This window comes from Gimesia algae, assembly GCF_007746795.1.
GTDB classification, from domain to species: Bacteria; Planctomycetota; Planctomycetia; order Planctomycetales; family Planctomycetaceae; genus Gimesia; species Gimesia algae.
Genome location: NZ_CP036343.1, coordinates 4,821,415 through 5,052,100 on the forward strand (window position 1 = coordinate 4,821,415; position 230,686 = coordinate 5,052,100).

A 230,686-nucleotide genomic window follows, 5' to 3' on the forward strand; every position below is an offset into this window, starting at 1 on the left:
TCGATCTGGGACATAAAGTCGCGATTAAACAGATCAACAAAGGGGAAGCGGTCCGCAAATTTGGTCAGGTGATCGGCTTTGCCACCTGTGATATTCAACCCGGCTACTGGATCCACAGCCATAACCTGGCAGCAGGTGAGTTGAGCCTGGACTATGCATACTCAACTGATGTCCCCGCGCCACCCGAGCCGATCACAGGCCGCACCTTTATGGGTTACCGGCGTCCGAATGGGAAAGCGGGGACCAGAAATTATCTGGCAATCGTCAGTACCGTGAACTGCTCTGCTACCGCTTCCAAGTACATCGCCCGGGAACTGGCACAAACTTCTCTCAAAGACTTCCCTAATATTGATGGCATTATTCCCCTGGTTCACAAAGGGGGATGTGCGATGCAGTATGACGGAGAAGATCATCATCAGCTGATGCGTACCCTGGGTGGTTTTGCGAAGCACCCCAATATAGGAGCTTACGTAATTCTGGGACTGGGCTGTGAAACAGGGCAAGGCGCGTTTCTCTCTGATTCTGAAGGACTGGTTCAGCTTCCTAACCTGAAAGAGCCACCTGCAAACGCGCCACTGGTACTTAACATTCAGGATATGGGGGGCATTGCTAAAACAGTCAAGCAGGTTTCGGCTCTGCTGAAGGAATATCTGCCTCAGGTCAATGATGTCACCCGCGTCCCCATTCCTGTCTCCGAATTGATTCTGGGCACCGAGTGCGGAGGCAGTGATGGTAATAGTGGTGTGACGGCCAACCCGGCACTCGGCATCGCCAGTGATCTGCTGGTCGCTCATGGTGCGACTTCCATTCTGGGGGAAACTTCCGAAATCTATGGCGGTGAACACCTTCTGACACGACGGGCCATCACACCGGAAATCGGAAAAAAACTCATCGAACGCATTCGCTGGTGGGAAGAATACACGGGAAAATTTGGAGTCGTCATTGATAACAACCCTTCTCCAGGTAACAAAAGAGGCGGCCTGACCACGATTTACGAGAAATCGCTGGGAGCCATCGCCAAAGGGGGCAGCACCGCGCTGCGTGAAGTCTACCGCTTCGCAGAACCGGTTACCGAAAAAGGCTTTGTCATCATGGATACCCCAGGCTATGACCCGGCTTCCGTCACCGGCATGGTCGCCGGCGGTGCGAATGTGGTCGCCTTCACTACAGGGCGAGGCAGCTGTTTTGGATGTAAACCGGTTCCCAGTATCAAAATCTCGACCAATACCCCCATGTTCGAACGCATGGAAGAGGATATGGATCTGGATGCCGGCCGCATCCTGCATGGCACTTCTGTCGAGCAGGTGGGGCAGGAAATCTTTGAGCTGATTATCGAAGTAGCCAGTGGTAAAAAAACAAAAAGCGAGGCTCAAGGCATCGGAGATGAAGAATTTTGCCCCTGGAGTATCGGCCCGGTCCTCTAATTTTGTCGTATTTACACAGATCCGGGTGACCTGAATTTTGATTGATGACCGGCCTGAATCTGATTCAGGGCTTCGTATAGCACGTCTCTTAATATCTCCTTATTTAACAATACATTACGTCTGCACCACCCTGTTTCATACCACCTCAGATGAATCCCGTCTTGAGGGATCGCAAGCCTATCGTATATACATGTGTTCGCACAGATGTCGTACCATTAAAACCGTCAAGACTATTGAAACAGGAAAATTCGGCATCTTCCGAATAATCGCTACAGTTTACCAGAAGCACTGTCCGATATAACCAGCAACAGACTCCGCGCTTTTCCGTATTAGACCGCGCGGATTGTTATCAAAGTTTCCGCTGTTTGTAAGGACGTATAGATGCGGCTTCTTCATTGGCTAGCACCGGTATTGAGCATCGTTCTCATCTCGCATGCACACTCTCAAGTACATGCGCAGGGATATCCGCCCTCATACCAGGGAGCCGGGATGGTACAACCTGTATCATACGATCCCGGGGCACACCCTTATGCACGAACCATGGTCCCACCGCCACCGCCCGGCTACTTTCAGCAGCCAGCGGGACCATATGGACCACCGACAGCACCGGGAGTTCCTATGAATATAGGTCCCGAGGCACCGGTTAGTGCATTCCCCCGGATGTCCCCCTTCGAACATCAGTTTCAACAACATCGTGTTGAAAAAGATGGTCTTTGGATGTTTCGATCAAGCAACCAGGGGAAAAGACATTTCTTCAGCATGGAGGCCCTGTTCGGTCGATATCGCCGACCGGGGAGTGCCGTACTCGGAAATAATGATTCCATTTCCTATCTGCATATGATGGAAGACGAACTGATCCTGGAAACAGATGAAGAATACTTCGATCAGTTCAACGATAATACGGGACTGAATTTCTTTGACCGTACCACTTACGATGTCGTCCCGAACATGAATGCCCCTGGTACAAGAATTCGCTGGGGTTGGATGAATGACGATGACAGCGGGTTTGAATTGACTGGCTGGTGGCTCGCACGAGCTGATTCCGGCTGGTCAGCTGATGAACGATCAACACACAAATCAAATCCGGCCAATCAGGCAGTCTTTGATATTCTGATGTCACCTCCAGACTACATTTTCAATGCGATTCCAGGCTACTCTGTCACAGATATTGCATCAATCCTGGAAGAGGAACTGAAAAACCTCGCTTCACTCCCTCTGGATGACGGTACCGTTGACGGGGTTTCTGTCCCTTATGACATAGACTTTCGGATTAAAACCGTCAGTCAGTCCTGGGGAACCAATGTAACCTGGATGTCAACACCCATTGTGGATAAGAAAAATCTGAAAATCCGTGGTCTGGCGGGTGCTCGCTACTTGAAGGTCCGGGAAGGATTCAGTTTCTACGGTCGTGACAGTGGTCTGATTTACGCCGAAGGAACAACGGCTGCCAGCACCCAACCTGACTTGAAACTGGTTTCACTCCCCACTGGTACCGACGAAAACCAGGATGGTATTATTGACAACACTGGTTTCTCTGAAGACGATTCTACCGGTACTACCAGCACCACCACTGCCGTCATTTTCCTCTTCCAGAATGACCCTGTGACTTCCTATGTCAACAACACAGTCGATACGAATCTGGCTGGTCCAGAAATCGGTTTTCAGTTTGATCTGGGAGGCGATAAGTTCAAGATCTGGGGTCAGACTAAACTCGGTATCATGGCTAATAGAGAAAAGATCAAACTCAATGGTGATAATATTGGTATGATTACCCGGGACGATCCGACCGACTTTGATCGTCCTCAGGCCCTGATCACACCAACCGCCGATGACCCCAATCCAAACCAGTTCAGCTCTTACCAGACACATACGCATGTTTCACCACTGTTTGAACAATCGATCTTTGCTGAAATGAACCTCTTCGACAAAGTACCAGTGCTGAAACGCATGAAACTGCTGGAAGAAGCCAAACTTAAAGTCGGCTATACCTACATTGTCGCCGGTGAAGTCACACGCCCTTACGAAAGTATTCTCTGGACAGGGATGCCAACACGAGGCCTGTTCCCTTCCATTGATGTGAAACGGGAAAAATGGAGTGTCGGAACCTGGAGTGTCGGTCTGGACTGGAACTATTAAAACATTCCGCTGACATTATCAAACAGCGTAACCGGCGGGGAACCAGATTTTCCCGCCGGTTTTTTATTTGATCTGAGTGAGAACAACATCACCCTGCGGACTGTTATCACCGGGGTAAATCCGATCCTCTCCTTCCACCTGAAACCAGATATCAAGCAGCCCGGTCCCGGCTGTCAGCTCGAACTCAGCAGCGGACTCCCCGACCTTCAGGAAATCATGCACTGTCCTGCCCTGCCAGTTCACACATAGTTTGCCAGGCCTTGTCGTTTCTTGATTGATTTTCACTCGATACAGACCCGGCCGGACGATTTCCACCATCCAGCCTTCTGAAATACCCCCTTGGAAGGATCCATCCTGATAACGGCACAGGATGCTGGACTTCTCCTGTTCCCGATCAATGACAATCAGACCAGGTTCAAAATTCCGTGTTGTTCTCATCTCTGAAAACCAGTCTTCATATTGTTTAAGCAAAATTTTTGCAGTCTCCGGATGTGAATCCAGCACATTCTTCTGCTCCACCGGGTCGACCGAAAGATCATACAATTCCAGAACGGGCTCTGCCTGCAGTATCAGATTTTCTTTTCCGAAAGTGCCCGGGTAACCTGCCAGTTTGAACCGATCTGTCACGACCGCGAAATTCTGATAACGTTGAGGTGTCAAGCCTCGATGCACCTGAAAAAACAGACTTCGTTCCGGCAATTTTTTTTTACTTCCCGTCAACAGCGGTGATAGATCCACTCCATCCAGCTTGAGAGCTTCCGGACGTAGTGTATCCGTCAGAGCCAACAACGTGGGCATCAGATCGATGTGTGCGGCGATCTGATCTATTTTTGTTCCCTCATGAAAATGACCAGGCCAATGCGCCAGGCAGGGAACTCGGATTCCCCCTTCATAGATCCAGGATTTCCGTCCCCGCAGGCCTCCAGTATTCCGCTTCTGTTGCGGGCCATTATCTCCCAGAAACAGAACCAGAGTCGTCTCAGTCAGTCCGGTTTGATCCAGATGTGATAACAGCTTTCCAATGTTTTCATCCAGGTTCGTAATCATTCCATATACGCGGGCCGTTGTTTCATCGAGTCCCTGCTGTTGATAAGGTTTCCAGTAGGACTCTGCAATTTCCAGAGGCGTATGAGGCGCGTTAGTCGAGAGATAAACAAAGAACGGATTATCTGCCTGTTTCTGTTGATCAATAAATTCCAGCGCCGCATCAAAAAAAACGTCCGTACAATATCCGGTGGACTGAAACGCTTCACCATTCTTCCACAGTTTCGGATTAAAATAACTGTTGGGTTGATCGGGACTCTGACCAATCCCCCCGCTCTTATGAATCAGCGATTCTGTAAATCCCTGATCCTGGGGCCGCATCGGATAATTATCCCCCAGATGCCATTTCCCGAAGATCCCGGTCTGATAACCGGACTGCTGTAATAACTCGGCAATGGTGACCTCTTCTCCATGCATCTTTGCGCCGCCACGCGAGGTATGAATGACTCCGGTACGATAATAGTTACGCCCCGTCAACAGACTGGCGCGCGTCGGTGCACAGACGGGACTGCAATAGAACCGGGTCAACTCGATACTCTTTTCCGCCATACGGTCCAGGTACGGCGTGTTAATTTTCGAATTCCCATGAAACCCGACATCACCATACCCCTGATCATCGGTCAAAATGACAATCACATTGGGATGGCTCGCAGCGCACGCTGTTTCTTCTCCACAGAGTACGCCTGTCACCAGAAACAGAATTCCCGTAAACCATTTTACGGTAGAGATATAAAACTCATTCATCATCGCTCCAGGTATTGAAAGAGGATATTCCCACAAAAAAAAGAGGCCTGCATCACAACCTTTGCTGAACCTCATCTGGAAAAACAGTTGTCGCTCCCTGTCTCATGCCTTACCATAGAGAGATCAACCAGAGGTATTCTCTAAGCGGAGACACCCATCATGAAATCCATTGCTGCCGGCTGCAGTATATTGATCTGCCTGATGGCAGTTTATGTCGAAACTGCGGAAGCACAGGCTGTCAGAATCCAGCAACCCATCGTACAACAATTTTCAGCCGGAACAACACTCACTATTCCCGATCGGGGTTCTGCGATGCTGGGAGGGATTCAATCAGGGGCCATTCATACCAGACAGAATGGCCCGTTTCGCAGCGGTTCCACATACGGTCACTCTTTCCAGAGTTCTACCAGCAGTGTCGGCGTCTATATCCATGATTTTGAAGCCATGGATCAGATGCTGCTCAATTCCGCGCCTCGGGTATTGCGCGACTCTCGGAATTTCCCCACAGCGCATCAACATTGGCGAAACCAGTTAATGAATCAGACCGTCGCGACCCAGCCTGCAGACAGTACGCCTGCCGGAACAATTTCCAATGCCCGTGAAATCAGGTTGTCGAAGGCAGCTCGATTTTATGAATTGGGACAGCAGGCGGAGAAAAAACACTCCACTCCCACTATCGCCATCCTGCATTATCGGAACGCGGAAAAATATGGCAGCAGCAAAGCGGCGGCTCGGCTGCAGGAACTTACGACGATCCGTACACAGAACACCCCAGACCGAAACAGAAGTGACGCAGAGTAATGCTGCGATCAGGCAGCTTCTTCTTCCGCGACAAAGATCCGATTGGGAAGATGCACCTTAGCATAGCGTTCTCCCCGTGCGTCGTAAAAGTAGACCATATTCGAATCAGAGGCCCAGATGGCTCCCAGGCGCACGCTACGCGGACCATTGATCGAGAACTGCAGTCCACAGCTGCGGCCCCGACGAATCAGGGACATTTCTGACATCGAGAACTGCTCTTCCAGCAGGTTCTCTTTCTCACACAGCGTTTTATGAATAAATAGTCGCAGTTCGTTAAGTGACTGGATGTTCTCTACACTGAAACTCATTCACTGTCCCTCTTTCAAATAATCCCGTTCACCTGTTTTTTCAGTGAAGTCAGCTGTTCGCTCACTTTCGTCCAATCCCGAACCAGCAGGTTGACCTGACGTGTATCGTCCAGCCAGACAGGCATCTGTCAGAAGAGTTGGATCGCCCGTCTCTTTGTTAAAATTTGAGAAGATGATGAATTTTCTGTATTCGTTACCTGGGTGAACTATTTCCCGGATTTCCACGAAATCCAAAAACAGGACTGAAGATCAATACAAAAACAGCACCAGAATCTCTGGTCGTCACTCCCTGTCCGGGTTGGATTGTTTTATCTAATCAGAACAGCTGGTTCACTTTACTGCCTCGAGGATTCAAATTCGCCTGCGCGAGGTATCGTTTTTTCTGATCAACAGGGAAAATCCTGATCTCCCCTAAATTTACCGAATATAAAATAGTTTGTATGATGGAAATCGATGCAAGCTGCAATTCCACCTTTTGTCCAGAATTGGCTCAACCATATTACTTATCTGAAGGATTTCCTGAAGTGCCCGTTATCTCTGCTCAGTCTCTGCAAAACTTTACTGAATCACTCCTGCTCCAGGGAGGCGCGAACGAAGAAGAAGCACGGATCGTTTCCCACAGCCTGGTCGATGCCAATTTACTGGGGCACGACTCACACGGCGTCATGCGGCTTCCCTTTTATCTGGGACGCGTGAAAGAAGGCATTCTGAAGGCAGGAGAGAAACTTCAGATTCTCAATGAAACTCCTGCTGCGATCACCGGTGACGGCTGCTGGGGATTTGGTCAGACTGTCATGCACGATCTGATGAATCGTTTAATTGAAAAAGCGGGCACCCTGGGCGTCTCCTGCGGGACACTGAAACGTGCTTCACATATCGGTCGCCTGGGAGAGTATGCAGAAATGGCTGCTGCCAAAGGGATGGCCTCTATCATCTGTGCCAATACACATGGCTCTGCCCCCCGCGTCGCTCCGGTAGGTGGAAAACGGCCTCGACTGGGAACTAACCCGATTTGTATCGGCATGCCCGGCGGTGCGGAAGGCCCCTTCGTGCTTGACTTCGGTACCTCCGCCACCGCAGAAGGTAAAGTTCGCATCAAAAAGATCGCAGGCGAACAGGTTCCTCCCGGACTGATTCTGGACCCCGACGGAAATCCCACCACTGACCCTAATATGCTCTACGGTGATCCCCCAGGCACGATTCTTCCGATGGGTGGAGACCAGGCTTACAAAGGCTTCGGACTCTCTTTTATGGTTGAGATGCTGTGTGGTGCGCTCTCTGGTGGACAATGTGCCTTCCCTGACCCACCACCACCACAGGGAAACTGTGTGTTCGTCGTGGTCATCGATCCCGGTCACCTGGGAGGTCAGAATCATCTGCTGAACGAAATCACCAATCTGGAGAAGTATGTCAGAAGCGTCCCCCTCAAAGAGGGAGCCAGTGAAATCTTTTTACCCGGAGATCCCGAAAAGAAAATCGCGGCCACCCGTAAATCAACAGGAATCTCTCTGGATAAAGGAAACTGGGAAGCCTTAACCAATCTCGCACAGGAACTGGGAGTTCCTGTACCTGAAGTAGAAGCTTAGTGTATATTCAATGATGGAAAACGAAACGGATCAGGATCAGGATTCCAGCGCACGGTTATATGTACCTGTCAACGAGACAGATAACATCAACCTCATCGTGAAACGCTCGTCTTCCAAAGAATATTGCTTTTCCAAATTTCCCGGGCAGGATCACTTCCACCTGTTAATGCATGGTGAAATCGTGGTGACGAACGGCCATGACCTGTACTGTGTCGACTGTGCCATCAGACACGGTTTCCTGACCCGGGACCGTTTGAACTGGCAGCATCGGAAAAGATAGGGCCGCTTCCACCAGCACTCTCAGCTTGAGCGCATTGCATTTAAACAGAGCGTCTCTCAATCGATTATACTCGGTCCAAATGGCCTTGGAGACGCTACAGTAAAACTGGATACAGTCGAATCAAAAACTCAGGCATTCACAGGCAGGATGGTTGTGGCCTTCATATAGTCTGATACGAACTCGGAGTCTGGTTCGTGCTGCACAAGCTGTTCTGCTTCAGACCACCAGGCAACCGCCTGCTCCTGTGTCCATTCTTCAATCTGCAGCGAGTTTAATGCGGCACTCAGTTCTTCTGCCCGCTGATATCGATCTTCTGGTTTCTTCTCCAGACACTTCATGACGATCGCTTCCAGCTCTTCCGGAATACGGGGGTTGATCGAAGTCGGTGTCATGACCGTCTGACTGGCATGCGCAAACATGACTTTCAACGCATTTTCACCTTCGAAGACAGGTTTGCCTGTCAGTAAATAGTAGATACTGGCTCCCAGGGAATAGATATCTGAACGGGGATCAGGGGTTCCATCTCCGGTCACGGCCTCAGGACTTGTATAAAGTGGTGATCCTACAACAGCCCCCTCCATGGTCAGATTCAGTGAATCTTCATTCGAACGATTATCCTTGACCAGTCCAAAATCCAGCAACTTGGCAACATCGTACAGTCCGCCACGCTCGGCTGAAAAGATATTTCCGGGCTTGATATCACGATGGATCAGACCTTTATGATGTGCTTCCGCCAAAGCAGAACAAACCTGCTTCAGCAGATAGACAACCCGTTCCGGAGGCAGAACGCCAAATCGTTCGACAATTTCCTGCAGATTCAAACCCGGCAGAAACTCCATCACATAATAGAACGTCCCCTCTTCGGTATGACCGTAATCATAGATTTCGATCGTATTGGGATGCGTTAACCCCGCCGTTGCCTGCACTTCGCTTTCAAACCGCAGCAGAACGTTCTCATCATCCACTTTATCCCGTCGAATCAGTTTAATCGCACACGGGCGCTTGAGCAGACGATGTTCTGCAAGATAGACTTCTCCCATCCCTCCACTGCCGACCTGCTTTCGTAATGTGTACATGCCGATGCTCTTCGCATCGAAGGCTTCGCGTCTCAAGCTGCCCACACGATGCGAACCATAGACGGCTGTACTGGCCGCGATCAACAGCAGGATGATCATTTCAGATAATCCACCTGAATAGAGCACTTCCGAAACCTGGGGGACCTGCGTCCCTGTCACCATCGCCCCGGCGATCGGACTGATTACCATCAGACTCACTACAGAAATCACCCCTCGCAGAGAGTTGGGAATGAAAAAACCGTATGTATAGATCAGAATCATCCAGGGGAACACCGTCCGCAACGGAAACGCAAACGCCACCTTGCCCAGCAGAATCGGATCGCAGGCGCATATCTCACAGAAATGCCACCAGATAAAGAAGGCGGCTGGCGCACCAAAAGTGATTGCTTCACAAATCCGCAGACGCCACAGGCACAGGCAGGGCTTCAACCACAGGACTCCCGATACGGCAAACAGTATTCCTGTCACAATGGAATCCAGAAACAGCATTTCCTGACCATGGGCGTCGTCAAACTCGCCCAGCCACAAGCCACGTATTAAAAACGCCAGAGAAGCCAGAGCCAGCAGCAGGGAGGCCATTCTCAGCCGATTGAGCAGCAGAACACGTCCCTGCTCCTGAAACATACCGGAGCCACGCGATACCACACCGGCATGCGGGCAAAACTTGCCTGCCTCTTTTTTGAATTCCTCAGGAATCAATGTAGCGATAGCCTGAGTGTTTGCCCCGGCATGTTGTTCTGAACCCATCCTCAAAGTCCCAGACATGATCAATTATTGTAAATGCAAACTGCGGATCAGAATTGGCGAGTCAATCTCACGCACTGCACTGACACAACCGACCCCGATGTGATTGTCTTACATGACACTTAAAACACAATCAGGATCTGCGTTTCAGGGGGAAAGAAAGTAAATAACTGACCACATCGCACAGATCATTTTGCTCTATTATACGTTGTTAAAGAAATGATTTATAGTACTTTTTGACAGCGTTCCACAAATAAGAAGGAGACACCTTAAGCTATTTATTAATATACACTTAATAAAACATGCCCCCCTGTAAAATCACTCATTTCTCGATCGGTTAAATTCGATTTAATGATTCAGAACAGACGGATGCAATGCTGAACAAGAGCTAATCGCCCTGTTTTTTCTGATAACATTCTCCCAGATGTACCATCATCTCCAGCGCCAGCAGATCGGCTCGACTCATCACATGTCGGGAACTGCGATTCCCCAGGCCTTTGATAATCAACTCGACGCATTGCAGATGGAATTCAAGAACCTGTGGTGGAGTTAAGTCGGCGGCCGCCAGTAATTCCGCGATCTGCACAATTTCATCCTTCAGGCTTCCCGCTCCCATGATCACATAAGTACGTAATAGTTCGTGATAATAATCCCGAACTTCAAACGGAATCTGTGGGAGTTCGGCCGGACGATCGGATTCGCGGAGATCGGATGTGACTGCTTGTGCTGAATCAGACTGCGGTTCACAGAATGCATCTGGATACACCAGGGACTGTAGTTCTTCCACCATCGAGCGCTGCTGATTCAGTAGACGTTCCGCTTCATCCCGTTCTCGAATCAGACGCCGATGTTTTTCTACCTGCAGTTGATGGTTTTCTTCGCTGAGTTGTTGAATCAGTAAAGCACGACGCATGACACTTAACAGTGCGGGAGACTCCCACAATGTTGAAGAAACGAGTATTTCCGCCTGGTTTTCACAGGCAGCCAGCGTGACCTGATCATCGGGAACGGACAGCAACAGCACGACAGGTTCATGGCAACCGCTGATTCGAATAGCGTTCAAAAGTTCCAATCGCGACTGTTTCAGTACGGCATCAACCTCGATCAACAAACAGTCATAGCTGTCATTTCGCAGTTGTGTTAACGCTTCCTCAGCTGTAGAAACCCATTCAAAGCGGGGTTCACTGCAGCCAATCGCATCCAGTCGTAATGCCAGCCCTACCCACACCGGTCGTTTTTCACTGATAAACAGGACTTTAAACCCGGAAGGGATCAGCTGTTGAAGAGCACTCTCTGCCTGTTGATCCACGCTGTCGCTCGATGCGGACCCTGCCTGTCTTTGCGTCAATTCGGCAAAAGGTTCGGTGTCAATCAGATTGTGTTGATCATGCTTCACACTCATTATCGGGCCTGTCTGCTGGCAGGACTATAGAGGTTTTGAATGGGAATTGTCAATATGAGCTCGCTGCAACCGCTGCCTTTAAAGGAAGTTATGCCTCTCTGGTACATCCTGGCTCACAGAATACCCCAGCCCCACATCAGCCACAGGTTCTAAGCCGGAAATCTTATGGAACGGGATTAAAAGATCAGCGTTTCCGCGTTGAAAACAGGACCTTCGACACAGGTGCGCCGATAATCCCACTCATCATCACTGATACGGACTTTCGCCACGCAACTGAAACAGGCACCAAAGCCACAAGCCATGGGAGTCTCCAGAGACAGCCAGCAGGAAATTCCCGCCTGCAAAGCAATCTTGCTGACCGCTTCCATCATTGGTTCCGGACCACAACAGAAAATGGTTGTCGGCGGCGTCTCACTTTCAATTCGCTGCTGTAACAACTCGGTCACAAAGCCCTGATGTCCGTACGACCCATCATCGGTTGCCACTGCGACATCCAGTCCCTCCAGTTGAAAATCGTCCAGACCAGCCAGATAGTCTTTTGATCGCGCGCCATATAACAGGCTCACATGATCCGGCAGCACAGGTAGTATTTGCTGGGGTTGACCGTATTTCCGCAGCCCCAATGCTTGCCGCGCCGTAGCCAGAAATGGTGTCTGCCCGATTCCGCCCGCGACCATGACCAGTGAACCGCTGCCCGGATGTGGAAACCCATTTCCCAGAGGCCCCCAGATCTCGACGCGATCCCCAGGTTGCCAGTGTGTCATCCGGGACGTCAGTTTTCCCACCACGACATAGCCAAAATCAAGGCCACTCGGCGTTCCATTTTCATCCAGACAGGTATCATACAACGCGAAAGGACGTCCCAGTAGAGGGTCATTCACTTCCGGTTCCCGTACCATGAAAAACTGGCCGGGTAAAATGACTTGAGCCACCTCGGGACATGCGAGACGCAATCGATAAGTGTCCTGCGCCATGCGTTCCTGCTCGACCACACGGGCAGAAAGATACTGGGGAGTTGCACAATTACTGAATTGTGAAGACTCTGTCATTTTCGCTTTCCTTGACGTGTCCCTTTGGCGGAAACATCGCCGATGATTCTACGTCCTGATGTTTTTGATTTCGAAGAGTCTGCTCCTGACTTCCGCCCCGTGGTGACAGACCGCTTTCCACCAGCCTTTTTACCGCCTGTGACTCTCTCTGAAACATTTTTGCCTGCGGCTGCCCCTCGCTCACCCGACCTCTTACCCACAGCTTTGCGAGGTGGCCGGGCCTTCGCAGGTGCAGCGTTTTTCTTCCCCTTCCGGTGACGGATGTCCGGGGAATGTTTTTCATTCATCAATTGTCGCACTTTTTTCAGCTCTGTGTCACTTAAACGTCGGAATTCCCCTGATTTGAGTTTTCCCAGATTCAGTGGACCAAAGCGGATCCGGACCAGTTGAATCACCTTGTGACCGATACGCGCCATCATGCGACGAATCTCTCGATTCTGCCCTTCATGCAGCGTTAATTCAAGAAATGCGCTCTTGCCCTGTTTTTTGAGATACTTGAGCCCTGTGACGCGAAATATGCCTTCCTTAAAACGAACCCCTTTCCGCAGCTCGTCCAGTTTTTCGCGTGGCGGATTCCCTACCACCTGCACATGGTACGTGCGGGTAACACGATACCTGGGATGCGCCAGCCGCTGGGCCAGTTCACCATCATTGGTTACCAGAATCAGCCCTTCGCTGTTTTCATCCAGTCGACCGACAGTAAAGAGCCGCTGACCATCATTCGGAAACAGATCGACCACTCGTCTCCTGCCGGCAGGATCATTGTTCGTACAGAGGAATCCGGAGGGTTTATTCAGCAGATAATACCGACGCGGCTGCAACCGAACCCGCTCGCCATCCACTTCGATGACCTGTGTCTCCGGATCAACCTTTGCACCTAACTCCGTGATGACATCGCCATCTATGCTCACGCGTCCGGTTTCGATATATTCTTCGCAATGACGGCGGGATCCCAGACCGGTGGCGGCCAGAAACTTCTGCAAACGGATCAGGTGACTGTCGTCATTGGCTGATGGTTCTTCAGGCTGGGTTTGCGGGTCGGAATCGGAACTCATGATATTTCAACTATGGTGAAAAGGAAAACGTAAGGAAAAGGCATTTACGCCTGTGTTTCTTATAACACAGCGTGCGCGCGATACCAATTATGCTGCAGGGTTTCTTTACAGGGAACTCAAATGATTTCCGGAATATCCGGTATTTCCAGCTTTTGTTCCTCAATCGCTTCCCGCATTCTCTGCAGTGATCGAATTGTCAACTGTCGAACCCGTTCGGTGCTCACCCCCAGGTCTTCCGCGATCTCACGAAATTTTTCCGGCGTATCTGATTTTGCAAGGCCGAAGCGACGCTTCAGAATGAGTTGCTCCCGCGCATCCAGGGTTTGCAGTACCTTTTGCAGAACATCATCAATGGTCTGGTGATAGGCTTCATGAGAACGCTGTGTCGAGCGGCTGTCACTCATCCCCAGCGCCAGAGTTTCCGCACCATTCAAAAATGTTTTGCGGTACTTTCGCCCTTTTTTTGTAGTTCGAAACAGGAAGTTACGTACTGCCCAGGTTCCATAGGTACTGAACCGATTGCCCCGCTCCACATCAAAAATCTCAACAGCGCGAATCAGCGGTAGATGACCATCACTGACAAGATCCTCGAACAGGTTGGCACGGTCAGTCAGATTTTTCGCGATCGAAACCACCAGACGCAGATTGGCTTGAATAATGTAATTTCGAAGACGCCGCGCATCTTTCAGTTTCTGTTCAATCCGGTCCAACAGACCGATGCAGGGAGACTTCAAATCAATCTGTGACTTCAGCGTCTCGGCACGAAATTTGAGATAATTCATCCCCCGAAACAGGATGACTTCCTGCTCCTTTTCCAGCAGTGGCACTGTATAAAGTTGCGCCTGCTGGAAATCAAATTCAGACAGTTCATAGTCTGAATCCGGATTTAAATCCGCACACAGCTTCTGAAGTGGGTGCAAAATGTCATCACTGGCTACAGCGTGTTCAAACCGCTCACTATAGACATACTCGATGTCAGTCGCATAGATCTGTTCCGCACGTTTCTGCAACTCACGCGAAACGCAAACCTTCTTCATACGAACTGCTTTTTTGACAGCCAGCAACTCACACTGACAGGATTTCGACTGATCCATAAGAATCGCCCGCTCACCCAGTTGGGAGAATGAATCTGCCTGCAGGTAATCAGCCGTCGATACACTATACATGAAATAGAAACTCGCTGAAGTTATACTTGCTCATATCGCGTCCTCTTTTCAGAGACACTGCGAACATACTAGGAAATCTATATCAATAAAACAATTTTAACAGGCAGAATTGTTAATATTGCCCGATAATTAATGATCTTAAGACGAGGTAAGAACTTGTAGACACTTCGAGCTATGATTTTCAGCGTGTAAATTTTGATCATTCAAAACACAACTGACTATTATTACACCGACAGGAATTTCCAGACGGACTCACGCCATATTCCACAACAGCCGATCAATAAAATAAGGGGTGAACTCGATCGTTTTCACCGGAAACAATTTCAGAATTCCTGTCCCATTTTCCTCAAAATTTCCCTCCCGAACCCTGTCTCAGTTCTGTTTGCCGTTTGCTATGTCTATTAAAGAGTTTAGACCTGCTGCTTTGACTCGCAAAACAGACTGAAATTAGTTAGCATTTCCCTAACTGAGATCCGTTGCAGCATTCTCAACGCTGAACCGGAAGCTGAACGATCTCAAAAAAGGACCGTGCCAGTTCCCTTACTCACGGTGCATCCCTAGAATTGTTGAGAACTCATCTGCGTGATTTCTTCCTGGATGACTACTGTCAGTGATCAAAGAGAAGTTACGCTCATCGAAAATACTTAAGCAGGTTGAAAGAACCATATCTCATGGTAGAACAGACAGTTACAGGTGCAGTGCCTGGAGTCGATCCAGCGGAACTCGAAGAATGGTTTGAATCGCTGGATGACCTTATCATCCGGTACGGTAAAGAAAGAGTCAAAAATGTGCTGGCGATCCTGCAGGAACGCGCCTATCGTCAAGGAGTGACGATGCCTTTCACAGCCAACACACCTTACATCAATACCATTTCCGTCGATGAGCAGACTCCCTTTCCCGGGAACCGTGAGATTGAACGCCGCATCAAAAGTATCATCCGCTGGAATGCGATGGCCATGGTCGTTCGTGCCAACAAATATCATGACGGCATCGGCGGACACATTTCAACTTATGCTTCCGCAGCCACACTCTGGGAAGTGGGATTCAATCACTTTTTCCATTCCCGCACGGAAGACCACTCAGGCGATGTCGTCTACTTTCAGGGACATGCTTCTCCTGGTGTTTACGCGCGTGCCTTTGTTGAAGGACGACTGACAGAAGAGAACCTGGAACGTTTCCGGCAGGAACTGCCCCGCGGTGGTGGACTCTCATCCTACCCGCACCCCTGGCTAATGCCTGAATTCTGGCAGTTCCCGACTGTCTCTATGGGTCTGGGCCCGATTATGTCCATTTACCATGCCCGCTTCCTGCGCTACCTGCATAACCGCGGTATCATGGATACCTCCAAATCCAAAGTCTGGTGTTTTGTCGGCGATGGTGAAACCGACGAACCCGAAACTCTGGGCGCCATTACGCTCGCTTCTCGCGAACACCTGGACAACCTGATCTTTGTCATCAACTGTAACCTGCAGCGTCTGGATGGACCCGTTCGAGGGAACGGCAAAATCATTCAGGAACTGGAAGCCGCCTTCCGTGGTGCCGGCTGGAACTGTATCAAAGTCGTCTGGGGAAGTGACTGGGATCCCCTGCTGGCGGAAGACGAAGATGGTCTCCTCGTAAAACGCATGGGTGAAGTCATTGACGGACAGTACCAGAAATATGTCGTTGAACCAGGCTCCTACATCCGCGAGCACTTCTTCGGTGACAATCCCGAACTGGCTAAAATGGCAGAGCACCTGTCTGATGACCAGCTCAAACGTATGAAACGTGGGGGTCATGATCCAGAAAAAGTCTATGCCGCTTTCAACTCTGCTGTGAACCACACTGGTTCCCCCACCGTAATCCTGGCGAAAACCATCAAAGGCTACGGCCTGGGTGAAGCTGGCGAAGGCCGAAATATCGCACATAATGTGAAAAAAGCCAATGAAGAAGAACTACGTGACTTTCGATCTCGCTTCGGGATTCCCATCCGCGATGAAGACGTCAAGGATACCCCCTTCTATCGGCCGGATGAAAACAGTCCCGAAATGCAGTACCTGCAGAAAAAACGGGAGGAACTAGGCGGCTATCTTCCCAAACGAACACCCACCGAAGAACGGCTGGAAACCCCAACTCTGGAATCGCTCGATAAATTTCTGACGAGCATGGCAGGGAAAAAAGGTTCCACCACCGGTGCCTTCGGGATCCTGCTGGGCAACCTGTTAAGAGACAAAGTCATCGGCAAACGTATTGTCCCCATCATTCCTGACGAAGCCCGTACCTTCGGTATGGAAGGCCTCTTCAAACAATGTGGTATCTACGCCAGCCAGGGACAGTTATATGAGCCGGTCGACCGTGATCAGTTGATGTACTATAAAGAAGCAAAAGATGGTCAGATCCTGGAAGAAGGCATCAATGAAGCAGGAGCGATTTCCTCGTTCATCGCGGCAGGTACAGCCTACTCCAATCAGGGCGTCAACATGATTCCGTTCTACGTCTATTATTCCATGTTCGGCTTCCAGCGTGTGGGCGACCTGGTCTGGGCCGCTGCCGACTCGCGGACCAAAGGCTTCATGCTGGGCGGAACCTCTGGTAGAACCACTCTCAATGGAGAAGGTCTGCAGCATCAGGATGGACACAGTCACATTATGGCTTCCACTGTCCCAACCCTGCTCGCCTATGATCCGGCCTACGCTTATGAGTTGGCTGTCATCATCCAGGATGGCCTGCGACGCATGTATCAGGAAGGCGAAGAGATCTTCTATTACCTCTCCGTCTACAATGAAAACTACGAAATGGCCCCCATGCCTGAAGGCGATCACGTCGTCGAAGGCATCATTAACGGGATTTATAAATTCCGGGCCCAGGAAGTTGAAAAACCGGCTGTCTCGATGCGGCCACAACTGTTTGGCAGTGGTCCGATTCTGCGTGAAGTCCTGCGAGCCCAGGAAATTCTGGCGGAACAGTTTAACATTGCGACCGACGTCTGGAGTGTCACCAGCTATAACCAGTTGGCCCGTAATGTCAAAGACGTCGAACGGGAGAACCGGCTGCACCCTGATGCAGAGCCTCAGAAGTCCTATCTGGATACGATCTTTGAAGGTGTCACCGGGCCGTTCATCGCATCCAGTGATAACATCAAACTCGTTGCAGACCAGATCCGTGAAGACATCCCCGGAAATTACTGTGTACTGGGAACCGATGGTTTCGGTCGCAGTGAAACCCGTGAATCACTCAGACGTCATTTTGAAATTGATGCTGAAAATGTAGTCGTCGCCACGCTGGTCTCTTTAGCCGAAGAAGGTCAGTTCGATAAATCAAAGCTGCCTGCCATCATCAAGGAACTGGGAATCGATCCGGAAAAAGTGAATCCACGGCTCGCTTAAATCCCATTACAACAGGTTTCATTGAAGCATTACCAAAAGAAGATAGAACACAACTATGGCTACTGAATTTAAACTTCCTGAAGTGAGTGAGGGTGTCGAGACAGCGGATGTCGGACAAATCTCTGTCGCGGTAGGCGATACAGTGGAACAGGGACAGGTTCTGATGGACATCGAAACCGATAAGGCGGTGGTCCAACTGGAATCGCCTTACTCAGGGACCATTGAAGAGCTCAAAGTTTCTGAAGGCGATTCGGTTTCGATTGGTGCCGTTTTACTGTTGATCAATGAATCCAACGGTGACGCATCCGCTCCTGCCAAAGAAGAAAAATCAGCAGAAACCAAGGCTGAAGAACCGGAAGCAGAAGAGCCAGAGACGGCGCAGAAAGAACAGTCCGTCGAGGAAGAATCGAAGAAAAAGCCCAAGCAGGAAAGCAAGTCGGCCTCCCAGCCGGCAACGGCTCCTGTGCGACCAGCGGATACAGACTCATCGAGTAATAAAGCACCTGTTCCCGCCGGACCTGCGACCCGCAAACTGGCACGTAAACTGGGCGTCGATCTGTATCAGGTCACAGGCTCCGAACCCGGCGGTCGCGTTACTCAGGAAGACGTGGAAAATTACGTCAAAAACCTGATTGCCAATGGTGGACCTTCCAGCGGCGGCGGTGGTATCGCCGTACCTCCTCTGCCGGACTTCACCCAGTTTGGAGAAATCGAACGTAAGAAACTCAACAAACTGTCGCGTGTCTCCGCCAAAAACCTCAGCCTGTCCTGGCAGGTCATTCCGCATGTCACTCAACACGACCTGGCGGACATCACTGACCTGGAAACAGCGCGCAAGCTGTTCATCTCCAAGCCCAATTATTCGGGGCCCAAGGTGACCATGACCGCTCTGGCCATGAAAGCGATTGCCATCGCGTTGCACGAATACCCGAGCTTTAACTCCAGCTTCGATTCGCAGACCGATGAAATTGTCTTCAAAAACTACATCAACATCGGTGTCGCCGTTGATACTGAAAATGGACTGGTTGTTCCTGTCGTGAAAGATGTTGACAAGAAAAATATCATCACCATTGCCAACGAAATGAATGCACTGGCTATCAAAGCGCGCGATCGCAGACTGGAAATGAATGACATGCAGGGCGGGACTTTCACCATCACCAACCTGGGTGGACTCGGTGGGACGTCCTTTACGCCAATCGTCAATCATCCTGAAGTCGCCATCCTTGGTATGTCACGCTCGCGACATGAATTCCAACTGTTGAATGACAGTCCTGTTCCCCGCCTGATGCTGCCTTTGTCGTTGTCCTACGATCACCGGGTCATCAACGGTGCGGACGCTGCTCGATTCATTGTACGTCTTTCCAGTTTGCTCTCTGATCCGTTCAATCTGCTGGTTGACTGCTGAGATCGTTATCTACATTGAAGTAATACAATTAAAGGTTTATCGATATTATGTCTGGATCAGCTACCAGAGAAACGGATATTGTTGTCATCGGCGGTGGCCCCGGCGGTTATCCGGCAGCATTTGAAGCTGCCGACAAAGGCTACAAAGTCATTATGGTCAATGATGACGTTGCCCCCGGTGGTGTCTGTCTGAATCGGGGTTGTATTCCTTCCAAAGCACTGCTGCACGTTGCAAAACTGATCAATGAAACCAAAGAATCCGCCGAATGGGGCATCTCCTTCCAGAAACCAGAGATCAATCTCGATCAGCTGCGGGATTTCAAAAACAGGGTTGTCACACAGTTGACCGGCGGTATCGGACAACTGGCCGGCGCCCGCAATGTGGAAATCCTCAAAGGCTTCGGAAGGTTCAAGGATGCCAACTCGGTCGAAGTCTCAAAACAGGATGGCACCAAAGAAACCATTCAATTCAAATACGCGATTGTGGCCACCGGTTCCTCACCGGCAGTCCCTCCGGTCTTCGATCTGGATGATGATCGGATCATGGATTCCACCGGGGCACTGGAACTGGCCGACATTCCTAAAAAACTGCTCGTTGTTGGCGGCGGTTACATTGGTCTGGAAATGGGTAGTGTCTATGCCGCTCTGGGTTCGGAAGTGACTGTGGTAGAAATGACAGGCGGACTGCTTCCCGGTGCCGACCGCGATCTGGTTCGACCGCTGCAGAAACGACTTACCGAAAGCTTTGCCGCAATTCACCTGAATACCAAAGTTGAAAAGCTGACTCCCGCCGACAAGGGAATCACTGCCGACTTGAGCGGTGAAGGAGTCGAACCACAACAGGTCTTTGATCGTGTGCTGATTTCGATTGGTCGTCGTCCAAACAACAAAGGCATCGGCCTCGAAAACACAAAACTGGAACTCGACGAACGCGGTTTTATCAAACACGACGCGCAACAGAGAACTGCCGAGACTCACATCTATGCGATTGGTGATATCGCCGGCGAACCAATGCTGGCACATAAGGCAACCCGGGAAGCCAAAGTCGCCATCGAAAGTATTGCTGGTGAATTCGGCGAGTTTGATAATATCGCCATTCCAGCGGTCGTTTTTACCGATCCGGAAATCGCCTGGTGTGGAGTTACCGAACTGGAAGCCAAAGACCAGGGACTGGATGTAGAAATCACCCGCTTCCCCTGGGCCGCTTCAGGGCGAGCTCAGACTCTGGGCCGTACGGAAGGCATGACTAAAATGATCTTCGATAAAAAAACCGGACGTGTACTTGGTGTCGGGATCGTCGGACCGGGTGCCGGTGAGCTGATTGCCGAAGGCGTCCTGGCAGTCGAGATGGGAGCCGTCGCAGAAGACGTCGCCGAAAGTATTCACGCACATCCCACGCTGTCTGAGACCTTAATGGAAGCAGCAGAAAGCTTCAGCGGTCAGGCGACACACATGTATAAACCCAAGCGAAAATAACCGGGGTTCCGACCTGCAGTTGATTCAGACTGGAGCCGGGCTCGTTAAACACAGGGATCAGTATCAAAGGCGTTGTTGAATGCGATTTCATAAACGATCAACGACCCCTTCTTACTTTAGTCGTCGTGATCAGATCCGGCTGTTTCGACTGGTTGCCGCTCTGGGTGTCATTTTTCTCGCGATGCTTTACGCTTCACGCGAAGAAAACTGGTACTGGCTCACGGGACGCCCTGCAGGTGATCCTGCCCGACAACAGGCCAAAGAAGCTCCTCGCGAAATAGACTTCAATGTCAGGGAAGAACCAAAACTCAATCCGGATGAATTTCGTTCAGAGCCAGCGCCTGAAATCAAAGTACCTGAGCAGGTCATCTCCCAGCTGGAAAGTGGTGAATTTGATGTGCGTATTGATCCGCGACTTCTGAATCCGGTCTCTGACAGTACCCTGGGTATCAAATCTCATGAAGCGAACGCTCTGTATTATCTGCTCGCCAAAGCGGCTGCCATCCCGCAGAATGTCCTGGAACAGTCGGCAGAACCGGCGCCGCCTTTTGTCGTCGTTATGACAGAATCTCCCAAATACCGGGGGACACTCATGAAAGTCAAAGGGCAGCTGAAACGGCTCAAAGCTCTACCAGTTGAAGAAAACAAGTATGGAGTGCAATCCATTTACGAAGGCTGGTTTTTCTCCAAAGATTCCGGCACGCATCCCTGGCGAGTGATTTGTACGCAACTCCCGCCGGGGATTCCCATGGGTGATAACCTTAGCGACATGCCTGAGGTCCAGATCACTGGATATTACTTTAAAAAATACGGCTATGCATCAGCGGCCGGAAAGCTCCAGACAGCACCGCTGCTGATTGCCCGCCAGATCCGCTGGTTCCCACAGACGAAGCAGACTGCCCCCTCTTCCTCAGGAGCGGTCAAATATATTGTCAGTCTGTTTCTGGTCATCAGTATTGCGCTGGCCTTCCTGATCTGGAAATTCATGGTCAGCGATCAGAATTTTTCCCGCAGTCGAACCGCAAAACTGATGCAACGCCCTGACATGTCCATGGAAAGTCTGAATGACATTGAAACCGTGGACATCAATGATGTGCTCAAGCAAATGGGTCAGCAGAAACAAAATCCACCCGGCTCAGATCAGTCTGACCAGCAGAAATAGACCAGATATCCGGTCAGGCAACCTGCATCTGAATCGCTTCATCAATTGCGGCAAACACCGTATCACACAGCTGCTCAATCAGCTCAGTAGGCATTCCCGGAGCCGGCATGAGAATCATCACATCACCCAGCGGACGCACAATCACGCCGTTCTTTCTGGCAGCCAGGGTCACCTGATGCCCCATGCGTTGTTCTGCAGGAAACGCCGATCTGGTTTCGCGATTCGCGACCAGTTCAATCCCCACCATCAATCCTTTGTGACGAATTTCTCCCACATGCGGATGATCCTCAAGCTCAGATAGACGCTTCGCCAGAACTTCAGAAGTCTCACGGATATGATCCAGCGTTCTGTTTTCATCGAATAACTTCAATGTGGCCAGAGCCGCAGCACACGCGAGGGAGTTCCCGGTATAAGTGTGCCCATGATAGAATGCATTATAGTCTGTATGTGCTCCTTCGAAGGCAGCAGCAATTTCTTCGGTCGCCATCGTCACTGCTAACGGTAAATAACCACCGGTAATTCCTTTCGCCAGACACAGAAAATCGGGAGTGACCCCTTCCTGTTCACAGGCAAACATCGTCCCGGTCCGCCCCAGTCCCACGGCCACTTCATCGGCAATCAATGGAATTCCATACTGGCTCGTCAGCTCCCGCACCCGTTTCAGATATCCAGGCGGATGCATCAACATCCCCGCGGCTCCCTGTACCAGCGGTTCAATTACAAACGCTGCCAGCCGCTGATGATGCTCTGCAAGTAATCGCTCCAGTTCAGCAAAGCAGAATTCAAGGTAACTCTCTTCAGTGTATCCCTCTGGGCGATGATAGGTAGTAGGACATGGAATCTGGACCGATTCAAACAGCAGCTTGCCGAAGATCTGATGAAAAATCGAAATCCCGCCGACACTGACCGAACCGATCGTATCGCCGTGATACGCGTGCTGCATACACGCAAACAGATCGCGGGGCTGCGATTCAACAGGTGTCTTCTGTGAGTGATATTGAAACGCCATTTTCAACGCGATTTCCACTGCTGTCGAACCGCTGTCCGAATAAAAGACTTTGGTCAAGTCAGCGGGCGTCCGTTTCACCAGTTCATCCGCCAGTTCAATCGAGGGTACACTCGCCAGCCCGAGTAGCGTCGAATGCGCGATTCGGTCCAGTTGATCGCGGATCGCCTGATCCAGTTCAGGTACACGGTGACCATGGACATTGCACCATAGCGAGGAAACGCCATCCAGATACGAACGCCCCTCGGTATCGATCAGAAAGAAGCCATCGCCCGATTCGATGATCGGAACATTCTCAGCACGATGCCCCTGCATCTGGGTAAAGGGATGCCAGACATGATCATTATCGATGTTACGTAACTCGTCAGGCTGCATTGTTCTACTCGGTTCTGATTCGTGCGCAGTAATTAAAAACAGAAAGAGCCACGTCGATGGAGCGTGACTCTTTCACTGATACTTCAAAACTTGAAATGGGACTAACCAGGCAGCAGGTCGCGAACGACATCGCGTTCATCCCGCAGTTCCTGTAAAGTCGCTTCAAACTTGGCCTGAGCAAAATCGTCATGCTCCTGACCTTCGACGATTTTCCAGGTAGTGCCATCACTGGTCAGTGGGTAACCACAGATCAAGCCTTCATCAACTCCGTAACTGCCATCGCTGCAGACAGCAGCTGAGAAGCTTTCACCCAGCGGAGTCGGTGTGATAATACTCTTAATCGTACCCAAGGCGGCATTCGCTGCCGAGGCGGCGCTGGAAGCACCACGTGCCTGAATGACGGCGGCACCACGTTTCTGCACGGTTTCGATGAATTCGCCACGTAACCAGTCATGATCTTCAATGATTTCAGGAACTGGATTGCCGTGGATTGTTGCATGATAAAAATCAGGGAACTGGGTGGCTGAGTGATTTCCCCAGATGTTCATGTTCTTGACTGCAGAAACAGGCTGCCCTGCCTTCTTGGCGATCTGTGTCATGGCACGATTCTGATCGAGACGGGTCATGGCGTACCAGCGATCGCGGGGAACTTTGGGAGCATTGCTCATTGCGATCAGGCAGTTGGTGTTACAGGGATTACCGACGACCAGAACCCGCACATCGTCAGCGGCAGCCGCTTCAATTGCTTTTCCGGTGCTGGTGAAAATCGGGCCGTTAATCCGGATCAGGTCACCACGTTCCATGCCGGCTTTACGGGGAATACTTCCGACACATACGACAAAGTTACAATCCGCAAATGCGTCTTCCAGATGGTCGCTGTCTGCTTTGACGACACCTGCCAGAGTTGGGAAGGCGCAGTCTTCAAGTTCCATCTCAACCCCATCCAACGCTGACAGCATCGGAGGGATTTCCACAAGATGCAGAATGACGGGCTGATCAGGGCCAAATATTTCCCCGGAAGCCAGACGGAACAGCATAGCATAGCCAATCTGGCCAGCTGCCCCGGTTACCGCAACTCGAATCGGATGAGTCATCTCTAAAGCACTCCTTAACATTGAATATTACCAGTGTACCTGTCCCTGAACACAGGTCAGGATTAATGCGGAATCTTACGTTTTTTTACCTCCCTGCAGACAGATCGGCAACCGCTGTGAGGCATCTGTTTCTAATTTCTGGAGACTACTGCGCATTGCCCGTGATTACAGGTCAGAAACTTGAATAAATCCAGAGATTCCGGCAAATCTCACTCAAGCAGACAACATGGTCATCACTGATTGAACAGTACGGTTCCACCAATAGCTACTACAGCCGCGGCCAGTGATGCAAACATGATTTTCACCCAGCTGTAAGGACGCTCCCCATTCACTTCGCCGGTCGCTGCGTTCACGGCGACTTGATACAGCGTATCCTTATATTTGTAGCTCATCAGCCATAAAGGCAACAGCAGGTGCTTGTAGGTAATTGCATCGTAATGACTCTCGACCGAATCAACCCGCTGGGTATCGCCGCCGATCCGGCTGCAGACTTCGGAATAGAGGGCTGCATCGATCCGCTCTTTTCCCAGCACGAACCCGTCATCCAGTTCGATCTCATAAGTTCGCGCAGTAAAGCCCGCTAGATAAGCATGCTTAAACGGAACCATCAGATGCAATGGAAACGGTTCCAGTTCCCGTATCAACTGGCGAGGCAAGCCGTGTGAAGCCAGAATGATCACATCATCGAAGAAACGTTGAAAGGCACCCGAAGCAGGATACCACCGTGTGCGTCTTTCCTGGCGACGATTCTTCCCGCTCCCCACGGTGACATAATAATACTCACCCCGCTGCCCGGAATAGCGGGTACTGGTCATCGAATCGTAAGTGAAATAAGGCATATAAACGCCGTGAAATTTTCCTTCGACTCCCTTCTCCACAAACTCATTCGGCGCAAACCACAGCGACTTAACCCAGGCTTTTAACTGCTGCCGCGCGACAGGCTCCTCAATCAGAAATGGCAACACCGCATCTACGGGGACCCGCTTCTCAGACGTATGCGCATGCTCCAGTTGAATGGGAGACGCACAGTACGGGCACTCGGAACTGGTGACTGAATCCACAAACAGCAGCGTGGCACCACAACTCTCGCAGCGCACTTCCTGTTCCCGCTCATCACCTTCCTGATCCGGGTGCTCTCGTAGTTCTCGCAGGTGTGACAGCATGGCGTGGATGTCCTGCTCTTCTATTTCCCGGTTCGGGTCGATACCGATCTCTTTTTGATATCCACAATGTCCACAGCGGAGCTTCTGTGTTTTAATGTTGAAGACCAGATCGGCGCCACAGCTTTCACAGGGAAAAATGCGACCATTTTCATCGTCAATCCGTTCGCCCCCTCGATCAAATGAGTCTTCCAGAAAGATCGGCTCATCGGCATCATGCGGAGGTAAAGGCGGTGGTTGTTGACTCATCTTTCACTTTCCGGATTGAAGGTCACGAGCCCTTCAATCTCTCTGAATCCGAATGGAATTACTCCCGGTCCCTTAAGTACACTCGACTTACAGTAAACGTAATTTTTGCCGCATTGGATCAAACTTAATTTGCAGAATTCATTCCGGATAGTCAACCTGAACCAGATACAAACCACACGCCGGCGCAGTCGGCCCCGCCTGTGAACGGTCCATTCCTGCCAGAACTTTCTGTACATCGCTTAGGGTCCAGCGACCGACGCCTACTTCCAGCAGCGTCCCCACAATCGCGCGCACCATATTGTATAAAAATCCGTCTGCTACGATATCAACGGTAATAAAATCCATAGAAGTAGAACTCTCCGAGGCTGGAGCGGACTGCTCCAGTGCTCCCCAGATTGGCCAAACCCCGGTCCGCTGCACCGTCAGTTCTTTAATCGTCCGAATACTGGTTGCCTTGTTGGGAAAATGTGATTCAAAACAGCGAAAATCATGTTTTCCCAGTAACTCTTGCCCAGCGACATGCATGCGGTCAGAGTCCAGCGGACGGCCGAATTCGCTCACATATTTTTTCAGAAACGGATAGGAAACCGCGGAATTATGAATCACATACCGATACCGTTTCTGGATGGCCGAATAGGTAGCATGGAAGTCTGCAGATACTTCCCGGGCTTCTCGTACACAAATACTGTCTGGCAGAAATCGCTGCAGCCCTGTTTGCAGATTTTTACAGGGGATTTTAGAGTCCGTCTGAAAACTGGCGACCTGCCCTAAAGCGTGCACACCGGCATCCGTGCGACCTGCGACCAGCACGGGACTGCACTGCTGCGTCAGCTGTTCAATTGCCTTTTGCACACAAGCCTGGACTGACGGCCCATTGGGTTGCACCTGCCACCCCGCGTAGTCCGATCCGTCATAAGCTAATGTCAGTTTGATATTTCTCATGAACGATCAATCAGCAGAGTTCAACACAGACAGAAATTGAGATTGCCGGAAAATTCTCCTTACAAACCCAGCTTCTCTTTCCAGTACTGTGTCTGTTCTTGCACTGGTGCTTCTCCCCCCGAACCAAAACTACAGAGCGCTGCCATCGCATTTCGTGCCCCCAGGACCTGATAGATATCCTGCTCAATCTGCAGACAGGCCTGCTGCAGTTCTTCCAGAGACAAATCCACTAGACGAATGGACCGCGATTCACACAGCGAAACCAGTTTCCCCACGATGCCATGTCCGGTCCGCATCGGCGTTCCCTTTTTGATCAGGTACTCCATCAGCGCAGTCGCGTCGAGAAATCCGTCTTCCAGCTTATTTGCGATCGTTTCCTGTTGCAGCTCTGCCCCTTCCACCATTGCCGCCGCCAGTTCCAGACAGGCGGCTACCGTATCGTAGGCATCAAACAGCGCCAGCTTGTCTTCCTGCATGTCACGATTGTAAGCCATCGGCAGACCTTTGAGCAGCACCAGAATCTGCTGCACATCGGAGATCGGTCGGGCCGACTTGCCGCGTATCAACTCCAGCACATCCGGGTTCCGCTTTTGAGGCATAATCGACGAACCCGTAGTAAACGCATCAGGCAGTTTAATGAACCCGAATTCCGTCGAGAACCAGGCAATCCATTCTTCCGCCCAGTTACTGAGATGCGTCGCAATCATCGCCATACAGAAACAGAACTCCGCCAGGTAATCCCGGTCGCTGGAAATATCCAGGCTGTTACGGGCCACGTCGGTGAACTCCAACAGTTCCGCCGTATAATGCCGATCAATGGGTAACGACGTTCCCGCCAACGCGGCTCCTCCCAGGGGGGAGACATTCACCCGCTTCAGGCAGTCTGCCAGACGCTGTCGGTCGCGGTCGAATTTCTCACAGTAAGCCAGCCAGTAATGGGCGGCCTTCACTGGTTGCGCCCGCTGCAGATGTGTGAAGCCAGGCAGTACAAGATCCTGGTCTCGCTCGCAGCGCTCGACAAACGCAGTCTGCAGATCCTTGAGCAGTCCGTCCACTCGCTGAATCGCCTCGCGTGTGTAGAGCTTCAGATCAGTCGAAACCTGATCATTGCGGCTCCGCGCAGTATGCAGCTTGCGGCCCACATCGCCGACCCGTTCGATCAGCGCGCTTTCAATATGCATATGGATGTCTTCCAGTTCGAACCGAAACTCGAAGTTTCCTGCTTCAATTTCCTTGCCGATCTGGGTCAGCGTCTCGACAATCTGCGTGCATTCGTCATCGCTGATCAGTCCGACTTTGGCCAGCATGCGGGCATGCGCCTGTGAACCCTGAATATCCACCGCCGCCAGTCGGCTGTCAAAACTGATCGATTCCGTAAACGCTTCCACGCGGGCATCGGTCTGCTGTTGAAATCGTCCTCCCCAGGCTTTTGCGGCCACGGTGTTTCTCCACTGCATGTTGATTTTGAAAGTTGAACTCAGATCACTGTTATCGAAGACAACAGTCCCTGAACAGGAGATTAATCAGCAGGCCGCCATCCATCAAGCCGCCTGCCAGCCCGGAGTGAAAATGCAGCGATAATTTATGCTTTTTGGCCGGGTAATCTGGATTTTTGTTGGTAAATGGTCTCTTTCCCCCTCTACGATGGAATTCAGAGCGTTCCTTTTTTGCCACGCATCAAAACATTTATTAAGACCAAGATTTGAAGCTTGAAGTCACTGCCATGAAAAATCTGCTACCACTCCTGACCACCGTTGCCTGTCTGCTGGGAAGTTCTCATGCTCAGGCCGCCATTGAAGCACAGAAACCGGATTCCCACTCGGAAACCACAACCACTGAAACAACTCCTCAGTGGATTGTTCAGATTTCGCCAGCACCAGGAGTAAATTCATATGCCACACGGGAAACCCGCTTCCCGCTGATGCAAAGCCTGCAACCAGCCGATAAAAAGCCCGATTCAAAAGACCTGATTATCATCGCGCCGCGCGAGATCCCGGATGTCCAATCCACAGCGGTCTGTGAAAACTGCACCGCACGTCAGACCCCCATCAATCGCAGCTATTATCTGCGATCAATGCCCTGGTATCAGAACTCTACATTCGCACGCCTGCAAGGTTCCCCTGCCAATTACATGTACGGTGATCTCATCCGCTCCAACTGGTTCGGATCGCCTTATCAGGGAAACACATTCTACTACAACGGTTACCGACCCTCCTTCCGTTTCGGCTCTCTGCAGTTCCGTGGGTTTGGAAATTATGATCGCATGTATAATCCACGGATCATTCCCTTTGGATATCAGTTCGCCGGTCTGCAGGACTTTTACACCGCTCTGGCATGGACATCGATGTTTCCTTCTCTACCTTGATCTTCAGTTGCCATCCATCGATTGCAATCTGCCACACACTTCCTGCTCAAAACCGATCTAAGCCCCTCTCTTTGGGGGATTTGCCTAGCCTGTGCTAACCAGATCCGGTAAAATCATCTGCTCAATCTCTCCGATCATCTTCCACTTATTGAAGACGGGCCGAACGGATGACTGAAGTATTTAATCACGGGATGTGCGCACCTCATCTGCTGAATCGACGTCAGGCATTACAGGTCGGTGTCGGACTCTTCGGCTTAAACCTGCCACAGGTTCTGCAAGCGTCAGCCGGTCCAGACAAACCTGACCTCTCCTGCATCTTCATTTTCCTGGCAGGAGGCCCGAGCCATTTTGAAACGTTCGATCCCAAACCCAATGCACCAGTGGAAATCCGAGGCCCCTGGAGGCCGACGAGCACAAATGTGCCTGGCACACAGATATGTGAAAAACTCCCTCTGCTGGCAACCCGCATGGATAAAGTGGCACTCATTCGCTCCTGGCAAGGCAAGAGTGGTTCACACAGTACCGGTTCCCAACATGTCGCCAGTGGTTTCGCTCCGGTAGGCAAACAGTATTTCCCTAACTTTGGTTGCCTCGTCTCAGCATTATACGGTAGTCGTGTGCCCGGAGTTCCTCCTCACCTCGGCATACCAGTTGCCGCGCGCTACACTGACCCTCCCGGCTATCTGGGTACTGCTTTCTCCGCTTTCGACCTGAAAGGTGATCCGCAAAAACCAGAGATGGAACTGGGGGGATTGAATCTTTCACGAACACGATTCGAAAATCGGCTTTCGATGTTGGATCAGCTGGAAAACTTGAGTCGTCTGCAGGATGTAAAAAATTCGCAACTGGAATCGGTCGATAAGTTCACTGATGAAGCGATTGCCATGCTGACCAGTGGTGCAATGCAGAAAGCAGTGAATCTGAATGAAGAGCCGGTCAACACGCGCGAAAGGTACGGCGACAACCTGTATGGTCGCCGTGTTTTGCTGGCCCGCAGGCTGATCGAAGCCGGCGCGCGATTTGTAACAATCAACCAGGCTGTACAGGGGGGACTGTTTGGCAGTGCAAAGACAAACGGCACCTGGGATAATCATGGCTGGCTGTTCGACTCCATGATGTCTTTCGCCAGTCGCCCGGCCGGAATGCCTGAGAACAAAAGGTGGCACAGCTATACCGGCCCCGGCAATCTGCCTCAATTGGACATGTCTCTGTCTGCATTACTTGATGACCTTGATGATCGTGGCCTGTTGGACACCACCCTCGTCATCGCGATGGGAGAATTCGGTCGCACTCCCAAAATCAATGCGACTGCGGGACGTGATCACTACCCGAATGCAGGCAGTGTACTGATGGCCGGGGGCCCTGTTCAACGGGGGGTTGTCATTGGTGCCACCGACCGCAAAGGCAGCCTTCCCAGCACCCGCCCCTGGCGGCCCGAAGACTTTGCTACTTCAATTTACCATGCCCTGGGCATCAATTCACATCAAACCTACTTCCCCCGCCTGCCCCGTCCCACTCCTATTGCAAACGGAGAAATTATCGAGGGATTGTTTTAAGATCATGTAAGCTACACCATCGTATTTCCATTGAGTTCCAGAAAACTCAACTCGATCATTTCCAAGGGATTGCATCCGCAGTTCGCTCCTGCTAGTTTTCAGTTTTCAACCTGCACACAGGTTTTCTAATCGCGACTGATCCTCGAAGGAGTCTGTATATCAATGACGACTGAAGCTCCCAAAGCCGTCGTGCTCGTCAGTGGAGGCCTCGATTCGGCAACGACATTAGCCATTGCTGCCGACGCCGGTTTTGAATTGTATGCCCTGTCATTCGATTATGGTCAACGACATCGGCACGAACTGAAAGCTGCGGAAAAAGTCTGCCAGGCATTTGATGTCAAAAAATTCGTGACTTTTCCGTTGGATTTACGCGTCTTTGGTGGTTCCGCGTTGACAGCTGATATTGATGTCCCCAAAGATCGCTCCGAGCATGATCTGGAAACGGGAATTCCCATTACCTATGTTCCCGCGCGGAATACTGTATTTCTTTCACTCGCATTGGCCTGGGCAGAAACGCTGAATGCCTACGATCTGTTTATTGGTGTAAACGCCGTCGATTACAGCGGCTATCCCGACTGTCGCCCCGAGTTTATCAGTGCCTTTCAGACCGTCGCTTCACTGGCTACCAAAACTGGCGTCGAGCATTCTGGCCACTGGAAAATCCATACTCCGCTTATCTCGCTGAAGAAAGCTGACATTATCAAAACAGGCATGGAACTTGGCGTCGACTACGGACTGACACACAGTTGCTACGATCCACTGTCTGATGGTACACCTTGCGGACACTGTGACTCCTGCCAGCTTCGCGCCAAAGGTTTTCAGGAAGCCGGCTTTGCCGATCCTGCACTGAAAACAGACTGAAATACTCAACTGGACGGTTTCAATTCCCAACCAGGGACTGTCACCGGCGGCTCGGTCGGTGGTTCGACCAGTTTTCCATACAGGTCAGGTCGACGGGCACGTATATAGCGCCGTCCTCCGGCCTGATGCAGTTTTTCATCCGTGCACAATGCTATGGCAATATCATCACCCAGCTTTGTACATTCGGCAATGATTTCGCCAAACGGATCCACAATCATCGAGAGCCCCGGTTTGACTTCCTGATCATCCATGCCAACCGGATTCGTGAAAATCGCATACACGCCGTTGTCATAAGCTCGCGCGGGCAGCCACTTCATCAGCCAGCCTTTGCCTTTAGGCCCTTGAAACTCCTGTCGTAACCTGACCGGATCACGCTGGCGATTCTGCCAGAGCGCAGGATCGACCAGCCCACGTCCCGGCATCACGGACGGCAGACAGCAGGTCACATGAGGCATGAAAATAATGTCTGCCCCCAGCAGCGCTGTCATCCGCACGTTCTCAACCAGGTTATTATCGTAACAGATCAATATACCGCAGCGGCAGCCCCGCAGATCGAAAACCACATATTCACCGCCCGATGCCAGATGCGAATTCACAAATGCATGCAGTTTGCGGAATCTCGCTACCAGTTCACCACCATCAACACAGACATAAGTATTATAGACTTCGCCTTGATCGACTTCGAACAGTCCCGCCAGAATCGGCACACCGACTTCCTGTGAAATCTGCATCAGTTCCTGAGTACTCGGGCCATCGGGCACCTGTTCCGCCAGATCCAGCAGTTCCTCTTTCGAGAATGATTGCACAAACGTGTAAGCGGGGATACAACATTCATGGAAGCTGACAATTTCCGCTCCCTGTTCGACCGCCTGTTGTGAGAGTTCGCGAATCCGCTGCAGGTTAAAAGCTTTGTCCCCATTACGGTGTTCAAACTGGACGGCAGCGATCCTGATGTCTCTCATTTGGCTTTTATTCCTGATCTGCTAAACTGTGGGACAACCAATCTGTGCAACAAACCTATCTTAATCTGATGATTTTCAACAATAAAGGGACTGATCGAACCGATGGCTATGCAATTCACAAATGAATCACTCTCCTCTCTCACTGCTGACTGGCTGGTTTTAGGGCTGGCCGAGTCGGCTCCACTGAGCGCCTCAATTACGGAACTGGACCAGACACTAGGCGGTCTCCTATCCCGTCTCATCGAAAGCGAAGATTTCACAGGCAAGGCGGGCACCACGACCACATTGCTGGGGATTACTGAAATCAAGACGCCACGCATTCTGCTAGTTGGGCTGGGGACGGCTGAAAGTATCAGTCTCGCATCGCTGGAAAAAGCAATGACAACCGCCGCTCGCTCAATTTCCAGTAAGCCGGACACCAGCATTGTCGTTGCCCTGCCTGAATTGGAAAAAAGTTCTCTCTCGACAGAGCAATTCGCTACAGTGATCAGCGCATCAATGATCGTGGGAGCCGTCGGCCAGGACCTGTACCGCAAAGAGGCAGCACGCTTCCCCTTTCAGCAGATCACGATCGCAGGCAGCGGTGAGGCAGCCGAATGCCAGCAGGCAGTGGATCGAGGCACGATTCTGGGAGAATCGATTAACCTCGCAAGAGAGATGGTCAACCGCCATGCCGGCGATATTTTCCCAATCAGCTTTGCTGACCGTGTGGTCGAAGTGGCGAAATCCACAGGGCTGGAAGCCGAAATCCTCGATGAAAATCAACTCAAACAGGAAAAGATGGGCTCCATGCTGGGCGTAGCACAAGGCAGTGATCAGCCGGCACGTCTTGCCATTTTGAAATATCAGGGTGCAGATCCCTCTGCTCCCACACTGGCCCTGGTGGGCAAAGGGGTCACCTTCGACAGCGGTGGACTTTCCCTGAAACCGAGCGATGGTATGAAAACGATGAAATGCGATATGGGGGGCGCTGCTGCAGTTCTCGGCGCCATGAATGCGATCGCTCAACTCAAACTGCCCGTGAATGTCATCGGCTATATGGGTCTGGTTGAAAACATGGTCAATGGATCGTCTTACAAACTGGGCGATGTCCTGACGGCTCGTAACGGGAAGACCATCGAAGTCCTCAATACCGATGCGGAAGGGCGACTGGTTCTGGCTGATGTTCTCTCTTTTGCCGTTGATCGTGGCGCATCAAATATAATTGACCTGGCAACATTAACGGGAGCCTGCGTAGTCGCGTTGGGTGAAGAAGTCACCGGGGTTTTTGCAAATCAAGCCGACTGGTCTAAAGCGGTTCAGGATGCAGCCAAGGCCAGCGGAGAAGATGTGTGGGAAATGCCCATGTTCCCGCAGTTTGCCGATCAACTGAAAAGCGATGTCGCCGACCTTAAGAACGTGGGAACCCGCTGGGGTGGCGCCATCACCGCGGCCAAATTCCTGGAAAACTTTGTCAGTGAAACGCCGTGGGTGCACCTGGATATCGCCGGACCGGCGTTCGCCTCAGCGAATGCCCCCCATCGTGAAGGGGGCGGAACCGGCTGTATGGTCAAAACACTGGTCCAAGTTGCCGCTCAGTATGGTTCAACCAAATAAAAAGAATCGATTACTCTTCTGATTCTCTGTCGAGCGCCCCCAGGTCTTTCAGCGAGGCTGCGGGGCGTTTTTTGATTCCTCGCGGACCTTTGAACTGCTGCGTTACCGGAAAGTTGTTCTGAATCGCAACCGGCAGCAGACCGGCTTTGTTTAGGCACGCTGATTTCGCAGTCAGAAAGAAGAGATTCTTCTCCAAGTCCTGAAAACCAGGATTATCACCAGAATGGATTTCTGCTTCTGATTTCACATTCCCATAACTACTCGAATGAGCGGCTTTCCAGCCCGCCTTGATCCAGTTATAGCTGAGCCCCGCAGTTCCCTTCTCATCCAGAATCGCTAAACTGCTGCCTGCGTGCGTGGTAAATAGGATGTTGTTGCGGCACTCGAGATGCTCGCTGTTCGTGGAGAGTCTGACCAGCGTTGTCGAGGCGCGTCTGGAAATCATCGTATTGTTATATAAAAACAACGTCCCCTTACGGTAAGCACTTTCATCACCACTATCGCCGCCATAATGAATCATCTGGCTGTTGGAATCCTTTTCCAGTTTGATCAGGACATTCCCATACACGTAGCTGCTGCGATAGCGAGGATCAAAGCGAATCGTATCGCCCCCTTCGGAATCCACGAGATCCAACTGGCGGTTTCCGCTCTCAATCCAGTTGTATCGCACAACCAGCCCCGCCGAACGGTCTTTGAGATTATTCCCCAGACAGTTTTTTCTTAAAGGCCCCAGGTAGTTTCCCTGAAATGTGATTCCCGCCGCTTCTGTGTAGACATTATGTTCATAATAACTGTTGGCAATCCCGTTATGGTAGATCGAACAGTTTTCCACCAGCAGATCTTTGGTGTCATACGCTACAAACAGCCCATTGCCACAGTCATGCAGGTAGCAGTTTCGAATTGTAATATGCTCCCCTTTTTCAACAAAAATGGCCGCCGCATTCTGAAAGTATTTCTGCAGTCCTTCCGAACTGAAATAGAAAAAGGAAGGTCGCGCACTGCGAATATCGAGGTTTTCAATTACAATGTAGGCGGGCATGGTATCAGCGGGGTCGCGGGCACCACCAATCTTGATGATGCTTCGCTGTTCTCCCCAGAAGCGTAGCTGAGGACGCGTCATCGCCCGGCGTCCATCAATCACAGGCAGCTCCCCTTTTTCCGAGGGAATACCTTTGACCACAATCGGCTTGTCTTTGGTGCCCCGCCGACAGAGAACCCACTTGGTATGGTAAGGTTGAGGTCGCCAATGGATCTGAACTTCATCCCCGGCAACCAGACTTTCCCAGGGAACTTTCTCGACCAGGGTGTATTTTTTGCCGGGGCCGACTTCGTAGATGGTCGCTTCGACTTTGGTTGTGAACAGACAAAACAGGCTACAGGTCAGGAGGATCAGCATTGAGGATGAACACAGGCATCGCAACCTGAGATTCCGTTGTGTCACACCATCACGTTGATTCACAGCACTTGGTCCTTTCTGAACAATCCCGTCTTTGTCGATCAAGAATGGGGATGCTCACCTCTCAGTACCCGCTGACATGAAACTTTAAGTTACAGCAGACTAATGAACCTGAGCTGGTACCCACTGCACTGGTCGTGCTCCCTGTCGCGGTTGAGCGGAACTGGGTATCATAGCTGGGGCATGTAATAATGCGGGAGGAACCGATGACATTGGTTCTTCCGCAGCTGGAGCCGGCGCTGGTTTGCCCATCACACCTTTTGATCCCTGAGCGGGGACCGGGGATACTTTTTGGGGAACCACGGTGGCAGGTCCTGTATGCGGAGCGCTCTCTGGGTGAACTGACTCCTGCATATAATTGCCTTCATAGGTTGGAGGGGCTTCGTAAGTTTGTGGGGATTCATAAGTTTGTGGCCCCTGATAGCCCTGCGGCCCACAGGTGGGACAGCTAGACTGCGGAGCATAGGTCGGCGTAGGGTAAGATTCCATAGAACCATCGTCACCACCATAACTGAATGTTCCTGAAGTGATCATGCCTGGAATCGTACCACCAAAACCGCCTCCACAGGGATCACAAGTATTGCACGGATCGCAGGTCGAACAGGGATTACAGCAATGCTTCATCATTCGCTGTGCACGGTGCTTTGAAAGCTTACATTTGATATCATCCATGAAATCTGTGGGGCCATACATGGGACCGCTACACACCATACCAGTTGCAGGGTCATAATATCCCGGGCCCGCACAACCAGTCATTGGCAGACAAAGTAAAATTCCTGCAATCAGTTTGAGCAACGATTTCATTTTGAAAATCCGGTTAATCTCTGTTCTTCTTAAGTAGTTTCAGTTCATTTCCAAGAGAGAGAACTTTGGATGCAAGTTTCCCTTATCACTGTCATCGACATTTCAAAATGTTAACCTTTAATGATTATAGGAATTATAACGAATTCACTTTCATTTAAGTTGAACCACTCCAGTCGCCGTAAAGTATTAAATAGCAACACATAAGAATGGACTGATATGACAGAACGGGAACAGATACAGCTGGGAAAAATTGGGTTCCGTGCCATGTGGAAATTTGGAGGACTGACTCCCTGGGACTTAATTATTCGAACGCTGAAAGGTTACGAAAAGCACCACCTCAGCGCCCATAGCGCGCAGTTTGCCTACTACTCCATCTTCACTTTCTTTCCTCTGCTGATCGTTATCATTGGCTGCCTGGCACAACTGCCGATTCGGGGCGTCATCCTAAGTGTGGAAAACGCCATCAATCAGGGATTACCCAGCAATGTCTCCAGTATGCTGTTTGCTCAGATAGAAGATATTCAGAATAAAACCACGCTCAGCCTGATTGGGGGGGGCGTGTTTCTGCTTGCCTGGGGAGGGGTTCGTTTGTTTATTACAATGGAAACGGGCCTGGACTCTGTATTTGAAGTTGAACATCGTAGATCATTTCTGCGCTCAGGTGGATTGGCACTGCTGCTGACATTTGGCGTATTGATTCTGCTGCTCACCGCATCCATTCTTCTGGTGGTGGGGCCTGAAATTGCCAGTCTGTTGATAGCAAATTTTCAATCTACCTGGCTGCATCTGTTATTTTCTGCGGGTGTTCGCTGGTCGGTGGCCTGCGGTTTCATGCTGATTTCCACTTCTGTGATCTATTGGGCCGTTCCCAGTATTACATTGCCTTGGAAGATCTTTACTCCCGGCAGCATGTTTGTCGTCATCAGTTGGGTCCTGATGCTGCTGGGTTTTCGCCTCTATGTCGAAAATTTTGCCCACTACAACGAAACCTATGGAACAATCGGGGGATTCATTGTGCTGCTGGCATGGCTCTATCTGACAGGAGCGATTCTGATGATCGGAGGCGAAATCAACGGTGTCATCTACCAGGCAGCGAAACTGAAATCGGAAGAAACTCCTTAAGTCCCCGGCCTCCCGGGTCAGCCAATCAGCATAAATCAATGCGGTTCCTTATTGACGAAACCAGATCGCGCTCAATAAAATACACGCATAAGAGAACTCTTATTTTTATTTCGCGCTAAGGATCGCAAAAATGTTCCGCGTTGAATTTGGTAAATCAGGGAAGTACTGTGATGGCATCAGTAGACGCCATTTTCTGCAAGCGGGAATCGCCGGGATGGGGTCGGCCAGCCTCTCACAAATTCTGCATGCAAAATCGCTGTCTGAACAGTCAGGAATCGAAAAGAAAGACACTTCGGTCATACTGCTCTGGCTGGACGGCGGGCCCAGTCACATGGATCTCTATGACCTGAAGCCCGAGGCCCCCAGTGAATATAAGGGGATCTGGAATCCCATCCACACAAATGTACCGGGCATGGATATTACCGAAATGTTCCCGCTGCAGGCAAAATGTGCTGACAAATTTTCGCTGATCCGCTCATTGCATCATAATACCGGCGATCACTTTACTGGAGGCCACTGGATGCTCACCGGTCGCGGTGGTGTGAGTGGCGGCAGCACACCTGGACGAAATCCTTCGATCTCTTCCATGGCGACCAAAGTTCTGGGACCGCGTAATCCCAGTATGCCTGCTTATGTTTCCGTCCCTTATGCATCCAGCATCGGCTTACGGCCTGGTTATTTTGGCGGAAACTTTCTGGGCGTTCAACATGATCCGTTTGAAACCGAATCGGATCCCAACAGCCCGAATTTTCAAGTCAAGAACCTGAATCCAACAACGGGGCTGTCGATTGATCGTCTGAAGGATCGCAAGAGTCTTTTGAAAAGCTTCGACCAGTTACGTCGCGAAGTGGATCAGTCCGGCATGCTCAATTCCATGGATCGACTGGATCAGAAGGCCTACGAAATGGTCACCGGCGAAAAGGCCCGGCAGGCATTCGATCTGAACACAGAAGATAATGAGCTACGTGAAAAATATGGCCGACACACCTGGGGACAAAGTGTACTCCTCGCTCGCCGTCTAGTCGAAGCGGGAACCACATTCGTCACTGTGCACTTTGGTGGCTGGGATCACCACTGGAATCTGCAGAGTGGCATGGACAGTTATCTCCCGCGCGTCGATCAGGCAGTGAGTGCCCTGTTTGAAGACCTGGCCCAGCGCGGATTGAGTGAGAAAGTGCTCGTCGTGCTCTGTGGCGAGTTCAGCCGAACTCCGCGCATGAATAATGGCGGTAACGGCGGTCCTCCCCTTAGCATGGGAACCCCGGGCCGCGATCACTGGGGGAACTCGATGACCTGCCTGATGGGCGGCGGAGGCGTCAAAGGCGGACGCATCATTGGTGCCACAAACCGACTGGGCGAAGCTCCTGCCGACCGACCGGTACGCCCCGGGCATATTCACCACACAATTTATCGCGTCCTGGGTATGGATCCAGAAACCTGGTTTACCGATCATTCCGGTAGACCAATTGCCGCCATTGACCATGGTGAAGTCATTCACGAACTTTTTTAAACCCTCCAACAGTCTGTAGATCAGCGTGCTTCCCACATCCCTTGACTCATGTTCTGGAGATTCACCGGCAAGGATGGCTCATTCCCGACAGCAATGGGTTCAATTCCTGTCACTGTTAACGGGGGTCTGCCTGCTCTGGCTGGTCATCTTGCCTCAGATCGCCTCCATCCCGAGCGTAAAGGCAGATATCGATTTTCTCGAAGAAAAAAAAATCGATCCCACAGCCATGTTTTACTCTGATCTGGAAACAATTGAAGACACGGTACAGAATATTTCGGACTTCCATAAAGCACATCCGGACGCGTTGTGGTAAGGTGGAGTGCATCACATTTTCCATAGCGTCAGTCATGGCTATTATACCTGGTTCAATTGCCCTTGGAGACGCTACAGTAAACCCGGACACAGGCTAAATAGAGACTAAAATTTCCAAACCGAAATGCTGAGTCAGTCTGAATAGAACAATTAATCTCAAACCGAAAGTTTCCCATGAACTCCGACCCGTTCCGGGAGGCCCTTTCCCGCTATCCTTCCAGTCAGGGACAAACGCTGACAGAACTGTCTGATGTAACTCCGGTACTGGTTGTGTTTCTGAGACACGGCGGCTGCCCGTTTTGTCGTCAGGTACTCGATCAACTGAAATCACTCTCTGCTCAACTGGCGGAACGCCATCTGCAACTGGCCATCGTGCATATGATGGATGACAAAGAGGCAATCAAATTATTGTCCCACTATTCGTTACAGAACGTTTCCAGTTTCAGCGACCCGGAACGCAAACTCTATGAACTCTTTCAGGTCAAACGAGGCAGCCTGGCCGAGACCGTGGGCCCTGCTGTCTGGTGGTCCGGCTTCAAAACGACAGTTCTCTCTGGTTATCTCCCCGGGATTCCAGGCAAGGACGTTCAACAACTGGGTGCCGCCGTGATTCTTGATCAAGGCAATGTCGTCGCCAGTTACTTCTCACAAAATTCAGCGGACCTGCCCGACTGGGATCAACTCCTGTCCTGCGAGCTTCCCCGGGAATAACTGAACCTTGATTTCCAATTCAATCACGAACCTGTCATAATGCGGTGACTCGGATCAAACCTCGCTTTTTTCAATTTCAACACTGACAGTTTCAGCCTTATCATGACTACCGATTTTCCAGAGACGATCAATCAGGTCGAACAACTCGACGAACTGTTAAGCCGCCCCACTCCCCAGGTGATTCAGGCGCTCCAGCAGACAACCGGCGATATCATTCTGCTGGGTATTGCCGGCAAAATGGGACCGACATTAGCCCGCATGATTCTACGCGGCGATGAAGCTGCCGGTATCAGCCGGCGCGTGATTGGTGTCAGCCGCTTTTCCGATGAAGCCAGCAGGCAACCTCTCGAAGACCTGGGAATTGAGACCATCAAAGGTGATCTGCTCGATTCCGACTTCATCAGCAGTTTGCCTGATGTCCCCAATGTGATCTACATGGCAGGGATGAAATTTGGCGCTACAGGAAACGAGTCGCTCACCTGGGCAATGAATACTTATCTACCTGCACTTGTCTGCAACAAATATTTAAACAGCCGCATCACCGCATTCTCGACCGGTAATATTTACGGTCTCGTCCCGGCAACCGGTCAGGGCTCGGTGGAAACTGATAAACCCAATCCTGTGGGCGAATATGCAATGAGCTGCCTGGGGCGCGAACGGATGTTCGAACACTTCAGCCGCACCCTGAACATACCGATGACCATCATCCGTCTCAACTATGCGACGGAATGCCGATATGGCGTACTCGTCGATCTGGCCTTGCAGGTCTATCACGAGCAGACCATTGACCTCTCTATGGGTTACGTGAATGTCATCTGGCAGGGGGACGCGAATGCGATGACACTTTGCTCGATGCCCGACACTGCTTCCCCGCCAGCCTATCTGAATGTCTCAGGACCTCAGCTACTCGAAGTCCGTGACATCTGCGAACAGTTTGGCAAACGGTTCAATAAACAGCTGCAATTCACGGGAACAGCGGCCGCTGATGCTTTACTCAATAACGGACAATTCGGTCACAAACGATACGGTGCCCCCCTGGTAAATGTGGACAAGATCTTCGACTGGACTGCTGACTGGATTCAAAACGAACGTCCTCTGCTGGGTAAACCCACACACTTTGAATCGCGCAGTGGCAAGTTTTAATTACAGTCTGTCAGGCACGAACGCTCGATAAATACAGGAAGCTTTTCTCGTGAACTCTTCACAAATCACAAAAATCCTGCAGCAGGGAACAGCTATCCCCGCCCACCCGCTGGCATTGACCGCATCACGAAAACTGGATGAACGACGACAGCGAGCACTCTCGCGGTATTATATCGCCAGTGGTGTCGGCGGCCTGGCAGTCGGCGTACATACGACGCAATTTGAAATTCGCGATCCCGGTATTGACCTGTTTCAACCGGTACTGGAACTGGCGGCTGAAGAAATGAACCGCGCCGACAACCAGAATGAAAAACCACTGCTGCGAGTCGCCGGGATTTGTGGTGACACGAAACAGGCCACCAGCGAAGCGGCCATCGCACGCGAAGCTGGTTATCATTTCGGGCTGCTCAGTCTGTCTGCTTTAAAAGACGCCGACGAATACAAGTTAATTCAACATTGTCAGGCCGTTTCAGAAGTGATCCCCGTATTCGGCTTCTACCTGCAACCCGATGTAGGCGGACGCCTGTTGCCTTATTCCTTCTGGCGTCGCTTATGTGAAATCGAAAATGTCGCTGCGATCAAGATGGCCCCCTTTAATCGCTATCACACACTGGATGTCATCCGGGCGGTCGCTGAATCGGGGCGTGGTGATATCGCCTTATATACAGGCAATGATGACAACATCGTGCTCGACCTGGTCACTCCTTTTCGCTTCAACTCTGATAAAAAGCAGCTCGAACGTCGAATCGCAGGAGGGCTGCTCGGCCACTGGGCTGTCTGGACCAGCAAAGCCGTAGAACTTCTCAAAGAATGCCAGCAGGTCGCATCAGCGCACTCGGATATCCCTCTTTCCATCCTGCATCGGAATACTGAAGTCACTGACTGCAATGCCGTGCTGTTTGATGTCGCCAATCACTTCCAGGGTTGTATCCCCGGCATCCACGAAATATTGCGTCGTCAGGGCCTGCTGGAAGGAACCTGGTGCCTGAATCCCAATGAAACTCTCGGTCTTGGTCAGTTGGAAGAGATTGACCGTATTTATGCTGCTTACCCACATCTGAATGATGATGAGTTTGTCGCAGCAAATCGGGACGACTGGCTCAGCGGCTGATTATTTCTCTCTATTCTGAAAGAGAAATGTCCCCAGCTTGGAGGCGGTGAGAATATCGATTCTCCCATCCTGGTTAACATCGGAGGCTTCGATCTGCACCCCGATTCCTGACCAGTCATCGACCAGATGGGGAATATATTGGACTTTATCATTCTCGTTGCGTTGCAGTTGAAACCAGTAAACCACAGGTGCTTCTGCGGGCTCAATATCTCTGTTCGGACCATGTGCCCAACGTCGTTTACCGGTCACGACATCCTGCAGACCATCGCCGTCAATGTCAGCCAGAGCGAGAGCATGTGGTTGAGTGAATGCAGCACCATACTGCTTCAATTCGCTGCGATCACCCATTATTGTATGCTGTTTAAAAGTGATCTTCGCATCCTTCTGCTGTTGTTCAAACCAGGCGAGTCCCCAGCCGTGCGCATCGATGCTGGAGATCACATCGTTGTCACCATCGCCGTCTACATCGTAAACCAGCATCTGTGCTCCGCCCTTCTCTTTTGCAAACAGAAAAGGATGAAACTTCCAGTCTACTGCTCGCTGCGCCGGATTTTCAAACCAGCCATCATTGATCACAATGTCTGTCGCTTCATCTCCATTCAGGTCACCCGCTCCCGTTCCATGATAGAAGCGATTCCATTCTCCATGTGGTCCGATAGCATGAAAATGCCAGGGCTTGTCCGGCGCACTCCAATCCGGTGCTAACCAGCCCCATTGGTTCTCCCAGTGACAGATCAGTTCCGGCTTTTCATCACTGGTCACATCGACCAGGAGCGGTGACTCGCCCTGAACGCGTTCGAAGACGAAATGCTTTTTCCATTCCCCGTTTACCGTTTGAGGATTTTCATACCAGAACGCTTTGTGAAGATGTACGCGTCCCAGCACCAGAATGTCATCCCAGCCGTCCGAATTGAAATCGTACACAAACACCAGCATGCAGTTACTGGGACTATCAGCGGGTGGCCAGGATACTGGCTCGTAAAAACTTTGCTTTTTCTCGAAAGCGGGCCCTGCATACCAGTAAGGGCCGGCAACAATATCGCGCTGTCCATCATGATTGAAATCACCGCTGGCGATACCATCCGCGAAGTATTTATCAGTCAGAATTTTTTTCTGAAACTCAGCGGCTTGCGCCACCAAAGTAAAGACAGTCAGAACAGTAAAAGCACTCAATACAAGAAACTGATTGACTCGTTTCATTGATTCATTTATCCGGACGCGAGGGATGTAGTCTGTCAGATACTTCAGATCGATCAAGTAAGTCGAAATCCGTATTCCAACTCTACAAAACTTTAGTCAAAAATCAATTCGTTGCTTCATAACCCAAGTTTCGAGCCGGGGTTGACGATAATGATCATAGCGAGTAATAAATGGCTCCTTCCCAGTATGCAAGCCGGCCTTAGCTCCACACTGTAAACCATTTCCCGATAAGCATTTATCGACGAAGGACCGTCATAATGTTTGATGAAAACACCAGCCAAATCCTCCAGGAAGCCGTTAACGAGATGTTAGTCTGGGTAGGTTTCGGAACCTTGGTCGGCCTGGCCGCCAAAGCCATCATGCCTGGAAAAGATCCGGGGGGCGCAGTGAGCACCCTGTTGATGGGCATCGGAGGCAGCGTGGTCGGGTGTGGTACTTTGATGTTTTTCTGGGATGGTGCCCGGGTGACTCCGATCAGCACGTTTGGTTTTATTGCGGCGACAGGTGGCGCATTTGTGCTCTTGTTTTTCTATCGACTGCTCTCCGGTTCCTTTTTCTCTGAAGCCGAAGATGGCGAACGCTGGCTGCACCGTCGTCGCCGACGTCGTCGTGCTCGCGGACTGGCTGACGAAACTTATTAAGCAGCATCTTTCTTATGCTTTTGATCCCCCACCAGAATAGAAACAGAAACCCTCTGCTGTCAGATCGAATTAAGGCCGATAATCAAATTCTTGAAAAACAATTTTCTCCTGACTTGTGAGCTATAAAATAACCAATCAGAAGGGGAATTGGCTGGGTTTTTCCTGGTAAACTGGGTTGAACTGCATAACTTAATACGCTATATAATCTTAAACAGCATGGCCGAGTGGCGGAATGGCAGACGCACGGGACTTAAAATCCCGGGTCCGTAAAGGGCGTGTGGGTTCGAGTCCCACCTCGGCTATCTTTTTCAAAGCCCCTCTCTCGCTAAATAATGCTTCCTGGAACAGATCGTTTGATTTTGTCTCTGTTTCTGCATTGCATTTTCTTATGCTCCCCAGACGTTCTATCAGGAAGATATTTCCCACTTATAAATTGCCAATCTGAACGATCCAGCTGGAAATGTAATTAGACTGTGTCCAGTTTTACTGTAGCGTCTCCAGGACTATTTGGACCGAGTATACTAGATTGAGAGACGCTATGGTTAAATGTGAAGCGATCTAATCTGGAATTCAGAATCTGACATAAACCGGGGTTTCTCTATTTTCAGATAAAACACATAATAGCATATCTCTGTCCTCTTTTCGGATCCTGAATAATTATCCGAATTTGAGACTCATGTTAATCAGATTTCTCAGACACCCATACAATGGTGGGGTGCGATACGCCTGACGCAATAGCATCAGGTCGTAGCAGCGCTTGCTCATTGAGCGGGAATTGTCTTGATGTGTCTGAAAACGGACGTCAAATTCGACTCAAGATCTGTTTCGACTCCAGCCTGCGTTATTTTTGTTTGAATTCCATAGTTGTTTGCTCTGAAGTTCAAAGACGAACACACTAGACTGGGTCCAGTTTTACGATAGCGTTTCCAGCGGCATTTGGATCGAGAATATTATTTCGAAAGACGCTTTCGTTAATTGTGATGCGCTCTAGTTACTCAAGCTAAGGCGTGCGAAAACCGGTATGGACACCCCAACTGACCAGCAGATATCACAAACATCAACTCACTTCGATTCCAGTCCTGCAGCCCACAGCGAGACTCATAAAGGCCGCAAGCAGGAACCTTTCAAACACGGGCAGTCCGAAAAACAACTGCGACGATCATCACAACATACTCAGAATATACTGGACAGCCTGTTTGTCTTTGTAGGTATCTTTTCAAATGAGGGCATCCTGCTTGAAATAAAACATCCCCCTCTGGAAAGAGATCATCTCAATACATCAGAAATGATTGGAAAACCATTCTGGGACACAGACTGGTGGTCACATTCTTCCGAAGCACTTCAGACTCTCAAGCAGGCTCTGCTGAGATCTGCACAGGGTGAAGTCATCCGCTTCGATACAAAAGTCCGATTGTCCAAAACTCGAATGATGGACCTGGACTTTACATTTGAACCACTCTATGACGATGAAGGACAGCTCTGCCAGATTATCGGCTCTGCAGTGGATATTACTGACCGAATGCTAGCAGAAAAAACAGTTATCAGAAAGAGAGCGCAAGTTGAAGCCTTGTTACAGGTCAACCCTGATCTGCTCTTTCATATGAGTATCGACGGAACCATTGTCGGCGTTGAAAGTGGAAAACTGAAAAACTTTCTACTCCCGACAGACACACTGCATCAAATGCAGATGCGTGAACTGTTTCCGGAAGCGGTTGTCTCCCAGTTTGAGCTGGCGATTGACCAGGTAATCCAAACACAGAATGCTGCTGCGTTTGAGTATACATTGCAATCCGAGTTACGTACGCACTGGTTTCAGGTGAGATTACTGCCTTATCTACCGGAAGAAGTTCTGGTCGTCATCCAGGATATTTCCAGACTCAAGGAGTCAAAAATTGAAGTGAACCGCGTTCATACAAGATTGTACGAAGCACAGAGGCTAGCACACTTCGGCAGTTGGGAATGGGATCCGCAGAATAACAACCTCTGGTGGTCGGAAGAAGTCTTTCGTATTCTGGATTTGACGGAAACAGAACTGCAGCCAGATTACCATTCCTTTCTCCAGATCATCCACGAGGAAGATCGGGAGTTAGTCTCACGGGTTATCATCAACACGTTAAAGAACAATTTACCATTCAGTATCGAACACCGGATTATCAGGCCGAACGGTGAAATCCGCTACGTCCATCAACAGGCGGCCCTCAAGATGCTGCCAGAGCACACAACTCCGTTAATGTATGGCACGATTCAGGATATCACAAAAAAATATGCAACGCACCGTATGGCTCATGAATATCGGGACGAACTTGCTCATGTGTCCCGCCTCTCTGTGATGGGAGAACTTGCGGCGGGTCTTTCACATGAGTTAAATCAGCCTTTGACTGCGATCGCCAATTACAGCGCTGCTATAAAAAATCTACTGGAACGGGGAGAAGATGCTTCTGAAGTGATTGATAAAGTGATCGAGCAGTCCCTGCGTTCCGGTGAGATCGTCCAGCGATTGCGTTCATTGGTCAAAAAACGAAAGCAACAACGGGCTCTGTTTAACATTCACTTTAGTATCCGTAGCGCCATACAATTAATTAGCTACCAGATCCGATTAAAACAAATTCAGGTTCAAACCTGGAACGAAAATAATTTCACTATGGTTTATGCAGATCAGATCCAGATTGAACAGGTACTGATCAATCTGTTCAAGAATGCGGTAGAGGCCATGGCAGACAGTGATTCTCCCAGAATTTTGACGATTTCAACAGCTGCTGGCCAAAACAATATGATTCATATCTCCGTTAAAGATACTGGCCTCGGGATCTCTGCTGACCTTGCTCGCCGCTTGTTCACACCGTTTACCACAACCAAAAAAGAGGGCATTGGTATCGGGCTTTCGCTCAGTCACTCACTCGTCGCTGCTTCTGGAGGAAAAATGTGGCATACCCCCAATCCGGAAGGAGGTGCGATTTTCCATTTGTTACTACCCGCATTTCAGCCCCAGCAGGATCACGCCGACTCCAATTCTTGTGGCGGTATTTCTTTCTGAAATAATCTTGAAGAAACAAGTTCAGGAATACTTCTGTAAATTCAGCGTGGCATTCAGGTAACGGGAGACCATTTCTGATAGCACATTATATTTGACGGGTTTTCCCAGATAGTCACTGCAACCTGCAGCTAAACATTTTTCCCGATCAGAAATCAGAGTATGAGCGGTAATCGCAATGACAGGAAGCTGATGATTCTGACTTCTGAGAAAGCGGGTCGCTTCATAACCATCCATGACCGGCATCTGCATGTCCATCAGGATCAGATCATAAGGCTCTTCCTGGCTTTCTGCCTCCTGAAACAGCTCAATCGCTTGTTTGCCATTAGAAGCAGTCACGACTTCCAACCCCATCTTTGACAACATAAAACTGAACAGTCTGCGAATTTCCAGTGTATCTTCTACCAGCAACACCCTGCCTCTCATACCGGTTGAAGGTCTCCCCCCGCTGACATCAGGTGGTGTATGAGAAGAAGTTTTTTTACTACTGTAATCCAGCCGTCTCCCTGATTGCCGAATCTGAGAAGTTTGAATCCCGACATTCAATGTAACAGAAAATACACTTCCCTGGTTCACCGTTGATTGCACAGACAGTTTTCCGCCCAGTAACTGCACCAGCTTATGGGTCAGTGTCAACCCCAGCCCCGTTCCACTGTAAGGTCGCGTCGCAGAACTGTCTGCCTGAGTAAAAGGATCATAAATCCGTTTCAGAATTTCCTGTGAAATTCCAATTCCTGTATCTGCAACATTAAACTGCAGCAGACGCTCGAAATTCGACTGAGTAATCTCTCTTATCTCAACATGAATAACGCCATTATCCGTAAATTTGATCGCATTACTCACCAGGTTATCCAGGACCTGCTTCAGCCGTGCTGCATCAGACTGAATTGTGACAGGAATCGTCTCCTGTATATTGGCAACCAGCTGCAATCCCTTTTCAGCTGCTTTGGGTTGATAAGCAGTCATCACTTCCTGCAGCACTTTTAGAGGAGAACAATCTTCTTTTCTCACTTCATACCGACCCAGCTCAATTTTTGAAATATCCAGAATATCGTTAATCACCTGAAGAAGATGGTCACCATTTCTTTGAATGATTTCAATCAGATCATGTTGCTCCGTTCGATTTGACGACTCTTTTAATGCTTCGGAATAACCAACAATCGCTGTCATCGGTGTACGAATCTCATGACTCATATTCGTCAAGAATTCACTCTTTGCCTGATTAGCCTGTTCAACCATGCTGAGTGCTGACTTGAGCTCAAATTCTTTTCGTTTCAGTTCCCGTCGAGTCTGTTTCAGACGTTCCAGGTATTCAGTCTGCTGGTCCTGAAACTTAAATCGTTCAGATATGTCGCGGAAGATGCCGATGAATTGAACGTCTTCGTATGATTTTTCAAGCGGATGAAGAGCCAATTCATACGGATTGCAGGAGTGGTCTTCGCGTTTGACAACAAGCTCACAGACGACAGAGTTCCCTGAGACCACACACTCTGAAAAACAATGCAGGCACGGTTCACAGGACGCTTCACTCAGCAGATCGCAAATGTTCTTTCCGAAACTCTCCTCTGTGCTCCATCCCCAGGCAGATTCAATGGAAGGGCTCGCCATCAGAATACGGCCAGCTTCGGTCATTGCAAGAACCACATCATTACTGAATTTCAGCATCTGTTCACAGAAGTGATTTTTACAATAACCGGTTTGTCTGGATTTCATACCTGGCCCTTATCTTACGGTCATACGACTGTTCTCTACCTTTGGATTTACCCCTTCGTTTTGAAAGATTCATTCCTGGATAAGTTTGTGCGTTCACCTCAGCGACCACTACTTGTGCATATCATCAGTTCATTATGTATCGACCTGTAAGACCTCCTCAATTGATGGGGGAATCCCCCCAATTCTGCCTCAACAAATTCGTATCACGTTTATTAATTACTCGAAGAGGAGGCGAAATAATGAGGGAGCAGTGACTAAAGAGTGAAGGAAGTTTAGCCGCAGGACGTTACAACCTATTGAGATGCATCAGGCGCACTATTTTTTCGATAGCCAGGCAGATCTTTAATCTTATAAAGAATATGTACGATATCTGTGGTGCTGGAAACACCTAATTTATTGAGTACATTTGCTTTATGTTTTTCCATGGTTCGATAACTGATCGACATGGAATTCGCAATCTGTTTCCCTGACTGGCCTTCTGCTATCAGATGAAACACCTGTTTTTCCCGACGGGTGAGACCATCATACAACTGCAGATATTGCATATCGTTATCAGTTGTCTCATGAGCTTTCTGATTCCAGATTACACGAGCTGTTTCTACTGCCTGAATGCACTTATCTTTGGCAAATGGCTTTTCCAGATATTCACACGCCCCCTGCTTTACAGCCGCAACTGCTTTTTCAATATCACCATAAGCACTCATCATGATCACCGGAAAACGAATCTGATGTTTTTCTAATAACTGCATTGCATCGATGCCAGAAATTTCCGGCATGATCAAATCGATAAGTACACAGCCCGGCTTTTCAAGATCGTTTGATTCCAGTAAAGAAAAAACACTGTTAAACGGTTTGACTGTATAGCCGGAAGTTCGTAGCAGATAGGCGATTGAATCTAAAACATCAGGGTCATCATCGATGATGTAAACAATAAATTCCGTCATTTGGCCCTCAAAAGCATTGCGATCTGATACAAAATGATCTAGCTCCTATGATTAGCAGAATCCATTGATACGATTCAAAGAGAATATCATTAGTTGAGAAACGTTTTATTACTTTCGCATCTCGATATCTTCTATTGATTCAACCTAATTTTTCTAAAATCACAACAACGCTAACCACTTTTACTAAAGGGAGTTAATCACTAAACCTTTTAGTTAGATCAAGAAGTACTGACTGTCAGCAGGCGTTGATTTGCACGAAATGATGGACACATACCAGCTAGTGCAAACAGGTTGTATCCACTAAGAGGGTATTCAGTGGAACGGTATTAACACTCAGTTCGAAAACAGGGAACCAACGATAAAACACGGCCTAAATCACTGTTTTCATTGATTCTTATTATTCTCAGACATACGGTTATTAAGCTTCCATTCATAAAGTCGTCCAAGTTTACAGACTATATTTATCGAGCAATTCCTTGCAATCGACTCTTTTATCTCTATTTACCCTTTTTATATTTCTGCGATACAGCAACAGGGTACAGTCTTTACCCATCACCCCTTTTCTACCTAAACCTAACACTTCATTCAACAGTGAGGCGAAAGCAGTACAAAGATTTGGGTAATTTCCCCCATTTTTATTTTTTTTCGAGAAGGCGATACAAGATTATGTGAACTTCTTTTAAATCAGATGGCTCTCGCAATCGATTCTTAAATTCACATCAGGACAAAACTATGAAAATACTGATAGTCGACGAAATCGGATTTATCCGTCAGAGTCTGAACCAGAAGCTGGGACTTCATCATTTCGAGACCGTCTCTGCAGAAAACGGTGAAGAAGCGCTTCTGACCTTAAAGACAGATTTCTCCATCGATGCAGTCCTGACGAGTCTATTTCTGCCGACAATGAATGCCATTGATTTATATAAATCGGCAGCCAAAATCGAACGGTTCAATGACGAAGGAATGATTCCCCCGCTGAATTTTTATCTGATGGTGACCAAAGAGCACGGCACCTCTTCACCAAAGATGAAGCAATTGACCCGTGAGGCGTTGGCACTGGGCTTCAAAGACCTCCTGGTCAAACCCATTGATACTGAGTTGCTCGTCAAAAAATTAAAAAGTTCAACAACGATGGAGAGTAAAGAACTTTGTTCAGACCATCCTGTAGAAGCTGCCTCACAGGCTGATAACACGAGTGAAAACGAACAGCGTTCTCGTCCCGTCAATTCAAATAATCGATTCGATCAACTCAAAGAAGTACAAAACAGTCTGTATGCGCTCAAAAAAGAAATGTGTGATTCAATTGATACATTACTGGAAGAAGTCAGTCGAAACTCGAGTCAGTAACCAACTCACTCTCTCAATTTGTTACTTAATTTTTCGGATGACTGGTGGCTGACTGACCAGACTCCGTAGCACTTCTTTTACCTGCACCGCCTGCAGGGGATTCATTTTCAGATAGCGATCGCGCCCCTGTTTTGCTGAATGAAAACTCATGAATCCGTCATCGTCCACGGTTACTTTTCCGGGTTCGGAAAGATCAAAATAGCCATCGTGTGGACGAACAGCATACAACACACTCGTCAAATCCCAGCTGGGACGATCGTGTTCCGGTCCACTGTGCAGCAGATAAGCCTCTCGAACGATGTGATGTTCCAGATAGTTAAAATCTCGGGCAATACTCTCGCGCGGATAGCGAACAGCAATACCGATTTCAAATCCGCTCCAGACGACAGGCGTACTAACAGGCCACTGGCGTACAAATCGCTGCATGGATTGAATTCCATTCCGCACGTTTGCTTCAAGAAAATGTGTATTTCCATCGATGGGTTCAAATGCGCCTGCCATCACAGAGACCAGCTTGACTTTTCGTCTGATTAATTCAGGACCAGAAAGCGGGCTGATTTCATCCGCTTTCGACTCAACCAGGTCTGCCAGATTTGCGGCTAAACCGACCTGGATAATCACAATGGAACCGTCGGCTGATGCGGCCAGCGTTTTCCGCAACAGCTTGACCGCATCCGGCAGTTGTTGATTCGAACTGATATCATGCGGGTAACGGCTCTGATTTCCCTGCGATTCTTTGATGAGCTTCAGATAGCGGCTCTCGCGTTTCTGTGCATCGCGAGTCACTCCGATGGGAATATCACCCCGTCCGTAAAATGTGTTTGTGGCGTCGGTGAAGGGGCCTGTGAGAGGATTGATTTTAGAAATGGTTACCGCCAGCAAATCACATTCTCGTCGATCCGCCAGTGTGTGTAACATCGCCAGAGCCAGTACATCATCGACATCTCCAGAGATATCCGTATCAAAAATCACCTGAGCCGGCTCCGCCGCTAATACGAGCCGGGTAGTCATTAACAATAGTAAGCAGATTCCACTCAAGCGCTTCCAGAACATAGAATGTGTCATCCTTTAATGTATTACTGATAGTCAAGTCGTGTGATTGCACCAGCTGATTCAATCGGAGTCAGCAAATAGCTCATTATTTTTTCTGCTGCTGCCGTGCCCGGCCTTCCATAATTCGCTGCAGTTTACGTTGTTCCGCAGCCATCGCTGTATCGCTAATTTCCGCGGGTTCTACTTTACTGCGTTTCAGTTTCTCTGTATCAGGGATACTCCGCATTTTTAATCCACGGTACCAGACCGGATCACCATGGTCCTGCAGAGACAGGTTTGCGCCGCGATCAGTCAGGTTTCCTCCCCGATTTGCTAATAGTTCTACATGCCAGGCATAGCGCGGGTCGGTATAATCCAGATCAATGACCTTTTCCCCATTCAACCAGTGCTGAATGACAGTCCCCTGACAGACGATGCGCCCTGTATTCCATTGCCCCACAGGGCGTGTTGCGTCGTGTGAGGGAGGCAGGCAAAAATAAATTGAAGCCGCGCTGGTGCGGGGATTCTTGCCATCCACGTGTTTCTGATTATCCAGAATCTGATACTCATATTGCCCTGGACGGTAATAGATGCCACTGTTACTTCCTTCCGCAACCTTCCATTCAAACTTCAGTTCAAAGTTGTCGGGCACAAGCTCTGGTTCATAAACCAGGCTTCCCCCCTTACCGGAACGGGTAAGCACCCCTTCTTCCACTTTCCAGTTGCCACTGTGCTGCCAGCCTGTCAGGTCCTTGCCATTAAACAACAGCGTGAATCCCTGCGTCTTTTCCTGTTCCGTCAATTGATTCGGTTCAGAAGTACAACCAGTCTGATTAGACTGTAATAAAACCAGACATCCCAGACAGAGAATCGCAAACTGCTTTTTCATACTTTGACCCCAGTTTTGCTTATGGATGATTTAATAAAATGTGTCAGTCTGAAATCTGATTCAGCATCTGAAATATCTGTTGATTGATTTTGACAGAGGCATCCGCTTCCAGATAACTCCAGCTCGATCTCCAGGTCTCGTACCCCTGCAGACCATGCTGTTCTGGAGTAGGAAGATAACCGTTATAACCGTTTGCCAGCGCGATCACAAAGGTTGGTTTAAGCGGGCTTTTCTGTTTTATCTCCAGACCGATTTCTGCAAAGACCTCACAGGGTATTGCTACCACTCCCAGTTCACCGATTCGCAATGCCTGCAACTTGATATTGACGGTAGCAGGCCCCTGATCGATGTTCACCGTTTCCCGGGCATAGACTTCGTTGGTGGTTAAACGGTCGGGATCTTTCGCCGCGGCTAACAGTTTTTTCGCATACACCAGTTCTTCCTCATTCGGTTTGCGAATCCCCAAATCCAGAGTCCGTTCCTGTATGACGATTTCTGTATCACGGCGATACTTCAGGTTTTTCACAGCCGCATAAGTTTTGTCTGCTATCACGGATGCCACCGCAATGACGCGTTCAAAAGCCGCCGCACGCGGACGAGGCTCTTTGAAATTATAGTTGTTGATATCTCCGCTCGTACCATTGGACATGATACCCACAAAGGTTTCATCTCCCCCCAGCCGCTTTTTGATCTGTCGGGCATATTCTCCAAAATAATCTGCGGAGAGTTGGTTCGGGGGAATTCCACCTACGTAATGCAGAGAATAATTTGCCAGTAACGCCAAAGGTCGTCCCTCGGCTGACTGAACCGAGAGAAATGAAATCGCCGGATCAATGGGACCAGCAGGCTTGATGAGAATTTCGCTACCGCGGGGTGGATTCGTACGAACTTTGTCGGACTTCCTCCCGAATGGATTAGTCGGTATTTCTCCTTCTCTGACATACCACCGCCGGTTATTCACTTCCGCTGGTTCCTGCGTCACTCCCCAGGCAATTTGTGCCGGTTCTAACCGGGCGTGAGCATTAATAATTGACTGCGCAATTCCTTCTGTCAGAAACTGCACATATTCCTGACTGGGATGACACTGCGCCAGGGGAACGGAAGTCGGAGCCGTATGCGTATGGGTGGCTGATGTCAGCATGTGACTTACAGGAATGCCGGTCTTGAGAGATGCCTGTTGTTTGGCGGCATCAAATATCTCGCGTGAAATCAGGCAGATGTCACAAACGACAAAGGCGATACTGGTATCACCACTCTTAAGAACCAGAGCGCGAGCATGAAGGGGATCGTGAGCAGACACCGCCTGTCGATCCTGAAAGCTGCCCGTCATCGAGACAGGAAATTTTCGCGGGGTAATATTGTATTTCGCTGCCCCCGCCTGCAGAGAAGCAGGCGCTGCATCTGCCGTCGGCAATGACATGGGAAACAGTAGAACTACCAAGATCGTGAGACGAAGCATCTTTGATTCTCCTGCCAACAGTTTACAGTTTATTTTTCAGGCTGAGGCGTTGCGGTCTGCTGCACCTCAGTTTTCCAGGCAGCGAACGCAGACTGCATTTGCTGAACACGTTGTGGCTGAGCCTCAACCAGATTTTTGGATTCTGACAAATCTTGACTGAGATTATATAACTCGACCGGGTCCTTGCGCGTCTGATTCAACAGCAACTTCCAGGGCCCCTGCCTTACAGCAGATTTACCGTTGTAAGCCCAGTAGATCTGTCGGGGCGCTAATGATTGCTGGTCTGTTAACAGAGTGACCAGACTGACTCCATCCAGCTTGCGTCCCGCAGGAACTTTCGCTTTCGTCAATTCCAGAATGGTAGGCATCAGATCGATACTAATGACGGTTTCATCACAAACGGTTCCAGAGGGAATCTGACCAGGCCAGCAGGCAATCGCCGGCACACGATGTCCCCCTTCCCAGAGGCTCCCTTTGAAACCACGCAGTTTTCCGTTCGAACCATTCTTGTTAGCACCATTATCAGACAGAAAGAAAATGAATGTCTTATCCGTCAGTTTCAGTTCATTTAAAACAGCAACTACTTTACCAATGCCCTTATCCATTTCATTATTCATCTCGCGGTAGGCATTCGCAATATCCTTTCGTTTGGCAGTTTTGATTTCACCGCCCCCCTCTTTCCGCATTGGCTGATCATGAGGTCCCTGATACGGATAATGCACGGCCTCATGTGCAATATAGACAAAAAATGGTTTCTCTCGCTGGTGGCGAATAAATTCCACGGCATGATCATTTATCAGATGCGTCACATATCCCTGTTCCTCACGGTTCAACTCCGCATTATGCCACCAGTCGAATACGCCGGTCCCGTCCAGATGAGCAAAATAATCGACATTTCCACTGACATATCCTGTAAACTGCTGAAACCCACGAAACGTCGGGTTGTACTGCCGTTGGTACCCCAGATGCCATTTGCCAAACATCCCTGTCTGGTAGCCCGCATCCTGCAGACATTGTGCCAGTGTGATTTCATTTTTCTGAAGACCATGATGTCGGTTCTTCTTCGGGTCCGCATAGACCACCCCATCGATGCCCGCTCTCTGCTGATAGCGACCAGTCAGCAAACCTGCCCGCGTGGGACTGCAGACAGCCCCACTGGAATGAAAATCGGTAAAGCGCATTCCATTTTCAGCGAGTCGATCCAGATGCGGAGTAGTGCATTCCTTACTCCCATAACAGCTCAGGTCCCCATAACCTAAATCGTCAGCCATAATCAATACGATATTAGGGTGCGGAATCGTGTCTGCGGCTGATAGCAGAGCAGGCAGTAATGTGTACACCGCTAGAACGATGATCTGAGTTCTTCTCACTGAGCAGCCTCGTTCCCGGAAGCAACTGATGCAAAATAGCAAGTTGTTCACATCAGTTTAAATTATCGAATTCGTATCACTTCACCATCATTCAATTAGACCGCAGGCTGTGACACAAATCAATCATAACCACTAACAGATAAGGAATTACCCCCGGCTCAGTGCGAACTCAGGCAAACAGTTCGTGCATAATTCGACCGTGGGGAACCAGCATCGTGGGGCGACCAGTATTAGTAAAGTATTCCATCACGGGATTGATCCCCAGACTGTGATATATCGTAGCGGCGATATCATCTGGTTTGATCTCGGTACTCTCATCTGGCGCATCTCCCGCTTTGGTCGTACCACCGATGAACTGACCGGGTTTGATTCCAGCCCCCGTCATCAGGCACCAGTTCACGCGCGGATAATGATCGCGTCCTGCATTGACGTTGATTTTGGGTGTGCGGCCGAACTCTCCCATAATCACAATTAGAGTACGATCCAGTAATCCTTTCTGCTTCAACATTTCCAACCCCGCCGTGATACCGCCATCCAATGCAGGCAGCAGTCGACGATGACCGGCAAAGTTTTCTGTATGCGTATCCCACCCATCATAGGTCACCGTGACAAAGGGAACACCATATTCAATCAGTCGACATCCCAGTAAGACAGACTGGTTGAATTCATCAGGCGTAAACAGATCACGAATCGGCTTTGATTCCTGTTCCACATCAAACGCCGCCCGCGCCCGCTTCGAAGTGATCATGTTATATGCCTGTAAGCCAAACTGATCCAGCGCTTCCAGCAGCTGGCTCTCAGTCGCTTCGTCTTTAAAACGCCGGTTCAATTTATCGAGCAGCTGCTGTCTCTGATTGACCTTTTCCAGTGTGAGGCCTTCAGGCAGCGAAATCCCGCGCACCTGAAAAGGCTGCCCTGGTCGCGGCACAGTATTCGTTTTGAAAGGCGCATAAGCATCCCCCATATAGCCGGCATTCCACTCGGTTTTGGGAATCGCGACATAGCCCGGCAGATCGGGCTTACTCGAAATTTCTTTACTGACTACCGAACCCAGTGAGGGATAAATCAGCGCGGGCACCGGTCGATTCCCTGTAGAAATCCAGGACTGTCCCTGAGGATGAGCACCCGCCGAATGCGAGATGCCGCGAATTAATGTAAACTGATCCGCTTTTGCTGCATACTTTGGCATGTGTTCACAGACATTAAATCCGGAAAGACACGTCTGAATCGATTTAAACTCTCCCTGAGTCTCAGTCGGCGCTTCAGGTTTCCTGTCCAGCGTGTCCAGATGCGAGACGCCTCCCGCCAGATTCAGAAACAAAACCGCATCTGCTTTCGTTTTCTTCGGAGCCTCTGAATCTGAATTGGCAGCAGACAGCTTCAGGAATCCAGGTAGAGATAATCCGAGCCCACTCAGAAAACCGATCTGTAAGGCACTGCGTCTGCTGATTAAATCGGGTTGATTCATCTTCTTTACTCTTTCCAGAAACGGTCATTTCCCGTCAGTCTGACTGGATCAATGGTTGGTAATGAATTCCTGAGTATTCAGTAAAACCCACATCAGATCATGCAGACCTTCCTGAATCTGTTCCGTTTTCTGTAGATGCTGCAGACTCTCTTTCAATTCCTGCTTTTCCGGAAATCTTGAAAGTGTCCGCAGGTACGCCTCGGTCACCAGTTTTTCCTGTTCCGCCTGTGTGAATGATTTCCCCTTCAATTCCATCAGCCAGCTGTCCGAACGTGTCAGGTGGCCCAGCATTTCTGAATCATTCCGCACATAAAGCGACTGCAGTAACGTGGGTTCATCCTGTCGTTCGCAATCACAGTTCGTCGTCCGCAGTGGTTTTCCGAATACCAGCAGAGAAAAATCAATCGCCCGGGTCTGATAGGAAAGCGGATGCTGTGTAATTTTACGGCGGTCGGTCTGAGTCGCCAGTTTTGCCAACTGTTTCTCACTGGCAGTGGCCTGCAGAATCGCATCAATGGCGACTTCCGCTGGTAAACGTCTCAAAACCGTGTGACTGAAATTACGGACATCCTTACGATTTGTCGGATGCGGTCGCCAGCTGAGCTGATAGGTACGGCTGTTGGCAATCGTCCGATGCAGCCACTTCATGTCATATCCACTCTTAATGAACCCATTCACCAGGTAATCGAGCAGAGCCTTGTTGCTGGGTGGATTGGCTTGATTCAGATCATCCGGTGGATTGATGATGCCCACATTAAAATAGTGAGCCCAGATCCGGTTTACGAACGCTTTGGCAAAATAATGATTCGGTTCGTTCAGCATCCACTGCATCAACAACTCTCGTGGATCACTGCTCTCACTGATATCAATTTCCTCTCCCCCCAGTAGTTTGGCAACCTGCTTTTCTGTTTTGGCAGGTTCGATATAAACTTCACGCCAGGGGATCGATCGTCCTTCCGCTGCGATTCGTAAATAACTCTGCCTCCGTAACGCAGCCGTATTCAACTTCACGGGAACCCCCAGCATATTCCGGGTCTGTTCATGCAGAACCGCAGCATCAGGAGGCACTCCAAATTTGACCCGGGTAAAGAATTCCGTAAAGAGTTCAAAATCCTGCTTGGACCATTCATCAAAAGGATGTTTATGGCATTGCGCACAATCCAGACGCATTCCCAGAAAGGTATAGCCAAAGGCCAGAGCTTTATCAGAAGGGACAGACATGTTACCCCGCGCCCAGTAGTGCGGCATGGTGTTATCCATCGCAGTAAAGTCGGCCCGGTCTTTAATACTGGTAAACTCACTCTGCTGGGCCATGAATTCTTCAAACGTCTGTCCTGGAAGACGGCTGGTTCCCAGAATAATACCAGATACGATTTTGTCCCAGCCAACATTGTCTGCCACACGTCTCTGAATCCAGGCATTCCACTGACCAGCAACCGGTTGCGCCATTTCTGTCGCTCCTAAATAGCCGGCATTGCTCCCCGTGAGATCGGACAGCTTCATACTCCACCAGGCCACATACGCAGGTCGCTCGAGCAGTTCCTCAATTTTCTGTGCCCGTTTTTCCGTAGTAGTATCTTTGAGAAACTCCCGAATTTCGTCAGGAGCAGGCAGCGTACCCGTCATATCCAGGCTGACGCGTCTTAAAAATTCCTCATCCGTGCACAATACTGATGGCTGGATTCCCAGTTGACGCAACTTGTTGACCACATGCTCATCGACTTTGGTCGGCGTCGGTACATCGGGATATCGATTGTCCTCATACTTCTTAACAGGCAGAATGACCTGAGTGGAAAAGATGCCGTTGTCATAATAGGAAATAACATAAGTATCTCCGGGACCTTTGACATGGATCGTTCCCTCCGGTGTGACTTCCGCGACACTGTCATCTTTTGATTCAAATCGGGTCAAGCAGGTCACGTCTTCACGTGTGCCGTCCGACCAGACAGCGATTGCGTTGAGGGAGAATGTATCTCCCTTCTCAGAAAAGACTACCTGCTGCGGCGTTACATCCAGGCGAACAAATCGGGGCGCTGTTTTAGTTGTTGATTTTGCGCCTGCTTTAATCCACTCACGTAACAGACTCTGCTCCCAGCCGCCGGGAGGCAGTCTCAATCCTCCTTCATGTTCGTCTTCCGAAGTTGGTTTATTCAGCACCAGACTTTTTTCAGGTTGTTCTTTGTCAATCCGTTTCAGCAGGTTGTCATGATCCTGCTTGAAATCATAGCCAAACATCGATAGCTGAAACCCGCCACGTCCCTGAAATGAGCCATGGCAGTTCCGGCTGTTACACCCTAGCCTGCCTAACAGAGGGATGACATGCTGTTGAAAATCAGGTATGAGTTTTTCACCGGCTGCAATCCGTTCCTGAATGGGTGGCAGGATTGCCTTCATTTTGGTTGAATCTGATTCAGCAAATAAAGCGGGTGCTGTTGAAGTAACTGACTTCTCACCAACAAAAACGTTCGTCTTTCCCAGTCTCTTTTTGAGTTGTTGTAACGAGGAAGAAGGTAACCCCGTATATTGGACCTCCAGACCTTTCAGTTGAATCAGACTGGATAATGCTTCCACAGCAACTGGTTCTAACTTCGTTCTGTTCAGCGAGAGATACTCAAGGCTCTTTAATGAATTGAGCGATGATAACTCAGTTCCGGTCACTTCTGTCCGTGCAAGATACAGAACTTTCAGTTGTTTCAGTTGCGCCAGCAGTTTCAAACCGGTATCACTGACTTTCGTTCCAGACAGAAACAACACTTCCAGATTATTCAGATCAGCCAGCGCCTGCATTCCCTGATCGGTTACATTCAAATTTCGTAAGGAAAGCACCTTGAGTTGCTTCAGGGAAGACAACTCCTGCAGACCAGCATCGGTGACTTTTGTGTTGTCCAGATACAGACGCTCCAGTTTGTTGAGTTTCTGTAAACAACTCAATCCGGAATCACCGACCGCGGATTCGGAGAGCATCAGAGTATCCAGGTTGGTCGACTCTCGAATATGCAGGAGTGCCTCATCACCAATGTGAGGGCAGACCAGCGCAAGATAATCGAGTTGGTGGAACTGTTCCAGTTGAGCCAACGCTTCAAGTGTAACATGCGGTTTGCTTAACCGGACGAGACGAACGCTGCCATCTTTATTTGTCTGCAGGTTCGTACAGAATCGCCGTAGTCCTTCCACTGCAAGCTGTTCGGGAGTTTTGGCTTCAACGGGAGCCTTAACCTCCGCTGCAAAAACCGGCTGCGCGAAAACCACCACAAGCAAGATCAGAATAGATCGCCATCGGACCTGCATCTCTCACCTCTTCGAATATCAATTCCAACAGGTATCTGATTGAGCCACTTAGATAAGCATACTTTAATACGTACACCCTATCTAAGCAATGTTAAATAAATAACTGCCCGCTGATTTTCGAGAATTCGGTAGTCCGCCTGGTGGTCACAAGACCGATTTATTGCGCTGTCCAGCCCCCATCTATAGTCCAACAGGCGCCGGTGATTGACTTCGCCTGGTCAGAACACAAATAAAGAACCATCGCAGCGACCTCCGCAGGCTCAATCATCTTTCCGGTTGCAGATGCTTTCAAAAAGACCTGGCTTTCGACCTCTTCTGTGCTGATCCCCAGCGTCCTTGCCTGCGCAGCGATCTGCTGTTCGACCAGCGGCGTCCTCACATAGGCAGGGCAAATCACATTCGCGGTAATCTGAAATGGTCCCCCTTCCAGAGCCGTCGATTTTGTCAGTCCCACCAGACCATGTTTCGCCGCGATATAACCAGCTTTGTTGAGCGACGCTACCTGGGAATGAATTGACCCCATATTAATAATGCGCCCCCAGCCCTGCTGCTTCATGCCCGGAAAGACATACCTGGTTAACAGAAACGGCGCTGTCAGCATCACCTGCAACATGTTTTCCCATGTTGATTCCGGAAATTCTTCCAACGGTGCCACATGCTGAAAACCTGCATTATTGACCAGAATGTCAATTGATCCAAACTCACTTAACGTCTGTTCGACCAGAGACTGACAGGCGGCCTGTTGGGAGAGATCAGTGGGAATAAACTGTGTACGCTGATGCTCGGCTAAAAGGTCCACAAGATAGCCCGGTTCGTTCCGGTCAGCGATCACGACATGACAACCTTCATGAAACAGTGCCTGGGCGATTTCAGCTCCAATGCCACTCGCGGCTCCTGTAATCAAAGCAGTTCGAGGTTTAGACATCAGGGTTCCTCATGTAAAATCTGTTGGATGCGGGCCAGTTTCTCATCTCTCCAGGCGGCCCATTCCCCGGGGCTTTTCTGATTCAGATAATCTTGTGTTCCGGAGACCGCCTTCTGTTTTGCCGATTCAGGAATACTCGACCAGCATTCCATATCTTCCCAGTATGCTTCAAAGGAAGCCCCGATCGTATCGATAAATTTCTGATAGCCGCCTGCGCCGCCGCCGAGTTCATAGATCAGATGCTGGCCCATCAGCGCCCACCGCAGACCTGGCCCCTGGCAGAGTGCGGCATCAATATCTTCCACACTGGCCACACCCGCATCCAGCAATGCCAGTGATTCCCTCCAGACCGCCGCTGCCAGACGATTGGCAATGTGCCCGGGTACTTCCTTGTTTAAGACCACCGGATGTTTTCCCAGTCCAAGAAAAAATGCTTTGACTGTTTCCATTGTCTCAACTGCGGTCTGCTCACCGGGAACCAGTTCCACGAGGGGGATCAGATGTGGCGGATTGAAGGGATGCGCAATCAGTGCCCGCTCGGGATGCTGCATCACCGCCTGCATCCGCGTCATCAACAGTCCTGATGAACTGCTGGCCAAAATTGCTCTTTCCGGTGCATGCTGCTCGAACTGCCGATAAACGTCTGCTTTGATTGCATAATCTTCGATCACCGACTCCTGCACATATTCGATGTCAGTCAGCAGTTCCGCCAGTGAAGCAGCGACCTTCAGCTTCCCCTCTGCTGTTGCGGCATCCTCGCGAGTCAGCAGTTCCAGATCTGCCAGACGTTGAAGATTTCGGACCGACTGCTCCCACGCCTGCTGTTTGACCGTATCGTCCACATCAAAGATACGGACCTTCAGCCCCTGCGCGGCAAAAAAAGTAGCCCAACTGGCACCGATGAGCCCTGCTCCCAGAATTCCAATTTCCTGCATCAGTCGTTCGCTTTCTTTTTATGACTCAACAAATCAAGCCGCTTCGAACAACATGGCAATTCCCATGCCGCCCCCGATGCATAGCGAAGCAATCCCCCGTTGCGCACTGCGTTTCTGCATCTCATGTATTAAACTCACCGCGATCCGCGCACCACTGGCTCCCAGGGGGTGTCCCAGAGCAATCGCCCCGCCATTCACATTGACTCGTTCCTCTTTCCAGCTCAGTGATTTCCCCACCGCCAGCGTCTGGGCGGCAAAAGCTTCGTTGACCTCCAGCAGATCAATGCCTGCCAGTGAAAGCTTTTCTTCCTTCAATAAAGCTTCGATCGCATAGGCGGGCCCCATCCCCATGAATTGGGGATCAAGGCCTACATTGGAAAACGCACGAATCCAGGCCAGCGGTTGCAAATCATGTTCTGTGACAAAACTTTCCTCAGCAATCAGCAGGGTAGCAGCACCGTCATTAATTCCTGAGGAATTAGCAGCAGTAACAGTCCCCTCCGGTTTAAAGGCTGGCCGTAAACAAGAGATCGTTTCATAACTGGTTCCCTTACGCGGATATTCATCCTGAGAAATCAGCGTTGTTTCTTTTTTCTTGTTCGTAACGGGGACACTCACGATCTCCTCAACGAATTTTCCAGCTTCGATGGCTGCCTGACAGCGTTCCTGACTCTGTACGGCATAGCAATCTTGCGTCTCACGTGAGATGTCATACTTTTCGGAAAGATTTTCAGCCGTAATCCCCATGTGACAGTCGTAAAAGGCATCCCACAAGGCATCGTGAATCATCGAATCCACCAACTGCTGATTTCCCATCCGGTAACCACTGCGGGCTCCCTGCAGCAGATAGGGAGCATTACTCATGCTTTCCATGCCCCCTGCCAGTACAACGCGTGCATTGCCACACAGAATCGACTGCACACCCAGTGCAACTGATTTTAACCCCGAACCACACACCATATTCACCGTGGTGGCTGGTACACCGAACGGCATCCCTGCGTTGAGCGCCACCTGCCGAGCCGGGTTCATGCCACACCCGGCAGTAAATACCTGTCCCAGGAAAACTTCATCGACCTGAGCGGCACTCAGTTGCCCACGTTTCAATGTTTCCTTTGCGGCAATCGTGCCGAGGTTGACTGCTGAAAGATCTTTAAAAACGCCATTAAATGAGCCGACCGGCGTGCGGGCGGCACTTAAAACGGCAACTCTTGTCTGTTTCTGCTGAGTCATGATTCCTCACTCTGATATAAATCGCGTAATTTCCGTCGCATCACCTTATTGGATGCTGTACGGGGCAGCAGTTCAATTTCTCGGACGGCATGTATTTTGAAAAGAGGGTTGAGCTGACTGCGAATGATCTGCTGCATCCTCTGCAGTAGCTCTTCTGAAACAAATGTGACTCCATCTTGCATAACCACAAAGATCACCAGTTGGCCTGGGCCTCCTCCGGGAGGCGAAACTGCGATGGCAGCGACTTCTCTCACTCCTGAAGTTTGAGTCAACAACTCTTCAATTTGAACAGAGCTAACCTTGATCCCTCCCAGATTCATGGCATCATCGACACGCCCGTGCGCCCGAAAGTAGCCGCCGGGCAATGCTTCAATCTGGTCCCCATGACGACGGAGTGTCTGTCCTTGTGGACCAGCAGAGAGATCAGCAAAATAGACTTCATGATGGTCCCGGTTGATCAATCGCGTCGAAAGGCCAATCACTGGAGGCACAAAGAAGACTTCGCCGTTGGTTGTTGCTTCACCAGATTCATTCAATAACAGCCATTCAAAACCGAGCGCCGGACAGGAGAACAGACCGGGAACTCCTGGCTTCATCACTGTTCCAGTAATGTAACCTCCGCCGGTCTCTGTTCCACCACAATATTCAATCACCGGTCGATAGCCAGCACGTGACATTAACCACAGCATATCCTCAGAATTAGAACACTCTCCGGTCGAGCTGAAGACCTTGATCTGCGACCAGTCCAGTCCCGCTGTCGCATCCTGACTTCGCCAGACGGAAACGATGCTCGGCACAAGCCCCAGCATATTGACACCTGCATTCTGTACGAATTCACAAAACCGACGGCTGGTGGGCACGGCGTCTGACAAAGCAATTGAGGCATCATTGATCAGCGAGGCATACACAAGCCAGGGGCCCATCATCCAACCCAGATTCGTCGGCCAGCAGACTACATCACCACAATGGATATCATGATGCAGATACCCGTCCCCCGCTGATTTAATCGGCGTGGTCTGATCCCAGGGGATTCCTTTCGGGTTACCCGTTGTTCCTGAAGAAAACAGAATCGTCGCCTCATCATGAGGTAGACGAGGCACACAAGTCAGCTCCGAATTTGTTGAGAGAAACTCCGACCACAGTTGGTCGCTTTCGCGTAGTGAGACTTCCAGTGATTCCGATTCCGATTCCGATAGCACGACCGCCGGTAACTCAGGTAAGGATTCCAACTTCGCATACAAAGGTAATTGACGTCCATTACGCGTGATCACATCTTGAATGAAGATCATCTGAGGCGTGGTGATTTTCAGTCGTACCTGCATTTCTTCGGCAGAGAAACTGTCGGCGATGGTGACGACCACACAACCGGCGGCAATGATACCCAGAAAAATGGCCACCGATTCCGGTGTCATCGGCAGCATCACCGCAACACGTTCGCCCGGTTCGATGCCTGCCTCTGTTAAACCGTTGGCTACCTGGGCCGTTAAATCTCTAAGCTCCCGATAGCTGAGTCGCTGTACTTCATCTGTAGTACGCTGAAACAGAATAGCCGTTTCTTCGGACTTATCCCGCAGACAGGATTCGACAATATTCAGAGTCGCGTCCCTGAGCCAATCTACCTGCTCGACACCAGCATTCAAATCCATGATTTTTTGAGGCCGTTTTTGAAATTGAATTCTCAGAGAATCAATCAACTTAGTAGTAAATTCTTCCCGGTTAGAAATCGACCAGTCGTAAACCGCATCAAAGCCGTCCAGCTTCAAATCAGCCGCCCATGCAGCAAGGTGTGAACCATCGCGTTCCCGTTCACCAGGAATCCAGGCCGGCGCTGGCTCTCCATGAGAGATGCGTTGCTCAAAGACTTGCTGATACAAATACTGATGGATGCTGAATGGGATCTCGGGTGTCAGTACTTCTTCAGCAAGAAAACGCCAGAGCTCCACATCCGACTGGACGGGGATCTGTCCTAGTAAATCAACCAGCTGGTTTGCTTCCTCTTCTGGTAGACCACAGTCGATGAGCGCTGCTGTGGGAATTTCCATTGATCGTTCCATTATCAATCGGGGTCTCAGATCTGCATGAAAATTTAAACTCTAACCATTCCGGTATCAAATCGCCAGTTCAGGCTTCTACTGCATAAATTCAACACCCCAAAAGGGTTGATAACCATTTTTGAATTTCCATTTAATCCTGTGTACTGACTTCCATTCCGACTGGCAAATGCGAAAATAGATTGTACGTCAACTCAATGACAGTCGAAACTGACGTGTCATTCCAACATCCGCCGCACAGTTGACGTAATATGTAATGACCTGTTTTACAGACAAATCGAAAGAGAAAGAGGTTTTATGTCTGTCTGGAATATCAAATCCGCTGTAATCCCCGTTTTATTCAGAGCCTGCTTATTCAGTCTGATCGGTTTGAGCCTGCTCTGTCCCCCAGGCTTCTCCCTCGTTTTCGGCGAGACACCTGCCAAATCAGCAAAGCCGGGAGTCGAAACGGAACCAGAATCGGATGCCGCCAGTGGCAAACGCATGCTGGATGCGATCAAATATCTGGCTTCCGATGAACTGGAAGGCCGTGGCGTGGACACTCAGGGTATCAACCTCGCTGCAGATTATATTGCCAAGGAGTTTCAGCAGGCCGGTTTGAATGTAAAGGTCATCGAAGAGGGTGCCTTCCAGAAATTTACGATCAATACGGGGAGTAAACTGGGGCCGGTCAATCAATTGGAACTGACAGGCCCGGATGGAAAAACGATTCCCCTGCAGTATGATCAGAACTTTCGCTCCTGCTCATTTGGAGGTTCGGGGAAATTCGATGCAGAACTGGTTTTCTGCGGATATGGAATTGATGCCAATGATCTGAAATACAATGACTACGCCAGTGTGGACGTCAAAGATAAGGTCGTGATCATCATGCGTCGGACTCCTCAACAGGGTGATAAAAAAAGCCCGTTTGCCGGCGCTCATGGAATCTCCCGTTATGCTGCCTTGCGGTACAAAGTCAGTACGGCATTTGGCAAAGGAGCCAAAGCGATCCTGTTCGTCAATGATGTCAATTCTACACAAGAAAATAAAAAAGAAGCGCAAGAACTCGAGCAGGATGCCATTGAAGAGCTGATCACGGCGTCGGAAAAGTGGGAGAAAGCGAACGATAAAAAACAGGAAGAAGCGGAACGTGAGCTCAAGAAAGCGTTACACGACGTACAGCAGGCGAGGCAGGTTTTAAAAGACGCGAAGTTCGATAAATTGATGGAGTTCGGTTACGCTGGCGGTGGAGACGGACGCTCGATACCAATCGCACATATTACCATCGATGCCTGCAACCAGTTGTTCAAAGCAGCCGGGAAACCCATGCTGCAGGAACTGGAACAGAATATTGATAAAGATCTCAAACCGGAAAGCTTTGTCCTGACGGACTGGAAAGCCAAGGGTGAGATATCCGTTGAGCAGATCCGTACTGAAATCAAAAATGTGATTGGTGTTCTCGAAGGGAAAGGCCCGCATGCTGATGAAACCATTGTAATTGGTGCCCACTACGATCACGTGGGATACGGTGGGGAAGGTTCACTGGCCCCCGGTTCGACCGATGTTCATAACGGAGCAGATGATAATGCGTCCGGCACTGTCGCTCTTATTGAACTGGCACGTAGGCTGTCAGCCCGTAAAACACCACTGCCACGCCGAATAGTCTTTATTGCATTTACCGGTGAAGAACGGGGACTGATTGGCTCTGCACATTATGTCAAAAATCCTGTTTTCGATATCAAAAACACAGTCGCCATGTTAAACATGGATATGGTGGGACGACTGACCGATGATAAATTGACGGTCTTCGGAACGGGGACGGCGCCCCGCTGGGAAAAACTCGTCCAGGAATCAGCGAAAGCATACGACTTGAAGCTGTCACTTAAACCAGAGGGTTTTGGTCCCAGTGATCACAGTTCCTTCTACGGGAAACTGATTCCCGTGCTCCATCTATTTACCGGGACACACAGCGACTACCATCGGCCTTCTGATGACTGGGACAAAATCAACATTCCAGGCATGCAGCGAGTCGTCGGTTTTCTGGAAGAGATTGCCATAGCGACTGCCGAAAATCCGAAGCGTCCTGAGTATGTGAAAATCGAACGCCCCGCCACCACCATGCGATCTGGTAATCGTCCTTATTTTGGCAGCATTCCGGATTTCGGTGGAGAAGGTCCCGGCTATCATATTTCCGGCGCTTCTCCCGGAAGCCCAGCTGATAAAGCGGGCCTGAAAGCCGGCGACACCATCATCAAAATGGGAAAAACAAAAATCGACGGACTCGACGATTTTGATCTGGCACTTCGCATGTTCTCTCCCGGGGAAGAAGTGGAAGTGACAGTTATGCGGGAGGGGAAACGGGAAAAGCTGACCGTCAAACTGGGAAAACCCAAATAAAGTCAGCCGTGATACTGGTAACTACTTGCGTGTATAGACCAGTGAAACACTTCCCGTGTAATCACTTTTCTTGCGACCAGCGTTCGGAAATGAGTTATAAACCTGCAGAAGTCCCATCCGCAGATTCCATCGATCTTGATTATCCAGCTTGAACAACAGTCCGGTTTCGGTCGTGACACGTAGAATCTGTGCTACATCCACACTGGGAGTCCAGGTCTGCTTATGTTCCAGCTTGATATGGTCGGAAAGCGGCCACTTAAACTCGAGTTCCGCAAACACATCGAACGTGGTTCGCTTCAATGTGGGGCTGTTATAAATTTCACGCGTTCCACCAGGACCGATACGAATAATCAGTCGTTTGTCACCTTCATTAATAAACCGATACCCCAAACCGGAGGAAATCGTTCCACGCCAGTCCAGGTTTTCGAATTCATCATACGTATTCTTATTCGTGACGAAGACGATCCAATTGGTCGTACGTGCAATATCTAACGTAGCATTTCCATACCAGCGATTTGCATCCCGAACTCCATTTGCCTGCCCCCAGCGACCACCAATTTCGAACTCGAACAAATTATCATTGTCCGATTTTTCGAGATTCAACCCTGTTGTAACGTAATCCCGATCGGTATTTCCTGACAGAAATGTCCCTCCCAGTTCGAACCGTTTCGTCCAGATTTCGACATACTCCCAGCATTGATCTGAATATTCGGAAATTTGTCCAAAAGCCGATTCGTCATCTACGCCCGCATCCAGATCGGGAGCGACTCCCAGTGGTTGCGGTACCGGAACCTGATTGATCATCGAAGGTAATGGTGGTAATTCCGCATTGTCATTACTGACCAGAAGTTGATCTCCTTCACCGGCTGCGTTACCAGTCCCCTTATATTCCAGACGATCCACATTCTCCAGTAGAATGGACTGCACTTGTCCGTCTGACAGCCGAAACAGAATGTTTCCATTCTCAAATCCAATACTTTCACCTGAGAAAAACTCGCCGCTCTTCAGATAAAGTGTTTCCATTTCGTAATCTTCGGCTGAATTCGCAATGCCCGTAAGCCCGCAGAGACACACAAATTGTATCAAGAGGATCTGCAGAAGATTATTTGATTGAATAAAGAGGCTGGAACAACCCATTTAACCATCCGTGGCTGGACAACTCAGTTGTGAGATTCAGGATATCGATGTGGAGTTCATAATTTCAGAACAGGAGAGGGGGTGCGAATAATAATAAGGATCCTGAGTTACTGCAATGTGAGTTTCTGCTCAATCTGGTAACCAGTTGCGACAGCTATCTATTATCAGGAATCAGATAGATATTTCCCCTAACCCATTGTTAAACAGACACTTATATATCATCCAATTGCAAAGGGCTCATTATTTTTTTTCTGACCCAGTACTATCGTAACGGTCACACGGAATACAGCAGTTCTGACCGTTTCTATCCCCCAAATCAGATCCGGTAACTTACCCGATCAGCATAACCGGACATTTTAACTGTCTGGAACTCTTTCTGTATCTCATCCTTCCGGCTTCCCCGTCTCATACTCAGCAAAAAAGCAGACAACATGCTGAGTACTTCAGACCTCGCCTTATTTTACGTGCTAAAGTTTTTTTGATTGCAGTTCGTTCCGGGCCAGCAGCAGTGAACTTACTGACGAGTCAACCAACAAATCAAAACACTAAGCAATACATGGGCTGTTCTAGCCCGGTTGGCGACATGATTGTTGCCTGTCGTGAGGGGGAAAGATTTAATTATGGGATTCTTGAAACGATTCTTGAAGACGACTTATCGAGATAATGCCGCGGGCAAAGCGCGCAGCAGCTTCGAGAGTCTCTCAGAAGACCAGTTAGAAACACATTTGAGAATTGCAAAGTACGGCAACTTTATGCTGACTGATGCAATTCGACCTTCTTACGATCTGGAAGTCGTCCCTCAGGCTGGCTATCGTCATGATATCTACACCGACAAAGAAACCGGGATTAAAATTCCCGTCCTGATGGCTTCTGCTTCTCGGGAAATTCTATTTGATCTCTTTATCGATCTGTTGGATCCGCTGGGGTATGAAGTGGATGTTGTGCTGGAAACCAGCCACGACGGTGCCAATAACCAGCATCAGGACCTGTATCGCGAGCACATGGATCTGCCTGTTCTGAAAAGTACACTTTACGATTACGAAGATCTGCTCCTGAATGACGGCTGTGCAGGAATTGCTGTTTTGAACCCGCAGATCCCTCTGGAAGTTCAGTTCGATGAACACAAACTACTGATTATGTATGGCCAGGGAATTGAACAGTTCGAACAGACGCTGGAGGAATATGGGATCCCCCATATTAACGATCTGAAATTCATAACAGAAGCAGAGCATGTGCACTCATCCAGTGATGAATCCATTGAAGAACTGGAGCAGTTGAAGTACCGCCTGGGGATCGAATTCGAACATTCAGATTCGATCTGAATCCCAGTTCACTTCTACAGTCAACTCATTCGAAGATCCGTTTGACAACCGGTGTCGTCTGCCCTTCAATCAGTTGTATTTCCTGATCAATGGCAATCCCCTCGAACACCTGCTTCAGTCCTGAAGGCCAGCTGACTTCAAGCCGCACATCAGCCGTGCGTTCTCCTGTCCCCAAAAAAAGATTACGTTGATTACGAGCCTGATAACCATCGCCGGCAGTCAACTGCCGAAACAGTGTCTGATCTTTTGCCTTCAAACGCACTGTCGTACCAATGGCGTCGCGACTGGATTTTGTTCCTGTCAGAGTTACGACGAGCCGATGCCCGTGTGGTTCTGTCGTATTTTTGAGTAACGCCACAGGTTGATCCAGACTGGTCACCACCGCCTCTTCCCGGCCATCTCGATTCCAGTCGACACGAGCCAGCCCCCTTCCCAGCCGTTTCTGCTTAAAAAAGGAACCCATTCCAGGTGTCTGTAATTGAAGAAAAACTCCCTTACCCCGATTCAGCATCAACTGCGGCTGCATCTGCCAGGGTACATCTTCTGCCGACAGATCTTCGACATGCCCGTTAACGATCAGCAGATCCAGCAGGCCATCCAGGTCAGCATCCAGAAATTGTGTTCCGAATCCAAGTTGATAGCGCGTCGTATCGGACAATTTCGCAGACTGTGTTTCATCAATGAAAGCGTCAGGCGCCATCTGGCGGTACAGGGTGTTTGTTTCCCGGTAATAGTTGGTTACATAGAAATCCAGCAGCCCATCCGCATCGGCGTCTCCTGCCGCAATCCCCATACAGGCTTCTGTTCGCCCCTGCGCATTCAAAGCCAGGCCCGACAGCAGCGCCTCTTCCTGAAACGTTGTCTTTCGTGTCCCCTGATTCACCATAAAAAAATTGGCAACCGCATCGTTGGCGATGAACAGATCAGGAAACCCGTTTCCTTTCAGATCAGCAACAATGATCCCCAGCCCTTTTCCTTGTGCGACCTGAATGCCAGAGGATGAGGTAATATTTTCGAACTGACCGTTATTCAAATTCTCAAATAGCTGATCCTGTGCTCCCGGAAAATTTAATGGCATACAGGACCGCTCTGAGCCATCTGCATTTTGACAGACACGGTCAAAGACATCGTCTGCCGTAAGATAGTTGACGGCGTAGATCTCCGGCCCACCATCGCCGTTCAAATCGGCGATCAGACAACTGGTTGTCCAGTCTCTGTCTGATCCCTGTGCCTGATCTGATTTAGAATACGTCCCGTCTCCATTATTCAGATACAACTGATTTAACCCGATATTGCCAACGTAGATATCATCAAAGCCATCATTATTCAGATCACCGATTGTGACTCCCTGACTGAATTGGTTTTCGAAGATACCCGTTGAACTGGTCACATCACGAAATGTACCATTTCCCTGATTCGTAAACAGGCGATCATAATATTGTTTCTGCTCTCCGTTCACAGGCCAGGAGGTCCCCTGTGTCAGATAGATATCCGGCCAGCCATCCGCGTTAAAATCCAGAATGCCAACTCCTCCTCCGGTGAATTCATACATTTTATAAGCGGTATCAGGCCAGGCATGACCATTAAAATATTGAAATGAAATCCCCGCAGCTTCAGCAACTTCCTCAAACGAGATGGAAGAGACCACTTGGACATCTATACGCTGATTCAACTTCCCTGGCGTGTTCCCGCCTGAGACTGTTTTCTGCTGGGGAAGCTGAAAATATGAGACGGGATTCCTGTCTGCAATCATTCTGGTGAGCGACAAGTTTGCCAACACAGGTTTAATTTCACTTTCTGTTGCCTGTGCCCATGCCAGTTGCGGATCAAGCAGTCGTGACGCCCGACTCCAGCCATACGCTTCCCAGAGTAACCCCAATTCTTTCGCCAGCACAACCAGTTGCTTCGCGGCCTGAAGATCTTTATCGCCATAGACCACTTTGACGAGGCCTTCATACTCCTGCAGTTTCTTCGCGTATTCCAGCAGGAATTTTGCGTTTTCGTTTTCTGTCTGAAACAGCAGTTGCCCCAGTTGATAACAGGAAGTTGAATTTGTCGAATCCCTTTTGAGTGCTTCTGCAAAACAAAGGATGGCTGAATCACGTTGTCCCTGCTGCTGGTACCACTGTCCTTCGATACTCCAGATATCAGGATGCTTACGAACGTGATCTGATAACGATTCCTGCCATTTCTTGAAGCGACGTTCATCACCTTTCTGTAACAGGATCTGCCCCAGTAATACCTGCGCCTGGCTGAGTTCAGGTTGAGTCGAAACCAGTTGCAACAACCGTTTTTCCGCCGCCGTATATTCCTGTCTGTCGATTTCCAGCCGTCCCTGTACAAGTTGGACCAGTGGATCATCTGGTGCCGCTGCTGCATACTCGGAAATCAACTGTGGATTCTCCAGAGACCGATCACTCATCGCCAGCAGATAGAGAACCAGAGGATCAATCCGGTCCTGCTGCAGCAGTTTGAGTCTGACGGGAATCGCTTCCCAGGAACGCGCGGTCAGTCCATAGAGATAGGACAGTCTCTCGAGTACCAGGGGATCATCGGGAAACGACTTTTGCGCACGTAGAAATTCATCTTGTGATTTTGACAGTTGATTCAACTGAAACAGATACAGTTCGCCGGAACGGATTCTGGCCTTCAATGCTTCCCGACTGCCATTATCGGGAACATGCTCATAATACTGAATGGCTTCCACCGGATTGCGTTCTTTAATTGCAATCTCTGCGCCCAGCATTGCCGCCGGAACCTGATGAGATGGAGAATCGAGCAGTTGATCAACAAACTGTTTCGCTTCCTCGAATTTCTCCATTCGAAATGCATAAGAAGCCCGTTGAAAGACTGCGTCCGGGTCCTGCTCCAGCAGTCCTGAAAAATAAACGGCGACCCCCACTGCCAGGAATATCACACCGATCCAGATCACACGTACTAACGTCCTGATACTTTCACTCCGAAAAAGAATGATTCCATCCTGCGAGAGCCGAAACGGGATGCCTCAATTAAACTGCCTCTGACAGAATGCCACTTCCTTCAGTATAAAGTTGAGTACTCGACGCTCTCTTACACGCCGCCTGCCACAAATTGTATTACACGGCACGACCAGATAAGCGAGTCTTTACACAGTCACATTTTCCTTGGATTCAATCTCAACCTCACTGGGAGCAGCAGACTGCTTTGCCTGTTTCAATGTGCTGGGTCGTAACAAATTCAGCCCCCATGCTTTGGCGTCCATCGTCAGACTGAACAGCGTGGGAACCAGAATCAGTGTAAACAAAGTAGACACGATTAATCCTCCCAGCACCACACTTCCCAGCCCACGATAGAGTTCACTTCCGGAACCGGGAAACAATACCAGTGGCAACAGCCCCAACACAGTTGTGGTCGTCGTCATAAAGATCGGACGAATTCGAGTCCGGATACTTTCCAGAATCGCTTCCCGGGGAGTCATACCATCATCGTTAATATGATTCAGAGACTGGTGGATAATCAGAATCGGATTATTCACTACAGTTCCGATCAGGATCACAAAGCCCAGCATGGTGAGCACATCCAGTGTCTGGAGCATAAAGAGATTCAAAATACTGAGCCCTAGAATTCCACCGACCGCGCCGAGGGGCACACTGAAAATAATAACCAGCGGATACAGCCACGACTCGAACAATGCCGCCATCAACAGGTAGGTAATCATCAACGCCAGCAGTACATTAAACTGCAAAGCCGCCCAGGTATCGCGCAGCTTGTCTGCTGTACCGGAAAGCATAATCCGGTAACCGCCGTCTAGTTGACCACTGTCCCGCATGGGCTGTACGATTTTGTCCTGGATCTGCTGCATCGCATCTTCCAGCGCCATCGCTTCAGGAGGTGAGACTTCAATCGTAATCGCCCGCTGGCGTTCACGATGATTCACCTGTTCTGGCCCGCTGGCAATCTCGATATTTGCCAAAGCTTCCAGGGGAACGAGTTGACCAATGGGAGTCGCGACTGATATGGCTTTTACGTCTTGGGTGTTCTGAATATGACGCGATTCTCCGACAATCGATAAGTCAATTTTATCGCCCCCCAAATAATAATCACCGGCAAAAGCGCCGTCGATTAAAGCATTAGCCATATAACCCAGGTCGGCACTGCTCACGCCCATTTCGGCTGCCTGCACCAGTTTTGGTTTAATATGCACTTCAGGGCTGGAAAGGTCCAGACTGGGTACAGGACGCACCTGAGCATCGGGGATGATCCCCTCAAGGATTACTTTTTCCTTATCCCGAATCCCCTTGACTTTAACCAGAATCTGAGTTCCCATTCCGACCAGTTTTTCAAGGTCAGGACCAATGATTTCCACTTCCACAGTTCGTCCACCAGTCAGCCCCTGTTCGAACAGACTTGACTGTTTCGCCACGGCAAATGTTCCTTCAAGCTTTGCTCCAGCCTGCTGGATAAGTGGAATCAATTCACCCACACGCTGTGAATCATGCGCACGAATCCCCATGAAGACCATACGTCCCCGGGCCACGAAAAAGAAATCGCCAATCACGGGATAATCCAGATTTTTAGCTTCTTCACTTTCCGGGTTCATAATATCCCAGTAAGGGCGTAGATCAGATTCAACCGCTTCACCAAGCTCCATCAGTTGGTTCATATTATATCCAGGGGGGGGGAGTAGAATGCAGAATATCAGATTGCGGTTCCCTGTCGGTAGATACTCAACTTTCGGCCAAAGTTGCCAGCTGATACCGAAGGCAGCACCTACCAGAATACCTGTCACCACCAGTCGTCGCAGCAGCCCCTGCTGAATCCAGTGATTGGTACCAACCACTAATTTTACGAACAGAGCGCCCGCCGATTCAATCGGACCGATGATCAACCTGTGGAGTGTACCTTGCCGTCGAGATTCTTCCGGCTCTGGATGATCAACCACGCGCATATCTTCGATATCTTGACCTTCCCGCTTGTGTAACAGGCGGGCCGAAGCGGTCGAGATCAAGGTCATGGAGACCAGCAGCGACAGTCCAACTGCGGCACTGATCGCCAACGCAATATCCTGAAACAGCTGACCTGCTTCTTCCTGGATGAAGACGACTGGTAAAAAGACGGCAATCGTCGTCAGGGTCGAGGCCAGAACTGCACCCCAGACTTCCTGGGTCCCTTTGATCGCTGCCCGGAAGGGTGATTCGCCCAGCGAATAACGACGGAAGATATTTTCCAGAACTACCACCGCATTGTCAACAAGCATCCCGACAGCGAATGCCAGACCAGCCAGACTGATCACATTTAACGAACGTCCCATCAACCCCAGAATGAGAAATGTCCCGATGATACTGGTCGGAATCGCCAGGCCCACCACCACTGCCCCGCGAGCAAACCAGAAGCCGGCACCTATGATTAACGCCAGACAAACAGCGAAAAACCAGGGGGAGATATACACCGCTGCAATTGCAGTGAGGATAATAAACGGCACCACGATCAGCGTGCGAATTCCCAGATGCAAGAATGACATCAATACGATCATGGTCAGGGCGCCACCGATAAAGATATTGTTCTTTACCAGGTCGATCGAAGAATAGATATAATCTGTTTCATCATAAACCTGAACCAGCTGCAGCCCCCGCGGCTTGAGAATATTTTCATCAATATCTTCTGCGGCTTCCCGTAACCCGTCCATGATCTCCAGAACGTTGGCACCCGTTTCTCGGATACAATTCACCGCGATGCTCGATTCACCAAAACGCCGTACCAGGCCATCCGGTTTTTTGTACCCCAGTTTGACTTCCGCTACATCTCTGACATAAACCGGTGCGCTATCACGAATGGCCAGCAGTTGATTTTCGACTTCTTCTTTATTACGAAACTGCCCCAGTGTTCGCACGACCCAACGTCGTTTCCCTTCCCAGAAATCGCCGGCGGAGGTGTCTGCATTTTGACCACGGAGTACTCGACGTACATCCGCGATCGTCAACTGACGTGCCGCAAGTTGTTCCGAATCGACGACGACCTGCAACTCATCTTCCAGTCCTCCCAGCACATTTGACTGGGAAACCCCAGCAACGCGTTCAAAGCGGGCTTCGATTTCATCTTCTGCAAAACGCCGTAATTTGGTGACTTCAATATCTTCTTTGGGCAGAATCTCTCCGCGGACATCGGGATACTCATCCGACAACAGACGGAGACGCAACATCGCCAGTCCGGGATTGGGGGTGTTGCGAATTATCTCCAGACGATCTTTCAATTCGGGATGTTTTTCTGCAAACGCGATAATTTTATCTTCGGACGGGAGACGACTGCTGAGAATAAACCAGGCAATCGGTCGATCCGCGGCATTGGCTGTGCTGATAATCGGCTGATCGGCATCTTCCGGATATTCTGGAACCTGCTGCAGGCGCGAGTTTACCTTGAGCAGCGCTTCATCCATATTGGTACCCACCAGAAATTCCAGCGTGATGGTCCCTTTGGAGTCTGCGCTTTCGGAACTCAACTTGGTTATACCTTCCACACTCTTCAGTTGCTCTTCCTGCTCCAGAACAATTTCGCGCTCGACCTCCTGCGGACTGGCACCTGGCCAGCGTGTTTCAACAGTAATTGTAGGACGCTGAACCTCGGGGGTTAATTGCATCGGCATCCGGATCAGCGCAACCAGACCAAACAGCACCGTTAACAATACACCTACGGTCACCTTAACCGGATTATGGATAATGGCAGTAATCAGATTCATGATGGTTCCTCGTTACCCTTTTGTATTGATGGCTTTGGCCTTGGGTTCCGCGTCGGGAGCCAGGATTTCCGATACAATAACATCCTGACCAGGTCGTAGACGCTCATTCCCACGGATGACAACCTGTTGCCCTGGCATCAGATCTCCTTTTACCTGAATCAGCCGCCCCTCTGACACCCCCACCTGGACCGGAACAACACGGGCTTTCCCCTGCTTCTGTTCCCCTTTCTCATGATCCACAACATAAATCATCGGGGAAGGCCCCCCCAGTACCAATGCATCCTTGGAAACCAGCAATGCCGACTGCTTCGGCCCCGTAGGCAGTACTGCCCGGGCCAGCATTCCTGATTTCAACAGGGGACCATCCTTTGTAATCGTATTTTTGACTCGAACTTTGACAGGAAACGTCCGGGCACGGACATCTGCCTGTGGAACAATCAGTGCCACTTCGCCCGTAAAGACCTGATCAGGAATGGCAGGAATTTCCACTCTGACTTCCATACCCAAGCGGACATGAGGAATATGGTTTTCGAGTACCTGCACGTTGATATCCACCTGATCCAAAGCGATGACTTCGGCAACAAGTTCTCCGGAATTGACCCACTGACCGACTTCCGTGTGTTCGGCAACGACATAACCATTGAAGGGAGTGATGATCGTATGCTTGACCACCTTGCTTTCGAGTTCGTCAACAAGTGCTTGCTGGATTGCAACACGGGCACGTGCCTGGTCAATTTTCTCTTTTCGGGGCCCCTCGACGGCCAGTTGATAAGCGGCCTGCGCTTCTTCATACAATTCATCAGCACGAATGGATTCAGAGACGACAGACTGAATATCATCGTCGTTGACGGCTTTGCGGGCGTAGAGAGATTCCAGTCGCTTGCGGCGTTTGGTCTGGTACTCACTTTCCGCTCGGGCCGCCATCATCAGTGCTTTGGCACGCTTAATTTCATCTGGACGCGACCCGTTCTCCAGCTCTTCCAACTCATGTTGGCGCAGTTTCAGCTCAGCTTTTTCTGCATCCACTTCAAGATTGATTGTATTAGTCAACAGTTGGGCCAGCGGCTGTTTTGCTTTGACGTAATCTCCTTCATTGACAGGAAACTCCGCTACACGTCCGCCGACCGCGCTGCCGATCACACTCCGTTTGATAGGATGGACCGTGCCGACAAAGGTCTGCCCCGCAGCGACATCCTTTTGAACAATCTCTGCCACAGCGACAGGAGCAGGCCCCCGTTGTGCCTGAAGTGGTTTTACTGCCATGACCGTCATGCAAATCACTACAGCAAGACTGGTTGCTATTCTCATTTGATTCCTCAACGTTTTATCAAGTTTGTTGAATCTGCCTGAAGGAAGAATTTTTGTGTTTCAGGAACTTTCAAGTTCGGTTACCTGGGCTCCCAGGTTTTCCTGGACCTGGGCCAGTAATGATTTCAGTGTCTGTACCTGTTCGGGAGTCATGCCATCGGTTGCTTTCTTCCTGAGACGCTTTAGACAGGCCACCATCTTTGTCCAGACAGGTCTTGCTTCCGGTAGAACATTGATCACCTTGCGACGGCGGTCAGTTGGATCATTTTCGCGTTTGATCCATTCATCGCGTTCCATTCGATCCAGAATGCGCACGAGTGTGGGAGGTTCAATCATCATCCGGTCTGCCAGCTCAACCTGGGAAAGAGGACCTGAATAAACCAGCCAGCCAATCACCTGAAACTGACGGAATGTGATTCCATAGGGAATTAATTCCTGATTCAATGCACCATGATAGAAGTGCGAGGTCATGGTGATCCAGTATCCTACACTTTCTTCAAAGTCATATTGCAGCATCAGTCTCTCCTTGTGAAACGAGAACACCGGATTCATTAGCCTGGCTAATCATTAGCCCTGTTATACTAATGAAATCAACCCTGTGACAAGACCTGATTTCGCGATCTATCCCGCTTTGATGCTTTTATTTAAGCAGCCAGAGGAGATCTAGCGATTTTTCGATAGAGATTTCCAGATTCTTGCTGGAACTAGCAACCCTGAACAAAGAATGATGCCAAAAAACAACAGGAACCAAGGTTCAAAAAGTACTGCCTGATTTAGTTTTTTCCGGGGTAGCTGAGGCGGATTTCAGATTAAGCACACAGCGAAATCCTACATCGGCAGGTGGCGTTCTCATGTTTTCTCCAGTCCGTTTCCAGACTTCCCAGGATTTCTGATTCCCCCGTACCACTCGCATGCTCGGTTCAACAGCTCGTCGGGGTCCCATCCAGTCGCGAACGACACCTGCATCAGATAGAGCCAGAGCTGCCTGATACGCATTTTTCGAGTACCAGTCATCGCACCATTCGCGGGCATTTCCCGCCATATCATAAACCCCATAAGGGCTGCGGTCGCCGGAAAATGTTGCTACGGGGTCAATTTGTCCGGGCTGACGGGTTACCTGCCAGAGTGGTCTGCCACTCCCCCAGGGGTACGTAAAGCCCTGCTCTCCCCGCGCTGCTTTTTCCCATTGCGTCTCTCGTGGAAGCTGCTTATTCATGGAACGAGAATAATTGAGAGCATCCGTGTAGGAAATCCCCATCGCCGGCAAATTCGAGGGTTGAGAATCATTGCCTGCAGGTTCCGGGACTTTCCCTTTCTTTGCAATCATTTCTGAACGCCAGCGACGATATTGCTCCAGCGTCACTTCATGCACGTCGATATAAAAGGCATCCTGATAAACAGAAAACTGAGGTTTGGCATTCGCGTCGCCAGCAACGACTCCCTGTACAGAAACTCCTGCTGGAACCAGCACCATTTCACTATAGTCCAGATCGCAGCGAATTCGGTTGGGAAGCCCCTGCTGTGAATAACCAGCTTCTTTGATCGCAGTAAAGCCCTCCGGCAATTTGAACGAAGGGTCCGGTTGATGCGGCTCGGCTTCTGTACCAGATTTGACGATGGAAAAACTGGATGCGTTCACACCCGCTCCCGCAGGCAACAGAGCTACAAATTCATCTTCAGACTGACCCGCTGGATCCGGTTTCTGAATCTCAAAGTTATGAACGTAATCGACCACTTCGAACAGATCATCCGGATTCCCCTCTGGCACTGTCTGAGTTTTGTTCACAGTTTTTTTTGAAGTTGGTTTGACTCCAGTCGGCTTTAAAGTCGGCGCCCGCATATTAGTAGAAGAGCCAGCGGCCTGACGGGGCGGTTGTGACTGTTGCTTGACCGGATCACTGCCTCCACCGCATCCCACGAGGAACAACAGAGAAAATCCTGCAACAACAGCACAAACTTTTTCATTGAATTGACAATTTCGGATCATGTTAGAGACCAGCCATTTTTGAATAAAGGGTCTGACGGTACTAATGACATCCCAAGTCTATCATAGCGAGTTTATGAAAAACAGTGTTTTTTTATCTCAATAGAATCATTCTGCGACCGATGCAATCAACATGTTTTCAAAATCATCCATCTCCACACAAAGCCGGGCAATGTCGGGATGAGCGAAAACCCGCACTCGTTTCACAAAATCATCAAACTGCTTACGGGCCAGGGTATCGACCACCGGAGACACAACATGCAGCGGTTGATATTTTGCCTCGCGTGAGGAGTAAATTTCGACATTGAATTCCACTTCGCGATGCGTGGGAGGCGCGTCAATCAGAATATCCGTGGAGGCAACCGGTTGATGAAATTTCTTAGTAAGCCGTTTAGCCAGATTCTCACTCCAGCGTACCAGTGATGATACCGGCTGATGTGCAATCAATTCGAAAACCTCAGAAGATTCATAATAACTGAATTCTGCCACGCGCTTATACAACAGTCGCTTCGTACTGAAAACTCCTTCAACCAGACGTTCACATTCCGTTCCGCGCGCTTGCGCACGTAAGACGGTAATCGAATCGGCTTCCGTCAGCTGGAAGTAACTGGAGAGATCCAGATGCGGATACAGATGGTAGAAGGCCCGCGCAAACATAGTACTGGCTGAACGGACGGCATGATGCCAGTACACTTCGCTGAACATGACATAACGGGCAAATACCATCAGTTCGGCTGCCGTTTTTCCTTTAGAGCCGATCGCCAGTCCATCGCCGGCTGCATTGACCATTAACGAGTGAATCAGTCGATTTTTATCAAAATTACGGCCATAGGGAACACCGGCATGCAGGCTGTCCCGATCAAGGTAATCCATCTTGTCGATATCAATGGGACCGGACAGAATCGAACGTACCAGTCGCATTTCCGGTGTGTCGGAACTGGGCACTAAAATATCCAGAACTTCGGCTGGTTCAATTCCCCATTCTGATCGCAGAATCTCTGCCAGTTCACGAGCATCTGAAAGAAACTCTTTAGCAAATGCTTCATGCCGCGGAATCCCCTCCAGCGACATATCTTCAATCAAATGACAGAAAGGCCAGTGCCCCAGATCATGCAGTAAGGCCGCCGCGATCAGAACTTCTGCAGTATGAACATTAATCGTAGCAGTGAAACGCGGGTCTTTCCCTAACTGCCAGAGATACTGCAGCGCATTCTGATACACGCCCAGCGCGTGTTCGAACCGAGTATGAGTTGCCCCCGGGTAAACGAGCGCAGTAAACCCCAGTTGTGTGATATGCGACAGACGGCGAAATTCGGCGGTGTCAACCAGCGCCCGCACTCGTTTGGTAAAAGGTACATCCTGCTGGTAGGGAATTCGCACGAGGCCACTGCCCGACTGCAGACTCGATAACTCTGGGATCTCTACATAAGGATGGTTCATAGGACTTCAACAGTTTTTCCGGTCGCTTAAGCTTAAAGATCAGGCGAGGATTGCAGAGGGATCATTGGGAGCGAAGAGTTCTTCGACGACAGCGGCAATCCGCTCATTATCTTCCTGTGCCCCTTCAGAACAGAGTGCTTCCCACAAAACGTGCCCTGCTTTGATTGCCTGTTGAACCTTCGGGGGTAATTGATCAGTTGAGACAGGTGATTTGAGTCCCTGATTCTTGATCGCTTCAGAAAGTGTATTCGAAATGAGTTCGATCTCATCGACTGATTCAAAATTCACCATTCCCACCAGCAATGGATTAACTCTGCCCTGAATGAGCGAACGTACGTCATCCTGATAGGCGATCAATGGTTTGCCCAGCATCCAGGCCATTGCCGCTTCAGAAACCGCCCCTTCATCCGGCGTACGACCATTCAGGTTCCAGACCATCGCCTCACATTCTATTATCAGCTGATAAACATCGAGTGCAAAGATTGCCTCATGCAGAAACTGAGCAGCAGTCGGCTTGTCCCAGTTCCGTTCCACCAGGACATCCAATATCAGCCGAAACTCCATGCCATCACGGTGGGGCAGGTAAACCGTGTAACCGGACTCCATTAACTGATTGGCGATTGCTGTCATTTCTTCACGTTCACTGCGATTGAACAGCGGACCTGCACAGTAAACGCGAATCGGCTCATCAGAATGTTTCATGGTCTAACCTGTAATGCTTCCCTGCTGAATGAAAACCATTTAGAATGTTGATTGAGAGAGGTCGTGCCGAATATTGTAACAAGAGCCCGTTTTTTTTCACCCGAATCAGATTCTTTTCAGCCTGCTTCTCTAAAAAACTGGAATTTGAATCACCTGTCCTGTCACAATCTGCTGATGTGTACCTGAATCCAGATCGAAATTAATGAACCAGCGTCCTGCCACCAAATCATCTATCGACAGCCGACAGCTTACCTTTGCCCTGCTTTGCATTTTACTGGGCAGTGGTTCTGTCACACTGGCATTACAGACTATTTTCGGCACACAGGACATCGCGACTCTGTATGTGAGTGTCCCGCTCTGGCAGTCACTGCTCCAATCCTGGTCCGGTAAAATCGATCTCGCCAGTCAAACAGCCATCATCCCTTTTTTCCCTTTACTGCTCTATCTACTGATCTCTGCCTGCGGTTTCTGGTTCGCAGGTGCGTTACTGATCTCCAAAATCCATGGTCAACCCCTCACAACCGCGTTGACTGACTGGGGACACCGTGGATTTCGCTGGTGGCTACTACCCGCTGCATGGGAAATACTGCGGATCACGACTTTTATTCTGGGTTGGAACAGTGCCGAAGGGCTTCTGCTGGCAACTTCTCAATTCTGGTTTGCGATCAGTATCGCAGGCTGGATGGCGACTTTCGCAAGCATGATCATTCCTCTCCAGCACAATGATCCGAATCGCGACCCGGCTTTGCAATCTAAGGTATCCATCCCGTTTACCGCCTGGCTGATGATGGGAATTTTCACTTTCATTTTCACCTGGATGAACTGGCAATTGTACAACGGGCTGCTGATTCCGCACGGTGATTCGGCCATGTATGAAGAGCATCTCTGGAATCTTTCTCATGGCAAAGGTTTTCGCAGCTATCTGGATCAGGGACTGTTCTGGGGGGAACACATCCAGTTCATACATCTGTTTTTGCTCCCGCTCTATCTCATCTGGCCATCTCATCTAACCCTGGAACTTTGTGAAACTGTGGCACTGGCTGCAGGAGCGATCCCCCTGTATCGCATGGCAGTTCGACACAGCAGTTCCACCACTGCAGGAAAGGCAATGGTGGCTGCCTACCTCTGCTATTTCCCTCTACAGTTTCTGGATATTGCCATTGACCTGAAAACATTTCGCCCGATTTCCTTCGGTGTTCCAGTCCTTCTGTTTGCGCTGGAAGCCCTGGAGTTAAAACGCTGGAAGACCGCGGCGATCCTTCTCATGCTGACATTAACGGCGAAAGAAGATTTCGCTATTATCCTGGGACCGCTGGGACTCTGGATTGCCTGGCAGCAATGGTGTGAGAGAAAACAACTTCCAGACGAATCAAAACAGAGTTTATTACGTACCGTTGGACCGGGAACAGTCGTGTCTGTCTTCGCGGTTCTCTATCTGCTTTTCGTAGTCAAATACGCGATCCCCTGGTTTCGAAGTGGCGCGCAGGTCCATTATGTTGGCTACTTCAGCAATTTTGGCAGTACACTGGGTGAAGTCATTAAAAATATCCTCTTCAATCCGGGACTGCTGCTGGGCGAACTGTTTCGTCCTGATACCTTGATTTATTTTCTGGCATTACTCGTCCCCCTGGGATTGCTGCCGTTGCTGTCACCCAGTCGAATTCTGGTCGCGCTGCCTCTGTTTAGTCTACTCTGCCTGAATGAAATCGCGCATGATCCGCGACACCACTTCCATGCTCCCATCGTCCCAATTCTCTGCTGGGCGACTGCCTGTGCGATGGGAAACATTCCCAAGCTGTTAGAACGACACGCACCCCGGTTCAAAAAATCTCCCACTTCTGGACAGAATTTTGTCATACACTTTCTCTGGAGTTCGTCCCTCGCAACCGCAGTTTTTTTCAGCATCAGCCCGCTGGGGCTGGTTTTCTGGGATTCCGGTTCCAACTGGTATTGGAAGCGGCTCTATGTTCCGAGTGAGCGCGCAGAACAATTCCCGAAAATACTGGCGCAGATCCCACCTGACAGTCGCGTGGCTTCCACGGATTTTGTTCACCCCCGGTTCACACATTTTGACCGTTCTTATGATTATAGTAACTATCTGCGTAAGGTGAATGAGTACCAGTCGGGTGTCCCCGCTGACACAGATTTTATCGTGATCGATACACAACATCCTTACAGCCAAATTAAAACCCCCGACCAGATCCCCGAATACCATGATCACCCCGGACACTGGGAACTGCTGCCTGATCAGACCGAAGGATATTTCATCATTTTGAAGCGAAAGCCTGAATCGCCATCCTCTCAAAATCAGCCCCCCGTTCGTCCTTGAATTCCTCTTCAGGATGACTAAAATCAGCGCCAATTAACGGGATTTTAGACTATTTCCGAGAGTAGCCCCCGTTTCGAGTGACTTGCGGTGACCGCACAGCTATGGTATGCGGCAAGTCGAACACAAGCGTTCAAAACTAAATCTTCACTCTAGAGTATCCGTCCTGCAGGACAAGAGAATAAGTCATGGCACAACAATACATTATGCAACTGGAAGGCGTCACCAAAGTCTTTGAACAGAAAGAAGTTCTAAAAGACATTTGGCTGTCCTTTTTCCCAGGAGCAAAAATCGGTGTCCTGGGTACCAATGGCGCAGGTAAGAGTACGCTGCTGAAAATCATGGCAGGCGAGGACACCAGCTTCACCGGTGATGCCCGGCCTGCCAAGGGAATCAAAATTGGTTACTTCAAGCAGGAACCCGATTTAAATCCTGATCAGACGGTTGAGGAATGTATTGCCGAAGCGGTCGCAGAGTCTCAGGGAATTCTGGATCGTTACAATGAAGTCAATATGAAGTTTGGCGAGGACCCCAGTCCTGAAGAGATGGAAAAACTGATTGAGGAGCAGGCCACACTGCAGGACCAGATCGATGCCGCCAATCTCTGGGAACTGGACCGAACTCTTGAAATCGCCATGGACGCGATGCGGGTGCCCCCCGGTGATGCCGTGATCGGCACTTTGTCCGGTGGTGAGCAACGCCGCGTTGCCATGTGTAAAATCCTGCTGCAAAATCCGGATCTGTTACTGCTGGACGAACCGACCAACCACCTGGATGCAGAATCAGTCGCCTGGCTCGAACGCTATCTGCATACCTTTCAGGGTACCGTCGTCGCAATTACCCACGATCGCTACTTCCTGGATAACGTCGCCGGCTGGATTCTGGAACTCGAACGCGGGCGGGGCATTCCCTTTGAAGGCAATTATTCATCCTGGCTTGAACAGAAACAGGCACGCCTGGCTGTCGAAGAAAAACAGGAATCAAAGCGACAGAAATTCCTTAAGAAGGAACTCGAATGGGTCCGCATGTCACCCAAAGCCCAGGCAACCAAGAACAAAGCCCGCGTGCAACGCTATGAAGAACTCGCCGCGGAAGATTATGCGAATCGGGACGATGCATCAGATATTCAAATTCCGATTTCTCGACCGCTGGGCAGTCGGGTACTCGTCGCAGAAAATTTGACCAAAGGTTTTGGTGACAAACTGTTATTTGAAAATTTCAGTTTTGAATTACCCCGTGGCGGAATCGTCGGAGTGATCGGCCCGAACGGAGCCGGTAAAACAACACTCTTTAAAATGATCATGGGACAGGAAGAGCCTGACAGCGGCAAACTGGAGTTAGGGGAAACCGTAGAACTATCGTATGTCGATCAGAGCCGCGATTCTTTGAACCCGAAAAAAACTGTCTACGAGGAAATTTCTCAGGGACACGAACATCTGGTCGTAGGAAAATCGAGTATTCATGCCCGTACCTACGTAGGTCGTTTTAACTTCAAAGGCCCGGATCAGCAGAAACTGGTTGGTGAACTGTCTGGTGGAGAACGTAACCGGGTCCACATGGCAAAGCTTCTGAGGGCTGGTGGAAACCTGCTGTTACTGGACGAACCGACCAACGATCTTGATGTCGATACCCTGCGATCCCTCGAAGAAGGCCTCGAGCATTATACCGGCTGTGCCCTGGTTGTCAGCCACGACCGCTGGTTCCTGGATCGACTGGCGACACATATCATTGCCTTCGAAGGAGACAGCCAGGTTCGCTGGTTTGAAGGCAACTACAAGATGTACGAAGCCAAGCGGCATGAAGAACTCGGGAAAGATGCAGACTCGCCACACCGACTTCAGTTCAAACCACTTTCACGTTAATTCTCATTCAGATCACAATAGAGATCAAAGAGGGGACTTTCAAAGTCCCCTCTTTTTTTTATCGTCGTCCCTGGCGAACTCGACTCAATACGGGACGTGTATCTGAATTCACATTGGAATCAGGAAATGATTTCGCTTTCTGAGCGGCCAGTTTATGCGATTCAATCCTGGCAACTTCCACAACTTTTTTTGCTGCAATCAACTGCGCAGGTGTAAAAAACGGAACACCACCACCAACGATCTGATGTTTCTTTTTGCTGGCGAGTTCCTGCCAGCCCAGATGACTACTCAGATGCCAGGCGATGGCCTGCACCATTTCGAGATCATCATGTTTCGGATTAAACTTCTGCAGTACTAACACGAGCGCCTGATCCTGCACCTGGGATTCGATCGGCCTTAATTCGTAAGTTTTTAAACTGGAGGGACAAGGTTTACCATGTTCCAGACAAACTGAACTGAGTTTTAATTTCACCGTTTTTTCGGGGGGAATCGTAAACAACCCGTTGAAGTCAATTTTCTGATTATTTCCGACAGGATTCAGGTTGCCACCCACAGCCTGACTGTCTCCAACCTGGGTCTGCTGACCTCCCTGCAATCCCTGCAACAGTCCCGGATTTGGCCCCGCCTGAGCCAGTATATGAACCGAAGAAACGGCAGCAGGAACTTTGACCGTGAGAGGCGCCGTCGTCAGATTCGAAATGTAGACGGAAGAACTGTATGCACTCATCGGATACACGCGGGCTCCCAGTTGCTGTTTTTCAATCCCCTCAAACAACTCCACCTGGGGTGCATCCGATTTGAGACTCAATGTTGTCATAACACTCTTTTTGGGAGTGCCATTGACAGGTGCAATAGATGTACCACACAACAGCAGCACAATCCCCAGAACAGTTGGCAATTGTATTCGTTTGACCATTTTCAGCTCCTGTCTACCGCGTCACTCGAATGGCGACATGGCAATAGTGTTCAATGCGAACGCATTTTTAGAACGCATATGTACAAGGCCTGCACACAAGAAACGTGTATGCCTCGTCAAGCGCGATGAATATGAATAGTGATTTGAACGCGACTTAAAATCTGACACGTAAACTGAACGACGATCACTTTACAGAACTTTGTAAGTCTGTGATATTGAGCAGATGTTATGCGAAATTAAGAATTGAAAGTTAAAAAAAGACAGGCTGCTCGGTCTCTCAACAATAACGATTTGTCTTGATGATTTCAAATTTTTTTTCATAAATCTTATTTCATTTCGATTTGGAACAAATCTTATGAGAGACTCAAACCGAACTGTACGCTGGGGAATCTTGGGTACAGCTCGTATCGCAGAGAAAATTAGCGTTGCCATTCACCAAGCAGAAAATGCAGAATTAACCTGTGTCGCCAGCCGCAATCCTGTGAAAGCAGCAGACTGGGCAAAGAAACATCGAGTGAAGCGCAGTGTCGGCAGCTATGAAGCCCTGCTGCATGACCCCGAAATTGACGCTGTCTATATTCCCCTTCCCCCTTCACTACACGGCGAGTGGACTGTCCGCGCTGCAAAAGCCGGTAAACACGTGCTTTGTGAAAAACCACTGGCACTGAATGTGAACCAGGCACGCGAAATGAGACGTGTTTGTCTGGAAAATCAAGTGCAACTGATGGACGGGGTAATGTGGTATCATCATCCGCGCGCGAAACAGATCCTCGATCTCATTCGCAGTGATACTCTGGGAGAACACCGTCGCCTGACATCCGCGTTCACCTTCTGCTGGGAAACGATCCCGGAAAATGATCTCCGATTACAGCGAAATCTCGGAGGCGGCTCTCTGGGCGACCTGGGATGGTATTGCATCGGTGCCAGTCTGTGGGCATTCAATGAACTGCCACAAAAAGTTTTTGGAACAGCGCGACCTTATCACGATGTGGACTTCAACTTTTCTGGAATCATGTGGTTCAGCAAAGATCGCATCGCATCCTTTGACTGCGGCTTTGACGTCAGCATGCGAAAATGGTTCGAACTGGCCGGTACGAAAGGCTCCCTGGTCTGCGACGATTTCGCGCGCCCCTGGGAAAACAGGAAACCACAATTTCATGTCACTGATTCCTACGGGAATTCCACGAAGTATGAAACTGAGAACCCATTGCAGGAAACCTGCATGATCAACCATTTCTGCAAGATCATTCGCTCGGGGCATTTGGAACAGCAATGGCCCGATCTGGGGATTAACACACAACGCGTGCTGAATGCTCTGGACTATTCGGCGCGCACAGAAACCGTTGTGAGCCTTGCTGATTTCTTCCCGGCATAAGCGCATAAAAAAAGGCACTCTCACCAGTACGATGAGAGTGCCTGAGGTGGAGACCTCCGCCTCGATGCAAGCTTGCTTTCCTGTCGGGAAAGTTGGATGTTTCCGTCAGCCCTTTAAGGCCGACCATCAGTTGTAGTAGCCGTTACCTTCCTGCCGTGGTGAACGGTCGCAGACGATATCGTTCTCGCCATCACAGAAGTCAGCCTGATCATGGAAGCTGCTGCCGTCCGTGCAGGCTTTATGGCCGTGAGCACCCGCAACGTAGTAGCTCTGGTTAATTCGCCCGAAGGCACTCCCGACATCTTCCAGCTCCTGGTTGACGCCGTGGGCCACTTCACTCAGCCCGACAATCATGGCCAGCACGGCGATGGTGGAAATCAGGACCAGCTCGGACGAGACAATAAAGCCAGCCTCGTCGTTCATTAAACGGATCAGCATAGTTTTCATGGTGATGGACTCCAGAAAGAGAATTGGTTCATTTTTGTTTCGGGTATTTCGGAGCCTGCAGGGGTGGTGAAGCCCTGCAGGCGGTCGTCGTCGGAAAGAAAGCACGTTTCGGGGTTGTTGCAGAGTTCAGCGAAAGGATTACTGCACGTCCCATTGACCTGAGCAGAAGTCAGGGCAGTCATTGAATCTGCTGCCATCGGTGCAGGCTTTGTGGCCATGTGCGTTGCTCAGTTTGTAAGACTGGTCGATGCTGGCGAAGGCACTGCCCACATCTTCCAGTTCCTGGTTGACGTTGTTGGCGACTTCAGACAGTCCGACAATCATGGCCAGCACAGCAATGCTGGAAATCAGGACGAGTTCTGCAGAAACAATGAAGCCGGCTTCGTCGTTGATCAGTTGGTTGATAATGTTTTTCATCGTGGTGGTCTCCAAAGTTGTTATGAAAGTTTTGCATCGAGTTGTTTGCGTTTCAAAGTTGATAAAGGGATGTAAAGCAAGCTGAATACCAAAGGGGCCAAACCGTAAATTTTTTTTTACAAACTGTTCAGAACCGGAATCGTAAGTGGTTACTGTAAAGGGAGATAAAAAAAGCAATCCAGGCAGAGTTTTTCTGGCATCACCCTGAAATGGAACGCAGCCGCTTGAGGTAAAAAAACAACACACCTCAAGCCCCCGACCGCAGTTTACACGTAACCCGTTAATTGACATTCAGTTAACGCCAGGGATGCCTCAAAGCAACACGTGGGGAATCGGCAACGTGGGTACCAACGGTCAGCATTGAGCGGCGAAGTGAGTCCGTATATTTCATTCAATTGTCAGAGTCTGATTGAATGAACTGTGGAGAGTGTCGTTTCACCGCAAAAAATCAAAAAAGTGTCTGATATCCACGATTTACTTCCGCTCGTACTCTTGACCTCAGCGGATAACAAGACATAATCTGAGGCACAGGAAGCACGTACCGCTACTGATGGTGACAACTTCACCAAGGTACAGGCTGACTCGCGGGTGTAGCTCAGTGGTAGAGCACCACGTTGCCAACGTGGCTGTCGAGGGTTCAAATCCCTTCACCCGCTCTTTTTTTCGCATGCAGAATCTCAGGGACAGAAACCGAGCCCCCATCTTATTTGAATGCGGGGCTTTTAATACTTTAAGTATTATCACCCAATATGCAACGTCGCAGCTGGCTGCTGCCACTCTCAGATTGAGTGCCGATTTTAGGTAATGCCCCATTGCTGTTTCCAACACATAAGTAAAAGAAAAGGATTGGACCGTGTCTGACGAACTCGCAACAACAGAAGAAACCGTCTCAGCGGATGGCGAGTACAAGATGTCCGTGACCGCCAAAATCGATGAGGTTGGTCCCTGTAAGAAACATGTAACCGTAACGGTTCCCCGCAATGATATTGAGCATTTTTACTCTGAGTCTGTCTCTGAGTTAGGTGGTCAGGCGACGGTCCCCGGTTTCCGTGTAGGCCATGTGCCCACCAAGCTGATTGAAAAACGCTTTCGTCAGGAACTTTCTGACCAGGTTAAGCAACGCGTCTTAATGGAAAGCCTGGAACTGATCGCGGAAGATAACGATCTTGATCCGATCAATGAGCCTACAATTGATATTGAGAGTCTGGAAATCCCTGAAGATGGCGAATTTACATTCGAATTCGAAGTGGAAGTTCGCCCCAATTTCAAACTTCCGGAATACAAGGGTCTGAAACTGGAACGTCCTGCACGTGAGATCGCTGATAAAGACGTTGACGAATACCTGACTCGCTTTCTGGGCCAATACGGCGAAATGGAAGAGCGCAAAGGTGCCGCAGAAAAAGAAGACTACCTCGAACTATCCATCAAATTTGAACACGATGGCAAGTACCTCAGCGAAATCGCCGAACTGGTTGTTCCACTGCGTCCTGTATTACGTCTGCAAGATGCCGAAATCACTAACTTTGGTGAGCTGATGGCAGACGTCAAGACCGGCGACACCCGCGAAACGGAAGTGGAAGTTTCCGGCGAAGCAGATCAGATCGAGATGCGAGGCGAAAAAGTCAAAGCCCTGTTTACCGTTAAGAGTGTTAAGTACATTCAGACTCCGGAAATCAACGAAGAATTACTGGAACGGATTGGTGCCAACTCCGAAGAAGAGCTGCGGGAAGAAGTCAAGAATATTCTTGAACGCCAGCTGACTTACGAACAACGTCAGTCAACCCGTTCTCAGGTTCTGGACAAGATCACAGAATCTGCCGACTGGGATCTGCCGGAAACCCTCGTTGCCAAGCAGGTTGAAAACGCACTGCGTCGTGAAATCCTGGAAATGCAGCAGGCTGGATTTTCCCGCCAGGACATCCAGGCTCGCGAAAATGAATTGCGACAGAAAGCCATTTCTTCAACCCGTCAGGCTCTGAAAGAACATTTTGTACTCGACAAAATTGCGACCACAGAAAACCTGGAAGTACAGCCTTCTGAAATTGACATGGAAATTTACTACATGGCAATGCAGCAGGGTGAGAGCCCACGTCGGATTCGGGCCCGCATGGTCAAATCCGGTATGATCGAAAATCTGGAAGCACAGCTGCGTGAGCGTAAAGCCGTCGATGTCATTCTGGAAAAAGCAGAATACACCGACACCGAAATGAAACCACAGGAAGAAAATAAGATCTCCGCTGTGGCACGTGCGGTCTGCCCGAGCTTTGCCGGATCTGCTGCAGAAGAAGAAACTGAAGAAGCAGACGAAGAATAATTTCTTCGCCAGTTTTCTAAAAATTGATTTTATCGAAGCGACACTGTTAACTCAGTGTCGCTTTTTTTTATTGCTCCTGAATCTGCCTCGGTTTCTGCTCCATGAATCTGGTTGAGCCCCCAATTAAAGCAATCAGCCTATCCGAACGAACAGAATGTATTAAAATGACTATCTGACCTTGGAAATACAGATTTATTATGCATCACAGGTATCAACCGGAAATGCCCCTTTCTGAATTATGTGAGTCTACCCACACCAGCCCCCCCCTCATTTTACTTGGGGCAAGTAATCTGACTCGCGATTTCCCGCTCATCCTGCGACTGCTGCAATCTTCAATGCCTTCCCCACTGGATATCTACACGGCGATGGGACATGGGCGATCATATGGAAACTGGAGTCGTGTTCTTTACCGTGCTTTACCCGGTATCGCCCGCTGTGAACTCTGGGACGCATTCCCGCCCGCACTCACCGGCAATACCACTCCTCGGGCATTATTAACTGACATTGGCAACGATCTGATTTACGGCCAATCTACTGAAACAATTCTGGGTTGGGTTGAACAGAGTATTCAACGGCTAAAGCAACATCAGGCACAGATCACAATCACCCTGTTGCCGGAAGCGAGTCTCGCGCGGCTGTCCACCTGGCGTTTCGAACTGACGCGGCGTTTGTTTTTCCCCAACAATCCTGCATCACTAAGTGATCTGACAGGTAAAGTCCGAGATTTGAACCAGAGTCTGTTGGCACTTGCAGACCAGGACCAGATCTCAGTCGTAGCAGCCCCACTGGAATGGTATGGATTCGATCCGATCCATTATCGCTATTCTCAGCGAGTCAGTCTCTGGAAAACCATTCTCTCCCATTGGGATCTGCCTGAATTGAGTAGGATGACCGCCCATAACCACTGGCTCGACTCATTCTATGCGATTTCACAGTTAACCCCCTCTACCAGCCGACACTGGGGAAAACTGCGTCACAACCCCCAACCAGTTCGCATTTTGAATGAGGGGACACGGATTTCTGTTTTTTAATGCACGATTGTGAGCAACCACTCCTGCCAGCGATATTAATCCATAGTTTCAGCAGAATGAATTGATATTCGAAAGCAGTCTGGAATGACCTAATCTGTTTTCACTCTGGTAGTTAGTAAAACAAAGTTGATAATTTTCAGACAAAAACAGAGATAGAAAGTGATATATTGGAAATACTGACGCCTGTTTAAATATGTATCGCTTCGATTATTCCTGACGCTCATCAACTTTAGAAAGCAGCAGTATGGCTGGTATCGCCTACATTGGCATCTTTATCGGTTTGATGATCGTCCTGCTAATCATCACCATAGTAGGGCATGGTATCTGGGTCTTTGTCGCCACACTCATCAGAGCCTCTTCAGTCCTTAATTCTATAAGTGATGAAGCCAGGATAACACCATCTACAGAAAGCCCTCTCGAAAATACATTCAATCAAGACCGACAGATTGCACAACGTTATCTGCGACGCCTGTATTACGAAGGGAAAATACCCGAGCAGGAATTTCAGAAATTACTCCAATACACGACCGAAGAATTCATTTCCCCGCCCCCACTTCAGCCAGTCGAAGCACCTCAACAGACTGATTCCGTATCCAAAACCAAGACCGAAGCCCCTGCTCCCGCTCCTGTTGAACCAGACACCACACCTGCAGAAATCTCTGATTTCCTGGATGAGAGTGATTTTCTGGAAGAATCAACCATCCAGTCCCGACCGGAAAAATTCACTGCCCCGACAGCGGAGTCGCATCAGCCTAGTGGTATTTCTGAACCGCCGACAGAAAAAAGAGCCATTGGTTCTCTGTTGAACGCGTTCATGGAAGACAAAAACATTCGCTGGGGAGAACTGGTCAGTGGTCTGCTGATAGTAGGTAGTGCCATCGGTCTGGTCGTCAGCCTGTGGTCGACACTTAAAAATCAGATTCCCTATCTGCCGGCGTTACTCTTCCTGCTGGCAACGGCTGCCATTCATGGCGCAGGCCTGTATACATTCAAACGCTGGAAACTGGAATCAACGAGTCGCGGCCTGTTGTTAATAACCGTACTGCTCGTTCCGCTCAACTTTCTGGCCGGGATTCGCCTCTCGGATCATCGACCGGCAACAGACCCGCTTTTTATTCTGGCAATTGGTATCGGCTTTGCCGCGTTCGGCTGGATGGTCAGTTCCGCCAGTCGCATCCTCGTCAGTTTTGGTCGACTGCCTTTACTGGCGATGGTACTGGGAACATCGGCAGGACAGTTGATTATTTCGCGCGTTGCTTCCAGCAATCCTTCATTTCTGCAGACTAATCTACTAGCGCTCCTGCCTGCAGGATGTTTTATTATCGGCATGGCCCTGATCCTCAAGCAGACGTTGAAGTGGGAGGAGGTTACAGATTCCCGAGCTAGAGAACTGGTCACACTCGGAGGTCTGGCTGTGTTCGCCGTACTGGCCCCCTGCTGGCTGCTGGTCTGGAATACGACGAACCGCCTCGAAACGTTTTCCTGCCTGACCCCGCTGTTCAGCCTGATGGAAATTCTGCTGCTGGGCCTGGGTCTGGTCCTGCATCATAGAAAAAATGGAGACGAGACTCCCCACTGGGCGTTGACCGGCTCTTCAATCGCCATCCTTGCTGGTTTGATGATCCTGATCAATTTTGCGATCTCCTGGCCACGAGTTGACATCCTGATTGTACTGGGTATCGTCAATTGCATCAGCCTGTCGATTCTGGCCATTCAGGCTCGCTTCGCGCTCTGCCACATCCCTGCCTTGATTTCCGCAGCCATTGCCGGTCTGCTGGGTTTTCATCTTCTCACTGGCACCATCGCCTGGGAGGGAACCACACAGTCTGCATTGATCGAATCGCTACTACTGGGACGCAGCTCCATTGTATTTGCCGTCTTTACCATTCTGACGACTTCAGGAGCGTTATTTCTGAGACAAACGGGAAAACAGGAAGATGCCCGTTACTTCCTGTACACAGCGGGCTGTTTTTCAATCCTCTCGACAGTAATCGCGGCCTACGCCGGATTTGTTACGCAGACCGATTTAAACTGGACCACGCTCGCGTTACTGATGAATACGATTTTCTGCCTGCTGGCCAACTGGTACGTTAGAAAAATGTCTCTCTCCGGAATTGCTTCTTTCCTCGGCTTCCTGACTTTGCAGCATGCACTCTGTCTCAACAGCACTATTCGAGACGGACTTTCCCACATTAAACTTTTGCCTGATGGCCCCTTTGTCTGGGGCTGTTTCATCCATGCTACGACAGGCCTGCTGTTTCTGATGGGACTGCATTTCTGGTGTCGGAGCAGAAACCCCACTCAACCCGCCTGGTCTCTGATTCCAGTGAAGTCAAATCACTTTACCAGACCGATGATTGTGGGATCAGTATGTACATCGCTGCTCATGATACCTTACGTACTGCTACAGAACCTGTCTGCTGAAATGCACGCCTTTTATTCGTTCTGGCTGATGCTCATCTGGATTTCAGTAGCACTGATTCTAAAATCCGATCGCTGGTTTCTGTGTTCGCAGTTCGCAGGAACAGCCGGCAGTCTGTATTCTGCAACAGCCATCGGTATGCGATACCGCCTCTGGGAAGGCGATGGTTTTGAGCATCCCCGTTACTGGCTGATTCACATCCTGGCCGTCGTGATCTGGATTCTGGTGGGATCAGCGATCCATTCGAAAAAGTATTCCCGCAATATGCTGGGAGCACTCTCACGCAGCGCTCGTTTGAACTTGCAGCCGACATTGCTGGCTGGATCAATCATCGCTACGGGCTTCGTTCTTTGCGGCGCCCTGTTCCCGGCAATGCTAACTCAGTTGAAGGATTCCTACGCGATTTCAGCGATACATCGTCTTGCCATTCCTTTTCTGGCAGCATTCTTCATATACATCATGGTATTAATCGGTGTTGTCCTGGCCAGACCAAAACCGCAGCGACTGTACACGCTGCCCGGTTTAATGATGGCACTGCTACTACTGATCATTGTATCCAACATAAACGGCTTCGATCAGTATCTGCCACTCTTCAGCTTTCAGCTTAAATTTGCCTCCGAAGCCTTCAGTTACTGGAGCTGGATCTGCCTCGGTTTGCTGATCGTGGCCTGCCTGCCTTACCTTAACAGTCGCTTCCAGTCAGGGACGGCGCTGGGGGTCCTGTTTATCACCTACCTGATTCCTTTCTTGATCGCCGGATATTTTATTGAACAAAATCGTGCGGCGGATGTTTTGCGGTGGGGCTTAAGTCTGTATTCGCTCGCACTGATGCTGCTGATCATCAATTCGGAATCACTTCTGAATTATCTCAGAGCGAAGGAAATTCAATTACGATATTTGCCTCGACTGCTGGCCGACAAACCGACCTGGCGTAACCTGAGCATCCTGGGTGCCTGCCTGCCACTATTGGTACTCACAACCTTTCAGATTTTTGGCTACTGGCTGGAATTCTCCCGAGATCCGCATAGCGTTGCTTTCTCAGAGCGAATCATTCCCATGCTGGGATTCTGCATGCCCCTGGTGCTCTTGCTGGTTGCCATGATCTGCTATGCGATTCATTTTCGATCAGCTGGCTGGATGCAGATAGGTTCTCATCTCCTGGCGCTGGTTGTGATCACGGGAACCATCATGAGCTTCTCCGAATCGCTGACCGCATTCGAATCTGCTGCCTGGCTTCGAACATCGATCTTAACAGGTCTCGCGTTTTCATTGTATGGTCTCTGCTGGTTGAAACTGGAACCAAAAATCAACGCGGAATTTAAAGCGCATCAAGCACTGTCACCTGTTAACTGGCCTCTGATTCGCATACATGCTATCACCATGCTGTGCCTGATTGTCGGGCCTTATCTGCTCCCATTCCTGATGAACCTGGCAAACCCTCAACCAGAATGGGAAATTTACTTTCCGCAGATTCCGCGAACCGTTATTCTGTCGCTCAGCCTGGCAACCGGGTTCCTCTGGTGGTTTTCGCGACGCTATGCCAGCAGTCTGTTTACTAACGGCATGACTTTCCTCAGTTTTGCTTTGATTGGATTTGTCACAATTCTACTCCGACAGCACTCTGACACGCCTGCCTGGAGAATCAATTTTCTGATGGAAGCGGGGCTGATCCTGGTGGGAAGCTTCCACACTCTCTGCTTCCTGTTGAAACATCGGTTGATCAACCAGACCTCTGATTCACAGTCCAGCGCCAGTCGTCATTTCTACTGGAGTCAGATCCTGGTCGTGACACTGTTTCTGTTCGCGTTTCGGGGCGCCTGGACCGATGCGCTGAGACCGCTGCCTGCCATCACCATTGCCGGCTGTGGAACGCTGGTTTATTTCCTGCTGGGAATCTGTCTTCGCAAAGATTTCTTGAAATATACATCGCTGACAACCGCTTTAATGGGAACATTATTTTTCGTAACTGCTAACTGGAACATCCAGAGCAGTTCTGTCTCTGCGCAACAGGTCTTCGATCTAATCAAATGGCTGACGACGACTGCTGCTATCATTGCTGGTTGCTGGTTATCGATTGACCTTTATCTTCTGAAAAGTTCTGACTCCGAGAGCAAACCTGTCGAACACCCTGCCCTGCAACAGATCATTTCGCGAATTCTGACCTGCGTGATTCTGTTCTATACACTGCTGGTCGCAGTTACGAGAACATTACTCTCGCAGACAGACATCCCCCTGATTCGCGATACTGCAGGCTGGACGACATTACTGGCAGTGACGCTGCTGTTGATCGGTTTGCTCTGGGACCCGAAAAGCCGGTATGCTTTGCAGGGGTTATTTATCATTGGAATCTGTTATATCGGCACGTTTCTCAGTACTGCAACAGAACTACGTCTGCTGGCGCAACACTCGGGGCTGGCTGTTTCCTGTTATGCCTGTTTGATCGGAGTTCTGTGGAGGTTGCGCGGCGTATGGATGCAACTCACACACAACCTCAGAATGCCAGAGCAGCTTCAGCAGTCCTGGCGTTGGTTACCTTCCGCAATCACTGTACTATCTGTATATGCCATTCTGTCTCTTCTCCACAGTGTTCTTCGCTTTGAAGAAGTGAGTCTGCGATGGTGGTCTGTTGTGGGAACACTGATCACAGGCTTTGCTTTTTACGCTTTCAGTGACCACAATGAGTTTTCCCTGAAGTTTAAAAAGCGAACACTGTTGGCAACAGGGATCGGCTTTATCTATGCTGGTTGGGCATTGCTTCCAGTAAAAGATAACTTTTACTGGATCAACCATCTGATTAGACTGCTGGAAGTGGTCGCCATTTTGAGTCTGCTCCTGACAGTGATCCAGGTCCAATGGAAATCTCTCACAGCCGACTGGTCGGAAGCCGTACGAACCAATTCACGCACTTTTTTAACTGCAGCCGGATTCACACTTTTCTCCATTCTGATCACAGAAGTGAGATTTCATTACTATGGAATTTCCCTGCAACTCACCCCAGCCAGAATCGGAGTTGTTTCACTGACGCTGGTTGCTTTGTCCGCGGCTCTTGTTTTAATGGCAGCGATTCCCAAATACGACCCGTTTCAATTAACTCTGAAGCGACGGATGTGGTATGTGTATGCTGCAGAAATCGTATTGGCACTGCTGTTCCTGCATATTTATCTTACCATGCCCGAACTGTTCCGTGGTTACCTGCTCCCTTACTGGCCTTACATCGTCATTGCTATCGCATTCGCAGGTGCAGGAGTGGGAGAATTTTTCGATCGCATCGGATTGAATGTGCTCTCTGAACCGCTGCAGCGAACGGGCACATTTCTTCCCTTACTACCGGCACTCAGTTTCTGGATCCATGCCGTTGCTCATGAGCAGTCACCAATCGCGGGCGACTATTCGATGATCCTGCTGTTGATTGGAATCGTGTATGTCACAATGAGCTTATGGCGAAAGTCGTTTATTTATACCACGCTGGCAGCGCTTGCCGGCAATGGAGCCTTATGGGCTTTCTGGATGGAACAGGGGCAGGTCTTTTCTCATCACCCTCAACTCTGGCTGATTCCTCCTGCCCTCTCTGTATTAATTGCCACGCATCTGAATCGGGACAAATTGAATACAACGCAATTGACTGCCATCCGCTATTTTGCCACGATGTCCATCTATATCAGTTCAACCGGAGACATGTTCATCGCGGGTGTTGCCAACAGTCTGTGGCCTCCCGTGATACTCTGCAGTCTGTCTGTGCTCGGCGTATTCGCCGGAATGATGTTCCGGGTACGTGCATTTCTCTATGCCGGCTCGTCGTTTCTGGTACTCTCGATTGTGAGTATGATCTGGCATGCATCTCAGTCGCTGGGACACGTCTGGCCGTGGTGGGCATTTGGAATCGGCCTGGGGATCTGCATCCTGACTCTGTTCGGGATGTTTGAGAAACGCCGAAATGAAATGCTGGAACTGGTAGGTCAGCTCAAAACATGGGAGCGTTGATCAGCTGCTGTGAATCCCGACGATTCACAGCAGCACGTATCAATCGAGATTATTCAGCAGTCGTAGTCCGCTGGTTCCGCTTGCGTTCATTCTCGGTCAAATGAATCTTTCGCAGACGAATGATTTTGGGAGTAATTTCCACGTACTCATCGTACTCAATGTACTCCAGAGCCGCTTCCAGACTCATATCACGAGGTGGTTTGAGCACCATGTTCTCGTCGGAACCGGAAGCACGCACGTTGGTCAGCTTCTTGCCGCGAATCGGATTCACAACCAGATCGTTATTGCGGACATTCTCGCCGACAATCATACCTTCATAAACGTCTGCACCTGGTCCGACAAAGAACTCAGCCCGATCACGGAGTTTCCATAAGGCATAACCGACGGCCTGACCTTTGTCCTGCGAAACCAGTACGCCATTCGCACGGCGAGGAACCTCTCCTTCGGAAGCTTTATAAGCTTCAAAGCGGTGATTGATGATGGCTTCGCCACGGGTCGCATTCAGTAGACGAGTACGCAGACCAATCAGACCACGCGCGGGGATAGAAAACTTGAGATGCGACATGCCGGTTTCGCCGGAGGTCATATCGATCATCTGCCCACGACGGGCACAGACCAGTTCCATCACGGAACCGACCACTTCTGAAGGAGCGTCGACTTCCAGAGATTCAAATGGTTCATGCCATTTGCCATCGATCTTCTTACGAATCACTTCTGGCTTGCCGACAGACAGTTCATAACCTTCGCGTCGCATTTGCTCAATCAATACGGACAAATGCAGAATCCCACGCCCTGAGACAGAGAAGGAATCTTTATCTTCCCGTTCGGCAACACGGAGAGCCACATTTGATTCCAGTTCCCGCATCAGTCGATCACGCAGGTTGCGGCTCGTCACATACTTGCCATCCTGTCCAGCCAGAGGCGAGCTGTTAATAGTAAACAGCATGGACAGAGTGGGTTCATCGACATCGATGCGAACGAGCGCCTGTGGCTTCTCTGCACAGGCAACGGTATCACCGATTTCCGGATTATCCAGACCCACCAGAGCGACAATATCGCCGGCGGAGGCTTCATCAACGGGAGCTCGTCCCAGATTATTAAACAGTTCTACTGAGTCGACTGTGCACTTGAGATGATCCCCATTGCGTTTGATAAGGGTTACGCGTTCGCCAGTGTGAACCTTTCCGCTACTGATACGACCGGTGGCAACACGTCCTACATATTCAGACCATTCCAGTGTGGTCACCATCATCGTCAGCGGTGCATCCTGATTCACATCGGGAGCAGGAACATTTTCCAGTACCATGTCCAGCAGCGGATGAATGCTGTCACCGAAATTATCCAGATCATGCGTCGCGAAACCTTCGCGGGCACTGGCGTAGATATAAGGGAAGTCGAGGGTCTCGTCGTCCGCTTCCAACTCGACGAACAGGTCAAACATCTCACTTAAGACATGATCGGGTCGACAGTCGGAACGGTCAATTTTGTTGATGACGACCAGAGGCTTCAGACCACATTCCAGCGCTTTTTTCAATACAAAGCGGGTCTGCGGGCGAGGCCCTTCAAACGCATCGACCAGAATCAAAACGCCGTCTGCCATTCGCAGCACGCGCTCGACTTCGCCGCCAAAATCGGCGTGGCCCGGCGTGTCGATAATATTGATTTTGACGCCCTTGTACATCAATGCGATGTTCTTGGCCAGAATCGTAATACCTCGTTCCCGTTCCAGATCGTTGGAATCCAGAATACAGTCGCCCTTCAATTGAGAATCACGAAAATGGCCACTTTGATGCAGCAAGGCATCGACCAGTGTCGTTTTCCCATGGTCCACGTGCGCGATAATCGCAATGTTCCGCACATCTTCTCGTTTCATGACTCTTAATTCTTCCCAAAATGAATCTCTCGGGAAACCGTCTTAATATTCAAACGTTCCTTACAGGGAACAGAGGGTTTCGCCAAAAAACCGCCTCACAGCGCATCAGGCAACTATAGAAGCCGCAAAATATATCAACAATAGATTAGTAACGCAAAGGCCAGAATTGTACATTCTTACTGGTAGTTGCGATCGGTTTTAGCGATACTTTTACCAATTACTACGTTCAATCTTCACAAACTGAGAGTTCTCAACATAAATTCGTTATTCACAAAGGGGTTATATCGCATGGACTGCCTTCGCCTGCAGATTTGCCTTTGTCTGTTTCTCTTCGCTTTCTCGCCATCAGAGGTTATTCTCGCCCAGAATCAGTCCTCGTTCGATATTCTGCTCAAAGGGGGAACGATCGTTGATGGCTCGGGAAAACCGGGGTTTACTGGCGATATCGCGATCAAAGACGATCGGATCGTACAAATCAACCCCGAGATCAAGGGAACTGCCAGAGAGACAATTCCCTGTCGTGGACTGACGATTGCTCCGGGTTTCATCGACCTGCATAACCACAGTGATCGCCAGATTATTTCGCCTTTAACCCGGGCAAACATGAATTATGTCACCCAGGGATGTTCCACAATTGTAACTGGTAATTGTGGCAGTGGCCCGGTCGATACAGAAGAATATTACCGTATCATCGACGCTACGGGAAGCGGAACGAATGTACTGCATCTGATTCCTCAAGGATCTCTGCGAGACGAAGTCATGGGCTCAGGACAGCGGAAGCCCACCGCCGCAGAACTACAGCAGATGAAAGCACTGGCTGAGAAAGCCATGCAGGATGGCGCCTGGGGAATATCTACCGGACTGATCTATGTCCCAAGCTCCTACGCAGAAACGGACGAACTGGTTGAACTGGCTCAAATCGTCTCTCGTTATCAGGGAATTTATGCCAGTCATATTCGCAATGAAAGTACCGAATTACTGGCAGCCGTCAACGAGGCCTTGAAAATCGGTCAGCAGGCAAAACTGCCGGTTCATATTTCCCACTTCAAATCCAGTGGTCAGGATGCCTGGGGCCTGGTCATCCGCGCTGCTGCCATGATTGAAGAGGCTCGAAAGCAGGGACAGAAAGTCACCGCCGATCAATATCCCTATATTGCTTCCAGCACCTCGCTGGGAGCCACATTGATCCCCGCCTGGGCCAGAGCTGGCAGTAACAAAGAACTCGTGGCCCGCCTGGAAGCTCCTGAGACCTCAGAAAAAATCATCAAAGCGATCAAAAACAATATTGAAAAACGCGAAGCAGGAAAAGCGGTCCGCATCGCCCGCTATTCAGAACGTCCCGACTGGGTGGGTAAAAATCTGCTGCAAATTGCGGAAAAAGAAAACAAGAGTGTATTGGACATTGTACTGGAGATCACTCGCCAGGGGGGTGCTTCTGTCGTGAACTTCAGCATGAATGAAGCCGATGTTCGGCAGATCATGAAAATCGACTGGGTGGCCACTGCATCTGACGGCCGGGCTTATCTGCCCGGATCGGATCGCCCCCATCCTCGCAATTATGGAACCTTTCCCCGCAAGCTGGGTTATTACGCGCTGCAGCAGAAAGTGATTTCCCCGGAACATGCCATTCGAAGTATGACCGGTCTGCCTGCTGATATCCTGGGACTCAAAGACAGAGGCTATCTGCGGAAGGGAGCGTATGCTGACATCGTCGTTTTTGACTCCAGTAACCTGATTGACAAAGCCACGTTTGACAATCCGCACCAGTATTCAGCTGGGATCCGTTATCTGTTTGTGAATGGCAGCCCTGCTATCAATGCCGGGTTTCCCACGGGCAGTCTGGCTGGCAAAGCACTCCGTCATCAGACTGCAGCGAAAACAGAGAAATAAACACCTTGAGTCATTTCAGAAAGACGCAGCATTGAATACGCAGGACACACAGCTACTGGTCAGTGTCAGGGACTGTAAAGAAATCGCACCTGCGATCGCAGGAGGTTGCGAAATTCTCGACTTCAAAGACCCCGCTCGTGGTGCACTGGGACGAATCGATGATGCAACGTTGAGCGCTGTGATGGAATACTGCCACCATAATTCCATGACCATTCCCCTCAGTATGGCGCTGGGAGAACTCTGTGAATGGAGCACAGAGCAGATCTCGCTGTATCTCCCCGCAGAGATTACTTATTTGAAGATCGGATTCTCTCACAGCAGTGGATCCCGAACCTGGGTTTCCGACTGGCAGAACCTGATCCACGGGATAGAAGAGAGTAGCGGACATCAACATCAATGGATCGCCGTTGCGTACGCAGACTGGAAACGTGCGGCTTCCTTCTCGCCACTCGAAGTCCTGAAGGCAGCCTGCGATAATCGGTGTGCTGGACTGCTGATTGACACTTTCTCAAAACAGAATGGCAGGCTCCTGGACCTGCTCACACCAGAAACCCTCAGCGAGATCATCGAACAGGCCAAGGCCAGACAACTGAAGCTTGCGCTGGCGGGTTCTCTGCGAATTCAGGATCTGGAGGTCCTGACAGACCTGGCACCTGACATTATTGGCATCCGCGGAGCTGCCTGTATCAGCCACAACAGAACCAGCGCAATCCAGGAATCTGCCATTAGAACCTTCCGGAAACAAATGCGTTTCCATGCGAATTCCATGTAATCAGGATGAGGTGGTAGCGGAAACGGTCTGCTGTTTGGAATCCTTCAATGGATTGTAAGGGGCATATTTTTTCAGCTTCAGCTTCTGGATCATGGGAACAACGTGATTGGCAGGTATGGCGAACGATTTGGTTCTGCCAGCCCGAGCAATGTTCAAACCAATCGCATTCCCCTGCAGATTGACGATCACGCCGCCGCAGTCTTCCGGTCGTAACACGGTATCGTGTTGTAAGACCTCGGTGAATCCAGTTTTCCGGCGGCTGAGTGCCCCGCCCATTTTTTTCTGCATTTCCCGCAGTCGATCATAAATCAGCATCTGAGGATCGGTCAGCACCACAACTGCGTTTACCTCTTCTTTATCCCTGAGGATCTTCACAAGAACCCGGTCACCAGGCAAAAACTTCTGGACAAATTTTGACAGGGCGCGGGCACTGTCGATCTCTTCGCCAGCGACGCTTAAGATCACATCTCCGGGCTTTAAACCTGCTTCTTCAGCACCACTTTCACTGATGACCTGTTTCACCAGGGCACCACCTTCGGCATCGTCAATCTGCACTCCCAGAACACCGGGAGCTGGATCGATTTTACGTCTGGCAACACTGAGCACTCCGACACTTACAGGAGACATGCTTAAACCGGGGGTGACCAGCCACTGTCCCACCAGAGGATCAGTATCGGATTTCCATTTGACAGTGGGAAGATTTTTGGCTTCAATTTTGATCAATGCCAGATCAAGCTTGCCATCCACACCAATGATCTCAGCCGGATAGCGTTCCGCCGTCGATAATTCGCAGGTGATTTCCCCCTCCAGTTGGCTGGCTTTGGTCAGGATCCACCCATCGGATTCGACAATGGCGCCTAGTGACGTTTCTTTTCCATTGGAGCGGACACGGACGGTCCATGAACGCGGAGTCGAAACGACAGAACGAAAAGCCCGACGCATCTGCGAGCCACTGGTCAACTGGCTGGGTTGGAGTTGATCCCAGGCATAGCTCTGTGAAGACAGCCCAACCAAAACAATCAATAGCAATAAAACAATCCGAACAGCAGTTGCCTTAAGCTTTCCCGTATTTTGATCCTGGTTCAAGTCTATCTCCTCACGCTTAGATTATTCCGGTGATCTTTTTTTCGGAGCAGAAACCAAGATCGAAATTTAGTTGTCTCTTGTCAGTCTCGTGCGGCGAGTTGAACCTCGAAAGTCATGTTCTTACCGGCACGAATGAGTGTAATCTGGACAGTCTGGCCGGGTTTATATTGCTGTACGACCTCAGCCAGTTGTTCGATTCCCGTAATCTTCTCATCATTGAGTTGTATAATGATATCGTTTGTATGCAAACCAGCAATTTCAGCAGGAAACCCGCGGGTGACTGCCGTCACTTTGCAGCCACGATCTGTGTCTTCGCCATTCACTCCCAGCACTGCGTTCTGCCCGAGGGGTTTTGCCCCCCACATATCGCCGGAAACGAGCTTTTCCCAGTCATCCTGAAACGCCGATACGGGAATATGAAAATTCCAACTGGTGGAGGGACCAATTCGACTGTGGATTCCCACAACCTGTCCCTGCATGTTAAACAGGGGGCCCCCTGAATCACCGCCGATGAGAGTACAATCGGTTTGTAGAAGGTGTTTTTTACGAGAGACAATTCTTCCCAGTCGCACAACAGGAGCACGTCCTGACTGATATCCATTCGGATGACCGGTTGCCATGACCCATTCGCCAGCTTCGATTTCAGAAATGTCTCCCATTTTCACAGCAGAGAGTTTGCTGATATCGATATGATCATCTTCTACCAACTTGACCAGACCGGCGTCGAGCCCACGGTTCAAACCCATGGTACGCCCTTTTAATGTTCTACCATCATGTAGAATGATCGTCGCATTTTTTTGTGCCAGGCCAATCACATGTGCTGCCGTTAAAATATAGCCAGCTTTATTATCGATAATCACGCCACTGCCCTGTGCTTCTCCTACACGAACTGAGACCGTACTCTCAATGGCAGTTCTGGTCAGTGATGTAACCTGCCTCTCAATTTCCTGAAGATCTTCAAGAGAATCGGGAACCGTTTTGAAGAAGACCTCTGACAGTTTTTCTGCAGGGACTACAGAAACTGGTTTCTGAACTTTGATGTCCTGGGCAACCAGCGGTATTGCCGAAACACTGATAGATAAAAGGAATACGCAGGTGAGAAGGGATCTCAGCATAGCATTAACCGCAGTTCTGGTGGTGATTTCAGGGGTTCTTCTCATAAGGCTTCACTTAACATCTGGTAAGGCTGTATCCCTCAGGTAAAATGTGTTGACTATAGAATACGCGATACAGGTCAGACTTTTCAAGAAAAAACAGGAAAAACTCAGAGGTAGTCTGTTATTCTAAATTCATTTAATATTAGGACTTGTGTATGTTTCAGGCACATGTAAAGATTTTAAGAACTCAGAGATCGGACTCTTAGCATTGCTTTTATCCAACAGAATATCCGCTATTATTAGCCCACGTCTTCTATTTTCAACATGCGTCTCGTGAATGCCAGTTTCCTCTCAAGAAAGAACTTGTTGTCATATGGATATACAACAGACTGAATTTCCCGGCTTATTGATCCTTACTCCCCGTGTGTTTGCTGATGATCGTGGTTTCTTTAAGGAGACCTTCCAGCAGGAACGCTACGAACAGGCGGGAATCACAGGTCCTTTTGTACAGGACAATCATTCCCGGTCATCCGCTGGTATCCTGCGAGGATTACATTTTCAAATCCAGCATCCCCAGGCAAAACTGGTGTTTGCTGTGGAAGGTGAAATCCTGGATGTCTGTGTTGACCTCAGAAAGAATTCTCCCACGTTCGGAAAATCAATCTCGGTCCTGCTTTCGGCAGAAAACCACAAACAACTGTTCGTACCAGCCGGATTTGCTCACGGCTTTTATGTCCTCAGCCCGCGCGCCGACTTCATGTATAAATGCACCGACTATTATTTTCCTGAATACGAGCGGACATTGCTCTGGAATGATCCTGCATTGGAAATCGAATGGCCTCTGCAAGGCGAACCAATCCTGTCTGAAAAAGACCGTAAAGGACTTCCACTGTCCGAGTGTGAAATATTTGAATCACTATGAAATTACCCCTCATTGCATTAACCATGGGCGACGTCTCAGGCATTGGCCCGCAATTGCTGGACGTGCTTTGCAGCGGATCTGAGATTTTTGAGAACTGTCGCCCCGTTGTTTACGGGAATGCTGCGGTTCTCAGGCGTGCTTCCCAACTATCCGGATCCGGACTGCAGATCCGCGAGATCGATTCCATTTCAGGCAGCCTGGATTTCCAGGTGGGAATCGCGAACTGTATTGATCGCGGAAAATCAGATGTCGCTGAAGCAGTCCCTTGCGAAATCGATGCTCGCTCAGGTCAGGGCGCCTTTGACTATCTGGTGAGTGCCATTGATGACTGCCTGTGCGGACAGATGGATGCCATCACTACAGCACCTCTGAATAAGGAATCGCTCCGACTGGCAGGTATCAATTACCCCGGCCATACCGAAATTCTGGCTGACCGCTGTGGAGTCGCTGACTTCGGTATGATGCTCTATTTGCCCCATAGTGCTGCAATCCAACCTCCCGCCGGCCTGGGTATCGTCCACACCACCTTGCACACATCAATTGCCAGCGTTCCCGGTTTACTCAACACCGATGCGATATTTGAAAAAATCAGATTAATCTCTGGACTGATGCAGAAAATGGGGGTAGATCAACCCAGAGTTGCCGTTTGCGCTTTGAATCCGCATGCCGGTGAGCATGGTCTGTTCGGAGATGAAGAAGCACGCATCATCGCTCCTGCGGTCGAACACGCGATTCAATCAGGCCTTGATGCGACCGGTCCGTTACCTGCAGATACCCTGATTCGACGTGCAGTCCATGGCGAGTTCGATGCGGTCGTCGCCATGTACCATGATCAGGGCCATATCCCGTTCAAGCTGCTCGGATTTGATCAGGCAGTCAACATTACACTCGGTCTGCCTATTGTCAGAACCAGTCCCAGCCATGGCACTGCCTTTGACATCGCCTGGAGCCACTCCGTCCCTGAAACCCGAGGCATCGTCGAAGCAATCAAAGCAGCAGCAAAGCTGTCTCACCATCAACCAGACCGATAAGAGTCCGCTATCATTATCTAGACAGGCCCCGACATGAAACCTCCCAAACTGGTACCTCAACCGGAAACGGATGCCACAAACCTGCTGCTGATCCGCCATGGTGCCACGCCTCCTAATGAACAGCGTCCCTACATCCTGCAGGGGTGTGGGATTAATCCCAGTCTGAGTGAAGCGGGACAAAAACAGGCGGCTGCGTTAGGCCAGTTTCTTTCTTCCACCAGCCCGATCCATCATGTCTACAGCAGCCCCATGATCCGTGCTCGGGAAACTGCTGAAGCAGTCTGCAAACCCCTGGGACTGACTCCAGGAGAAGTCGCTGAAATCCATGAATGTGATGTGGGGCTCTGGGAGGGAAAATCCTGGGACATTATCATGCAGGAATTTCCGGAAGCGTACGAAGCATTCATGCATGATCCCTACATGAATCGGTATGAAGGAGGAGAATCCTACGGCGATGTGCTCAACCGGGCGGAGCCTGCCATCCAGAGTTTACTGGACCGACATCTGGGAGAAACGATTGTCGTGGTCGCGCACAATGTCGTAAACCGGGTTTACCTGGCACGGGTTCTGGGTCTGGATATCAGTAAAGCCAAAGATATCGCGCAGACCAATACCGGGATCAACTTCATCCGCTACCAGCAAGGCGAAACGAAAGTCATTACGATGAACTCCATCTTTCACTTGAATGGCGTTCCTCATTGATTTCATCACCGTATAATCAGTCGGCTTTAAGCAATTCCAGATAAGCACTGAGCGTCTGAAGGTTCTCGCTGAAGACTTCACTGGCGATGTACTTGCTATTGACCGGAAACCTAGGCTGTCCCACCAGACGTTCTCCGGTACTGGTACTGATCCAGCGTGCTTGAGGGTCCAGATTGTTCAAGATCGTTTTGACCTGAGCCGACAGCTCACGCTGACCGGCTTTTGTAGATTGCTGCTTACCCGTTTTGAGCAAATTATATTCACGCTGCAATTGAGGCAGTTTCGATTCGATTTTCCAACCATAATGACGAGGCAGATCGGAATCATCATACGTCAGACTGTAGTTTTTTCCGCTCCGTGTCATATATAGCGGCCGATTCGTTTTGAGTTCATAGTAGCGGGCCAGTTGACCGTTTGGCAGTTGAGACTTTCTCAGCCAGGCCAACGCCTGCGGAATCGGTTTCAGGTATTTCTCATTACCACCACTGAATTGATAGATCTTCATCAGAGTTTCAATCACATCCTGAGTCTCGCCTCCCGTCACGGCAGGCGGCTCAAAGCGGCGGGCCCAGATGGGCTGCATTTCATAGTTGTACTGTTGCGCCCAGGCAGGCTGAGGTTGTGGCAGTTGTGATGCAATCAGAAAATCGCCCAGCTTTAAAACAGCCTGCTGATATCGAGGATCCTGATATATTTGATACGCTTCAATCAGCACTGTGGAAACATAACCTGCTGACCCGTCGTTCAAGGTATAATAATCCCAGTAATTCTTGATTCGGCCTTCAGTGCGCCAATCGTATTCTGGAAAGTTTCCTGCTTTCGGAGCAACTTCTTTTACCGGTTCCGTCCAGACCTGGGGAAACGCGCCGACAGGGAACTGGGCTGCGAGTAATGCCTTTAAGGCGATTTCAGTCGCTTGATGAATTTTCTGGTTACGAAACTGATGTGCCTGATCTACATGAATCAACAGGCGAATCGCAGACTGAGTGATGCCATCATCAAGGGTCGAATTGTTACGCCCTCTGCCTTTTCCATTACGATATTCAGCAGTCAACTTGCTCTTCGGATTAAACTCGACCGAATTGGTCCAGCCACCGGACTTCAATTGTCCATAAACCAGAGCCAGAGCCGCATCCGTGGCGGCATCAAGATAAAACTGATCCCCTGTGGCTTTGTAGGCAGCCAGATATGCCAGCCCGACTGTGGGAGTTCCCGGCGGCTGCACCCAGATCTGATCAGGTCCAGCTTTTCCTTCTCCCCAGCGTTCCCGCAGATCCAGACTGTAGTAATAAACATAGCCCCCATTGACGGCCAGTTTGCTGTGAAAATACTCACTCGACTTTCGCATGGCGAGGGAGACGTTCTCTTTCGAATCGATCTCAGCCGCTGAGATCTGCGGATCTTCAAAACTGATTAACATCACCAGAGTCAAAAACAACCGAAGCGGTAGACCTATGTTTTTCTTTGGCACTACGGACTCCTCGTCAGAGATTTTGAGGGGAGAATACAGATTGATTACTTGTTCACAGGAACCCACTGAACCGCATCGATAATCACATACCCATCGGATCCTGCATTTGAGACTTCGACAATTGCCGGTTGATCTGGAGTGAACTCAAATTTTCCCAGCGATATAAACAGACCCTGCAGCGGTGGCATTTTTTTCTGATTAATCGTGCGGGTTTCAGTTCCCTTCGCATGTTGCAATTTTATCTTAACCTGCGAGCTACGATTCCCATTCGGGGTATAGGCATAACGCACTTCATACCGTCCCGCCTCTGGAACTTTCGTTTCAAATCGGGCGGCCGCTTTTCCATCTCGGGTGTTGGATTCGTGACTATAACTGGAACCGATGTACTTTTTTGCGGAATGGCTGGTAGTCCAGGCACCGGTGAGCTTTGCTTTGCTATCATCTAAAACGATCCCTTTCAAGGTCGCCGGATTCACTCCATTCTTTCCGTATTTGACTTCGGGGGGTGCATCCAGAACCTGCCCTTCCTTGATCAGTTGTGCTCTCAAAGTTGCATAAGGTACATCTTGCACATCCAGACTCTGATCCAGGGCGATCCCTGCTGCGGTTGCTGCGGAATGTCCCAGAATCATAAAGACCGGTTCCATGCGAATCGAACCAAAGGCAATATGTGAACTGGAAACACATACCGGCACCAGCAGATTACGACATTCCCCTTTTTTAGGAACCAGACTACCGTAGGCAATTTCGTAGGGACCATGCGTCGAGACTCCGATATCACCTTCGTTCTGCACATAGCCTTCCGGAGTTACGTATCGCTGCACATTATGTGAATCCATGGTATAAGATCCCATGCCGACCGAATCGGGTGTAGGGCGTTTTTTTACAAGCTCATTTTCCGTCATCACAAACTGGCCGACCATGCGGCGGGCTTCGCGGATATACAATTGATGCGGCCAGTTGCCATTATCCGTAAATTCATCTTTCGCCAGACCCCATTTGCGCATTTTCTGCTGGACTTCTTTGGGAACGCGGGGATCATTGGCGATAAAATAGAGCCAGCCCTGCTGATAAGTGGTGTGCTCCTGGATGATTTCTTTCCGACGCTCGTAAGAGGCTTCCGGGTAATCATAATTGTAGCCGATATTATCCGTGCTCATCGGACCGTGATTATTCGTATCCGTTTTGAAATTCGGAATCGGATCGAACTTGGCAAAGGTGTCTCTCCAGCCGGCATTATAAATTCGCAGCATCAGTTCATACTGCGACGAATCGTACCCTGCGGGTTGAGGGAAGGGAACGCGGTTTTCCTCGTGATTGGTCAGACACATGCGAAAACAGTATGCCTGAATTTTGTCATCACCAGAACCGTATTTTCCAGGATCAGCGCCACTGATGCGCGGGAGTAAACCGCTGGCGGGATCGCCGGGGGTTTTATACGGACTGATTTTTTCTTTGACTGCATTTGGTCCGAAATGATGCCTGTGATGCAATACTCCTGTCTGGACGCCATTCCACTCTTCGCCATAGACACTGGTTGCTTCTCGTCCAACATGATAGCTCACCCCGGCAGTCGCCAGCAGATCCCCTTCGTAAGTGGCATCGATAAACATGCGGCCTGCGAAGGTTTTCCCGCTGAGCATCGTAATGGAAGTGATTTTGTCTGCTGATTTTTTGACACCCTGTTTACGATCCAGCCATTCGTCACGAAAAACGGGGATCTGGTACTCCTTTACAAAATCCTCAAAGACCTGTTCCGCAACATGCGGTTCGAAAATCCACATCGTCCGCTGTTTGCCGTCAATCGCGGGAGTCCCCTGCCCTTTATCACCATACTGCTCGCGTTTCTGCCACTGCCAGGCCTCTGGCGACTGATAATGCTCCCAGACACGATGATAAAATTCCCGAGCCAGACCTCCAATGACTGCTTTATTGCCGGTGTCCGTCCAGCCCAGGCCGCCACTGGATAAACCACCCAGATGCTGATCGGGACAGACAATCACAACAGACTTCCCCAGACGTTTCGCCTGAACTGCAGCCGTGACTGCTCCGGAAGTACCGCCGTAGATGACGATATCATATTCTTCTGCTGCAGAAATGGTTTGTGCGCTCAATGTCAGGCACAGGCAGCCTACTATGATTTGACGAACGAAATGCATTGGTCGTATTTCTCCAGGTTGATAAACTCACTAATTCTTTTTAAATAGGTTCAACTCAAATTGAAGCCTTCATTCTACAGCAGAGTCAAACCAATACAAAGCAAGAAACAGGTCTCACATCTTCGTTCCCGCCGGAATGTGATTTGAGAGGAAGACTAATAAACAGATCACCTGTTCCATATTTTTCCTGATTTCCTGGTTGCTCAGTACGGGGGTGTTTGATTTAATTCCCGGTCAAGACTAAGACATACTCTTTGCATCACTCATTTCATTTCAACATCCCGAACCAGCCATGACAGAAGAACTCACCGCTTACCACGAAGCCGGCCATGTCCTGATTGCCGTTTATGCAGGCGCCCGTGTGCATTCTGTAACCGTTGATCCCGATTGGGATGATGGTCCAGAACGTTTTGGCGACGCCCAGATTTCCTGGCCTGAAGGTGCACTCGATCTCAAAACCGGCCTTGAAAAAGCAGTCCTGGTTGCATTAGCAGGACCAGTTGCAGAAATGATCCATACGGGAGACCCGTTTCATCCGGCACTCGTATCAGAATGGTCGGGAGACTGGCAGCAGGCGTGGCAAGCAGCTGCTGGACTGGTACCACAACACAAGCCGCGTATGCAATATCTGGAAAAACAGACCATCAGCCTGTACCAGTTGCTAAGAGAAGATTCCTACTGGTCTGCGATTGGAGACCTGGTCGATCAGTTACTGGCACATGAGACCTTGGAAGAAGAAATGATTTACGAGATCATCGCTCACTGGTTGTGAGCATAATGTCTTACAGAAATTCAATCTTCCTGCTGCTCTTCAATCGACTTCCGGAGTTCCCTCAATAAAGCTTGTTGGTGTGCAGTTCGCTCTCTGTTCGGGTCTTTGATCATTTTGACAGCGTGAATCATTTCCTGATACTCAACAGGGAAGCCATGGTAACAGACTCCGTGAAACACGAATTCATGGTACCAGTCAAAAGGTTCTAGCCGAGGGTCAATGAATTCAGCCATTGCCTGATAGGTGTAAACGGAAAGAAGTTGATTGTCCGCTGACCTGACTTCTGTATTGAGAATCTGATACCCTTTTCCCAGCGACTCGCAGTGATCGAGCAACATTTTTTGTTCCGCAGTGATCTGGTAAACAACGCCCCAGACCGTTGAGTCAGACTGAGCCGGCAGCACGATGTCACATTTCCCCGAGTCATCCAGACCCACTTTGTGAAAACTGAGTTGCGCCCCTTCCAGTTGGGCAACAGATTGTATCTGACACGCACCGATCCTTGACTGCAGTCGCAGTGGGTGAAGGTTTGATCCGTAGGCAAAATAATTCAGAGTCTGCTTCATCAACGGGCCTTCTGGAATGCTCAATAACATATCACTGTTAACTGATAAGATGCAGCGATTCACAGCACATTTACTTCTTGTAATTTTAGTACACTGATCGCCCTGATGAACAGTCAGATTGAGGAGGGGAATACTTGACAAGTCAAACGTTATGTAACGTTTGACTCCTCTAATTAATTCAAGTGTTAAATCAGATTCGATTCCTGTTTTTTTTTGTCTGGATATCAAGTGGAATACCTCATGATATCTGCAAATTTAGAGTCGGATTCTCACCACAAAGAAACAAACCTGAGGTGATTACTTTTATTAAATCTCCTTTATTTGCTAACAACTTACGGAATTCAAAAAAGTCAAGATATCCCCAAGGTTACACCAGATTCCAGAGTGATACTAAAAATGTAACGCCCAAGTTTTATCAGGAATTTTACATGACATCTACCCCCACACCAGAGTTCGTTCAGAGCAGTGTTAATCAAAGTCTGCTGATCTGGACTTCGAATTCAGATCAACAGTTTGATCTGTTCAATCAGGCATGGCTTCTGTTCACAAACAGTACCCTTGAGCAGAACCTCAATGAGGGCTGGCAACAGTTCATTCATCCTAATGATTTGAATAGTTTTCTGAAGTCCTTTCAGGATGCGTACGCTGCTCAAGCAGGATTTCAATGCGAATATCGACTGAAACGGTCTGATGGACAATATCGCTGGTTCCAATGTCATGCCGAGTTACGACCTTCTGTCTCCACAGAGTTTTCCGGTTTTATCGCCACCAGTACCGATCTGCTGAAGCAGGATCAACAGGTCGAGTCTACTCGAAATATTGAAAAGCATCTTGAAGGGCTGCTGAACTGTTCCTCCCACGGCGTCTGGGACTGGCTTGATCTGAATTTGACAGAGCAATGGTGGTCCCCACGCTTTTATGAGCTGATTGGATACCAGAACCAGGAAATCGATTCAAGCATGGATACGCTGAAACTGCTCCTACATCCTGATGATGTTGAACATGCATTTCAGGCATTTGAAGATGCTTTGATTAAAAACACCCGCTTTGATCTGGAGTACCGTCTGCGAATCAAAGGGGGCGCTTATCACTGGTTTCGTTGTTACGCGAATGTCTTGCGTGATGAATCGGGGCAGGCAGTCAGAATGACAGGATCAATGACTGATATCCACCGACGTGTGCAGGCGGAAGAAGAATTAAAGCATTCAAGACAGGAAGCAAATCAGGCGAAAGCGGATAAAAAGAATTTTCTGATGATGATGAATCATGAAATTCGTACCCCACTCACGGCAATTCTGGGCTTCTCTGAAATGATACTCGAATCAGCTCAGGACCCATTTACACAGACTTCAGCCGAAACCATTCACATCAATGGGGAATATTTGCTGAATACGATCAATGATTTTCTGGATCTATCGAAAATCGAAGAAGGCCGTTTTGATATAGAGCTACTGGAATGTTCTCCAAACACTGTAATTCAAAATGTTCGAACACTGATGAGTCGAAAAGCAGAACTTAAGCAGTTAAATCTGAATGTAGCATTTGAGAATGAGTTGCCAGAAACAATCAAATCGGACCCGATTCGCCTGAAACAAATACTGTCAAATATTCTGGGACTGGCGATTAAAATTTCAGAAAGAGGAAGCATCGATCTGAATATCAGTACTGATTCAAATCCGGAGGGAAAAGAACTCCTGTTATTCAAAGTCAGCTTCGAAAATAAAGGACTGGATATAAATCAATTAGTGCAGCTCTTTTCCAGCGCCCAACAGAAAACGCACGCTTTGTCAGGTTTAGGTGGAGAAACGGGACTGGGACTGTTTGTCTCTAAGCAACTGGCAGAAATACTGGGAGGACAGATCTCAGTTTATCAGAAAGCAGGAGAAGCTTCACGGACCTCGATCTTATTATCGATTGCGACGGGTATGCACAGGCCGGGAAAAATGCATCCGTATAATTCTTCCCGCCTGATCCGCGAAATTAAAACCTCTAAAGTGAGTTATGATCTAGAGAACCGGAACAGTCGTATTCTTCTGGTCGAAGACGGCATCTATAATCAACGCCTGATCAACTTTCTATTGAGCAAAGCTGGAGCCAAAGTGAAGGTTGTCGAAGATGGTCAGCAGGCACTGGATGAACTACAGAAAAACGAAATGTTGGATGAGAAAATCGGTGCCGAGTATGATCTGATTCTGATGGACATTCAAATGCCGGTTCTGGATGGATATACGACAACGCGACGACTACGGTCCCTGGGTTTTACTAAACCTGTCATCGCGTTAACCGCCAATGTCATGCCGGGGGATCGTGAAAAATGTATGGCAGTCGGTTGTGATGAATATCTCAGCAAGCCCATTGACCGTTTGCGGCTCATTAAAGTAATCAATCGCTGTCTGAGGAAGGAAAGTCAGAAAAATCTGATTATGCAATAATTGCCCGGAAAGGGGCAGGCAACTTTTCTCCACTGAATCAATCTGTTAAAATTGACTAAAACATGTCTCTGTTGATCTAAATTTCAAAGGAGTTGATTCAGCGTGAGTGACCTGCAGGCTGCCGACGATCTACCGACTGCGTTTTCCATACCGGCAGCCTGGAAAGGCGATGAATTATTCAACCGGGACGACTGGCGAGTCACATTAACCCAGACTCATCTGGACGACCTTCAGCAGGCCTTGAATGCGATCTCACAGGAAAACTTGAAGCCGGAACAAATTAACCCGGCCCGCTTTCCTCTCCCACATCTCGGTCCTGTGTTACGACAGATTCAGCATCAACTGGAAACCGGTTCGGGGGCCTGCCAGTTGCAACGCCTGCCGGTAGAGAACTATTCTGCTTCCGAGTTAGAAAGCCTCTTCTGGCTGATCTCAGTCCACCTGGGTACTCCGGTATCACAAAGTGCCAGCGACGAAAAAATCTTCCATGTTCGGGATGAAGGCTATCAGGTCGGACAAAAAGAAGCACGCGGTCCCAACACACGCAAACGCTTAAGCTTCCACACAGATCGCTGTGATGTCATCGGTTTTCTCTGCCTGCAACAGGCACTTGCGGGGGGAAACAATCAGCTGGTCAGTTCTGTTTCACTGTTTAACGAAATGCGGGAGCATTTTCCGGAACTGACGAAAATACTGATGCAGCCTTTTTATTATCTCAGACATAATGTCGATGCAGGAAACCAGAAGCCGTTCTGCCAGCAACCTGTCTTTTCTGTTCAGGATGGACATTTCGCCGGCAGTTTTCTGCGAGTTCTCATCGAGCGTGCTTACGCTTCCCCGGAACTCCCCGATATGACTCCGCAACAACGGGAGGCGTTGGACCAGTTGGAAGCGGTAGCGGAATCTCCCGCACTGAATGTCACTTTTCGGCAGGAACCCGGGGACTTGCTCTTTCTGAATAACTGGGTCACTTTTCATCGACGTGATGACTTTGAAGACGCTGAGGAATCACATTTGAAACGGCATTTACTGCGCGTCTGGTTAGCCGTTCCCAACAGTCGTCCCCTGAACCCGCTATTTGCAGACAATTATGGTAACACAGCAGCGGGCGCCGTCCGTGGAGGCATGTTGCCTGCCCGCTGATTTGCTTCCACTGTTTTTGCGAGATCCACCTCAATTTATGTCCCGGTGTTTCGGGCTTGTGACAAACCGGGATTCAGTTAAAATTCAGAATCACTTACTGTTTCAAGTCCTATACAGATCTTGGATCACATGATTCGTAATTCGCAGCCGCAAGACGACTTCTCCAGTGAAGCCGAACACACGTTCGAGCGAATCGCTTTGGATAAGATTCATCCTGAATTTCTGGATACTCTGGATCAGACAGCCGTACCGACTGTCACCGGCATCAAAAAAATTATCTTCTTCATTCTGGCTGCCGTTTTTTTTGTGCTGGGTGTACTGGGAGTTGCCTTACCTGTTCTGCCGACCACACCTTTTCTCTTACTAACCAGTTATTTTCTGATCAGAACCTCCCCACGCTTAAATGCAGCACTGCTGAAGTCGCCTGTTCTCGGACAGGTTCTCAAAGAATGGCAACAGGATGGGGGCGTACGCCTGAGTGTTAAAATTCAGGCGATCTCGATCGTGGTCCTTGTCATTGCAGCCACATTACTGCTTTCTCCGCTTTCGATTCTGCTGAAATCCCTGCTGGTATTGCTGGCCTGCATCGGCATCGTGGTCGTAATTCGTCTGCCTGGCCTCGACTGAATAACACTCTCAGCAGTACACTGGAGTTCCTGTTTCTTCCCCTGATCGACTTTTGCATGTGACAGCCGATTCCTTATAAAATCGGGTGCATCCTCTTGCCGCATTGGCTAGAATCATTTCTGCGAATTACTTCCACTCGAATCCAGATTTTTATCCGCGTCTCAAAGCTTCTGAATTCGAATCTCATTATATCGATGTATGACATTATAGATTGAGACGCGTAGCAGCACTTAAATCCACATCAAGGAGTCCAGCAGATGCAACGTCGAGATTTTCTGAAGAGCAGTATAGCAGCGGGTGGTACAGCCATCTTAGCCCGGACTGCTGCGCAAGCCGCAGGAGGGGACGAGCCCAAACCGTTCCAGCTCAAATATGGTCCACACTTCGGGATGTTCAAAAATGCTGCCGGCAATGATCCCATTGATCAGTTGAAGTTTGCTGCCGACCAGGGTTTCACTGCCTGGGAAGACAACGGCATGAAAAAGAAACCCAAAGAACTGCAGCAGCAGATCGCAGATTCGATGGAAAAGCTCAACATGCAGATGGGTGTGTTTGTAGCCCATGGATCGATTGGCAAAACGACTTTTACCCGCAAGGATAAAGATGTCTGGGATTCCGTGCTGAAAGACATCAAAGAATCGGTCGAAGTCGCTAAACGGGTCAATGCGAAATGGATGACCGTCGTTCCGGGAAGTCTGGACGAAGGTCCCCGCAGTCGACTGGCTGAAGGTTACCAGACAGCCAACGTGATTGAATTACTCAGACGCTGTGCTGACATCTTTGAACCACATGGAATGGTGATGGTTCTGGAACCATTGAACTGGTTTGCCAATCATGGCGGGGTTTTCCTGCAGGGTTCTCCACAGGCGTATGCCCTCTGTAAAGCAGTTGACAGCCCCTCCTGTAAAATTCTGTTTGATATTTATCATCAGCAAATTACCGAAGGCAACCTGATTGTAAACATCGACAACAGCTGGGATGAAATTGGGTATTTTCAGTCCGGTGATAATCCGGGGCGCAAAGAACCGGGTACGGGTGAAATCAATTATCTGAATGTCTTCAAGCACATTCACTCTAAAGGCTTCGACGGAATTATTGGAATGGAACACGGCAATTCCAAACCCGGAAAAGAAGGCGACCTGGCCGTCATTGAAGCGTATAGAGAGGTGGACCGGTTCTAACATGACTCAGAGAAAAGCAAAAAATGTTCTTGGTACCGAATTAGAAACCTGCTCGATGGATCCCGTGACCGGATTTTATCGGGATGGCTGCTGCAATACAGGCGGATCCGACATGGGGCTGCATACGGTATGCATTGAAGCGACGGCGGAATTCCTGGAATTCTCAAAAGAGCGTGGAAATGATCTGAGTACCCCGCATCCCATGTACGACTTCCCAGGCTTGAAACCGGGTGATCGCTGGTGCCTGTGCGTCGAACGCTGGAAAGAAGCACTCGAAGCAGGGATGGCACCACGTGTCAAACTGGAAGCCTGCCACATTTCGACGCTTGAATTTGTCGATCTCGAAGATCTGCAGGAGTACGCCGTCAAAGTCTGATACTTCGCTAATGTAATTTCCAATAAAAAACACGGTGCCAGTCATCTGGTCTGCCGTGGTTTTTTATTGGAGGATGAATCCCAGGATTTCTCTACTTTGCTTTCAGCATGAAGATTTCACTGAAGGAAGAAGAGAGAAACATTTCGCCATTCTGATCGGTCCCGAAAGTCATCATCGGGATACTGGGAGATTCTATCACATGGTTAGCGGTTACCCTTTTATTCTCGGCATCATATTTCAACGCCCAGAATTTGCCGGAAACATAATCACCATAAATGTAAGAACCCACGATGGCGGGTATCGCTTTACCCCGATAAACTGAGCCCCCCGTGATCGATTTCCCTACCTCATGGTTGTATTCCCAGATCGGTTCAATCAGGTGCTTCCGGGGCTCAACACCATTCAGTCCAAACGGGTGTTTTCCTTCGCGGACTGACCATCCATAATTTCCACCTTTGACAATCAGATCGATTTCTTCCCAGATTCCTTGCCCGACATCACCGGCCCAAAGAACACCGGTCTTGGTATCGAAGGCAATTCGCCAGGGGTTGCGTAATCCATACGCCCAGATTTCTTTGCGGATGGTGGGAAAGGTTGCTTTTTTGCCATCTTCAAACGGGTTGTCTTTGGGAATCGCGTAGTTTAATCCTTCAGACTTATGGTCGACATCAATCCGACAGATACTGCCCAGCACGCTGGAAAGATTCTGTCCGTTATGAAAGGCATCCCCTCCCGCTCCTCCGTCACCAAAGGCAATATACAACATACCATCCGGCCCGAAGACGACAGTTCCGCCGTTATGATTCCAGGCGGGTTGTGCCACACGCATCAAAACTTCTTCAGAATCGGCAGCCGCTTTGTCCGGATCATCTTTGGAAACCCGAAAGCGGGAAATCACGGAATAATTATGCGATTTACCTGGCGTGCTGTAGTAGACGAAAAACTCACCATTGGTTTTGTAATCGGGATGAAAAGCCAGTCCCAGTAAACCTTCTTCATTTTTCTTGTCGTGGTAAGAAACATGTTCCGAAATATCGAGAAACAGTTTTCCTTCTTCCAGATCTTCATCTTCCGGCGTATTGGGAACAACAAAGATTTTCCCTTTTTGAGCGGCAATAAACAGACGGTTCGAATCATCGCCTGCATGGGTAATGACAATCGGCCGGTCAATTTTCAGATAGGGAAATACTTTCACGATTCTCACAGGGGCCGGTGACGTATCGACCTGCTCTTCAGCGAATAGCGAAGCAGAGAAACACAGCGTACAGAGTAACAGCAGCATAGAAAATAATTTCATTAGATGTCTTCTTTGTAATGGTTTGGAATTAACAGGTGGGACAATCATGCGAAGCTGTCAACCAGAATAGAAAAAACAGTTCGAGGATGCTACTGATTGACGAGTCAACTTGAGTGTGACATACAGAAAAACAGAATTACTGTTTCAGCAACAGAACCGGACGCAGCCAGTTCACATGATCATCCATGTCCGCATTCTTACCAAACTCGACCTTCAGAATCAGTTCCTGAGCACCAGTGAGTTCGATGCGCGGGACTTCAACCAGCCGCCGCTGATCATCTGAAATGGGCTGCTGAAAAACAACGCGCTGGTCGATTATAATCAGAACTTCCACATCTCCTCGCCCTGTCGTCGCATCATCCAGACCAACCAGCGTCTGAAAGCCGGCATATTTACCATCCAACTGGTATCGTAGTTCGCTTGCGCTGTGCATCCCCAGGCCAGAGCAATATTCTTTTCCCTCAGTGACCAGAGGCCCGCGGAGAACATTTTGGTTGCGTTGCCAATCCCACTTCAGGTTAAAATAAGGTGTGAACCGGTAGAAGGAAGGTTCCAGATCGGAGACCGGAACGGCCTTACCTCCCCGAGGTGTAATTGTTTCGATCAAGCTTAAAGGACAGGTCAAACTGGCACCAAATACAGTTTTTGCCGAGACCGTCTCCTGACTCAATGAAAGTTCGGAAACGGTAACACGAGTCCCATTCGTCAAGGTCAGCACATAGCGCAACTGATCCGGCTGTGGAAAATTAACCAGATCTGGATTAAAACAAAATAACTGAATGCCCCCGCGCGGAACGGAAGTTTCTCCTGCATTCGAGTCAAATCGAAATGAATTCTCGTCGAAGCTGATGAATTCCCCCTGCAGGTGATCTCCATTTTTCAGAAAGAAGAGGTCATGATTTTGCTTCGGTCTGTCTGCTTTATTCAGCAACTCGATCCGTGTGAAGCGAGACGCAGGCCAGTCAAAAAAAGCAGCCGTGACTGTCTCCAGCGGTACTCTCCATACCGGCTGCCCCGGAAACACATTCATTTGTACCAGCAGGAATTCCCCTTCAGAACGAATCAGATCGCCTAGAATTCGATCATTATTTGCCAATATCAGCATTCCCGTTTTTTTCCAGGAAAGACGGGCATGCCCCAGGTCGACACGAATGGTATCAGCGGCCGGTACAGTTTTGCTCCCCGACTTCCCCTGCATAGTCAACTGGTTCTGCTGTATTTCGATCAGTGTCCCGTCCAGTTTATCACCACTGATCTGCTCCAGTTCCGCAGCATGCACCTGCCCCGGAATCGTAAGGCCAACGAGAGAGAACAGAGAAAAGAGAACGACGGATCGCATATAGTCACCAGAGACAATTAAAGCAGAAGAGTTTTAGCGCTGAAAGATCGGAATATTATTCCGGGGAATCTGCAGTACGATACATGACATGGCCGTACTGTATTCGACACAGTTCGAACTGTCGGGTCTCCAGCTGCCACTGGACATCTGCCCGGAAAGAAGTTCTTCACGAATCGCCGAATACCAGCCTTCCCAGTAATTGCTGCCTGCCTGCCACATTGCCTGCACGGCATAATATTGGCCGTAATAGTAGTGACTGCCTCGAAAGTAACGCTGGTTCGGCAGGTGTCGCATCAGATACCCCAATCCGTTTTCGACTTCCGGACCTTCGTAGATGCCTGCACTGTATAAGGCGACCACGCCGGCAGCGGATCGAGGAAATTCACTCTCCGCCTGGCGCACCAGCTGATAGCGAAATCCGCCATCCGGGTTCTGGCTCTGTTTCACATAATCGATACAGCGATCAATGACATCTTTTGAAATAAAGATCCCACAGTTTCGCGCCGCCCGCAGTGCCATAATCTGGCAGACAGTCACTGAAAGATCCGCGTCTTTGCTTTCCGGAGTGTAACGCCAGCCCCCTTTGGCGTTCTGTGATTTCACAATCAGCTCAACTGCTTTTTCCAGTTTCGCACGCACATCTTTACTATGAGTCATCCCATAAACTTCTGCCAGAAATAACGTGGCAAACCCGTGTCCGTACATTGGCCCATGAGAAATACTTTCCGGGGAAATGATATATCCCGAAGGCTTACAGGATGCGAGGATAAAATCAACGGCTTTCTGTACCTGGATTCCATACTTGCCTCTTCCAGGAGTACTTCCATCCGCAAGAAATGCCATGCCACACAGTGCAGTCACCGCGACATTACTTTTGAAGGTAGAACCGGAACCAAAAGAGCCATTGGTGTGCTGGCGTTCGGCCAGAAACTGCAGGCCACGCTTGACGGCTGTCCGCGTTGGCAGGGTGTAATACTTTTTACCCTGGGAATCTATGGAACGGTTTATCTCCGTCTGTGCCATCAATCTTGCATGTCCAACTGCGATCATAAGACCTGAAACAAGAAGAAGTCTCGCGAAGATGAAACGCAAGTCTGGCAGTTGTTCTTTGTGAAAGAATCGATATCGCAAAATAGCCACTGACCCTGAACAGAGTTAAAAGCATCGTCTCATTTACTGCATTGTACGAAATGTCAGGGTAATGAAAAGCAGTAGTCAGGAAAAAGCAGACCGCGTGTCCAATTAAGGTCGGATCACTTCCGGATATTTTGAGTTCCCCCCCGATAATTGGGGCACAGGATGCAATGCTTCTCCCGGTCGTGGCTGAACATAAGGCCGTGTGCGAATGGATTGTTCAATAGCCAGTCGAGACTCCGTCCGCTGGGTACTGAATTCACGTGGACGCACGACGCCAGGCCCCAGCGCACTGGATGGCAAGGGATCTTCCAGTTCCAGCATTTTCCTTTCTTCCATTTTATCGCTGCGACTCATACTCTGACGTCCTGAAAAAACACGGGAAATCCGCGTATTTGAGGCATTAATGCAGCCCGTACACACAGGCAACAGCAATGAAATCAGCAATAATCGAAAACAGGGATACATAAAACAGGATACTCAGAAAAAATCAGGCTGGTCCCCACGTAAGGACGATCAAGCCGGAATGGGCTCTGGGATAAGAGTGGAACTATAACAGATGCGATTGAAACCGAATAGACCGGTTTTTCACTCATCGGTATTCGTTTCTTTGTTTTAACCTACTCGTATTTCTATATTTATGAATGTACAATCATGACCAAAACTGTAGGAATCAGGAAAACCGGCTTTTTCGAATGCTAAGCGGCTGTTGACGCTGGAACTAAAGCCGTTTTCGGAATAGCATCCTCAGTAACGAAGTAAAATGACTTCGCGAATCGAAATTGAATTGAAAAGGATGAATTCTGCTCTTATGTCTACTCCTCCCAAAGTTTGTGTGTTACGTGCCCCTGGCACCAACTGCGATATCGAGACAGCACATGCATTTGATTTGTGCGGAGCCGAGTCCACACGGATTCATCTGTTAAAACTGCTGGAAAACCCCAGCCAACTGAACGACTATCAGATCCTCTGTCTGCCCGGCGGTTTCAGCTATGGAGATGATGTGGGCGCAGGCGTCATCTTCGCCAGTCACCTCCAGGGGCAACTGGCTGATGTCATCGGAAACTTCCTCGCTGCAGATAAGCTGGTTCTGGGCATCTGTAACGGGTTTCAGGTATTGCTCAAAGCGGGTATCCTGCCCGGCGGTGCAGCAGGCTGGCCTCTTAAATCTGATCAGTCCCGCGATGCCACCCTGACCTGGAACACAAATGGAAAATACACTTCGCTCTGGGTCAATCTGGGAGCCATGGCGCCGCAAAATGTGTTTCTGAAGGGAATCGATCAGATCGAACTTCCCATCGCCCATGCCGAAGGTCGCATTGCCGTCAGTGATCCTGCCATCGTGCAAGGCTGGAAAGACAATCAACAGATCGCCATGTGTTACCGGGCCGCCGGTGATGCAGAAACCACACTTCAGGAAGAAATCCTACCCTACCCTGTGAACCCGAATGGCTCTGCCTGTAACATCGCAGCTCTGAGTGATCCTGCTGGTCGTGTATTAGGGCTGATGCCACACCCGGAACGTTTCCTGTTCGCGACTCAGCACCCACAGTGGACTCGCCTGGGGCTCACCGGTGAAGGTGCCGGAATACAACTCTTCCGCAATGCTGTTAACTATTTTGAATAGCCGCAAACGGCAAACCGCTCATAGCCCGTAACCACAAGCTTAGCCTGTCAGCTTCAACAGCAGATCATCATCGACGAGTTCTCCTTTAGGTAGCTCTTTGATCACTTGTAAAACCTGCTGCACTATCCGTTCGTCAGGCTCTTTCCCCAGTTCATGCAGCCGGTGTATGATCGCTTTCCGACCGCTGTGCCGTCCCAGTACCAGTCGAATCCCGGATTCCCCGACCGTCTCCGGCCGGTAAGGAAGATAAGTATCGGGGTTCTTCAACAGACCATCCTGATGAATGCCCGCTTCTGTCGCAAAGATATTACTGCCGGCCACCGGTTTCATAGGAGACAGAAGGATCCCGGTCAGTTCTGCTACCAGCTTGCAAAGAGGTGACAGACAAGAGACATCCAGATGATGGGGCCGCTGGAATTCTTCCTGATGCAGATGCAGCGCCATCGCCACTTCTTCCAGAGCAGCATTCCCGGCTCGCTCACCAATTCCATTCACCGTGCACTGTACTACATTTGCACCGGCATCAATACAGGCCAATGTGTTTGCGACCGCCAGCCCCAGATCATTATGAAAATGGACCGCCAGCAACACGTTTTCAATCCCGGGCACTTCATCCTGAATCCGACAGATGAAGTCCTGGGCTTTCCAGGGAGTCAAGATCCCCACGGTATCCGGAAAACCAATCGTAGTTGCACCGGCGGCGATTGCTTCCCGGTAAACTTCGCATAAAAAATCGACTTCCGTACGACTCGCATCCTCCGGACTGAACGCCACGATGTCAAACTTCTCTGCTGCATACTGAATGCTGTCTACAATCAGTTTCAGCACCTCCGATTTACTTTTCTCCAGCTTGAACTGACGATGTAACGGGCTCGTACCACAAAATAGACTCACGCCTCGTTTGTGAGGTGGATTCCCCGCCAGCGCTTCATCAGCCGCATCCACATCACCAGGCAGAGTCCGGCACAAAGCCGTTAAGACAGGTTTCTTGATTACCCCCACCATACTTTGAATCGCATCAATATCTGCCTGTGAGGAAGCAGGAAAACCGGCATCCAGAGAGTGGACTCCGGCCGCTTCGAGGGCTTTCGCGATCTGCAGTTTTTCAACCGGATCCAGCGTTGCCCCCGGCATCTGTTCGCCATCACGCAGTGTCGTGTCACTGAATAGTACGGCTCCCGAGCGACGATGATGCCTGATTACCGCCCTTTTGACATTGTTTTTAATCTGTTTCTTCGCGCCGGAGAAAAACTGAAACATCAACTGCATCCATACAAAAGTGAAAGTCCAGAAAACGGATTTACCACCGATTATAACTCCGTGTCCCGTTTTATACAGTATTAGTTTTCCTGTTCCAGACGGATTTCGATCCTGCCGATACCAGCGACTCAGATTACCCATCTGTTTCGAAAAGAAGTGCACTGGACTGATGACAGGCTCTGACCAGGTTCTTTATAATCCAACTCCTTATGCCAAAGATCCACAACATGAAGTTGATATTACAAAATTCATCTGTTGGCCCGCCTGATTGACGGGTCTACAATAACAGGCGCGGATTGATTACCAGACACGGATGTTGACAGAGTCCAAGGATATGCCAGCGATGTTTTATTTCCCCTGCTGCAGTTTACTGCCTGAATCATTTCCTGTTCTCGGCGTAGCAGATGGAACAATGTGGACATCACTGGCAGGCATTCTGCTGCTACTGGGCGCAGCGCTGCTTCTGGGAACGATCGCAGAACAACTGCGGCAAAGCGCGCTGCTGGGATATATTGCAGCGGGAACTCTGGTCGGACCGAACCTGCTCGGCTGGGTTTCAAATCAAAAGGACATCTTTGATCTCGCAGAACTGGGTGTGGCGCTTCTGCTGTTTGCCATAGGCCTCGAATTCTCACTCCCCCGCCTTCGTCGACTGGGACGCATACCACTGCTGGCTGGCACGCTGCAGGTTATTTTCACGCTGCTGGCAGGATTAACGGTCACAGCCCTGCTGGGGTTTTCGATTGCAGAATCCCTGGCGGTCGGAGCAATGATTGCGCTCAGCAGTACCGCCTGCGTGGTTCGTATGTTGAACGATCGGGCGGAACTCGATTCTCCCCATGGGCGTACTGCATTAGGTATCCTGCTGGTCCAGGATATCGCCGTCATCCCACTGATGCTGATTGTCACGGCTCTGCTCAACGGAGGAACTCCGGGAGAGGTCATCGTCCAACTGGGCCTCTCGTTGCTGCTGGCTGCTGTCTTTGTCGCCGTGTTTTATGGATTGTTCAATTTTGTTCTGCCGCGCGTGCTCGAGCTTTCTTCTCTGCGACGAAACCGTGATTTCCCGATCCTGCTCGCAATGCTGATGGCAGCAGGCTCTGCCTGGTCGGCACATCAGTTGGGGCTCAGCCCGGCCCTCGGTGCCTTTGTCGCCGGAGTCCTGCTGGCAATCTCTCCCTTTGCAACACAAATCCGGGCCGATATCCAACCGCTGAAAACCGTCCTCGTCACTTTGTTCTTCGCAGCGGTCGGTATGTTTGCTGACCTGGGCTGGATCGCCGGTCACCTGGGTCTCGTGCTGGCGGTGGTCGCGGCAATCGTCCTGGGTAAGCTGGTCATCACATTCGGACTGGCTTACCTGTGTGGTCAACCCTGGCAGTTTGCCTTGGGAACCGGCCTCTGCCTGGCACAGGTGGGAGAATTTTCGTTTGTGCTGGCGACAGTGGCCCGCGGTGAACCGGGAATCAGCAGCATCCTGTCCGAAAACACTTTCCGTGCGATGATCGCCGCAACGATCGCAACGTTGATTCTAACCCCCTATCTTATTCAGCTGGCACCAGGCGCAGCGGACCTGATACGCCGCCTCTCTCAACGCAAACCAAAGCAGGTAGACGAACAGGCAGCTTCAAATATAATCGTTGAAGACTCGGCCTCCAAAACCGAATCTGATTTCATCATCATTCTCGGCTTCGGTCCTGCCGGTCAACGCGTTGCCGGAGAGCTGCTGCAGGTAGGTTTGAAACATATCGTGGTCATCGATCTGAACCACGAAAATCTCCAGATCGCAAAACAATATGGGCTGCACGCCCAACTGGGAGATGCGACGCAAATCGAAGTCCTGGAGCATGCGGGACTCTACCGTGCGCGACTGGTGATTATCACCCTCCCCAGCCCCACGATAGGTCGACAGATCATTCACCTGGTGCGTCAAATGGCGCCAGGCACTTCCCTGTATGTTCGCTGCCGCTACCATCTGCATCACTGGCAACTTCTGGCAGCAGGTGCCGACGTGATAGTTGATGAAGAAGAACACGTAGGAGAACGACTCGCACAACAGTTCCTGGAATCATCACTGTATCAACAATTGAGCAGTTCTTCACGCGAGCCAGAGAAAAAACGGGAGCAACAGGACTCCTGAATTGCAGATTTCCGGATAAAAAAACAGGCTCCTCGATCACAAGGATAGAGGAGCCTGAAGATACTTATTCTCGTCAGCAAATCTTACAGATTGGCTGAGGTCGGAACCACGAATGGTTTACGATACTCGCGAGACAACATCGGATTTGCTTTGGAAGCCATGCCACCGGTGAAGGTTTCTGACTTGCTGTCCAGAGACAGCTTGGGACCCATGCTGATCACAGTGTCAGTTTTGTCGAGCTTGTTGTTACCCAGATGATCCTGGAAGCGACCCAGTGTTTCCAGAGCTTCACTGTCTCCCTTGAACTCGCCGGCGACTTCCTTCACAGGCATTTTTTCGCCAAGTTCATAAGAGATGTTACCCAGATGACACAGGGCACTCGAAACGTGACCTTCTTCGATATCCGCATTCAGATCACTGATCTTGCGGCTGCGAACCGCATCTACGAAGTTTGCAAAGTGGTCTGCTGATCCAGAGAACTTCTTGATCAGTTTTCCATCCAGGTCAAACGCCGATGCACTGTTGTAAGAAGGAATCACAACGTATCCGTCGGTACCGTAGAAGATCACTCCCACTTTGGCGCCACGGTAGGCATCTGTTTCCAGACCACGTACTTCGAAGACCAGTCGCTTATCACCAAACTGGTGAATGCTGACCTGGGTATTCGCAACATCGCCGGCATCGGTGTATCCCAGTCGGCCACCATATGCCTGTACGCTGGAACCCACGTTATCAACACCCAGACCCCAGCGGGCCACATCCATCTGGTGAATCCCCTGGTTACCCAGGTCACCGTTACCGGTTGGTGTCTGCCAGTGCCAGTCGTAATGGAATCGCTGACGCGTCAGAGGAGCCATCGGTGCTGGTCCGAGCCACAAATCGTAGTCAACACTGGCAGGAACATCGTAGTTGCCCTTAGGACCGATTGACTTACGGCGTTTGTAACAGGTACCACGGGCCAGTTTGACTTCGCCGATCCCACCCGCTTTGACAAATTTTATGGCGTCAATCAGACCGGGTTGTGAACGGCACTGTGTGCCTGTCTGGACGATTTTGTTGTGCTTGCGAGCGGCTTCTACGATGCGTCGGCCTTCACTCACATTGTGGCTGACAGGTTTTTCACAGTAAACATCTTTGCCAGCCTGAATGGCCCAGATCGCTCCCAGAGCATGCCAGTGGTTGGGAGTTGCAATGCTGACGATGTCGATATCCTGATCGTCAAATGCTTTTCGCAGGTCTTTGTAATAAGCTGGTTTTTTGTCTGTTTTCTTATAAACATTGCCCACACCTTTAGTCATCCCGACGCTCTCGTCTGGATCGACGATGGCAACGATCTCAGTATCTTTCCGCCCGGCGAAGGCATTCAGGTGAGACTGACCACGTCCATTCACACCTAGTAATGCGACCCGCAACTTTTCATTAGGGCTGCTGGACTGTGACTCGGCTGCTGACAGCTGAGGAATCGAAGTGCTCAAGGCAGCGGCACCGGCTGCAGCAAACATCGATTGTTCAAGAAATTCGCGACGTGATTGTTGAGACATCTTCTTTTTTCTCCTCAATATATATTGTCAGAAGGTAGGGTTGCAAAGTGCACATTCAAGGCGGGGTTGAAACAACAGCTTCAGTATTTCTGGAGAAGGTATTCAGATCATACGTATCTGAGAACACCCCTTCCACGCGCTGTGCTTCTAGAACGCGTCACATTAAAACATAGCGTCTCTCAATCTATTATACTCGTTCCAAATGGCCCTGGAGACGCTACAGTAAAACTGGACACAGTCTATTATATTCTTAACACTCTTCACCAAAGTGTAACCGATGAAAGTACGAACATTCAAGGTTGAACTGAAAATCAGCTACGAAACAGAGTTATTTTCCAATCGAAACAGGGGTGATAACTCGATTGTTGAAATCAGTAGATCTAACCCTCTCTACGCTCATTCCGCAGACGTTAATGGCAGAAAACTTTGAATTCCGATCTCTTCCCGACTGGCAAAAGGTTCACCATAAGCCCGGTGAATCGTCCAGCCCCAGTATCTGGCCCTATCTTTAATGTCGTCTAAAACGGTCGGATGCTCGGTCGGACGACCAGCGATCATCTGACTTTCATAACACTGCACTGCCTGCATTTTCTGATCAATATATTCAGATATATCGAAAACAAAGCTGGGTTTGGGATGAATCCGTAAATGAATGCTCCAGAAGTAATACATTTGAGGAGGCCAGAACCGCTCCCCTGGCATATCCGTTTTACTCAGCTTCGCCCAGAAGCGAGCCGCATCCACCAGCTGGCTGGCGGCCACATGATCGGGATGTACATCTTCCCAGTAGGGCGCCAGAATAATCCGCGGACGCTGTGTCCGAAAGACAATCGCCAGCTCACGCCGTGCTTCCAGGTTCGACTCCAGACTCCGGTTCGGCAGCCCCAGATTCTCACGCCAGTCCAGATCCAGCACCGCAGTCGAGGCTGCTGTCTCCTGTTCCCGGATCTCCGGACTGCCATAAGGCGTTGGTTCACCATTGGTTAACTCCACAACTCCCACTCGCATCCCTAATGCTTTGCTTGCCAGAATCGTACCTCCCACACTGATTTCCGCATCATCCGGATGAGGAGCCACCACAAGTACATCTAAAGCAGAATTCACATAAACTCCTTCATAGCAGGAATCAAAGGCACCTGAGCCCCTCGCCATAAACAGGGGTAGACTCAGTTTTCGAAATTACTAAAATGCTGTACTCTCTCTGACGGGGATCTCCCCCACTCAACTATTATCACATCTAATTAGGTGACCATCAATCTTAGCGGTTGAGGACCGGCTTGTCCTCATTCGACGTAGATTGTATGGAGGAACATCTCATGAAATCGTTGATTTTGACGTGTCTCGTCCTCTCTCCAGCGTTATTTCTTGCTACCAGCTGTAATGCGATCATGGAGCCCATCTCAGAACTGAACCGCGAAACAATGCGAGTCTTCAAACCCAAACCTTTCGATCCGGACTGGAGTGGTGAAAATGAAATCGACCAGTGGAGTTCGGTCGGCGATGAAGCCCGCGGCGATCGCCCTAAAGAATCAGACCCCGATGGCTGGTGGCAGAAATATGTCATGAGCAACAAAGCCCGTAACATCGAACGCAATCTGGGAATTGAATAGTCCTCAAGATTACCTCGATCGTTCCTGAGCGGCATCTCCCAGCAAAACGGGACATTTTCTTGCATCTACTCACTCCTCAAGTTAAAATAACAGGTGGCTTTAGAGCCTCCTACTTTATTTGAACTTACCTGCTGACCGTTTCTCAAACGATCAGCTACCGTTGCTCGTACAGACCGACGGACTGGTGTCACCAAACCTGAAATGGCAATAAGGTAATCAGGCGACACTCTGATGCGACTCTGCAAGAGTGTCGATTCACCTGCGCACCGGCATTGCATTCCTACCCGAAGGTGAATACCCATGTTTGATCTCTCCCTGAGACCAGTTTCTCAGGCAGGCCTCGCATTCCTGCTCATCACCGCTATCACTGCGGTCTTCGCGGAATCTCCCGCAGCAATATTACAAGACAAGAATACAGCCAGCAGCGACGTCGATTTCAATCGAGATATCCGTCCCATCCTGTCCAAAAATTGTTTTCACTGTCACGGTCCCGATGAAGGCACTCGCGAAGCCGAACTGCGACTCGACGAGCGTCCCGCCGCCATCGCGAAACTACCCAGCGACGCCCATGCAATTATCCCTGAGAAAGCCGACCAGAGCGAACTCGTCCGCCGCATCACTTCCACTGATGAATACGCCATCATGCCGCCCCCCGAAGTCGGAGAAAAACTGACCGACGCGCAGATCGCCAAAATCAAAGCCTGGATTAATCAGGGCGCCCCCTACTCAAAGCACTGGTCCTTCGTTCCACCCGAACGTCCCCCACTGCCAAACATCTCACAACAGAACTGGCCGACCAATCCCATCGACCACTTCATCCTCGCGAAACTGGAAGCCGCCGGCTTAAAACCAAGTCCCGAAACCAATCGTTATACACTCATTCGACGTCTCAGCTTTGATCTTCGCGGATTGCCTCCTACCCAGGCCGAAGTCGATCAGTTCCTCAAAGACAAATCTCCCGACGCTTACGAAAAACTTGTCGATCGTTTCCTGAAAGATCCTGCTTACGGCGAACGCTGGGCCCGAAAGTGGCTCGACCTCGCCCGCTATGCCGACTCCAAAGGTTATGGCTCCGACCCACTCCGCATGACCATCTGGCGTTATCGTGACTGGGTGATATCCGCGCTGAATAATAACATGCCCTACGATCAGTTTACCCTCGAACAGCTCGCCGGCGATCTCCTCCCCGAAGCCACGCTCGAACAGCAGGTCGCTACCGCCTTCCATCGTAATTCCATGACCAATACCGAAGGCGGAACCGATGACGAAGAATTCCGCGTCGCCGCGGTCAGCGATCGCGTCGACACGACCATCCAGGTCTGGATGGGCCTCACCATGGGCTGTGCGAAATGCCACACTCATAAATACGATCCGATCTCGCAGAAGGAATACTATCAGCTCTACGCCTTCTTCAATCAGACCGCAGACAACGATCAACCCACCGATGCCCCCACGATCGCTGCTCCCACGACAGCGATGCTGCAGGAAACCGCACGCATTGAAACCGAAATCGCCGGCCTCAATAAATTACTACAGACGCCAACTCCGGAACTTGCCGCAGCTCAGCAGAAATGGGAATCTGCTCTGCACGCGAAACCTGACTGGCAGACGCTGACGCCACTGTCCGCGACTTCGTCTTCCAATAAAACAAAGCTGAAAATCCAGGACGATCAATCCCTGCTCGCCAGCGGACCTCCCTCCAACGAAACCTATACCATCGAAACCCAGGTCGATCTCAACACACTCAAAGCCCTGCGACTCGAAGTGCTCCCCGATCCCAGCCTGCCCGCTCAGGGGCCCGGTCGCGCCAAAGATGGAAACTTCGTCCTCTCGGAAATCAGTCTCACCAGCAAACCCGTTACAGCAGACACCCCCGTACAGGGACAGTTCCTCCGCATCGAACAGCAGGGAACCCAGAAGCAGATCCTTTCGCTCGCCGAAGTCCAGGTCTTCCAGCACGACAAGAACATCGCCGGCCAGGGAACCGCTACTCAATCCAGCACCACACATGACGGACCTGCCAGTCTCGCGATTGACGGCAATACCGACGGCCATTTCTTCAATGCGAAATCCACCACTCATACCAACACCGAAGTCGCACCCTGGTGGGAACTCAAGTGGAAAGAAAATACTCCCCTCGATCGCGTTGTCATCTGGAACCGCACCGATGGTAGCGGCGAACGACTCGCCAACTTCAAAGTCAGCCTGCTTGATGCCAAACGCAACGTCGTCTGGCAGACTATCGTGGCAGACTCCCCCAAACCATCGGCCACTCTGCCTGTTTCGAACGAACGTTCTATCCCGGTCCGCCGCGCCTTCGCTTCCTTCTCGCAGTCTGGTTTCCCGGTTACCGCCAGTATCAACCCCGCCAGTAAGAACCAGAAAGGCTGGGGCATCGCACCGCAGTCTGGCAAACCCAACTCTGCCTACTATATTCTGGAAAACAAACCCACCGCAGACACCGGCAAACAGAGTCTGCTCATCTCGCTGGCTCACAACTATAAAGATCCTCAATACGCCCTCGGTCATTTCCGCCTCTCCTATACCACAGAATCCAAACTCGAACCCCGACTCAAAGTCAGCGATGATCTCCTCGCCATCGTCGATACCAAACCCGCAGACCGCAGCCCCGCCGATCAGAACAAACTCGCCGCCTACTACCGCAGCATCGCTCCCGCTTTGAAAGCAACCCGCGATCAGATCGCGAAACTCCAGAAAGCCAAACCCGTTTACCCGCAGCTTCCCGTTATGCAGGAACTCCCGGCCGACAAACAGCGCGAAACCCATATCATGGTTCGAGGCAGCTTCCTCACTCCCGGCGATCGCGTTGAACCTGCTGTGCTCAGTTCCTTCAACTCGCCCCCCAAAAAAACACCCGCTAACCGAATCGCCGTCGCCAAATGGCTCACCGATCCCCAAAACCCGCTCACCGCCCGCGTCGCCGTCAATCGCCTCTGGTCTCAAATGTTCGGCAAAGGACTCGTCGTTACCGAAGAAGATTTCGGCACGCAAGGTGAACTCCCCAGTCATCCGCAACTCCTCGACTGGCTCGCCACCGAATTCGTCAGCAACGGCTGGGACCGAAAAGCCCTTCTCAAAACCATCGTCCTGTCCAGCGTCTATCGGCAGGATTCCACTACCCTGCCCGTGCATCTAAAAAAAGATCCCGATAACCGTCTGCTCTCGCGCGGCGCCCGCTATCGACTGGAAGCCGAAATGATCCGCGACCAGGCACTCGCCCTAAGTGGCCTGCTTAACCGAACCGTCGGCGGTCCCTCCGTCTACCCCGTTCAACCCGAAGGCATCTGGCGGGCCGCGTTCAACGGCCAACGAACGTGGGCTACCAGTAAAGATAATAACCGCTTTCGTCGCGGACTTTACACCTTCTGGCGCCGCACCGTCCCCTATCCGTCCATGGCCACCTTTGATGCGCCCAGTCGCGAAATCTGTACGATCCGACGCATCAGCACCAACACGCCACTGCAGGCGATGATCACCATGAACGACCCCGTCTTCATCGAAATCGCCCAGGCGCTCGGCGAACGGCTCTTCCTCGCGGCGGAGACACCCCGCGCCCGTATCGAATATGGTTTGCAACTCTGCCTGGTTCGTCCGCCTCAGCCCGAACAGATTGAACCGCTGCTGAAACTCTACGAATCCGAACTCGCGTTTTACAAAGCCCATCCCGAAGAAGCAGAGAAACTTCTGGAAAACCCACTGAAACCGATTTCCGCTCAATACGACAAAGCCGAGCTCGCTGCCTGGACAATCATCGCCAATGTACTGCTCAATATGGATGGTGTGCTCACCAAAGGATAAATCATGAATCTCAAACAACAACAGCTGCAGGCAGTCACCCGACGACATTTCCTCGCCCAGGGTTCCACCGGCATCGGTTCTCTCGCGCTGGGCGCTTTGCTCGCCGAGAACAATCCCACCGCCGCCAGCACACCCGCAAAACACGATGCCGAACTCCCCGCGTATCGGCTGCCGACCAAAGCCAAAAGCGTCATCTTTCTGCACATGGCCGGCTCGCCTCCGCAGCAGGAACTGTTCGACTATAAACCCGAACTCATCAAACGCAACATGCAGCCCTGTCCCGATTCGTTCCTCAAAGGGCGAGGCTTCCCCTTCATCAAAGGGCACCCCAAGATGCTGGGGACCCCCTACAAATTCAAACAGTACGGCGAGAGTGGAACCTGGATGAGCGAACTGCTCCCCCACTTCCAGCAGGTCGCCGACGAAATCACCGTCATCAAATCGATGCACACCGACCAGTTCAACCACGCGCCCGCCCAACTCTTCCTCTACACCGGCTCCCCCCGTTTCGGCGGCGCCTCGATGGGTTCCTGGATCACCTACGGACTCGGTTCTGAAAACAAGAACCTGCCCGGATTCATGGTCCTGCTCAGTGGCGGCAGCGATCCCAGTGGCGGAAAAAGTCTCTGGGGCAGCGGCTTCCTCCCCTCCGTCTATCAAGGCGTGCAATGCCGCACCACCGGCGACCCCATCCTCTACGTCTCCAATCCCAAAGGCATCAAACGCGAAGTCCGCAGACGCAGCCTGGATGCCCTCAAGTCGCTGAATGAATTCGAACTCAAACAGTTCGGCAACCCCGAAACCCTCACCCGCATCAACCAGTACGAACTCGCGTTCCGCATGCAGATGTCGGTCCCCGAAGCTGTTGACCTCGCCAGCGAAACCAAAGAGACCCACACACTGTATGGCACCACCGGCGCTGCCCCTTCGTTCGCCAACAACTGTCTGCTCGCCCGTCGCATGGTCGAACGCGGCGTTCGCTTCATCCAGCTCTTCGATTACGGCTGGGACATGCATGGCACGAGTAAAGGCAACGACCTGATCACCGGCGTCCCCAAGAAAACCAAAGACATCGACCAGCCGCTGTATGCGTTGATCTCCGATCTCAAACAGCGCGGACTGCTCGATGATACGCTGGTCGTCTGGAGTGGTGAGTTCGGCAGAACGTCCATGAACGAAGAACGCAACGGCTCCAAGTTCCTCGGACGCGACCATCACCCCCACTGCTACACCATCTGGATGGCCGGCGGAGGCATCAAAAAAGGCTTCACCTACGGCCAGACCGATGAACTCGGTTACTTCGTCGCCGAAAACAAAACCAGCGTCCGCGATCTGCAGTCCACCATCCTGCACCTCACCGGATTCGAAGCCCGCAAGTTCAATTTCCCCTACCAGGGACTCAACCAGCGTCTCATCGGCCCCGCCGACGAAGACCACCTGATCAAGGACATCCTCGCGTAAGCAGTCAACACGTTCTCTCGCTACAGGAGAATCAAGATGACGGTCACCGAAATCATCACGCAGCTGGAAGACCTGGGAAGTGAATCCACCAAAAGAGTCCTGATGAACCACGGTGCCCGCGAACCCGTGTTTGGTGTCAAAATCGCCGACCTGAAAGTCCTGCAGAAGCAGATCAAAACCGATTACCAACTGGCCCTCGATCTGTATGACACCGGCAATTACGACGCGCAATACCTCGCCGGTTTGATCGCCGACGCCGACCGCATGACAAAGAAAGACCTGCGCCGCTGGCTGAGCAAAGCCAACTGCATCACCCATTGTGGCACCGTTGTCGCGGGAGTGACCGCCGAAAGTCGATACGGTAACGAACTGGCACTGGAATGGATCACGGCCAGCAGAGAAGCCAAAGCCCAGACCGGCTGGACCACGCTCAGCAATCTGATCTCGATCAAAGACGACGCCGACCTCGACCTGCCCGAACTCAAGCGACTGCTCAAGCAGGTCGCCCAGACGATCCATGAACAACCCAACATGGTCCGCTACGCCATGAACGGCTTTGTGATTTCCACCGGCTGTTATGTCAGCGGCCTGACCGACGCCGCGTTGCGCACCGCTGAAAAGATCGGCACCGTCTCGGTCGACATGGGTCAGACCGCCTGCAAAGTCCCCGCCGCCGTCGACTACATTCATAAAGTTCAGCAGCGCGGCACCATCGGCAAAAAACGCAAGACAGCCCGCTGCTGAAAGGCAGACACTGCTTAACTGACGATTTAAGACGCGCATCTGGTCACTCCTCCCTGAGTTCACCTGATTCCATGTTGCTGTATAAAGTGAGTCGTTACTGAAAAGATTCCTCTTGACGCCTGGTTGTCGTTTGCCATCATTCCCGCTTATAAGTGTGTCGCGCGCGTGGTCCAGTATTTTTGCACCTGATCACCGCGAACCACTGACAAAACCTGTACTATAAAAGTCTCCTGTTTCGGAACCATTTTGACCAAAGGCTGCTCAAACATTCTCTGTGTATCGCCGCACTTCGCGCCACGATCACAACGGAACGCCCCGGCATCGCCCCCGTGTCGGCACAGGTCAGCCCATATCGCCACAAATTTTGTAGCATCAGCTCTTGACCTGCCCACGCCCTTCGAGAAAATCCCACCCACTGGCACAACATTTTTCCGTCCTCCAATAGTTTCAAAGAAAGAGTTCATTTTATCCAGGCCTTCCATTCAAAACAGGATCATTCAAAAACAGGAGCGGGAGCGTTTCACATTGAACCATAACGTTTCTTAATTCGAACTGTTGTTCCCCATGTGGGGCAACCGGAGCGAATGCCCTGCGGCTAATCAGTCATTAGAAGATCAGCCGCACGGCGTTAGCCGCGGTTAACACCGACAATGAAAAAGCTGACATAAAGTGAATCATAAATCAGAAGTTCAATTCAAAAGGATGATTAATGCAAAAGCAGGATCATCCAGTAACAGGAAGTGGAGCGTTTCACATTGAACCATAACGTTTCTTAATTCGCATTGTTGTTACCAATGTGGGACAACCGGGGCTGATGCCCTGCGGCTGATCAGTCATTAGAAAATCAGCCGCACGGCGTTAGCCGCGGTTAACACCGATAGTGAAAAAGCTGACATAAAGTGAATCATAAATCAGAAGTTCAATTCAAAAGGATGATTAATGCAAAAGCAGGATCATCCAGTAACAGGAAGTGGAGCGTTTCACATTGAACCATAACGTTTCTTAATTCGAATTGTTGTTACCCATGTGGGTCATCCGGAGCTGATGCCCTGCGGCTGATCAGTCATTAGAAAATCAGCCGCACGGCGTTAGCCGCGGTTAACACCGATATTGAAAAAGCTAACATAAAGTGAATCATAAATCAGAAGTTCAATTCAAAAGGATGATTAATGCAAAAGCAGGATCATCCAGTAACAAAAAGTGGAGCGTTTCACATTGAACCATAACGTTTCTTAATTCGCATTGTTGTTACCAATGTGGGACAACCGGGGCTAATGCCCTGCGGCGAATCAGTCATTAGAAGATCAGCCGCAAGGCGTTAGCCGCGGTTAACACCGACAATGAAAAAGCAGACATAAAGTGAATCATAAATCAGAAGTTCAATTCAAAAGGATGATTAATGCAAAAGCAGGATCATCCAGTAACAAAAAGTGGAGCGTTTCACATTGAACCATAACGTTTCTTAATTCGAATTGTTGTTACCAATGTGGGACAACCGGAGCGAATGACCTGCGGCGAATCAGTCATACCAACTGACGAATCACCCCAGAAAATCAGCCGCACGGCGTTAGCCGCGGTTAACATGGATATTGAAAAAACGGACATTAAGTAATTCACGCTCGGAAAGAAATAAAACGCTATCTGCCCCCACAATCAACTCCCCGTGTGGCTCTGTTGGCTCGCCAACAGTGATCGAGCAACCAGCCTCCACCAGTAATAAAAAGGTTGAGCCCCGAATAAAATTCGAGCAGGAAGCAGACAGAACAATAACCCGCCCATCATACAGAAGGGCACCAGCCAGGCGAGGTGAAGATCGGGAAGTAGAAATCGATCAGCATAATTTGGAGTCGAAGTTGTCACATTATTTATCTGCCACACTTCTCAGATATGATTCGACATCCGTCTTTCCACCTGATCCCAATTGAGAATAGTCAGAAATCATGATAGATTTAGAAAGAATCCTATTCTGTCTATCTATTGGTATGCATTACTATGAATCGTTCCAAAATAGTCCGCATTGCAATCATTCTTTTTCTCGGCGTTGTCTGGTTCATCGCCGTTGACTGGTCGTGGTTCGTCCACGACTGCCCGGATTGCTGGCACGGTGAAGATATTACGCAGTATCGCGTCTTCACGGTCCCCATTCATACGACGGTGTATGAGCACCCGTCCGTCAGACAGCAAGTGACCTCTGATCTGGGTAAGCCCTGCATGCACCCAAACATGGAAAGCTGGCACAAACACCGGCGATGGGGGCTTCTCTTCTGCAAATCACCGTGCATCAATGGCGTCTATCGTCTCAGCGGGAAATCATCCTGGTATGATCAAGCTGCGGCAACAAAGATCGTTGCATTGGGAAAACGTGCGCCATCGCTGAAAGAAGAGTTCCACGATCGCGTCTTCACTCAACACGATTACCAGTTTCTGCGTGTGGTCCTTGATCAAGCAGGAGTTGATCACCCGATTCAAGACTAACGCATCACAAAACAGGAGAACTAGAGGGGCATTCCTCTTTTTTAGATTCATGAATTTTAAACGCGTCGAAATCACACTCAACGACGGCCGCAGGATATCCTGCATTTGCTACATTGTTTCATCTTCGGATCGTGGAGCATTGATTTATACACCGTCTGACCGAGCCACTCGTAACTTCATCAGGGTTGCCGAGAACGAAGGCAGAAAACTATTTGGTGATCACCCCGTCATTGTCGTCCCCCCCACCATCACCTATGACGCTGAAGAACGACCAAATCTACCGCCATACCGATTCGTGGGCGAATTTACTTCTGCTCCATTTGATGAGACAAAATGCTGGTCAACGGCTATTATTGTCTGGTACCAGGGTGCTCCGTATCCTGTGATCGGCGAAGATGTCGAAACGGCATTCCGCCAAATCGAATGGAATACGATTGCTAATGATGAGATCGTTGATTTGTGACACAACGTAATCGCGATCTCATCTACTTCCATTGAGTTGCTCATTAAGGAAAATTTTCTCATCACTTCAGAAATCGACAAGAAGGGTTAAAGCAGTCAAGCCATTTTTTTGGTTCCTGACACCTTTTCTCATCTGAGACTCAAACCTGAGGCAAGAACTTTCGCAAAAACATTCTCAGTTGTTAAGGCGAATGCATCCAGCAAAATAATGAGACTAAAAAACTCATTGTGGCTCCTGGAAGCTCAGAGACCATATTCGAAAAGAAAATGGTTCTGAATTCACTACCGAGAGTATTTAGAATAGGCTTCAGAGAATTAAAGAATACCTTAGTTTTTTAAGGCAGATAGCCCTTGAGATGAATAGGAACATCGAATCATACAATGAGAAATTACAAAATGAATTTCTCTACGGTCAGAGCTTCAAAGTGCTGACCCAATGATGAAGAAAAGTTTATAATTTTTTAGACGATAGTCCCCTATATCCAAAACAAATATATTTTGATTGGTTAATATTTAGGTTTCAAAAGTGGCCTATTCTTTTATGGTGTAATTAGTGTCAGGTTGTTTTTCAATAGAAGGTGCTTCATTTGAATTTTCAGTTACCATAGTATTTTCAGTTGCCATACTTATAGAAAACCACTTTGTTCTGATCTGTTGAATATTTGCTTTCTTAATCACCATAATAAAGAAAATGAATACCAAAATGGCTACAGCGACTGGAGTACTGATTGCAATTCCGATGCCATCAATCATATAACCTCCTGAATGTCTATCAGCGGCTTGATAGGATGAATGAAAAGAAGAGGTATTACCTTAGGGTAATGTTGCTTCCTTAATCGTCCACTTTATTACTCTCATAATTTGCGGAATAAAGTATCAAGCCTAGAAATAAAAAAGCCACTCACTGATCAATGTGAGTGGCTGCTTGACTCAGACATCCATTTATGTATACTGCATCCGTCGCATAAGCCGAGTAAGCAGCTTGCGTGACAGCGAGACCAAGCAGCACCTTGGTCTCGCATTCTTCAAGGCGGGGAGAATGTTACCCCTGAATGATTAAGAAATAGTGACGTAATAATGAAGGTATTGTGAATCGCTTTTCCATGTGACACAAGTGTTTTTAAATTAGCTGTTTAGCGATCGACTTATTTCGAACTCTTCTAAAAAATATCAAGCAGTTAGGTTATTTCTCTTATATCCAGCTTACTTAGCCTGGATATCTGAATAGTATATCGGGCTAGTTTATTGTGTATGAATGATCTGTAGTATCCAGATTTACTAATTCCGTTCGCATCTAGTCGGATAGACTTTAGTAGGTACATTTGTTCATGTTTCAGGCGATATCTGAATTTTATTGATTCTGTAGATAAAATCTTAATGAAGAACTTCATTACCCGTTGTCTAGACATAATTATAGGATTGGTCCTATTGGTCTGCTTTTCAAAAACTGGTCCAATTGTTATGAAGGTTCTTAGCGTCCTTTTGACGAGGAGAACTTTTGATGAACAAGCGAAGAAAACGTCACAACCCCGAGCAGATTGTCCGCAAGTTGCGTGATGCGGATGCGATGCTGAATGCCGGTAAAGACCTGGCATCCGTGCTGCAGACCCTGGAGGTCAGTGAATCGACTTACTTGCGCTGGCGGAATCAGTACGGCGGCATGAAATCGGAAGAAGCCAAGCGTCTCAAACAACTGGAAGACGAGAACAAGCGACTGAAAGAACTGGTCGCCGATCTGTCTCTGGATAACAAAATGCTGAAATATATCTCGGAGGGAAACTGGTAAGCCCTTCCCGAAAACGAGCCGCCGTCAACGCGATCCAGGGTGAGTTCCATGTTTCTGAGCGGAGAGCGTGTCTGGTTCTGGATCAGCCCCGGGCCACTCAGCGTTACCAGTCGAGCCCACGCAGTGATGAGCCGTCCCTGGTCAAGCGCATGTATGAGCTGGTACGGTCACGGCCTCGATTCGGCTATCGCCGCATTGCCAGGCTGCTACAACGGGAAGGCTGGCAGGCCAGTTTTACCCGCGTGTATCGTTTGTGGCGTCGGGAAGGGCTGAAAGTACCTCAAAAGAAGAGAAAACGGCGCAGGCTTGGTGATTCCCGGAATGGTTGTCACCTGCTGCGGCCAGAACAGAAAGATCATGTCTGGTGCTGGGACTTTGTGTTTGACCGGACCACATCGGGCAGTTCCCTGAAATGGTTTTCCATTGTTGATGAATTCACCCGGGAATGTTTATCATTGAAGGTTGATCGAAGTATTCGGAGCGAAGATGTGATCGATACACTGGCCGAACTGTTTTCTTCCAGGGGAGTGCCAGACGCCATCTGGTGTGACCACGGCACCGACCGAAACGTCATTTGAAATATCATTGCGCAAGCGATCCACGCGGGAAACATACCCCCTGTAATCGTGCATCTCTGCGGGAAGTTCGGCATCGGTTTCCTCGCAGCATAAAGTCGCGTCGAACAGACACAGATAATCAAATCGCCAGTTCGACTGGATGGTATCATCATTTCTCAACCTGTGTGGCGAGAGAAGTGCGTTCATGGCTTCGACAATGACAGACAGTGTCGTTGACGCAGGAACAAGGACGTACAGGTGTGTCTTCATTTATGCCAAAGATTCAAGAGGATCGAATAACCATTATATAGACAAAACCAGACTGTGCCTCTTTTGACGGTAACGTCTCTAAGCCTGTTTGAGACCGGTCTAATAGATAACTCCAGCCTATGGTTAAATGTGATTCGTTTCAGGTACAGACTTAATCTATCATCTAACTGATTTTTTGTCTATTATCATGTAAAATCCAGCAGAGGTTGTACTCACCGTCTGCCGGGATGGTTCATTCGGTTGAGCCTGAAGATAGCCTTGATGCAGACACTTATCGCCGCTGATAACCTGTTACACTGCGAGATCAAATTAACCTGTTCAAGCTACTATTCCCCGTTTTCACAACCATTGAGTAAGTGAGAGTGCCAGACTCGTATCACCACATCTGCAGGGAGGCTGTTTATGTGACTGAAAAAAAGCGTATCAGATTCATCAGCATTGCAGGTTATACCATTCTCTTTCTGCTGGTCTTTTATGTATCGAGCATAGGCCCCTTTAATGCAAAAATGATGCACTCAGTCAGGGAATCACTGGATAGCGGCAAAATTGACCCGATTTTCACTTTCGACAATTTTGATGCCGTTTATGCCCCCTTAACAGGGGCTGCCAATAAAATTCCCTTTCTGGAAGACCTGCTTTACGATTACCTGATTTTTTGCTCTGAATCGATCTATCCACTGGACCATGCAGGAGACTTTGAACTACTCCCGGTCCCGGAATAACAGGCGTGTCATCCAGATTCGTAACACTGCGGTGCAGGCCACAAGACCCATTCATCATCTTGAAAACATTACCCGTCTTCGTAATCGACCAGATGGGTTTCATGCTGAATAGGATGCAGTCGTCACATCAGCCGTATGGGGTGAGCCGCGGTTCTGCTGCTTCACGTTAAACCGGGACGAATACCCTGTGGCTCACCAGGAATGCCGCTTTGAACCATACTAACCTACTCACGTTTGACTGGCTCAACAAAAAGATCCGAATCAGAATTGTCAGACTCCTGATTTTCAGGGGGGGCGCTGCCGATAAAGCATGGTCCCGAGGGATCGGGCGCGACACGGGGTTGCCTGTCGAACGAGTCGACGTTCCCGATTTCCAGCAACCAGTAATTTTCGCCTCGACTCACGCCTAACGAATATTCATGCAGCCTGCCCTCCACTGCTGTGCCATACCAGCTGATTGAGTCAAAGCCGGTTGGTTCATTTTCGTAAAGCGTTCCCTCCCAGGTCACGCCGACGTCTGTCACCAGATTTTGGCAGGTCGGGTTGTGGCGGCGTTCCGGAACACAATAAGTTTTGATGTCATCCAGCGACCAGCGGGCTTCCAGGGCAGCGGTGACTTCTGCGGCGGAAGCGAACTTTGACTGGGTCTCCGTTGTGACTTCCGAGGAATTTCCACTCGGCGTATCGGGAACCGAAGGAGTGCAGCCCCACATCGTCATCAGGATTGCCAGGTTGAGTATCTGTAGACACAGCTTTCGTTGAGAGCACATAGGATTCCCCGGAGACTTCACACCATGTAGCGATGTGATTGATGATTCGAGCAGACACTCCATGATACCAGCCAGAACTCGCAACACAAATGCATAATTTCCGGTGGAATCCCTTAAGAGAATGCTTGGAATGTCTCAGTGATTCACTTAGGATAGGGACTGTATTTCTGTCTATTTCACACAGGCGTTCGAAAAAAACACGCGATCGGATTGAGTCATGTTACCGCAGAGACGTCAGTTTTATATTCACACATTTATGATCTTATCTGCCCTGCTCCTTTCAGGCGGGAATCAGCTTCTGCAGGCGTTACCCCCTGCCGGAAACATCGATTTCAATGAGAAATACAAACAATTGTTACAGGAAGCGAAATCCGCTCCTTCCAAAAACACCTTGAAAGAAATCGCGTTTGACGCGATCAACGCCAGCCAGTCTGCGATCCAATCAGGCGATTATACGTCCGCTGTGAAGATCGCTACTTTCGCCATTAAAGTCGGGAAAACTGCCGGCAGCAACCACGCCTTTACGCTGGCGAACAGTGTAAGACAACGCAGTGTAATGCTGTCGCTCGAATATCGTGATGTGGAAAAAGCGCATCAAACACTGCAGGAAAATCCCAACGACGCGAGCTCGGCATTCTTATATGGAAAGTTTGCCGCCTTAAAGTTGAACAACTGGAAAGAGGGACTATTCTGGCTTGCCAAAGGGGATGATGCGGAATATCAAACCCTGGCAAAGCAGGAAATCGCAAACTCAAATGATGCAGATGCGCTGCTGACAGTCGCCAATGGCTGGTATCAGTTAGCTGATCAAGAGAAAGGCTCAACAAAACAGGAACTGGAAATGCACGCGTATGACCTGTATAGTCAGGCATGGTCGCGCACTCTTGGCCCTGATCGAGCAGCACTGAATACCAGGTTAAACGAAATGCCCCTGCGGTATCTGAATCACATGCAGGAAGAAGATGTGGTTCATGGTGGATGGCCTTTCGGAAAAAATGGTGACGCGGGAAATGGCAAGGGACTGTTTACCGTCAATCAGCTTGAATTTCCCAATGGTCTGGGCATGGTTCCAGCAAGTAGAGGTTCCGCAAGCGTGTCTTACCAATTGGACGGTCAATTCAAAACTTTTGTGACCGGTGTAGCCCTCACGGACGATAATTATCAATTTGGCGGTACAGTTACATTTACGGTGCTGGGAGATAACCGGGTTCTCTGGAAATTCCCTCTGAAAGATCAAAAGGACGTGCAGTTCTGCAAAATTTCGGTCAGGAACATTAACAGACTGGAAATTCGAACTGAAACGAAATCGATTAATCGGGGTGCACACGCCGTCTGGCTTGATCCACACGTTCTGAAATAGAACCGAATTCAGTTTGAAAAGGAAATGATGAGTGGGAGCAGCCCCCGATACTCTCTCCGAAAACGAACCGCCTCCAGACTGGACTGCCAGTCTGGAGGGAACCTGGAAATCAGACTGGCCGTTAACGAAGCAGCATCTGGAGGCGGAGTGCAATCTGCCTGCAGAAGCAATCCTCGGGCTGGAACGATTGCTGGGCAAGATGACGGTGCAATACGACGGGCATCGTGCCTTCTATACGATGCCCGAAATTCGATATATCAAAGCGGGCAAAGAACACATTCTCGCAGGCTGGACACGGCAAGAGCCCCTGCATGTGCTCGGCCGCACAACGTCGCAGATTGCTCTGCTGACGAAAGCCGTCGCACCCCCCGTCGACCAGGACGCGATTACCCTGCTCACCTTTGAGACTGCGGATATCTACTGGCTCTATTTGGGCCATTCTTCCCTCGTCGGTCTGCATGTCCGAGAATACTTCTGCAGGATCGTATCGAAGTAAAACTCGGTGAGAACTTACTTCTGCTTCGCATCGGGGCCGACGTCTTCCGGTTTCAATTGTTTGAGCAGCCTCTTACCGCTGCGGCGGGTGTTTTTGATCGTGATATTCTCCGGCAGCAGCGTCCGCGAGCGGCTGCCCAGGCCGTGGCCTGTGACGATTTCTTCGCCTGCGTTGTCGATCAGTGTGTTGCCGTCGATGAGTACGTTTTGGACCTGCGCGTGTTGATGCAGTTCCGGGTCTGGCACACCCGCGCTCAAGGCAATCGCACCGTCGATCCGGTCGCCAACTCCTTCGATATGATTGCCGATGATCTGATGCCCTGCACCGACAACGCGAATGCCGCCGGAATGCCGGTCGCCGTCACCCAGGATCAGGTTTTCGCGAACGATGCAGTTATTTCCGTGCCGCAGTGTCAGAGCGCCGGCGCAGCCGAAGATGGTATTGCGTTCGTAAATATTGTCGCACGACTTGTTGGAGATGAGTTCCACTTCGCCGTCACAGTTTTCGAACAGGTTCTCAGTAACCACACATCGGGCTGATTTCATGGACGTTTCACTGGTGCCAATCCGCAGCGTTTCAAAACCGTTGCCGTCTCCCCGTGCCATATCGACGAAGTGATTGCCAGTGATGCGATGCGAGCCGACCTCCCCTTCTCCCACCAGCCAGACGACCAGCATGTTTCCCGAATGGTTCTTGCCGGCTAAGCGGCAGTGATCGACGCGGTGATGGTGTCCGTACAGGCTGAGCCAGGGATAGCGGACATCGATGTCTGCCGGATTATAGTCCGCAATCGTGCAGCCGGTCACCCGGTGATGCGAACCGGACACGCGGATGACGTGCCCCGACTTCAGGCTCCCGTTCTTAAAAGTGAATCCATCAAGCACACCATGCGCGCCGTACAGTCTGAGCGAAGACTCACCCGTCCACGCGACCTGGGAACGCACGGTGACCGGTTTCTCAGGCGTTCCCTTGAGGGTCAGTTTCAATGCGACGTGATGCCAGTCAGCGCCGACGATGGTGATGACATCCCCCGGCTGGGCCGACTCCGCAGCGGCCTTTAACCCGGACGGCGTTTCCACACGAAGCTCTTCCGCATTCGCGATGCCAGCCCAGGCTGTCATAACTAAAACGAGAGACACCAACACGCTCCGGATTGAGTGAAGAAAGAACGCTGGTTCCATCTCTGCCGAACGAGTCGACACTGGTACTCGATCTTTTTTTTTCACTGGTTCAATTTCTGGTTAATGAATGCGCTTATCGGGGCGAGATTTCTTACTTCCCCTTCTCTCTCTCAAACTTCACCAGAATATGTTGGTTCTCAGCGGTTGAAGAAAATTCAGTCGGACGATTCCGACCAGCAGGTGCGAAACACAACTTACGGGTATTCTTTTTGAGTTCGTAGATACCCCGCATCGTTTGTCCCTGGTCCTGCCCCGAAGTTGGTGTGAAATCAATCGTTTTGGGTTTCTGTGTCGGATCAATAGTGCTGGTTCCCTTGGCGACCTCGTTCCCTTCCGAGTGCAGGCTCCAGGTTCCATCAGATCCGTTGACCACCGTAAACTTAGTGGCGTCTGCAGCATCTGCTTTGTTACCATTGACTTCCAGGGTCTTGATCCTCCAGGTTCCTTCAATCAGCTTGTGGTCTTTTTTGATCGCGGCCTCTTTGGCATCGTCGGCAGAAGCAAGCGTAGTCATGGACATGAGCAGAGCGAGTGCTCCGCGAAACAGATATCCGAAATGAGCGCGTTTCATGATATTCCCCTGGGTAGAAGTCTAAATTAGCAGTCAACACACTTTGTACAACTCTCTATCCTAGAAGACCTGCAGGTGATCTACAATGTTTTTCATCACAGAAACCCAAAAGGGGGAGCCTTCAGAATCATGCCAGGGAACACAACATGACTGAGAAGAGTCCAGATGATTATCGCGAACCGCTGTCGAGCGAGGCCATCGCAGCATTAAGCGAAGAAGTCGCGGAACTGGTTGAATCTTGCCGGGGGATATTCGACCAGGATGAACTCGCGGGAGTCGATCATTACCTTAACCATAATGAGCCGGAAATGGCGTTCGAAGGACTGTTAATTGATCTGATCAATGCCAACAGAGTTCCAGATTCTTTCGATTCAGATCAATGGAAGAGGATCGCACAAACCGCCGGGTTACCTGCTGGCGGTGTATTTGATGAAGACATCTGGAACAAGTTTTGTATCTGGCTCGAAGAAAAACAATAACGGATTCATAATCTAAAGGTATCAGTTGCCTCAAACATCTGAACTTTCCCGAAATTAATGAAAGCACTTAACATGCAGAGACTTTCTTCCCACCAGCTGACCCGCTGTAGCGTGTTGATCGTTATTTCAGTGGTCTGCCAGGTCTCATCAGGCCAGGAACCAACTTCCCCCGACACACTTGACCGTCCGCTGCGGGTTCTGACGGCGAACATCTGGAACTATGCAGAGCCGTACGAACTTCGCATGAAACTACTGCGCGAGCAGATCACCGCACTGCAGCCTGATGTGATCGGCTTTCAGGAAGCGGGCTGGAAACCAAAAGAAGAACACCAGGTCAAACAGTTGCTGCGGGGCATGAACTACTTTATTGAACATGAATCCGATGGAGCCGATTCCAAAGAACGCCGCCTGCTGGATGTGGCGGTCGCGTCCCGCTGGCCTTTGAAACGCAAAGCATTTCATAGTCTGCCTGGCAGCGGGAAAGCGCTGGCAGTTGAGATCGCAGCACCACAGCCCATCGGGCGCCTGTTGTTTGTTTCCACATTCGGGACAGCGCGCTGGCAGTTCGACCGCGAACTCCAGCGCGAACGCGATGCCGTAGCGCTGGACCGTTTCGTTCGTGAAATCAGCGATCCCAACGGCTTCCCGCCGATCATTGCCGGCGACTTTGACGCCACACCGGACTCTGCCAGTATTCGTTATCTCACCGGACTTCAGAGTCTGGATGGACACAGCACGCATTACTATGATGCGTGGAAAGCAGCCGGAAACAGGGACGAAGGGAATACCTGGTCCACGCAGAATCACTATGCGAAAAAGACCACCGAACAGTTCTGGCGTCGCTCCGACCATCATCGCCGCATCGATTATATCTTTCTCGGTTCCCCTCACCATTATCGCGGATATGCACGTGTTGTCTCAACGCGCGTCGTACTCAATCAACCTGTCGGAAAAGACTGGCCCAGCGACCATTTCGGCGTTCTGGCAGAGATCGCGACGACACCAAAAGGCTCTGAAGCGACAGGCATCGACAAATAGCAATCATACAATTAACGCATTTTTCATGAGCCATGAACCAGCATCGTGCTTCCGTGGTCATTACAATTACTGATCAGTTCGATCATCTATAGTTCGTGAAAACTCCATCGACACGAAGAGATCAACCAGTGATTTCGTTTCAAATTAAAAAGTAAGGTTCATTTCAATCATGCGTTGGCATCTGATTTCAGGAATTGTGACTTCACTGTTCGGCCTGTTTTTAATCGCGGGCGGCCTGTTGATGCTCGGTTCGCTGGCGTACTACAATATTAAGCATGGGCCCATCGAATTCAGCAACGGTGAATACGCGGCGCTCGACAGCGTCGCCCTCACCTGGAAAAACATATTACGAGGCAGTGCCTCACTGCTTACAGGCATCGGCCTATCCATCGCGGGAGTCTGCTGGTTAAAACAAAAAATCCGCTACGGGCTGGTCCTGTTTATACTCTCAATGGCTTTTTCGGGAATCACGAGCGCAGTCATTCGCAATATGTAAAGCCATTCAGCCTATGCTTGGGAGCATCAGCGACGCCCCATGTAATAGAGACCGAGTTGAATGCCATGGCCAGCGGTTCAGACCACCGTCAGCAGGACTGGCTTGCCCTTCGTAATGACCAGGGTATGCTCGAACTGGGCTGACAAGTTTCCTGCCTCCCCTGCCAGGGTCCAGCCATCATTGCCTTCCGTGACGATTCTGCTTTTCGTTGACAGGAAAGGCTCGATGGTAATGACGAGCCCTTCATGCAAAACCCTGGTATCTCCTGGTACAAAATAACCGGGAATCTCACCAGGTTCTTCGTGCAGACCTCGCCCGACACCATGGCTACACAGATTGCGAATGATGCGAAAACCGGTTTGATTCGCGACTCTCTGAATCGATTTCCCGATCCCATTCAGCGGACGACCTGCCCTTGCAGCGTGACAGGCCTCGGTTAAAGCCATCTGAGTAGAAGCGATTAATTTGTCTTTGAGAGGATTACCCGGAGGCACTACGAAGGTGCCGCCCGTGTCTGCAAAATAGCCGTTCTTCTCGGCTGAGACATCAATGTTGACAACATCGCCTGGTTGAATCACCCGATTGCCGGGAATCCCGTGTGCCGCTTCCTCATTGATACTGATACAGGTATAACCGGGAAAATTGTATGTCAGTTTCGGAGCGGACCTGGCCCCGTGAGATTCCAGCAAGACTTTCCCCACCAGATCCAACTCTCCTGTGGTCATTCCCGGCTCTGCCTGTTCCATCATTTCCTGCAGGGTGACCGCGACGATTCTACCAATTTTCCTCAGTTCCCTCAGGTCTTTTGCAGTTTCGATTGTCACGAAATACTCCTCATTCGTTTTTAAACCAGTAATCCAGTGCACGACTTTAGCATAAACAGATCAAGTCGCAAACAGCTGCGTTTCGATATCTTTGAAGGCTTTGAACTCCAGGGCATTGCCGCTGGGATCCAGAAAAAACATCGTCGCCTGTTCCCCCGGCTGACCGGCAAAGCGAATGTAGGGTTCGATCACGAATTCTATATCCTGTTCGCGCAGTCGATCCGCCAGCGAATTCCAGCGATCCATCGTCAGCACCACCCCGAAATGGGGAACAGGCACACCATGACCGTCAACGGGGTTGGCGTGAGAAGCGATTTTGCCCTCGGGTCCCAAAGTCGGATTCAGGTGACAGACGACCTGGTGACCGAAGAAATTGAAATCGACCCACGTCTCGGCACTGCGACCTTCACTACAGCCCAGCAGTCCGCCATAAAAGGCTCTGGCTTCAGCAATGTCACGCACATGAAAGGCAAGATGAAACGGATCAACGGGCATAAGAATTCTCGGCTGCTGGAGTAAGTGGAAAGAAAACCTGTAACATCAATTTAACAGGCACATGCGGCAGCAGCAAGAAAAAGAGACAATCGTCACTCCCCTGCCTGGATCCCTTTTGCCTTGGTAATCAAAAAGTCTTCCAGTGAATCATACGGACTCTTTTCGGCAGGTATGTCAGGCGACGTCACCGTGCATTCCAGACCGAGCGCGTCCATCGCTGCCTTCAACTTGAGTCCCAGCAGCACATGGTGGACCCAGATCGCCGATTCCGTATCGCGTGTGACTTTGGACGCAGGGCGGCTATACGTCATAAAAACACTCACACGATCATCACTGTCGAGATGACTAATTGGTGACGCGTCCTGCATCAACGCTTTGACAGCAGGTTTATTAATGTCCGCCTCACCTTCAATATGATAGAAGGCCGGCATCGCAGGTCCCATCGCCAGATCGGGAACGCCAAACCATTTCCGAAAGGTATGAATATCATAGGTGGGCTGGCCATTCATTGCCCCCGCTGCCAGGACGCGTGTTGATTGACGGGCGATCGGATCGTCGCTATCCGGATCAGCCAGGTCATCATGAAAGGCGAGCCACAGACTGATGCCGGCTCCCGCGGAACCACCAAAGCAGACTACGCGCTCCGGGTCGAGATTCCATTCTTTCGCGCGATTTCGAATGGTTTGCAAGCCGCGGGCAGCATCGTGCATCTGCATGGGATACGGGCCCGTATCTGTCAGGCGATAATTCATCGCTGCGACAGCCACGCCCGCTTTGTGACAGGTTTCCACCAGCCCCCGTTTCAACAGCGATTTATCTCCCCCGCGAAATCCACCGCCATGAATAAACAGGACCAGCGGAGTCGGTTTCCTGGCATCGGGAACCGGCCACAGATCAAACCGCTGCAATGGATGATCGCCATAAGCGACATCAGGCACGGTCGCGACGACCCTGGGCGCATTATTACGTCGTGAGCGCGGCGTCCCTTTGTTCTGGTTGCCTGCCCGATATTTTCGCAGTTCTTCCCCACTTAATTTGCCATCTTTGTTCTCGTCGGCTTCGGGAAATCGCTGCAGCATGCGTTTAAGTCGCGCCTGCATTTCCGGACTGTTCTGTTGTTTTTTCACATGCGCCGCCAATTCACGGGCAGACAGAACTCCGTCTTTATTGGTATCGCTTTCAGGAAACCGTTTTAACAGCGCTGCGCGACGTGAGTCTCTATCACCGGCTACCTGTTTCGGCTCTTGACTGAATGTGGTTGTACATGAAAATAAACAAATTGAAATGATGATGTAATGTTTCATGCTGTTATTAACCCCAAACGACTCTTCTGGTTTCGTGATTCATTCACATTTTTCAAATCAAAGATGTCTGTTCCCGTGACCAGACGGACAATGTCTGCTAATTTTAATCAGCAATCATACCTGGATAATACATTCTTCACCGGACTTAAGAGCTTGTTGTCTTCTAACAATCCTGTTTTTTTTGCAATATTATTTCAGTGTGAGATAGAATATACTATACACCAGTGTTGAGGACTCAATCATCAGAAGTCCTGTTGATCAAGCTTGTGTCTATTCCGCTCCAGGGTTAAAGCATGTCAGAACAGAATCTCGATTCTGATTTCCAGCAAAAGTCTTCGCTGCCAGTCGACTTTCTGAGATTGCTGATGGTTCTGGCACTCATACTTCTGGCTGGAGCGCTCTCGCAATATTGGCAGGGTGCCATAATTTGCGTGGGCGCCTCCGTCGGCATGTTTCTGGCAGAACGATCTGGTTCCAGTCGCAGGCGGGAATTTCTGTTCCTGCTGGGTATCCCGCTACTGTCTTACTGGCTGGTGCTCATGTCCTCATTCCTGTTGCATTCGGACAGCGTCACTGCAGGCCAGATCAGCCTGTGGGCAGTGATTGGTCTCTGTACCGGGATTGTTCCAGCGGCCCTATCCGTGGTGGTTCTCTGTATTGCTTCCGCTCTGATTGATAAACTGACGGGACTGCGTCTCTTGAAATATAACTGGAATCATAATCATTAACGGACAATTAAGAGACTACTCAATCTTAATACCTTGAACCTCACCGCCTGACTCCTAAGAAGACTGCTGCTCACTTTCAATTTCGAAATGCCGCACCGCGGTATCATTTAGCGCACGTGTGGCAATCGCTACAGAAAGGCCCACCGCCAGCATACCAACCAGGCCAATTCCGACACTCACGATTTTTCCGATGGCCGTCTCAGGAGTGATATCACCATAGCCGATGGTCAAACCGGTGATGCAGGTAAAGTAAATCGCATCCCCAAAATCGATATTCTCATATCTCCAGATCAGAATCGCTCCCAGGAAAAGAATCAGGAGCAACCCGTAGATAATTTCCTGGATGTAAGACGCATAACGCTTGAAAGCAGAGAGAAATTCAAGAAACAGAGGCAGACGCTTTTCTATCACGTGTCGTAACATGGGTTGCATTTCATTTTGCTAAATGATTGAGAGAATAAGTGAATCACAGACAGGCGAAAGTCTGGCTGTGGCTGATGTGAACTTGAACTGAATGACGTGTTGTAGAAGTAAGACAGATTCCTGCCCCCTCTCCGGCAAGCTCATTCAAACAACTCAAGTTCAGAATAAGTTCGTTGAGTTCTCAGCATCAATCAGTGCTGCGACCTGCCTTCACGTATTGTTTCAACAGCGCGTGCATCTGCATAACTTTCTCGGGGTGTTTACCTGAAATGTCGGTCGACTCGGCGATATCCTGATCCAGGTCATACAGTTGATATTTCACCGGGACACTATTATCCAGAACCTCGTTGATGGTTTTCGGTCCCTTGACCATCAGCTTATACGGTCCCTGGCGGACGGCGAACGTACCATTGTGATGATTGTGGATAATCGCTTTGTGAAACGAAACAGGCCGCGATTCACCAGTTAATGCCGAATAAAAACTGACGCCGTCTTCAGCAGTGTTGCTGTCTAAATTGACGTTCAACATCTCCGCCAGCGTGGGCAGGACATCGTTAAACACAATCGTCGTCGCACACTGTTCGCCCGGCTTGATTTTATCAGGCCAGCGCACAATAAACGGCACACGGTGTCCCCCTTCTTCGAGGCCCCCCTTCCAGCCGCTGCAGTCGCCGGTACTGTCATGTCCATAAATCTGTGTATCCCCCCGCACCCAGCGCTGCGGATAGCCGCGCGTCCGATCAACGGGTCCGTTATCGCTGGTGAAGAATAACAGCGTGTTGTCTGCGATGCCCAGTTCGTCGAGTTTACTGAGCAGTCTGCCGACATGGTGATCTAGTTCGACGACGAAATCTCCGTACGTACCTGCCTTGCTCTTCCCGACGAATTCCTCGTTGGGAACAATCGGATTGTGAGGCGTCGTCATGGCATAATACAGGAAGAAAGGCTGATCGGGTTTCGCGCGGACCGAAGTCTCGACGAACTCACACGCCTTGTTCGAAAGCGTCGGCACCAGGCGATCCATCGTGTAACCCTCGGCGATGATGTTATCATCCCGGCCAAACCATTCGCCGTGTATTTTCTTCGCCTGCTCCGTCGTCAGCGTGGGAATCACGGTCACGCGATTGTTCTCGATGAACGCCGCCGGGTTCATCTCCGCAGAACCGGCAGTGCCGAAGGAGTAGGCGAATCCATAGTCTTTCGGCCCCTTTAATGCGGGAGCAGCGAAGTCGATGTTTTTGAAGTTCTGGTAATTGGGATCGACGCGAATCTGTTCCCGCTCGCTTTCGTCGTGCAGCTTCCAGTCAATCCCCTGATGCCATTTCCCCACCAGCCCGGTCTGATAACCGGCGTCCTGCATCAGATTCGCAATTGTCCTGCGTCCCGGTTCAATCAACGTGCCGGCGAAGTTAGCGAGATTGCCCCCCGATCCCAGTCGCGTGCGCCACATGTAGCGACCGGTAAGCAGGCCATAGCGGGAAGGCACACAATACGATCCCGCGGCATGCGCGTCGGTAAACACCAGACCCTGCCGCGCGAGTTGGTCCAGATGCGGAGTCGGTATGCGGCTCTGTCTGTTGAGCGCCGTCACATCCCCCAGTCCCATGTCATCCGCGAGAATGATGACGACGTTGGGTCGAGGTGACTGATCCGCCGCTGATAATTCTGTTGATTCAATAAACGACATCAGCATGAAACAGCAGACCAGAGTGATAATAAGCCTTCGCATGGTGTATTCCTCAACAGTGCGTCTTTAATAACAGACGCAGAGTGCGATGATAAGTTCTACTAATAAACTACACAAAAAGAAGGCGGAAGGGAATATTCAAGACACCTGCACCGCCATACCTTGATTGGTTCATAATACACTGCACTGATACCAAATATCATATTTTCAAATAAAAGCAGTTGCCTTAGTGTGTCATCCACACTACCATATGTGTATTACAAACACTATCAATAAAGAATTTAATTCGGCGACAGCGAACCAGTTCTAAAACAAGTCAGGATCGGGAGAAACACAAAGACTGATCCAAAATGGATTTACATTCAATATTTGACGATGAAGCACAGTTCGTAACGGGGAGAAGTTCCATGATCAGTATTAAAACAGTTCGACAGGGGGAGCGGGTTGCGATCTGGGATTATAAAGGGCGGGTGGAGTATGTCGATGGTCCTCGGCGGTTGATCCTGTTTCGCAAGTCGATTGAACCGTTGCGGCAGTATTGTGCCGGTGCAGACCAGTATCTTTCTATTGAATTTGTCGACGGGCACTGCGAACATCAGCGGGGACCGATCTCGATCTGGTATGACCCGGTTCAGCATTTATCGATTGACGTCATAACTGCGCTGGAACTGGATTCGCACGAAGCGATCGTGGTCTATCGCCGTATCGGAAATGAAGTCCACAGACGCGTGGAACGTGGCCCCATGCTATTCGTTCCCGAGGAAAATGAATGGCTGCATGACTTTCGGTGGCATGGTGCAGACCCGAAAGATCCAGCCCACAAGGTTCCCCGGGCGTTAAACTTTAATAAACTGCGGGTCATTCCAGACCAGACGTACTATCTGGTAGACGAAGTGCGAACTGCCGATGATGCGTTACTGACCGTCAAACTGATGATCTTTTTTGAATTGTCTGACATTGAAAAGATGCTGGATCAGACGCACGATCCCATTGCCGACTTTATCAATGCGGTCACGGCCGACGTCGTCGATTTTACCGGAACGCGTTCCTTCGAAGCGTTCAAGCAGGACACCGAGCAGTTGAACGAACTGGAGTCGTACCAGAATCTGCTGGCACGGGCAGCCCGGATTGGCTACCAGGTCAATAAGGTTGTGTACCGCGGTTACACGGCGGGCGAGACACTGCAGACGATGCACGACAGTGCGATCGAAGCCCGGACACGACTGAAGCTGGATGCGGAGACCGAAATTCAGGCCCAGGAACTGGCCGACGTGCAACTGGCGCGGGAAGCCATCCGGGCCGAAAAACGCCAGGAGATGGAGTCGAAACAAACCGAACACGACATTCACCTGCAGCGATTGCAGCACGACGAGCAGATTCATCAGCAGGCAGAATTACAACTTGCCGACGAAGAGACCAGTCGCCGCGTCAATCAGATCGAGTTGGAACATCAGCGAGCGAAAAATGAAGAACAGGGTCGTTATCTGGCAGCGATGCGCGAAATGCAGATCGACCTGACCCGGTACCTGGTCGCCCAGTACCAGAACCCGGACCGTCTGATTCGCATCAGCGGCGATCATGACGCGAACCTGCATTTGCACGAAGAGAATTAATAAATCTGAAAAGGAACTTTCATGACAATCTATTTTTATTCGACGAAAGATGCTTACGGCGAGTTTTCGAACTTCAAAGCGTATCCTTTCGAATTGAAGGGGAAGACCTGGCGAACCGTGGAGCACTATTTCCAGGCACAGAAATTCGCAGGAACAGAGCACGAAGAAGAATTACGCGAAACTCCCAGCCCGATGGTCGTGGCCCGGAAAGGACGTTCGCGAAAGCGACCACTGCGAACAGACTGGGAAGAAGTAAAAGACCAGATTATGCGAGAAGCAGTATATGCAAAATTTGAGCAACACGCGGAACTTGAAGAAATGTTGTTGAACACAGGAGACAATGAGATCGTGGAACAGACAACGCGCGACTACTACTGGGGCTGCGGCTCAGAAGGCACCGGAAAAAACATGCTGGGAATCATTCTCATGGAAACACGAGAACGTTTGCTAAGCCGCCAAACGGCTGATCCGAAAGAATAGAAACCAGCTGAAAAATACAACACCAGGGAAGAACATTGGGGGGCAGGTCTAGACCTTTTGAGATCAACGCCTTAATTTTCACCAGTCAGAATATCCCTCGCATGGCCCAGGCAGCAGCATTGTGTTTCGTATTGTTCGTCCCTGCTTGCATTGGTGTCGTTGCAGTAATATAAGTCAAGGTAAGTACGTGCGGCGGTGTTGCGTTCCGGAAGCCGCACTCGACCTTTCCTCTCTTTCACAACAAGGACCAACACTATGGCCGCCACCAATGGAATGCTCGACCCGGAAGACACCGTCATGCTGCTGATTGATCATCAGAGTGGTCTGTTCAATACGGTCAGGGATATACCCATTCCCGATCTGCGGAATTATGTGATTGCCCTGGCGAAGACTGCTTCGCTTTTGAAGATCCCGGTCATCACAACCGCCTCCGTGCCAGACGGCCCCAATGGGCCCCTGATTCCGGAAATCGACAAGTACGCTCCCCATGCGCAATATGTTCCGAGAACGGGGCAGATCAATGCGTGGGACAATCCTCCGTTTGTGGAAGCGATCGAACAGACCGGATGAAAGACACTGATCATTGCGGGCACATTAACGAGTGTCTGTATGGCGTTTCCTGCCGTCAGCGCAGTGCAGGCGGGCTATAAGGCGTACTGTGTCGTCGATGCTTCCGGCAACTGGAGCAAAATGGCAACCGATATCACCATCGCACGCGTCGCCCAGGCGGGAGCAATCCCGACAGATACCTTCGCCATCGTCGGCGAACTGATGCGAACCTGGAACCGCGCGGAAGGCTCGCAGTTTGCCGAAATTCTTTCAGATCATATTTCACCGGAATACAAATGCCTGATCGAAAGCTTCACAAAAGCGCAGGCAGTGGTCAACGAAGGTCCGGAGACGAAGATGGACAAGTTCCAATAGGCGAAAACTAAGGGCTAAGTGGTCTGGTCTCGTTCTTTCTCGATCCGACCACTTATATTTTTACTGGAGTCCGCTTCATCCTGCTGGGGTTCAACCACAATTGGATCTGTTGCTGAATCAATGTTTTTGGTCTTATGCATTTGCTGGCCCAGTTCTTTGAGCTCTTCGACCGTTTTTGCGCGCCGGGCCTGTTCGGCTTTTTGCTGTTTGACGGCGGGGTCAATGCATCCAAGACACAGGATAATCATCAAAAAGATGAGAGAAGTGTGATGCATTTGGTTTCGTCTTTCATGACAAAGTGGAAGTAGATGAGGCGATTTGTTGATCACATTGACAAGGGTCCGCCATCAATGAATCGACGTTTTTATCGTGATTCGTCAGGAATCTTTCTATTTATACGTCATGCTGGGACAGTGTCCTGTGTAAATATAGTATCACAATTGAGAAGATCATAGTGGAGCAGGTTCATAAAATTATCGAGACCAACTTTCTTAATGCCTTTCAAAACCAGGCTGTTCGCGAATGCTCAAAAATCTCCAGTTTCGTCAAGTGCGGTCCGCCATGCAAGGAAGTTACCGGCTGGCCACGGTTGAGCCAAATCACAGCACCATTGCCTGTTGCCTCTCGCGGATTACAGATTGATGGAAATCAGTCCGATATTGTATTACGTATGGATGTGTCGTTTTCGTTAAGCAGGAAAAAGGACGGATTGAACTCCTGAAGTCGAGAAATTGCTTCCCGTATCAGTGTTTCATTCCGTTTGGAGTACACAGACTTTGGCACAAACAACATGGCAATCGCATTCCGTGACTCTTTGAGTTCTGTCAGGCTGGAATAGATACTGAAGTGTTCTGACAGATTCCTTTGTACGAGCGAAGATCCGCCACAATGGGGGCAGCGAAGGAACCAAACCTGTGGCCCTGAAGGTTCGTGTACGGCACACCGATCACACGACTCGCGCCCGCAATCTGTGCAGGCAAACAGACGATCCTCGCCAGCGCGTTGAAGCTCGCCGTAAGGGGTATCGCATTGCTCACAATGCTGTCGGGACATGATAATTTAGTCCAGATTTATCGAGACCAGACCCTTTATACTAATTTGGGAACCTATTTCAATTCATCCCAATTGATGTCGTTTCCATCGTCTATCTGGATTAGATGTTTCAATGTTTCTGGAGTAATGGATGAAGGAATTCGTTTCACACTACCATCAGCTAGAAGGATTTGTAGAAAATCGTCTGATTGTATACCGATTACTTTCGCTGGATTTTGGGGTACAAGTGGAAGGTCAACTGGTCTTGTCCAGGGAACGGCTTTAGACGGCCCTGCAGAAACGAACAGAATGGTTTTTGATAATCCATCTTTGAAATCTTCAAGTTTGGGACCTAGTCCTCCTGAAAAGGGAGTTCCTTTTCCGGTAAAGGTCATATAAGTTGTATAGCCATCCTGTTTGACTCCGTCACTTTTAAAGACCTTCGGCATTTTGTTGAGGAGTGTTTTATTATGCGGGCTATCCCAAGGCTCATTTGTGTGAAATTCTTTGTAGAGTTCCTGTTCTCCCAGAAAGGGTAGAATGTGAACACGCCAGCTTAACAAAGCTTTACCATCGACCAGTTGATTCTCTGTTGGCGAAATGCGGCCATACACAGATTCAAATTGAATCATTGCCAGCCCGATAATTCTCAGATCGTTAACCTTTAACATGCGTCGGCGGCTGTCCTGTTGGAATTTTTTTTGTTTCATCGTGAGCGTGCGGGGCTTGGGAGCTGGTCTAATATATCGAAGAGCAGTCTTGTTAAGATCCGGATCCGATCCATCAGCAGGTTGAATCAGTTTTTGCCAAATTTCATCGCCCATATTTGGATTCATAAGACGAACCGTCCCATCACAGAAAAGAGCCATTCGTTCGGTAGAAGGCGGCCCAGATGCTTTAACTGGGTTTGTGAATGATAACTCTTCCGGATTGGTCCATACCACGGCCTGGTCAGGCCCCGTTTCCAGAATCAGCAATGTATTACTCATGCCATCAGTAATATCACGGGGTTGTGTCGTCTGACCTGCAGCAAAGATGGATGTAGGAACTTTGTTTCCCTCCGTATTCGTTATCCAGGAACCCTGGAAGCCACGAAAACGCGTTCGGTTGGTCGCAAGAGGGCTATCGGGGGAACGGTAGACATCTGGCATCTGTTTTGCGAGCGGCGCATTCGCAGGGCTGTCCCATGATTCATCTAGCTTAAATCGATCATAGAGATTCTGTTTGCCAAGATAAGGCAGGAGGTGAACTCGCCAACTTAGCTTCAAATCACCTTGTTGATCATAATACTCCGGATGCTTCTTGATATCTGGAAGGTAATATGGATTTTGGAATTTTACAAAAGCAAGATTCAGTTGCCAAAGTGACTGTTGTACCTTGGCCTGCCGTTTGATTAGGGCATCTGTTGAAGTTGACTGAGCATGAGTGGTGTAACAGTATCGACAGACTACTAGAAGACAGATGGCCAAAATAAGAAGTCGTGGTAGACTGATTTCTCTGAGACGATTCATGGAAACATTACAGACTTTTAATTTTTTTGTGAATGGGGATAAATGGTATATTTTGCCATTTATTTTAGTATAACTCTAAAATAATTGAAAATGTGCTTGGACTCTTAAAACCAACTTAATGTTTCTTTTGTTGGCGTCTGAGGACTGGAAAATGATTTGCTTCAAGCAGGCAATAGACTGTCAGTGCGATTTCCCATTTGGGTTGAGCCTGGAACCCCTCAATTCATATTTCTTTTACTATTCCAAATCACCCTCTCCCCAATTTGGAGAGAGGCCAAAAGAAAGTAAAAACACAACAGTCACACCTCATCACCAGGTTTTTCTTCCAGTGACGGAAGCAACTCTTCCTCCGGCGGCGTTTCTTTCCTGGTAATTAACCAGGCATACTCGGGCAGCCAGCGGGCTTTGTGGGCGCTGATCAGGAATGCGAGCAATAATGCGCCTACTGACCAGAGGAACGCAATCACCGCCGATTGATCCAGCATGCGCGTTGCCAGCCGAAATCCGTAGGTCGCGCTGGTGTAGAGCAGAATACTCAACGTCGCGGCGAACGAATACGTAAACCAGCGATTCGACCAGAGCCGGGCAATCAGCAGACAGCCCGCGGCCCACGTGGCGACATATGTCAGTCGCCAGGCCAGCGGGATTTCCATGGCACGCTCATTCAGAATCACAACAACCGCGACCAGGGGGACCAGCAGCGCACTGGCACATTGCAGCACGCGACTGAAGTCATCCTTCATCGCCAGCCCCAACACAAGTGTTGAGATCCACAACAGATGAAAACAGGTCGTGAACCGGTACTCGAACAGCACCGTGTCCGGAATCACCAGCCAGATCCCGGCTGTCGCCGCCAGCACACCCACGGTACAGAGACCGGAGGAACGTCTATGGAGTCCCAGCATCAGCAGCACGATTCCATCCAGGAGCAACGGCCAGGCAGTCGGTTCAATCAGCGTCCGCGAACCCAGCGTCTGCGGCCCCACAATCGAGAGCAACGCCACAGCTCCCAGGCCGGCTGCCATCGCGCCCGGCACACGTCGCACCGCTGCCAGCAGATAAAAGCCGATTAACAACCAGATGGTCAGCCAGATCGGTCCGCCCAGCACGTCCGTCACTTTGAAAAGAAAACCCGTATGAACCCGCCCCGTCGTCGCCGGCATCGCCAGCAACAGTAATAACGGCGAAAAGCGGATCACGCCTGCCTGAAAGGTTTTATTCTTCGTCACCAGACTGCCTTCCAGCAACAGCAGGAGCAGGACAAAGCCGAGCGGTATCAGAAAATAGAAGCCCCACAACGTATCAAAGGAAATGAGTCGGGGTCCGCTTCCCGAGGTAATCCACATGGGACCGGCTGGCCCGAAGGTAAGACACAGCGCAAACGAGCGCAGACTGACACAGGCGGCAAACATGCCAAACGCAATCCAGGGAAACCACGGCCAGCCCCAGGGAGTCCCGTTTCCTCTGACATACGAGACACCGCCGCGGATGGCTGGCAGCAGAAACAAAAACAGAATCGAACCGACCACAGGGAACAGAAACAGCGTCCATTCAAGTTCGGCAGCCGAACGCGGATGCATTTCCGGGGAACACCACCAGGGAGCGAAATAAAACAACGCCAGGAACAGGTGATAAGGAATCCGATAGCGGGCGCCCAGGCGAATGCCGGCTCCCCACAGAACGGCTTCGGAAACCAGCGCCGAAAACAGAAAGCCGCCGATCATTAACGTCATTCCCTGATCGGGAGTAATCCGCGAAAACAGATCATCCATACTCACAGAAACGCCGAGAAACAGCAGCAGCAACAGCAGCAGAATCGAGCGGGCATCTTCCCAGACCTTGCCCCAGCGGACAATCAACACGCCGATTCCTGCCAGTAGCAGGGTATAGCCGGCGAGGACTCCCATCATGATCCAACAGTTGATCGAACCGATCTCAATGATTCCGTAAGCAGACCGCACGGCGAACAACATCAATACCGCACTTATGACATAGAACGGATTATGGTTGTAGAGGTAACGCAGGACCGAGCGGTGAGAAGCAGACGCAGACATGACAGCCTCCTCTCAAGAAATGAAAATAAATAAGACCCCAAGAACAGGGGATAAAAAGACAGGTTCACTTCTTATAGAAACTGCAGTGTAACAGATTTGTTTGAACAGTGACAGAAAATTCTGAAAGGGCAGGCTGCAGGCAGGGCTGATCAAGTCAAGGATCACCAAAGAAAAAAGGACCATCTTTGCATGAGATGATCCCGTGAGACAGTTGTCGTTCTTGAAAGTGAACCTGGTGATTCAGCATTTAAACAGATGAAACAGGGAATAACAGTGGACCATCCCTTCAGGACCGAACAGCGCGAGGAAGAGGACCCCCGGATGTTCGAACTGGATCTGGCCGGTCGTGCCTTCACTTTTCCAGTAGACTCCCCCCTGCCTGGTAAAGTCGTCCTGATCGGTAATCGCGCGAAAGACCCGCATTGTGGACGGCGACAGTCTCTCCTCCCGGGACTTTCTCTCCTCCTGGAACTCTCTTTCCGGATTGCCATAAGCAGAAGTAAAAAACACGGCACGATTGGTCTTCGGTGCCTGAAACGATACCTTCTCCAGGAAGTAGTATTGAAATGGATTTTCAATCGCCCGTTTCAGCTCCTTATCGATCTGATTTGCATCCGCTTCCGATTGCTGATCGGGAGCCGGTGGATGGTTTGATGCCTGATTGGGTTTCGCGGCTGCTTCGCTGTCCGATCCCCTGGTTGCGATGACTCCGGCACCAGTGGCAACAATGCCAAGCCCCGCCACCATTTTCACAGCATCTCTTCGACTCAGATTACTCATGAACGCCTCCCGCAGGCACGTGTCGGCACGCAAAAGATCAATGTGCCCTGTACTGCCTGGTCAATGTAAAAGAAGAAAAACAATAATATAAAGTCTGAATAAAGAAATCATATCAGGCTGCTGGCGCAGATCAACGGGAGTTTCCCCCCAGGATGAGTCCCGCGGACGAGGCATGACACGATCAGAAGACCCACGCACGCGTTACGTTTTCAGTCCCGATCACAGCAATCTCCTCAGGATCCCTGAATCTTGTGTTGCATCCCTGAAGAAAATGATATAATCCACACATCAACTCCAGTTTATGCGAATCACAGCGAGGTTGAGGATGGACGAATTCCAGATGAACCGCAGGCAGGCCCTGATTGCGAGTGGCTTAGGGACCCTCAGTCTCGGCATGCCGGGCATGGTCATGGGGAGCGACAAAGTTGACGCGTCGGGCAAAGCGGTCGCCGCGGAAAAGTCCTGCATCTTCGTCCTGCTGTGTGGCGGGCCGAGTCACCTCGATACCTGGGATATGAAACCCGAGGCCCCGCTGGAATACCGCGGGCCGTACATGCCCATCGACACCAAAGTGCCGGGCATGCGGATCAATGAGATGCACACGGAACTGGCCAAGCTGACCGACGAGTTCACGCTGATCAATTCCATGTCGCATCCGGGAGCGATCAGTAACCATTTCGACGCGATGCACAACCTGCTCAGCGGGCAGTCGGACAAACGCGTACAGCAGGGCATGTCAAACGAACAACCTTACCTGGGCTCGCATATCGCCCGTCACAAACCGAGCAAACGCAATTTCGTCTCCAATGCCTGGCTCATCAAATGTGTAGGGCCGCCTGTCTTTTGCGCACCCAATATCGGTATTGGCGGCTACCTGGGTTCCGCCTATGCACCCGTGTTTGTCGGCTCAGCGAATAATCACCCGGCGATGAAAGATTTCAAGCCACCTGAAATTTACGCCCCCTACGACGAACCGCGATTCGAAAAGCGAAAGGAAGTCCTCAGCAAACTGGAATCCAATCGACTCGACCGGGACCAGACCGTCAAAGACTGGTCTGACTTGCGCGAGAAAACCTACGAAGCGTTAACGCGCGCCGAAGGCCGCAAGGCGTTTGACATGCAGGAAGAACCCGATCAAGTCCGCAACCGTTATGGCATGCATCCCCTGGGACAGAATCTGCTGCTCGCCCGACGCATGGTAGAATCGGGGGTTCGCTTTGTCACCGTCAATGGCTGGACCGGCCAGGCAGACCATGACAAGAAAGGTCCGCCCAGCAGCAGTTGGGATATGCACGGCGGCAATATGGGGATGGGCAACGCCTTTGGAAACGGTTCCTATGGCATGGGATTCTGTCTGCCTCGTCTCGATCAGGCGCTGGCTGCGCTGCTCTCCGACCTGAAAGAACGCGGCATGCTGGAAAATACACTCGTCGTCGTGACCGGTGAATTCGGTCGCACGCCGAATGTGCTCAAACAGAATCCTCCCGGTCGCCAGCACTGGCCCCGCTGTTTCTCATCGATTCTCGCCGGCGCTGGAATTGCGGGTGGACAGGTCTACGGCAAATCGAACAAGTACGGCCAATATCCAACCGACAATCCCGTGCGTCCCGAAGAACTGGCCGCGACGATCTATCACGCATTGGATATTCCCATCAACGATCCCAAAGACCCCACTGGCATCCTGCGCACCCTGACCACAGGGAAACCGATCATGGAACTATTTGGTTGAGCTCTGGGTGAGGCGACAGTAAAAATGGACACAGTCTCAACGCATAGATCTCGCGTTCTTAAGAAGTTCAGACGCGAAAGCCCTCCTCGATCATCCCGCACACCCTCTCTTCGGTTGATCCTCTCGTAGCGACAACTGCGTGATCGCTCCCTCTGAAATACAGGTGTCTGCCATTTTTCGCTTTTTATTGAATTTTCGATTGACGGCTCCGAACCAGTGTATTAGTGTAGTAATACACATGAGGTTTAATTAATGACAATCAAAGCCACACAATTTGAAGTGCACCCCTCTGCAGGCGTGCCGATCTACCTGCAGATCATCGGTCAGATTAATGCGATGATTGCAGGCGGTCATTTGAACGTAGGAGATATGCTCCCCAGTGTGCGTCAAATGGCGACAGAACTCGGCGTGAATGCGATGACGATCTCGAAAGCCTATTCCAAACTGGAAGCGGACGAAATCGTGGAGCGGGTAAGGGGCAAGGGAATGCAGGTACGAAAGTCGGTTCCTGCGGGAAGCTCAAAGGAGCGTATGCAGGACCTCAAGCCGCTGATGGAGCAGGCTGTTGTACAGGGACGTCAACTCGGGCTCAGCAATGAGCAGATTCTGGCAGTCGCCAACAAGCTGTTACAGGAATATCAACCATGAGCAATGTAATCATACAAACCGAGAATCTGTGCAAGCAGTTTCAGAAAAAGCGAGTCCTGTCTGATCTCGATTTCCAGGTCCGGGCGGGAGAAGTGGTGGGACTGCTCGGCTCGAATGGATCCGGGAAAACGACCCTGCTGAAATGTATTCTAGGGTTACTCAAAACCACTTCCGGCAGCAGTTCGGTTTTTGATCAGGACTCGTGGGACCTGGATGCGTCAGCCAAAGCACGCATCGGCTATGTGTCACAGGATTTCGCCTTACTCCCCTGGATGACAGTACTGGGACTGACAGAATATACGGGCGCGTTCTACGATCGCTGGGATCAGGAATTTGTGAACCTGCTCATAAACGAATGGAAGCTGGATCAAAAACAACGTGTGGGAACACTTTCCGCCGGACAACGCCAGAAACTGGCGGTGATTGTCGCACTGGGGCATCGACCGGATTTACTGGTGCTGGATGAACCGGTTGCCAGCCTCGATCCCGCTGCCCGTCGACAGTTTCTGCAGTCCCTGATTGAATTCACCGAAAATGAAGCACATACGATACTGTTTTCGACGCACATCACCTCCGACCTGGAGCGAATTGCATCGCATGTGGCCTTCCTGGTGGACGGCAACATCCGCTTCAACAGCGAACTGGATTCTCTGAAAAACCAGGTAAAACGGATCCGCATTACCGCAGCGGAGAACCTGCCACCAAGTCTGGGTCTTCCGGGCACGCTCCGCGAACAGATTGACGGAAACCACGGACTGCTGGCGGTCAACGATTTTGAAGCACTGAACCTGGAATTTCTTTCCCGGGAATTTCAGGCCACCGCGACGGTCGAGGATCTGAACCTGGAAGAAATCTTTCTGGAAGTTTCAGGAGCTCCCATTCAGCCGGAAGTGGAGGCTGTCTCATGAAAATTCGCTTTGGCTTATATCGGCAGATTCTGAAAACCTACTGGCAACGCCCCCTGTTACTGCTGCTGTCCGCTTTGTTTCTCTCCGGCTGGTTGACGCTGGTCTGGGGGCCAACGAGCGGAAACGTGATGCGGGTGGGGGCACGACCGCGCAAGCCGGGACCATCTGCTACGGTCATCACAGGTGCAGTGCCTCCTCGTGCCGATCGTGCGCGCTCGATCGAAACGTTTGCGGATCTGCTGGAACGTACTGATCCTGCCGAGATACGTTCCCTCTATCTCACTCGGGTGAAACCGGATGATCCTTTGCCGGACCTGCGTCCGTTTCGAAACCTGGTTTTCCTCAACCTGAGCGGATTCGAACTGACGGCTGACGAAGCAGAGCAGATCTGCCAGCTTCCCCGCCTGGATGGCCTGGAATTGTTGGAACCCATGCTCCACCCGGGCGTTCTGGAGCGTGTGGGCAGGAAAGTTTCCCAGTTGGAACTCCTGTCGCCTGCCCTGGAGTCTCATGCAGATGAAATCCCACAGATGACACAGGTCAAACTGCTGACGGTTCATCTGCTGAATGCATCTCCTGCCTTCCTGGAGCAGGTCACCCGACTGCCCGCGCTCAAGCAACTCACACTGTTGACAAGCGAAGGTGCTGTCATCAATGGTCCCCTCCCCCAGAGACCACAGACGCTGGATCAGATCGACCTGTCTCCCGAACAGCTGGCCCTGCTCCGCGATAAACCCACGTTAAAAGAGGTCTACGCCAACTGGTTCTTAATGCGGCGTCTTCGCGGATTCACTGATGCCACGCTGCTACCGGTGCGCGCCCTGCCGACCACTTATTCCAAGTACAGAGTGAACGCGTTCCGCGGGGCCGTGTTTCTGTCAGCGATCCTGTTTGGTGCGCTCGCGCTGCAGTTGTGGGCGCACTTCATTACACCGACGGCCCGCCTGACTCCAGATTATCTTGCCCCCCACCGACGCCTGGCTGTAGGAATTCTGGTCGCGGGAACGTTGCTGATCTCCCTCCCGCTGTTACGCCAGGAGATCGGCGTGCTGCCGGCGTTGAGCCTGACACTGTTGCTGCCCGCGCTGGGCAGTCTGTTCCTGATGGCCCAACTTTCCCGGAAACCGTTCTGGCAATGGGCTTCGGTACCGCTCGTGTTGCTTGTCGTTCCATTCCTGACAGTATTCTCAAATCCGCTCCTGAAAGTTAATACGGTAGAAGTCATCTGGTATCTGCGCGGTCACCTACCCTGGCAGGCACTCATGATCATCACCGGCGAGGTCCTCTGTATTGCCTGGCTGCTGATCAGATTCCCCGTGATTACAGAACAGGTACATGAAGCCAGCGACCGTCTGCCCGCATTTTCTCCCTGGAATCAAGCCAACTCTCCAGAGCGACAGGGACAACAAGCGGGCCAGTCCCTACTCAAGTTGTTCGACCCCAGCCCAGACAAATTACAACTCTCGCACCGATCGATCTGGCAGATGGCCCGCCTGTGGCAACTGGGGAATGCTTATCGGCCCCGCGCCCTGCTGTTGGCTATGGCATACGTCCTGGTTTTCGGACTTCTGATTCAGGGGCTCAAATATCTGCTGACAGGAGAACCATTATTTTCTCAGCCCCGCCCCCTGGTCGCTGTCCTGTTTTCCAGTTTCTGCGGTATCGGAATCTTCCTCCCCCCTCTCATCTGGTGGCAAAGACGCAGGAGCATGGCGTCGGAAGCATTACATCCCGTCAACCGTAACTCTCTGGTGAAACAGTTGTACCTAGCGCTGGCGTTGGATCACGGTATCCTTGTGACAGGATTGCTGATCATGCTGGCCTTGCAGGGATTCGTCTTAACATCGCACATTTCAGAATTCTGCAGCCTGCTGTTACTGGTCGGCCTGGCTGCGCCGCTGTGGATTATTGGCACCAATGCTGCCGTCATAGTCTTCGAGCGTGCCTGGATTATCGTGGGCAGCATGTTTGGACTGTATCTGTTGGGCATCCTGTCGGTTGCGGCAGTGCTGACCTGGTATCTCCGTTCTCAAGTCGACACTGTGCACGCGGGACTGTTCCTGATCATTGTGACGTTTACAGCAGTTACGGTAGCTCTGGGGCTGAACGTGCTGATGTACCGTGCCGCACTCAAACGCGAGTGGGGCTAGGCAGGCACCCCCGCCCCTTCTGCATCAGATCAGCGTTCATTCAAGACCAGAAATGTCTGCTGACGTTCCCCTTGTTGTTACTTGCCTGTTTACATTGAATTCGGTTATACCAGAATAGTGCAGTCTTTGCCTGGACTGCCGGGTTCCTTGCTGCCAGACCACTTAAGGAGTTACTACATGCACGCCAGAATCAATGGAACGGAAATCTATTTTGATGTAGACGGGATGGGATTGGTCCCGGAAGGAGACCAGATAGTCGAACGCCCGGTGCTGTTCCTGCTGCATGGAGGTCCAGGCAGCGATCACTCCAGCTTCAAGTCGAATTCGGCAGCACTCCGCGATACCGCGCAGCTGGTCTTCGTCGACCATCGCGGTTCTGGCCGCAGTGCCCCCGCCGATCCTGAAACTTACACGCTCGATCAGAACATTGATGATGTCGACGCACTCCGCGAACATCTGGGGCTGGAGCGGATTTCTGTCCTCGGTTCTTCCTACGGCGGCATGGTCGCCCAGGGATATGCGATCCGTTACCCGGAGCGTGTCGCGAACCTGATTCTGGTAGCCACGACTCCCAGTTATCGTTTTCTGGAAGATGCTCAACGTATCGTCAGTGAACGCGGCACCCCGGACCAGCAGCGCGTCTGCGAGTGGTTGTGGGAGGGCAAATTCGAATCACAACAGCAGGTTTACGAATATTACAAAGCGATGGGGCCCATGTATTCCACCAGATTCGATCCGGAAAAAATGGAAAAGGGTTGGCCTCGTAGCATTCGAAATTTCGAACAGCTCAATCTCGGCTTCAGTACATTTCTCAGGGAATTTGACTGGACCGGACAGTTGCCTTCCATCAGCTGTCCCACACTGGTACTGGGGGGCGCGCATGACTGGATCTGTCCCCCCCAGCATTCCGAACTGATCGCTGAGAAGATTCCCCGCGCCCATTTGAAGATCTTCGCCGACAGCTCCCATTCCATCGCGGATGACGAGCCGGAAGCGTATCTGGCCGCCATCAGGGGTTTTTTGACCTACTGCAGCAAATAGAAATCGCCCTACAATACATTTAGATACACTTATGCGTTGATCTATCCGATGTCTGTGATATAAACTATCTTAAGTAATTCGTACGGTTCTGACCGAACCCGGAGTCTGTCTCGCTGAAATCATCTGCTTTGTGCAAGATTGTGAGGGGCGAATTGACAAATCTACTTGAAGTATCACAGGAATTGCGTCACAGGAACTATGATCCTGGTCGGCGCAGCATGCTACGTTCGGTTTCAGCCGGGATGATGGGCGCCGGTCTGGCAGAAATACTGACCCTGGAAGCGATCGCCAAAAGTGAAGCCAGACAACCGGGTCGGGCTAAACGGGTGCTGGTCGTCTACGAAGAGGGCGGTATCAGCCAGATGGATACCTGGGATCCCAAACCGGAAGCGCCCTATGATCATCGCACGCCATACAAATCAATTGCGACCAATGTGCCCGGAATCAATTTTTCATCGCTGATGCCGATGACCGCACAGCAGGCAGATAAGTTATCCGTGATTCGCTCGATGACCTCGGCCCGCGTGGCCGGACATAAGGAAGGTTGCCAGGAGTTCTTTAAAGGCTACCGCTTTGATTCCTCGTTTGACTTTCCCGATATCGGCTCGGTCGTCACAGATCAAATTGGAACCGACTGCCCGCAATTGCCGGGATACATTTTCTGTCCGGGAATCAATATGCCCAATCACGTGACCAGTACCGGATTCCTGCCCGCAAGCCGGGCACCGTGGAAACTGGGAACGAAAAATTTGGGTGAAAATCTGTCTGATCCGAACTGGGAAGTGAAATCGTTGCAGTTGAATCCCAAATTAAGCTCCGAACGATTTAACCATCGACGCGAATTGCTTGCTCAGTTGGATCGGTCAGCAGTTGCGAAAACAGAATCAGCCGAGACGCTACAGGCATATTACGAAAACGCTGTGGATCTGTTGACCAGTCCGCAGGTGCAGGCTTCACTTAATCTCTCCACAGAAAGCGACAAAACACGTGATCGCTACGGACGTGATCACCGCGGCTGTTGTTATCTGCTGGGGCGTAAGCTCATTGAAGCCGGCGTGAGGTTTGTCAGTGTGACGGTGATTCAACCCCCGGAGCATGTCAACCGCCCCGGTTACGGACAACCTAAAGGTGTCTTTTTAAACTGGGATCACCACGAAGGTATTTACCGGAATGGACCTTGTGGTGGCCCGCAGGGAACGGGCAATCAGGAACGCTTTGGCTTACCGCACCCGGTGATGATGCCCAGCCTCGACCGTTCCTTCAGCGCACTAATTGAGGATATGCATGCCCGTGGTTTACTGGAAGAGACACTCGTCTGTTTCATCACTGAAATGGGGCGGACCCCGCGCGTCAACAAATGGGGAGGTCGCGATCACTGGGGACGTGCGATGTCAGTCGCGCTGGCCGGTGCCGGCGTACCAGGCGGACAACTGATCGGCGCGACAAATAAAGAGGGAGGCGATGTCACCGACCAACTCTACACCCCCTATGATTACGCTGAGACAATTTACCGTAAGCTCGGCATCAATACAGCTGCGCGAATCAGAAGACCTGATGGTCTGCCGATTGAATTCACTGATGGCGGTCACCCCATCGCCGAAGTTTTTTGACGGTCACCGTTGTGAAACAGAATCAGAAAACAGTATAAAAGAGACAACAGACCAGGAAATCATCACCGATCTCCCCTGCCTCGACTTTCCCCAGCCTGAACCAGTCACTCTGATCCAGTCAGAGTTGAAACATCAACCAGAAATATTGACGCCGATTTCAAAACAGACGCACATACAAGAGAAACAACTATGAAATATTTTCCAATTTGCTACCTGATGATCAGTTTGATTTTCGCCATCGGTTCACTCTCCGCTGACGAACGGGAACCGCAGGTCAAAACACTGCAGCCTGGCGTGAAACTGACGCTCGTCGCCGAACATCCCGAGCTGGCAACTCCCACGGGCATTGATGTGGACGCACAAGGTCGTATCTGGGTCGTCGCCACACATACCCACTTTCGACCCGACGATTACGTTGGTCCCGAGCATGATGAAATCCTGATCTTTTCTGACCTCAACAAAGAAGGACGTGCCCAGAAACGACAGGTCTTCTATAATGCCACCGATGCGACCATGGACCTGGAACTGGGACCGGATGGCTGGGTCTATCTGGCCGAACGGGACCGAATTCTGCGCATCAAAGATACCAACGGCGACGGCAAAGCCGATATCGAAGAGAACATCGCCGTGCTGAAGAGTGAAGCCGACTATCCTCATAACGGTCTGGAAGGGCTGGCGTGGGATCCAAATGGCGACCTGGTGTTTGCGCTCGGTGAGAATTATGCCAAACCCTGGTCGCTGACGGGAACCGATGGAGTCACTGTGAAGGGAGCGGGCGAAGGAGGCGTCTTTCGGTGTACCGCTGACGGCAAAAAGCTGAGGCGTATCGCAGAGGGATTCTGGAATCCATTCGGCATCTGTGTTCGCGCGGATGGTGAAATCTTCGCTGCCGAAAATGATCCCGGCGAACGCCCTCCCTGTCGAGTACTCCATATTATTGAAGGGGGTGACTACGGCTATGAGCGTAGTTATGGCTCGGAAGCCCACCATCCCTTCGTCAGCTGGAATGGTGAATTGCGGGGCACACTACCGATGATTCATCCCTCGGGGGAAGCTCCCTGTGGAATCCTGCCGCTGGGACGCGGATTGCTGGTCCCCTCCTGGAGTGATCACAGCATTGACTTTTTCCCACTCACTCCTCAAGGAGCCTCTTACACATCCAAACCCATCACATTAGTCAAAGGGAGCCGCTACTTCCGTCCCAGTTGTATTGCCGCAGATCCTGCCTCCGCAAAACAAAAACGCATTTATTATCTCTGTGACTGGGTCGACGGTCGTTATCAGGCGCATGGCTATGGACGCGTGTGGAAACTGGAAATCGATCTGAAAAAAGCCACTTGGGTCGGAAAAATGGAGCTGGAACCACCCACCCCTGAAGCAAAACTCGCGGCTCTCCTGCGAAGTGGTAAATCAACACACACCCTCAAAGAGTTATTGAAGTTCTCGCATGATGCAGACCCGTTCCTGGCGCAGTCTGCCCTGCAGGCACTGTCACACAAAGCCTCGAACTGGACTCCGCAAGAGGTCTCATCCTGGTCGGCAGCAGATCGTATTTCTGCCGTGATGGCGTTGAAACTGGCGCAGGCTGATCCGCAGAAATGGATTCCCGTTTTACTGGCGGACAACAGCCCCGACGTGCAGTTCGAGACGCTCCGCTGGATATCCGATTACCGATTGAAAGCATTTCTGCCATTAGTCGAAGCGAAATTATCCGAAAGTGACCTCGACTATCAACGATTCGAAGCCGCCATCGCCACCTGGAATACGCTGCAGGGGAAACCCGAAGCGGGTATCCGCAACCCGGAGTTACTGTTAGCCAAGGTCCAGGATGTCAACAGTCCACCACGCATCCGGGCTTATGCACTACGGTTGCTGCCCACACAGTCACGTTCTGCTCCCAAAGCAGGAACTCAGCCAGTTAAAAACTTTCCCAAAGGACTGACGCTGGAAATGCTCCAGCAACTGCTGGCTGTAAACGATGAGACACTGTCACTGGAAGTGGTCCGTACACTTGCGGGAAACCCCATTGCAGCTCAAAAGATTCTGGCCAGTATCGCCGCTGATCCGAAGCAAAACGAGTTGCTGCGTGCAGAAGCAATTGCCGGGCTGGCCACTGTCGCAGAGCAGAATTCTGCACTGTTATTAAAACTGGCAGGAGCCAGTGAACTCCCGGTGCGCGAAGAAGCTTTGCGTGCGCTCCGCTCGATTCCGCTCACACCTCCCCAACAGCAGTCCCTGAAAATCCTGGCCGGACAGTATCCGGACTCAGCAGACCTGTTTGCAGCCGCGATCAATCCGAAATCACTCAGCGTCGGTCGTCCTGCTCTGACTGACACCAAGGCCTGGTTACAGGCGTTGGAAGCAGTGTCGGTTCCCGCAGACCCGGAAAGCGGTCGTCGTATTTTTCATCATGGACGACTGGCGAATTGTGCGCACTGCCATCGGCACGGTGGTCGTGGCAATGTCGTTGGTCCGGACTTAAGCAGCCTGGGTAACAAGCAGGACCACGTCTGGCTGTTGAAATCCATTCTGGAACCAAGTCGGGAGATGGCTCCTGAATACCAGCCTCGAACGATCATTCTGAATGACGGTCGCACCTTTACAGGAATTCGTCTGCGATCCTACGTGAAAGAAACCATCCGCGATGCCAATGGCCAGAATCGTACCTTTGACCGCAACGATGTCGATATGATGGTCGAATCACCGGTCTCCTTCATGCCCTCCGGCCTGGTTAATTCTTTAACCGACCGCGAGATTAAAGACCTGCTCGCGTTCTTGGAAAGCAGTTCGCCTCAGAAATGATGCGACTGCTGACAGGCGGCTGCAGTCACTATTTCCGCTGCAGCTTCTGCAATCGTTTGCCGCCAATCTCTGTCACGAAAATATCTCCTGCAGCATCAGTCGCCAGCATGTGAGGCAGATTATATTCCCCAGGTCCCTTCCCTTTCTTACCCCAGGAGTTGATGACTTTACCACCGGCATTCAGTTGCAGCACTTTGTTGGCACGACCATCTGCGACAAACAGCGTTCCCTTTGAATCGAGCTCTATACCATAAGGAGCAAACCCGGTCCAGACCTCCAGCAGGTTCCCTTCCGTGTCGAAGATCTGCACGCGATCATTCTCCCGGTCGCCCACCAGCACACGGCCTTTCGCATCAACAATGATCGAATGCGGCAGATTGAATTCACCAGGTCCCTTGCCGGGGGTCCCCCACTGGCCCAAATATTTTCCGTTCGCCGCAAACTTCAGCACGCGACTGTTGCCGTAGCCGTCTGAAATGAAAATGTTCCCCTGCGGTCCGAATGCGATATCGGTCGGCTTGTTGAACCGGTCCCGGCTGTCACCCGGCTTGCCTGCCTGCCCCAGCGCCAGCAGCAGTTTTCCTTCCGGGTTGAACTGAAACACCATGTGATTGCCGATATCAGTCACCCAGATAGTGTCATCCGGGGCAACACGCAGGCCATGCGCCTGACCGATCAGTTTGTCCCCCCATGAGCGCACAAACTTGCCACTCTGGTCAAAACAGAGAATCGGCTGTGCCCCCCGGTGAAACAGATACATGCGCCCTTTGCTGTCGAAATCCACAGCCGAACAGGGTCCCAGTGCAAGGCCTTCCGGCAGCTCAATATTGATTGCCGCGGGTTCAAAGTTGATTTTGTCCGCTGCAAAAGTAAACTCGGCCGTCAGTATCAGACAGATTATTGGGAAACTCAAAAGACAGAAACGGCGAGGCAGATTCATGCGGGTGACTCCAGAGAGTATTCAAATTGTTGACTGTTTCAGGAACAGTTCACTTCAGCTTTTCTTTTAATGAGTGTACGCGGCTCAGACATCTGTGTCGAGTTTCAAACTACAAACAGGAAACCGCCTTGGATTGACAACTTCCCGGAAACCCTTTATTGATAAGTTTTTCGGACGGGCACATCAGTGTACCGCTACCGCCCCACCACCTGATCCGTATGTATCAAGTCGTGTGTTGAATATCAGGTATCATCCATGGACCCCCGTATCAAGTTACTCTTCAGTGGCCTGGCGATCATAATCACCTTCACCGCTTTTATTCCCTATATACGGGGGATTCTGGCAGGACGAATCAGACCTCATCTGTTCTCCTGGCTGATCTGGGGCACGACCACACTGATTGTGTTTTTCGCCCAACTCGAAGCAAACGGGGGAATCGGCGCCTGGCCGATTGGCATTTCAGGAACAATCACCGTCTACATCGCTTTTCTGTCTTATATTAAGCGCGGAGATATTTCCGTCACGCGACTGGATCGACTGTTTTTCAGCGCCGCCCTGCTCTCGATCCCCTGCTGGTATTTCACATCCAACCCGATGTGGGCCGTCATCCTGCTGACGGTCATTGATCTGCTGGGCTTCGGGCCGACCATCCGCAAAGCCTACGATCATCCGTTTGAAGAAAGCATTCTGTTTATTTTTTTATTCTTCATCAGAAACACCTTCGCGCTGCTGGCGCTGGAATCGTATTCCCTGACCACCGTGCTGTTTCCGCTGTCCATCAGCTGCGTCTGCCTGTTCTTAACTCTGCTGATCAGTTATCGACGCCGGGTTGTACTGGCAGACCGTTAGCACGTTAATGCTACACACGGGCTTTTATTCCAACGTTTCGCTGGCCGCGTCCATCTCTTTCCCTGGTTCTGCTATTGAAAATTGAATCTCTCCCGTCTTAAATGGGGGCGCATTCTTATCAGCGTAATTTGGTAAGGTAAAGCGGACACGCACCGACTGCCCGGGTTTCGACTGAATCACAGTTTCTGCCTGCCCCCGCTCCACTTCTCCCAGGCGAATCGGCAGACCTCGGATTTCATGCTGAGCACCAAAACCAAAGGGCAGTAACCACCAGCCTACCGGTCCTGCCGGTTTTCTGTCCTGATCAATGCTGATCGATTTGCCAGTTTCATCCAGGGCAGAGAGTTTCGTGTAGTAATTGTGAGTCAATAAACGGGGAAGCATAATTTCGACGAATTGATTCCCTGTGTTACGATAATAAAATCGAGGCAGTACCTGCTGCCCGATCGCGTATTGTTCATTATCGGGCTCGAAACGGACTCCTGCCTGTAATCCGTTTTTGGCAACTGGCCCCCATGCAATCTTCCCGTTATCGATCGCCTGTGAGCGAATAAACTGTTTTCTGAGAATGATTGTATAACGGGGATAGGGAACATTATTCTCAATGCGAGGTAATGTCAGCCGAATCGACCAGATCAGATACTCATAACCATCACCTGGTTGAAACAGTGTCAGAAGTTCAAAGCCGACATCTTCCGGTAGCTGACGCTGATCGGCAATTTTCTGCAACATCGAGAATTCCGCATTGGTTACGTCCAGCTCATTGCGTCTGATTTTCATTCGGCGGATCGCTGCGACAACTTCCTCTTCCGTTAAAGGCGGTTGATCCATTCCTCCCAGGCTCCGATGTGCGGAATTGAAACCATGGATTGCCGCAGCCAGTGGCGTGTCATCTGGCATTTTGGGTCCCGGTTCGTTGAGTTTGACAGCCTGTCCTGCCGCATCCAGTTGATTGAACAGTCGCGTCCGCACCTCGTGTCTGAACGGTGCCCCCTGGGATTGATCAAGAACCAGTTGAACCTGCCAGCCCTGAAAACGTTCCTCGTCCGCGCCGTCGACTTCAGATACGAATTCCAATCGCCAGTCAGCAGCGAGTCTACGCAGCTCTGCGATTTCACGAAATTGTTGTAGCTGTTCCGCGGAAAGTCCGGGAATCTTCTTGTCCAGCAAAGCCCAGCGAACCGACGCCACCACTTCGTCATCGGTCAGAAGCGGCTGCCCTTTGTCGACGGGATCCAACTGCTGTTGCTGGTTAAATTCCTGGACGACATCGGAAAGTTGCCTGCTGCCTGCCGGAACGATTTTCAAATCGCGACAGAACGCCGCTATCTTCTCTACCGGAACCATATACGATTTATTCGCATTCTCTCCCAGAAAGCGGGTCCCCAGTAATGTCAGTCCCGCCAGTTGCCCCTCCTTGAACAGAGGAGTTCCTTCGGGAAGACTGCGATCCAGTTGAATGAGGCCTTCATACCGATGTTCTTTCTTTAAAGGAGGCAACGCCAGTTCCGCTTGATTGTCAAAGGACACGATGCGTGCTGCCTGCGGAGTTAAAGTCAAGTGCGGGGAACTCCCGGGATACATGGCCGCGAGTTCATCGTCTACCGCCAGTAAAACATAATCTGACGGCTGATAGTCGGTCAACTTCTGCTGTGTCCGATACACGAACAGTTCTTTCGTACTCTGCGGCAGATAGACCGCATCGATGGGTGGACGATTCGGAATTTCAAGAAACGTCCGATCAACGGCATGGGGAGCCCCCTCGGGAATAATCCCTGCTGTCCCCGCGGTGACCACGCATGTTTCAGAACCGGCATCGACCAGAATTCCAGGTATCGCACGGCGGGACTGATCCCGAAAGTAGACCAGCACCAGTCTGGCTATTGCCTTTTCAGAGACTGTTTTCGGTGGTAACCCCTTCGAAGCGATACTTACCGATTGTTTGATCGCTGGTTTGATTGAAGTAGACCTGGATTCAGGAGAGAGTTTCAACTGGTCGCATAATTCGACCATTTTTCCCACTGGGACAACAAAGGTCCCCTGGGGATTATCATTCATATATCGGGGTCGGCTCCGAGTGATTCCCACAAGTTTTCCCTCTTTGAAGAGGGGAACTCCCGAAGGCAGCTGACGATCGATTCCGAATTCCACCAGCCGCGAAGTCTCTTTTTTCTTTCCGGTCGCGTCAGTTTTCGTTTTATGTTTCAGAGTGGTAATGCGCGTGGCATGAGGAGTCACATATAATTCGCTGGTCCCCCCCAACAGAATCGCCGATAACTGATCTCCGACAGCCAGCTGAATCTCATCCACCGGTCGATAGTCGGTTAGCTTTCGCTCCGTACGGTAAAGGAATAAATCTTTCGTACTCTCTTTCTGATATTCGAGCCCAATCTTTCCCCGTCCCGGGATGTCGAGGTACATTTGCGCGGCAATCGGCGGTTTCCCCTCGGGGCCCAGGCCGGCTGTGATCACATAGGTTTCAGCGCCGGCGTTCACCATGACGCCACGCACGGCCCGATGCGTTCGATTCTGAAACGAAATCAGAGTCAGTTGGGCAATCGCTTTTTCCGCAGCCGTTTTTGGTCGGACCTTGATCGATTCTTCCGTACTTCCAAAAAATTCGGGGTGGAGCTGACGGATTGCATTACCTGCACTCTCTGAAGGTGGAGCAGGACGACTTTTCAAATAGGAATTCAGCGCAGTCAGAGTGCCCGGCTTCAGACTTTCGACCAGGTTACCGACCTCGGCCGGCGTGTCATGCGGATTCTCATGAATTCGTCCGATCGATTGATTCTCTTCTACTTTGATGATGTCAATCTTACCTCTCACAAGCCCCTGATCCAGGGCAATCAGTTTCATCCCGACTTTGATTCCGTCTTTCTTTCCTATCGAAAGGACCGCTTTCCCACCAGCGACAGAGATCACCTGTCCCTTTATGGATATGTTGTCTGTAGGGACATTTGCTTCAGGCGAACGAACCCATAACAGATCGGCCAATTCCGGTGTCCCCGGATTCACACGCGACTGGCGACTGGTGGTCCAGGCACCGCGAATTTCATCATCGGCGAGTCGAATGGAAAGTTTACCGAAACGTGCCTCACCCTCACGCCAGGTTCCGTTAAAGCGACGTTCGATGCGCGACCATTTTAAATCGACCGTGCCCGAGGCAACATTGTCCGGCTGTTTGTAGGTCCCTGCATAAAGTCCTGCTTCCTCGCGGTTCAATATGACTGTCCCCCAGCCTTCACTCTTCCATTCACCGGCAATGTCAGGCGGTTCGGTGGCCTGCCAGAAACACATTCCCAGTACCACAGCGGACAGAGCAGCGAGCATGAGAAGCACTCCCGTTTTACGACCTGAGTTCGAAAAGAACCCACCGGGTTCTGTCTGACTTTCGAGAGAAGAAGGTAAAGGAACTTCCGTCGGTTGCTGCACGTGGGCCAGACATTCTTCCAGTACCCCTGAGACTTCACTGGCGGTCGCGAAACGAGCGGCGGGTTCTTTTTCTATCAGTCGGTTGACGATCTGACAGAGCCATTCCGGAATCTCGGGATTGATTTCACGAATGGGTCGCGGCTCTTCATCCGTGATCCGTCGCAGTACGCCATAACTGGTTTCCGAACGGAACGGAGGCCGACCGGTACACATCGTGTAGAGCACGCTGCCCAGGCTGAACAGGTCACTAGCCTGATCGACCGTCTCGCCGCGTGCCTGTTCGGGTGACATGTATTGAGGCGTTCCTGCGATGATGCCGGTCCGCGTCAGACTGGCATCATCTGCGGCGCGGGCCAGACCAAAGTCCGTCAGCTTGACCCGTTCGACCCCATCCGCCAGCAGAATGTTCGCCGGTTTAACATCGCGGTGTACCAGTCCCTGCGCGTGAGCTGCCGCCAGTCCGTTGGCAGCCTGCATACCAATCCGCAGAATCTCCACCAGAGCCAGTGGTCCGGTATCATCCAGTCGACGCTGTAAAGAGGGTCCTCGTACATAAGACATCACCAGATAAGGTAGCCCCTCGGTTTCCGCCACGCCATGAATTTCAATCACACTGTCATGCACGACCGCAGCGGCAGCTTGCGCTTCTCGTGAAAACCGTTTACGCGCGGCTCCACTGCTGCCCAGATGCGGTGCCAGAATTTTGATAGCGACATATCGATTTAATGCGGGGTCGAAGGCTTTCAAGACTACGCCCATCCCTCCCGCGCCGATGACCCCCACAATCTCATACGTTCCCAGGCGGCCCAGCATCCGCTCATCATCCGAGGGGGCCAGCAGGTTCATGACGGAACTGTGAGAGAATGATGCTTCATTTACTCTAACCGCATCCAGAGCAGAATCCTTCCCACCCGGATATTCCAGCGTGAGCGTCTCGTCCTGAAGCGAATCCCGGAGTGACACCCAGATATCGTCGCTGGCTGCGCCCGCTTCCAGTTGCTGGCGGCAATCGCTGCATTCATCCAGATGGAGTTCAAAATCAGCCTGTTCCCCTGCGCTCATTTTCTGCTGCAGGAACAGTTCGATCGATTCGGGATGACATGTCGTTGATTTGTTTTTCATTCTGTTATCTCCTGACAACTGATACACACAGCCCTCTCGCTTCTAACAGGTGTGTGTTACATTTCCCGTTCATACTCCGCCGCCTTCTCCTGGATTCTGCGCACCACGCGACTGCGGGCAGCATAAATGGCACCTCGATTTTTGCCATACTCTTGCGCGACAACTTCGATCTCGCGTCCCTCAACTGCGGTCAACCAGAACAGATTCCAGGTATCCTCATGAAATTCCTGACGCACGTGCCGGGCAGCCCAGCGAAAGACTTCCCGCCGATACTCTAACCGCAACAGGCTCGAATCGGGTCCGTTATGCGAAGCGTGTTCATTCAGTAATGCCTGCAATTCCGATTTGCCTGAACCCCGATCAGGCTTGCCGCGCATCAGCGCATTGAGAATGGCGTTATGCGCCACACGATGCAGCCACGTGCGGAATTTTGCCCGCTCTGGATCATGGGGACGCTGCTCGACCGCTTTGGAAATGGCTACCAGAACCAGTTGCGCCACATCATCGGCATCCGCTTCCTGCATTCCTTTTTGACGCGCCATTCTCAAAATCACCGGCCGATAGATTTCCACGAACTCATGCCACGCCGCCTGATCCGCAGGATCGCGGACGCGAATCAGCAAACTGGCTCGTGTATCAGGAGTTGCGTTCATAATTGTGTACTTTCTTTATCCTGTTATACACAGTACGATCCCGCATCTGACAGCCAAATCAGTATTCTTCAGAATTCTTTCGAAAGTCAACTTAAGTGGTGTCACGTCGCCAGGTTTCGGGAGCCAGTGCAGAATTCCAGTCTGATTCAACGACAAACTTAAGAAACGCTCGATATATCTGATACCGGAGAAATCCATTGCCCAATCATATAACCGGCGATACTAGCCAGTAAACCGGTCAGTTCCGGAGGAACGACTGTCAGAGCCGTCGCCAGTGTCCCGGTAGGAAGTGATTCTGCAGAAAGCAGCGAGACTGCGACCTGCTGGCACATCCAGAACAGATAGCCCAGCGCCTGCACCACGCTGGAAACCAGTTCGGTTTTACACCCGTATTTCTGCGCGAACAGATCCCCCACCGTCAATAGTTACATCTCCCACACACGTCGGGCAAAGAAGAGTCCAGCGACAATCAGCGCCAGCCCGGACGCGAACGGATCAAGAATCGTTCCCCGCACGCCCTCTTCGCGTGCCGCTTCACTGGAACCCAATACCGTCGCCGCCCCAAACCAGGTCGCCAGCAGCGTCCCCCACGCCAGCTATAAAGGCAGACGTCGCCCAGCCACGAGATAATCTTCTTCATTATTGACTTTGCTGCCGGCGTACATCCCCAGCCACCATTATCAGGATATACAAACCAAGTAGAATGCCAAGCCAGAACGTCATCATCAGTCTCATTGCTATCATAATATAATCATTTTGAACTATATAATCATCTCGATTTTCGGGCACTGCTCCTCACAAACACAGCGCGGCCTCAACCAGAACAGCAATCGAATGGTACCGAGATCGTTTACTTTCTGCCCACGTTGATCAACGGCAACATGGAATTTTCTGAAAAATCCGTCTATCCGGCTGAATCTTTTTCCTCTTTTCAGAACCCCTCTGCCCTGGCCTCACATTTCCTGGAGCTCTTGATCTGATGTGATAAGTTTGTGAAGCAAAAGAAACCGTTCTGAATCCGTCTTAATCTAATGTCACTGAAACCTGCCTGTCGGGAAGAAACATGAAGACCTCCACCAATCCTACACGTCCTGTCACTCTTTGTTCCTGTTTTCTGGCAGGGAGCTTTGCATTATTTTTCACCGTTCTCCCATTGGCTGCTGCGAACCCAACAGACTATCAGCAGAAACTTCCCGCTATTCGCAAGCTGGTCACCGAGACCATGACAAAAGAAAAGTTGAAGGCAGTTCTGCTCGGGGTGACTGTTAAAGGAAAAGAACTCCTGATCCTGGCGGAAGGAGAAACGATGACGGGAATCCCCGCGACGGCTGACATGCATTTTCGCAATGGTAACGTCGCAGTAGCTTATATGGGCAATCTGTTCTATCAGCTCGTGGATGCCGGCATCGTGAAAGCCGACGATCCGGTAGGGAAATGGCTGCCCGACCTGCCTGAGTCGCAGACGGTCACACTCGAAATGCTTGTTAACGGCACTGCCGGCTACCCCGATTTCATGCCCATGGATCTGTTTCAGAAAAAACTCTACGCCAACCCCTTCCATCAGTGGACGCCGCAGGAACTGAGCAGACTGGCTTTCACCAAGCAGCCTCTATTCAACGCGGGCAGCGATTGGAACTACGCCCACACCAACTTCGTCATTCTGGGTCTCGCGCTGGAAAAGGCAGCTGGCAAACCTTTCGGCGAACTGATGCAGGAGCGCGTCCTTACTCCTTTTAGCATGCAGGAGACAGCCGCGCCAGGCACCCCTTACATTCCAGAGCCCGTCCTGCATTCCTATACTGATGAACGCGGCTTCTATGAAGACGCGACCTTCTGGAATCCTTCCTGGACGCTGGCACGCGGTGCGGTTCAATATTCGACCATCGGCGACACCCTCGCCGGCTTCCGCGCTGTCGGACAGGGAGAGCGACTGAAACCGGAAACCTTCCAGGCCATGCTCGCTCCCCAGACGCCCGGCATGAAGTTCTGGACGAAAGACATGTACTATGCCCAGGGGATCGTGGTCAATAAAGGCTGGCTCACCCAGGCCCCCAGTTTCGCCGGTCTCTTCGGCACAGCCGGCTATCACCCGGCCAAAGACATTACCATCGCCCTCTGGTGCACCCGCTCCATCGACGCGAGTTCAGAAGGCAACCCGATTTCCGGACTGTATCAACGGCTCACCAAAATCCTGACGTCGGAAAATTGAACCGGTTGAGTATCAGTGAGAGGTTTTTTCAGCCGACATCTAAAAAGTGTTGTTGCCCTGTAGCCATCTCCTGATTAACAGTTTAGAACGCTGTCGCCTGTCACACCATTTTCCAAACGCTTTTGTATCCTGAAGTCCTGCTCCCAACATCATCAGCGGGAAATCGGGTTTGTGATTTCGCATTCGATCTCTGTTCGTAATTCTCATCACATCACAACCCGAGAGAATTACTATCCAGTAACGATTCCCCGTCTTTTGAAAATACTTCGATATCGCCTTGACAGTAGCACGCCACAGTGTTACATTTTGTAGCGTTACACATTGTAACACTTCTCGTTTATCAATGTCATCGTGACGTAATGGAATCTCTGTCATGGCAAAGTCAAACAGCAAACGGCCGGCACTGAGCCCTCTTGAACATGCTGTCATGCAGATTGTCTGGAGCGATCAGCCTTTGACGGGCGAAGATGTCCGCGAGCGCATGGATGAAACTCATGGCCTGAAAACGTCGACCGTGCGCACTTTGCTGCGGCGACTCGAAGCAAAAGGCTATGTCACACACGACATCGAAGGACGAACTTTCATTTACCGAGCGACGGTGGAACAAACCAATGTTGCGGCTTCCGCCGTCCGGTCTATTGTCGACAAGTTCTGTTCAGGATCTGTCGAAAACCTGCTGGTCGGACTGGTGGATGACAAGTTAATCTCTTCAGAACGCCTGCAGGAACTGGCACAGCAGATTGCGTCGGCGGAAGAAGAACAGGCAAAACACAACAAACCCAAACGCACGAAGCGTTCTTAAGATATGAATGAACCAACGAATTCTTTCGTTAGCAGAGTTTGATCCCCGTCTGACCGGAGATACCCGATGTATCAGATCTCAAACCAATGGATACTGTTCCTGCTGGATGTATCTACCAAAGCCCTGCTTCTGGCAGCGATTGCCGGGATTGCTTTGAAATTGTTCAAACTGCAGGACTCCAACCTGCGGCATCGCATCTGGTCTGGCGTCCTGGCGGGTATGTTGCTCCTGCCTTTGCTGACGCTGGCACTTCCTACCATTTCACTCTCGTTGCCTGCCAGTTGGACGAACTTCCAATCAAACGTGAAGCGTACACCTGCCCACCCCACACCGGTTGTCAGTAACAATATGAATCCCAGCGGTCCTGTAGTTATTGATAGCGTTCCACTTGAAAATCGTGAAATGCAAGTCAGTCAGACTGAAAACGTGCCGCATCCGAAATCTCAGTATCTGGAAGCCACAGACGCATCAACGCCTGTTGCAGACTGGTCCTTCCCACAATTGACACAGCTGATTCCCGGCGCACTCCTGATCTTCTGGAGCGCCGTGAGCCTGCTGTTTGCATCCAGACTGATTGCAGGACTCTGGTCGTCCTCACGTATCTTACGCCGCGCAACGATGATAGACGGACCACAACTCCTGAACTGTCTCGTTGAACTGCCGCCCGCGATCTTAAAACATATCCCTGCCATCCGCGAAAGCCAGGAAGTGCTCGTACCCGTTACCGTCGGATGGGTACGCCCCACAGTACTGCTGCCGGAAGAATGGCAAACATGGTCGGACGAAAAACTGACCGCCATCGTAGCGCATGAATTCACACATGTGGCCCGACGTGACTTCTTTGTGACACTGGCCGCTGAACTGAATCGCTGCCTGTACTGGTTTCATCCGGTCTCCTGGTGGTTACGCACGCGTTTATCAGATCTGGCTGAGGAAGCCTGCGATGACGCCGCTATCAGCCACACGGGAGATCGTACCGGATATGCGCGACACCTGTTGGAAGTAGCAACATCGCTGAGAACGGGCAGTGGTCAGCGCGTGACTCCAGGAGTTTCCATGGCGCGCACCTCCAATGTGGAATCGCGTATTACCACCATTCTTGACTTCAAAAGACCCCTTTCACAGCACCTGACCTGGCGGAGTACCACAGCCATCGCGGTCATCGCCACCTTCGTCATCATCGTCGCTGCAGCAATTCACCCCACCTCTGTAGCCGCCACGCCCGCAGAACAACCAGTGGCAACCGAGAGTACCACTGATTCGACCGACACAGAAACAGTCCACATTCAGGGACAGGTCACTGACACCAGCGACAATCCGATTCCGGGTACAAGAGTTCGTCTCTATCGAATGCAACGACCGAAGTGGCACTCCGGAAGTAATACCGCAACGTTACTCACCGAATTAAAAGTGGACAGAGAAGGTCGCTTCGATCAAACCGTTGCCAAAAATATAATCATACAGGAAAGGAAAAACCATGAGAGTGGGCAGCATCTTTCTGTCCGTCATATGTGGTGGACGGTCCTTGTTGTCTCAGCACCGAATTACGCCTACTCAACCTTCCGAGCCGAACAGTCGGGTCCCATCATCAATGGTAAGAGTTACCTTTCGCCTGGTTTTCTAAATCAACCGTTTACTGTCCAACTTCGTCCCGCTGTGACTATTCACGGGAGATTACTCTCCATCGAAGGCCAGCCTGTTGAGGGCGTAAATGTATCCGTTTTCCAGCTCAGGCGCCCGCATGCATCAAGGTTTGACGCATGGCTTCAGCAGACATCCAAAGCTCCACTCCCCAAGTCAGATAACCGTGCCATAATGCTGGGAGGCTCTGCTTCTCAATACACTGCCTTCCCGTGCAGCGAATTTCATCTGCCTCTCCAATGTGTTCCGCCTGTCGTGACAAACAGTTCAGGCAGTTTCGAACTGTCGGGTTTGGCCGCGAAAGACGATCTTGTGATCCTGAGAATCAATGGTCAGGGTATTACAGACACAGTCATTCACGTACTTGCCTGCGATATGAAACCGGTTTATGGACGTCCTTATGCAATAAGAAGTGAATCGGGGGCCTACTATGGTCGAACGTTCGATTTTATCACCCAGCCCAGTGTGCCCGTCTATGGCGTCGTCCGGGATATCGAAACCAGACAACCTCTTGCCGGCATCCCGGTTGCTGTGTCGGTGATGTATGGATCAACAATATACCAGAAAGGCTATATCTCAACAAAGACAGACCAACAGGGGCGTTATCGTATTGAGGGGCTTCCCATTCCCCCCGTAGGAACGGGAAGATATGATCGCAACAGACTTGCGGTTCGCCCGGGTAAGCTGCCTTACATTGAAACCGATTCACTCTCCGTACCCCGTGGAGATGGAGTCAACCCGGTCGAGTTTAATATTGAATTTCGACGAGCCGTGATCGCCAGAGGCAGAATCACTGACAAAACTACCGGCGAACCAATTGCAGCAGCAGAAATCTACTACTCGCCGTATGCTAAAAACGAGAATTGCGATCAATATCTTCGCTATTCCGATGGTTCTCGCAGGTTGCTGGGCAATCACGATACCAGATACCTGAGCGACGCACATGGCTACTTTGAGATCCCGGTGATTCCCGGTCGCGGCGTGATAGGCGCGACAATTAATGAGGGAGAATATATTCCGGGTTTTGGCGCCCAAAAGATTGAGGCATACCGGGGAAAAGACCCGAGTCAACTGCCAAATATGCTTTCGGATTCCCTGGTACCTTCCCTGTTCCACTCGCTCAAAGAAATTGATGCACCGGTTGACAAACCTGAGTTTGAACTATCGATGTATGTTGATCCCGGTATAACATTGACTATCAACTTCGTGGATCCACAGGGAAAACCCGTCAAAGGAGTCTGGGGAAATGGACTCAACGGCTCTTCCCAGGGGAAGGCAATTCAGGATGACCATGCCCAGGCAACAGGTCTGGCAATTGGTAAGATTCGCGCTATGGACTTCACAGACAATACCAACAATCTCACCCGTCTCCTGCGTCTGATTCCTGAAAAAGGACAGACGCATTTCACTTTTAAATTATTCCCCCCCAGTCGGCTCACAGGGCGGCTCATCGCCCCCGAAGGCCGGCCCCTGACAAATACCTTCCTGGAAACGCGCCACCAGAATGACCCGTATATGATTGGATCACTGCCTGAGACTCAGACCGACAACGAGGGTCGATTCGATTACACTTTGCCTACAGGCACAAACTTTAAAATTCTTGCTCGCACGGACAACAACTACTTTATCATCGTGAAAGACCTCGAAAACCCAATGCCCAAAAACATTGATTTGGGTGACCTGATCATTGATCCGGAAGCGAAATCCTGGTCGCAAGCGAAAGCCAAAAGAGAACCGATCATCACAGAACTGATTTCCAAAGTCGTTGACGATCAAGCACCGGAATCAGGTACGCAAGAGTAAGTTCCCCTGGAGTCATACCGGCAAGAACAGAAAACCGACATTTCAGCAGAAGACGAATATGAGTGCCTGGCATCGCTATCAACCGACCGCGCAGCAACCCTGGAACCCGGGCCGTGTCGTCCACCTTTATCGCCGCTGCATTTTTGGGGCAACATGGAATGAACTGCAGCGTGATGTCAGCGGTAAGCCACAGGATGCAGTTTCTCGGGTGCTCTCTGACGAAGCTCGCGTCGACGGTATTCCGGCTGACTTCACGCGTCTCGCTGACCTCATCGGCAATGCCGCGACACAGCAGCCCAATCCGGAGCGACTCAAAGCCTGGTGGATTTATCGCGTCCTCTTTAGCCCTGCCCCGTTACAGGAACGACTGACATTCATGTGGCATAACCACTTCGCCACCAGCAATTTAAAAGTCAAAAGTCTGCCGTATATGCAACGGCAAAACGAAACATTACGAAAACATGCGACCGCCCCCTTTGGTGACCTGCTGCACGCCATGCTGCAAGATCCGGCTCTCCTGATCTGGTTGGATGCACCAGCAAACCGTCGCGGACATGCGAATGAAAATCTGAGCCGCGAGCTGCTGGAACTGTTCACACTCGGTATCGGCAACTACTCCGAAGCTGATGTGAAGCACATAGCCCGCGCGCTCACCGGCATGACCGTAAAGGAAGGACACTTCCATTTTAATCCCCGTCGACATGATGACGGCGAGCAGACGATTCTCGGTAAGACTGGACACTTCGATGCGGATCAACTGACGGAGATTCTGCTGCACCAGCCTGCCATCGCCAGACGCCTGTCTGATCGACTGATTACCGAATTCTGCGGCGAAGGCGTCGTCAACGACACAGCACGCAACGAACTGGCTTTACAACTTCGCACAACAAATCTCGACATTGGAAAAGCAGTTGAGACTATCCTGCGTTCTGAGTTGTTCTTCTCCGACGCGAATATCAACTCGCGGATTTGTGATCCACTCTCGTTCCTGATCACACCGCTCCGCGCACTCGAATTATTTGATCCGCCACCCAGTACACTTGCGTTGAGTGAATGGTTAGGACGCATGGGGCTGGATCTGTTCTACCCACCCAATGTCGCCGGCTGGCCAGGTGGTCGCTCGTGGCTGACGACACGCACCGTCGTCGCCCGCGCGAATTATGCAACTGCGATGATTTCAGGAGACGTCTATCGACCGGCCGATGCTCCCGATCTGCACGCATTGGCAAAAAAACACTCCGCCACTAATAGTGACGAATTCGAGAAGATGATGAACACCCTGTTGCTCGGTGACGTAAATACAAAACAGACAACTGAATCAATTACTCCAGCCGGGTATTCGCCTGAAATGAATAGCGTATTGGCGCTGCTCACCGGATTCCATGCCCATCTGAACTGAAAACAAAATGGAGACTGCCATGTTAAATCGACGAAGCTTCCTGAACCAGTCGTCATTATTGTCTCTGTCTCCTTTCATCCCCGCGTTCCTGACGCAGACGGCACAAGCATCTGCAGCGCGCAAGGGTGATCGTATTCTGGTAGTCATTCAACTGGATGGCGGCAACGACGGCTTAAATACCGTCATCCCTTTTGCCGATGAGAATTACAGTAAATACCGTGACAAGTTACGGATTGACAAAAAAGACATCATCACACTCAACGATTCACTGGGTCTCCCTCCTTCCATGAAGGCCGCCGGAGAATTATTCGACGACAATCAACTGGCCATTATCCCCGGTGTGGGTTACCCCAACCCGAACCGATCACATTTTCGCAGTATGGCGATCTGGCATTCTGCCCGTTTGCAATCCGCCGATCACACTGGGCAGGGCTGGCTCGGTCGCGCCTCTGATCAGCTGAAGCAACCCGGTAGCACGGCACCTGACGCTGTTTTCGTAGGTGATAGCGCCATTCCTGCCGCCATCATCGGACGCCGAACCAACGCCATCGCGTTAAACAATGAAAAGGAACTCATGTTAGCCTCAAAATTAGTGGCACCTGATAATCCGATGTCTGGCGACGATCTGCAGAACTTCGTACAAAGCACCGTCAGTTCTTCCTACGTAGCCGCAAAACAATTCGCAGCATCAGTAAAGAACCCGTCGATCGATAATAGTCGCTTTCCAAACTACCGACTGGCGCGCAAGCTGCAACTGATTGCCCGCATGATTCGCCTGGATGGTGGCACGCGCATCTTTTATGTCTCACAACCTGGCTACGACACACACTCTACACAGAAGAATTCTCACGAACGTCTGCTGACCGAATTCAGTCGCTCGCTGAAAGCATTTCTGGTTGATATCAGGCAAGCGGGCCTCAGCGATCGCATCCTGGTGATGGCATTCAGCGAATTCGGTCGTTGTGTTCAGGAAAACGCTTCTGCAGGAACCGACCATGGCACCTCCGGCCCGGTTTTCGTCGCCGGTGAATCGGTCAGATCCGGAATACTGAGCAATTACCCTTCGCTTGTCGACCTCGATGACGGCGACCTGAAATCAACGATCGACTTCCGCAGCATATACTCATCACTGCTGACCAACTGGCTCAACATCGATGCCACTGCCCCCCTGGGCGGGAATTTCAAACCTCTGAAAGTGGTCGCCTGATTACAGAAACCAGTTGATCTGGGTTTCCGCTCTGAATCAACAGGAAACATCAATTCTGACGCGCACTGTAGACGATGATTCACAAGCATCTCGGCAAACCCTCTTATCAACGCCATTAATTAACGGGAGATCGAGATTATGATATCGCATATGCCAAGCCTCTATCCACGCCGACCACTTGAGAATGAGCGTTGAGTCATTGAATAGAAATTGGAGAAATCAAATCTGAACGAGATCATTGCAGGCGACCGCCAAGACCATATATGACCGCGAACCCATACTTGATTTGAAAATCCTGTCTGGAAGGGTTTTAGTGTGAACGATTTCATCAGCGTACGCTTGCACGGACTTGTAAAGTACTCTTTCTCGGTTTTATAATCGTGATGGGAACGGTTCTTGTTGACGCAAGGTGTAGGAAAAGGTGAAGAGTTGAAGCCTCTCTCATTGGTACGTAGTTCATTAGGACTTTTATTCGCATCATTGTTGTTCAGCCCCGTCAATGCCGCTGATGTAGCTGGTACTAAAGTCAACTTTGTTGATTATTCGGGGGTAGCGACACTCTCTGTCAGTTCAATCGATCAGTTTAAGTTACAAATCAATGTTGAACCCCAATCAGAACGAAATCCATTGACGCTCCTGGTCGAGCTTCCGACGACGGGCTCCAATGCCTGGCCATTCATTGATGTCCAGGTGCTTGATTCAAAGGAACTCCCCGTATCTGTAAGGCGTAGTGGTATCGAATGGCACAAGCTGCTGATCTCAGTGCCGCCTGAGCAAATCTCGTTTGTGGTTCAAGTCGTCGACTCAGCGGACAATAGGCCACCATTTCCATTAGAGAAAGAACGTTATGCCACGGACCCCAAAACGCGTATGAGTGCAAAGATCTGCAGTTGGTACGATGGGCGGCGTGCTGCGTTCAGCATTCGCTTCGATGATTCACATCCCACTCATTTGAGTAAGGCCATCCCCCTACTGAATGAATACGGATTCCGCGGAACATTCATGGTGAATCCGGGCGGGCATCCGCCTGATCGTCGGCAGCGATCAGCTTTTGAGGACCACCGCGCCGAGTGGGAAGCTGTTGCAAAACGCGGAAATCACGAATTTGCAAACCATACAATGAACCATCGAGGTGCAGCCGATGATGAGTCAATGGAACATGAAATTGGCGACGCAGCGAAAGCCATCTGGAAGCTGTTCCCTGAGAAAAGCAAGTTGTCAGCATTGAATCTGGGCGGCGGAACGCAGTGGGTCACAACGCGACCATTGCAGTACTATCTCGATAAATACCATCACTTTGATGCATCGTCAAATTCAACAGGCATGGATGACTCGTACGGAAATCGGATTGCGACGTTTCGAAGATTGCTTGATGCTCATATTGAACGCGGGCTGTGGTACAAGGTGCACTATCACTACATCGGAGATGGACTCAGTACAAGCGAGGCCAACTTCCGGGCTGCTTTGGACATCGCGAAGAATCATCAGAGTCAACTGTGGATCGCCGGCATGGCGGACATCTATAAGTACCAGACCGAACGCCGGGGAGCCAGGCTGAGCATAAAGAACAATATTCTTAAGCTTTCATGCGCGACGGACCCAGAACTTTACGACCAATTGTTGACGATCGATGTTATGCCCCCCAAGTCCTGGATGACGGAGCCTGTCATGGTCACGAATCTCAAGGGTCAGAAAATCGACGTTCGAAAAGTGACTACGTCTGACGGAGTCGTCCTGCGGTTCGACGTACCGCCAACCGATTCCATGTATAAAATCGAAAAAACGCCTCATCCGAATTAACTTGGATTAGACTGTGTCCAGTTTTACTGTAGCGTCTCGAGGGCCATTTGGACCGAGTATACTAGATTGAGAGACGCTATGGTTAAATGAGATGCGCTCTAGATGTCTAGAAAAACCACCGTTAAAGGGTTCACTTCACATTGATCTGAAATTGATCCATCTCAGTCCGACCGTGTAAGTTTGTCCGCGATATTCTTCGTTTGCGGTATAGCAATCTTTAACATAGGTTTTTTGCCACCATGCCCGCCCGGTTAACTTGGTTGTCCTGCCGCTAAACTCGGCAAGAGCAAGTCGCACAAGATTATTGCCAACTGGACTGTAAGCAGGAACCAATCTGTCCGATAGAAACACCTCAAATATCAGTCGCCGTATTTCATTTGATTAACTGATACCCCGTGCGCGAAGTCCGGTACTTAATCTCATGCGCGCTCTTAAGTCCGCGGCCTTTTCCGTCACCAGTCATCGTGCCGTTGTCGCAACAAGCGACGACTTTCAACACCCCTTTCGCCTGCACGCTCACCGGCTCGCTAATCGTGATATCGAAAGTCCCGTCTTGATCTACACGGGCCACGTATGGTTTTTGGAAATATTGGGTATGTACGTCAGGTGCCGTGTCGTAAACAATAATGCTATGCGCCGGGACATTCGAAGTAATACGTCCGGTCAGATGTGCCACCCGTTTCTGGCGATCATTCTTAACGACGATGTCATGCCATACAACCTTGGGAATAAGATAGCGGCGATCTGCTGTCCCCATAAATAACGGATGCTTCCACAAAATCGCTGCCGAGGCTTCCGTAACATAACCCCGCTCTTCCTGATTTTTCATGACTCTGCGATAGTTGGCAATCGTTGCTCCCATCAAAGGCATCCCTAGATCTCGTTTTATGAGGGGGCCATTGTGCGGAAGCCCGAGTGCATGACCGAATTCGTGGATAGTGCCCTTCAAAGTCAATTCTTTCAGAAATGGTTTCGCCAACTTGTCCTCCGGGAATATTTCACCCGGCAGATTCGTATAGTTGACCTGTGACAACCCTCCCGCTGCCGCGCTACCTGAACCCAGATAACTGCTGTACTTCAGCGGAGGATCGCCCACGTAAACCCAAACCCACCAGACATCTAAAGTTTTGGGAATCTTAAATTTCTGCATTGCCAACAGCTTACCCTTACGCGACAGGTTTCCGTCCTTCAACGGAAATTTTCCACTCGCAAGAGTCTCAGGCGATTTGACGAATAAAATCTTCACACTACCATCGGCGTTTCGCTGGAAGATTTGTTCGCGAATTGGCGGGTAGTCCCACACTTTCATCCACTTCACCAGCATCGCTTCCGTGTAATCCGCCACTTGTGTCAGTCGCCTGGAGACACCAGTCGGAGCATCGACGTCAGCCGGGGTCAGGAAGACAATCTGAACCTTGGGCATTTTTGCCTGGCCAAAGACCGAAATGGGGAAAGAAAGTAATAGAACAGATAATAAAAGCGCGCGCATCGTTCTTTACCTTTGGAACAGAACGAGGTTTACATCTGCCAAGGGAACTGTCTATTAATATTACCCAGTAAAAACAAGGTATCAAGCACAAAAACTCGTATGGAGACCTTTTCAGGCATGTCGAAAACGACCCGCTTCGCGGATTCCCCACGCGCAAACTGAACCCATACCTTTTCGCGAACTCAGGCAGGTGCACCAGGCATTCTGTATCGTTCTCATTTGCTGTGACATAGATTTAATGAGTTTCTATCGTCATTCATAATACCATTTTCCTCAATGCATGGCATTTAATCTGAATACTTTGATTATTTCATCTACCTCAATATTTTCTTGACAATCACACTGCGATAATACAAAGTCACTCTAACTCTTCCGTGAATAGCTCACACCATATTTATCAGTCTGAATCATCTTAGACTGTGTCCAGTTTTACTGTAGCGTCTCCAAGGCCATTTAGATCGAGTATAATTGATCGGGAGACGCTATGGTTAAATGAGATGCGCTCTAGTTGCTGATAAGGATCATCTACCGTGACCGAACCAGTTCAGCTGTCAGAACCTGAGAAGGCATCACTCCAGCGGATTCTATCCATCGATAACCTGGAATCACAAAAGCGAATTGCGTATCCGTTTTGGGCACTCGCTGGCTTCACGTTTGTGATATCCCAGGTTGCACTTTTATGGAATCCGCTCTTCTGCATTACATTACTTCCGATAGCATTTGCGATGCTAATGATCGGGATGGCACGAATCGGCTACTATCGACTTTACCGACTGATTCACTATCAAAACGCAGTGACTGATAAATCAGTGAATAAATTGAGTTAAGACAACCAATGGATGAAAGCAGATTACCGCATACGCTTTATCATTTTAATAGTCACTCACAGCACTTGGGTTGGCCAAATCGTTCTGCTCATTTGTCGAATCAATACAGTACAAGTTCGAAAGAAGTAACATCCGAAAAACGAATACTCATGCCACACAATAAGAACAATATTCTCGTAGAACTTACCGACGTTTCGAAATACTACGGGAATTTACAGCCGGCTGTAAATGCAGTCCGTAATGTTTCATTTGTAGTCCGCCGTGGCGAACGCGTGGCTCTGCTGGGAAAATCCGGATCAGGTAAATCGACGCTGCTGAATATGATTGCCGGGCTGGATCGACCGACCAGTGGAAGCATTTGTGTCGCCGGAAAGATTCTTTCAGAACTTTCGCCGGCGGCCATTGCCGACTATCGGCGAGTGAGTGTAGGTATGATCTATCAGGCCTATAATCTCGTCCCCTGGCGGACGGCATTACAGAATGTGGAGTTACCGATGGTATTCGCCCGTCGTGGCAAGGCAGAACGGATGGCAGCCTCGAAGGAGGCATTGGCGGCTGTGGGGTTAACAGGTCGAATGGAACATCGACCCAGCGAACTCTCGGGCGGCGAACAGCAGCGGGTCGCTATTGCGCGGGCTCTGATCAACAGTCCCGAACTGCTGCTCGCAGATGAACCGACGGGCAATCTCGATTCATCCACAGCCGCGGAAATCCTGGAATCTCTCAGACAATTCACCGATAATTCCCAAACAGCAACACTCCTTGTCACACACGACGAAGAACTGGCCTATCGCTTTTCTACCCGTGTACTGCATATGCTGGATGGCCGACTGGATCACGATTCAGGAGCGGACAACTAATGAAGTTTACTGACATCGTCTCCATGTCATTTCTTGCCATTCGGCGACAGAAATCCCGCACGGTCCTCTCGCTGATTGGAGTGGTCATCGGTTCCTTGATGTTACTCTTCGCGCTGGCCTCGCGCAGCGGCGTTCAGGATGCGATCACGCGGGTCTTCAGCATGAGCAAACAGTTGCGGCAGATCCACGTCTCTCCGAATTGGAGTGTCGACGAAAGTGAGATACCTGAAGCGGAACTGGAAGTGGATCGCGATTTAGACGAATCACTGCGAGCGCGTCTTCGTAAAATGCTCATACGCCACTGGCGATTTGAACATGGCAGCGAGAGAGTCGGACTGACGCGCGAACGGATTGAAATAATCGAAGCACTCGAGCATGTGCAAAATATCCACCCTCAAATGTCCGCCTACGTCACACTCATCCAGGGTGATAAGGAACTGCAGGGAATGGGAGCCTCGGTCGCAGCCGGTGATGAAGTGTTGCGTGCACGTATTCTGGTGGGTAAAGCATTTGAGACGGACAGTGAACCGGTGATTCTGCTCAACGAGTTTGTCGCCTGGAAGTGGGGTTATATTACTCCTTCCCAGATGCAAAAACTGATCGGCACCAAAGTCAGAATTGAATACTGCGTTGAAGAGGATAGCGTGGCGTATTCTCTCTCGCGTCGCAATGGAGGCGATGTGGAGTTCAGCAAGGAAGAATTATCCGCCTTAAATAGTGCACTGGATCGTATACCGACGCTAATCGATGATTTGAATTTTCCTGAACCAGAGCGTGCCGCTTTGCAGAAAGCGTTTCAGCCAACACCCGCTGATCCATCCCAGTTGGCTGAATCTTTTGAACGAATTATCGCCCAGGAATTTACGGTGGCCGGAATTTATCGCTGCCCTACCGAGAGTGAAACGAACGACCATGTGCGGATCGCTCAAGCCGATGATTTTGCTGATTTCCTGCTGCCTGTCAAAACGGCCACCCAATTTGCGCTGCGTATCCCGAACATTAAGAAATCAGGTTTCTATCAAGCGACAGTATTAGTTGATCATGAATCGAACCTCAAAGCCGTCTCGGAACAGATTCGCAAAATGGGTCTGCAAGAATACTCGTTGATCTCGATGGTCGAGTTCATTCAGGAACAGGTACGCCAGGTCACTCTTATCGTCTCTCTGGTTGCCATTTTCGCGTTAGTCATCTCCGCCGTGGGCATCGCCAATACAATGGTCATGAGCGTCGTCGAACGCACGCGGGAAATAGGTATTATGAAAGCGTTGGGCGCACGTGAGGGACAAATTCAAATGCTGTTTCTGATTGAAGGGGCGTTGATTGGTTTGATCGGCGGACTCTGCGCGCTGGCAATCGGTCTGGCGATCAAAATACCGATCGAATCATACACCATTTCCCTACTGGAAAAACAATTGAATAAAACATTCGAGCAGCAGCACGTAATTGAGTTCCCGCTGTGGCTGCTGGCGCTGGTACTGGCCTTCAGCATGTTCGTCACCACCCTGGCAACGATCCTGCCCGCGCGCAGGGCCGCCCGCATTGATCCGATCACCGCCTTGCGACACGACTAAGAAAGGCTCCACAAGGCCACGAAATGAATAACATGTCGAGAAATGCGTATTCGCGCCGATCTGCTCGGTCCCTGCAAATTTGTGTAATGGTGTGAAATACGCTTATTCTAGCGACGGCAGCACCTCATCACCCTGTTTGATTTTGGCTTTATCATTCTCGTCCATGATCTGACCGACCGAATGATTCTTCTGTACAAAGACGATTCGGAACTGTACTCGGCGTTCATCTCGTATTGCATTGAATAATTGTCCTTTCTGTACGCCATCCGCCTCGCCCAGCGAAACCGCAACAAGACCTTGTTTTGACTGAGTCCCTAATACAACGCCCCTTGTATTAGTCGGGAGTTGAACCTTTGATACGACCTCAGTATCTGCGCCGAAAATCTCGTGCAGTGTTCCGTGCCTGGCAACATTACCCTCTTCGTCGACCTCAACACAGTACGGAAAAAGCTTCACGGGATATCCGAAGATATCCTTCGATCCGGGAGGAGCGACGACCGTGGAATAGGACATCTTAGTATCTTTGATTGTCTTGCGAATCTGTTCCATCTCGGTGCCGCTGGGATGAAGGCCGATCACAGTTCTGTTCTTCGTGAGGGAGTTAAGCAGCGGTACATCGTTCTTGCACGGTGCACACCACGCGGCCCAGAAATGTATCAGATATCGCTTGCCCTTCAGATCGGGTTGCGTTCCGATCCACCGGTCCGCAGAAAGGGCTGGCGCTGGTTTGCCGATCATCTTGCTGATGGGGCCTGTCCGCTCTGTAATCAACATAGCCGAACGAGCATATTTAAAAAGTTGCTCATTCACCAGACGCTGTAGTTCGTCAGCGGTTCGATCCGCTTGATACTCATAATCCACAGGCACTCCATAGCGCTGATCCTGAACGTTCTCACCCTTATTCGGTAATACGGCAGCCCAGTATTTTTTGAGATCGTCGCGGTCAACTGCAATTTCGGTTACAACGCTCTCGGAGCTGTAGAAATCGTAATGCCCCTGGTTCTGTTTGTTGTGATGCCAACCAGCGTTCTGCACGCGGAAGGAGAACCAGCGGCCCGGTGTAATCTCGCGATAGTCACTGAATACGTGTAACCGGCCGGGGATTGCGTGGTGAAAATGGTACTCTGCCCAGGCTATGCTCAACTGGTGTTGCTTTTCTGTGGGCAAGGCTTCTTCGCCATCTCCCACCAGAGTGCGGTATTCGTCGAGTGAGGTGATAGTGCGCCCCGCGATTTTCGTAACGATATCCTGCTGATAGAATGGGATAAAGTAACCCTGATGAATATAACTCAGACTACCACGTAAGCGGCCTGTTTTTTTACTGATCCACAATCGTTCGCTGCGTCCCGCCGATTCAAGAACTCGACAAGTTTCACCGGCAAATTCCACAGAAGGAAGCTCATTGTAGGTGGCTTGCTGTGGTGGGACCGAGCTCGTCGCGATGTTGTGATGAGTCCCCACACCCCACCAGTAAGTCTGCTGCGAGACCTGAAGTTGAGCTGGAATGTAGAAAAGTGAGTCCGCAAATTCTGCAATACCATTCCGGATGACATGTCTGGGCAGTTCTTCGGGGCTCCCTTCGCGCGACCAGGCGACTTTCGCGTCCCCATATTTGATTTGCTCCCAAATCAATTTACCATTTTCGGAAGTCTGATTAACAGTGTAAAACTGATGCGGAGACCATGCCATGATTGTATCCTGGGAATACGGCCGCCGGACATGATTCTCTGTCAGTGTCTTCTTCAATCGATGAACAGTCCGAATGGGTTCTGCTTTCATCGAAGGTACTTCACTGGAATATGTGAGCCGACGAACCCAGAAGGCTGGATAATGTTTCGCTACGTTGAGATCGTCATGCACCTGTCTTGCCAGCCTGGTCGCTTCATTGACAGGCGACGAAGTTCGTGTGAGCAGGTCTGTTCCAGCCTGACGCGTTTGATCAACAACCTCAATTCCCGCTTCCGCAAGAGCGGCCTGCACATCCCCCTGTGTTTCGTCCCGAAAATCGCAGTTGTCGAGTATCAGCCTGTTCAATTGAGTCAGCTGTTTGAATGATCGAGATGCTTCAACTCCTCCACAACGCCGAAGAGTCAGTTGCTTCAGCGATTTGATTTCCTTTAAGGCAATCAGACGAGTGTATGCAGTCGAGTCGATTTCCAGTTCCTCAAGCGAGCTGAGCTTTCCAATCGCAGCCATTCGTTGATCTGCACCGTCCCGGCTTGAACCAGCAGGATGCCGACGCAGCACGAGACTCTTCAATTGTGAACATGCCTGGAGGTGTTTCAAGCCTGCGACTTCAATCGGCGTTGCGTCCAATACCAACTTGCTTAATGAAGGTATTTTCTCAATATCTGCGAATCCATCATCAGTAATCAGTTCTTCCTCGACCAGCTCCAGGTCAGTCAGCGAGGAGCTGCGCAGCGACTGTAGCCCGCTACTGGTGAGTCCGGTGTGCTGGAATGTCACTGATTTGATTTTCGGGAGCTTTGTGAGTTGGGCTGCCGCCATGTCGGCCAGCTTTGACTCCAAAGAAAAGTCTTCCGCCCGGAATGAGGTCAGCTGCTTCAATTCACTGAACTGGATGGACTGAAGATTCTCTCGGGTAGGCTGGCGGATCGTCAGCTTCTGCACATTCGGCATTGATTTGAGGCGGTCAGACCAGTCCGCTGCCGCGTCACCCGTCAGCGTCAGTTCTATCGCTGAAATATCAGACTTTGATTCAGGTGAAGTGTTCCCCAGCGTCGTCGCAATCGACGGAGCCCCGATCGCCAGTAAGACAAGAAATACACTTGCCAATGCAATCAGCGAAGACGAGGTACGCTTCGATACCGAACGACGATCTAAGTTATGCTGGAAGAGGTGTCGGACACGGGTTTGCAGATTCGTACGTGTTGCCATAGCTGAAGCAGTATGCGGCACTTGCCAGCGATCCATGATAGCAGCAGCGATTTCAACCAGATGATCGGCATAGTTGCTGGCATTTTCACCCGAACAAAGTACGGCATCGTCGCAGGCCAGTTCGCGTTCCAGTCGCATACGCCGAGCGGCCAGCCAAATGAGTGGATTGAACCAGTAAAAAATGCAGGCGAATTGAGCGATTGACTGTGCAAAAACATCGCATCGCTCGATGTGAGCCTGCTCGTGTAACAACACAATACGCAGACGATCCTCCGACCACTTTCCATAGCCAGTCGGCAACACGATCGCTGGTCGAAGGATGCCAACGGCAACAGGCACCGGTGTCGAATCGCTGCATAGCAGTGTTACAAACCTGTTTGATCGATTGACTGAGTCCAGTATAGCAAGTGTTTTCACATCCTTGACCGGTATCGCGGTTCGTACAATCTTCCCGATTAACAGTTGCTGCGTGACGAGTCGAAACACCAACAAGAATGCCACGATCCCCCAGACTGTAAAGAGCAGAATCTCGATGCTGATATTCGTACTGCCTGGCGAAGCCGTTTTTCGAAAGCCTGTTGTCGGATCAGTTGCACTCTCATTTGAACCGATCGTCTGACTTGGTTCACGAGAATCAAGCGATACCGACGTCTCTTCAAATATCTCAGCCTGCGGCACCAGATAATCCGAGGGCAACAACCCGTTTTGTGACCGGCGATCAATGAACGGACTTATCTCGTGTTCAACGAATGATTCGACCGGCGCTGGCGGAATCAGTTCTTTCTCCGACTCAGAAAGGAGTCGGATCGTCGGGTTCCACCCCTGTGTTAATGGAATCACCACAGGCAGGAACAACACTCCTGCTAATCCCAGCAGCAGAATCCGATGCCTGAGCGCGGCAGAACTTCGATGCTGACAACAGACAGCGAGCCATATTCCGATGAGCAAAATAAAACTGCACAGGCAACAACGCACCGCGATTGACTCGATACTGTCTGCCCCAGTCAGCCCTGTAAGAATTCGACTTGTGATGTTCATAACGAGTCTCCTTCACGAATCTGGCGACGTCGTTCGTCAACCAGCTGTTTGATTTCACGAAGTTCTTCATCAGAAAGCTCATTACCTGAAACATCAAGCAACGCAGCAAAGGCATCCGAAGTTCGGCCTGCGAAAAATGTTGCAAGCACATTTTCCAAAGCAGACTTCCGGGCTAATTCCGCAGCGACCGCCGGTCGATAGAGATACCTTTTTCCATCTCTCCGGAACCGTAGCACCTTCTTATCGACTAATGAGCCGAGCATGGCACGTACCGTCGAATAGCTTGGGGGCTCTGGCAGTTCGTTTAATACTTCACTCACCGAAGCTTCACCAAGACGATAGACCGCTTCCACGATCTGTCGTTCACGATGCCCTAACGCGGGTCTTTTCTTCGCCATCGTTATTTCGCCTCCGAAACAAGTGAGATAATGCTACTGCAGTAGCACATGCGACTACAGTAGCAGTTGGGAGACGGTGAGTCAACCAATTAATGACGAATAGCGCCACATGATAATCCTCTCTGAAGGAATTCTGATTCACCGTGAATGACGATACTGCTCCAAAGTCTCTGACACTGTTGTTCTTAGACTGTGTTCAGTTTTATTGTCGCGTCTCCACGGCCATTGGGACCGAATATCATAGATTGAGACGCGATGGTTAAATGTGATAGCTCTGGAATTCGGTTGACCACCGATCTCCTTGCAGCTGATCGAGGGCGAAGATCCCAATTGCTGAAAACCACTTACCTCCATAAAACGAAACCTTGCAAAGCCAGTCATACCTGATAGCATAATTACACTACGTTCTCCCATTCAGAATCCAGATGGGAGTTGAAGCCATTGTGTCATGAGAGATGACCAATGGCGTGGAACCGTATCGGAATTACATGAGAAAGAATATGACATGTCTCACATCGTCACTCCAGCCGGTATTTCTTCTTCTCGCGTTGACGACTCGCGAATCCGTAGATTACCTCTGCTCTTGATATTCTTTCTGTCTCTTTGGAGTCAAATGGCGTCCCCGTTGTCGGGCGAGTTAATTGATCAGAGCGGAACGAGCTTGCGTATTCTGGCCAATATTGACGGGACAGATCAATTACATATTTCGCACCGCGCTGCCCGCTGGGTACACGGCTCATGGGGCTGGCCTGCTCATGTAGAGATCAATGGGCAGTCCTGGACTCCTCGACAACAACCTGCCTTACAGGTTGGTCCTGACTCGCCATTTCTGCGAAGTCATATCAGACTTGCGGGTGCCACCATACGCAAGCTTCGAGGTCGTGGTCAGGTCAACCTGGCTTACGGTGCCAACGGCTTGATCGTCCGTTTCGATGACGAGGGTCACAATGGATCCGCAACATACGAAGTGCTAATCACGTTTGCTGATCAGATTTGCGAGCAATCACGACGCGAGATCGAGAGCCTCAAATCCGAGTCTGGTCAACCGCTGCAGCCAATCGAATTAAACATCCAGACAAAAATCGACGGCGCCGACGCCATTCAGATTGATTCAGACAAAGTCAAATGGGCACACTATGAATCAAGTTGGCCACGAAAGGTGTCGTTGAACGATCGAAATTGGGACCCCTATACGGAACGGGAATTCAAACCCGAATCGAAAGGCTTTTTTATCCCTGCCGGGCTGAATTTGTCGGGCGCCGAGTTGGTGGAGAAAAAAGGGAGAGGAGCGGTACAGTTGCTTAAGTCTGACGATCGCTTAACAATTCGTTTTGACGACCGACACGCCCCAGGGGCCGACAACTACGCTGCACGAATTCGTATCCCGATCTCTCAGCTTTGGCCTGTTGTGATTCAATGTGATCTGCCCGAACATGTTGTCAACGCCCCACTGACAATCCTGCGTTATGAAAAAAATGAGAAACGTCCCACGATCGTTACAGAACAGCATGTGTTTGATCATCTCGGTCGCACGATTGTTGCGTTACCTGCAGGCTCATATCAGTTTGAAGTGCAGCATCAACCTCGCCCCGATGTTCTCGTGGCGTTAAAGAGCAGTCGCGTGGAAGTAGGATCTGCTACGACCGTCAGGCTACAGTCGATTCAAATTCCCACACCAAAGCTGGTCGTGAGCGGCCACCGGGGACTGGATTTGACGCAGCTGGGAATTCGATCCATCCTGCCAACCGGTGCAGTGGCATGGAAACGAAACTCGCGGGCCAATCATGTCTCATTAGTGCTTTCACAAGACCAGACCTATCGCATACGAGTCTTCGGCAGCAATAATTATGCGCAAGTCGCCTTATGGAAAGAGCTGAAAACGAATGAAATTCGTCGGATCAGGGAAACAGAAGAGAACATGGTCCGGTGCTCTTTTGGCTGGCAATCAGAATCATTACCACCCCTCGCAGCTGGAGTGGAGCTGGATTTCCCCGACTCTCACTGCGAGTTCCGCGTCACGAATAACACATTGTTTTTGACGAATCGTCGTTTTCTTGAGCTTGGGTACTGGTTCCAACTTAAGAATGGTCGCAAAGTGGTTTTTCACCCTCGAGGTTATGCGCTCCCGAAGGGCGAGTCCGATCATCAATTCGAACTGGGCGGCCCACTTACAGGTCGCGCCAGCGCAGCAATCTTGACCAACGAAAATTTAGGGAGCCCTCACGCACGGCAATTATGGACCGATATTTGCCTCGTTGATCCCCATGGTCATATTCTGGATCATCAGAAGTCAACCATCGACTGGAAATGGGAAGTGCAAATGCGCGACGGCGCCGCACCGCCAAAGCCCCCCCTGACACCAGAGGCCGTTATGAGATTGGGAAATGTCGCTGAGACAGTTGTCCTTAAGGCCCGTTATCAATTAGATCAGCCCGTGGAACTGACGCTGCCTCCGGAACGTTTTGTATCCCGAAGATCAAAACGCGTATCGACAACTTCGCCTCCGTATATGAACTGGCGAACGGCTGCCTACCTGGCTAAGGCCGAGCGAAGTCTGAGTGAAATTGCCTCAGAACGAGAAATACCGCTCAACCCCTCGTATCGCGTCAAGTTGACCTGGTGGTTAAATGGAGGCGCCGTTGGTGGTCACGGCGGAACGACGATGCCTCTCAGAGGAATGACAGGAGACTTTAACTGGTTTAAGCATCCGTGGGCGATCTCGCACGAATTACTGCACGGGTTCGGGTATGGGCACGATGACGACATGAATCGGACTGATAGAGTAGTGCAAAGACGATTCCTGGAGCACAAATGGTTCGTTGCGGATCATCCGGATCATGCCCCGGAATTGTTGATTGAGCCGAAAGCAATGCCCACAAAATTTGTTTACGGGGAGCCGGTCGACTTGCTTAAGTTGATCGATCTAGAACGCGATACATTGCTCGGGGAGTGGAAGTGGGAAGACGACGTGTTGCTCACACCTGTATCGAGTGGCGGTCGTCTCAAGCTGCCAGTCGAGGCCCCCTCATCCTATGAGTTATTAATGGTCGTCACACGTCTTAAAGGTCGTGATACACTGGGCATCGATATCATCGTAGGCGAAGACGATATCGGCACGATGCTGGCACTCGATGGTTGGCTGGGACAGGCGTGTGGATTGCATTATCTCGATGGACGCGGTGGCGACCAGAATGAAAGCACTTATAAAAGAGGTGTCTTTCCCGATCAGAAGGAGCATACCATCCTGTGCCGCGTCACTCCTGAGAGCGTTTTCGTCGAAGTCGATGACAATCGGATCATAGACTGGCACGGTGATCCGAAACGGTTCCGGATTTCTTCTGATTCGGCAGCGACCAGAGGGCGAGAATTGTTCCTTGCTGAAACAAAGAATGTATCGTACCGGATCTCCAAAATTCAGCTGCGAACGATCAAATCACCAGAGTGAGTTGCATTCGATTTTGACCCCAATACACTGCATTCACCTTGCTTCGGTGCTAAAGGAGAATGTCAATTTCCCAATTCATCCAGGAAGAGCAGGCGGACTTCGCGATTCTCCTCGTGGAACGTCAAGCCGGTTTGTTCGGATACGTGCTTGAGGACCAGTTGAGGGTTCTTGGCAAATTGTCTGGGAAAATCTTTCCATGTGGTGCGTTCGGACTGATCGAAATAGGTTCGCCAGCCAATGGACCCTTGGGGCGGATTTTTGATGTCACTCAGGACAGGGCGGCCGACACGGGAGCCGATGGCTTTGAGGAAGTCTGGGAACTTCCCGGCATTCTCTTCGCCATGTTGTTTATCAGGACCGGGACCTTCCTTGCCGTAGATCAAATAGGATTTATCCTCGGGTCGTCTCCATGCAGGGCCTGGAGGGGCCGCCTGAAATGTTCCTCGTGCCACGTAGACTTCTCGGTCGACTTTTTTGAATTCGAGGGAGGCCTGCAGCTTCAGATCCTGGTTCAGCACAGAGCCGAGGCCCTCAATGATGTCTTCTCTTGATGTCCCCTTGCGGATGATAAAATCTCCGCCCAGTTTCGTGTTCACCCAGAGCTGGGAATTCCCCCCCAGGTCGACATTCTGGAGGTCTGTGAGAATCCTGACCACGCTGAAGAGAGAAGAAGATTCATCGCCAAACCCTTGTGATTTCAGCTTCAGATTTCCTGCGTCCCAGATATAAACATTCAAACCTGTTCCGGAGATATACTTGAAGCGTTCCTCTTTTGAGAGCGTGTGTGTTTTTTCCCGTGGTTGATTTGTCACGGGAGGAGCGAATGCGACCTTTCGGGGGATGGATTCAGGCTGAGTTGTTTTTTCTTCAGCCACAAGCTGGAAATCAAGAAGATTGATTGCAAGTAGCAGCATGGGGACGACAAGCAGCAAAGTGCGTTTCATCATGGACCTTTCCGGGGGGGCAGGAGAGAGGATTCGTCGAATGCGGTGATACAATTTTCCTCCCCGGGCGGCGGATGAGGGGGAGTGAATCTGACGGGGATCACTGCCGATGCGAAACAACGCACGTGCATAATCGGCGACGGCATCCGGATTGTTGTAGAGGACTTCATCATCGCAGAGCAACTCGGCACACTCATCGAGCTTGTTGAGAGTCCACCATGCCAGAGGATTGAACCAGTGCAGGCAAACCACAAGCCGTGCGAGGAATCCTTTCCAGATATCCCCATGTCGGAGATGGGCCAGTTCATGATGCAAAATAGCCATGCGCTCTTTTTCGGTCAGGCTGGACCAGAGTTGTTGGGGAACGAAAACGCGAAATCCCCGCAGCAACAAACCGAGCATGGGACCAGCATCATGTGTGATGTGCAGTGGAATTGATTTTCGGATACCGTACTGTTTTAAGACGGCCTGCCACTCCATGGCCCATGTTTCGGTGGCTGGTACACTGTTGCGAAGACGTTTTGCCGAGACGATGCAGGCAGTGATCCACCAGAGCAAAACCAGCCCGCATCCTGTTATCCAGATCGAGGCGGCAAAAGAGAACCAGTTGAAGCTGGTTAAAAGATCACGATCCGAATTGGTAAGCATCACTGGTAATGGATTTGCAGTGGGATTGACGACTGTAGCATCCAGCTTCCCGGGAGGTACGGATTCGAAAGAAATGCTTTTATTAATTTCACTAGGATACCAGGGAATAGCCACCGAATATTGCAGAAAAATGATGCCCTGTAGCATAACCAGTGCCCATGCTGCCTGATGCCAGCGAGGCGAGGACGGTTTGAGCCAGAGAAGCAGTCCTCTGACGATCAAAGCGGTAATGCCGAGAGCCAGGGTCGCTCTCAATACCGCATCGAATAAATAATGGAACGCTGAATGCATCCGTTAATTCCCTTTTCGGCTATTCTGTTCTGCAACGTCTAAAAGTTTTTTGAGTTCCTGGACTTCATCGTTTGTCAGCGATCGTTCTGTGATCAAGTGCTTCATGAGCGGAACCACTTTTCCGGATGTGAGCTTTTCGAGAACCTGCCCGAGGTATCCTTTGGTGGCCTGGCTCTGTGTTGCGACCGCCTGGTAGAGAGCCGGTCGCTGCTCGCTTTTTGTTACCAGCCCCTTAGCGGCTAACCGATTCAGACGGGTTTGCATCGTGGGATAGGCAATGGGCTTTCCGAATTCACGGAAGGCCTGGTGTGCTTCAGCGAGAGTAAGCGGACCTTTATCCCAGAACATACTCATCAATTCCATTTCTCCCGGGGATAAACGGACAGCTTTTTTGCTTTTAGTCATCGGGAACTCCATTTTATTACATGTGTAATATTCAAGATTATATTACCTGTGTAATAAAACACAAGAGCAAGCCGGATTTTTATTGTTCAGAGCAACTCTATCGTTTTTCAACCTCGTCAGTGCCAAGAACAGCAGACCCCTGTCTGCATGGTGATTTGGCACTTGCGCCTCGTTCGATTATCTCATCCTGGCTGTGATGTTGACCTTCCCTCAATCCCTTGACTGCGGCAAAGGTCTAGATGTTTTTAATTGATAATCGATAGTAATTCTGATAGGTTAAAACAGAATTTAATTCTGTGTTTTTTTAGTTATCTGCCAATGAAACAGTACCTCACGACATTCGCTCTACTCTTCGCCATTGGTTGCAACGGCGAGCCCCCTACGAAGTCGCGACAGACATCAGATAACGCCTTCACCGCCCGGACCGAAGCCATGCCACCGCGACTCGCTGCCAGTGTTGTAACTAAGGAAACGCTTACCGTCGGCGTCGAAACAGTCGTCCAATCCGACTCTTTAATGGGGCGGTATCAGGTAGTTTTTGAAGATGATGGCGACACGGGCTACTTTTACGCCCTCGACACAGACAAACCAGAAAATCCAATCATCGACGCGTTGCACATCTACAACGTTCAGTCTGTGACCGATAGAGACAAACCCTCCGAGATGCATATCATCTGGTCAGGCGATGGAATGAAAGCAGCACTCTTCATTAACTCCTATCCGCATGCTGTTTACAATTTCTCTGAAGGGCTGGGGTGTTGTCGCACTGGATTCCCACCACCAGCCGACGCATCCGCGACGCACGATTGGGATGAATCACAGCTGGCACATTTTTTCGCTGACGAAGACAAATAACCAGCCAATGCACTGGGGTCGCAGGCCGTGGGGTTCTGAAAATCAACTTCGTTTACTGCGGTCAGCTAATCAATGGCAACCGGTGTGACCATAAACAGCGTGACGGTATCTTCCGAAGAGGTGGTATCTGATTTCGCATTCACCACCTGACTTTGGCCACCCGCAGGCGAAACGGTTCTGACCACAAGCGTTTCCCCGAGGTTCATTTCCGCCTGTGTGTAGATGCGCCGCACCGTCAGACCGGGAACTGTAAGACCATTCACTTTGACCGCGTTCGCGTAGTCGCGGTGCGAGATCTCCGGGTTAAATTCGAGCTGGATTCTTCCATTGTCAAGCAAACGCGGCTCCACCTTACAGAACACGCCGAACCGCTTCCACTCGACCGAAGTTTGATTGTCCCCTGCAGGAATCAAGATAGGATATTTACCGCCGCTCACTGACGTTGCCGATTGGCCAGAAACAGTGACAATTTGCGGACTTCCATGCACCACCGTCACTCTGCCCGCTTTCTTCAGTTGCTCGATGGCTTCTTCTGCATTCTTAAAAATCGAGACGGTGGGATCAGGATGACTTCGCCGGCCGTTTGTAAATTTCACTGGCTCTGCTGACGCTGCAAATTCTGCTGCTGCTTTGCTGGATAACTCGAGAAAGCTACAGCGACAGAGAATTTTGTCCGGCCTTCCCGTCAGCCGTCGCAGTTGTTCCGATTGCTTCTGAAGCTCTGTAATCTGTTTCGATAACTCAGCGCGCTCTCGGCGGATGCGCTGGTTGAGCTGGTCTGTTTGTTCGCGCAGCTGCTCTGCTTCTTCACTCAGACCCGCAGCTTTCAATTGCTCCGTCGCGACGCGGAGATGATCCAGGGCCGACAGACTGTGGCTCTTGCCTGTCGCTGATGGGGAGAGTCTCTGAGGTTCAGGGCACTTTTCCGGTTCGGCACCGAGACTGATTGTCACAAGAGATAACAATAAAGCGAAAAAACTGATATAGCGTGCTAACATGCTTAGGCTCCTTTGACGCGAATTCTATTGGAACTGGTCAAATTGAGTCAATCTGAGTAAATTGAGGCTATCGGATCAGCGTCTGCCTGCGTTCCGTGTTGTTTTTGTTACACTATGACACGATTTACGTTACTTGAATTAGATGTTGCTATAAGAATGGGAAGCTGATGAATAGTAAAGATATAAAAAAAGGGTTTCCCCCCAATATCCCTTTCCCCAGAGAACTCGAACAATTAATTGACTGGACCAATCAAAATGGTTATCCAATCAGCGGTTTCTTTGAACTGCGTGCAGGTGACAAAGATACGATGTTCTACTGGTTTGGATTCAGGCATGTCGATGAGAAACTCGCTCAATTTGGCGCGGGCGCGGATGGCTCTCTGTATTGCATCTGGGATGCCGGCGATCAGAGTTTCCCCGTTGTGCATTTAGGTTCGGAAGGGGACGGCATCAAAGTTCTTGCTGCTAATTTTACCGATTTTCTGCGACTGCTTGCCATTGGATATGGCGAACTCGGTTTTGAAGATTTATCCAAACCACCTGAAGAAAATGAACCGAATTCCAAATTTCAAGAATGGGTAAAGGTTCAATTCAATACAAATATTCCCACGAATGGTTCCGAATTCATTGCACTTGAAGAAAATGGAAAATGTCGATTTGCGAACTGGGTAGATCACGTATGCGTGAAATATAACTAATCCAGATAACGGCAAGCAAGAATGACTATCATCAGGTCAGTCATGTAATCAGACGCCGTTGCTGCCCCTTTCGCCTCGGTCTCCTTATCGGTTGTTTTTTTCTGGTACTTTCTGCTAAAACTACGCGATGAAACATATACGAAACTTCTGCATTATCGCCCATATTGACCATGGCAAGTCCACGCTCGCCGACCGGCTCATTCAAACCTGTGGTGGCGTGACACTCCGTGAACTGCATGAACAAATGCTCGACTCGATGGATATCGAGCGTGAACGGGGCATCACGATCAAGAGCAATTCGATTACGCTCAATTTCCGGGCTCAGGATGGTGAAGACTATTTATTGAATCTGATCGATACGCCGGGCCACGTCGATTTTTCGCATGAAGTCAGGCGTTCATTGATGGCCTGTGAAGGCGCCCTGATCATTGTCGATGCCTCTCAGGGAGTCGAAGCTCAGACGGTCGCGAACCTCTATCTGGCTCTGGAACATAATCTGACCCTGCTGCCTGTGATCAACAAGATCGACCTTCCGGCCGCGGACATCGAACGGGCGCAAGAGTCGATTGATGAAGAACTGGGGCTCGATCCGTTCGAGGCAATCCCGATTTCCGCCAAAAATGGCATTGGCATTGAGGACGTGCTGCAGGGCATCGTCGAGAAGTTGCCGCCTCCCCAGGGCGATGCGGAGGCGCCGCTGAAGGCACTTGTGTTTGACGCGAACTACGATAAGTTTCGCGGCGTGATTCTGCAATGCCGCATCATGGAAGGTACGCTCAAGCCGCGCGATACGATCCACTTCATGCACGCCGGTCGCGACTTCACAGTGGATGAAGTGGGCTATAATCAGATGAAACTTATTCCCAAAACTCAGCTCAGCGCCGGGGAAGTGGGTTATGTTGTCGCGGGTGTCAAGAGTGTGCAGGACATTGAGATCGGCGATACGATTACCCTGCTGAATCGACAGGCTGCAGAGCCGATTCCCGGTTATCAGCCAGCCAGGCAGGTCGTCTTTTCTTCCATCTACCCCATGGATACCGGCGACTACGTGGAACTCACCAAGGCTTTGGAGAAGTTGGCGATCAACGACGCGGCACTAACGTTTGAAAAAGACAGTTCCGCGGCACTCGGCTTTGGCTTTCGCTGTGGATTTCTGGGACTGCTGCATCTGGATGTGATTCAGGAGCGTATCCAGCGCGAATTTGACATCGGCCTGGTGATCTCTGCCCCGTCTGTGAAATATAATTTAACCTTAAAAGACGGTTCCACGCTCGAAGTCGACAACCCCTCTTACTGGCCCGACCCCACGATGATCGAGTCGGCCAGCGAGCCCTACATTAAAGCCTCGATTCTGACTCCCGAGACGTACGTCGGCCCTGTCATGGAACTCTGCCGGGAACATCGCTCGGAAAGCCAGACGATGAATTACCTGTCCGCCAGTCGGATCGAAGTCACCAGCGTGATGCCACTGGGAGAGGTCCTGTTCGACTTCTACGGCAAACTGAAGATGATTACGCGCGGTTACGGATCGTTTGATTATGAACCAATTGAATATCGAGTCACCGATATCGTGAAGGTCGATATTCTCGTCAACAAGGAACCGGTCGACACGCTGTCCTACCTCGTGCATCGAGAAAAAGCCCGCACGCGGGCGCTGCACTACTGTGAACAACTCGCCAAAGAAATCCCCCGGCATCAGTTCAAGATCCCCATCCAGGGAGCCATCGGAGGCGAAGTCATCGCCCGCACCACGATCGCACCGTTCCGCAAAGACGTCACCGAGAAACTGTACGGCGGCGATGTCACGCGCAAGAAAAAACTGCTCGAAAAGCAGAAAAAAGGCAAAGCCAAAATGAAGCAGTTCGGCAGCGTCAATATTCCCCAGAAAGCGTTTGTCTCAGTCCTGCGCACCGATAAGGATTAGGGAGGCAAGCGTGGCCGGTTCAATGTTTCGTCCAGAATACTGCCTTTTCCAATTCGAATCATGCAACATAACTTCTTATTCATTGAACCTTCATCACTACCATATTGACAATCGATTTTAGTTCATACAAAATCCCTCTATGATCGACGTTAATGGGTTTTACCGGAATACTTCATTTGAATTCAAGTTATGCATCAAAACTGCCACCGCAGTGAAATAGAGGCTTCATGGGATTATTCTCTGGCATAAAAAGTCGCCTTTTTCCGCCTGAACTAAGTCGTGTTGCAAAGACTGATGACGCTTCAACAATAGCAGAGCGTATTTCAAGGACATCGATTGTAGTTATTGCCGCGGATTTAGGAGATTCGATTTCGTTCGACACTGATCAACAATCCGTTATCGCACTGGTTGAAGCCGCCACACAGAAAAAAACATTTGACGGCAGCGTTCACAAATATGAGATAGATGGTGCTACTTTTCTACCGATCTTCACTGACGTTCCAACTGCCGAGGCTTTCTGCGGTGCATATTGCGGATTGCTAAACCACATTCATGCATTCCGACTATTTACCGCTCCCGGTGCATACCTTCGTGACTGGATAGCTGAGCAAGATTTCATCGTCGTAAATCCTCAAAGCCACAACGAAGTGGAAATTGATCGCAGTAATTCACTCATGATTCGTGAACAGCTTCCCAATCCTGATCAAATAAACGAAATACAATTCACATCATTGGTCATCCCCATGATCGGTATTTCACAGACTGTTGAATTCGCACCTGATACGTAACGGTATCACAAGGAATTATGCTACTCCGATCGACAACACCAAGATAGAAACATCTACTCGTGCCTTCAGAAAAGACAGAAGGATAATAAAACACTTCACGGCACAGTCGATCCTGCACCGCAAAGCGTCTGTGTTATCGATTTCAGGATTGTGTCTTCAAACCAAACACGCGGTCCATGTTGGCGGAGATTTCTTTCAGGCGTTCCAGATCACCGCCGACGACTTCGGCTGCAGCCCAGCCGGTGTACTTGATTTCGGCCAGCGCCTTGCGGACGTCGGCCCAGTCCAGATCGCCTGCGCCGATCTTGGTGAACTTGCCCATTTCGCGTGAGAAGCCTTTCAGGTCCAGCTTGATGATCCGTTTGTTGAGCTGACGAATCCAGTCGCCCATGCTGCCGTATTTCCAGTGATTGCCAATATCGAACTGCATGCCAACCCAGGGAGATTCGAATTCGTCGATGTATTTCACAAACTTGTCCGCGGTCTGATTGTGGTCCCCTTCGTGGTCGTAACAGAACTGGTTCCAGACATTCTCGACGGCAATGGGAACGCCCAGTTCTGCCGCCAGGGGGATTGCTTTTGAAATATTCTCAATCGATCGTTTCCAGATTTCCTCTTCGGGGCCGTCGCTCCCCTTGCCTACTACCAGCAGGACCGTGTTTCCGCCGACCGCATGTGTCTGGCGCAACGCTTCTTTCAGACTCTCCAACGCTTTCGCACGTACTGCCGAATCCGGATCGGTGTGACGCACATTCCAGTGGCTGGAGTTAACAGACCCGTCTACAGGCAGCCCCGTCGCTTTGATGGCAGCGTTCACTTCTTCGACGTTGATGCCCGGCGTATTCAATTCGATGCCGTCAAACCCTGCTTCCTTCGCCAGCGCGAACTTTTCTTCCAGCGACTTACCCGCTTTGACCATCCCGATCTTCAGCGTCTTATACAGGCGCCCTTTAAGATAACCATCCTGGCTCGCTGCGCCCTGAGCAACAAACGGAGAAGAAGCAGCAGCGGCAGCCGCTAACAGCATAAAATGACGACGAGAAAGTGAATCCGATGTGAGCATGTCAACTCCTTGATGTCTGGACGTGTGGCGGACAATTTCCGTTTGGTTATTTCAATTCAATAAGTCACAAGTATCCATCTTGACGATATTGTAACATTCTTTACTAAAACATGGCACTCAGAATGCAGCCGGTTTTCACGCCGGAGCCTAAAATTCCTGAGGGGAGATTTTGCCTGTTGGATATCCCAATGCTGCCTTCTCCGGCCTCAATCATATTCACAATGAAAGCGTAAGATTCTCTCGATCGATATTACGTAAACCTGCTCGGTTTTCCCAGACAATCTGAACGTCATAAATGATTTACAGGGTACCCATTGATAATCTATAGTTACACTGATCGCTTTAGATTGCATTATTGTCTGTCTCTCAATAGTTCGTCAGAGCAGTATTGACGACGCATTTGCTGGAGAGACTTTTTCGCGAAGCAGATGCGACACTGAAATACAACCAGTAGCAGGAATATGGCAGGATGAACACCAAACCCGACCACGATGAACGCATGGCAAAACTGACGTTTGCTGAAGTGTATCCACACTATGTGACAAAGGTCGAAAAGAAAGACCGGACCAAAGCGGAATTGCATCAGGTCATCACCTGGCTGACGGGCTTCAATGAAAAGACGATGCAGAAACACATCAAAGACAAAACCACGTTTCAACAATTTTTTCAGAAAGCGAAATTAAATCCCAATGCACACCTGATTACAGGGGTGATTTGCGGCTATCGGATAGAAGAGATTGAGAATCCACTCACGCAGCAGGTCAGGTACCTCGATAAGCTGGTCGACGAACTGGCAAAAGGGCGGAAGATGGAAAAAATATTGAGAACAGAATAACAATCAACGGGAAGCCCTGTTAGCCAGGAGAGATTATGACAGTCAAACGCATGGACAACGTCGGCATCGTGGTGGAAGACCTCGACGCCGCGATTGAATTCTTCGCCGAACTGGGTCTCGAACTTGAGGGACGTGCCCCCATCGAAGGAGACTGGGCAGATGGCGTCACGGGATTGCGTAACATGCGCGTTGAGATCGCCATGCTGCGTACCCCGGACGGCCACAGCCGTCTCGAGCTCTCCCGCTTCCTTGCCCCGCCTGTGGTCGTCGATCACCGCAGCGCTCCGGTGAACGCAAGCATGTCAGTCAGAATGTCTGCTGTTTTCTGACTGTTGTTTTGAATGGGATTGATGAGTCACGAGACAAAGATGAAGACTTCCCTACTTCAATTCACCCAGACATTCTTATTATAAAATCAATATTTAACAGACAAATCCTCCCGTATGTCTGATCAGATTCAGTACTTCAGTGCACTTTAACAGTTGTATCTAAAACTTGACCAGCAAAATCACAGTGAGTCTCTCATGTTAAGATGTATCGCATCTGTGGTCGTTTTCGCAGCCCTGGGTTCAGGGTCCAGCTCCCAGGCAGATGACTTTCACCCCCGCAAACTGGAACCGGTAGAAACGGAACTGGTGGATCTCATCCAGAAGATGTATGCAGAATACGACAACTACTATACTCAGGCTGAGAAAATCAAAGACAAACAGCAGCGAGACAAATATTTTGCAGACCATGATCCGGCCACGAAATATGTTCCTCTGCTTACCGAATTTGAACGTACTCATCACGGCACACACGCCGGCCTGATGGCAGTGCGTAAATTAATTCATCTAGGTGGTGGAGGGGGGGAATTCGAGAACGCCCGCGATGTCGGTCGGCGACAAACTTTGCAAGTTCTCAAAGACTACGGCCAGACCCGTGAGTTTCCTGAAATCATTCGCTCTCTTGATACCGGAAACTTCGAACCGCAAGTCGAAGTCACCTTGAATCAGATCATCAAAGATCCGCAGGTATCAGAGGATAATCGCCTGTATGCCAGTTTTGTGTTAGCGCGCCTGTCTTTGAAGTTAAGAAACTGGCAGCAGAGCTGGGAACGTCGACTCAAGGAACTGCAGAATGGAAGCGATGTATCTTATCCTAGAGAAAAAGAATCTCTTTTGAGCTGGAAGGCATTGGCCAAGTCAGAAAATAAGCTGGACGAGGTCGAACAGGAAGCAATCCAGATTCTCGAAACGCTGAGTTCCAGTAATTCGGAAGTGCGCCAACCAGGTGTTACCAACATCGATGACAATTGGCATATCATTGAATTCGATTCTGAAAAGACGAAATCAAAGCCGACGCTGAAAGAAATGGCAGCGGGCCTGCTGTTTAAAGAACGTCACTTAAAGGAAGGCCAACCAGCTCCCGATTTGAAACTTAAACTCGTATCCGGCGAAAACTGGTCGCTCGCAGACCAGTTGGGAAAAACGGTGATCATCCAGTTTTCATTCAAAGGCTGTGGTCCCTGTGAAGCAATGTACCCCGACCTTCGGGAACTTGCGGCAAAACACAATGAGAAGCTGACCATTCTCAGCATCATGGCAGATGAAAAGCAAGAGGACACCACTGATGCCGTTAAATCGGGAAAGATAACATGGAACGTGTATTGGGACGACTTCGGAGGTCCCGTCGCCACCCAATGGGCCGTAACGGGTTTTCCAACAGTTTACGTGATAGGGCCGGATGGGAAGATTGTGACCTATCGTCTCCGAGGTGAGAAACTGAAAGCAAAAATCGCCGAATTGACACGATGCTAATTGGGTGATCCAGATGTCAGCAAAAAAACGACTCGGCATTGTATTGGTCGCCGCTGGTCTCTGCGTGATCTGGAGATCCTCGATTGCAGTACCGTTTGAAGCGGAACCCCTTCATTGTTCAAGACGTTGCAATGTGGCCCCATTTGTGACATAGTCGGCGCAGGAATACTTTCTTACCAGATTCTTCTTGCGTGGGATGTGAGTTCATGGTTTGGCTTTTCGTTTCAATCATCGTGTTTATCGCCTTGTCCGGTTTGATGGCCGCGGTTGATGCAGCTGTTCTGAGCGTTTCGCATCCGGAGATTGATGAACTGATTCAACGTGGCAAATACGGTGCGAGACGACTGCGGAAAGTAAAGCAGAAACTGACTCATTCCCTGGCCGTGATCGTGATTCTCACTAATCTGATCAATGTACTCGGGCCGATTCTCGTCAGCCAGCAGGCATTCAGACTTTACGGAGCACAGGTCCTGGTTCCCATCACGATTGTGCTTATGCTCGGAACGATCGTGTTCTCGGAAGTCATTCCCAAAGCTCTGGGATCACATTATGCACCGCAATTGGCACGGTGGTCAGCCCCCGTAATTCGCACACTGGGAATCGTCATCTATCCACTCAGTGTTACGCTTGCCTGGTTTTCAGACAAGGTGAAACGGGGACAAAGGAGAATCGGAACAGAAACACAGATCCGCGCGCTCGTCAAACTGGGTCAAAAAGGGGGCCACATCGAACCGACCGAAGGCCACATGATCTTCCGGACCTTTCGCCTCAATGATCGAACGGCTCAAGACATCATGACACCGCTAGGAAAGGTCGCTTCCATTCCTGCATCAGCCACGGTCAACGAAGCGGCAGAGATCATTCGCACGAATGCGTTTTCGCGCTACCCGGTATTCCGAAAATCCCCTGACGATATTCAGGGCATGCTGATCGCCCGCGATGTATTGAGGTCGCTTGCCGATGGTGAGGGAGAGACATCCGTCACCGCGATCATGCTCGCGCCGTTTGTCGTTAACGCCGAAACGCACGCTGACGAACTGTTGCTGGAGTTCCGCACACGCCACCAGCATCTGGCCGTCGTTCAGCAAAGGGCTCAAACAATCGGCATTGTGACATTGGAAGACGTCCTGGAAGAAATCGTAGGTGAAATTGAAGATGAGAAGGATGTGGTAGCGAGACAGTAATGCCGAAAGGGTCTGTTTTGAATTGAAGCTGCTACATCTTAGTCGACCGCCAAATAGATCAGAGATTACTCGATATTCGTTCTTTCCATCTGATGGGGATACATCGACTGGCACCGATTACTTACACGACGAATATTACATATATCTATCGATTGACACACTTAAGACTGCTCGGTCGTCTCTGAATCATTCTGTTGTGAACTCAAATCCAGATAGCTTACTATTGATTAGAGACAAAAATCCTGATAGCATGCGATAGAAGCAAATTCTGTCTATCAATGATTATACGCCCCAGTCGATCATATGAATCTCCCTGCAAAGTCCATAGTACTTGGAACGCTCCTTGGTGGTGCCGTCGGCGACGCGATTGGGGCGCCTTTCGAGGGACTGTGGACCGACTCAATTCCATCGGCTGACTCTTTGGCTGCCTCTTTCCATGAGTATCACGGTTATCCGAATGGACAATACACCGACGACACTCAACTGACGCTTGCGACGATTCAGTCTATCATTGAGCAAGATGACATCATTGTTGCTGATGTTGCCCGTCATATCGCGGAGCTATGGCGGCATCATTCTGTCATCGGTCCCGGCGGTGCCTGTACCCAGGCCGCCGAGCGGTACCTTGCCACCGGTGACCATCGCAACATGGGGGCCCCAGTTGGTCAAGCTGGCAATGGCACCGCAATGCGTACCGCTGCACTGGGGCTATGGTTCGACAGTGACGAGTCACTGATTCCGGTGGTCGCTGAAGTCTCGCGTATCACACATCAGGATTCACGAAGCGTCGCCGGGGGTATCGTAATCGCTATGGCAGCAAATCTACTGTCTTCAGACAGCGACATCGTTCCACACTCTTTCTGCAGGAGACTTGCGGACTCTTGCCGTGACATCAATTCCGAGATGGCTGACCTGCTCCAACGATTGCCGAATTACCTCAATGATGAAGGTGTGATGGATTTCATCGCCCATGCCGGGCAACGCACACCGGAATTCGATAAACCGATCATCACGCCATTCATCATTCCAACGGTATTGGCCTCAATCTATAGCATCCTTGCTCAACCGGATTCATGGGTCGGAGCTGTCACTTTCGCCGTACGCCTAGGCGGCGATGTCGATACGCTGGGTGCCATCGTGGGCGCACTGGCTGGTGCACGGCACGGCATTGATACGATACCGCAGAATCTGATTGACTGCTTGCAGGATGCAAGAGACATTCAAGTGCTGGCAACCCGATACCATTTGGCAATTCACGCTCAAGCAGGAGAATCCGGCAGATAACCATTGCGTAAACCCGAGTTGCAGCATACCCATTCCCTGAACCCTGACTCTCTCATCAAAACGGGTTATGGGTTATGCTGATTGTCTTACTCGTCCGGTCGCCAAAACCGACTGCAATTGGCATCCACTCCAACGTCGCTATTAAGTTTGAAATTTACAACAGCACACCTGCTACTGCTCGAGAAAACTGACTTTACCGGAGTCCATGTTATAAATGCCGCCGATGATTTTGATCTCGCCCTTGGCTTCCATTTCTTTCAACACCGGGCTGTTCATACGGATGCGGTCGATGGTACCTAAGACGTTCTGCTTGGTGACCATTTCGACGAATTTCACATTCTGGCTCGTTTTGTCGCCATCGTAGTCTTTAAAATGGTCGATGGCTGGCTTGATGTTGGTCAGCATCGCTGTGATGTTACCCAGTTTGGCCCCGTCGATGGCTCCTCGGATAGCGCCACAATGTTCGTGCCCCAGAACAAAGACCAGCTTCGCTCCAGATAAATTACAGGCGAACTCCATGCTGCCCAGGATATCGGTATTTTCAAAGTTGCCGGCGACCCGCGCGACGAAGATGTCGCCGATGCCACGATCAAAAACATCCTCAACCGGAATTCGTGAATCCACGCAGGAAAGAATGATCGCTTTGGGATACTGGCCGAGAGACGACTCACGAACCTGTTTGGAATGATCGCGTTCTGTCAGTGTTCCTGCGACAAAACGTTGATTTCCTTCTTTGAGCAGCGTAATGACCTGATCCGGAGTCAGCGCGTCTTGCTCTGCTTGTGTTAAAACACGATTTACCAGCGGTTTGACATCGGCTTCCGTTTCGGAACCTTCAGTGTCCCCTTTCTTGTCCACAGCGACCGTAGCCGCCGGTTGATTCTGTGCGCATCCCGCCACAATCATCACAAACAGACAACAGGTCAGCAGCAGATTTGAATTCATTTTGATCATCTTGGTTTTTCCTTATGGCATCTCATTTATCGTGGCGGTCAGTCTATCTAGAGCGCATCAAATTTAACCATAGCGTCTCTCAATCTAGTATACTCGGTCCAAATGGCCCTGGAGACGCTACAGTAAAACTGGACACAGTCTATCTGTTGGGAACTCTACCTCACAACAGGAAGTCGCGTAGTAAACAGACACTGAATATGAGTAAATATCTTTAATCCGATCCCGAACGAAGAGCACAGGCACTACAGATGGACCCGATCTGCTTCCCTCAGTAAACTTCTACCTAGCTTGACAAATTCAGACATGCATACCCACTATGAACCATTGTTTGAGCAGAAAACCAGTTGAGAGATCGAAATGGAACAGGAAGGAACCCGCATGCGAAAGACCATCTATGCGCTCGCCACGATGGATACCAAAGCTGATGAACTCTGCTTTGTAGCGGATTCCATTCGTAATGCAGGGCTCGACGTCGTGCTGGTTGACTTGAGTACCCGCGGCCATTCGGACCAGACCGACATTTCTGCGCAGTCGATTCTCGCGTCACATCCCGACGGTCCCGATCTGTTGCTCAAACATACCGACAGGGGACAGGCGGTAACTGCGATGGCAGCAGCGCTGCGAGCCTGGCTGCCCGATCAGATCAATAAAAAACAGGTGGCTGGTGTGATCGCGATTGGCGGGAGCGGGGGTACTGCAATTGTCGCGTCCGCGTTTCAGGCACTGCCCATCGGCTTTCCCAAGTTGATTGTCTCAACGGTCGCCAGCGGAAACACACAGCCTTATGTGGGACACAGTGACATCACAATGATGTATTCGGTCGTCGATGTCGCGGGGCTCAACTCGGTATCGCGGCGGGTACTGAGTAACTCAGCCCATGCAATCGCAGGGATGGCGATTCACTCACAAGAAATCACAGAAGAACGGCCTGCCCTTGGCATGACAATGTTTGGCGTCACGACTCCCTGTGTCGACATGGTACGCGAGAACCTGGAAAAAAAAGGCTTCGATCCCCTGGTCTTTCACGCGACCGGCACGGGAGGTCAGGCGATGGAGAAACTGGTCGCCGATGGTCTGATTCGCGGCGTACTGGATATCACAACGACCGAAGTGGCCGACGAAGTCGTGGGAGGTATCATGCCCGGCGGTCCCCAGCGGTTCGATACGATCATCAAATGCGGCATCCCCTACGTGTTGAGTCTGGGAGCCCTCGATATGGTCAACTTCGGTGCCCCTGAGACTGTTCCGGAACGGTTTGCCGACCGCCAGTTTCTCGTACACAATCCACAAGTCACGCTGATGCGGACGACTGCGGAAGAGAATCGACAGTTTGCAAAATGGATTGCTGCTAAAATCAACCGATCAATCGCTCCCGTCGAAATGCTGATTCCCGAACAGGGAGTTTCCATGCTGGATAAACAGGGAGAACCCTTCTATGATCCGGAGGCTGACCAGTGTCTGTTCGAGACTCTGGAACAGGAAATCCAGCAGACCGACGAACGACGCATTACCCGTCATGCTAGCCACATCAACGACGCTGCGTTTGCAGCAGCACTGGTCGCAGCATTCGAACGGGTGAGCGGAAATCAATTCCAATAGAGATACGAAACACGAGGAAACAGCTCATGCCGGAATCCAGACAGGCCATTCTCAAGCGACTGCGTATGAAAATCGCGGCGGGGAAACCAATCATCGGCGGCGGCGCGGGCACCGGTCTGAGTGCCAAATGCGAAGAGGCAGGTGGCATCGACCTGATAGTGATCTACAATTCAGGCCGTTATCGTATGGCTGGTCGCGGATCACTCGCGGGACTGATGCCCTACGGCAACGCGAATGAAATTGTCAAAGAGCTGGGACGTGAAGTCCTGCCCGTCGTGGAAAAAACTCCCGTACTGGCAGGTGTCTGTGGCACCGACCCGTTCCTGCTGCGTGATCTGTTCCTGCAGGAATTGCAGGCGATGGGCTTTGCCGGCATACAAAACTTCCCCACTGTAGGGTTAATTGACGGGCAGTTCCGGGCCAATCTGGAAGAGACCGGCATGGGCTTCGATCTGGAAATTGACTGCATCCGCGCAGCACACGATCTCGATCTAATCACCACTCCTTACGCCTTCGACGCAGAACAGGCACGCCTGCTGACGGCCGCCGGTGCAGATATCATCGTTGCTCACATGGGACTGACGACCGGCGGATCCATCGGCGCCGCAACTGGCAAAACGCTGGATGATTCGGTGGACGCGATTCGACAGATGATTGACGCCGCGAAAAACGAGCGGGACGATGTGCTGCTGCTCTGTCATGGCGGCCCGATTGCGATGCCCGACGATGCTCAGTATATTTTCGACCGTGTGCCAGGCATTGACGGATTCTACGGCGCCAGTTCCATGGAACGTCTTCCCACCGAAATCGCTGTGACCGCACAGGTTCGTCAGTTCGGAGAACTTTCCCTGTCAAAGACGTAACCGCGTCTCCTCGATCCTTAACTACCTGACCACAGGAATTCAAAATGTATCGCTTAACCGTACTGTATGGACATCCGGATGACCCCGCTGAATTTGATCGCTATTATCACGAAGTTCACGTTCCGCTGGCGAAACAAATGAAAGGCTTAACCGGCTGGACCATCGGAAAATGCATCTCTGCCGAAGCAGGCAGTCCTCCGCCATATTACCTGATTGCCAGTCTGTATGCGGAATCGGCAGCCGGGATGCAGGCGGTTCTGGAAAGCCCGGAAGGCCAGGCCACCATCGCGGATGTCTCGAACTTTGCCACCGGCGGAGTGATGTTTATGTATGATGAGGAAGAGGTTTTGATTCCCCTTCATTTGCAGGGATCTTGAGACCGAATATTCCTGCCCCTGTTGCATTCTCACTTTAATTGTCCTTATAGTGAATTGATCTCATTTGATCATTCATCCCCTCAACAAGGTCACTACAAGATGAAGTCATTCGTGAAACACACTCGTCCGATTATGATGCCCCCCTGCCTGCTTTTCATACTGTTTCTGCAAACAGCTGCATTTGCCGGCGAGCGACCGAATATCGTTTATATACTTGCCGATGATCTCGGCTATGGGGATGTGAGTTGCTATAACGCAGAATCGAAAATCAAAACGCCGCACATCGATCGTCTGGCATCGGAAGGGATGAAGTTTACCGACGCCCATACGCCCTCGGCTGTCTGTACGCCGACCCGATACGGGATTCTGACAGGACGTTACTGCTGGCGAACCCGTTTGAAATATCGCGTGCTGGACGGCTTCGATCCGCCACTCATCGAGCAGGATCAGGTCACCGTACCTTCGCTGCTGAAAAAAGCGGGTTACGATACGGCCTGCGTGGGTAAATGGCACCTGGGGATGCAGTGGACCGACAAAAACGGACAGCCTGTCCCTGCGGTTCCCATTGATCGTCGACAGCGTCCTCGTGTGGGTGATGATGTTGATTATACCAAGACGGTCACAGGTGGACCATTGGCGAACGGCTTTGACTTTTATTTCGGCATCTCGGCCTCATTAAATATGTCCCCGTTTTGTTTTATCAAAAATGATCGGCCCGTCGTACTGCCCACGATTCCCAGTGAGCGGATTCAGACCGAGTTCCTGTCGGTTGATCAGGGAATGCGTTCACCCGATTTTACGATCCGAAGTGTAATGCCCACTCTGACGGGAGAAGCCGTCAAATACATTGAACGGCACGGGAAAGAGACTCCTGAGCGCCCCTTCTTTCTGTATTTCCCGCTGACCGCTCCCCATCTACCACTGGTGCCCAACGACGAATTCAAAGGCAAAAGCCCCGCCGGAGAGTATGGCGATTTTGTCCTCGAAGTTGATGCGACCGTCGGAGCGATCATGGAAGCCCTGCAGCGATCCGGCGTCGCAGAGAACACACTGTTCATCTTCACTTCTGACAACGGCGGTCTGTATCACTGGTGGACGCCTCAGGAAACCGATGACCTCAAACATTACAAACCCAATCACCGCGGGCAATATGTCAAAGATCGTGGCCATCAGGGCAACGCTCATCTGCGTGGCACGAAAGCCGACATCTGGGAAGGCGGGCATCGCGTGCCTTTCATCGTCCGCTGGCCCGAGCATACTCCCACGGATTCTACCAGCGATGAACTGGTAGAACTCACCGATCTACTGGCGACCTGCGCCGCAATCACAGATACAAAGCTGCCTGCCGGAGCCGGACCAGACAGCGTCAATATTCTGCCCGCGCTGCTTGGTGAGAAAAGCGATAAGCCACTCCGTGATTATGCCATTCACCATTCATTATGGGGTCATTTCTCCGTGCGACAGGGACCGTGGAAAATGGTTCCCAAACGGGGTTCTGGTGGTTTTACCCGCGCACGCGAAGTCAAGCCGGCGGAAGGTGAACCAACGGGACAGCTTTACAACCTGGAACAGGATCCCTCAGAAATGAAGAACGTCTGGAACGACCACCCCGAGATCGTGCAGCGACTTTCAGCCATATTGGAAAAAGTTCAAAAACAGGATCAGTAAGATAACCAGAATCTATTACTGAATCGCTCCATTGAATAAGGGATACAGGACATTCTTAGTTCATATGGATTTTCAATACTAAAGCCCTTATCTATGGTTTTGCCGGGTTTATCGTTTTTTTGTTGCTGCCAAATTCAGTGACAGTCGAGAGTTGTTGGCAATCATCTTCGCAACTCTGTCTGCAAGGCTGTTTGATCTGTTTCTGTGTTTCACCAACGATGAACTAGACAGTGTCCAGTTTAGAGATCCAGATTAACTGGGATACCAGATTATATACTGGAACGGACACCATGATTCTGGCAGAATAGGTTGAGAGCAGGTGACCACAGCGATCTTCAGTAAACTCACTTTCAGCTATCAGTCAGGTACCACCGCGATGCAGCAACTATCTTTGAGATTCATTTGGCTTCCCTGGTTCCCGATATTGCTCATCGGATTATTTTATTCACCCGCAGTTACTGCGAAGCCGCCCAATATTTTGTTGATTGTTTCTGAAGATAATGGTCCGGAACTGGGCTGTTATGGCGATCCCTATGCCCGGACGCCGCACCTGGATCAACTGGCTGAAAAAGGAGTCCGATTCGAAAATGCGTTTGTGCCTTATTCGGTCTGCTCGCCTTCACGAGCCTGTTTTCTGACCGGGAAGTATCCTCATCAGAACGGGCAGATCGGTCTGGCGACACATAAATTTGCCTTGTATTCAAAGGAGACTCCCAATTTTGTCACGCTGCTCAAGAAACAGGGTTATCACACGGGCCTGATCGGAAAACTGCATGTGAACCCCGAAACAGCGTTTCCCTTTGACTATCGTGCTATCCGTGCGGCGAATTTTAATCGCCGGGAACCGGTGACCGCCTATGCGAGCCACGCCGCGAAATTCTTTACACAGGCGAAAGACCAGCCTTGGTTCTTATCCGTCAACTTTCCCGATGCGCATCTGCCTTTCATTAAAAAAGTTAATGGACGACCAGCACAACCGCTGTCTGCCGACGATGTGAAACCGTTGCCCTGGGTCGGGGTAAGTACACCGCGCCTGCGGGAACAGGTAGCCAACTATTACAACTGTCTGGCTCGACTTGATACCGGAGTTGGTTTACTGCTGAATGAACTCGATCAAGCGGGAGAAACCGAGAACACACTCATATTCTATATCGGCGATCATGGAGCCCAGTTTCCGCGTGGCAAAGGAAGCGTGTATGAAGGAGGACTTCGCGTCCCGTTGATCGTCTCCTGGCGGGGCAATACACAACCGGGACTGGTGCGAAAGGAACTGACTTCGACCCTGGACTTGCTGCCGACAGCCCTCGCGGCTGCGGGAATGCAGATTCCAGAAGATCTGCCAGGGCGAGATTTGAAACCATTGTTCACAGACGAACGTGTGACGAACTGGCGCGAGTACATTTTCGGATTCACCACCGGCTCTTTTCCGCGGAACTGTTACATTCAACATTCACTCCGCGATACGCGCTTTAAACTGATTTCTAATCCACGGCCGGGAACCGACAATCTGATCGCCGACAGCTACCTCGATCAATCGCATCCCCATTTCGTCATCTCCGGTGCGACCGCTGCCGACCAGAAAACGATTTCACCACAAGTCAAACAGGCATTTACACGCTGGTCACAACCACCACGCTATGAACTATATGACCTGCAGCAGGATCCCTATGAATGGAATAACCTGGCAGATGATCCCATGTTCGCTGCGACAAAATCGCGACTGATCAACACATTGACCGATTGGCAGCAGCAGACCCGCGACCCGTTTCTCGACCCGGTGAATCTCGAAGCATTCGTCAAGGAACAACTTGACCACCGCGATATGAAATACCGTAAGCAGAAGGATTTTCGCTGGTCCTATCTCGATTCTTTTGCCAACTGGCGGGCGGAGGAGTAATTCTGGTACCCGGATATTAAAACCAATTCAAGACCGTTCGGTTGATGACTAGACTCTAGACTGTGTCCAGCTTTACTGTAGCGTCTCCAGGGCTATTTGGACTGAGTATAATAGATTGTGAGACGCTATGGTTAAATGTGATGCGCTCTAGACACGTAATTCAACGCGGAATCTGATATCCTTTATTCGCTGCGATTAGGTATCAACGCGTGGTCTTCAAATAATTCAACATTAAGCAATAAGTAAAAGGCGTTTCAGATGTCAGATAAAGTTGCAGTCATAACAGCGGCGGGAAGCGGAATGGGGGCTGCGATTGCTCGAAAACTCGCTGAACGGGAATTTAAAGTTGTGATCCTCTCTTCCTCAGGTCGCGGTGAAGCGCTGGCTGAAGAACTGGGCGGTATTGGTGTTACAGGCTCAAATCAAAACCCGAATGATCTAAAACGACTCATAGAGACTGCCGTAGATTCCTTTGGCGGAATTGATGTGGTCGTTAACAGCGCTGGACATGGTCCTAAAGGACAGATTCTCGAAATCAGTGATGACGACTGGCATCAGGCGCTGGATGTGTATTTTCTCAATGTCGTGCGCATCGCGCGGCTGGTCACTCCGATCCTGCAGTCCCGTGGAGGGGGGCCGATCGTCAATATATCCACATTTGCAGCATTCGAACCGGATCCACTGTTCCCCACCTCAGGCGCGTTTCGTGCCAGTCTCGCCGCGTTTACCAAGCTGTTTGCTGATCAATACGCGTCTGACAATATTCGCATGAATAATATTCTTCCTGGATTTATTGACAGCCTGCCCGAAACGGAAGACCGGCGGCGGCGCATCCCGATGGGACGCTATGGAACGATGGACGAAATCTCGGAAACCGTGGCCTTTCTGGTTTCAGACGGTGCCAAATACATCACCGGCCAAAATCTCCGCATTGATGGCGGCTTGACTCGGTCGGTATGACAGTTCGAACTGTCTCATTCAGGATCTGTTTCAAGTTGATCTCATTGCAAAATTTGAAAAATCCCACACAGTTAGATTTACTGGCAGTCGGAGCCAGAGCGGAGGGATTTCGCATGGTCGATCGTCTGCAACAGGAATGGCGTGAGGGAACAAATCGTTTTGAGCAGGCTGGCGAAATGTTATTGCTGGCAGTGCAGAACCAGCGCGTTGTGGGTGTATGTGGTCTGAACCGTGATCCGTACAGTGACAACGACCGCGTGGGTCGAGTCAGACGATTATATGTCTCAGTAGACAGTCGACGCAGAGGAATCGGACGCCTGCTTGTCACAGAAATTCAGAACCACTGCCAGGGTGTGTTCGATCAACTGCGCCTGCGTGCTGACACTCCGGAAGCCGATGCCTTTTATCATTCCCTGGGTTTCCATCGTATTAAAGGCGATCCTGAATGTACCCATTTGCGAGAAATTTGTCTGTGATCGTTTTTGTAGAGCCACAAGACACTTTAGAATGATAAGCAATGCATATTGAAGAAAAAATAGAACACGATATCGATCCTCAACTTTACCTGGAATCATCAAAGACTGTATCAGTAGAAAGCAGCAACACATGTCGTTGTTTAACTTCAATACCCTGATCTGCGGCATAGGCGGACTCGCGGGGCTGTTTATCGCTCTTAAATGGAGTGACAGTTGCGAAGTGGCGCTGACTGCCGCAATCGGGTCAGCAATGCTGATTGACCTCATCATGCGTCTCACCAACGATGAAGTCACCGACCAGATGCTCAACCCCGAGGCGGGAGGATTTATCAGAATCCCGGTCGGCGGACCACTGAAATTCATTCCCGTCTGGGTGATCTGCATCAGTCTCCTGATTCTGGTCGGGCTGGTTTACTTTCAGATTATTTAGCTTTTGTTGCAGTGATTCGAATTCTATCGATCTCAAAAAGGGTCTCTTCACAGTCCCACACTATAATTTCGCCACATCTCTGAAAAAACGTTAAATTCTCATCTTTTTTTGTGTGATTCCATTCAGGTCCGGATACTACATTGATAGAGAAAGGATCAGCATGGACCTGACACAACTTATTGAACTCTATCGTGGACCGCTGGTAGGCCTGATCGCTGCCTGGGGGGCTCCCTGGAACGACGCTGCGGAAATTGCCCAGGACAGCTTTGCCGAGGCGTACCTGAGTCGAGAATCCTGTCGCGGACTCTGGTCGGAGCCTGAGGTTTTTGGGCCCTGGCTGAGTGGTGTGGCCCGCAACCGCTATCGCAACTGGGCCCGCAGTCGCAAACGACGTCGAAACCATGTTGTGTCTGTGGAAGCCACGACCCTCGAATCGGTCGCCGCTCCTGCTGATCCGGAACCAGCGCCCCAACTGGAAAAACTACGCAGCGCCATTGATCAACTGCCTCTCAAACAGCGTCAGGTGGTGCTGATGCATTATCTGGAAGAGACCAGCATCAAAGAAGTTGCAGTGTTGCTGTCGCTCAGAGAAAAGACGGTAGAAGGCCGCCTCTATCAGGCACGCAAGGCTTTGCGTCGGATGCTCGACGGGAAAGTTTCCACGACTCAAATTGGAAGGATGTTGCTATGTCTGTAGAACTTGTTTCCGAAACCGATTTGAGAGCAGCACTTCGTCCCCATCAAGTTGACGCAGCCGAATTCAAAGCCGGCATCCGCGCCCGAATCGAAGCGGGTGTGGTACCACTCCAGCATGAATCTCAGAAATTAGATGACCCACTACTGACAGTCGCCGCCACATTCATTCCCTGGCCATTGATCACCAGCGGTAAGATTGCCGGCGGAGGGGTCAAGCTCTCGTCACTAACGCTGGCGCAGAAGCTGCTGGGTTATGCGGCGCTCCCCGCGATCAGCTTATTTCTATTAGTCGGGGCAACTTTTTTCAGTACCAGAAAAATTCACAAAGTACAGCAAGAGAATCAATCTGACATCAGCGATGCCAGGGAAATCCAGGCAGCCGTTCGGCAATGGTGGAGATCCCACAGGTTCGCTGCGATCATGGTATTTGCAGCCGTCCTCATCCTGCCGATGATCGGAGCGACGTGGCTTCTCTTCCTGATTCTGCTGGCTTCCTTCGGCTTATTGCTGTATTTCCTCTCCAGCTTTGCCCGACACGGGATCGGTAATCGACTGCTGATCGCACAGTCCTGTCTGTCAGGCTTAATCTTACTTAGTATGACAATGCAGAATACTTATGGAGCCCTAAGCGGGATTCATTTCGTCGATCAAAAACTGATCGCCGCAGTCCTTCTTTCAGGCACCTTGATCCTGCTACCGATTGTGATCACCAGTATGGCACGCATGGGAGGGAGAACGGCATTCGAGTCTAAACAGAAATCCCCTCATTGGCTCGTTATTCTCTGTACGTTTCTTATCCCTAATGTCCTCTTACTGATTGTTCTTTCCCCGTTTCGCAAACCGGTCTATAACCAGCCTGCTATTTTTGGCGGCTATGGCTGGTTGATTTTTGCGATCATGATTGCCGTTCAAGTTTCTGCTGTGATTTGGGCGATTCTTCGTCGTTTCAGAAAAGCACCTGTTGCGCAACACGTGGCACGTCCTGAATGGATACCGGGAGTACTCTATGTCTGCATCACCGTTCCGTTACTGCT

Annotated in this window: 174 protein-coding genes, 2 tRNA genes and 2 pseudogenes (2 of these 178 running past the window's edge); 100 read left to right on the forward strand and 78 right to left on the reverse strand. The window is 50.4% G+C overall.

Features of this window, described 5'->3' with window-relative positions; all coding sequences use genetic code 11:
• Positions 1-1,424, forward strand: partial view of a UxaA family hydrolase gene (locus Pan161_RS17855; RefSeq protein ID WP_145229390.1) — the 3' portion only. It extends 133 nt beyond the left edge of the window; the window shows 1,424 of its 1,557 coding nt (coding positions 134-1,557); the start codon falls outside the window, past its left edge; the stop codon is at positions 1,422-1,424.
• 381 nt (positions 1,425-1,805) lie between these two features.
• On the forward strand, positions 1,806-3,560 hold the full coding sequence (locus Pan161_RS17860; RefSeq protein WP_145229392.1) for a hypothetical protein: 1,755 nt from the start codon (positions 1,806-1,808) through the stop codon (positions 3,558-3,560).
• Positions 3,561-3,623: 63 nt separating this feature from the next.
• Here Pan161_RS17860 and Pan161_RS17865 read toward each other — a convergent pair whose 3' ends face one another.
• A complete protein-coding gene (locus Pan161_RS17865; protein ID WP_197995384.1) occupies positions 3,624-5,351 on the reverse strand; it encodes an arylsulfatase in 1,728 nt (575 codons plus the stop codon).
• Between the two features lie 156 nt (positions 5,352-5,507).
• On the opposite strand from Pan161_RS17865, the gene Pan161_RS17870 reads away from it, so the two are divergent.
• Positions 5,508-6,149 carry a hypothetical protein gene (locus tag Pan161_RS17870; RefSeq protein WP_145229396.1) on the forward strand — a complete coding sequence of 214 codons (642 nt, stop codon included), beginning with the start codon at positions 5,508-5,510 and terminating at the stop codon, positions 6,147-6,149.
• A gap of 8 nt (positions 6,150-6,157) precedes the next feature.
• Here the strand turns inward: Pan161_RS17870 and Pan161_RS17875 are convergent, their stop codons facing one another.
• Positions 6,158-6,457, reverse strand: coding sequence for a hypothetical protein (locus Pan161_RS17875; RefSeq protein ID WP_145229398.1), 300 nt, complete (start codon positions 6,455-6,457; stop codon positions 6,158-6,160).
• 524 nt (positions 6,458-6,981) lie between these two features.
• On the opposite strand from Pan161_RS17875, the gene Pan161_RS17880 reads away from it, so the two are divergent.
• The gene (locus tag Pan161_RS17880; RefSeq protein ID WP_232103295.1) at positions 6,982-8,043 is read left to right on the forward strand and encodes an Ldh family oxidoreductase; all 1,062 of its coding nucleotides are present in this window, start codon (positions 6,982-6,984) and stop codon (positions 8,041-8,043) included.
• A gap of 10 nt (positions 8,044-8,053) precedes the next feature.
• Positions 8,054-8,323, forward strand: a complete 270-nt coding sequence (locus Pan161_RS17885; protein ID WP_232103303.1) for a hypothetical protein — start codon at positions 8,054-8,056, stop codon at positions 8,321-8,323.
• 128 nt (positions 8,324-8,451) lie between these two features.
• Here the strand turns inward: Pan161_RS17885 and Pan161_RS17890 are convergent, their stop codons facing one another.
• The 5 genes from Pan161_RS17890 to Pan161_RS17910 all read right to left on the reverse strand — a co-directional run bounded on the left by Pan161_RS17890 (position 8,452) and on the right by Pan161_RS17910 (position 14,815).
• Positions 8,452-10,146: a serine/threonine protein kinase gene (locus Pan161_RS17890; RefSeq protein WP_197995385.1), complete on the reverse strand. Its 1,695-nt coding sequence runs from the start codon at positions 10,144-10,146 to the stop codon at positions 8,452-8,454.
• A 385-nt stretch (positions 10,147-10,531) separates the two neighbouring features.
• Complete coding sequence (locus Pan161_RS17895; protein WP_145229404.1) at positions 10,532-11,545, reverse strand: hypothetical protein; 1,014 nt, start codon at positions 11,543-11,545, stop codon at positions 10,532-10,534.
• 176 nt (positions 11,546-11,721) lie between these two features.
• The gene (locus tag Pan161_RS17900) at positions 11,722-12,594 is read right to left on the reverse strand and encodes a dihydroorotate dehydrogenase electron transfer subunit (protein WP_145229405.1); all 873 of its coding nucleotides are present in this window, start codon (positions 12,592-12,594) and stop codon (positions 11,722-11,724) included.
• Positions 12,591-13,649 (reverse strand): pseudouridine synthase, encoded by a 1,059-nt coding sequence (locus Pan161_RS17905; protein ID WP_145229407.1) that lies wholly within the window; start codon positions 13,647-13,649, stop codon positions 12,591-12,593. Before Pan161_RS17905 ends, Pan161_RS17900 begins: the two co-directional genes overlap by 4 nt.
• A 116-nt stretch (positions 13,650-13,765) precedes the next feature.
• Positions 13,766-14,815 (reverse strand): sigma-70 family RNA polymerase sigma factor, encoded by a 1,050-nt coding sequence (locus Pan161_RS17910; RefSeq protein WP_145229409.1) that lies wholly within the window; start codon positions 14,813-14,815, stop codon positions 13,766-13,768.
• Between the two features lie 671 nt (positions 14,816-15,486).
• Here Pan161_RS17910 and aceE point away from each other — a divergent pair.
• From aceE to Pan161_RS17930, 4 genes are all read left to right on the forward strand, one after another.
• Positions 15,487-18,180, forward strand: coding sequence for a pyruvate dehydrogenase (acetyl-transferring), homodimeric type (gene aceE / locus Pan161_RS17915; RefSeq protein ID WP_145229411.1), 2,694 nt, complete (start codon positions 15,487-15,489; stop codon positions 18,178-18,180).
• A 55-nt stretch (positions 18,181-18,235) separates the two neighbouring features.
• Positions 18,236-19,585 (forward strand): 2-oxo acid dehydrogenase subunit E2, encoded by a 1,350-nt coding sequence (locus tag Pan161_RS17920; protein WP_145229413.1) that lies wholly within the window; start codon positions 18,236-18,238, stop codon positions 19,583-19,585.
• Positions 19,586-19,632: 47 nt separating this feature from the next.
• Positions 19,633-21,060, forward strand: coding sequence for a dihydrolipoyl dehydrogenase (gene lpdA, locus Pan161_RS17925; RefSeq protein WP_145229415.1), 1,428 nt, complete (start codon positions 19,633-19,635; stop codon positions 21,058-21,060).
• Between the two features lie 79 nt (positions 21,061-21,139).
• Entirely contained in the window at positions 21,140-22,222 is a 1,083-nt protein-coding gene (locus Pan161_RS17930) for a hypothetical protein (RefSeq protein WP_145229417.1), read from the forward strand.
• Positions 22,223-22,235: 13 nt separating this feature from the next.
• On the opposite strand, the gene bioA is transcribed toward Pan161_RS17930, so the two are convergent.
• From bioA to argH, 5 genes are all read right to left on the reverse strand, one after another.
• Complete coding sequence (bioA, locus tag Pan161_RS17935) at positions 22,236-23,603, reverse strand: adenosylmethionine--8-amino-7-oxononanoate transaminase (RefSeq protein WP_145229419.1); 1,368 nt, start codon at positions 23,601-23,603, stop codon at positions 22,236-22,238.
• A 101-nt stretch (positions 23,604-23,704) separates the two neighbouring features.
• Complete coding sequence (locus Pan161_RS17940; RefSeq protein ID WP_145229420.1) at positions 23,705-24,697, reverse strand: malate dehydrogenase; 993 nt, start codon at positions 24,695-24,697, stop codon at positions 23,705-23,707.
• A gap of 233 nt (positions 24,698-24,930) precedes the next feature.
• Positions 24,931-26,106 carry a hypothetical protein gene (locus tag Pan161_RS17945; RefSeq protein ID WP_145229422.1) on the reverse strand — a complete coding sequence of 392 codons (1,176 nt, stop codon included), beginning with the start codon at positions 26,104-26,106 and terminating at the stop codon, positions 24,931-24,933.
• Between the two features lie 138 nt (positions 26,107-26,244).
• Positions 26,245-27,048 (reverse strand): tRNA pseudouridine(38-40) synthase TruA, encoded by an 804-nt coding sequence (gene truA, locus Pan161_RS17950; protein WP_145229424.1) that lies wholly within the window; start codon positions 27,046-27,048, stop codon positions 26,245-26,247.
• 59 nt (positions 27,049-27,107) lie between these two features.
• Positions 27,108-28,487, reverse strand: coding sequence for an argininosuccinate lyase (gene argH / locus Pan161_RS17955; RefSeq protein WP_145229426.1), 1,380 nt, complete (start codon positions 28,485-28,487; stop codon positions 27,108-27,110).
• A gap of 284 nt (positions 28,488-28,771) precedes the next feature.
• On the opposite strand from argH, the gene Pan161_RS17960 reads away from it, so the two are divergent.
• The 3 genes from Pan161_RS17960 (at position 28,772) to queC (ending at position 31,830) form a co-directional block, all read left to right on the forward strand.
• The gene (locus Pan161_RS17960; RefSeq protein ID WP_145229429.1) at positions 28,772-29,413 is read left to right on the forward strand and encodes a hypothetical protein; all 642 of its coding nucleotides are present in this window, start codon (positions 28,772-28,774) and stop codon (positions 29,411-29,413) included.
• A 167-nt stretch (positions 29,414-29,580) separates the two neighbouring features.
• Positions 29,581-30,969: a DUF1501 domain-containing protein gene (locus Pan161_RS17965; protein WP_145229431.1), complete on the forward strand. Its 1,389-nt coding sequence runs from the start codon at positions 29,581-29,583 to the stop codon at positions 30,967-30,969.
• A 162-nt stretch (positions 30,970-31,131) separates the two neighbouring features.
• Positions 31,132-31,830, forward strand: coding sequence for a 7-cyano-7-deazaguanine synthase QueC (queC, locus tag Pan161_RS17970; protein WP_145229433.1), 699 nt, complete (start codon positions 31,132-31,134; stop codon positions 31,828-31,830).
• 5 nt (positions 31,831-31,835) lie between these two features.
• Here the strand turns inward: queC and Pan161_RS17975 are convergent, their stop codons facing one another.
• A complete protein-coding gene (locus Pan161_RS17975) occupies positions 31,836-32,792 on the reverse strand; it encodes a nitrilase family protein (protein ID WP_145229435.1) in 957 nt (318 codons plus the stop codon).
• 102 nt (positions 32,793-32,894) lie between these two features.
• Here Pan161_RS17975 and Pan161_RS17980 point away from each other — a divergent pair, with 102 nt between their 5' ends.
• Positions 32,895-34,388 carry a leucyl aminopeptidase gene (locus Pan161_RS17980; RefSeq protein WP_145229437.1) on the forward strand — a complete coding sequence of 498 codons (1,494 nt, stop codon included), beginning with the start codon at positions 32,895-32,897 and terminating at the stop codon, positions 34,386-34,388.
• A gap of 10 nt (positions 34,389-34,398) precedes the next feature.
• Here the strand turns inward: Pan161_RS17980 and Pan161_RS17985 are convergent, their stop codons facing one another.
• Both Pan161_RS17985 and Pan161_RS17990 read right to left on the reverse strand, forming a co-directional pair.
• Positions 34,399-35,847, reverse strand: a complete 1,449-nt coding sequence (locus Pan161_RS17985) for a right-handed parallel beta-helix repeat-containing protein (RefSeq protein WP_145229439.1) — start codon at positions 35,845-35,847, stop codon at positions 34,399-34,401.
• Between the two features lie 99 nt (positions 35,848-35,946).
• Entirely contained in the window at positions 35,947-36,648 is a 702-nt protein-coding gene (locus tag Pan161_RS17990; RefSeq protein WP_145229441.1) for a hypothetical protein, read from the reverse strand.
• A 216-nt stretch (positions 36,649-36,864) separates the two neighbouring features.
• Between Pan161_RS17990 and Pan161_RS17995 the strand changes: the two genes are divergently transcribed.
• From Pan161_RS17995 to Pan161_RS18020, 6 genes are all read left to right on the forward strand, one after another.
• On the forward strand, positions 36,865-37,770 hold the full coding sequence (locus Pan161_RS17995; protein ID WP_145229443.1) for a YihY/virulence factor BrkB family protein: 906 nt from the start codon (positions 36,865-36,867) through the stop codon (positions 37,768-37,770).
• A gap of 130 nt (positions 37,771-37,900) precedes the next feature.
• The gene (locus Pan161_RS18000) at positions 37,901-39,280 is read left to right on the forward strand and encodes a DUF1501 domain-containing protein (protein WP_145229445.1); all 1,380 of its coding nucleotides are present in this window, start codon (positions 37,901-37,903) and stop codon (positions 39,278-39,280) included.
• A gap of 73 nt (positions 39,281-39,353) precedes the next feature.
• Positions 39,354-39,593 carry a hypothetical protein gene (locus tag Pan161_RS18005; protein WP_145229447.1) on the forward strand — a complete coding sequence of 80 codons (240 nt, stop codon included), beginning with the start codon at positions 39,354-39,356 and terminating at the stop codon, positions 39,591-39,593.
• Between the two features lie 173 nt (positions 39,594-39,766).
• Positions 39,767-40,303: a SelL-related redox protein gene (locus Pan161_RS18010; RefSeq protein WP_145229449.1), complete on the forward strand. Its 537-nt coding sequence runs from the start codon at positions 39,767-39,769 to the stop codon at positions 40,301-40,303.
• 102 nt (positions 40,304-40,405) lie between these two features.
• Positions 40,406-41,446, forward strand: a complete 1,041-nt coding sequence (locus Pan161_RS18015) for an NAD-dependent epimerase/dehydratase family protein (protein WP_145229452.1) — start codon at positions 40,406-40,408, stop codon at positions 41,444-41,446.
• 49 nt (positions 41,447-41,495) lie between these two features.
• Positions 41,496-42,557 carry a dihydrodipicolinate synthase family protein gene (locus Pan161_RS18020; RefSeq protein WP_145229454.1) on the forward strand — a complete coding sequence of 354 codons (1,062 nt, stop codon included), beginning with the start codon at positions 41,496-41,498 and terminating at the stop codon, positions 42,555-42,557.
• Here the strand turns inward: Pan161_RS18020 and Pan161_RS18025 are convergent, their stop codons facing one another.
• Complete coding sequence (locus Pan161_RS18025) at positions 42,558-43,757, reverse strand: FG-GAP repeat domain-containing protein (RefSeq protein ID WP_145229456.1); 1,200 nt, start codon at positions 43,755-43,757, stop codon at positions 42,558-42,560. It abuts the gene before it with no gap.
• A gap of 257 nt (positions 43,758-44,014) precedes the next feature.
• Between Pan161_RS18025 and Pan161_RS18030 the strand changes: the two genes are divergently transcribed.
• From Pan161_RS18030 to Pan161_RS18040, 3 genes are all read left to right on the forward strand, one after another.
• A complete protein-coding gene (locus Pan161_RS18030; RefSeq protein WP_145229458.1) occupies positions 44,015-44,398 on the forward strand; it encodes a GlsB/YeaQ/YmgE family stress response membrane protein in 384 nt (127 codons plus the stop codon).
• 218 nt (positions 44,399-44,616) lie between these two features.
• Positions 44,617-44,700, forward strand: a tRNA-Leu gene (locus Pan161_RS18035).
• Between the two features lie 719 nt (positions 44,701-45,419).
• A complete protein-coding gene (locus Pan161_RS18040) occupies positions 45,420-47,432 on the forward strand; it encodes a PAS domain-containing sensor histidine kinase (RefSeq protein ID WP_145229460.1) in 2,013 nt (670 codons plus the stop codon).
• Positions 47,433-47,453: 21 nt separating this feature from the next.
• On the opposite strand, the gene Pan161_RS18045 is transcribed toward Pan161_RS18040, so the two are convergent.
• Complete coding sequence (locus Pan161_RS18045) at positions 47,454-49,142, reverse strand: response regulator (protein WP_145229462.1); 1,689 nt, start codon at positions 49,140-49,142, stop codon at positions 47,454-47,456.
• Between the two features lie 293 nt (positions 49,143-49,435).
• On the reverse strand, positions 49,436-50,086 hold the full coding sequence (locus Pan161_RS18050) for a response regulator transcription factor (protein WP_145229464.1): 651 nt from the start codon (positions 50,084-50,086) through the stop codon (positions 49,436-49,438).
• Positions 50,087-50,818: 732 nt separating this feature from the next.
• Here Pan161_RS18050 and Pan161_RS18055 point away from each other — a divergent pair.
• Positions 50,819-51,433: a response regulator gene (locus Pan161_RS18055; RefSeq protein WP_145229466.1), complete on the forward strand. Its 615-nt coding sequence runs from the start codon at positions 50,819-50,821 to the stop codon at positions 51,431-51,433.
• Positions 51,434-51,454: 21 nt separating this feature from the next.
• Here the strand turns inward: Pan161_RS18055 and Pan161_RS18060 are convergent, their stop codons facing one another.
• The 10 genes from Pan161_RS18060 to Pan161_RS18105 form a co-directional block, all read right to left on the reverse strand.
• Entirely contained in the window at positions 51,455-52,486 is a 1,032-nt protein-coding gene (locus tag Pan161_RS18060) for a nucleoside hydrolase (protein WP_145229468.1), read from the reverse strand.
• An 85-nt stretch (positions 52,487-52,571) separates the two neighbouring features.
• Entirely contained in the window at positions 52,572-53,354 is a 783-nt protein-coding gene (locus Pan161_RS18065) for a 3-keto-disaccharide hydrolase (protein ID WP_145229470.1), read from the reverse strand.
• Positions 53,355-53,397: 43 nt separating this feature from the next.
• On the reverse strand, positions 53,398-54,813 hold the full coding sequence (locus Pan161_RS18070; protein WP_145229472.1) for a neutral/alkaline non-lysosomal ceramidase N-terminal domain-containing protein: 1,416 nt from the start codon (positions 54,811-54,813) through the stop codon (positions 53,398-53,400).
• A gap of 29 nt (positions 54,814-54,842) precedes the next feature.
• The gene (locus Pan161_RS18075; protein WP_390620705.1) at positions 54,843-56,183 is read right to left on the reverse strand and encodes a sulfatase-like hydrolase/transferase; all 1,341 of its coding nucleotides are present in this window, start codon (positions 56,181-56,183) and stop codon (positions 54,843-54,845) included.
• A 169-nt stretch (positions 56,184-56,352) separates the two neighbouring features.
• Positions 56,353-57,651 (reverse strand): DUF1501 domain-containing protein, encoded by a 1,299-nt coding sequence (locus Pan161_RS18080; protein ID WP_145229476.1) that lies wholly within the window; start codon positions 57,649-57,651, stop codon positions 56,353-56,355.
• 48 nt (positions 57,652-57,699) lie between these two features.
• Positions 57,700-60,939 carry a DUF1549 domain-containing protein gene (locus Pan161_RS18085; protein ID WP_145229478.1) on the reverse strand — a complete coding sequence of 1,080 codons (3,240 nt, stop codon included), beginning with the start codon at positions 60,937-60,939 and terminating at the stop codon, positions 57,700-57,702.
• 157 nt (positions 60,940-61,096) lie between these two features.
• Positions 61,097-61,864: a 3-hydroxybutyrate dehydrogenase gene (locus tag Pan161_RS18090; protein WP_145229480.1), complete on the reverse strand. Its 768-nt coding sequence runs from the start codon at positions 61,862-61,864 to the stop codon at positions 61,097-61,099.
• Positions 61,864-62,799, reverse strand: a complete 936-nt coding sequence (locus Pan161_RS18095) for a 3-hydroxyacyl-CoA dehydrogenase family protein (protein WP_145229482.1) — start codon at positions 62,797-62,799, stop codon at positions 61,864-61,866. Before Pan161_RS18095 ends, Pan161_RS18090 begins: the two co-directional genes overlap by 1 nt.
• Before the next feature lie 33 nt (positions 62,800-62,832).
• Positions 62,833-64,029, reverse strand: coding sequence for an acetyl-CoA C-acetyltransferase (locus Pan161_RS18100; protein WP_145229483.1), 1,197 nt, complete (start codon positions 64,027-64,029; stop codon positions 62,833-62,835).
• Positions 64,026-66,071, reverse strand: a complete 2,046-nt coding sequence (locus tag Pan161_RS18105) for an AMP-binding protein (RefSeq protein ID WP_145229486.1) — start codon at positions 66,069-66,071, stop codon at positions 64,026-64,028. The genes Pan161_RS18100 and Pan161_RS18105 overlap by 4 nt, the downstream gene beginning before the upstream one ends.
• Before the next feature lie 306 nt (positions 66,072-66,377).
• Here Pan161_RS18105 and Pan161_RS18110 point away from each other — a divergent pair, with 306 nt between their 5' ends.
• The gene (locus Pan161_RS18110) at positions 66,378-68,456 is read left to right on the forward strand and encodes a M20/M25/M40 family metallo-hydrolase (protein ID WP_145229488.1); all 2,079 of its coding nucleotides are present in this window, start codon (positions 66,378-66,380) and stop codon (positions 68,454-68,456) included.
• A gap of 21 nt (positions 68,457-68,477) precedes the next feature.
• Here the strand turns inward: Pan161_RS18110 and Pan161_RS18115 are convergent, their stop codons facing one another.
• The gene (locus Pan161_RS18115) at positions 68,478-69,479 is read right to left on the reverse strand and encodes a DUF481 domain-containing protein (RefSeq protein ID WP_197995386.1); all 1,002 of its coding nucleotides are present in this window, start codon (positions 69,477-69,479) and stop codon (positions 68,478-68,480) included.
• Positions 69,480-70,213: 734 nt separating this feature from the next.
• Here Pan161_RS18115 and Pan161_RS18120 point away from each other — a divergent pair.
• Positions 70,214-70,915 carry a hypothetical protein gene (locus Pan161_RS18120; RefSeq protein ID WP_145229492.1) on the forward strand — a complete coding sequence of 234 codons (702 nt, stop codon included), beginning with the start codon at positions 70,214-70,216 and terminating at the stop codon, positions 70,913-70,915.
• A 25-nt stretch (positions 70,916-70,940) separates the two neighbouring features.
• Here the strand turns inward: Pan161_RS18120 and Pan161_RS18125 are convergent, their stop codons facing one another.
• From Pan161_RS18125 to Pan161_RS18155, 7 genes are all read right to left on the reverse strand, one after another.
• Positions 70,941-73,847 carry an FG-GAP-like repeat-containing protein gene (locus Pan161_RS18125; RefSeq protein WP_145229494.1) on the reverse strand — a complete coding sequence of 969 codons (2,907 nt, stop codon included), beginning with the start codon at positions 73,845-73,847 and terminating at the stop codon, positions 70,941-70,943.
• Positions 73,848-74,039: 192 nt separating this feature from the next.
• Positions 74,040-77,627, reverse strand: a complete 3,588-nt coding sequence (locus Pan161_RS18130; RefSeq protein ID WP_145229497.1) for an efflux RND transporter permease subunit — start codon at positions 77,625-77,627, stop codon at positions 74,040-74,042.
• Between the two features lie 12 nt (positions 77,628-77,639).
• Positions 77,640-78,935 carry an efflux RND transporter periplasmic adaptor subunit gene (locus Pan161_RS18135; RefSeq protein ID WP_232103304.1) on the reverse strand — a complete coding sequence of 432 codons (1,296 nt, stop codon included), beginning with the start codon at positions 78,933-78,935 and terminating at the stop codon, positions 77,640-77,642.
• A gap of 60 nt (positions 78,936-78,995) precedes the next feature.
• A complete protein-coding gene (locus tag Pan161_RS18140) occupies positions 78,996-79,451 on the reverse strand; it encodes a MarR family winged helix-turn-helix transcriptional regulator (protein ID WP_145229499.1) in 456 nt (151 codons plus the stop codon).
• 238 nt (positions 79,452-79,689) lie between these two features.
• Positions 79,690-80,922, reverse strand: a complete 1,233-nt coding sequence (locus tag Pan161_RS18145) for a formylglycine-generating enzyme family protein (protein WP_145229501.1) — start codon at positions 80,920-80,922, stop codon at positions 79,690-79,692.
• A 105-nt stretch (positions 80,923-81,027) separates the two neighbouring features.
• The gene (locus tag Pan161_RS18150; RefSeq protein WP_145229503.1) at positions 81,028-82,359 is read right to left on the reverse strand and encodes an HD domain-containing protein; all 1,332 of its coding nucleotides are present in this window, start codon (positions 82,357-82,359) and stop codon (positions 81,028-81,030) included.
• A gap of 39 nt (positions 82,360-82,398) precedes the next feature.
• A complete protein-coding gene (locus Pan161_RS18155; RefSeq protein ID WP_145229505.1) occupies positions 82,399-83,061 on the reverse strand; it encodes a nucleoside 2-deoxyribosyltransferase in 663 nt (220 codons plus the stop codon).
• Between the two features lie 202 nt (positions 83,062-83,263).
• Here Pan161_RS18155 and Pan161_RS18160 point away from each other — a divergent pair, with 202 nt between their 5' ends.
• Entirely contained in the window at positions 83,264-85,390 is a 2,127-nt protein-coding gene (locus Pan161_RS18160; protein ID WP_145229507.1) for a DUF2079 domain-containing protein, read from the forward strand.
• A 185-nt stretch (positions 85,391-85,575) separates the two neighbouring features.
• Positions 85,576-87,249 carry an energy-dependent translational throttle protein EttA gene (ettA, locus tag Pan161_RS18165; RefSeq protein WP_145229509.1) on the forward strand — a complete coding sequence of 558 codons (1,674 nt, stop codon included), beginning with the start codon at positions 85,576-85,578 and terminating at the stop codon, positions 87,247-87,249.
• Positions 87,250-87,307: 58 nt separating this feature from the next.
• On the opposite strand, the gene Pan161_RS18170 is transcribed toward ettA, so the two are convergent.
• A complete protein-coding gene (locus tag Pan161_RS18170; protein WP_145229511.1) occupies positions 87,308-88,165 on the reverse strand; it encodes a hypothetical protein in 858 nt (285 codons plus the stop codon).
• Positions 88,166-88,520: 355 nt separating this feature from the next.
• Here Pan161_RS18170 and Pan161_RS18175 point away from each other — a divergent pair, with 355 nt between their 5' ends.
• The gene (locus Pan161_RS18175; RefSeq protein ID WP_145229513.1) at positions 88,521-89,540 is read left to right on the forward strand and encodes a Gfo/Idh/MocA family protein; all 1,020 of its coding nucleotides are present in this window, start codon (positions 88,521-88,523) and stop codon (positions 89,538-89,540) included.
• Between the two features lie 126 nt (positions 89,541-89,666).
• Here the strand turns inward: Pan161_RS18175 and Pan161_RS18180 are convergent, their stop codons facing one another.
• Both Pan161_RS18180 and Pan161_RS18185 read right to left on the reverse strand, forming a co-directional pair.
• On the reverse strand, positions 89,667-89,987 hold the full coding sequence (locus Pan161_RS18180) for a branched-chain amino acid aminotransferase (RefSeq protein WP_145223797.1): 321 nt from the start codon (positions 89,985-89,987) through the stop codon (positions 89,667-89,669).
• Positions 89,988-90,125: 138 nt separating this feature from the next.
• On the reverse strand, positions 90,126-90,404 hold the full coding sequence (locus Pan161_RS18185; protein ID WP_002645565.1) for a Flp family type IVb pilin: 279 nt from the start codon (positions 90,402-90,404) through the stop codon (positions 90,126-90,128).
• A gap of 584 nt (positions 90,405-90,988) precedes the next feature.
• Here Pan161_RS18185 and Pan161_RS18190 point away from each other — a divergent pair.
• The 4 genes from Pan161_RS18190 to Pan161_RS18205 all read left to right on the forward strand — a co-directional run bounded on the left by Pan161_RS18190 (position 90,989) and on the right by Pan161_RS18205 (position 100,152).
• A tRNA-Gly gene (locus Pan161_RS18190) sits at positions 90,989-91,060 on the forward strand.
• A gap of 197 nt (positions 91,061-91,257) precedes the next feature.
• Positions 91,258-92,718: a trigger factor gene (gene tig / locus Pan161_RS18195; RefSeq protein ID WP_145229515.1), complete on the forward strand. Its 1,461-nt coding sequence runs from the start codon at positions 91,258-91,260 to the stop codon at positions 92,716-92,718.
• 221 nt (positions 92,719-92,939) lie between these two features.
• A complete protein-coding gene (locus Pan161_RS18200) occupies positions 92,940-93,749 on the forward strand; it encodes an SGNH/GDSL hydrolase family protein (protein WP_145229518.1) in 810 nt (269 codons plus the stop codon).
• Between the two features lie 244 nt (positions 93,750-93,993).
• Complete coding sequence (locus Pan161_RS18205) at positions 93,994-100,152, forward strand: hypothetical protein (RefSeq protein WP_145229520.1); 6,159 nt, start codon at positions 93,994-93,996, stop codon at positions 100,150-100,152.
• A gap of 49 nt (positions 100,153-100,201) precedes the next feature.
• Here Pan161_RS18205 and typA read toward each other — a convergent pair whose 3' ends face one another.
• Positions 100,202-102,025 (reverse strand): translational GTPase TypA, encoded by a 1,824-nt coding sequence (gene typA / locus Pan161_RS18210; protein WP_145229522.1) that lies wholly within the window; start codon positions 102,023-102,025, stop codon positions 100,202-100,204.
• A 288-nt stretch (positions 102,026-102,313) separates the two neighbouring features.
• Here typA and Pan161_RS18215 point away from each other — a divergent pair, with 288 nt between their 5' ends.
• Positions 102,314-103,915, forward strand: a complete 1,602-nt coding sequence (locus Pan161_RS18215; RefSeq protein ID WP_145229525.1) for an N-acyl-D-amino-acid deacylase family protein — start codon at positions 102,314-102,316, stop codon at positions 103,913-103,915.
• 31 nt (positions 103,916-103,946) lie between these two features.
• Entirely contained in the window at positions 103,947-104,687 is a 741-nt protein-coding gene (locus Pan161_RS18220) for a (5-formylfuran-3-yl)methyl phosphate synthase (protein WP_197995387.1), read from the forward strand.
• Here the strand turns inward: Pan161_RS18220 and Pan161_RS18225 are convergent, their stop codons facing one another.
• Together Pan161_RS18225 and Pan161_RS18230 are read right to left on the reverse strand one after the other, a co-directional pair.
• Entirely contained in the window at positions 104,688-105,773 is a 1,086-nt protein-coding gene (locus Pan161_RS18225) for a S1C family serine protease (protein WP_145229528.1), read from the reverse strand.
• 80 nt (positions 105,774-105,853) lie between these two features.
• Entirely contained in the window at positions 105,854-106,888 is a 1,035-nt protein-coding gene (locus tag Pan161_RS18230; RefSeq protein ID WP_197995388.1) for a S1C family serine protease, read from the reverse strand.
• A 355-nt stretch (positions 106,889-107,243) separates the two neighbouring features.
• Here Pan161_RS18230 and rfbC point away from each other — a divergent pair, with 355 nt between their 5' ends.
• The 3 genes from rfbC to Pan161_RS18245 are packed head-to-tail and all read left to right on the forward strand — an operon-like array spanning position 107,244 to position 109,525.
• Complete coding sequence (gene rfbC, locus Pan161_RS18235) at positions 107,244-107,792, forward strand: dTDP-4-dehydrorhamnose 3,5-epimerase (protein WP_145229532.1); 549 nt, start codon at positions 107,244-107,246, stop codon at positions 107,790-107,792.
• A complete protein-coding gene (pdxA, locus tag Pan161_RS18240; RefSeq protein WP_145229534.1) occupies positions 107,789-108,823 on the forward strand; it encodes a 4-hydroxythreonine-4-phosphate dehydrogenase PdxA in 1,035 nt (344 codons plus the stop codon). The genes rfbC and pdxA overlap by 4 nt, the downstream gene beginning before the upstream one ends.
• Before the next feature lie 33 nt (positions 108,824-108,856).
• Positions 108,857-109,525 (forward strand): histidine phosphatase family protein, encoded by a 669-nt coding sequence (locus Pan161_RS18245; protein WP_145229537.1) that lies wholly within the window; start codon positions 108,857-108,859, stop codon positions 109,523-109,525.
• Positions 109,526-109,541: 16 nt separating this feature from the next.
• Here Pan161_RS18245 and Pan161_RS18250 read toward each other — a convergent pair whose 3' ends face one another.
• Complete coding sequence (locus Pan161_RS18250) at positions 109,542-110,996, reverse strand: pectate lyase (RefSeq protein WP_145229539.1); 1,455 nt, start codon at positions 110,994-110,996, stop codon at positions 109,542-109,544.
• A 44-nt stretch (positions 110,997-111,040) separates the two neighbouring features.
• The gene (locus Pan161_RS18255) at positions 111,041-113,155 is read right to left on the reverse strand and encodes an FAD-dependent oxidoreductase (protein ID WP_145229541.1); all 2,115 of its coding nucleotides are present in this window, start codon (positions 113,153-113,155) and stop codon (positions 111,041-111,043) included.
• Between the two features lie 292 nt (positions 113,156-113,447).
• On the opposite strand from Pan161_RS18255, the gene Pan161_RS18260 reads away from it, so the two are divergent.
• On the forward strand, positions 113,448-113,927 hold the full coding sequence (locus Pan161_RS18260) for a hypothetical protein (RefSeq protein WP_145229543.1): 480 nt from the start codon (positions 113,448-113,450) through the stop codon (positions 113,925-113,927).
• Positions 113,928-113,947: 20 nt separating this feature from the next.
• Here Pan161_RS18260 and Pan161_RS18265 read toward each other — a convergent pair whose 3' ends face one another.
• Positions 113,948-114,493: a gamma-glutamylcyclotransferase family protein gene (locus Pan161_RS18265; RefSeq protein ID WP_197995389.1), complete on the reverse strand. Its 546-nt coding sequence runs from the start codon at positions 114,491-114,493 to the stop codon at positions 113,948-113,950.
• Between the two features lie 428 nt (positions 114,494-114,921).
• Between Pan161_RS18265 and Pan161_RS18270 the strand changes: the two genes are divergently transcribed.
• The 5 genes from Pan161_RS18270 (at position 114,922) to Pan161_RS18290 (ending at position 120,252) form a co-directional block, all read left to right on the forward strand.
• Complete coding sequence (locus tag Pan161_RS18270) at positions 114,922-116,925, forward strand: PAS domain-containing hybrid sensor histidine kinase/response regulator (RefSeq protein ID WP_145229547.1); 2,004 nt, start codon at positions 114,922-114,924, stop codon at positions 116,923-116,925.
• A gap of 102 nt (positions 116,926-117,027) precedes the next feature.
• A complete protein-coding gene (locus Pan161_RS18275) occupies positions 117,028-118,068 on the forward strand; it encodes a TauD/TfdA family dioxygenase (protein ID WP_145229549.1) in 1,041 nt (346 codons plus the stop codon).
• A gap of 129 nt (positions 118,069-118,197) precedes the next feature.
• Positions 118,198-118,695, forward strand: coding sequence for a YbaN family protein (locus tag Pan161_RS18280; protein WP_145229551.1), 498 nt, complete (start codon positions 118,198-118,200; stop codon positions 118,693-118,695).
• A 257-nt stretch (positions 118,696-118,952) separates the two neighbouring features.
• Positions 118,953-119,876 (forward strand): TIM barrel protein, encoded by a 924-nt coding sequence (locus tag Pan161_RS18285; RefSeq protein WP_145229553.1) that lies wholly within the window; start codon positions 118,953-118,955, stop codon positions 119,874-119,876.
• Position 119,877: 1 nt separating this feature from the next.
• Positions 119,878-120,252, forward strand: a complete 375-nt coding sequence (locus tag Pan161_RS18290; RefSeq protein WP_145229555.1) for a DUF2237 family protein — start codon at positions 119,878-119,880, stop codon at positions 120,250-120,252.
• Between the two features lie 91 nt (positions 120,253-120,343).
• On the opposite strand, the gene Pan161_RS18295 is transcribed toward Pan161_RS18290, so the two are convergent.
• The 4 genes from Pan161_RS18295 to Pan161_RS18310 form a co-directional block, all read right to left on the reverse strand.
• A complete protein-coding gene (locus Pan161_RS18295; RefSeq protein WP_145229557.1) occupies positions 120,344-121,549 on the reverse strand; it encodes a PQQ-dependent sugar dehydrogenase in 1,206 nt (401 codons plus the stop codon).
• 136 nt (positions 121,550-121,685) lie between these two features.
• Positions 121,686-122,888, reverse strand: a complete 1,203-nt coding sequence (locus tag Pan161_RS18300) for an NPCBM/NEW2 domain-containing protein (RefSeq protein ID WP_145229560.1) — start codon at positions 122,886-122,888, stop codon at positions 121,686-121,688.
• 33 nt (positions 122,889-122,921) lie between these two features.
• On the reverse strand, positions 122,922-123,911 hold the full coding sequence (locus tag Pan161_RS18305; RefSeq protein WP_232103305.1) for a prenyltransferase/squalene oxidase repeat-containing protein: 990 nt from the start codon (positions 123,909-123,911) through the stop codon (positions 122,922-122,924).
• A 219-nt stretch (positions 123,912-124,130) separates the two neighbouring features.
• On the reverse strand, positions 124,131-124,379 hold the full coding sequence (locus tag Pan161_RS18310; RefSeq protein WP_145229564.1) for a hypothetical protein: 249 nt from the start codon (positions 124,377-124,379) through the stop codon (positions 124,131-124,133).
• Between the two features lie 454 nt (positions 124,380-124,833).
• On the opposite strand from Pan161_RS18310, the gene Pan161_RS18315 reads away from it, so the two are divergent.
• Complete coding sequence (locus Pan161_RS18315; protein ID WP_145229565.1) at positions 124,834-125,649, forward strand: phosphoribosylformylglycinamidine synthase subunit PurQ; 816 nt, start codon at positions 124,834-124,836, stop codon at positions 125,647-125,649.
• 39 nt (positions 125,650-125,688) lie between these two features.
• On the opposite strand, the gene Pan161_RS18320 is transcribed toward Pan161_RS18315, so the two are convergent.
• The gene (locus tag Pan161_RS18320) at positions 125,689-126,909 is read right to left on the reverse strand and encodes a homocitrate synthase/isopropylmalate synthase family protein (RefSeq protein WP_145229566.1); all 1,221 of its coding nucleotides are present in this window, start codon (positions 126,907-126,909) and stop codon (positions 125,689-125,691) included.
• A gap of 343 nt (positions 126,910-127,252) precedes the next feature.
• Between Pan161_RS18320 and Pan161_RS18325 the strand changes: the two genes are divergently transcribed.
• Complete coding sequence (locus tag Pan161_RS18325; protein ID WP_197995390.1) at positions 127,253-129,049, forward strand: cation:proton antiporter; 1,797 nt, start codon at positions 127,253-127,255, stop codon at positions 129,047-129,049.
• An 83-nt stretch (positions 129,050-129,132) separates the two neighbouring features.
• On the opposite strand, the gene Pan161_RS18330 is transcribed toward Pan161_RS18325, so the two are convergent.
• Together Pan161_RS18330 and bshB1 are read right to left on the reverse strand one after the other, a co-directional pair.
• A complete protein-coding gene (locus Pan161_RS18330) occupies positions 129,133-130,590 on the reverse strand; it encodes a Gfo/Idh/MocA family protein (RefSeq protein ID WP_145229568.1) in 1,458 nt (485 codons plus the stop codon).
• A gap of 396 nt (positions 130,591-130,986) precedes the next feature.
• On the reverse strand, positions 130,987-131,694 hold the full coding sequence (gene bshB1, locus Pan161_RS18335) for a bacillithiol biosynthesis deacetylase BshB1 (protein ID WP_197995391.1): 708 nt from the start codon (positions 131,692-131,694) through the stop codon (positions 130,987-130,989).
• 212 nt (positions 131,695-131,906) lie between these two features.
• Here bshB1 and Pan161_RS18340 point away from each other — a divergent pair, with 212 nt between their 5' ends.
• The 6 genes from Pan161_RS18340 to Pan161_RS18365 all read left to right on the forward strand — a co-directional run bounded on the left by Pan161_RS18340 (position 131,907) and on the right by Pan161_RS18365 (position 141,162).
• Positions 131,907-132,200, forward strand: a complete 294-nt coding sequence (locus Pan161_RS18340; RefSeq protein WP_145229570.1) for a hypothetical protein — start codon at positions 131,907-131,909, stop codon at positions 132,198-132,200.
• Between the two features lie 300 nt (positions 132,201-132,500).
• Positions 132,501-136,019 (forward strand): DUF1553 domain-containing protein, encoded by a 3,519-nt coding sequence (locus Pan161_RS18345; RefSeq protein ID WP_145229571.1) that lies wholly within the window; start codon positions 132,501-132,503, stop codon positions 136,017-136,019.
• Between the two features lie 3 nt (positions 136,020-136,022).
• Positions 136,023-137,480, forward strand: coding sequence for a DUF1501 domain-containing protein (locus Pan161_RS18350; RefSeq protein ID WP_145229572.1), 1,458 nt, complete (start codon positions 136,023-136,025; stop codon positions 137,478-137,480).
• Between the two features lie 36 nt (positions 137,481-137,516).
• A complete protein-coding gene (locus Pan161_RS18355) occupies positions 137,517-138,224 on the forward strand; it encodes a DNA alkylation repair protein (RefSeq protein WP_145229573.1) in 708 nt (235 codons plus the stop codon).
• Between the two features lie 1,992 nt (positions 138,225-140,216).
• Positions 140,217-140,699, forward strand: coding sequence for a hypothetical protein (locus tag Pan161_RS18360; RefSeq protein WP_145229574.1), 483 nt, complete (start codon positions 140,217-140,219; stop codon positions 140,697-140,699).
• Positions 140,700-140,748: 49 nt separating this feature from the next.
• The gene (locus Pan161_RS18365; RefSeq protein ID WP_145229575.1) at positions 140,749-141,162 is read left to right on the forward strand and encodes a hypothetical protein; all 414 of its coding nucleotides are present in this window, start codon (positions 140,749-140,751) and stop codon (positions 141,160-141,162) included.
• 530 nt (positions 141,163-141,692) lie between these two features.
• Here the strand turns inward: Pan161_RS18365 and Pan161_RS18370 are convergent.
• On the reverse strand, positions 141,693-141,914 hold the full coding sequence (locus tag Pan161_RS18370) for a hypothetical protein (protein ID WP_145229577.1): 222 nt from the start codon (positions 141,912-141,914) through the stop codon (positions 141,693-141,695).
• 748 nt (positions 141,915-142,662) lie between these two features.
• Between Pan161_RS18370 and Pan161_RS18375 the strand changes: the two genes are divergently transcribed.
• From Pan161_RS18375 to Pan161_RS18385, 3 genes are all read left to right on the forward strand, one after another.
• Positions 142,663-142,947: a transposase gene (locus Pan161_RS18375; protein WP_145229579.1), complete on the forward strand. Its 285-nt coding sequence runs from the start codon at positions 142,663-142,665 to the stop codon at positions 142,945-142,947.
• Positions 142,948-143,096: 149 nt separating this feature from the next.
• Positions 143,097-143,525 carry a DDE-type integrase/transposase/recombinase gene (locus Pan161_RS18380; RefSeq protein WP_145229582.1) on the forward strand — a complete coding sequence of 143 codons (429 nt, stop codon included), beginning with the start codon at positions 143,097-143,099 and terminating at the stop codon, positions 143,523-143,525.
• A 653-nt stretch (positions 143,526-144,178) separates the two neighbouring features.
• A complete protein-coding gene (locus Pan161_RS18385; RefSeq protein ID WP_145229584.1) occupies positions 144,179-144,496 on the forward strand; it encodes a hypothetical protein in 318 nt (105 codons plus the stop codon).
• A 224-nt stretch (positions 144,497-144,720) separates the two neighbouring features.
• On the opposite strand, the gene Pan161_RS18390 is transcribed toward Pan161_RS18385, so the two are convergent.
• Positions 144,721-145,266 (reverse strand): hypothetical protein, encoded by a 546-nt coding sequence (locus Pan161_RS18390; protein ID WP_145229586.1) that lies wholly within the window; start codon positions 145,264-145,266, stop codon positions 144,721-144,723.
• Between the two features lie 217 nt (positions 145,267-145,483).
• Here Pan161_RS18390 and Pan161_RS18395 point away from each other — a divergent pair, with 217 nt between their 5' ends.
• Both Pan161_RS18395 and Pan161_RS18400 read left to right on the forward strand, forming a co-directional pair.
• On the forward strand, positions 145,484-146,626 hold the full coding sequence (locus tag Pan161_RS18395; RefSeq protein WP_145229588.1) for an NPCBM/NEW2 domain-containing protein: 1,143 nt from the start codon (positions 145,484-145,486) through the stop codon (positions 146,624-146,626).
• Between the two features lie 31 nt (positions 146,627-146,657).
• The gene (locus tag Pan161_RS18400; RefSeq protein WP_145229590.1) at positions 146,658-147,122 is read left to right on the forward strand and encodes a hypothetical protein; all 465 of its coding nucleotides are present in this window, start codon (positions 146,658-146,660) and stop codon (positions 147,120-147,122) included.
• Positions 147,123-147,136: 14 nt separating this feature from the next.
• Here Pan161_RS18400 and Pan161_RS18405 read toward each other — a convergent pair whose 3' ends face one another.
• Together Pan161_RS18405 and Pan161_RS18410 are read right to left on the reverse strand one after the other, a co-directional pair.
• Positions 147,137-148,261, reverse strand: a complete 1,125-nt coding sequence (locus Pan161_RS18405) for a polysaccharide lyase 6 family protein (RefSeq protein ID WP_197995392.1) — start codon at positions 148,259-148,261, stop codon at positions 147,137-147,139.
• Between the two features lie 133 nt (positions 148,262-148,394).
• The gene (locus Pan161_RS18410) at positions 148,395-148,874 is read right to left on the reverse strand and encodes a TIGR03067 domain-containing protein (protein ID WP_145229594.1); all 480 of its coding nucleotides are present in this window, start codon (positions 148,872-148,874) and stop codon (positions 148,395-148,397) included.
• Positions 148,875-149,020: 146 nt separating this feature from the next.
• On the opposite strand from Pan161_RS18410, the gene Pan161_RS18415 reads away from it, so the two are divergent.
• The 3 genes from Pan161_RS18415 to Pan161_RS18425 all read left to right on the forward strand — a co-directional run bounded on the left by Pan161_RS18415 (position 149,021) and on the right by Pan161_RS18425 (position 150,887).
• A complete protein-coding gene (locus tag Pan161_RS18415; RefSeq protein WP_145229596.1) occupies positions 149,021-149,353 on the forward strand; it encodes a hypothetical protein in 333 nt (110 codons plus the stop codon).
• Positions 149,354-149,425: 72 nt separating this feature from the next.
• Positions 149,426-150,391, forward strand: a complete 966-nt coding sequence (locus Pan161_RS18420; protein ID WP_197995393.1) for an endonuclease/exonuclease/phosphatase family protein — start codon at positions 149,426-149,428, stop codon at positions 150,389-150,391.
• A gap of 169 nt (positions 150,392-150,560) precedes the next feature.
• Complete coding sequence (locus Pan161_RS18425; RefSeq protein ID WP_145229600.1) at positions 150,561-150,887, forward strand: hypothetical protein; 327 nt, start codon at positions 150,561-150,563, stop codon at positions 150,885-150,887.
• Between the two features lie 77 nt (positions 150,888-150,964).
• Here Pan161_RS18425 and map read toward each other — a convergent pair whose 3' ends face one another.
• The 3 genes from map to Pan161_RS18440 all read right to left on the reverse strand — a co-directional run bounded on the left by map (position 150,965) and on the right by Pan161_RS18440 (position 153,510).
• A complete protein-coding gene (gene map, locus Pan161_RS18430; protein ID WP_145229602.1) occupies positions 150,965-151,711 on the reverse strand; it encodes a type I methionyl aminopeptidase in 747 nt (248 codons plus the stop codon).
• Positions 151,712-151,771: 60 nt separating this feature from the next.
• A complete protein-coding gene (locus Pan161_RS18435; protein ID WP_145229604.1) occupies positions 151,772-152,206 on the reverse strand; it encodes a VOC family protein in 435 nt (144 codons plus the stop codon).
• A 92-nt stretch (positions 152,207-152,298) separates the two neighbouring features.
• Complete coding sequence (locus Pan161_RS18440; protein ID WP_145229605.1) at positions 152,299-153,510, reverse strand: alpha/beta hydrolase fold domain-containing protein; 1,212 nt, start codon at positions 153,508-153,510, stop codon at positions 152,299-152,301.
• A gap of 293 nt (positions 153,511-153,803) precedes the next feature.
• On the opposite strand from Pan161_RS18440, the gene Pan161_RS18445 reads away from it, so the two are divergent.
• Positions 153,804-154,238 (forward strand): hypothetical protein, encoded by a 435-nt coding sequence (locus Pan161_RS18445; protein WP_145229607.1) that lies wholly within the window; start codon positions 153,804-153,806, stop codon positions 154,236-154,238.
• 54 nt (positions 154,239-154,292) lie between these two features.
• Here the strand turns inward: Pan161_RS18445 and Pan161_RS18450 are convergent, their stop codons facing one another.
• On the reverse strand, positions 154,293-154,661 hold the full coding sequence (locus Pan161_RS18450; RefSeq protein ID WP_197995395.1) for a potassium channel family protein: 369 nt from the start codon (positions 154,659-154,661) through the stop codon (positions 154,293-154,295).
• A 187-nt stretch (positions 154,662-154,848) separates the two neighbouring features.
• Positions 154,849-156,390, reverse strand: coding sequence for a sulfatase family protein (locus Pan161_RS18455; protein WP_145229611.1), 1,542 nt, complete (start codon positions 156,388-156,390; stop codon positions 154,849-154,851).
• 365 nt (positions 156,391-156,755) lie between these two features.
• Between Pan161_RS18455 and Pan161_RS18460 the strand changes: the two genes are divergently transcribed.
• From Pan161_RS18460 to Pan161_RS31425, 3 genes and pseudogenes are all read left to right on the forward strand, one after another.
• Positions 156,756-157,961 (forward strand): flotillin family protein, encoded by a 1,206-nt coding sequence (locus Pan161_RS18460; protein WP_145229612.1) that lies wholly within the window; start codon positions 156,756-156,758, stop codon positions 157,959-157,961.
• A gap of 21 nt (positions 157,962-157,982) precedes the next feature.
• Positions 157,983-158,441, forward strand: a complete 459-nt coding sequence (locus tag Pan161_RS18465) for an NADAR family protein (protein WP_145229614.1) — start codon at positions 157,983-157,985, stop codon at positions 158,439-158,441.
• A 255-nt stretch (positions 158,442-158,696) separates the two neighbouring features.
• Positions 158,697-159,365: pseudogene (locus Pan161_RS31425) on the forward strand (isochorismatase family protein).
• A gap of 14 nt (positions 159,366-159,379) precedes the next feature.
• Here Pan161_RS31425 and Pan161_RS18475 read toward each other — a convergent pair.
• The 4 genes from Pan161_RS18475 to Pan161_RS18490 form a co-directional block, all read right to left on the reverse strand.
• Positions 159,380-159,640, reverse strand: a complete 261-nt coding sequence (locus Pan161_RS18475; protein ID WP_145229616.1) for a hypothetical protein — start codon at positions 159,638-159,640, stop codon at positions 159,380-159,382.
• An 831-nt stretch (positions 159,641-160,471) separates the two neighbouring features.
• Positions 160,472-161,908, reverse strand: a complete 1,437-nt coding sequence (locus Pan161_RS18480; protein ID WP_145229618.1) for a DUF1559 family PulG-like putative transporter — start codon at positions 161,906-161,908, stop codon at positions 160,472-160,474.
• Positions 161,909-162,207: 299 nt separating this feature from the next.
• Positions 162,208-163,962, reverse strand: coding sequence for a hypothetical protein (locus Pan161_RS18485; protein WP_145229620.1), 1,755 nt, complete (start codon positions 163,960-163,962; stop codon positions 162,208-162,210).
• Positions 163,963-164,202: 240 nt separating this feature from the next.
• Positions 164,203-164,742, reverse strand: coding sequence for a hypothetical protein (locus Pan161_RS18490; RefSeq protein ID WP_145229622.1), 540 nt, complete (start codon positions 164,740-164,742; stop codon positions 164,203-164,205).
• Positions 164,743-165,067: 325 nt separating this feature from the next.
• On the opposite strand from Pan161_RS18490, the gene Pan161_RS18495 reads away from it, so the two are divergent.
• The 7 genes from Pan161_RS18495 (at position 165,068) to Pan161_RS18525 (ending at position 175,630) form a co-directional block, all read left to right on the forward strand.
• Positions 165,068-166,471 carry a DUF1501 domain-containing protein gene (locus Pan161_RS18495; protein ID WP_145229623.1) on the forward strand — a complete coding sequence of 468 codons (1,404 nt, stop codon included), beginning with the start codon at positions 165,068-165,070 and terminating at the stop codon, positions 166,469-166,471.
• 252 nt (positions 166,472-166,723) lie between these two features.
• Positions 166,724-167,119: a GntR family transcriptional regulator gene (locus Pan161_RS18500; protein WP_145229625.1), complete on the forward strand. Its 396-nt coding sequence runs from the start codon at positions 166,724-166,726 to the stop codon at positions 167,117-167,119.
• Complete coding sequence (locus Pan161_RS18505) at positions 167,116-168,027, forward strand: ABC transporter ATP-binding protein (protein WP_145229627.1); 912 nt, start codon at positions 167,116-167,118, stop codon at positions 168,025-168,027. The genes Pan161_RS18500 and Pan161_RS18505 overlap by 4 nt, the downstream gene beginning before the upstream one ends.
• Positions 168,024-170,177 carry a hypothetical protein gene (locus Pan161_RS18510; protein ID WP_145229629.1) on the forward strand — a complete coding sequence of 718 codons (2,154 nt, stop codon included), beginning with the start codon at positions 168,024-168,026 and terminating at the stop codon, positions 170,175-170,177. The genes Pan161_RS18505 and Pan161_RS18510 overlap by 4 nt, the downstream gene beginning before the upstream one ends.
• A gap of 177 nt (positions 170,178-170,354) precedes the next feature.
• On the forward strand, positions 170,355-171,218 hold the full coding sequence (locus tag Pan161_RS18515; RefSeq protein ID WP_145229631.1) for an alpha/beta fold hydrolase: 864 nt from the start codon (positions 170,355-170,357) through the stop codon (positions 171,216-171,218).
• Between the two features lie 218 nt (positions 171,219-171,436).
• Positions 171,437-172,828: a DUF1501 domain-containing protein gene (locus Pan161_RS18520; protein ID WP_145229633.1), complete on the forward strand. Its 1,392-nt coding sequence runs from the start codon at positions 171,437-171,439 to the stop codon at positions 172,826-172,828.
• A 189-nt stretch (positions 172,829-173,017) separates the two neighbouring features.
• A complete protein-coding gene (locus Pan161_RS18525) occupies positions 173,018-175,630 on the forward strand; it encodes a PVC-type heme-binding CxxCH protein (RefSeq protein WP_145229635.1) in 2,613 nt (870 codons plus the stop codon).
• 28 nt (positions 175,631-175,658) lie between these two features.
• Here Pan161_RS18525 and Pan161_RS18530 read toward each other — a convergent pair whose 3' ends face one another.
• Complete coding sequence (locus Pan161_RS18530; RefSeq protein ID WP_145229637.1) at positions 175,659-176,570, reverse strand: peptidyl-alpha-hydroxyglycine alpha-amidating lyase family protein; 912 nt, start codon at positions 176,568-176,570, stop codon at positions 175,659-175,661.
• Positions 176,571-176,825: 255 nt separating this feature from the next.
• Between Pan161_RS18530 and Pan161_RS18535 the strand changes: the two genes are divergently transcribed.
• On the forward strand, positions 176,826-177,419 hold the full coding sequence (locus Pan161_RS18535; protein ID WP_145229639.1) for a hypothetical protein: 594 nt from the start codon (positions 176,826-176,828) through the stop codon (positions 177,417-177,419).
• 24 nt (positions 177,420-177,443) lie between these two features.
• Here the strand turns inward: Pan161_RS18535 and Pan161_RS18540 are convergent, their stop codons facing one another.
• The 4 genes from Pan161_RS18540 to Pan161_RS31240 form a co-directional block, all read right to left on the reverse strand.
• The gene (locus tag Pan161_RS18540) at positions 177,444-181,976 is read right to left on the reverse strand and encodes a serine/threonine-protein kinase (protein WP_145229641.1); all 4,533 of its coding nucleotides are present in this window, start codon (positions 181,974-181,976) and stop codon (positions 177,444-177,446) included.
• Positions 181,977-182,032: 56 nt separating this feature from the next.
• Positions 182,033-182,629 carry an RNA polymerase sigma factor gene (locus tag Pan161_RS18545; RefSeq protein ID WP_145229643.1) on the reverse strand — a complete coding sequence of 199 codons (597 nt, stop codon included), beginning with the start codon at positions 182,627-182,629 and terminating at the stop codon, positions 182,033-182,035.
• Between the two features lie 158 nt (positions 182,630-182,787).
• Positions 182,788-183,051 carry a hypothetical protein gene (locus Pan161_RS18550; protein ID WP_145229645.1) on the reverse strand — a complete coding sequence of 88 codons (264 nt, stop codon included), beginning with the start codon at positions 183,049-183,051 and terminating at the stop codon, positions 182,788-182,790.
• 3 nt (positions 183,052-183,054) lie between these two features.
• Complete coding sequence (locus tag Pan161_RS31240; protein ID WP_261342926.1) at positions 183,055-183,177, reverse strand: hypothetical protein; 123 nt, start codon at positions 183,175-183,177, stop codon at positions 183,055-183,057.
• Between the two features lie 515 nt (positions 183,178-183,692).
• Between Pan161_RS31240 and Pan161_RS18555 the strand changes: the two genes are divergently transcribed.
• From Pan161_RS18555 to Pan161_RS18580, 6 genes are all read left to right on the forward strand, one after another.
• Positions 183,693-184,838 carry a serine hydrolase domain-containing protein gene (locus Pan161_RS18555; RefSeq protein WP_145229647.1) on the forward strand — a complete coding sequence of 382 codons (1,146 nt, stop codon included), beginning with the start codon at positions 183,693-183,695 and terminating at the stop codon, positions 184,836-184,838.
• A gap of 373 nt (positions 184,839-185,211) precedes the next feature.
• Positions 185,212-185,640 carry a BlaI/MecI/CopY family transcriptional regulator gene (locus Pan161_RS18560; RefSeq protein ID WP_145229649.1) on the forward strand — a complete coding sequence of 143 codons (429 nt, stop codon included), beginning with the start codon at positions 185,212-185,214 and terminating at the stop codon, positions 185,638-185,640.
• A gap of 66 nt (positions 185,641-185,706) precedes the next feature.
• Positions 185,707-189,084, forward strand: coding sequence for a M56 family metallopeptidase (locus Pan161_RS18565; RefSeq protein ID WP_145229651.1), 3,378 nt, complete (start codon positions 185,707-185,709; stop codon positions 189,082-189,084).
• 58 nt (positions 189,085-189,142) lie between these two features.
• On the forward strand, positions 189,143-190,483 hold the full coding sequence (locus tag Pan161_RS18570) for a DUF1800 domain-containing protein (protein WP_145229652.1): 1,341 nt from the start codon (positions 189,143-189,145) through the stop codon (positions 190,481-190,483).
• A 19-nt stretch (positions 190,484-190,502) separates the two neighbouring features.
• Positions 190,503-191,690: a DUF1501 domain-containing protein gene (locus Pan161_RS18575; RefSeq protein ID WP_197995398.1), complete on the forward strand. Its 1,188-nt coding sequence runs from the start codon at positions 190,503-190,505 to the stop codon at positions 191,688-191,690.
• A gap of 396 nt (positions 191,691-192,086) precedes the next feature.
• Positions 192,087-193,490: a polysaccharide deacetylase family protein gene (locus tag Pan161_RS18580; protein ID WP_197995399.1), complete on the forward strand. Its 1,404-nt coding sequence runs from the start codon at positions 192,087-192,089 to the stop codon at positions 193,488-193,490.
• A gap of 373 nt (positions 193,491-193,863) precedes the next feature.
• Here Pan161_RS18580 and Pan161_RS18585 read toward each other — a convergent pair whose 3' ends face one another.
• Positions 193,864-194,979, reverse strand: coding sequence for a hypothetical protein (locus tag Pan161_RS18585; RefSeq protein WP_145229658.1), 1,116 nt, complete (start codon positions 194,977-194,979; stop codon positions 193,864-193,866).
• Between the two features lie 530 nt (positions 194,980-195,509).
• Between Pan161_RS18585 and Pan161_RS18590 the strand changes: the two genes are divergently transcribed.
• The 3 genes from Pan161_RS18590 to Pan161_RS18600 all read left to right on the forward strand — a co-directional run bounded on the left by Pan161_RS18590 (position 195,510) and on the right by Pan161_RS18600 (position 198,237).
• Entirely contained in the window at positions 195,510-195,806 is a 297-nt protein-coding gene (locus Pan161_RS18590; protein ID WP_145229660.1) for a hypothetical protein, read from the forward strand.
• 149 nt (positions 195,807-195,955) lie between these two features.
• Positions 195,956-196,666 carry an ABC transporter ATP-binding protein gene (locus Pan161_RS18595; protein ID WP_145229662.1) on the forward strand — a complete coding sequence of 237 codons (711 nt, stop codon included), beginning with the start codon at positions 195,956-195,958 and terminating at the stop codon, positions 196,664-196,666.
• Positions 196,666-198,237 (forward strand): ABC transporter permease, encoded by a 1,572-nt coding sequence (locus Pan161_RS18600; protein WP_145229664.1) that lies wholly within the window; start codon positions 196,666-196,668, stop codon positions 198,235-198,237. Before Pan161_RS18595 ends, Pan161_RS18600 begins: the two co-directional genes overlap by 1 nt.
• Positions 198,238-198,339: 102 nt before the next feature.
• Here the strand turns inward: Pan161_RS18600 and Pan161_RS18605 are convergent, their stop codons facing one another.
• Positions 198,340-202,173, reverse strand: a complete 3,834-nt coding sequence (locus Pan161_RS18605) for a M56 family metallopeptidase (RefSeq protein ID WP_145229666.1) — start codon at positions 202,171-202,173, stop codon at positions 198,340-198,342.
• Positions 202,170-202,571: a BlaI/MecI/CopY family transcriptional regulator gene (locus Pan161_RS18610; RefSeq protein ID WP_145229669.1), complete on the reverse strand. Its 402-nt coding sequence runs from the start codon at positions 202,569-202,571 to the stop codon at positions 202,170-202,172. The genes Pan161_RS18605 and Pan161_RS18610 overlap by 4 nt, the downstream gene beginning before the upstream one ends.
• A 613-nt stretch (positions 202,572-203,184) precedes the next feature.
• On the opposite strand from Pan161_RS18610, the gene Pan161_RS18615 reads away from it, so the two are divergent.
• The gene (locus tag Pan161_RS18615) at positions 203,185-206,016 is read left to right on the forward strand and encodes a hypothetical protein (RefSeq protein WP_145229671.1); all 2,832 of its coding nucleotides are present in this window, start codon (positions 203,185-203,187) and stop codon (positions 206,014-206,016) included.
• Between the two features lie 62 nt (positions 206,017-206,078).
• Here Pan161_RS18615 and Pan161_RS18620 read toward each other — a convergent pair whose 3' ends face one another.
• A complete protein-coding gene (locus tag Pan161_RS18620; RefSeq protein ID WP_145229673.1) occupies positions 206,079-207,899 on the reverse strand; it encodes a M56 family metallopeptidase in 1,821 nt (606 codons plus the stop codon).
• 3 nt (positions 207,900-207,902) lie between these two features.
• A complete protein-coding gene (locus Pan161_RS18625) occupies positions 207,903-208,304 on the reverse strand; it encodes a BlaI/MecI/CopY family transcriptional regulator (RefSeq protein ID WP_197995400.1) in 402 nt (133 codons plus the stop codon).
• 318 nt (positions 208,305-208,622) lie between these two features.
• Here Pan161_RS18625 and Pan161_RS18630 point away from each other — a divergent pair, with 318 nt between their 5' ends.
• The gene (locus tag Pan161_RS18630) at positions 208,623-209,159 is read left to right on the forward strand and encodes a DUF2251 domain-containing protein (RefSeq protein ID WP_197995401.1); all 537 of its coding nucleotides are present in this window, start codon (positions 208,623-208,625) and stop codon (positions 209,157-209,159) included.
• 65 nt (positions 209,160-209,224) lie between these two features.
• Here the strand turns inward: Pan161_RS18630 and Pan161_RS18635 are convergent, their stop codons facing one another.
• Positions 209,225-210,157: a type II and III secretion system protein family protein gene (locus Pan161_RS18635; RefSeq protein ID WP_145229676.1), complete on the reverse strand. Its 933-nt coding sequence runs from the start codon at positions 210,155-210,157 to the stop codon at positions 209,225-209,227.
• A gap of 167 nt (positions 210,158-210,324) precedes the next feature.
• On the opposite strand from Pan161_RS18635, the gene Pan161_RS18640 reads away from it, so the two are divergent.
• From Pan161_RS18640 to Pan161_RS18650, 3 genes are all read left to right on the forward strand, one after another.
• Positions 210,325-210,855: an SMI1/KNR4 family protein gene (locus Pan161_RS18640; protein WP_145229678.1), complete on the forward strand. Its 531-nt coding sequence runs from the start codon at positions 210,325-210,327 to the stop codon at positions 210,853-210,855.
• Between the two features lie 127 nt (positions 210,856-210,982).
• Complete coding sequence (gene lepA / locus Pan161_RS18645) at positions 210,983-212,779, forward strand: translation elongation factor 4 (RefSeq protein ID WP_145229680.1); 1,797 nt, start codon at positions 210,983-210,985, stop codon at positions 212,777-212,779.
• Positions 212,780-213,006: 227 nt separating this feature from the next.
• Positions 213,007-213,567 (forward strand): hypothetical protein, encoded by a 561-nt coding sequence (locus Pan161_RS18650; protein ID WP_145229682.1) that lies wholly within the window; start codon positions 213,007-213,009, stop codon positions 213,565-213,567.
• Positions 213,568-213,709: 142 nt separating this feature from the next.
• Here Pan161_RS18650 and Pan161_RS18655 read toward each other — a convergent pair whose 3' ends face one another.
• Complete coding sequence (locus tag Pan161_RS18655) at positions 213,710-214,630, reverse strand: sugar phosphate isomerase/epimerase family protein (RefSeq protein WP_232103306.1); 921 nt, start codon at positions 214,628-214,630, stop codon at positions 213,710-213,712.
• Between the two features lie 469 nt (positions 214,631-215,099).
• On the opposite strand from Pan161_RS18655, the gene Pan161_RS18660 reads away from it, so the two are divergent.
• The 5 genes and pseudogenes from Pan161_RS18660 (at position 215,100) to Pan161_RS18680 (ending at position 219,732) form a co-directional block, all read left to right on the forward strand.
• On the forward strand, positions 215,100-215,465 hold the full coding sequence (locus tag Pan161_RS18660; RefSeq protein WP_145229684.1) for a DUF2200 domain-containing protein: 366 nt from the start codon (positions 215,100-215,102) through the stop codon (positions 215,463-215,465).
• Positions 215,466-215,500: 35 nt separating this feature from the next.
• A pseudogene (locus tag Pan161_RS18665) lies at positions 215,501-215,761 on the forward strand (VOC family protein); the annotation flags it as partial.
• A gap of 228 nt (positions 215,762-215,989) precedes the next feature.
• The gene (locus Pan161_RS18670) at positions 215,990-217,264 is read left to right on the forward strand and encodes a TlpA family protein disulfide reductase (protein ID WP_145229686.1); all 1,275 of its coding nucleotides are present in this window, start codon (positions 215,990-215,992) and stop codon (positions 217,262-217,264) included.
• Between the two features lie 206 nt (positions 217,265-217,470).
• Complete coding sequence (locus Pan161_RS18675) at positions 217,471-218,448, forward strand: hemolysin family protein (RefSeq protein ID WP_145229688.1); 978 nt, start codon at positions 217,471-217,473, stop codon at positions 218,446-218,448.
• A 303-nt stretch (positions 218,449-218,751) separates the two neighbouring features.
• On the forward strand, positions 218,752-219,732 hold the full coding sequence (locus tag Pan161_RS18680; RefSeq protein WP_145229690.1) for an ADP-ribosylglycohydrolase family protein: 981 nt from the start codon (positions 218,752-218,754) through the stop codon (positions 219,730-219,732).
• Between the two features lie 171 nt (positions 219,733-219,903).
• On the opposite strand, the gene Pan161_RS18685 is transcribed toward Pan161_RS18680, so the two are convergent.
• Positions 219,904-220,686 carry a carbonic anhydrase family protein gene (locus Pan161_RS18685; protein ID WP_145229692.1) on the reverse strand — a complete coding sequence of 261 codons (783 nt, stop codon included), beginning with the start codon at positions 220,684-220,686 and terminating at the stop codon, positions 219,904-219,906.
• 378 nt (positions 220,687-221,064) lie between these two features.
• Here Pan161_RS18685 and Pan161_RS18690 point away from each other — a divergent pair, with 378 nt between their 5' ends.
• The 10 genes from Pan161_RS18690 to Pan161_RS18735 all read left to right on the forward strand — a co-directional run.
• Positions 221,065-222,285 carry a Tm-1-like ATP-binding domain-containing protein gene (locus Pan161_RS18690; protein ID WP_197995402.1) on the forward strand — a complete coding sequence of 407 codons (1,221 nt, stop codon included), beginning with the start codon at positions 221,065-221,067 and terminating at the stop codon, positions 222,283-222,285.
• Positions 222,286-222,311: 26 nt separating this feature from the next.
• Positions 222,312-223,148 carry a phosphoenolpyruvate hydrolase family protein gene (locus Pan161_RS18695; protein WP_145229696.1) on the forward strand — a complete coding sequence of 279 codons (837 nt, stop codon included), beginning with the start codon at positions 222,312-222,314 and terminating at the stop codon, positions 223,146-223,148.
• A 44-nt stretch (positions 223,149-223,192) separates the two neighbouring features.
• Complete coding sequence (locus Pan161_RS18700) at positions 223,193-223,525, forward strand: EthD family reductase (RefSeq protein ID WP_145229698.1); 333 nt, start codon at positions 223,193-223,195, stop codon at positions 223,523-223,525.
• 111 nt (positions 223,526-223,636) lie between these two features.
• Positions 223,637-225,193, forward strand: coding sequence for a sulfatase family protein (locus tag Pan161_RS18705; protein ID WP_197995403.1), 1,557 nt, complete (start codon positions 223,637-223,639; stop codon positions 225,191-225,193).
• 376 nt (positions 225,194-225,569) lie between these two features.
• Positions 225,570-227,090 (forward strand): sulfatase family protein, encoded by a 1,521-nt coding sequence (locus tag Pan161_RS18710; RefSeq protein ID WP_145229700.1) that lies wholly within the window; start codon positions 225,570-225,572, stop codon positions 227,088-227,090.
• A gap of 258 nt (positions 227,091-227,348) precedes the next feature.
• Entirely contained in the window at positions 227,349-228,050 is a 702-nt protein-coding gene (locus Pan161_RS18715; RefSeq protein WP_145229702.1) for an SDR family oxidoreductase, read from the forward strand.
• A 35-nt stretch (positions 228,051-228,085) separates the two neighbouring features.
• Positions 228,086-228,526 carry a GNAT family N-acetyltransferase gene (locus Pan161_RS18720; RefSeq protein WP_197995404.1) on the forward strand — a complete coding sequence of 147 codons (441 nt, stop codon included), beginning with the start codon at positions 228,086-228,088 and terminating at the stop codon, positions 228,524-228,526.
• Between the two features lie 130 nt (positions 228,527-228,656).
• Positions 228,657-228,956 (forward strand): hypothetical protein, encoded by a 300-nt coding sequence (locus Pan161_RS18725; protein ID WP_145229706.1) that lies wholly within the window; start codon positions 228,657-228,659, stop codon positions 228,954-228,956.
• A gap of 160 nt (positions 228,957-229,116) precedes the next feature.
• The gene (locus Pan161_RS18730; RefSeq protein ID WP_145229708.1) at positions 229,117-229,653 is read left to right on the forward strand and encodes an RNA polymerase sigma factor; all 537 of its coding nucleotides are present in this window, start codon (positions 229,117-229,119) and stop codon (positions 229,651-229,653) included.
• Positions 229,644-230,686, forward strand: partial view of a hypothetical protein gene (locus Pan161_RS18735; protein ID WP_145229710.1) — the 5' portion only. It continues 961 nt past the right edge of the window; the window shows 1,043 of its 2,004 coding nt (coding positions 1-1,043); the start codon lies at positions 229,644-229,646; its stop codon lies beyond the right edge, outside the window. Before Pan161_RS18730 ends, Pan161_RS18735 begins: the two co-directional genes overlap by 10 nt.

Excerpts from the sequence above, each read along its gene's own strand:
- Pan161_RS17860 (WP_145229392.1), top strand. The coding sequence starts at position 1,806 with ATGCGGCTTCTTCATTGGCTAGCACCGGTATTGAGCATCGTTCTCATC.
- Pan161_RS17865 (WP_197995384.1), bottom strand. The coding sequence starts at position 5,351 with ATGATGAATGAGTTTTATATCTCTACCGTAAAATGGTTTACGGGAATT.
- Pan161_RS17870 (WP_145229396.1), top strand. The coding sequence starts at position 5,508 with ATGAAATCCATTGCTGCCGGCTGCAGTATATTGATCTGCCTGATGGCA.
- Pan161_RS17875 (WP_145229398.1), bottom strand. The coding sequence starts at position 6,457 with ATGAGTTTCAGTGTAGAGAACATCCAGTCACTTAACGAACTGCGACTA.
- Pan161_RS17885 (WP_232103303.1), top strand. The coding sequence starts at position 8,054 with ATGATGGAAAACGAAACGGATCAGGATCAGGATTCCAGCGCACGGTTA.
- Pan161_RS17890 (WP_197995385.1), bottom strand. The coding sequence starts at position 10,146 with ATGGGTTCAGAACAACATGCCGGGGCAAACACTCAGGCTATCGCTACA.
- Pan161_RS17895 (WP_145229404.1), bottom strand. The coding sequence starts at position 11,545 with ATGAGTGTGAAGCATGATCAACACAATCTGATTGACACCGAACCTTTT.
- Pan161_RS17900 (WP_145229405.1), bottom strand. The coding sequence starts at position 12,594 with ATGACAGAGTCTTCACAATTCAGTAATTGTGCAACTCCCCAGTATCTT.
- Pan161_RS17905 (WP_145229407.1), bottom strand. The coding sequence starts at position 13,649 with ATGAGTTCCGATTCCGACCCGCAAACCCAGCCTGAAGAACCATCAGCC.
- Pan161_RS17910 (WP_145229409.1), bottom strand. The coding sequence starts at position 14,815 with ATGTATAGTGTATCGACGGCTGATTACCTGCAGGCAGATTCATTCTCC.
- aceE (WP_145229411.1), top strand. The coding sequence starts at position 15,487 with ATGGTAGAACAGACAGTTACAGGTGCAGTGCCTGGAGTCGATCCAGCG.
- Pan161_RS17920 (WP_145229413.1), top strand. The coding sequence starts at position 18,236 with ATGGCTACTGAATTTAAACTTCCTGAAGTGAGTGAGGGTGTCGAGACA.
- lpdA (WP_145229415.1), top strand. The coding sequence starts at position 19,633 with ATGTCTGGATCAGCTACCAGAGAAACGGATATTGTTGTCATCGGCGGT.
- Pan161_RS17930 (WP_145229417.1), top strand. The coding sequence starts at position 21,140 with ATGCGATTTCATAAACGATCAACGACCCCTTCTTACTTTAGTCGTCGT.
- bioA (WP_145229419.1), bottom strand. The coding sequence starts at position 23,603 with ATGCAGCCTGACGAGTTACGTAACATCGATAATGATCATGTCTGGCAT.
- Pan161_RS17940 (WP_145229420.1), bottom strand. The coding sequence starts at position 24,697 with ATGACTCATCCGATTCGAGTTGCGGTAACCGGGGCAGCTGGCCAGATT.
- Pan161_RS17945 (WP_145229422.1), bottom strand. The coding sequence starts at position 26,106 with ATGAGTCAACAACCACCGCCTTTACCTCCGCATGATGCCGATGAGCCG.
- truA (WP_145229424.1), bottom strand. The coding sequence starts at position 27,048 with ATGAGAAATATCAAACTGACATTAGCTTATGACGGATCGGACTACGCG.
- Pan161_RS17960 (WP_145229429.1), top strand. The coding sequence starts at position 28,772 with ATGAAAAATCTGCTACCACTCCTGACCACCGTTGCCTGTCTGCTGGGA.
- Pan161_RS17965 (WP_145229431.1), top strand. The coding sequence starts at position 29,581 with ATGACTGAAGTATTTAATCACGGGATGTGCGCACCTCATCTGCTGAAT.
- queC (WP_145229433.1), top strand. The coding sequence starts at position 31,132 with ATGACGACTGAAGCTCCCAAAGCCGTCGTGCTCGTCAGTGGAGGCCTC.
- Pan161_RS17975 (WP_145229435.1), bottom strand. The coding sequence starts at position 32,792 with ATGAGAGACATCAGGATCGCTGCCGTCCAGTTTGAACACCGTAATGGG.
- Pan161_RS17980 (WP_145229437.1), top strand. The coding sequence starts at position 32,895 with ATGGCTATGCAATTCACAAATGAATCACTCTCCTCTCTCACTGCTGAC.
- Pan161_RS17990 (WP_145229441.1), bottom strand. The coding sequence starts at position 36,648 with ATGAAATCGTTGCTCAAACTGATTGCAGGAATTTTACTTTGTCTGCCA.
- Pan161_RS17995 (WP_145229443.1), top strand. The coding sequence starts at position 36,865 with ATGACAGAACGGGAACAGATACAGCTGGGAAAAATTGGGTTCCGTGCC.
- Pan161_RS18000 (WP_145229445.1), top strand. The coding sequence starts at position 37,901 with ATGTTCCGCGTTGAATTTGGTAAATCAGGGAAGTACTGTGATGGCATC.
- Pan161_RS18005 (WP_145229447.1), top strand. The coding sequence starts at position 39,354 with ATGGCTCATTCCCGACAGCAATGGGTTCAATTCCTGTCACTGTTAACG.
- Pan161_RS18010 (WP_145229449.1), top strand. The coding sequence starts at position 39,767 with ATGAACTCCGACCCGTTCCGGGAGGCCCTTTCCCGCTATCCTTCCAGT.
- Pan161_RS18015 (WP_145229452.1), top strand. The coding sequence starts at position 40,406 with ATGACTACCGATTTTCCAGAGACGATCAATCAGGTCGAACAACTCGAC.
- Pan161_RS18025 (WP_145229456.1), bottom strand. The coding sequence starts at position 43,757 with ATGAAACGAGTCAATCAGTTTCTTGTATTGAGTGCTTTTACTGTTCTG.
- Pan161_RS18030 (WP_145229458.1), top strand. The coding sequence starts at position 44,015 with ATGTTTGATGAAAACACCAGCCAAATCCTCCAGGAAGCCGTTAACGAG.
- Pan161_RS18040 (WP_145229460.1), top strand. The coding sequence starts at position 45,420 with ATGGACACCCCAACTGACCAGCAGATATCACAAACATCAACTCACTTC.
- Pan161_RS18045 (WP_145229462.1), bottom strand. The coding sequence starts at position 49,142 with ATGAAATCCAGACAAACCGGTTATTGTAAAAATCACTTCTGTGAACAG.
- Pan161_RS18050 (WP_145229464.1), bottom strand. The coding sequence starts at position 50,086 with ATGACGGAATTTATTGTTTACATCATCGATGATGACCCTGATGTTTTA.
- Pan161_RS18055 (WP_145229466.1), top strand. The coding sequence starts at position 50,819 with ATGAAAATACTGATAGTCGACGAAATCGGATTTATCCGTCAGAGTCTG.
- Pan161_RS18060 (WP_145229468.1), bottom strand. The coding sequence starts at position 52,486 with ATGTTCTGGAAGCGCTTGAGTGGAATCTGCTTACTATTGTTAATGACT.
- Pan161_RS18065 (WP_145229470.1), bottom strand. The coding sequence starts at position 53,354 with ATGAAAAAGCAGTTTGCGATTCTCTGTCTGGGATGTCTGGTTTTATTA.
- Pan161_RS18070 (WP_145229472.1), bottom strand. The coding sequence starts at position 54,813 with ATGCTTCGTCTCACGATCTTGGTAGTTCTACTGTTTCCCATGTCATTG.
- Pan161_RS18080 (WP_145229476.1), bottom strand. The coding sequence starts at position 57,651 with ATGAATCAACCCGATTTAATCAGCAGACGCAGTGCCTTACAGATCGGT.
- Pan161_RS18085 (WP_145229478.1), bottom strand. The coding sequence starts at position 60,939 with ATGCAGGTCCGATGGCGATCTATTCTGATCTTGCTTGTGGTGGTTTTC.
- Pan161_RS18090 (WP_145229480.1), bottom strand. The coding sequence starts at position 61,864 with ATGTCTAAACCTCGAACTGCTTTGATTACAGGAGCCGCGAGTGGCATT.
- Pan161_RS18095 (WP_145229482.1), bottom strand. The coding sequence starts at position 62,799 with ATGCAGGAAATTGGAATTCTGGGAGCAGGGCTCATCGGTGCCAGTTGG.
- Pan161_RS18100 (WP_145229483.1), bottom strand. The coding sequence starts at position 64,029 with ATGACTCAGCAGAAACAGACAAGAGTTGCCGTTTTAAGTGCCGCCCGC.
- Pan161_RS18105 (WP_145229486.1), bottom strand. The coding sequence starts at position 66,071 with ATGGAAATTCCCACAGCAGCGCTCATCGACTGTGGTCTACCAGAAGAG.
- Pan161_RS18110 (WP_145229488.1), top strand. The coding sequence starts at position 66,378 with ATGTCTGTCTGGAATATCAAATCCGCTGTAATCCCCGTTTTATTCAGA.
- Pan161_RS18115 (WP_197995386.1), bottom strand. The coding sequence starts at position 69,479 with ATGGAAACACTTTATCTGAAGAGCGGCGAGTTTTTCTCAGGTGAAAGT.
- Pan161_RS18120 (WP_145229492.1), top strand. The coding sequence starts at position 70,214 with ATGGGATTCTTGAAACGATTCTTGAAGACGACTTATCGAGATAATGCC.
- Pan161_RS18130 (WP_145229497.1), bottom strand. The coding sequence starts at position 77,627 with ATGAATCTGATTACTGCCATTATCCATAATCCGGTTAAGGTGACCGTA.
- Pan161_RS18135 (WP_232103304.1), bottom strand. The coding sequence starts at position 78,935 with ATGAGAATAGCAACCAGTCTTGCTGTAGTGATTTGCATGACGGTCATG.
- Pan161_RS18140 (WP_145229499.1), bottom strand. The coding sequence starts at position 79,451 with ATGCTGCAATATGACTTTGAAGAAAGTGTAGGATACTGGATCACCATG.
- Pan161_RS18145 (WP_145229501.1), bottom strand. The coding sequence starts at position 80,922 with ATGATCCGAAATTGTCAATTCAATGAAAAAGTTTGTGCTGTTGTTGCA.
- Pan161_RS18150 (WP_145229503.1), bottom strand. The coding sequence starts at position 82,359 with ATGAACCATCCTTATGTAGAGATCCCAGAGTTATCGAGTCTGCAGTCG.
- Pan161_RS18155 (WP_145229505.1), bottom strand. The coding sequence starts at position 83,061 with ATGAAACATTCTGATGAGCCGATTCGCGTTTACTGTGCAGGTCCGCTG.
- Pan161_RS18160 (WP_145229507.1), top strand. The coding sequence starts at position 83,264 with ATGAACCAGCGTCCTGCCACCAAATCATCTATCGACAGCCGACAGCTT.
- ettA (WP_145229509.1), top strand. The coding sequence starts at position 85,576 with ATGGCACAACAATACATTATGCAACTGGAAGGCGTCACCAAAGTCTTT.
- Pan161_RS18170 (WP_145229511.1), bottom strand. The coding sequence starts at position 88,165 with ATGGTCAAACGAATACAATTGCCAACTGTTCTGGGGATTGTGCTGCTG.
- Pan161_RS18175 (WP_145229513.1), top strand. The coding sequence starts at position 88,521 with ATGAGAGACTCAAACCGAACTGTACGCTGGGGAATCTTGGGTACAGCT.
- Pan161_RS18180 (WP_145223797.1), bottom strand. The coding sequence starts at position 89,987 with ATGAAAACTATGCTGATCCGTTTAATGAACGACGAGGCTGGCTTTATT.
- Pan161_RS18185 (WP_002645565.1), bottom strand. The coding sequence starts at position 90,404 with ATGAAAAACATTATCAACCAACTGATCAACGACGAAGCCGGCTTCATT.
- Pan161_RS18200 (WP_145229518.1), top strand. The coding sequence starts at position 92,940 with ATGCCCCTTTCTGAATTATGTGAGTCTACCCACACCAGCCCCCCCCTC.
- Pan161_RS18205 (WP_145229520.1), top strand. The coding sequence starts at position 93,994 with ATGGCTGGTATCGCCTACATTGGCATCTTTATCGGTTTGATGATCGTC.
- typA (WP_145229522.1), bottom strand. The coding sequence starts at position 102,025 with ATGAAACGAGAAGATGTGCGGAACATTGCGATTATCGCGCACGTGGAC.
- Pan161_RS18215 (WP_145229525.1), top strand. The coding sequence starts at position 102,314 with ATGGACTGCCTTCGCCTGCAGATTTGCCTTTGTCTGTTTCTCTTCGCT.
- Pan161_RS18230 (WP_197995388.1), bottom strand. The coding sequence starts at position 106,888 with ATGCTGAGATCCCTTCTCACCTGCGTATTCCTTTTATCTATCAGTGTT.
- rfbC (WP_145229532.1), top strand. The coding sequence starts at position 107,244 with ATGGATATACAACAGACTGAATTTCCCGGCTTATTGATCCTTACTCCC.
- pdxA (WP_145229534.1), top strand. The coding sequence starts at position 107,789 with ATGAAATTACCCCTCATTGCATTAACCATGGGCGACGTCTCAGGCATT.
- Pan161_RS18245 (WP_145229537.1), top strand. The coding sequence starts at position 108,857 with ATGAAACCTCCCAAACTGGTACCTCAACCGGAAACGGATGCCACAAAC.
- Pan161_RS18255 (WP_145229541.1), bottom strand. The coding sequence starts at position 113,155 with ATGCATTTCGTTCGTCAAATCATAGTAGGCTGCCTGTGCCTGACATTG.
- Pan161_RS18260 (WP_145229543.1), top strand. The coding sequence starts at position 113,448 with ATGACAGAAGAACTCACCGCTTACCACGAAGCCGGCCATGTCCTGATT.
- Pan161_RS18265 (WP_197995389.1), bottom strand. The coding sequence starts at position 114,493 with ATGAAGCAGACTCTGAATTATTTTGCCTACGGATCAAACCTTCACCCA.
- Pan161_RS18270 (WP_145229547.1), top strand. The coding sequence starts at position 114,922 with ATGACATCTACCCCCACACCAGAGTTCGTTCAGAGCAGTGTTAATCAA.
- Pan161_RS18280 (WP_145229551.1), top strand. The coding sequence starts at position 118,198 with ATGATTCGTAATTCGCAGCCGCAAGACGACTTCTCCAGTGAAGCCGAA.
- Pan161_RS18285 (WP_145229553.1), top strand. The coding sequence starts at position 118,953 with ATGCAACGTCGAGATTTTCTGAAGAGCAGTATAGCAGCGGGTGGTACA.
- Pan161_RS18290 (WP_145229555.1), top strand. The coding sequence starts at position 119,878 with ATGACTCAGAGAAAAGCAAAAAATGTTCTTGGTACCGAATTAGAAACC.
- Pan161_RS18295 (WP_145229557.1), bottom strand. The coding sequence starts at position 121,549 with ATGAAATTATTTTCTATGCTGCTGTTACTCTGTACGCTGTGTTTCTCT.
- Pan161_RS18300 (WP_145229560.1), bottom strand. The coding sequence starts at position 122,888 with ATGCGATCCGTCGTTCTCTTTTCTCTGTTCTCTCTCGTTGGCCTTACG.
- Pan161_RS18305 (WP_232103305.1), bottom strand. The coding sequence starts at position 123,911 with ATGGCACAGACGGAGATAAACCGTTCCATAGATTCCCAGGGTAAAAAG.
- Pan161_RS18310 (WP_145229564.1), bottom strand. The coding sequence starts at position 124,379 with ATGAGTCGCAGCGATAAAATGGAAGAAAGGAAAATGCTGGAACTGGAA.
- Pan161_RS18315 (WP_145229565.1), top strand. The coding sequence starts at position 124,834 with ATGTCTACTCCTCCCAAAGTTTGTGTGTTACGTGCCCCTGGCACCAAC.
- Pan161_RS18320 (WP_145229566.1), bottom strand. The coding sequence starts at position 126,909 with ATGTTTCAGTTTTTCTCCGGCGCGAAGAAACAGATTAAAAACAATGTC.
- Pan161_RS18325 (WP_197995390.1), top strand. The coding sequence starts at position 127,253 with ATGTTTTATTTCCCCTGCTGCAGTTTACTGCCTGAATCATTTCCTGTT.
- Pan161_RS18330 (WP_145229568.1), bottom strand. The coding sequence starts at position 130,590 with ATGTCTCAACAATCACGTCGCGAATTTCTTGAACAATCGATGTTTGCT.
- Pan161_RS18340 (WP_145229570.1), top strand. The coding sequence starts at position 131,907 with ATGAAATCGTTGATTTTGACGTGTCTCGTCCTCTCTCCAGCGTTATTT.
- Pan161_RS18345 (WP_145229571.1), top strand. The coding sequence starts at position 132,501 with ATGTTTGATCTCTCCCTGAGACCAGTTTCTCAGGCAGGCCTCGCATTC.
- Pan161_RS18350 (WP_145229572.1), top strand. The coding sequence starts at position 136,023 with ATGAATCTCAAACAACAACAGCTGCAGGCAGTCACCCGACGACATTTC.
- Pan161_RS18355 (WP_145229573.1), top strand. The coding sequence starts at position 137,517 with ATGACGGTCACCGAAATCATCACGCAGCTGGAAGACCTGGGAAGTGAA.
- Pan161_RS18360 (WP_145229574.1), top strand. The coding sequence starts at position 140,217 with ATGAATCGTTCCAAAATAGTCCGCATTGCAATCATTCTTTTTCTCGGC.
- Pan161_RS18365 (WP_145229575.1), top strand. The coding sequence starts at position 140,749 with ATGAATTTTAAACGCGTCGAAATCACACTCAACGACGGCCGCAGGATA.
- Pan161_RS18370 (WP_145229577.1), bottom strand. The coding sequence starts at position 141,914 with ATGATTGATGGCATCGGAATTGCAATCAGTACTCCAGTCGCTGTAGCC.
- Pan161_RS18375 (WP_145229579.1), top strand. The coding sequence starts at position 142,663 with ATGAACAAGCGAAGAAAACGTCACAACCCCGAGCAGATTGTCCGCAAG.
- Pan161_RS18380 (WP_145229582.1), top strand. The coding sequence starts at position 143,097 with ATGTATGAGCTGGTACGGTCACGGCCTCGATTCGGCTATCGCCGCATT.
- Pan161_RS18390 (WP_145229586.1), bottom strand. The coding sequence starts at position 145,266 with ATGTGCTCTCAACGAAAGCTGTGTCTACAGATACTCAACCTGGCAATC.
- Pan161_RS18395 (WP_145229588.1), top strand. The coding sequence starts at position 145,484 with ATGTTACCGCAGAGACGTCAGTTTTATATTCACACATTTATGATCTTA.
- Pan161_RS18410 (WP_145229594.1), bottom strand. The coding sequence starts at position 148,874 with ATGAAACGCGCTCATTTCGGATATCTGTTTCGCGGAGCACTCGCTCTG.
- Pan161_RS18415 (WP_145229596.1), top strand. The coding sequence starts at position 149,021 with ATGACTGAGAAGAGTCCAGATGATTATCGCGAACCGCTGTCGAGCGAG.
- Pan161_RS18420 (WP_197995393.1), top strand. The coding sequence starts at position 149,426 with ATGCAGAGACTTTCTTCCCACCAGCTGACCCGCTGTAGCGTGTTGATC.
- Pan161_RS18425 (WP_145229600.1), top strand. The coding sequence starts at position 150,561 with ATGCGTTGGCATCTGATTTCAGGAATTGTGACTTCACTGTTCGGCCTG.
- Pan161_RS18435 (WP_145229604.1), bottom strand. The coding sequence starts at position 152,206 with ATGCCCGTTGATCCGTTTCATCTTGCCTTTCATGTGCGTGACATTGCT.
- Pan161_RS18440 (WP_145229605.1), bottom strand. The coding sequence starts at position 153,510 with ATGAAACATTACATCATCATTTCAATTTGTTTATTTTCATGTACAACC.
- Pan161_RS18445 (WP_145229607.1), top strand. The coding sequence starts at position 153,804 with ATGTCAGAACAGAATCTCGATTCTGATTTCCAGCAAAAGTCTTCGCTG.
- Pan161_RS18450 (WP_197995395.1), bottom strand. The coding sequence starts at position 154,661 with ATGTTACGACACGTGATAGAAAAGCGTCTGCCTCTGTTTCTTGAATTT.
- Pan161_RS18455 (WP_145229611.1), bottom strand. The coding sequence starts at position 156,390 with ATGCGAAGGCTTATTATCACTCTGGTCTGCTGTTTCATGCTGATGTCG.
- Pan161_RS18460 (WP_145229612.1), top strand. The coding sequence starts at position 156,756 with ATGATCAGTATTAAAACAGTTCGACAGGGGGAGCGGGTTGCGATCTGG.
- Pan161_RS18465 (WP_145229614.1), top strand. The coding sequence starts at position 157,983 with ATGACAATCTATTTTTATTCGACGAAAGATGCTTACGGCGAGTTTTCG.
- Pan161_RS18475 (WP_145229616.1), bottom strand. The coding sequence starts at position 159,640 with ATGCATCACACTTCTCTCATCTTTTTGATGATTATCCTGTGTCTTGGA.
- Pan161_RS18480 (WP_145229618.1), bottom strand. The coding sequence starts at position 161,908 with ATGAATCGTCTCAGAGAAATCAGTCTACCACGACTTCTTATTTTGGCC.
- Pan161_RS18485 (WP_145229620.1), bottom strand. The coding sequence starts at position 163,962 with ATGTCTGCGTCTGCTTCTCACCGCTCGGTCCTGCGTTACCTCTACAAC.
- Pan161_RS18490 (WP_145229622.1), bottom strand. The coding sequence starts at position 164,742 with ATGAGTAATCTGAGTCGAAGAGATGCTGTGAAAATGGTGGCGGGGCTT.
- Pan161_RS18495 (WP_145229623.1), top strand. The coding sequence starts at position 165,068 with ATGGACGAATTCCAGATGAACCGCAGGCAGGCCCTGATTGCGAGTGGC.
- Pan161_RS18500 (WP_145229625.1), top strand. The coding sequence starts at position 166,724 with ATGACAATCAAAGCCACACAATTTGAAGTGCACCCCTCTGCAGGCGTG.
- Pan161_RS18505 (WP_145229627.1), top strand. The coding sequence starts at position 167,116 with ATGAGCAATGTAATCATACAAACCGAGAATCTGTGCAAGCAGTTTCAG.
- Pan161_RS18510 (WP_145229629.1), top strand. The coding sequence starts at position 168,024 with ATGAAAATTCGCTTTGGCTTATATCGGCAGATTCTGAAAACCTACTGG.
- Pan161_RS18515 (WP_145229631.1), top strand. The coding sequence starts at position 170,355 with ATGCACGCCAGAATCAATGGAACGGAAATCTATTTTGATGTAGACGGG.
- Pan161_RS18520 (WP_145229633.1), top strand. The coding sequence starts at position 171,437 with ATGCTACGTTCGGTTTCAGCCGGGATGATGGGCGCCGGTCTGGCAGAA.
- Pan161_RS18525 (WP_145229635.1), top strand. The coding sequence starts at position 173,018 with ATGAAATATTTTCCAATTTGCTACCTGATGATCAGTTTGATTTTCGCC.
- Pan161_RS18530 (WP_145229637.1), bottom strand. The coding sequence starts at position 176,570 with ATGAATCTGCCTCGCCGTTTCTGTCTTTTGAGTTTCCCAATAATCTGT.
- Pan161_RS18535 (WP_145229639.1), top strand. The coding sequence starts at position 176,826 with ATGGACCCCCGTATCAAGTTACTCTTCAGTGGCCTGGCGATCATAATC.
- Pan161_RS18540 (WP_145229641.1), bottom strand. The coding sequence starts at position 181,976 with ATGAAAAACAAATCAACGACATGTCATCCCGAATCGATCGAACTGTTC.
- Pan161_RS18545 (WP_145229643.1), bottom strand. The coding sequence starts at position 182,629 with ATGAACGCAACTCCTGATACACGAGCCAGTTTGCTGATTCGCGTCCGC.
- Pan161_RS18555 (WP_145229647.1), top strand. The coding sequence starts at position 183,693 with ATGAAGACCTCCACCAATCCTACACGTCCTGTCACTCTTTGTTCCTGT.
- Pan161_RS18560 (WP_145229649.1), top strand. The coding sequence starts at position 185,212 with ATGGCAAAGTCAAACAGCAAACGGCCGGCACTGAGCCCTCTTGAACAT.
- Pan161_RS18565 (WP_145229651.1), top strand. The coding sequence starts at position 185,707 with ATGTATCAGATCTCAAACCAATGGATACTGTTCCTGCTGGATGTATCT.
- Pan161_RS18570 (WP_145229652.1), top strand. The coding sequence starts at position 189,143 with ATGAGTGCCTGGCATCGCTATCAACCGACCGCGCAGCAACCCTGGAAC.
- Pan161_RS18575 (WP_197995398.1), top strand. The coding sequence starts at position 190,503 with ATGTTAAATCGACGAAGCTTCCTGAACCAGTCGTCATTATTGTCTCTG.
- Pan161_RS18585 (WP_145229658.1), bottom strand. The coding sequence starts at position 194,979 with ATGCGCGCGCTTTTATTATCTGTTCTATTACTTTCTTTCCCCATTTCG.
- Pan161_RS18595 (WP_145229662.1), top strand. The coding sequence starts at position 195,956 with ATGCCACACAATAAGAACAATATTCTCGTAGAACTTACCGACGTTTCG.
- Pan161_RS18600 (WP_145229664.1), top strand. The coding sequence starts at position 196,666 with ATGAAGTTTACTGACATCGTCTCCATGTCATTTCTTGCCATTCGGCGA.
- Pan161_RS18605 (WP_145229666.1), bottom strand. The coding sequence starts at position 202,173 with ATGAACATCACAAGTCGAATTCTTACAGGGCTGACTGGGGCAGACAGT.
- Pan161_RS18610 (WP_145229669.1), bottom strand. The coding sequence starts at position 202,571 with ATGGCGAAGAAAAGACCCGCGTTAGGGCATCGTGAACGACAGATCGTG.
- Pan161_RS18615 (WP_145229671.1), top strand. The coding sequence starts at position 203,185 with ATGGCGTCCCCGTTGTCGGGCGAGTTAATTGATCAGAGCGGAACGAGC.
- Pan161_RS18620 (WP_145229673.1), bottom strand. The coding sequence starts at position 207,899 with ATGCATTCAGCGTTCCATTATTTATTCGATGCGGTATTGAGAGCGACC.
- Pan161_RS18625 (WP_197995400.1), bottom strand. The coding sequence starts at position 208,304 with ATGACTAAAAGCAAAAAAGCTGTCCGTTTATCCCCGGGAGAAATGGAA.
- Pan161_RS18630 (WP_197995401.1), top strand. The coding sequence starts at position 208,623 with ATGAAACAGTACCTCACGACATTCGCTCTACTCTTCGCCATTGGTTGC.
- Pan161_RS18635 (WP_145229676.1), bottom strand. The coding sequence starts at position 210,157 with ATGTTAGCACGCTATATCAGTTTTTTCGCTTTATTGTTATCTCTTGTG.
- Pan161_RS18640 (WP_145229678.1), top strand. The coding sequence starts at position 210,325 with ATGAATAGTAAAGATATAAAAAAAGGGTTTCCCCCCAATATCCCTTTC.
- lepA (WP_145229680.1), top strand. The coding sequence starts at position 210,983 with ATGAAACATATACGAAACTTCTGCATTATCGCCCATATTGACCATGGC.
- Pan161_RS18650 (WP_145229682.1), top strand. The coding sequence starts at position 213,007 with ATGGGATTATTCTCTGGCATAAAAAGTCGCCTTTTTCCGCCTGAACTA.
- Pan161_RS18655 (WP_232103306.1), bottom strand. The coding sequence starts at position 214,630 with ATGCTCACATCGGATTCACTTTCTCGTCGTCATTTTATGCTGTTAGCG.
- Pan161_RS18660 (WP_145229684.1), top strand. The coding sequence starts at position 215,100 with ATGAACACCAAACCCGACCACGATGAACGCATGGCAAAACTGACGTTT.
- Pan161_RS18670 (WP_145229686.1), top strand. The coding sequence starts at position 215,990 with ATGTTAAGATGTATCGCATCTGTGGTCGTTTTCGCAGCCCTGGGTTCA.
- Pan161_RS18675 (WP_145229688.1), top strand. The coding sequence starts at position 217,471 with ATGGTTTGGCTTTTCGTTTCAATCATCGTGTTTATCGCCTTGTCCGGT.
- Pan161_RS18680 (WP_145229690.1), top strand. The coding sequence starts at position 218,752 with ATGAATCTCCCTGCAAAGTCCATAGTACTTGGAACGCTCCTTGGTGGT.
- Pan161_RS18685 (WP_145229692.1), bottom strand. The coding sequence starts at position 220,686 with ATGATCAAAATGAATTCAAATCTGCTGCTGACCTGTTGTCTGTTTGTG.
- Pan161_RS18690 (WP_197995402.1), top strand. The coding sequence starts at position 221,065 with ATGCGAAAGACCATCTATGCGCTCGCCACGATGGATACCAAAGCTGAT.
- Pan161_RS18695 (WP_145229696.1), top strand. The coding sequence starts at position 222,312 with ATGCCGGAATCCAGACAGGCCATTCTCAAGCGACTGCGTATGAAAATC.
- Pan161_RS18700 (WP_145229698.1), top strand. The coding sequence starts at position 223,193 with ATGTATCGCTTAACCGTACTGTATGGACATCCGGATGACCCCGCTGAA.
- Pan161_RS18710 (WP_145229700.1), top strand. The coding sequence starts at position 225,570 with ATGCAGCAACTATCTTTGAGATTCATTTGGCTTCCCTGGTTCCCGATA.
- Pan161_RS18715 (WP_145229702.1), top strand. The coding sequence starts at position 227,349 with ATGTCAGATAAAGTTGCAGTCATAACAGCGGCGGGAAGCGGAATGGGG.
- Pan161_RS18725 (WP_145229706.1), top strand. The coding sequence starts at position 228,657 with ATGTCGTTGTTTAACTTCAATACCCTGATCTGCGGCATAGGCGGACTC.
- Pan161_RS18730 (WP_145229708.1), top strand. The coding sequence starts at position 229,117 with ATGGACCTGACACAACTTATTGAACTCTATCGTGGACCGCTGGTAGGC.